Annotated in this window: 208 protein-coding genes and 10 pseudogenes (2 of these 218 running past the window's edge); 92 read left to right on the top strand and 126 right to left on the bottom strand. The window is 73.0% G+C overall.

Annotation, left to right across the window (positions count from 1 at the left end; genetic code table 11):
* A protein-coding gene (locus OG335_RS38975) for a cytochrome ubiquinol oxidase subunit I (RefSeq protein WP_405015279.1) crosses the window boundary here: on the top strand, nt 1–1,287 show its 3' portion. Its footprint begins 129 nt before the window's first position; the window shows 1,287 of its 1,416 coding nt (coding positions 130–1,416); its start codon lies off the left edge, out of view; its stop codon occupies nt 1,285–1,287.
* Nucleotides 1,284–2,303 carry a cytochrome d ubiquinol oxidase subunit II gene (locus OG335_RS38970; RefSeq protein WP_405009129.1) on the top strand — a complete coding sequence of 340 codons (1,020 nt, stop codon included), beginning with the start codon at nt 1,284–1,286 and terminating at the stop codon, nt 2,301–2,303. The genes OG335_RS38975 and OG335_RS38970 overlap by 4 nt, the downstream gene beginning before the upstream one ends.
* 70 nt (nt 2,304–2,373) lie before the next feature.
* Here the strand turns inward: OG335_RS38970 and OG335_RS38965 are convergent, their stop codons facing one another.
* The 9 genes and pseudogenes from OG335_RS38965 to OG335_RS38925 form a co-directional block, all read right to left on the bottom strand.
* Entirely contained in the window at nt 2,374–3,954 is a 1,581-nt protein-coding gene (locus OG335_RS38965; RefSeq protein ID WP_405009130.1) for a GMC oxidoreductase, read from the bottom strand.
* A 45-nt stretch (nt 3,955–3,999) separates the two neighbouring features.
* Nucleotides 4,000–4,890, bottom strand: coding sequence for a cyclase family protein (locus OG335_RS38960; protein WP_405015280.1), 891 nt, complete (start codon nt 4,888–4,890; stop codon nt 4,000–4,002).
* Between the two features lie 61 nt (nt 4,891–4,951).
* Nucleotides 4,952–6,775 (bottom strand): glycoside hydrolase family 15 protein, encoded by a 1,824-nt coding sequence (locus OG335_RS38955; protein WP_405009131.1) that lies wholly within the window; start codon nt 6,773–6,775, stop codon nt 4,952–4,954.
* Nucleotides 6,776–6,878: 103 nt separating this feature from the next.
* Nucleotides 6,879–7,229, bottom strand: a pseudogene (locus OG335_RS38950) (AMP-binding enzyme); the annotation flags it as partial.
* A gap of 155 nt (nt 7,230–7,384) precedes the next feature.
* The gene (locus tag OG335_RS38945; protein WP_405009132.1) at nt 7,385–9,094 is read right to left on the bottom strand and encodes an aldehyde dehydrogenase family protein; all 1,710 of its coding nucleotides are present in this window, start codon (nt 9,092–9,094) and stop codon (nt 7,385–7,387) included.
* Nucleotides 9,095–9,147: 53 nt separating this feature from the next.
* Entirely contained in the window at nt 9,148–10,470 is a 1,323-nt protein-coding gene (locus OG335_RS38940; protein ID WP_405009133.1) for an MFS transporter, read from the bottom strand.
* Nucleotides 10,471–10,632: 162 nt separating this feature from the next.
* Entirely contained in the window at nt 10,633–11,556 is a 924-nt protein-coding gene (locus OG335_RS38935; protein WP_405009134.1) for a TauD/TfdA dioxygenase family protein, read from the bottom strand.
* Between the two features lie 121 nt (nt 11,557–11,677).
* Nucleotides 11,678–12,274 (bottom strand): TetR/AcrR family transcriptional regulator, encoded by a 597-nt coding sequence (locus OG335_RS38930; protein WP_405009135.1) that lies wholly within the window; start codon nt 12,272–12,274, stop codon nt 11,678–11,680.
* A gap of 147 nt (nt 12,275–12,421) precedes the next feature.
* Complete coding sequence (locus tag OG335_RS38925; protein WP_405009136.1) at nt 12,422–13,012, bottom strand: peroxiredoxin-like family protein; 591 nt, start codon at nt 13,010–13,012, stop codon at nt 12,422–12,424.
* 63 nt (nt 13,013–13,075) lie between these two features.
* Between OG335_RS38925 and OG335_RS38920 the strand changes: the two genes are divergently transcribed.
* Nucleotides 13,076–13,705: a TetR/AcrR family transcriptional regulator gene (locus OG335_RS38920; protein WP_405009137.1), complete on the top strand. Its 630-nt coding sequence runs from the start codon at nt 13,076–13,078 to the stop codon at nt 13,703–13,705.
* 176 nt (nt 13,706–13,881) lie between these two features.
* Here OG335_RS38920 and OG335_RS38915 read toward each other — a convergent pair whose 3' ends face one another.
* Nucleotides 13,882–15,459: a carbohydrate-binding protein gene (locus OG335_RS38915; protein ID WP_405009138.1), complete on the bottom strand. Its 1,578-nt coding sequence runs from the start codon at nt 15,457–15,459 to the stop codon at nt 13,882–13,884.
* Nucleotides 15,460–16,083: 624 nt separating this feature from the next.
* Between OG335_RS38915 and OG335_RS38910 the strand changes: the two genes are divergently transcribed.
* Entirely contained in the window at nt 16,084–16,458 is a 375-nt protein-coding gene (locus OG335_RS38910) for a VOC family protein (RefSeq protein ID WP_405009139.1), read from the top strand.
* Nucleotides 16,459–16,547: 89 nt separating this feature from the next.
* Here the strand turns inward: OG335_RS38910 and OG335_RS38905 are convergent, their stop codons facing one another.
* On the bottom strand, nt 16,548–18,095 hold the full coding sequence (locus OG335_RS38905) for a DUF1214 domain-containing protein (RefSeq protein WP_405009140.1): 1,548 nt from the start codon (nt 18,093–18,095) through the stop codon (nt 16,548–16,550).
* A gap of 442 nt (nt 18,096–18,537) precedes the next feature.
* Between OG335_RS38905 and OG335_RS38900 the strand changes: the two genes are divergently transcribed.
* The 3 genes from OG335_RS38900 (at nt 18,538) to OG335_RS38890 (ending at nt 20,532) form a co-directional block, all read left to right on the top strand.
* The gene (locus tag OG335_RS38900) at nt 18,538–19,335 is read left to right on the top strand and encodes a hypothetical protein (RefSeq protein WP_405009141.1); all 798 of its coding nucleotides are present in this window, start codon (nt 18,538–18,540) and stop codon (nt 19,333–19,335) included.
* A gap of 135 nt (nt 19,336–19,470) precedes the next feature.
* Nucleotides 19,471–20,139 carry a sigma-70 family RNA polymerase sigma factor gene (locus OG335_RS38895; RefSeq protein WP_405015281.1) on the top strand — a complete coding sequence of 223 codons (669 nt, stop codon included), beginning with the start codon at nt 19,471–19,473 and terminating at the stop codon, nt 20,137–20,139.
* Between the two features lie 177 nt (nt 20,140–20,316).
* On the top strand, nt 20,317–20,532 hold the full coding sequence (locus tag OG335_RS38890; RefSeq protein WP_405009142.1) for a heavy-metal-associated domain-containing protein: 216 nt from the start codon (nt 20,317–20,319) through the stop codon (nt 20,530–20,532).
* 65 nt (nt 20,533–20,597) lie between these two features.
* Here the strand turns inward: OG335_RS38890 and OG335_RS38885 are convergent, their stop codons facing one another.
* Entirely contained in the window at nt 20,598–22,229 is a 1,632-nt protein-coding gene (locus OG335_RS38885; RefSeq protein WP_405009143.1) for an AMP-binding protein, read from the bottom strand.
* Nucleotides 22,226–23,992, bottom strand: coding sequence for a CoA transferase (locus tag OG335_RS38880; RefSeq protein ID WP_405009144.1), 1,767 nt, complete (start codon nt 23,990–23,992; stop codon nt 22,226–22,228). Before OG335_RS38880 ends, OG335_RS38885 begins: the two co-directional genes overlap by 4 nt.
* Nucleotides 23,993–24,174: 182 nt before the next feature.
* Here OG335_RS38880 and OG335_RS38875 point away from each other — a divergent pair, with 182 nt between their 5' ends.
* Nucleotides 24,175–25,359 carry an acyl-CoA dehydrogenase family protein gene (locus OG335_RS38875; RefSeq protein WP_405009145.1) on the top strand — a complete coding sequence of 395 codons (1,185 nt, stop codon included), beginning with the start codon at nt 24,175–24,177 and terminating at the stop codon, nt 25,357–25,359.
* Nucleotides 25,360–25,409: 50 nt separating this feature from the next.
* On the opposite strand, the gene OG335_RS38870 is transcribed toward OG335_RS38875, so the two are convergent.
* The 3 genes from OG335_RS38870 to OG335_RS38860 form a co-directional block, all read right to left on the bottom strand.
* Nucleotides 25,410–26,471: a sugar ABC transporter permease gene (locus OG335_RS38870; protein ID WP_405009146.1), complete on the bottom strand. Its 1,062-nt coding sequence runs from the start codon at nt 26,469–26,471 to the stop codon at nt 25,410–25,412.
* Nucleotides 26,468–27,610, bottom strand: coding sequence for an MFS transporter (locus OG335_RS38865; RefSeq protein WP_405009147.1), 1,143 nt, complete (start codon nt 27,608–27,610; stop codon nt 26,468–26,470). The genes OG335_RS38870 and OG335_RS38865 overlap by 4 nt, the downstream gene beginning before the upstream one ends.
* Nucleotides 27,611–27,806: 196 nt before the next feature.
* Entirely contained in the window at nt 27,807–28,691 is an 885-nt protein-coding gene (locus tag OG335_RS38860; RefSeq protein ID WP_405009148.1) for a LysR family transcriptional regulator, read from the bottom strand.
* Between the two features lie 115 nt (nt 28,692–28,806).
* Here OG335_RS38860 and OG335_RS38855 point away from each other — a divergent pair, with 115 nt between their 5' ends.
* Nucleotides 28,807–29,172: a YybH family protein gene (locus OG335_RS38855; protein ID WP_405009149.1), complete on the top strand. Its 366-nt coding sequence runs from the start codon at nt 28,807–28,809 to the stop codon at nt 29,170–29,172.
* Between the two features lie 23 nt (nt 29,173–29,195).
* On the opposite strand, the pseudogene OG335_RS38850 reads toward OG335_RS38855, so the two are convergent.
* The 3 genes and pseudogenes from OG335_RS38850 to OG335_RS38840 all read right to left on the bottom strand — a co-directional run.
* Nucleotides 29,196–29,336, bottom strand: a pseudogene (locus tag OG335_RS38850) (IS5/IS1182 family transposase); the annotation flags it as partial.
* Between the two features lie 205 nt (nt 29,337–29,541).
* Nucleotides 29,542–29,934 (bottom strand): DNA glycosylase AlkZ-like family protein, encoded by a 393-nt coding sequence (locus OG335_RS38845; protein WP_405009150.1) that lies wholly within the window; start codon nt 29,932–29,934, stop codon nt 29,542–29,544.
* 22 nt (nt 29,935–29,956) lie between these two features.
* On the bottom strand, nt 29,957–30,691 hold the full coding sequence (locus OG335_RS38840) for an alpha/beta fold hydrolase (RefSeq protein ID WP_405009151.1): 735 nt from the start codon (nt 30,689–30,691) through the stop codon (nt 29,957–29,959).
* An 80-nt stretch (nt 30,692–30,771) separates the two neighbouring features.
* Between OG335_RS38840 and OG335_RS38835 the strand changes: the two genes are divergently transcribed.
* From OG335_RS38835 to OG335_RS38825, 3 genes are all read left to right on the top strand, one after another.
* The gene (locus tag OG335_RS38835; protein ID WP_405009152.1) at nt 30,772–31,746 is read left to right on the top strand and encodes a helix-turn-helix transcriptional regulator; all 975 of its coding nucleotides are present in this window, start codon (nt 30,772–30,774) and stop codon (nt 31,744–31,746) included.
* 106 nt (nt 31,747–31,852) lie between these two features.
* Nucleotides 31,853–32,032: a hypothetical protein gene (locus tag OG335_RS38830; RefSeq protein WP_405009153.1), complete on the top strand. Its 180-nt coding sequence runs from the start codon at nt 31,853–31,855 to the stop codon at nt 32,030–32,032.
* A gap of 98 nt (nt 32,033–32,130) precedes the next feature.
* On the top strand, nt 32,131–32,967 hold the full coding sequence (locus OG335_RS38825) for a hypothetical protein (protein ID WP_405009154.1): 837 nt from the start codon (nt 32,131–32,133) through the stop codon (nt 32,965–32,967).
* A 43-nt stretch (nt 32,968–33,010) separates the two neighbouring features.
* On the opposite strand, the gene OG335_RS38820 is transcribed toward OG335_RS38825, so the two are convergent.
* The 3 genes from OG335_RS38820 to OG335_RS38810 form a co-directional block, all read right to left on the bottom strand.
* Complete coding sequence (locus OG335_RS38820; protein WP_405009155.1) at nt 33,011–33,331, bottom strand: hypothetical protein; 321 nt, start codon at nt 33,329–33,331, stop codon at nt 33,011–33,013.
* A gap of 6 nt (nt 33,332–33,337) precedes the next feature.
* Complete coding sequence (locus tag OG335_RS38815; RefSeq protein WP_405009156.1) at nt 33,338–35,902, bottom strand: SpoIIE family protein phosphatase; 2,565 nt, start codon at nt 35,900–35,902, stop codon at nt 33,338–33,340.
* Between the two features lie 82 nt (nt 35,903–35,984).
* Nucleotides 35,985–40,562 (bottom strand): HAMP domain-containing protein, encoded by a 4,578-nt coding sequence (locus OG335_RS38810; RefSeq protein ID WP_405015268.1) that lies wholly within the window; start codon nt 40,560–40,562, stop codon nt 35,985–35,987.
* 313 nt (nt 40,563–40,875) lie between these two features.
* On the opposite strand from OG335_RS38810, the gene OG335_RS38805 reads away from it, so the two are divergent.
* Nucleotides 40,876–41,235, top strand: a complete 360-nt coding sequence (locus tag OG335_RS38805; RefSeq protein ID WP_405009158.1) for a PadR family transcriptional regulator — start codon at nt 40,876–40,878, stop codon at nt 41,233–41,235.
* The gene (locus tag OG335_RS38800; protein WP_405009159.1) at nt 41,232–42,269 is read left to right on the top strand and encodes a hypothetical protein; all 1,038 of its coding nucleotides are present in this window, start codon (nt 41,232–41,234) and stop codon (nt 42,267–42,269) included. The genes OG335_RS38805 and OG335_RS38800 overlap by 4 nt, the downstream gene beginning before the upstream one ends.
* Here the strand turns inward: OG335_RS38800 and OG335_RS38795 are convergent.
* Nucleotides 42,229–42,651: an ATP-binding protein gene (locus OG335_RS38795; protein WP_405009160.1), complete on the bottom strand. Its 423-nt coding sequence runs from the start codon at nt 42,649–42,651 to the stop codon at nt 42,229–42,231. The two genes, OG335_RS38800 and OG335_RS38795, sit on opposite strands and share 41 nt — an antisense overlap.
* Before the next feature lie 206 nt (nt 42,652–42,857).
* On the bottom strand, nt 42,858–43,229 hold the full coding sequence (locus OG335_RS38790) for an STAS domain-containing protein (RefSeq protein ID WP_405009161.1): 372 nt from the start codon (nt 43,227–43,229) through the stop codon (nt 42,858–42,860).
* A 536-nt stretch (nt 43,230–43,765) separates the two neighbouring features.
* On the opposite strand from OG335_RS38790, the gene OG335_RS38785 reads away from it, so the two are divergent.
* Nucleotides 43,766–43,957, top strand: a complete 192-nt coding sequence (locus OG335_RS38785) for a hypothetical protein (RefSeq protein ID WP_405009162.1) — start codon at nt 43,766–43,768, stop codon at nt 43,955–43,957.
* A 171-nt stretch (nt 43,958–44,128) separates the two neighbouring features.
* Here OG335_RS38785 and OG335_RS38780 read toward each other — a convergent pair whose 3' ends face one another.
* The 4 genes from OG335_RS38780 to OG335_RS38765 all read right to left on the bottom strand — a co-directional run bounded on the left by OG335_RS38780 (nt 44,129) and on the right by OG335_RS38765 (nt 49,528).
* Nucleotides 44,129–44,830, bottom strand: a complete 702-nt coding sequence (locus OG335_RS38780) for a metal-dependent hydrolase (RefSeq protein ID WP_405009163.1) — start codon at nt 44,828–44,830, stop codon at nt 44,129–44,131.
* A gap of 129 nt (nt 44,831–44,959) precedes the next feature.
* Nucleotides 44,960–45,130 (bottom strand): hydrophobic protein, encoded by a 171-nt coding sequence (locus OG335_RS38775; protein ID WP_405009164.1) that lies wholly within the window; start codon nt 45,128–45,130, stop codon nt 44,960–44,962.
* Nucleotides 45,131–45,408: 278 nt separating this feature from the next.
* A complete protein-coding gene (locus OG335_RS38770; protein ID WP_405009165.1) occupies nt 45,409–46,023 on the bottom strand; it encodes a hypothetical protein in 615 nt (204 codons plus the stop codon).
* A 379-nt stretch (nt 46,024–46,402) separates the two neighbouring features.
* Nucleotides 46,403–49,528: a discoidin domain-containing protein gene (locus OG335_RS38765; RefSeq protein WP_405009166.1), complete on the bottom strand. Its 3,126-nt coding sequence runs from the start codon at nt 49,526–49,528 to the stop codon at nt 46,403–46,405.
* Nucleotides 49,529–50,031: 503 nt separating this feature from the next.
* Here OG335_RS38765 and OG335_RS38760 point away from each other — a divergent pair.
* Nucleotides 50,032–50,958 carry an alpha/beta hydrolase gene (locus OG335_RS38760; RefSeq protein ID WP_405009167.1) on the top strand — a complete coding sequence of 309 codons (927 nt, stop codon included), beginning with the start codon at nt 50,032–50,034 and terminating at the stop codon, nt 50,956–50,958.
* Between the two features lie 146 nt (nt 50,959–51,104).
* Here OG335_RS38760 and OG335_RS38755 read toward each other — a convergent pair whose 3' ends face one another.
* The gene (locus tag OG335_RS38755; RefSeq protein WP_405009168.1) at nt 51,105–52,106 is read right to left on the bottom strand and encodes a magnesium and cobalt transport protein CorA; all 1,002 of its coding nucleotides are present in this window, start codon (nt 52,104–52,106) and stop codon (nt 51,105–51,107) included.
* A gap of 132 nt (nt 52,107–52,238) precedes the next feature.
* Nucleotides 52,239–52,769 (bottom strand): DUF5994 family protein, encoded by a 531-nt coding sequence (locus OG335_RS38750; RefSeq protein WP_405009169.1) that lies wholly within the window; start codon nt 52,767–52,769, stop codon nt 52,239–52,241.
* A 249-nt stretch (nt 52,770–53,018) separates the two neighbouring features.
* Between OG335_RS38750 and OG335_RS38745 the strand changes: the two genes are divergently transcribed.
* The 4 genes from OG335_RS38745 to OG335_RS38730 all read left to right on the top strand — a co-directional run bounded on the left by OG335_RS38745 (nt 53,019) and on the right by OG335_RS38730 (nt 55,936).
* On the top strand, nt 53,019–53,453 hold the full coding sequence (locus tag OG335_RS38745; RefSeq protein WP_405009170.1) for a CBS domain-containing protein: 435 nt from the start codon (nt 53,019–53,021) through the stop codon (nt 53,451–53,453).
* A 139-nt stretch (nt 53,454–53,592) separates the two neighbouring features.
* Entirely contained in the window at nt 53,593–54,369 is a 777-nt protein-coding gene (locus tag OG335_RS38740; protein ID WP_405009171.1) for a class I SAM-dependent methyltransferase, read from the top strand.
* A 171-nt stretch (nt 54,370–54,540) separates the two neighbouring features.
* The gene (locus OG335_RS38735) at nt 54,541–55,686 is read left to right on the top strand and encodes an anion permease (protein ID WP_405009172.1); all 1,146 of its coding nucleotides are present in this window, start codon (nt 54,541–54,543) and stop codon (nt 55,684–55,686) included.
* Between the two features lie 16 nt (nt 55,687–55,702).
* Nucleotides 55,703–55,936 carry a hypothetical protein gene (locus tag OG335_RS38730; RefSeq protein ID WP_405009173.1) on the top strand — a complete coding sequence of 78 codons (234 nt, stop codon included), beginning with the start codon at nt 55,703–55,705 and terminating at the stop codon, nt 55,934–55,936.
* A 97-nt stretch (nt 55,937–56,033) separates the two neighbouring features.
* Here the strand turns inward: OG335_RS38730 and efeO are convergent, their stop codons facing one another.
* From efeO to soxR, 3 genes are all read right to left on the bottom strand, one after another.
* Complete coding sequence (gene efeO, locus OG335_RS38725) at nt 56,034–57,176, bottom strand: iron uptake system protein EfeO (protein ID WP_405009174.1); 1,143 nt, start codon at nt 57,174–57,176, stop codon at nt 56,034–56,036.
* Nucleotides 57,177–57,480: 304 nt separating this feature from the next.
* Nucleotides 57,481–57,789: a MerR family transcriptional regulator gene (locus OG335_RS38720; protein ID WP_405015282.1), complete on the bottom strand. Its 309-nt coding sequence runs from the start codon at nt 57,787–57,789 to the stop codon at nt 57,481–57,483.
* Between the two features lie 978 nt (nt 57,790–58,767).
* Nucleotides 58,768–59,232 (bottom strand): redox-sensitive transcriptional activator SoxR, encoded by a 465-nt coding sequence (gene soxR / locus OG335_RS38715; protein WP_405009175.1) that lies wholly within the window; start codon nt 59,230–59,232, stop codon nt 58,768–58,770.
* A 97-nt stretch (nt 59,233–59,329) separates the two neighbouring features.
* Here soxR and fdxA point away from each other — a divergent pair, with 97 nt between their 5' ends.
* Nucleotides 59,330–59,653 (top strand): ferredoxin, encoded by a 324-nt coding sequence (fdxA, locus tag OG335_RS38710; RefSeq protein ID WP_405009176.1) that lies wholly within the window; start codon nt 59,330–59,332, stop codon nt 59,651–59,653.
* On the opposite strand, the gene OG335_RS38705 is transcribed toward fdxA, so the two are convergent.
* Nucleotides 59,638–60,555 (bottom strand): aminoglycoside phosphotransferase family protein, encoded by a 918-nt coding sequence (locus tag OG335_RS38705; protein WP_405015283.1) that lies wholly within the window; start codon nt 60,553–60,555, stop codon nt 59,638–59,640. The two genes, fdxA and OG335_RS38705, sit on opposite strands and share 16 nt — an antisense overlap.
* 273 nt (nt 60,556–60,828) lie before the next feature.
* On the bottom strand, nt 60,829–63,396 hold the full coding sequence (locus OG335_RS38700) for a lectin (RefSeq protein WP_405015634.1): 2,568 nt from the start codon (nt 63,394–63,396) through the stop codon (nt 60,829–60,831).
* A gap of 473 nt (nt 63,397–63,869) precedes the next feature.
* Here OG335_RS38700 and OG335_RS38695 point away from each other — a divergent pair, with 473 nt between their 5' ends.
* From OG335_RS38695 to OG335_RS38685, 3 genes are all read left to right on the top strand, one after another.
* The gene (locus OG335_RS38695; RefSeq protein ID WP_405009177.1) at nt 63,870–65,264 is read left to right on the top strand and encodes a glycoside hydrolase family 76 protein; all 1,395 of its coding nucleotides are present in this window, start codon (nt 63,870–63,872) and stop codon (nt 65,262–65,264) included.
* Nucleotides 65,265–65,506: 242 nt separating this feature from the next.
* Nucleotides 65,507–67,891 (top strand): ricin-type beta-trefoil lectin domain protein, encoded by a 2,385-nt coding sequence (locus OG335_RS38690; RefSeq protein WP_405009178.1) that lies wholly within the window; start codon nt 65,507–65,509, stop codon nt 67,889–67,891.
* 235 nt (nt 67,892–68,126) lie between these two features.
* Nucleotides 68,127–69,257: a ricin-type beta-trefoil lectin domain protein gene (locus OG335_RS38685; RefSeq protein ID WP_405009179.1), complete on the top strand. Its 1,131-nt coding sequence runs from the start codon at nt 68,127–68,129 to the stop codon at nt 69,255–69,257.
* A gap of 168 nt (nt 69,258–69,425) precedes the next feature.
* On the opposite strand, the gene OG335_RS38680 is transcribed toward OG335_RS38685, so the two are convergent.
* The 7 genes from OG335_RS38680 to OG335_RS38650 form a co-directional block, all read right to left on the bottom strand.
* Nucleotides 69,426–70,469 carry a LacI family DNA-binding transcriptional regulator gene (locus OG335_RS38680; protein WP_405009180.1) on the bottom strand — a complete coding sequence of 348 codons (1,044 nt, stop codon included), beginning with the start codon at nt 70,467–70,469 and terminating at the stop codon, nt 69,426–69,428.
* A gap of 252 nt (nt 70,470–70,721) precedes the next feature.
* Nucleotides 70,722–71,639, bottom strand: coding sequence for a carbohydrate ABC transporter permease (locus tag OG335_RS38675; RefSeq protein ID WP_405009181.1), 918 nt, complete (start codon nt 71,637–71,639; stop codon nt 70,722–70,724).
* Nucleotides 71,636–72,643, bottom strand: a complete 1,008-nt coding sequence (locus tag OG335_RS38670; RefSeq protein ID WP_405009182.1) for a carbohydrate ABC transporter permease — start codon at nt 72,641–72,643, stop codon at nt 71,636–71,638. Before OG335_RS38670 ends, OG335_RS38675 begins: the two co-directional genes overlap by 4 nt.
* Nucleotides 72,643–74,004 (bottom strand): ABC transporter substrate-binding protein, encoded by a 1,362-nt coding sequence (locus tag OG335_RS38665; protein WP_405009183.1) that lies wholly within the window; start codon nt 74,002–74,004, stop codon nt 72,643–72,645. Before OG335_RS38665 ends, OG335_RS38670 begins: the two co-directional genes overlap by 1 nt.
* Before the next feature lie 292 nt (nt 74,005–74,296).
* Nucleotides 74,297–75,292, bottom strand: coding sequence for an ABC transporter substrate-binding protein (locus OG335_RS38660; protein ID WP_405009184.1), 996 nt, complete (start codon nt 75,290–75,292; stop codon nt 74,297–74,299).
* 115 nt (nt 75,293–75,407) lie between these two features.
* A complete protein-coding gene (locus OG335_RS38655) occupies nt 75,408–76,466 on the bottom strand; it encodes an ABC transporter permease (RefSeq protein WP_405009185.1) in 1,059 nt (352 codons plus the stop codon).
* Entirely contained in the window at nt 76,463–77,302 is an 840-nt protein-coding gene (locus OG335_RS38650) for an ATP-binding cassette domain-containing protein (protein WP_405009186.1), read from the bottom strand. Before OG335_RS38650 ends, OG335_RS38655 begins: the two co-directional genes overlap by 4 nt.
* A 292-nt stretch (nt 77,303–77,594) precedes the next feature.
* Here OG335_RS38650 and OG335_RS38645 point away from each other — a divergent pair, with 292 nt between their 5' ends.
* A complete protein-coding gene (locus OG335_RS38645; RefSeq protein ID WP_405009187.1) occupies nt 77,595–80,717 on the top strand; it encodes a GH92 family glycosyl hydrolase in 3,123 nt (1,040 codons plus the stop codon).
* Between the two features lie 137 nt (nt 80,718–80,854).
* Here the strand turns inward: OG335_RS38645 and OG335_RS38640 are convergent, their stop codons facing one another.
* Together OG335_RS38640 and OG335_RS38635 are read right to left on the bottom strand one after the other, a co-directional pair.
* Complete coding sequence (locus OG335_RS38640) at nt 80,855–81,475, bottom strand: hypothetical protein (RefSeq protein ID WP_405009188.1); 621 nt, start codon at nt 81,473–81,475, stop codon at nt 80,855–80,857.
* 307 nt (nt 81,476–81,782) lie between these two features.
* Nucleotides 81,783–81,953, bottom strand: coding sequence for a hydrophobic protein (locus OG335_RS38635; RefSeq protein WP_405009189.1), 171 nt, complete (start codon nt 81,951–81,953; stop codon nt 81,783–81,785).
* A gap of 344 nt (nt 81,954–82,297) precedes the next feature.
* Here OG335_RS38635 and OG335_RS38630 point away from each other — a divergent pair, with 344 nt between their 5' ends.
* Nucleotides 82,298–83,584, top strand: a complete 1,287-nt coding sequence (locus OG335_RS38630) for an MFS transporter (RefSeq protein WP_405009190.1) — start codon at nt 82,298–82,300, stop codon at nt 83,582–83,584.
* A 74-nt stretch (nt 83,585–83,658) separates the two neighbouring features.
* The gene (locus OG335_RS38625) at nt 83,659–84,042 is read left to right on the top strand and encodes a VOC family protein (protein ID WP_405009191.1); all 384 of its coding nucleotides are present in this window, start codon (nt 83,659–83,661) and stop codon (nt 84,040–84,042) included.
* Between the two features lie 143 nt (nt 84,043–84,185).
* Here the strand turns inward: OG335_RS38625 and OG335_RS38620 are convergent, their stop codons facing one another.
* From OG335_RS38620 to OG335_RS38570, 11 genes and pseudogenes are all read right to left on the bottom strand, one after another.
* The gene (locus tag OG335_RS38620) at nt 84,186–84,629 is read right to left on the bottom strand and encodes an RICIN domain-containing protein (RefSeq protein WP_405015285.1); all 444 of its coding nucleotides are present in this window, start codon (nt 84,627–84,629) and stop codon (nt 84,186–84,188) included.
* 27 nt (nt 84,630–84,656) lie between these two features.
* Nucleotides 84,657–85,835 (bottom strand): annotated as a pseudogene (locus tag OG335_RS38615) (glycoside hydrolase family 64 protein); the annotation flags it as partial.
* A 759-nt stretch (nt 85,836–86,594) separates the two neighbouring features.
* Nucleotides 86,595–87,572 carry an aldo/keto reductase gene (locus OG335_RS38610; protein WP_405009192.1) on the bottom strand — a complete coding sequence of 326 codons (978 nt, stop codon included), beginning with the start codon at nt 87,570–87,572 and terminating at the stop codon, nt 86,595–86,597.
* On the bottom strand, nt 87,569–88,651 hold the full coding sequence (locus OG335_RS38605; RefSeq protein WP_405009193.1) for an endonuclease/exonuclease/phosphatase family protein: 1,083 nt from the start codon (nt 88,649–88,651) through the stop codon (nt 87,569–87,571). Before OG335_RS38605 ends, OG335_RS38610 begins: the two co-directional genes overlap by 4 nt.
* Entirely contained in the window at nt 88,648–89,688 is a 1,041-nt protein-coding gene (locus OG335_RS38600; protein ID WP_405009194.1) for a glycosyltransferase family 2 protein, read from the bottom strand. The genes OG335_RS38605 and OG335_RS38600 overlap by 4 nt, the downstream gene beginning before the upstream one ends.
* On the bottom strand, nt 89,688–90,731 hold the full coding sequence (locus tag OG335_RS38595; protein WP_405009195.1) for a glycosyltransferase family 2 protein: 1,044 nt from the start codon (nt 90,729–90,731) through the stop codon (nt 89,688–89,690). The genes OG335_RS38600 and OG335_RS38595 overlap by 1 nt, the downstream gene beginning before the upstream one ends.
* The gene (locus OG335_RS38590; RefSeq protein WP_405009196.1) at nt 90,728–91,759 is read right to left on the bottom strand and encodes a UbiA prenyltransferase family protein; all 1,032 of its coding nucleotides are present in this window, start codon (nt 91,757–91,759) and stop codon (nt 90,728–90,730) included. The genes OG335_RS38595 and OG335_RS38590 overlap by 4 nt, the downstream gene beginning before the upstream one ends.
* 32 nt (nt 91,760–91,791) lie before the next feature.
* Nucleotides 91,792–92,847, bottom strand: a complete 1,056-nt coding sequence (locus OG335_RS38585) for an NAD-dependent epimerase/dehydratase family protein (protein WP_405009197.1) — start codon at nt 92,845–92,847, stop codon at nt 91,792–91,794.
* Entirely contained in the window at nt 92,844–94,247 is a 1,404-nt protein-coding gene (locus OG335_RS38580; protein WP_405009198.1) for an aspartate aminotransferase family protein, read from the bottom strand. The genes OG335_RS38585 and OG335_RS38580 overlap by 4 nt, the downstream gene beginning before the upstream one ends.
* Nucleotides 94,237–95,172 (bottom strand): lysylphosphatidylglycerol synthase domain-containing protein, encoded by a 936-nt coding sequence (locus OG335_RS38575; RefSeq protein WP_405009199.1) that lies wholly within the window; start codon nt 95,170–95,172, stop codon nt 94,237–94,239. The genes OG335_RS38580 and OG335_RS38575 overlap by 11 nt, the downstream gene beginning before the upstream one ends.
* Nucleotides 95,169–96,221: a glycosyltransferase family 2 protein gene (locus OG335_RS38570; protein WP_405009200.1), complete on the bottom strand. Its 1,053-nt coding sequence runs from the start codon at nt 96,219–96,221 to the stop codon at nt 95,169–95,171. Before OG335_RS38570 ends, OG335_RS38575 begins: the two co-directional genes overlap by 4 nt.
* A 57-nt stretch (nt 96,222–96,278) precedes the next feature.
* Between OG335_RS38570 and OG335_RS38565 the strand changes: the two genes are divergently transcribed.
* Together OG335_RS38565 and OG335_RS38560 are read left to right on the top strand one after the other, a co-directional pair.
* Nucleotides 96,279–97,817: a PLP-dependent aminotransferase family protein gene (locus tag OG335_RS38565; protein WP_405009201.1), complete on the top strand. Its 1,539-nt coding sequence runs from the start codon at nt 96,279–96,281 to the stop codon at nt 97,815–97,817.
* 11 nt (nt 97,818–97,828) lie between these two features.
* Nucleotides 97,829–98,920 carry an endonuclease/exonuclease/phosphatase family protein gene (locus tag OG335_RS38560; protein ID WP_405009202.1) on the top strand — a complete coding sequence of 364 codons (1,092 nt, stop codon included), beginning with the start codon at nt 97,829–97,831 and terminating at the stop codon, nt 98,918–98,920.
* A 432-nt stretch (nt 98,921–99,352) separates the two neighbouring features.
* On the opposite strand, the gene OG335_RS38555 is transcribed toward OG335_RS38560, so the two are convergent.
* Nucleotides 99,353–100,471 (bottom strand): LUD domain-containing protein, encoded by a 1,119-nt coding sequence (locus OG335_RS38555; protein WP_405009203.1) that lies wholly within the window; start codon nt 100,469–100,471, stop codon nt 99,353–99,355.
* A 173-nt stretch (nt 100,472–100,644) separates the two neighbouring features.
* Here OG335_RS38555 and sigJ point away from each other — a divergent pair, with 173 nt between their 5' ends.
* From sigJ to OG335_RS38540, 3 genes are all read left to right on the top strand, one after another.
* The gene (sigJ, locus tag OG335_RS38550) at nt 100,645–101,619 is read left to right on the top strand and encodes an RNA polymerase sigma factor SigJ (protein ID WP_405009204.1); all 975 of its coding nucleotides are present in this window, start codon (nt 100,645–100,647) and stop codon (nt 101,617–101,619) included.
* 221 nt (nt 101,620–101,840) lie between these two features.
* Nucleotides 101,841–102,260, top strand: a complete 420-nt coding sequence (locus tag OG335_RS38545; protein ID WP_405009205.1) for a nitroreductase family deazaflavin-dependent oxidoreductase — start codon at nt 101,841–101,843, stop codon at nt 102,258–102,260.
* A gap of 206 nt (nt 102,261–102,466) precedes the next feature.
* The gene (locus OG335_RS38540) at nt 102,467–102,955 is read left to right on the top strand and encodes an RICIN domain-containing protein (RefSeq protein WP_405009206.1); all 489 of its coding nucleotides are present in this window, start codon (nt 102,467–102,469) and stop codon (nt 102,953–102,955) included.
* Nucleotides 102,956–103,241: 286 nt separating this feature from the next.
* On the opposite strand, the gene OG335_RS38535 is transcribed toward OG335_RS38540, so the two are convergent.
* Nucleotides 103,242–104,078 (bottom strand): hypothetical protein, encoded by an 837-nt coding sequence (locus OG335_RS38535; RefSeq protein ID WP_405009207.1) that lies wholly within the window; start codon nt 104,076–104,078, stop codon nt 103,242–103,244.
* Between the two features lie 74 nt (nt 104,079–104,152).
* Nucleotides 104,153–104,815 carry a hypothetical protein gene (locus OG335_RS38530; protein WP_405009208.1) on the bottom strand — a complete coding sequence of 221 codons (663 nt, stop codon included), beginning with the start codon at nt 104,813–104,815 and terminating at the stop codon, nt 104,153–104,155.
* A 971-nt stretch (nt 104,816–105,786) separates the two neighbouring features.
* Between OG335_RS38530 and OG335_RS38525 the strand changes: the two genes are divergently transcribed.
* Both OG335_RS38525 and OG335_RS38520 read left to right on the top strand, forming a co-directional pair.
* Complete coding sequence (locus tag OG335_RS38525; RefSeq protein ID WP_405009209.1) at nt 105,787–107,739, top strand: M20/M25/M40 family metallo-hydrolase; 1,953 nt, start codon at nt 105,787–105,789, stop codon at nt 107,737–107,739.
* Between the two features lie 24 nt (nt 107,740–107,763).
* Nucleotides 107,764–109,794 carry a M36 family metallopeptidase gene (locus tag OG335_RS38520; RefSeq protein ID WP_405009210.1) on the top strand — a complete coding sequence of 677 codons (2,031 nt, stop codon included), beginning with the start codon at nt 107,764–107,766 and terminating at the stop codon, nt 109,792–109,794.
* Nucleotides 109,795–110,019: 225 nt separating this feature from the next.
* Here the strand turns inward: OG335_RS38520 and rph are convergent, their stop codons facing one another.
* Nucleotides 110,020–112,632 (bottom strand): rifamycin-inactivating phosphotransferase, encoded by a 2,613-nt coding sequence (gene rph, locus OG335_RS38515; protein ID WP_405009211.1) that lies wholly within the window; start codon nt 112,630–112,632, stop codon nt 110,020–110,022.
* Between the two features lie 1,260 nt (nt 112,633–113,892).
* On the opposite strand from rph, the gene OG335_RS38510 reads away from it, so the two are divergent.
* The 20 genes from OG335_RS38510 (at nt 113,893) to OG335_RS38415 (ending at nt 135,837) form a co-directional block, all read left to right on the top strand.
* Nucleotides 113,893–115,131 carry an acetyl-CoA carboxylase biotin carboxylase subunit family protein gene (locus OG335_RS38510; protein WP_405009212.1) on the top strand — a complete coding sequence of 413 codons (1,239 nt, stop codon included), beginning with the start codon at nt 113,893–113,895 and terminating at the stop codon, nt 115,129–115,131.
* On the top strand, nt 115,128–116,384 hold the full coding sequence (locus OG335_RS38505; RefSeq protein ID WP_405009213.1) for a biotin carboxylase: 1,257 nt from the start codon (nt 115,128–115,130) through the stop codon (nt 116,382–116,384). Before OG335_RS38510 ends, OG335_RS38505 begins: the two co-directional genes overlap by 4 nt.
* A gap of 3 nt (nt 116,385–116,387) precedes the next feature.
* A complete protein-coding gene (locus tag OG335_RS38500) occupies nt 116,388–117,080 on the top strand; it encodes a cyclase family protein (RefSeq protein WP_405009214.1) in 693 nt (230 codons plus the stop codon).
* 1 nt (nt 117,081) lies between these two features.
* The gene (locus OG335_RS38495) at nt 117,082–118,476 is read left to right on the top strand and encodes an anthranilate synthase component I family protein (RefSeq protein WP_405009215.1); all 1,395 of its coding nucleotides are present in this window, start codon (nt 117,082–117,084) and stop codon (nt 118,474–118,476) included.
* Nucleotides 118,473–119,054 carry an anthranilate synthase component II gene (locus OG335_RS38490; RefSeq protein ID WP_405009216.1) on the top strand — a complete coding sequence of 194 codons (582 nt, stop codon included), beginning with the start codon at nt 118,473–118,475 and terminating at the stop codon, nt 119,052–119,054. The genes OG335_RS38495 and OG335_RS38490 overlap by 4 nt, the downstream gene beginning before the upstream one ends.
* Nucleotides 119,051–120,106: a phenazine biosynthesis protein gene (locus OG335_RS38485; RefSeq protein WP_405009217.1), complete on the top strand. Its 1,056-nt coding sequence runs from the start codon at nt 119,051–119,053 to the stop codon at nt 120,104–120,106. Before OG335_RS38490 ends, OG335_RS38485 begins: the two co-directional genes overlap by 4 nt.
* Complete coding sequence (locus OG335_RS38480; RefSeq protein WP_405009218.1) at nt 120,106–121,440, top strand: aldehyde dehydrogenase family protein; 1,335 nt, start codon at nt 120,106–120,108, stop codon at nt 121,438–121,440. The genes OG335_RS38485 and OG335_RS38480 overlap by 1 nt, the downstream gene beginning before the upstream one ends.
* Entirely contained in the window at nt 121,437–122,129 is a 693-nt protein-coding gene (locus OG335_RS38475) for an SDR family NAD(P)-dependent oxidoreductase (RefSeq protein ID WP_405009219.1), read from the top strand. Before OG335_RS38480 ends, OG335_RS38475 begins: the two co-directional genes overlap by 4 nt.
* Nucleotides 122,130–122,237: 108 nt before the next feature.
* A complete protein-coding gene (gene aroF / locus OG335_RS38470; protein ID WP_405009220.1) occupies nt 122,238–123,224 on the top strand; it encodes a 3-deoxy-7-phosphoheptulonate synthase in 987 nt (328 codons plus the stop codon).
* Nucleotides 123,221–124,312, top strand: a complete 1,092-nt coding sequence (gene thiO, locus OG335_RS38465; protein ID WP_405009221.1) for a glycine oxidase ThiO — start codon at nt 123,221–123,223, stop codon at nt 124,310–124,312. Before aroF ends, thiO begins: the two co-directional genes overlap by 4 nt.
* On the top strand, nt 124,309–125,703 hold the full coding sequence (locus tag OG335_RS38460) for an MATE family efflux transporter (RefSeq protein WP_405009222.1): 1,395 nt from the start codon (nt 124,309–124,311) through the stop codon (nt 125,701–125,703). The genes thiO and OG335_RS38460 overlap by 4 nt, the downstream gene beginning before the upstream one ends.
* Entirely contained in the window at nt 125,700–126,713 is a 1,014-nt protein-coding gene (locus tag OG335_RS38455) for a 3-oxoacyl-ACP synthase III family protein (RefSeq protein ID WP_405009223.1), read from the top strand. The genes OG335_RS38460 and OG335_RS38455 overlap by 4 nt, the downstream gene beginning before the upstream one ends.
* A gap of 13 nt (nt 126,714–126,726) precedes the next feature.
* Nucleotides 126,727–127,782 (top strand): hypothetical protein, encoded by a 1,056-nt coding sequence (locus OG335_RS38450; protein WP_405009224.1) that lies wholly within the window; start codon nt 126,727–126,729, stop codon nt 127,780–127,782.
* Between the two features lie 28 nt (nt 127,783–127,810).
* Nucleotides 127,811–128,059, top strand: a complete 249-nt coding sequence (locus OG335_RS38445; protein ID WP_405009225.1) for an acyl carrier protein — start codon at nt 127,811–127,813, stop codon at nt 128,057–128,059.
* A 29-nt stretch (nt 128,060–128,088) separates the two neighbouring features.
* On the top strand, nt 128,089–129,942 hold the full coding sequence (asnB, locus tag OG335_RS38440) for an asparagine synthase (glutamine-hydrolyzing) (RefSeq protein WP_405009226.1): 1,854 nt from the start codon (nt 128,089–128,091) through the stop codon (nt 129,940–129,942).
* Between the two features lie 17 nt (nt 129,943–129,959).
* Entirely contained in the window at nt 129,960–131,021 is a 1,062-nt protein-coding gene (locus tag OG335_RS38435; RefSeq protein ID WP_405009227.1) for a MupA/Atu3671 family FMN-dependent luciferase-like monooxygenase, read from the top strand.
* Nucleotides 131,018–131,557 carry a flavin reductase family protein gene (locus OG335_RS38430; RefSeq protein WP_405009228.1) on the top strand — a complete coding sequence of 180 codons (540 nt, stop codon included), beginning with the start codon at nt 131,018–131,020 and terminating at the stop codon, nt 131,555–131,557. Before OG335_RS38435 ends, OG335_RS38430 begins: the two co-directional genes overlap by 4 nt.
* A 16-nt stretch (nt 131,558–131,573) precedes the next feature.
* The gene (locus tag OG335_RS38425; RefSeq protein WP_405009229.1) at nt 131,574–132,323 is read left to right on the top strand and encodes a sulfite exporter TauE/SafE family protein; all 750 of its coding nucleotides are present in this window, start codon (nt 131,574–131,576) and stop codon (nt 132,321–132,323) included.
* Nucleotides 132,324–132,451: 128 nt separating this feature from the next.
* On the top strand, nt 132,452–134,203 hold the full coding sequence (locus OG335_RS38420) for an alpha-glucosidase (RefSeq protein ID WP_405009230.1): 1,752 nt from the start codon (nt 132,452–132,454) through the stop codon (nt 134,201–134,203).
* On the top strand, nt 134,194–135,837 hold the full coding sequence (locus OG335_RS38415; RefSeq protein WP_405009231.1) for an alpha-amylase family protein: 1,644 nt from the start codon (nt 134,194–134,196) through the stop codon (nt 135,835–135,837). The genes OG335_RS38420 and OG335_RS38415 overlap by 10 nt, the downstream gene beginning before the upstream one ends.
* 258 nt (nt 135,838–136,095) lie before the next feature.
* Here the strand turns inward: OG335_RS38415 and OG335_RS38410 are convergent, their stop codons facing one another.
* The 3 genes from OG335_RS38410 to OG335_RS38400 form a co-directional block, all read right to left on the bottom strand.
* Nucleotides 136,096–136,407 carry a DUF6087 family protein gene (locus OG335_RS38410; protein WP_405009232.1) on the bottom strand — a complete coding sequence of 104 codons (312 nt, stop codon included), beginning with the start codon at nt 136,405–136,407 and terminating at the stop codon, nt 136,096–136,098.
* A 46-nt stretch (nt 136,408–136,453) separates the two neighbouring features.
* On the bottom strand, nt 136,454–137,299 hold the full coding sequence (locus tag OG335_RS38405) for a JmjC domain-containing protein (protein ID WP_405009233.1): 846 nt from the start codon (nt 137,297–137,299) through the stop codon (nt 136,454–136,456).
* 95 nt (nt 137,300–137,394) lie between these two features.
* Nucleotides 137,395–137,646 (bottom strand): DUF397 domain-containing protein, encoded by a 252-nt coding sequence (locus OG335_RS38400; RefSeq protein ID WP_405009234.1) that lies wholly within the window; start codon nt 137,644–137,646, stop codon nt 137,395–137,397.
* A gap of 193 nt (nt 137,647–137,839) precedes the next feature.
* On the opposite strand from OG335_RS38400, the pseudogene OG335_RS38395 reads away from it, so the two are divergent.
* Together OG335_RS38395 and OG335_RS38390 are read left to right on the top strand one after the other, a co-directional pair.
* A pseudogene (locus OG335_RS38395) lies at nt 137,840–138,031 on the top strand (helix-turn-helix domain-containing protein); the annotation flags it as partial.
* 126 nt (nt 138,032–138,157) lie between these two features.
* Nucleotides 138,158–139,192 carry a transcriptional regulator gene (locus OG335_RS38390; protein ID WP_405015286.1) on the top strand — a complete coding sequence of 345 codons (1,035 nt, stop codon included), beginning with the start codon at nt 138,158–138,160 and terminating at the stop codon, nt 139,190–139,192.
* Nucleotides 139,193–139,319: 127 nt separating this feature from the next.
* Here the strand turns inward: OG335_RS38390 and OG335_RS38385 are convergent, their stop codons facing one another.
* Nucleotides 139,320–139,751 carry a response regulator gene (locus OG335_RS38385; RefSeq protein ID WP_405009235.1) on the bottom strand — a complete coding sequence of 144 codons (432 nt, stop codon included), beginning with the start codon at nt 139,749–139,751 and terminating at the stop codon, nt 139,320–139,322.
* A gap of 227 nt (nt 139,752–139,978) precedes the next feature.
* Between OG335_RS38385 and OG335_RS38380 the strand changes: the two genes are divergently transcribed.
* A complete protein-coding gene (locus tag OG335_RS38380; protein ID WP_405009236.1) occupies nt 139,979–141,556 on the top strand; it encodes an ATP-binding protein in 1,578 nt (525 codons plus the stop codon).
* 96 nt (nt 141,557–141,652) lie between these two features.
* Here OG335_RS38380 and OG335_RS38375 read toward each other — a convergent pair whose 3' ends face one another.
* From OG335_RS38375 to OG335_RS38330, 10 genes are all read right to left on the bottom strand, one after another.
* A complete protein-coding gene (locus tag OG335_RS38375) occupies nt 141,653–142,774 on the bottom strand; it encodes a hypothetical protein (protein WP_405009237.1) in 1,122 nt (373 codons plus the stop codon).
* A gap of 380 nt (nt 142,775–143,154) precedes the next feature.
* The gene (locus OG335_RS38370) at nt 143,155–143,691 is read right to left on the bottom strand and encodes a GNAT family N-acetyltransferase (RefSeq protein ID WP_405009238.1); all 537 of its coding nucleotides are present in this window, start codon (nt 143,689–143,691) and stop codon (nt 143,155–143,157) included.
* 255 nt (nt 143,692–143,946) lie between these two features.
* Complete coding sequence (locus OG335_RS38365) at nt 143,947–144,354, bottom strand: gas vesicle protein K (protein ID WP_405009239.1); 408 nt, start codon at nt 144,352–144,354, stop codon at nt 143,947–143,949.
* Nucleotides 144,351–144,593: a gas vesicle protein gene (locus tag OG335_RS38360; RefSeq protein ID WP_405009240.1), complete on the bottom strand. Its 243-nt coding sequence runs from the start codon at nt 144,591–144,593 to the stop codon at nt 144,351–144,353. Before OG335_RS38360 ends, OG335_RS38365 begins: the two co-directional genes overlap by 4 nt.
* The gene (locus tag OG335_RS38355) at nt 144,590–145,423 is read right to left on the bottom strand and encodes a GvpL/GvpF family gas vesicle protein (RefSeq protein WP_405009241.1); all 834 of its coding nucleotides are present in this window, start codon (nt 145,421–145,423) and stop codon (nt 144,590–144,592) included. Before OG335_RS38355 ends, OG335_RS38360 begins: the two co-directional genes overlap by 4 nt.
* Entirely contained in the window at nt 145,420–145,893 is a 474-nt protein-coding gene (gene gvpJ / locus OG335_RS38350; protein ID WP_405009242.1) for a gas vesicle protein GvpJ, read from the bottom strand. The genes OG335_RS38355 and gvpJ overlap by 4 nt, the downstream gene beginning before the upstream one ends.
* A gap of 44 nt (nt 145,894–145,937) precedes the next feature.
* Nucleotides 145,938–146,192, bottom strand: a complete 255-nt coding sequence (locus OG335_RS38345) for a gas vesicle protein GvpG (RefSeq protein ID WP_405009243.1) — start codon at nt 146,190–146,192, stop codon at nt 145,938–145,940.
* Between the two features lie 30 nt (nt 146,193–146,222).
* The gene (locus tag OG335_RS38340; protein ID WP_405009244.1) at nt 146,223–146,936 is read right to left on the bottom strand and encodes a GvpL/GvpF family gas vesicle protein; all 714 of its coding nucleotides are present in this window, start codon (nt 146,934–146,936) and stop codon (nt 146,223–146,225) included.
* 1 nt (nt 146,937) lies between these two features.
* Nucleotides 146,938–147,384, bottom strand: coding sequence for a gas vesicle structural protein GvpA (locus OG335_RS38335; protein ID WP_405009245.1), 447 nt, complete (start codon nt 147,382–147,384; stop codon nt 146,938–146,940).
* A gap of 69 nt (nt 147,385–147,453) precedes the next feature.
* Complete coding sequence (locus OG335_RS38330) at nt 147,454–147,819, bottom strand: gas vesicle protein (RefSeq protein WP_405009246.1); 366 nt, start codon at nt 147,817–147,819, stop codon at nt 147,454–147,456.
* A gap of 516 nt (nt 147,820–148,335) precedes the next feature.
* Here OG335_RS38330 and OG335_RS38325 point away from each other — a divergent pair.
* Complete coding sequence (locus OG335_RS38325) at nt 148,336–149,217, top strand: histone protein (protein WP_405009247.1); 882 nt, start codon at nt 148,336–148,338, stop codon at nt 149,215–149,217.
* Nucleotides 149,218–149,220: 3 nt separating this feature from the next.
* A complete protein-coding gene (locus OG335_RS38320) occupies nt 149,221–150,345 on the top strand; it encodes an SRPBCC family protein (protein WP_405009248.1) in 1,125 nt (374 codons plus the stop codon).
* A 17-nt stretch (nt 150,346–150,362) separates the two neighbouring features.
* On the opposite strand, the gene OG335_RS38315 is transcribed toward OG335_RS38320, so the two are convergent.
* Complete coding sequence (locus OG335_RS38315; RefSeq protein ID WP_405009249.1) at nt 150,363–150,794, bottom strand: hypothetical protein; 432 nt, start codon at nt 150,792–150,794, stop codon at nt 150,363–150,365.
* Nucleotides 150,795–151,061: 267 nt separating this feature from the next.
* Here OG335_RS38315 and OG335_RS38310 point away from each other — a divergent pair, with 267 nt between their 5' ends.
* On the top strand, nt 151,062–151,550 hold the full coding sequence (locus tag OG335_RS38310) for a DUF5709 domain-containing protein (protein ID WP_405009250.1): 489 nt from the start codon (nt 151,062–151,064) through the stop codon (nt 151,548–151,550).
* A 141-nt stretch (nt 151,551–151,691) separates the two neighbouring features.
* Here the strand turns inward: OG335_RS38310 and OG335_RS38305 are convergent, their stop codons facing one another.
* Both OG335_RS38305 and OG335_RS38300 read right to left on the bottom strand, forming a co-directional pair.
* Nucleotides 151,692–152,099, bottom strand: a complete 408-nt coding sequence (locus OG335_RS38305) for a hypothetical protein (protein WP_405009251.1) — start codon at nt 152,097–152,099, stop codon at nt 151,692–151,694.
* Nucleotides 152,100–152,396: 297 nt separating this feature from the next.
* Nucleotides 152,397–152,954 (bottom strand): hypothetical protein, encoded by a 558-nt coding sequence (locus OG335_RS38300; RefSeq protein WP_405009252.1) that lies wholly within the window; start codon nt 152,952–152,954, stop codon nt 152,397–152,399.
* 455 nt (nt 152,955–153,409) lie between these two features.
* On the opposite strand from OG335_RS38300, the gene OG335_RS38295 reads away from it, so the two are divergent.
* Complete coding sequence (locus tag OG335_RS38295; RefSeq protein ID WP_405009253.1) at nt 153,410–154,579, top strand: glutamate--cysteine ligase; 1,170 nt, start codon at nt 153,410–153,412, stop codon at nt 154,577–154,579.
* 134 nt (nt 154,580–154,713) lie between these two features.
* Nucleotides 154,714–154,869, top strand: a complete 156-nt coding sequence (locus OG335_RS38290) for a DUF6131 family protein (protein ID WP_405009254.1) — start codon at nt 154,714–154,716, stop codon at nt 154,867–154,869.
* Nucleotides 154,870–155,198: 329 nt separating this feature from the next.
* Here the strand turns inward: OG335_RS38290 and OG335_RS38285 are convergent, their stop codons facing one another.
* Together OG335_RS38285 and OG335_RS38280 are read right to left on the bottom strand one after the other, a co-directional pair.
* Entirely contained in the window at nt 155,199–155,624 is a 426-nt protein-coding gene (locus OG335_RS38285) for an ATP-binding protein (protein ID WP_405009255.1), read from the bottom strand.
* 246 nt (nt 155,625–155,870) lie between these two features.
* On the bottom strand, nt 155,871–156,224 hold the full coding sequence (locus OG335_RS38280) for a helix-turn-helix transcriptional regulator (protein WP_405009256.1): 354 nt from the start codon (nt 156,222–156,224) through the stop codon (nt 155,871–155,873).
* A gap of 129 nt (nt 156,225–156,353) precedes the next feature.
* Here OG335_RS38280 and OG335_RS38275 point away from each other — a divergent pair, with 129 nt between their 5' ends.
* Nucleotides 156,354–156,794, top strand: a complete 441-nt coding sequence (locus OG335_RS38275) for an STAS domain-containing protein (protein ID WP_405009257.1) — start codon at nt 156,354–156,356, stop codon at nt 156,792–156,794.
* Nucleotides 156,795–156,953: 159 nt separating this feature from the next.
* Here the strand turns inward: OG335_RS38275 and OG335_RS38270 are convergent, their stop codons facing one another.
* The gene (locus OG335_RS38270; protein ID WP_405009258.1) at nt 156,954–157,229 is read right to left on the bottom strand and encodes a DUF4235 domain-containing protein; all 276 of its coding nucleotides are present in this window, start codon (nt 157,227–157,229) and stop codon (nt 156,954–156,956) included.
* Nucleotides 157,230–157,608: 379 nt separating this feature from the next.
* Between OG335_RS38270 and OG335_RS38265 the strand changes: the two genes are divergently transcribed.
* Nucleotides 157,609–158,604 (top strand): iron-containing redox enzyme family protein, encoded by a 996-nt coding sequence (locus OG335_RS38265; protein ID WP_405015287.1) that lies wholly within the window; start codon nt 157,609–157,611, stop codon nt 158,602–158,604.
* Here OG335_RS38265 and OG335_RS38260 read toward each other — a convergent pair.
* The 3 genes from OG335_RS38260 to OG335_RS38250 all read right to left on the bottom strand — a co-directional run bounded on the left by OG335_RS38260 (nt 158,569) and on the right by OG335_RS38250 (nt 159,965).
* Nucleotides 158,569–158,844, bottom strand: a complete 276-nt coding sequence (locus tag OG335_RS38260; protein ID WP_405015633.1) for a CDGSH iron-sulfur domain-containing protein — start codon at nt 158,842–158,844, stop codon at nt 158,569–158,571. The genes OG335_RS38265 and OG335_RS38260 overlap by 36 nt on opposite strands.
* A 40-nt stretch (nt 158,845–158,884) precedes the next feature.
* A complete protein-coding gene (locus OG335_RS38255) occupies nt 158,885–159,538 on the bottom strand; it encodes a HemK2/MTQ2 family protein methyltransferase (RefSeq protein WP_405009260.1) in 654 nt (217 codons plus the stop codon).
* 250 nt (nt 159,539–159,788) lie between these two features.
* Complete coding sequence (locus OG335_RS38250) at nt 159,789–159,965, bottom strand: hypothetical protein (RefSeq protein ID WP_405009261.1); 177 nt, start codon at nt 159,963–159,965, stop codon at nt 159,789–159,791.
* 256 nt (nt 159,966–160,221) lie between these two features.
* Here OG335_RS38250 and OG335_RS38245 point away from each other — a divergent pair, with 256 nt between their 5' ends.
* The 3 genes from OG335_RS38245 to OG335_RS38235 all read left to right on the top strand — a co-directional run bounded on the left by OG335_RS38245 (nt 160,222) and on the right by OG335_RS38235 (nt 162,104).
* Nucleotides 160,222–160,764: an EF-hand domain-containing protein gene (locus OG335_RS38245; protein ID WP_405009262.1), complete on the top strand. Its 543-nt coding sequence runs from the start codon at nt 160,222–160,224 to the stop codon at nt 160,762–160,764.
* Between the two features lie 292 nt (nt 160,765–161,056).
* A complete protein-coding gene (locus OG335_RS38240) occupies nt 161,057–161,407 on the top strand; it encodes a PRC-barrel domain containing protein (protein WP_405009263.1) in 351 nt (116 codons plus the stop codon).
* A gap of 361 nt (nt 161,408–161,768) precedes the next feature.
* Nucleotides 161,769–162,104: an ATP-binding protein gene (locus OG335_RS38235; protein WP_405009264.1), complete on the top strand. Its 336-nt coding sequence runs from the start codon at nt 161,769–161,771 to the stop codon at nt 162,102–162,104.
* Nucleotides 162,105–162,262: 158 nt separating this feature from the next.
* Here the strand turns inward: OG335_RS38235 and OG335_RS38230 are convergent, their stop codons facing one another.
* Entirely contained in the window at nt 162,263–162,622 is a 360-nt protein-coding gene (locus tag OG335_RS38230) for an STAS domain-containing protein (protein ID WP_405009265.1), read from the bottom strand.
* Nucleotides 162,623–162,993: 371 nt separating this feature from the next.
* Between OG335_RS38230 and OG335_RS38225 the strand changes: the two genes are divergently transcribed.
* On the top strand, nt 162,994–163,143 hold the full coding sequence (locus OG335_RS38225; protein WP_405009266.1) for a hypothetical protein: 150 nt from the start codon (nt 162,994–162,996) through the stop codon (nt 163,141–163,143).
* Between the two features lie 280 nt (nt 163,144–163,423).
* Here the strand turns inward: OG335_RS38225 and OG335_RS38220 are convergent, their stop codons facing one another.
* Both OG335_RS38220 and OG335_RS38215 read right to left on the bottom strand, forming a co-directional pair.
* The gene (locus OG335_RS38220; RefSeq protein WP_405009267.1) at nt 163,424–164,278 is read right to left on the bottom strand and encodes a SigB/SigF/SigG family RNA polymerase sigma factor; all 855 of its coding nucleotides are present in this window, start codon (nt 164,276–164,278) and stop codon (nt 163,424–163,426) included.
* A gap of 190 nt (nt 164,279–164,468) precedes the next feature.
* A complete protein-coding gene (locus OG335_RS38215) occupies nt 164,469–164,594 on the bottom strand; it encodes a hypothetical protein (protein ID WP_405009268.1) in 126 nt (41 codons plus the stop codon).
* A 204-nt stretch (nt 164,595–164,798) separates the two neighbouring features.
* Here OG335_RS38215 and OG335_RS38210 point away from each other — a divergent pair, with 204 nt between their 5' ends.
* The 3 genes from OG335_RS38210 (at nt 164,799) to OG335_RS38200 (ending at nt 167,737) form a co-directional block, all read left to right on the top strand.
* Nucleotides 164,799–164,969, top strand: a complete 171-nt coding sequence (locus OG335_RS38210) for a hydrophobic protein (protein ID WP_405009269.1) — start codon at nt 164,799–164,801, stop codon at nt 164,967–164,969.
* 478 nt (nt 164,970–165,447) lie between these two features.
* Complete coding sequence (locus OG335_RS38205) at nt 165,448–166,458, top strand: AI-2E family transporter (protein WP_405009270.1); 1,011 nt, start codon at nt 165,448–165,450, stop codon at nt 166,456–166,458.
* Nucleotides 166,459–166,621: 163 nt separating this feature from the next.
* Complete coding sequence (locus OG335_RS38200; RefSeq protein ID WP_405009271.1) at nt 166,622–167,737, top strand: YihY/virulence factor BrkB family protein; 1,116 nt, start codon at nt 166,622–166,624, stop codon at nt 167,735–167,737.
* 157 nt (nt 167,738–167,894) lie between these two features.
* Here the strand turns inward: OG335_RS38200 and OG335_RS38195 are convergent, their stop codons facing one another.
* The 4 genes from OG335_RS38195 to OG335_RS38180 form a co-directional block, all read right to left on the bottom strand.
* Nucleotides 167,895–168,623 carry an alpha/beta fold hydrolase gene (locus OG335_RS38195; protein WP_405009272.1) on the bottom strand — a complete coding sequence of 243 codons (729 nt, stop codon included), beginning with the start codon at nt 168,621–168,623 and terminating at the stop codon, nt 167,895–167,897.
* Nucleotides 168,624–168,909: 286 nt separating this feature from the next.
* A complete protein-coding gene (locus OG335_RS38190; RefSeq protein ID WP_405009273.1) occupies nt 168,910–169,104 on the bottom strand; it encodes a hypothetical protein in 195 nt (64 codons plus the stop codon).
* A gap of 89 nt (nt 169,105–169,193) precedes the next feature.
* Entirely contained in the window at nt 169,194–169,670 is a 477-nt protein-coding gene (locus OG335_RS38185) for a ferritin-like domain-containing protein (protein ID WP_405015288.1), read from the bottom strand.
* Between the two features lie 266 nt (nt 169,671–169,936).
* Nucleotides 169,937–170,305, bottom strand: coding sequence for a low affinity iron permease family protein (locus tag OG335_RS38180; protein ID WP_405009274.1), 369 nt, complete (start codon nt 170,303–170,305; stop codon nt 169,937–169,939).
* Between the two features lie 364 nt (nt 170,306–170,669).
* Here OG335_RS38180 and OG335_RS38175 point away from each other — a divergent pair, with 364 nt between their 5' ends.
* Complete coding sequence (locus tag OG335_RS38175; RefSeq protein WP_405009275.1) at nt 170,670–171,350, top strand: HAD family hydrolase; 681 nt, start codon at nt 170,670–170,672, stop codon at nt 171,348–171,350.
* A 71-nt stretch (nt 171,351–171,421) separates the two neighbouring features.
* On the opposite strand, the gene OG335_RS38170 is transcribed toward OG335_RS38175, so the two are convergent.
* From OG335_RS38170 to OG335_RS38160, 3 genes and pseudogenes are all read right to left on the bottom strand, one after another.
* The gene (locus OG335_RS38170; RefSeq protein ID WP_405009276.1) at nt 171,422–172,378 is read right to left on the bottom strand and encodes a TIGR03557 family F420-dependent LLM class oxidoreductase; all 957 of its coding nucleotides are present in this window, start codon (nt 172,376–172,378) and stop codon (nt 171,422–171,424) included.
* A 212-nt stretch (nt 172,379–172,590) separates the two neighbouring features.
* Nucleotides 172,591–173,046, bottom strand: a pseudogene (locus OG335_RS38165) (SRPBCC family protein); the annotation flags it as partial.
* 272 nt (nt 173,047–173,318) lie between these two features.
* A complete protein-coding gene (locus tag OG335_RS38160; protein WP_405009277.1) occupies nt 173,319–175,112 on the bottom strand; it encodes a thiamine pyrophosphate-requiring protein in 1,794 nt (597 codons plus the stop codon).
* A 407-nt stretch (nt 175,113–175,519) separates the two neighbouring features.
* On the opposite strand from OG335_RS38160, the gene OG335_RS38155 reads away from it, so the two are divergent.
* Nucleotides 175,520–176,353: a PIG-L family deacetylase gene (locus tag OG335_RS38155; protein WP_405009278.1), complete on the top strand. Its 834-nt coding sequence runs from the start codon at nt 175,520–175,522 to the stop codon at nt 176,351–176,353.
* 177 nt (nt 176,354–176,530) lie between these two features.
* Here OG335_RS38155 and OG335_RS38150 read toward each other — a convergent pair whose 3' ends face one another.
* Nucleotides 176,531–177,205 carry a FadR/GntR family transcriptional regulator gene (locus OG335_RS38150; protein ID WP_405009279.1) on the bottom strand — a complete coding sequence of 225 codons (675 nt, stop codon included), beginning with the start codon at nt 177,203–177,205 and terminating at the stop codon, nt 176,531–176,533.
* A gap of 225 nt (nt 177,206–177,430) precedes the next feature.
* Nucleotides 177,431–179,005 (bottom strand): carbohydrate binding domain-containing protein, encoded by a 1,575-nt coding sequence (locus tag OG335_RS38145; protein WP_405015289.1) that lies wholly within the window; start codon nt 179,003–179,005, stop codon nt 177,431–177,433.
* Between the two features lie 438 nt (nt 179,006–179,443).
* Here OG335_RS38145 and OG335_RS38140 point away from each other — a divergent pair, with 438 nt between their 5' ends.
* From OG335_RS38140 to OG335_RS38120, 5 genes are all read left to right on the top strand, one after another.
* Nucleotides 179,444–179,902, top strand: a complete 459-nt coding sequence (locus OG335_RS38140; protein WP_405009280.1) for a MarR family winged helix-turn-helix transcriptional regulator — start codon at nt 179,444–179,446, stop codon at nt 179,900–179,902.
* Complete coding sequence (locus OG335_RS38135; protein WP_405009281.1) at nt 179,899–181,383, top strand: MFS transporter; 1,485 nt, start codon at nt 179,899–179,901, stop codon at nt 181,381–181,383. The genes OG335_RS38140 and OG335_RS38135 overlap by 4 nt, the downstream gene beginning before the upstream one ends.
* A 260-nt stretch (nt 181,384–181,643) precedes the next feature.
* Nucleotides 181,644–182,129, top strand: a complete 486-nt coding sequence (locus OG335_RS38130) for a DUF2975 domain-containing protein (RefSeq protein WP_405009282.1) — start codon at nt 181,644–181,646, stop codon at nt 182,127–182,129.
* The gene (locus OG335_RS38125) at nt 182,129–182,380 is read left to right on the top strand and encodes a helix-turn-helix domain-containing protein (RefSeq protein WP_405009283.1); all 252 of its coding nucleotides are present in this window, start codon (nt 182,129–182,131) and stop codon (nt 182,378–182,380) included. The genes OG335_RS38130 and OG335_RS38125 overlap by 1 nt, the downstream gene beginning before the upstream one ends.
* Nucleotides 182,381–182,835: 455 nt before the next feature.
* Nucleotides 182,836–184,944: a cellulose binding domain-containing protein gene (locus tag OG335_RS38120; protein ID WP_405009284.1), complete on the top strand. Its 2,109-nt coding sequence runs from the start codon at nt 182,836–182,838 to the stop codon at nt 184,942–184,944.
* A gap of 205 nt (nt 184,945–185,149) precedes the next feature.
* Here OG335_RS38120 and OG335_RS38115 read toward each other — a convergent pair whose 3' ends face one another.
* From OG335_RS38115 to OG335_RS38100, 4 genes are all read right to left on the bottom strand, one after another.
* Complete coding sequence (locus OG335_RS38115) at nt 185,150–185,614, bottom strand: phage tail protein (RefSeq protein ID WP_405009285.1); 465 nt, start codon at nt 185,612–185,614, stop codon at nt 185,150–185,152.
* A 220-nt stretch (nt 185,615–185,834) separates the two neighbouring features.
* Entirely contained in the window at nt 185,835–187,760 is a 1,926-nt protein-coding gene (locus tag OG335_RS38110) for a sigma-70 family RNA polymerase sigma factor (protein ID WP_405009286.1), read from the bottom strand.
* Nucleotides 187,761–188,087: 327 nt separating this feature from the next.
* Nucleotides 188,088–189,284, bottom strand: coding sequence for an NAD(P)/FAD-dependent oxidoreductase (locus tag OG335_RS38105; RefSeq protein WP_405009287.1), 1,197 nt, complete (start codon nt 189,282–189,284; stop codon nt 188,088–188,090).
* Between the two features lie 111 nt (nt 189,285–189,395).
* On the bottom strand, nt 189,396–190,340 hold the full coding sequence (locus OG335_RS38100; protein ID WP_405009288.1) for an RNA polymerase sigma-70 factor: 945 nt from the start codon (nt 190,338–190,340) through the stop codon (nt 189,396–189,398).
* Nucleotides 190,341–190,875: 535 nt separating this feature from the next.
* Here OG335_RS38100 and lanKC point away from each other — a divergent pair.
* Nucleotides 190,876–193,473, top strand: a complete 2,598-nt coding sequence (gene lanKC, locus OG335_RS38095) for a class III lanthionine synthetase LanKC (RefSeq protein WP_405009289.1) — start codon at nt 190,876–190,878, stop codon at nt 193,471–193,473.
* Between the two features lie 517 nt (nt 193,474–193,990).
* On the opposite strand, the gene OG335_RS38090 is transcribed toward lanKC, so the two are convergent.
* The 4 genes and pseudogenes from OG335_RS38090 to OG335_RS38075 form a co-directional block, all read right to left on the bottom strand.
* Entirely contained in the window at nt 193,991–194,683 is a 693-nt protein-coding gene (locus OG335_RS38090; protein WP_405009290.1) for a response regulator, read from the bottom strand.
* 5 nt (nt 194,684–194,688) lie between these two features.
* Nucleotides 194,689–195,906: a histidine kinase gene (locus OG335_RS38085; RefSeq protein WP_405009291.1), complete on the bottom strand. Its 1,218-nt coding sequence runs from the start codon at nt 195,904–195,906 to the stop codon at nt 194,689–194,691.
* Nucleotides 195,907–195,934: 28 nt separating this feature from the next.
* A complete protein-coding gene (locus OG335_RS38080; RefSeq protein ID WP_405009292.1) occupies nt 195,935–196,813 on the bottom strand; it encodes a CPBP family intramembrane glutamic endopeptidase in 879 nt (292 codons plus the stop codon).
* Nucleotides 196,814–197,068: 255 nt separating this feature from the next.
* A pseudogene (locus OG335_RS38075) lies at nt 197,069–197,281 on the bottom strand (flavodoxin family protein); the annotation flags it as partial.
* Between the two features lie 438 nt (nt 197,282–197,719).
* Here OG335_RS38075 and OG335_RS38070 point away from each other — a divergent pair.
* The 8 genes and pseudogenes from OG335_RS38070 to OG335_RS38035 form a co-directional block, all read left to right on the top strand.
* Nucleotides 197,720–198,026: pseudogene (locus tag OG335_RS38070) on the top strand (transposase); the annotation flags it as partial.
* A 184-nt stretch (nt 198,027–198,210) separates the two neighbouring features.
* Complete coding sequence (locus tag OG335_RS38065) at nt 198,211–198,432, top strand: hypothetical protein (protein ID WP_405015636.1); 222 nt, start codon at nt 198,211–198,213, stop codon at nt 198,430–198,432.
* A gap of 141 nt (nt 198,433–198,573) precedes the next feature.
* Nucleotides 198,574–198,762: a hypothetical protein gene (locus tag OG335_RS38060; RefSeq protein ID WP_405009293.1), complete on the top strand. Its 189-nt coding sequence runs from the start codon at nt 198,574–198,576 to the stop codon at nt 198,760–198,762.
* A gap of 46 nt (nt 198,763–198,808) precedes the next feature.
* Nucleotides 198,809–198,997, top strand: coding sequence for a hypothetical protein (locus OG335_RS38055; protein ID WP_405009294.1), 189 nt, complete (start codon nt 198,809–198,811; stop codon nt 198,995–198,997).
* 353 nt (nt 198,998–199,350) lie between these two features.
* The gene (locus OG335_RS38050) at nt 199,351–200,238 is read left to right on the top strand and encodes a peptidoglycan-binding protein (protein ID WP_405009295.1); all 888 of its coding nucleotides are present in this window, start codon (nt 199,351–199,353) and stop codon (nt 200,236–200,238) included.
* Nucleotides 200,239–200,302: 64 nt separating this feature from the next.
* Nucleotides 200,303–201,124, top strand: a complete 822-nt coding sequence (locus tag OG335_RS38045; protein WP_405009296.1) for a CHAP domain-containing protein — start codon at nt 200,303–200,305, stop codon at nt 201,122–201,124.
* Between the two features lie 322 nt (nt 201,125–201,446).
* A pseudogene (locus tag OG335_RS38040) lies at nt 201,447–201,719 on the top strand (transposase family protein); the annotation flags it as partial.
* Between the two features lie 154 nt (nt 201,720–201,873).
* A complete protein-coding gene (locus tag OG335_RS38035) occupies nt 201,874–202,590 on the top strand; it encodes an ISAs1 family transposase (protein ID WP_405009297.1) in 717 nt (238 codons plus the stop codon).
* Nucleotides 202,591–202,841: 251 nt separating this feature from the next.
* Here OG335_RS38035 and OG335_RS38030 read toward each other — a convergent pair.
* Nucleotides 202,842–203,018, bottom strand: a pseudogene (locus OG335_RS38030) (pirin family protein); the annotation flags it as partial.
* Between the two features lie 45 nt (nt 203,019–203,063).
* Entirely contained in the window at nt 203,064–203,786 is a 723-nt protein-coding gene (locus OG335_RS38025) for a flavodoxin family protein (protein WP_405009298.1), read from the bottom strand.
* Nucleotides 203,787–203,997: 211 nt separating this feature from the next.
* Between OG335_RS38025 and OG335_RS38020 the strand changes: the two genes are divergently transcribed.
* The gene (locus OG335_RS38020) at nt 203,998–204,486 is read left to right on the top strand and encodes a glutathione peroxidase (RefSeq protein WP_405009299.1); all 489 of its coding nucleotides are present in this window, start codon (nt 203,998–204,000) and stop codon (nt 204,484–204,486) included.
* Between the two features lie 109 nt (nt 204,487–204,595).
* On the opposite strand, the gene OG335_RS38015 is transcribed toward OG335_RS38020, so the two are convergent.
* From OG335_RS38015 to OG335_RS37945, 15 genes and pseudogenes are all read right to left on the bottom strand, one after another.
* Entirely contained in the window at nt 204,596–205,333 is a 738-nt protein-coding gene (locus tag OG335_RS38015; protein WP_405009300.1) for a hypothetical protein, read from the bottom strand.
* Nucleotides 205,334–205,358: 25 nt separating this feature from the next.
* On the bottom strand, nt 205,359–205,970 hold the full coding sequence (locus OG335_RS38010; RefSeq protein WP_405009301.1) for a hypothetical protein: 612 nt from the start codon (nt 205,968–205,970) through the stop codon (nt 205,359–205,361).
* A 21-nt stretch (nt 205,971–205,991) separates the two neighbouring features.
* The gene (locus OG335_RS38005) at nt 205,992–206,495 is read right to left on the bottom strand and encodes a hypothetical protein (protein ID WP_405009302.1); all 504 of its coding nucleotides are present in this window, start codon (nt 206,493–206,495) and stop codon (nt 205,992–205,994) included.
* Complete coding sequence (locus tag OG335_RS38000) at nt 206,492–206,989, bottom strand: hypothetical protein (protein ID WP_405009303.1); 498 nt, start codon at nt 206,987–206,989, stop codon at nt 206,492–206,494. The genes OG335_RS38005 and OG335_RS38000 overlap by 4 nt, the downstream gene beginning before the upstream one ends.
* Nucleotides 206,986–208,146 (bottom strand): MlaD family protein, encoded by a 1,161-nt coding sequence (locus tag OG335_RS37995; RefSeq protein ID WP_405009304.1) that lies wholly within the window; start codon nt 208,144–208,146, stop codon nt 206,986–206,988. The genes OG335_RS38000 and OG335_RS37995 overlap by 4 nt, the downstream gene beginning before the upstream one ends.
* Nucleotides 208,146–209,381 carry an MCE family protein gene (locus OG335_RS37990; protein ID WP_405009305.1) on the bottom strand — a complete coding sequence of 412 codons (1,236 nt, stop codon included), beginning with the start codon at nt 209,379–209,381 and terminating at the stop codon, nt 208,146–208,148. The genes OG335_RS37995 and OG335_RS37990 overlap by 1 nt, the downstream gene beginning before the upstream one ends.
* Nucleotides 209,378–210,445: an MCE family protein gene (locus OG335_RS37985; RefSeq protein WP_405009306.1), complete on the bottom strand. Its 1,068-nt coding sequence runs from the start codon at nt 210,443–210,445 to the stop codon at nt 209,378–209,380. Before OG335_RS37985 ends, OG335_RS37990 begins: the two co-directional genes overlap by 4 nt.
* Entirely contained in the window at nt 210,445–211,530 is a 1,086-nt protein-coding gene (locus tag OG335_RS37980; protein WP_405009307.1) for an MCE family protein, read from the bottom strand. The genes OG335_RS37985 and OG335_RS37980 overlap by 1 nt, the downstream gene beginning before the upstream one ends.
* Nucleotides 211,527–212,558, bottom strand: a complete 1,032-nt coding sequence (locus tag OG335_RS37975; protein WP_405009308.1) for an MCE family protein — start codon at nt 212,556–212,558, stop codon at nt 211,527–211,529. The genes OG335_RS37980 and OG335_RS37975 overlap by 4 nt, the downstream gene beginning before the upstream one ends.
* A complete protein-coding gene (locus OG335_RS37970) occupies nt 212,555–213,820 on the bottom strand; it encodes an MCE family protein (protein WP_405009309.1) in 1,266 nt (421 codons plus the stop codon). The genes OG335_RS37975 and OG335_RS37970 overlap by 4 nt, the downstream gene beginning before the upstream one ends.
* The gene (locus OG335_RS37965; protein WP_405015290.1) at nt 213,817–214,581 is read right to left on the bottom strand and encodes an ABC transporter permease; all 765 of its coding nucleotides are present in this window, start codon (nt 214,579–214,581) and stop codon (nt 213,817–213,819) included. The genes OG335_RS37970 and OG335_RS37965 overlap by 4 nt, the downstream gene beginning before the upstream one ends.
* Before the next feature lie 126 nt (nt 214,582–214,707).
* A pseudogene (locus tag OG335_RS37960) lies at nt 214,708–215,544 on the bottom strand (MlaE family ABC transporter permease); the annotation flags it as partial.
* Entirely contained in the window at nt 215,478–216,398 is a 921-nt protein-coding gene (locus OG335_RS37955; protein ID WP_405009310.1) for an ABC transporter ATP-binding protein, read from the bottom strand. The pseudogene OG335_RS37960 and the gene OG335_RS37955, both read right to left, overlap by 67 nt.
* Before the next feature lie 32 nt (nt 216,399–216,430).
* Nucleotides 216,431–218,230 (bottom strand): hypothetical protein, encoded by a 1,800-nt coding sequence (locus tag OG335_RS37950; RefSeq protein WP_405009311.1) that lies wholly within the window; start codon nt 218,228–218,230, stop codon nt 216,431–216,433.
* A 454-nt stretch (nt 218,231–218,684) separates the two neighbouring features.
* Nucleotides 218,685–219,314, bottom strand: a complete 630-nt coding sequence (locus OG335_RS37945) for a hypothetical protein (protein ID WP_405009312.1) — start codon at nt 219,312–219,314, stop codon at nt 218,685–218,687.
* 500 nt (nt 219,315–219,814) lie between these two features.
* Here OG335_RS37945 and OG335_RS37940 point away from each other — a divergent pair, with 500 nt between their 5' ends.
* Nucleotides 219,815–221,134, top strand: coding sequence for a helix-turn-helix domain-containing protein (locus OG335_RS37940; protein ID WP_405009313.1), 1,320 nt, complete (start codon nt 219,815–219,817; stop codon nt 221,132–221,134).
* A gap of 92 nt (nt 221,135–221,226) precedes the next feature.
* On the opposite strand, the gene OG335_RS37935 is transcribed toward OG335_RS37940, so the two are convergent.
* Nucleotides 221,227–221,814 carry a TetR family transcriptional regulator gene (locus tag OG335_RS37935; RefSeq protein WP_405009314.1) on the bottom strand — a complete coding sequence of 196 codons (588 nt, stop codon included), beginning with the start codon at nt 221,812–221,814 and terminating at the stop codon, nt 221,227–221,229.
* A 119-nt stretch (nt 221,815–221,933) separates the two neighbouring features.
* On the opposite strand from OG335_RS37935, the gene OG335_RS37930 reads away from it, so the two are divergent.
* Nucleotides 221,934–223,007 carry an NAD(P)H-dependent flavin oxidoreductase gene (locus tag OG335_RS37930; protein WP_405009315.1) on the top strand — a complete coding sequence of 358 codons (1,074 nt, stop codon included), beginning with the start codon at nt 221,934–221,936 and terminating at the stop codon, nt 223,005–223,007.
* Between the two features lie 103 nt (nt 223,008–223,110).
* Here the strand turns inward: OG335_RS37930 and OG335_RS37925 are convergent, their stop codons facing one another.
* Nucleotides 223,111–223,341 carry a hypothetical protein gene (locus OG335_RS37925; RefSeq protein WP_405009316.1) on the bottom strand — a complete coding sequence of 77 codons (231 nt, stop codon included), beginning with the start codon at nt 223,339–223,341 and terminating at the stop codon, nt 223,111–223,113.
* 153 nt (nt 223,342–223,494) lie between these two features.
* On the opposite strand from OG335_RS37925, the gene OG335_RS37920 reads away from it, so the two are divergent.
* Together OG335_RS37920 and OG335_RS37915 are read left to right on the top strand one after the other, a co-directional pair.
* Nucleotides 223,495–224,079, top strand: a complete 585-nt coding sequence (locus OG335_RS37920; RefSeq protein WP_405009317.1) for a hypothetical protein — start codon at nt 223,495–223,497, stop codon at nt 224,077–224,079.
* A gap of 66 nt (nt 224,080–224,145) precedes the next feature.
* Nucleotides 224,146–224,514, top strand: coding sequence for a YkvA family protein (locus OG335_RS37915; RefSeq protein ID WP_405009318.1), 369 nt, complete (start codon nt 224,146–224,148; stop codon nt 224,512–224,514).
* 36 nt (nt 224,515–224,550) lie between these two features.
* Here OG335_RS37915 and OG335_RS37910 read toward each other — a convergent pair whose 3' ends face one another.
* The 5 genes from OG335_RS37910 to OG335_RS37890 all read right to left on the bottom strand — a co-directional run.
* Nucleotides 224,551–225,078 carry a GNAT family N-acetyltransferase gene (locus OG335_RS37910; protein ID WP_405009319.1) on the bottom strand — a complete coding sequence of 176 codons (528 nt, stop codon included), beginning with the start codon at nt 225,076–225,078 and terminating at the stop codon, nt 224,551–224,553.
* 194 nt (nt 225,079–225,272) lie between these two features.
* Complete coding sequence (locus OG335_RS37905; protein WP_405009320.1) at nt 225,273–226,166, bottom strand: Gfo/Idh/MocA family protein; 894 nt, start codon at nt 226,164–226,166, stop codon at nt 225,273–225,275.
* Nucleotides 226,167–226,233: 67 nt separating this feature from the next.
* Nucleotides 226,234–226,902, bottom strand: coding sequence for an O-methyltransferase (locus OG335_RS37900; protein ID WP_405009321.1), 669 nt, complete (start codon nt 226,900–226,902; stop codon nt 226,234–226,236).
* Between the two features lie 76 nt (nt 226,903–226,978).
* Nucleotides 226,979–227,716, bottom strand: coding sequence for a DedA family protein (locus tag OG335_RS37895; protein WP_405009322.1), 738 nt, complete (start codon nt 227,714–227,716; stop codon nt 226,979–226,981).
* Nucleotides 227,717–227,931: 215 nt separating this feature from the next.
* Nucleotides 227,932–228,032, bottom strand: partial view of a class I SAM-dependent methyltransferase gene (locus OG335_RS37890; protein ID WP_405009323.1) — the 3' end only. The gene runs 790 nt beyond the window's last position; the window shows 101 of its 891 coding nt (coding positions 791–891); the start codon falls outside the window, past its right edge; the stop codon is at nt 227,932–227,934.

Raw genomic sequence — 228,032 nt, 5'->3', positions numbered from 1 at the left:
CGGTGGTCCGCCGTGATGGCCGTGCAGTTCGCCGTCGGCATCGTCACCGGCACCGTGCTGTCCTTCGAGTTCGGCCTGCTGTGGCCCGGCATGATGGGCCGCTGGGGCGACGTCTTCGGACTCGGATTCGGCGTCGAGGCCTGGGCGTTCTTCCTGGAGGCCATCCTCATCGCGATCTACCTCTACGGCTGGCGCCGGCTGAGGCCGTGGACGCACTTCCGGCTCGCGGTGCCGCTGCCCCTCGCCGCCCTCATGGGCGCGTTCGGCATCATCGCCGCGAACTCGTGGATGAACACCCCGCAGGGCTTCGCCCTCGACGCCGGCGGCAACCCGGTCGACGTCGACGTCCGCCAGGCGATCTTCACCCCGATGTTCGGGCCGGAGTACTGGCACTTCGTCGTCGCGATGTTCCTCACCGCCGGGTACGTCGTCGCCGGGGTCTACGCGGTCGGCTGGCTGCGCGGCCGCCGCGACCGCTACCACCGCCTCGGCTTCACCGTGCCGTTCACCGTCGCCGCGATCCTCACCCCGATCCAGTTCTTCCTCGGTGACAACATCGCGCGGCAGATCTTCCACAAGCAGCCGATCAAGTTCGCCACCGCCGAACTCGTCTGGGACACCGACACCCACGTCCCCGAGTACCTCTTCGGCCGCCTGCAGGAGGACGGCACCGTCAAGGGCGGCCTCAAGATCCCCCAACTCGACTCCATCCTCGCCGGGTTCACACCGGACACCCAGGTCACCGGCCTCGCCTCGGTGCCCGCCTCCGACCGGCCGACCGCGCTCCAGGCGACCATCGTGCACTGGGCCTTCGACATCATGGCGACCATCGGCAGCGTGCTCATCCTGCTCGCCCTCTGGTACGCCTGGTGCTGGTGGCGCCACCGCGACCTGCCCCGGTCGAAGTGGTTCTTCCGCTGCGCCGCGATCGCCGGGGCGGCCAGCGTGTTCTGCGTCGAGTGCGGCTGGATCACCACCGAGGTCGGCCGCCAGCCCTGGATCGTCTACCAGAACATGCGCGTCTCGGAAGCGGTCACGCCCACCCGCGCCGCCTCCCTGTGGACGATGTTCGCCGTCGTGGCGGTGGTGTACGTCCTCATCTTCGGGGCGTTCCTCACCGTGCTGCTGAAGATGCGCACCCGCTGGCGCCTGGCCGGGGGCGGCACGGCCGCCGCGGAGGGCCCGGAGACCGACACCCCGTACGGCCCGCGCCCCGAACTCGCCGCAACCGCAGCGCATCCGCCCCCCTCCGACGGCCCGGACCGGGCGCCGGGAGAGCACGAGTGACCGCCGACGTCCTCTCCTGGGTCCTGCTGCTCGCGATCGCCGCGTACGCCTGCGGCGGCGGCGTCGACTACGGCGCCGGCTTCTGGGACCTCCTGGCCGGCGGCACCGAGCGCGGCAGGCGCCCCCGATGGCTGATCGACCACGCCATGGCCCCCGTCTGGGAGGTGAACAACGTCTGGCTGATCTTCGTCCTGGTGCTCATGTGGACGGGCTTCCCCGAGTTCTTCCAGACCGTCTTCACCGCCCTGTGGCTGCCCCTCGCGCTCGCCGCCGTCGGCATGGTCCTGCGCGGCGCCGGCTTCGCCCTGCGCAAGCCCACCCGCAAGGTCGCCGCGCGCCGGGTCTTCGGCGCCGCCTTCGCGGTCGCCTCGCTGCTCACCCCGTTCTTCCTCGGCACCGTCATCGGCAGCGTCGCCTCCGGCCGGGTCGCCCCGGGCACCACGGCCTCCGCCGACGCCTGGGCCAACACCACCTCGGTGATCGCCGGGCTGCTCGCCGTCTGCGCGACCGCCGTGCTGGGCGCGGTCTTCCTCACCGCGGACGCCCGCCGGTTCGGCGAGGCCGGGCTCGTCCGCTACTTCCGGCTGCGCGCCCGGATCGCCGTCGCGGCACTGGTGACCGTCGGCGCGGTCGGCCTCGCCGTGACCGCCGACGACGCCTCGTACGTCCACCACGGGCTCACCCACGGCTGGGGGCTGCTGCTCGTCCTGCTGTCGGTGGCGGCCGGGGCGGTCACCGTCCTCCTGGTCGGCGGCCCGGCCCTCGGATGGGCCCGGTACAGCGCGGTCGCCGCCGTCGCCCTGGCCGTCGCCGCCTGGGGCGTCGCCCAACGGCCGTACCTCGTGCCGACCTCGCTGACCGTCCGGGAAGCCGCGGGGGCGAGCGCCACCCTGCAGTGGATGCTCATCGTCTCCGTGGTCGCGCTCGTCCTGATCGGCCCGGCCGTGACCGTGCTCTACCGGCTCGACACCCGCGGCGCCCTGGAACCGCTGACCGACGAGGACGTCGCGCGGTGACACCACCGCCGTGCCACCGCCGGGTCGTTGTCGGCGGCGGCACGGCGGACGGAGCAGCGGGCGGACGGGCTCAGGCGAGGCGCTCCGCGATGCGGTCGCCGACCCGCAGGGCGTTGGCGATGGCCGTCAGCGAGGGGTTCACCGCGCCGATGCTCGGGAAGAAGCTCGTGTCGACGACGTAGAGGTTGTCCAGGTCGTGGGCCCTGCAGTCGGGGTCGAGGGCCGACGTCCGCGGGTCGGTGCCGAAGCGCACGGTGCCGGCCTGGTGGGCGGTGGCGCCGATCGGCATCCCCTTGTGCAGGTAGAGGCTGTGCGGCAGCAGGTGGTGCGGGTGCATGCCCAGGTGGCCCAGCATCTTCTGGAGCTTGTGCTGCAGGCGCTTCAGCCCCTCGGTGTTGTTCTTCTCGTCGAGGGCGAGGTGGATGGCGCCGTCGGCGTCGAGGGTGACGCGGTTGTCGGGGTGCGGGAGGTCCTCGCCGCACAGCCAGAAGTCCACCGCGTGGTGGGCCAGCACCTCGAACGGCATGTCCGGTGAGGCGAGTCCGGCCCACCGGGGCGCCTCGCCGCGGATCTGGTCGGAGTCGGACTTGCCGAGCATCTGGATGCCGCCCAGCGGGAACTCCCAGTCATCGGCGCCGAGATACCAGTCGTTGAGCGCGAGGGTCTTCTGGAACTGCGTGTCGTTGGGCTCCTTCGACACCGCCATCAGCGCGAGGTTGTTGTGCCGCATGTAGTGGCGTCCCACCACGCCGGAACTGTTGGCCAGCCCGTCCGGGTGCCGGTCGTTCGCCGAACGCAGGAGCAGCGCGGCGGAGTTGACGGCGCCGCAGGCCACCACCACGATGTCGCCGCGGAAGCGGGCCGTGGAGCCGTCCTCCAGTTCCGCGACCACCTCGGTCACCGTGCGGCCGCCGGCGTCCGTCTCCAGCTTCCGGACGTTCGCGCCGGTGACCATCGTGACGTTGTCGTGCTCCAGCGCCGGGTCGACGCAGACGACCTGGGCGTCGGCCTTGCCCTGCACCAGGCACGGGAATCCGTCGACGCGGTTGCAGCGGATGCACACGCTTCCGTGGGCCGCGCCGCCCGTCGCGTCCTGGGTGAGGTTCACGCCGATCGGCAGGTGGAAGGGGTGCAGGCCCTGCTTCTCCAGGTCGTCGCTGAGCTGCTGGATGCGCGGCTCGTGCCGCACCGGCGGGTACGCGTACTGGGCGCTGACCGGGCCCTCCCCCGGGTCCTCGCCGTGGTGGCCGTGCACCAGGTACAGGTGCTCGGCCTGGGTGTAGTAGGGCTCCAGGTCCTCGTAACGGATCGGCCAGGCCGGGGAGATGCCGCCGTGGTGCCGCAACTCGCCGAAGTCCTCCGGGCGCAGCCGGAACAGTGCGGCGCCGTAGAACTTCGTGTTCCCGCCCACGTAGTAGTTGACCTCGGGCGGGAAGCGGTCGCCGTGCTTGTCGTACCAGAACTCGGGGGCGCGGTACTTGCCCTTGACGAAGACCGCGGTGGACTCCCAGTTGTCCCGTTCGCGCGGCAGGTAGCCGCCACGCTCCAGGATGAGGACGCGCTTGCCGGTGGGGGCGAGGCGGTGGGCGAGGGTGCCGCCGCCCGCTCCGGTGCCGATGACGATGACGTCGTAGTGCTCGGTGCCTGCCATGGGTCGCCTCGGATCGTGGGTCGGTGCCGTGCGGAGCGGCGGGGGTCAGAGGATGGCGATGGGGTTGACGGGGGAACCGGTGGCCTCGGGGAGCCGCAGGGGCGCGACCACGCAGAGGAACGACCAGCGGCCCTCCTCCTCGCAGAGCGGCACCAGGTCCTCGAACTGCAGGTAGTCCATGAAGTGGAGCCCGAGGGCGTGGATGCCCAGGACGTGCACGGGGAAGTCCACGCCCTCGGTGAGGCTGGGGGCCGTGTCGTTGTTGCCGTCGCTGCCCAGTGCGGAGACCCGGCGTTCGGCCAGGAACTCCACCGCAGCGGGGTGCAGTCCGGCCCTGCTGTGTGCGGCGTCCCAGGGCCCCGACTCCTCGCGCCTGCGGCGGTGGCCGACGCGGACGAGGAGGATGTCCCCCGCCCCGACCCGTACGCGCTGCGCGGCCTCGGCGGCCCTGAGGTCGTCGGCGGTCACGTGGTCGCCCGGCTCCAGCCACGGCACGCCCCGCAGCCGCGGGATGTCGAGCAGGACGCCCCGGCCGACGATGCCGTTCCGCACGAGCTCGACGGACAGGGCGGTGGCGCCCTCCGCGGTCACGGTGTCCGCCGGGACGCCGCCGTGCAGGGTGCCGTCGTAGACCACGTGGCACAGGGCGTCGAGGTGGCTGTCCGCGTCGCCGTGGACGTGCATGGAGAAGTGGTCGGTGGCGAAGTGGAGTCCGGTGTCCGGGGCCTCGGCCTCCGGGGGGCTGGTGAGCCGGTGGCCGGCCGGGTGCGGGTTGTCGGGGGCGGCGCGGGTCTCGACCGGTGCGGCGAGGGTGACGGTCCGGCCGGAGCGGACCTCCGCCGCCGCGGCGCGGACCCTCGCGGGTGTGACGGCGGCCAGTGCTCCGCGTCCGCCGGGCCGTGCACCGGCCGCCGACTCCCTGAGGCGCGCGTACAGTTCGTCGAACGCGGCCCGGCTCTGGGGGCGGCCGCCGGGGCCCGGCGCGAGCGGGCCCGGCTCAGTCCCGTTGCCGCTGCCGGTCAAGGGCCTCGTCCAGGGTGGATGCCGCCATGATGAGCGACATGTGGGTGAACGCCTGCGGGAAGTTGCCGAGTTGCTCGCCGCTCGGGCCGATCTCCTCGGCGAAGAGACCGACGTGGTTGGCGTAGGTGTGCATCTTCTCGAAGGTGTAGCGCGCCGGACGGACCCGCCCGGCCCGGGCCAGCGCGTCGACGTAGAGGTACGTGCAGAGGCTGAACGTCCCCTCGGAGCCGCGCAGGCCGTCCGGCGACGCGGCCGGGTCGTAACGGTAGACGAGGCTGTCCGAGACGAGCTTGCGCTCCATCGCGTCCAGCGTGGAGAGCCAGCCCGGGCTCTTCGCCGCGAGGAAGCCGACCCGCGGGATCAGCAGCAGGGAGGCGTCCAGGACGTCGCCGCCGTAGTGCTGCACCAGGGCCTGCTCGGACTTGCTCCAGCCCTTGTCCATCACCTGTTCGAGGATGGCGTCCCGGGCGTTGCGCCAGCGCGGGATGTCGGCGGGCCGGCTGAGCTCGGTCGCCAGGCGCATCCCCCGGTCGAACGCCACCCAGCACATCACCCGGCTGTAGGTGAAGTCGTTGCGCCCGCCGCGGGTCTCCCAGATGCCCTCGTCCGGGCGGTCCCAGTTGTCGGAGAGCCAGTCCAGGGTCCGTGCGAGGCCCTTCCATCCGTGGTAGCCCAGCTCCGTACCGACGTCCAGTCCCTCGGCCATCGCGTAGAGGGCCTCGCCGTAGATGTCGAGCTGCAGCTGGTCGGCGGCGGCGTTGCCCGCCCGTACCGGACGCGATCCCCGGTAGCCCTCCCAGTGCTCCAGGATCTCCTCGGTCAGGTGCGGGTCGCCGTCGACCCGGTACATGATCTGCAGCCGCTCGCCGGGCAGGTCGGCCCGGTCGTGCATCCGGTCGCCCAGCCACTTCGTGAACGCGGTCGCCTCCTCAACGAACCCCAGGTCGAGCAGGGCTCGCACCGAGAGCGAGCCGTCCCGGACCCACGAGTAGCGGTAGTCCCAGTTGCGCTCGCCCCCGACCTGCTCGGGCAGGCCCATGGTGGCGGCGGCGACGGGGGCACCGGAGGGGTGGTAGGTGAGCAGCTTGAGCGTGATGGCCGAGCGGTTCACCATCTCGCCCCAGCGGCCCCGGTAGCGGGACGTGTGCAGCCACTTCTGCCAGAAGTCGACCTCCGCCCACAGCCCGTCGGTGATGCCCTCGACGGTGAACGGAGGCGGTGCCTCTCCGTCGGCGGCGCACGTGGTGAACACGGCGGCGGCGGACTCCCCGATGCCGAGGGTGACCGCGCCGCGGACGTCGTCCCCGTCGCGCTCCAGCGGGAAGCTGGCCTGCAGGTGCCCGGTGATGCCGGGAGCGCGGAAGACGGCGTCCTGGGGGTGCAGCTCCAGCTCGTGGCCGGCCCGCCCGTAGTCGAAGCGGGGCCTGCACTCCAGCACGAAGCGCACGGTGCCGCGCACCGCCCGGATCACCCGCATCAGGCTGTGGCGGTCGGTCGGGGTCCGGCTGGTGTTCGCCGGCATCCAGTCGACGACCTCGCCGACGCCGTCCGGCGACATGAACCGGGTCACCAGCACGCCGGTGTCCGGATAGTAGAGCTGCTTGCACGACACGTCCGAGTGTTCGGGCGCCAGCCTGAAGTACCCGCCCCGGTCGTGGTCGAGCAGCGAGGCGAACACGCTCGGCGAGTCGAACCTCGGCGAACAGAACCAGTTCACCACGCCCTGGGAGGACACCAGGGCGGCGGTCTGGAGGTCGCCCACCAGGCCGTGGTCGGCGATGGGGGGATAGCGGTCCATGTGCGTCCAATCCCACGAGGGTTCCGACGCCGTCCACTATCCGACAGGCCACGGGAGGGCGCCTGTCGGGGCCGGGCGCCCCGGCGGCGGCCCCCGGCAGCCGTCAGCTGCCATCGCCCCCGGAGGCCCGGAGGACGATCGCCCGCTTGAGGATCTTGCCCGTGGCGCCCTTGGGCAGCGCGTCGACGATCCGGACGTCGCGCGGGTACTTGTAGGGGGCGACACGGGCCCGGACGAACTCCCGCAGGTCGTCCGCCGTGGCGTCGGCGCCGGGGCGGAGGGCGACCGCCGCGGCGACCTCCTCGCCGAGGGCCGGATGGGGGACGCCGACGACCGCGGCCCCGGCGACGGCCGGGTGCTCGTGCAGGACCTCCTCGATCTCGCGCGGGTAGACGTTGAAGCCGCCGCGGATGATCAGGTCCTTCTTGCGGCCGACGATGCAGTAGCCGTCCTCGAACTCGGCGCAGGTCAGGGAGCGGTCGGCGAGGTCGAGGGCGGTGCGGTGGCCGTGGGTGTCGGCGGCACGGCGGAGGAGGTCGGCGAGGTTCACCGCGGGTCTCGTTTCGGGTGGCGGGCCGCGGGTGGGCGGTTCGGGACGGGACGGCGGGGTCAGCCGCGCAGCGCGGAGACGAGGACGGCGGGCAGTTTCGACAGGCCCGGCGCGGCGGTGAAGCGGGTGACGCGTTCGACGGTGGTCCGCGCGGTGCGGTTGGTGACGAAGAACGGCGGGCGGGGGGAGAGCGACGGGGAACCGGTGAACAGGCCGCGCGGGGCGGGGGCGAAGGGCGCGCGCAGGACGGTCTTCTCGACGTCCTCCAGCATGAACGCGTTGTGCACGAAGCCGATGCCGCTGCCGATGTCCTGCCGGGTGTGGCCCGGGTGGGCCCCCCAGGGGGTGTAGCCGAGGAGGAAGCCCACGCCGGACCAGCAGTTGACGCCGAGGGTGCCGTAGCGCAGGTCGGCGACGGCGGCCTCCACCGCGGCGCGGTGCTCCTTCTCCGTCCGGGGGTGGACGAGGAGGGTCGCGCCGAGGGTGCCCGGCAGCCGGTCGTTGGCGAAGTCGACGGCTTGGCGCAGGAATTCGACCGGGGTGTCGCCGGGCAGCCGCACCACGCCGAGGGCGCTGGCGAAGACCTCGCCGGTGATCAGCATGTCGTCGTGGCCGGTGATGTCGGGCACCAGGAGGCGGCAGCCGCCGTCGGCGTGGGACTCGGCCTGCGGGTGGGCCCTGCGGACGGCGGCGAGTCGCTGTGCGGCGCCCGCGTAGTAGTCGGAGCGGGGCGGCAGTGCGCGCAGCACCGTCCGGATCTCCGCCAGCAGCCGCTCGGTGCCGTTCCAGGCCCGGGGCACCAGCAGGATCTGGCTCGCGATGCAGTTGTGGCCGGAGTTGTTCATCTTGCTGGTCACGATGTGCTCGGCCTGGAAGCGGAAGTCCGCGTCGGACCACGGCCCGGGCGTCACGATGTACGGGCTGACGCCGCCGAGTTCGCTGCTGAACGGTTTGTCGGTCAGTGGGGTGTCGTCGCGGCGACGCCGCTCGGCCTGCTCGTCGGTGCCCCAGACGATGGCGTCGTGGGTGCGCTCGCTGCCGGTGACGTGGATGGCGTCCACGCCGGGGTGGGCGGCGAGGTGGGCGCCCTCGGCGGCGCCGCCGTCGACGAACCGCACCCAGCCGCGCTCGGTGAACTCGGCGAAGACCCGTTCGAAGTGCGGGCGCAGGTAGGCGTTGAGCGGGTTCATCTTGGCGACGACGACCTGGCCCTCGGCGTAGAGCTTGTGGAGGACGTCGAGGGCGGTGATGGCCGCGACGTTGCCGGCGCCGAGCACGAGGGCGACGGCCGGGCCCGTCGGCCGCCCGCGGTACGGGCCGGCGGCGCGGTCCCGTACCTGCCGGGCGGTGGTGCCGACGCGCATCCGCACCTCGGCGGTGAACCCGTTGAGCAGCAGGGCGTCCCAGCCGGTGGCGGGGAAGACGTCGACCACGGTGCGACCGTCGCGCACGTGGACGGCGCGGGGGTCGAGCGGTTCGCGCCCGGCGGCGAGGCGACGCAGGACGTGCAGGTGGGCGCCGACGTTCTGGGCGAGTGCCCAGGGTGCGCCGATCCAGTCTTCCGCCGCCCACGGGGAGCGGGGGCCGTAGCCCTTGGCGTGCGCACCGGCCGCGGCCATCTCCGCCGCACCGTCGGCGATGCGCGGCATCATGCGCTCCAGCAGCGCGATGCGTTCGGCGAGCGGGGTGGCGGACCACGATGGGGCGCCTGCGCGGAGCTCGGCGACGGCTCGGTCCAGCAGGGCGGTGTCGACGACCGGGGTGGTCACGGAGTGCTCCTCGGGGCGGCGGGGGTGCGGGAGGGCGGGGCGGCGGGCACCGGTCAGGCGCGCAGGCGCGGGATGTCGCGGGCCGGGTCGATCAGGGTGAAGGCGGACAGCGCTCCCACCGTCAGCAGCACGCCCGAGAGCAGCGCGGCGCTCTGGTAGCCCGCCGTGCCCTGGCCGTCGACGAGGCGTCCGACGACGGCCGGGGCGATCAGGCCGGCGGTGGTGACGGCGGCGTTCATCCAGCCCAGGGCACCGCCGCGCCGTGCGGCCGGGGCCAGTTCCGCGACGGTGGTGACCGCGACGGTCGCGAAGGATCCGCCCAGGCCGAAGCCGACGGCCACCAGGACGGTCTTCGCCGCGGTGCCGTCCACCAGCGGCAGGGCGAGGCAGGCGGCCGCGGCAACGAGCAGCAGGCTGCCGCCGACCCAGCCGCGGGCCTTGCGGCTGGGGACCCCGCGGCGCATCAGCCGGCCGGTGAGCCACGCCTGGCCCAGCAGCGCGACCGCGCCCAGCAGCCAGGGCAGGACGATCAGCCGGCCCGCGGTCCCGGAGGAGTGGCCGAGGCCGTTGCGCAGGTAGGAGGGCAGCCACACGAGCGACAGCGCCACGCACCAGTAGGTGGTGAAGTAGGCGACGGTGGCGCCGATCCAGGTGCGGGTGCCGAGGATCCTCCGGTACGTGGCGCGGTCCGCAGTGGCGGGCACCGCCCAGGCGGGGGCTCTCCCGGCGGGCCCGTCCTCCTCGTCGTCGGTGCGGTGCCCGCCGTCGGCGCCCCACACGGCCCACACCGCGGCCCACACCGCGCCGATCGCCGCGACCACCCAGAGCGCCGCCCGCCAGCCGTGCTCGTGGATGACCCAGGTCAGCCCGGGGGCCGCGGTGATCACTCCCAGGGTCACACCGAGGGTGATCAGCGCACCGGGCAGGTTGCGCCTGTGGTCGGGGAACCACGCCAGCGTGGCCTTCTGGGCGACGGGGAAGGCGGGCCCCTCCGCCGCGCCCAGCAGGACGCGCGAGCCGATCAGGACGGCCAGGCCGCCGCCGATGGCGGCCGGCACCTGCGCGACCGACCAGAGCACGGCCATGCCCAGCAGCAGCCACTTCGGCCGCACACGGTCGGCGAGCAGCCCCACCACGACGGCGGCGACGGAGAACAGCAGGAAGAAGGCGCTGTTGGCGAGTCCGAAGTCGGTCGCGGACAGGCCCATGTCGGCGCGGATCTCGTCGGCCGCGAGGCCGAGGACGGACTTGTCGGCGAAGTTGACCATCATGAAGACCACGAGCAGGGCGGTGACCGTCCAGGCGCGGGCGCCGGAGGGGCGCTCTGCCGGCGGGGCTTCGGCGCCCGGTCTCGCCGGGGTGTGGGCGGCGGTCATGGGGGTTCCTCCGGGAGAGGTGCTGGCAGGGGGGAACGCGGGAGGGCGCGGGCACCGCAGCCCGGGCGGGTCCGTCGGACAGGTACGGCGGACCGGTCGGCACGGCGAGCCGGGCGGCTGCGAGCGCTCCGGGCGGATCGGCGGGGCTGCGGCGCGCGGGGCTCAGGAGAGCGGGACGCCGGCGATCGCGATGCGCTCCATGACGCGGCGCGCGGGGTAGTAGTCGTTGATCGCGTAGTGCTGGACGGCGATGTTGTCCCAGATCGCGACGGAGTCCGGCTGCCAGTGGAAGCGCACCTGGAACTCGGGGATGCGGGCCTGGAGGACGAGCTCGTTGAGGAGTTCCTGGCTCTCGGCGTCGGACAGGCCGGTGATCCGGGTGGTGAAGGGCTCGTTGACGTACAGCAGCTTCCGCCCGGTGCGCGGGTGGCGGACGACGACCGGGTGTTCCACGGCGGGGAGCCGCTCGCGCAGCCGGGCGATCTGCTCCTCCGTCATCAGCGAACCCCAGCTGGGCACCCAGTCGTGCACTGCGGTGAGGTTCTCGATCCGGGCCTTCAGGGCCTCGGAGAGGTTGTCGTACGCGGCGCCCATGTCCGCCCACATGGTGTCGCCGCCCGCCTCAGGCACCTCGACGGCGCGCAGCACGGAGCCGAGGGCGGGATCGGCCATGAAGGAGTGGTCGCTGTGCCAGATGTTCTCGTTGCCGACGGCCATGGCGTCCTTGGCCAGGCGGGAGACGCCGACGGTGTCGCCCGTGGGGAAGAACGGGTTGGCCTCCGGCTCCCCCCAGACCGCGGCGAGGGCGAGGTGGTGCTCCGGGCCGAAGGCGTGCTGGTCGCGGAAGAAGACCACCTTCCACTCCAGCAGGGCCTGGCGCAGTTCCTCGGCGAGGTCGCCGCCGATCGGGTCGGCGAGGTCGACGCCGGAGATCTCCGCACCGATGTGGGGGGTGAGCGGCGTGACGTTCAGGAGCCGGTACGTGGCTTCCGGGGTTCCGGGAGCGGTGCGGTCCAGAACGCGGCGCCCGAAGTGGATCAGGGGCTTGGCCAGGATGGACGCGGATGCGGCGGCAGATGTTGCCATGGGGAACCTCCGGGACGACCAGCAATTCGTTACCGGAAGTATCGTTATCGGGGCATGCCTCGGCAAGGGTCTGCGGGACACCGGTTCCAGGAGCCCGGACGGCCCCGGCCGCGCACCGGCGCTACGCCGCCACGGCGCGGGCGATCAGCTCGACCACCGCGTCTACCAGGTGCCGGTCCGGCCGCTCCAGCTCGACCAGCAGGCGGAACAGCATCGGTGCGGCCACCAGGGTGACCACCGCCCGGACATCGGTGTCCGCCCGCACGTCGCCGCGCTCGATCCCGCGCTCCAGGATGCGCCGGGTCTCCCCCATGACCCGTGCCGGGTAAGCGCCGTACGCGCCGCGGTCGGCGCCCGCCTCGGCCGACGCACCGATGACACCGGCCAGCAGCCGGTCGACACCGGGCTGCCGGTAGGACTCCATGCGCGCGGTGAGCAGCTCGTGCAGCTCCGCACGGAAGTCCCCCCGGTCGGGGACGGACAGCTCGCCGATCCGCGCCTCGGCGGCGGCGATGACCAGCTCCTGCTTGGCGGCCCAGCGCCGGTAGATGGCCGGCTTGCTCACCCCCGCCCGCTCGGCGACGGCGTCCATCGTGACCGCGCCCATCCCCTGCTCCGCGACCAGCGCGACGACCGCGTCCAGCGCCGCGCGGGTGACCCGCTCCTCACGGGGACGCCCCGGACCCCGCACCGCTCCCCGACCCTGCTTGTCGACCATGCCCAGACCCTACGAGCTGCACCGCCGCCCGGACGACGCAGGGGGCGGCCGGCCGCAGGCCGGGGCGTACGGGGCGCAGCGGATCCGGGCCCCGGCACGGGGCCGCGCTCGGCGCCGTGCGGCGGAAGAGCGACGGGAGCGGCGTGCTCAGGCGCCGGCCGGGCGGGCGACGGGCGCGGTGCGGTGCTCCGCGGCCAGTGCGAGGACCTGGTCGACGGTCCAGTGGTCGGAGGCGTGCGCGCCGTAGTGGGCGGCCAGGATCCGGCCGTCGGATCCGACGAGGAAGTCGGCGGGGAGACCGAACCGGCCGCCGAGGGGGCGGGCCGCGGGGGGCCGCTCGCGTCCGCGGAGGACGAGGCCTGAGCTCCTGACCAGGCTCCGGACGACCGTGGGCCAGACCCGCGGGTCGAGGAGGGCGCGGACGCCGCGTTCGACGCCGTAGGCGCGGTAGAGGTCCTTGCCGGGGTCGGCGACCAGCGGGAAGGGCAGGCCGTCCGCGTACGGGCTCAGCTCGGCGGCGGGCGAGTGGAAGACGGCCGCCTCCAGCACCCCGGCCGCGCGCAGCTCGTCGTGGCGCAGCGCGAAGCTGCGGAGGTGGAGGTTGCAGACGGGGCAGCCGGCGAACCTGCGGAACTGCAGGTGGACGAGCCCGGCGGCGGATCGAACCGGTACGGGCACGCCGGTCACGTCGGTCGGCGTGAGGTTCGGGGCGGTGGTGCCGATCTGAAGGCGGGGCACGGGACTCCTTAGGTGTAGACCGTACGCTTAAAACTGTAGGCGTATCCCGTACGCTGTCAAGTCGTGCCACGACCCCGCTCCCTGACCACCCGGCAGATCGCCACCGCCGCCATCACGGTGATCGACCGTGACGGCCTGGCGGCCCTCTCCATGCGCACCGTCGCCGCCGAACTCGACCGCCGCACCATGGCGCTCTACCGCTACGTGGAGGACCGCGAGGAACTCGAGTGCCTCGTGGTGGAACTCGCGCTCGGCACCGTCCTCGACCGCCCCCGCACGGCGCCCGCCCCCGACCCGGCCCCGCCGCGCGAGCGGCTGATCGCGCTCATGGAACTGATGCGCGAGGCCGTGGGCGCCCATCCCGGGGTCCTCCCGCTGGCCGTCCGCCACCACACGGGCTGCCTGCCCGCCCTGCGCTGGGCGGAACACGTGCTGGAGGCCCTCGGCCGGGCGGGCCTCGACGGCCCCGGCCGCCGACGCGCGCTCCAGGCGCTGACCTCCTACCTGATCGGCGCACTGGAACTCGAACACCAGGGCCTCGCGCCCGGCGGGGCCGCCGGCCACGCCGCCCTGGCCGCGCCCGACGCCTTCCCGCTGCTGACGTCCTCGCTCGCCGAGCAGCAACAGGCCGACCCCGGCGCCGAGTTCCTCGCCGGTGCGGAGGCCGTGCTGCGCGGCCTCGGCATCACCTGAGACCCGCGGGGCCCGCCGGAACGTCCTCGGCGGCGGCCGGACAGCACTCCGGGCCCGGCGCCGCCGACCTCGCCGTCCGATCCCGTCGGATCGGCGAGGGCAGCGGTCGCGCCGGGCCCGGAGGCCTGGCGCCCCGTGATGGGCACCGGGGCGACCTGCGGGGGGGACGGAGCGCGTTACGGCGTGACCGGGCTGCCGCCGAAGGTCACGACGAGGCGGCCGTCCGAGGCGAACGACCACGCCATGGCGCCGGTGTAGGCGGAGCAGCGCGAACCGTTGGTGCCGGTCCAGAACTGGTTGGAGCCGTCGGCGTCGCCGACGGTCTTGTCGTTCGACCCGCTGCCGCTGCGGCACGAGGTGTTGCTGCGGTACACCGAGGTGCCCTTGTCGAACGAGAAGTTGCGCTCGGCGTTGTCGATGCCGACGTTGTTCGACATCGCGATCGTGCCCGGGTTGCTGTTGTAGGTGAACCCGTGGTGGCCGTTGCGGTAGGCGATGCTGCGCCGGACGACGTGGTCGACCGCGATGTCGTCGCCGCCGAGCTTGAAGCCGTTGCGGTCGCCGTTGGAGTTCACGGTGCCGTTCGAGAGCGTGCCGTTGCCGTACGACAGGGAGTCCTCGATGGTCACCGGGCCGATGGGTCCGGTGTCGGTCTTGGTGTAGAGGTCCCAGCCGTCGTCGATGTTGTTGTGGGAGACGGTGTAGCGGAAGACGTTGCCGGTGCCCGCGGTGAGCTTCGCCGCGAAGCCGTCGGCGTCCTCCCCGTCGGAGTCGGCGTTGTCGTGCGACTCCGAGCTCAGGACGAGGTTGTTGGACGGCCACTGACTGGTGGGCGTGGTGGAGGCGATCCGCGAGATCTGCAGCCCCGAGTCGCGGTTGAAGCGGGTCACGGTGCGTTCGATGACGTTGTTGCTGCCACCGACGAAGATCCCGTTGTCACCGGCGCGTTCGACGACGATGCCCTTGATGTGCCAGTACGAGCCGTTCAGGGCGAGCCCGCGGTTGGCCGGATCCTCCGCCATGGCGGAGAAGTTGAGCACCGGGGTCTCCCCCGGGTACGCGGAGAGGTTCGTGCGGGCACTCGCCGTGCCGTTGCTGCCGACCGGGATGGTGACCGTCTGGGCGTAGCTGTAGGTGCCGCCGCGCAGGTAGATCGTGCCGCCGGACGCGACGCGGCCGATCGCCGAGGTGAGCGTCGTCGGGGCGGCCTGCGTGCCGGCCGCGCCGTCGGTGCCGTTGGGCGCCACGTACAGCGCGGTGCCGGACGGCGGGGTGGTGGTGGCGTCCGGCACCGCGGCGTCGAGGTAGTCGATGTTGGGCAGGCCGGCGGAGGTGGTCGGGGTGAAGCGGATGGTGTTGCTGCCCGGGATCACCGGCACGGTAAGGGTCTTGGTGACCCAGGTGCCCCATGCGGCGGTGCTCTCGAACGACACCGTCGAGGCTGCCGCGCCGTTCACCGCGAGGCTTGCGGGCCGGGCGGTGGTGGTGCCGTTGGCGAAGCGGACCGTCAGCGTCGCGGTGCCCGCGGCGGGGGCGCTGACGGTGAACTGCAGGACGCCGCCGGTCGCGTTGGTGCCGTTGCAGAAGCCGCTTCCGGAGTAGCCGGCCCAGTCGGAGTCGACGGTGCCGGTGCAGGAGGCCGGGGAACTCTCGGCCTCGTAGCGGGTGGTGGTCGCGGCCTGCGCCGTGCCGGACACCGCGACCAGGGCGCCGGCGAGGAGGCCGGCGGATGCGATGGCTGCTCTCAGGTGCACGTTCGTCTCCAGGTGGGGTTGGTTCGCCTGACCAGGGGTGGGGTGGAACGAGCGGTGGAGAACCGCGCGGTGGGTGTCCGGTCCGCCTCCGCCGCCTGCGGGAGGGTTCGCGCGGGCGGCGGGGAGCGGGCGCAGCGGGGAGCGGGCGTGGCAGGGCCGACGCCGGGCTCGCGCTCCGGGGTGGGGGAACGGGCGCGTTCGAGTACATGAACAGGCCGTGCAGCCGGACACCGCATCCGGGCGGAAAAGCGCTTTCGTCGGACCCTAGAGGCGTACCGTGGACGCGTCAATAGACGTGTACTTGATTGATGTTCATACACATGAACAGCGACCTGCCGTGAACCGTCCGCGGCCTCGCACCGGACTCGCCCGCCGCGTCGGCCTGTTCGGGCAGGCCGGACCGCGGCCGGACCGGACCGCGGCATTGTCGCCACCGGCACGAGGGGGTAGCGTCACCCGACGTGAATACCGGACCGGCGACACGCCACACACGGATCGGCGATCCGGTAGACGGCTGACCGCGCCACGGGCGCGCGAACGGCGCCCCCGCGCTTCGGCACGCGGACCTCCTGGTGCACCTGCACCGCGCGTCCACGTCCCCTGCCGAACACCGAGGTCACCCGTATGACAGCCACGTTCAACCACACCATCGTCGCCTCCACGGACCGCCACGCGTCGGCGCGGTTCTTCCGGGAGCTGCTGGAGATCCCGGACGCACCGTCCTGGGGCCCGTTCACCAACATCCGGCTCGCCGACGGCGTCCTGCTCCAGTTCGCCGAGCCGCCGGTCGACATCCAGATGCAGCACTACGCGTTCCTCGTCGACGACGAGCTCTTCGACCGGGCGTACGGCCGCCTGTGCGAGCGCGGGATCGAGCACTGGGCGGACCCGCAGATGCGCCGGGCGGGCGAGACCAACACCGAGCACGGCGGCCGGGGGGTGTACTTCAAGGACCCCTCGGGTCACGCGATCGAGCTCATCACCCGCCCCTACCTGTAGCCGGGGCGGCACCCGGCCGGGCGGCCCGCACGGCGCCCGGCCGGGCGTACCGGCCCCGGGGCGCCGGGGAGGTCAAGGGGCGGGGGAGGTCAAGGGGCGGGCCGGACCTCCCCGGGGCGCCAGGTCCGGTCGAAGAACGGCTGCAGAGGGCCGTACAGGCGCAGGACCGCGAACCAGCCCCTGCCCGGCACGGTCCGGATCCAGGTGCCCTCGGCGGCGGCCCCGGGGCGTTCGGGCGCGAGGTGGAGCGTGGTGGCGCCGTCGGGGTCCGGCGCGGCGGCCGGGCCGGGACAGGACTGGCTGCCCGCCCGGGGGTAGCGCTGCGGCGTCCGGAGCATGGAGCGGGTCTGGCTGTCGTACACGGTGACGGACCAGAGGCGGGCCGCCGGGATGCCCGCGGGCAGGGTCAGCGTGTAGGGGCGGGCACCGTCGAACGGACGGCCGTACGCATCGGCGGCGACCATGAGGGACCGGGAGCCGACACCGGTCTCGCGCGTGCACATCGACGGCGAACAGCCGGTGGCCACGTAGTGGAAGGCCGTCCGGGAGTTCAGCGCACGACCGGAGGCCGGCGGGTGCGGTCCGGGGCCGCCCTCGACGACCGGTCCGGGCGGGGGCAGCGTCCAGTCGTGGCCACCGACGCACAGCGGGTCGGACCAGGCCGAGCCGCTGCCGTAGTAGGCGAAGCCGTCCCGGTCGCGGGCGCGCAGACCCAGCGTGCGGGCGGTCGCGTCGCCCAGCGCGACGGCCTCGTCCAGGACCGCCCGCAGCCGTGAACCGGGCCTGAACACCTGCCCCTTGGCGATGCCGATGGCTCGGAGGGCCCCGCAGGCCTCCGGATCGCCGGACCCGGCCGGCTGCTCCTGGACCAGGGTGTCGAGCAGCTCGTAGAACGAGCGGTCGTTCGGGGGCAGGGTGTTCACCGCCAGCCCGGTGCCCTCGGTGAACACCGGCGGGTCCGACCGGTCGGGCGGCTCCCGGCCGGGCCGGAAGGCGCCGGTGCCGCTGCCGCGACCGCCCGGCGTCCACGGGTGGATGCGCAGCGACTGCTCGATCCGGGCGGCCGCCGGAGCGGGGTCGCCGTCCTCCAGGAACGCCCGGCCCAGCACGACGGCCTGCCAGGTGCGGCAGCGGTGCACGAACAGGCCGCCGCCCTCCGGCTCCGGCCCGTCGTGGCCGGGCGGCAGGAACACGTACGTGCCGCCGAGGCCGCGGTCGGGGCCGGGCACGCCGATGTCGGTGATCCACCGGAACCACATGTCCTCGACCGCGCCCAGGCACCCCGGCGGGACCTGCAGCGCGACGGGCCCCCCGGTCAGGTCGAGGACGCTCAGGAAGTCCACGGTGTCGGCACTGCCGGTGAGGCACAGCGAGGCACTGTCCATCAGCCCCGAGAACAGCAGCACCTGGCTGTCCGCGACCCCGGCCTGCTGGAGGCCCCGGCGGACCGCCCGGGCCGACACGCCCGGCAGCCCGGCCAGGTAGGCGTTGACCCCGTGCACCAGATCCAGGTGGTCGTACACCTTCTCGGCGGTGTCCGCGTCCGGGACGCCGTCGGCGAACCTCAGCACGCCGATGCGGGTGGCCACCACGTCGGCCGTCGTCACCGACGGCGGCACGGGTGCGAAGTCGCTCATCCCCCCATGCTGCGCGCGGCCCCCGGCTCACGCATCCGGCCGCAGGCGGCACGGGCTTCGGAGGCCGGCAGATGCTCCTCGCCACCGGCGTCGACGGCACCCCGCTCGACGGCACCGGCCCCCGGCTCGTGGTTCCCGCGGACCGCTGCGGGCGCCCGCCGCATCAGCGGCGTCACCGCCGTGCGGGTCGGCCCGACCGGGCACCGACCGGGCACCGACCGGAGCCGCGGCGACGCCCGGCACCGGACCGTCGTGGCGGTGCCGTCGTGGCGGTGGGGCTGCGCCGGGCGGCGGTGGGGCTGTGCCCGGCGGCGGTCCGCCCGCGGTGGCGTGCGCGACCTGATGATCGGACCTGTCGATGCCCGTGATCGGCGCGAGCGGCGGTATGTGGCGGACCGTCGGCAGGTGCGACGATGGGGCCGCCATGCGACTGGGACGGGGAGTGCGTACAGGACGGGCCGCGGTGTTCGCGGCCGTCTGCGTGCTGCTCGCATCCCTCGGGCACGTCCTGATGTCCGGTACGCACGTGCCGTGGTGGGCCCTGGCGGCCGCCTTCGCCGCCGCCTGGGGCATCGGCTGGGTACCCGCGGACCGCGAGCGCGGCCCCGTGCTGGTGACCGGCCTCACCGTGGGCGTCCAGGCCGCACTGCACCTCGTCTTCACCCTGGGCCAGGCCGCCGCGCGGCGGCCCGCGGACGGCGGCACCGCGACACGGTGGGCGGCACTGCTCTGCGGTCCCGACGAGGTGACCCCGGCGGAAGCGGCCCGGCTCGCCGAGGCGGCCGGGCTCGGGGCCGGGACCTCCGGCGACGGCCTGTCCGTCGTCGCGGTCGACCTGGCCGACGTGACGGGCACGGCGGGCATGGGGCACATGGCGGGCATGGCCGCCGACATGCCGGGGATGGACATGGGCGCCCACGCCGCGCACCAGGCCGCCGCCGCAACCGCCATGCCCGCGCACCTCCCCGGCGGGACCGCCGGCATGCTCGCCGCGCACCTGCTGGCCGCGCTGCTGGTCGGCCTGTGGCTGGCGGCCGGCGAGCGGGCGGTGTTCCGGCTCGGCCGCACCGCGGCCGCCCTGCTGTTCGCCCCGCTGCTCCTCCTCGTGGGGCTCGTCCGCCCGCCGCACCGGCCGCCGCCGCGGCCCGCCCGTGCCGTCCCCGCCCGGTCGCTGCGGCAGCTGCTGCTCGTTCATGCCCTCACCTCCCGGGGTCCACCGGCCGGGGCCGCCGCCGTCTGAGGACGGCGTGCCGCTCCCAGGTCCGCGCCGCGTCGACGCCGTGCCCCCGCCGGGTACGGCGGCACCCGCGCGTGCCCTGGCCCCGTCCTGCGGCCCGTAGGCCGCCTCCCCGCTCTCCGAGAAGGACCCATGGCGATGACTCCTGCCCTGCCGCACCCGCGCGCCCCGCGATGTCGTTCCCCGCACGAGGACGCGGCCGTCACCGAGTGGGCGCTGGCCGCCCGCACCGGCGACCAGGCCGCGGTCGAGCGGTTCGTCCGCGCCACCCGCCCCGACGTGTGGCGTTACGTGGCCTACCTGAGCGGCGACCCGCAGGCCGCCGACGACCTCACCCAGGACACCTACCTGCGCGCCCTGCGCGGCCTGCCGCGCTTCGAGGGCCGTTCCTCCGCCCGGACCTGGCTGCTGTCGATCGCGCGCCGCACGGTCGCCGACCGCTTCCGGTTCGCGGCGGCCCGGCCGCGGCTGCTGGACACCGACGACTGGCAGGCGGCCGCGGAGCGGGCGCAGTACTGCGGGGCGCCCGGCTTCGAGGAGGGCGTGGCACTGGCCGAACTGCTGGCGTCACTGCCCGCCGAACGGCGTGACGCCTTCGTGCTGACGGCCGTCCTCGGCCTGCCGTACGAGCAGGCCGCGGAGGCGGCCGGGTGCCCGATCGGCACGGTGCGCTCGCGGGTGTCGCGGGCCCGCACCACGCTGGTCCGGCTGCTCGCCGACGCCGAACGGCACCCGGCGGCGGCAGCAGCAGCGGCTCAGCCCGTCGCGGTACCGGTGGTGGTTCCGCTGGTCGGCTGCGCGGCCTGATCGGTTCCCCGGTCCACCCGATGGGGGCACAGGACGGCGTGTCCGCGTGGCCGCCTCGGGGCGGTGCGCTGTCGTTGTCCTTGTCGTCGTCGGCAGCGGTCCCGTGCCGTCGCGTCCCGACCCGGCCCGATCCCGGCCCGATCCCGTCCCGTCCCGTCCCGTCCCCGGAGGTATCCCATGTCCGTCACCGCCGTCTTCACCGTCGAAGGCATGAGCTGCGGCCACTGCGAGAGGACCGTCAGCACGGAGCTGGCGGCCATCGACGGCGTGACCGAGGTGGCGGCCAGGGCGAAGGCCGGCCGGGTCACCGTCGTCTCCGAGCGGGCGCTCGACGACACGGTCGTCCGCAGTGCCGTGGACGGGGCCGGCTTCACGCTGGTCGGCCGGGTCTGACCCGTCCGGGGGCGCGTGGGGGTGGGCTGCCCGGTGTGCCGGGCAGCCCACCCCGTACGCCGGCCTCACCGGGCCTCGGTGGCCGCCCTGCGCAGGGCCGTCCGGTCCGGTTTGCCGGCCGGGGTCAGCGGCAGGGCGTCCATCAGCAGCAGCCGTTCCGGGTGCTTGCACCGGTCGAGGCCGCACGCCCCCAGGTGGGCGCGCAGATCGTCCAGGGTGACCGTACGGCCGGCCCTCGGCACGACGCAGGCCGCCAGCCGCTCGCCCATGAGCGGGCACGGGACGCCGGTGCACACGACGTCCCGCACGTCCGGGTGGGCCGCGAGCGCGCGCTCGACCTCGGCCGGGCTGATGTTCACCCCGCCGCGGATCACGATGTCCTTGAGCCGGCCGACGACCCGCAGCACACCGTCGGCGTCGAACACGCCCAGGTCGCCGGTGCGCACCCAGCCGTCGGCGGTGCGGTAGCGGTCGTTGAGCTCGGGTGCGGCGACGTAGCACAGCGGGGTCATCGGGCCCCGCGCCTCGATCTCGCCGATCTCCCCCGGGGTGCCGCACGAGGCACCGCCGGAGGCGGCGATGCGGATGTCGGTCACCGCGGGGTCGGGGCGGCCGACCGCGACGCCCGGGCCGTCCTCCTGGATGGGCCTGCCGCCGAGCCCGCTGTGGCAGTTGACCCCGTCGGCCGAGCCGTAGAGGTTCACCACCGGGCAGCCGAAGGCGAGTTCGGCCTCCGCGCGGGTGGCCTCGTCGAGCGGTGACCCGCCCAGGATCAGGGCGGCGGGTGGCGGCAGCGCCCGGTCGGACGGCCGGTCGAGCATCATCCGCACCATGGTCGGCACGCCCAGCACGTGGGTGGGCCGGTGGCGGCGGATCGTCTCCAGGGCGTCGGCCGGGGTGAAGCGGTCCATCAGCACCAGGGTGCCGCCGTGCCGGGCGAGCGTGACGGCCGTGCCGCTGCTGCCGAACGCCGACGCCAGCGGCACCAGGAAGAGGCAGCGCAGTTCGCTGCCCGAAGGGCGCAGCGCCGCCAGGAAGTTGCCGCGCCCTCCGGCGAGCGCGTTGTGCGAGTACGCGACCATCTTCGGCTCCGCCTCGGTGCCCGAGGAGACGAGGATCCGGGCGGCGGCGTCCGGGTCGGGACGGGCGGGGGTGAAGGCGGTGGCGTCGGTGCGCAGCAGTGCGGCGAACGACAGGCAGCCGTCCGGCAGCCGTCCCTGTCCCGCGGCCACCACCGCTCCGAGGGCGGGCAGTTCGCCGCGCAGGCCGGCGATGTCGCGGGCGGGCCGGGTGTCGCGGTGGGCGGTGGGGGCGATCACCGCGCGGGCGCCGGAGCGGCGGAGGAGCGACACCGCCTCGCGGGCGCTGCGCCCGGACGGGAAGGGCAGGGCGATCGCGCCGAGGGCGGCGAGGGCGAGATCGGCGGTCACCGCGTCGCGGCCGTTGGGGAGTTGGACGCCCACCACGTCGCCTGCGGAGATCCCGGCGGCCCGGAGGCCTGCCCCCAGCGAGCGGGCCCGGCGGTCGAGTGCGGTGTAGCTGAGCGGTCCGCGGGGGTCGACGACGGCGGTGCGGTGCGGGTCGGCGATGCGGCGGGCGCGGAAGAGCGCGTACAGGTCGAGGTCGGGGTAGTGGCCGTCGGCGGCCCAGGTGCGGCGGAGGGCGGCGGGGACGAGGTCGGGTATCGCGGGTGTCACGAGAACCTCCAGGGCGTGGGGACGGCGAGGGCGCCGTGGCCGTCGCGGGTGAGGGCGGCGGGCAGGCGCGGGTCGGCGGGCAGGGTGCGCAGGTCGGTGGTGACGGCGGTCGCGGTGAGGCCGCGGGCGCGCAGGGCGGCCAGGGCGTCGGTGGTGGGGAGGGTCCTCAGTGCGGCGGCGTGGCGGAGGGCCGGTGCGGCGGACCGGTCGGCCGGGGCGATCCAGCCGTCGGCGGTGGCCAGTGGTCGGCGGAAGCCGGCCGGTGCGGGCCCGGCCGCGGGGGCGGTGAGTGTCTCGGCCGCGCCGAGCAGGGAGGACTCGGCGCGTACGCCGCGGCCGGTGCGTTCGCGCAGCAGCAGGGCGGCGAGCACGGCCTCGGCGCCGTGCAGGCCGCCGAGGACGTCGATGAGCGTCATGAGGGACGGCCCGGGCGGCTCGTCCGCCGTGCGGACGGCCTCGGCGACGCCGGTGCGGGCCTGCACCATGAAGTCCGTGCCGGTGGGGGCTCCGGGCAGCCGCTCGGCCCAGTCGCCGGTGTAGGCGTACACGAGGCCGGGGTTGGCGAGGGAGAGGGCGTCGGCGTCGAGACCGAGCCGCTCGGCCCTGCCCGGCGCCCAGTTGTGCAGGAACACGTCGGCGGTCGCGGCGAGTTCGCGCAGTTCGGCCTGCCCGGCCGGGGCCTTGATGTCGATCTCCGTGACCTGCTTGCCCCGGTTGAGGGCGAGCCAGCGCGCCGACACGCCGTCGCAGCAGGGCGGCATGCCGCGCAACGGGTCGCCGCCCGGCGGTTCGATGCGCACCACGTCGGCGCCGAGCAGGCCCAGCAGGTGGGCGGCGAGCGGCGCCTGGACGCGCCGTCCGGCCTCCAGCACCGTCAGTCCGGCGAGTGGCAGAGCCGGATCGGTCGCGGCGGGGCGGGCCGGGGCCCGGGGCGGGGTGCCGGTGGCGCGGCCGGGACGGAACGACCACGGCGGGCCGGGAGCCGGGTCGGCGGCCCGGTCGGCGAGGGAGTGCAGGCGGCACACGTCGGCGCGGGAGCCGGCCGCGGCCTGCCGGACCTGTGCCCAGGAGGCGGCCCGGGCCGTGCGGTGCAGGGCGTCGGGGAGGGCGGCGCAGGCGGTGGCGTAGCGGAACTGGAAGGGGCGCCAGCCGGCCCGGATCGCGTCCGCGGGTGCGCCGAGGCGGCGCCAGAACGCCGCCCAGACGTCCGGTTCCAGCGCCTCCAGTTCGAAGCGGGTGCCGTCGGCGGCGGTGAACGGCGGCCCGCCGGGGCCGGTCGGCACCGCCTCGTCCTCGTCGGCGCCTGCGGCGGCGAGGTACTGGGAGACCGTCAGCAGCGCGGCGCGGTCGGCACCGGTGGCGACGTGTGCGGCGGCCGCGCCGGAGCGGGCCCGGCCGAGGAGGGCGGCGAGCAGGCCCTGCACGGTGAGGACGGAGGCGCAGGTCGCGGCGTAATCCCGGGCGAGGCCCCGCGGTGCGCCGTCGCGTCTGCCGTGGACGTGCATGATGCCGGTGACGGCCTGGACGGTCGCCTCGTCCGCGGCGTCCTCGGGCCGCCACAGGTCGGCCCAGGCGAGTTCGGCGCTCGGGCCGCCCGGTGCCTCGAACCTGGCCGGGCCGTCGGCACGGGGTTCCCCGGCGACCGTCGCCCCGAGGGCCCGCAGGTGGGCCACGGCCGGGGCCGTCAGCGCGGGCGGCCCGGAGACGCGCAGGTCCAGTGCGTCGAGCGGTCGGGCCGGCGGGGCGGGTGCGAGGTGGACCATGGCTCTCCTTGTCCGGGCGGCCGGGGTACGGCTGTCCGGGTCTCGGGTGCGGGCTCCCGGTGCCCGTCGGCAGGTGTGCGGGGAGGGGCGGGAACTCGGCGGCGTCCGGGGCCGACCAGTTCCACGACCAGAACGTCGGACGGTCACGTCGTCGGGTTCCCGACGGGTCCGGAGGAATCACCATGAAAGATCACGAAACCGCCGAATCCGGGTACGGCCTTCCCGCCTGTCCGGAGGCGGCGGTCGAACTGCGCGACAGGGTGGCGGAGTTCGTCCGGGCGCGGGTGATGCCGTGCGAGGCCGTCCTCGACGCCGGGGGCACCGCCGCCCGTACGGCACTGGCGCGGCTCCAGGACGAGGCCCGTGCGGCAGGGCTCTGGGCACTGCCGCTGCCCCGCGAACTCGGCGGCCAGGGCGTGCCGTTGTCCGTCCACGCGCACCTCGCCGAGGCGGAGGGCGCCAGCGACCACGGCCCGGCCGCCCTCGGATCGGCCCCGCTGCTCGACGTGCTGATGCTGCAGCGCCACGCCTCACCGGCCGTGCGCGAGCGCCACCTCCGACGCATCACCGCAGGCGGGCTGCGTACGTGCTACGCGATGACCGACCCCGACTCCCCCGGCACCGACCCGGCGACGACCACGACCCGTGCCGTCCGGGGCGAGGACGGCCGGTGGACCCTGCACGGCCGCAAGTGGTTCACGACCGGGGCCGGCGACGCCGACCTGGTCACCGTCATGGCCCGCACGAGCGGCCGCGCACCGGACACCGACGGCCTGTCGCTGCTGCTCGTACCCACGTCGGCGCCCGGCTTCCGGGTGGTCCGCGAGCTGCCGGTCCTCGGCGCGGGCGGGCAGTGGGAGATCGAGCTCGACGGGGTCACGGTGCCCGCCGACCACGTGGTCGGCGCACCCGGCCAGGCGTTGCGGATCGCCGGCGAGCGGCTGCGCCTGGGCCGCCTCCTGCGCTGCCTGCGCTGGCTCGGCCAGGCGGCGCGGGCCTACGAGCTGATGTGCGCGCGGGCCCGCTCCCGTACGCAGGCGGCGGGCCCGCTCGCCGACCGCCAGCTCGTCCAGCAGCTGGTCTTCGACTCGTTGCTCGCCATCCGCACCACCCGTCCGCTCGTCCACGAGGCGGTGGCCCGCCTGGACGCCGGGCAGGACGCGCGGATCGAGACCGGGCTCGCCAAGGTCGCCGCGGCCCGGATGCTCCAGCAGGTCACCGACGCCGCCGTCCAGGTCCACGGCGCGGCCGGCCTCGGCCCGGACACCCCGCTGCCGGCACTCTTCCGGGCCGGCCGCACGGCCAGGCTGCTGGACGGCCCCGACGAACTGCACATCGCGGCCGTCGCCCGCCGGGTGCTGCGCTGACCCCGGGCCCGGCCCCGCCCCGCGGGACCAGCCGGTGCACGGGGCCGGGGTCAGAACGCGAAGGGCCCGACCAGTCCGGTGAGCACGGCCAGTCCCAGGGCCAGGAAGAAGTCGCCCCAGACGAGTTCATGACGGACGGCCAGGCCGCGCTCGGCGTCGTAGCACCCGTCGAGCAGCGCCCCGGCGGGCGACAGGTGGCGGGTGCAGAGGCGGTGCAGGACCAGCTCGGCGCGGGCCGCCAGCCGGTCCGCGGTGCGCCCGTCCGCCGACGCCCGGGCCAGCGCGGCCAGTTTCAGGGCGGCGACCGCCTCGACGGCCGCCGCCGACGTGTCGGGCGGTCCGCCGCCCGCGCCCGCCCGGGGCACCGGCGGCACCCCGGCCGCGAGCCGCAGCGCGACCAGGCGGTCCACGGCCTCCCGCAGCGCTCCACCGGCGCCGAAGCCGGGCACGGCCGTCCCGTCGGCCGCACCGAGCAGCAGCCACGCCGCCGTCCGGCTCCAGCCCGGCGCCGGCTCCGCGCAACCCCGCCAGCCGCCGCCGGGCAGCGCCGCCCAGGCCGGGCGCGGCGGGTCCTCGCCGAGGCACAGCTCCAGGTGCCGCACCAGGTGCGAGCGGGCGGCCTCCACTCCGGCGGCCCCGGCCCGGGCCAGCAGCGGCACGGTGCCCGGTACGCCGTCGGCGCGGGCCAGCAGCCGGGGCCCGCCGAAGGCGCTCCCCCACGGCACGACGCCCAGCTCGCGGTCGAACGCGGCCAGGCAGGCGTGCGCGGCCCGCTCGCGCAGCCCGTCCGCCGTGCCGCCGGCCGCCGCGGTGCCGTACCAGAGGATCATGCCCCGCGTCGCCGTGTCCTCCCCGGCCCAGCCCGCCAGGCGCCCGGTGCAGGCGCGGGCGGCCTCCGCGTCGGCACGGTCGCCGGAGGCCAGGGCGCGCAGCCGGAGCAGCCCCGCCCAGAACCCGCCGGTCCACGACCCGCGGCCGGTCGTCGTCCACCGGCCGGTGTCCGGGTCGGCGTACAGCGGGAAGCGCGGCCCGACCTCGGCGGCGGTCGCCGCGGCCCGGCCGAGCACGGCGGCCAGCGCCGGCCCCGCCCAGTGCGGCCCGACGCGGTTCACGCCGTCACCGGGCGGGCCCCGCGCACGGCGAGCGGGGCGGTGACGGCCGCGGCGGCCGCGAACTCGGCGGCGACCAGCAGCCAGCCCGGCCCGTACCCGGCCGCCGAGACGGCCCGGGCGAACACCGGCGGGCCGACCGCGAACCCGGCGAAGAAGCCCGCCGACACGATCGCCGAGTCCTGCCCGGCGCGCCCCGGCGCCGAACTCCGCATCACCAGCACCATCGACACGGCGTTCGCCGACACCGCGAACACCCCCACCGCCACCGCGCCCGGCCACACCAGCGCCGGCAGCGGCACCGCGGCGGCCAGCAGCAGGGCCGCACCGACCGCGCCCAGCGAGAGCACCGACGGCAGCGCCGCCGCCCGGCCCTCCCGGTCCGCCACCCGCGACCAGCCGACCCGTCCGGCCATCCCGGCCAGGCCCAGCACCGCCACCGGCAGGGCCGCCACCGTCGCCGGGAGGCCGAGCCGCTGGGTGCCGAACAGCGCCAGGTACGTGTTGACCGACGCCACGCCGCCGCCGAGCAGCAGCGAGAACACCGCCAGCCGGGCCGCCACGGCACCCGCCGCACCGGAGGGCACGCGGCCCCGGGCCGGTGCGGGGTCCGCGGGCAGGGCGCGCGCCGCCCACCGGGCGGCGAGGGCCGCCGCGCCGGCCGCCGTCCACACGGCGCCGCGCCACCCGACACCGGCGGCCAGCAGCGACAGCGGAAGGCCCGCCGCGAACGCACCCGCCTGCACCCCCGACTGCTTCCACCCGGTCACCGCCCCGCGCCGCCGCGGTGCGAAGGCGCCGAGGATCACCTTGTTCGTCGCCGGGTTGGCCAGCGCCTGCGGGAGCCCGCCGAGCGCCACCGCGCCCAGCAGCAGGCCGGCCCCCGGTGCCGCGGCGATCATCCCGAGCGAGACGGCCGCCAGCAGCAGCAGCGCCACCACGCACCGGCGCGGCCCGGCCCGGTCGACCAGCCGCCCCGCGACCGGCGAGAGGAGCGCGGCCGTGCCGAACCCGACGGTGGTGGTGAGGCCGAGCTCCGTCCGGGAGAGGACCGACCCGCCCACCAGGCGCGGTCCGAGTGCTCCCAACAGGAACAGCTGCATCATCGAGAAGGCCATGGCGCACGTCAGCAGCGCCGTCACCCCCGGTCCCGACCGGGGCTCCCCGCCACCACGCACCGTCATCCCCACGACCGCCTTCCCGCGCCGGCGCCCGCCCTGGCCGCTCGTCAGACAGTCGTGTCCGTGCTGCGCCGGGTTCCCGCCGCCCCGCTCGGCCGCCCGGCGCACCACCGCACGGACGGACGGCGGGTGCGGCGGCGCCGACCGGGCGCGGCCGTCACCCCGGGTCGGGTGCGGCGAACGCCCTCCCGGCGTGCACGAGCAGCTCGCGCACGGCGGGGTTGTGCGTGCTCCTCCAGACCAGGGCGAGCACCGCCGGTGTGTCGACGTCGTCGATGGTGCGGGCGGTCAGCCGGGGGTCCGCGGCCATCGAGGCGCTGAGGACGGCGACGCCGAGCCCGCGGGCGGCGAGGTCGACGACGGCGTCCGCGGCACCGGCCTGCAGTGCGATCACGGGCCGCAGGCCCTGCGCGGCGCAGGCCCGGTCGAACACCGTGCGCAGGCCGGTGCCGGGCGGCATGCAGACGATCGGGTGGGCGGCCAGGTCGCCCAGCGTGACCCGCCGCCGGTCCGCCAGCGGATGCCCGGCCGGTACCGCGGCGACGAGCCGCTCGCTGACGAGGGTCAGCGCCTCCAGCCCGTCCGGGGTGGCGGCCGCGGTGCCGACGAGAGCGAGGTCGAGAGCACCGGCGCGGACCCCCTCGACGAGCCGGTCCGAGGTGTCCTCCAGCAGCGCGATCTCGACCCCGGGGTGCGCCCGGTGGAACGCCGCGAGGGCGTCGAACAGCGGGGTGACGGTGCAGCCCGTGACCATCCCGACCGTGAGCCGGCCCCGGATCAGGTCGGTCACCTCCCCCACGGCCTGGCCGACGGCCCGGGCTGCGGCGAGCGCGGCGCGGGCGGGTTCGAGCGCGGCCTTCCCGGCGACGGTCAGCGTGGCGGTGCGGGCCGACCGGTCGAACAGCTCGGCGCCGAGCTCGCGTTCCAGCCGGCGGATCTGGGCGCTGACCCCGGACTGGCTGATGTGCACCCGCTCGGCCGCGCGGGTGAAGTTCCGCTCCTCGGCGACGGCGACGAAGTACTCCAGCTGCCGCAGTTCCATGACTGCGGATTCTAGCTTCCAGCAGATCCAGCTGTTGGACTTCCGGTCGGCGGCCGACCAGGCTGGGAACCGACGGAACCGCGCATCGGACGGAACCGCACACCAGGAGGAAGCCGTGCCGGAGTACGAGAAGGCCCTGCGGCCCGAGGACATCACCCGCCTGTTCGTCGAGCGGTCCAACGCCGGTGACGCGGCCGGGGTCGCCGCCCTCTACGAGGAGGACGCGGTGATGGCCTACCCGCCCGGCCGGCTGACCGTGGGCCGGGAGGCGATCCGCGCGCTGTGGGAGAAGGTGCTCGCCGGCCGTCCCCACTTCACCCCCGAGGAGCCGCTGCCGACGCTGGTCAGCGGCGACATCGCCCTCACCTCGACCCCGCCGAAGGACGGGAGCGGCGCCCGGGCCCAGGTCGTCCGGCGCCAGCCCGACGGAAGCTGGCTGCGCCTGCTCGACCAGCCCGAGTTCGCCCCGCCCACCGCCTGAAAAAGTGTCGGGTCGTTGGGTGGCTACTGGCTGTTGATGTCGTCGGCGAGGCGACGGGCTGCCTCGGTCTTGATGGGGCCGCGTGGCTCGATCTCCTCGCCGGCGAGGAGGGCGGCCATGAGTCGGATCATGGCGACCTTGATCATCGCTTCCGCGTGCACGGTCTTGGGGTCCCGCGATCCGGCTGCGGCTGGTCGTTCAGCTGCGGCAGGCGCTGGACGAGGTGACGGACACGGCCTTGGACAGCGGGATGGCGGCGGCGAAGGCGGAGGGTTGGGGGTTGCGGCAGATCGGCGGCGGGGTTGGCCTGTCGCACGAGAAGGTCCGCTACCGGCTCGCCCGGGCGTCGGGCGAGCCTGCCGGGTCCTCCTAGAGCGAGGCGGTGGCGTCGGCGGGCTTGCGGGTGGAGCGGAGCCGGCCGCCCTCGACCTCGGCGGGCAGTGCGAAGCCGTAGCGGCCGTGGAAGTTGACGTGGGCGAGCAGCCGCAGCACCCAGCGGGCATCCGAGCTGGGGATGGCGTGCAGGGTGCCCCGCATGAACCAGCCGCGCACGATGCTCCGGTCGTCCTCGTACGCCGCGCGGATGCCGGCGGCCGTGATGTTCCGCCCGCGCACCCGGATGCCCAGGTCGGCGGCCATGGCGTCCTGGGCCTGGATGGCGAAGACCCGGCGGACGACCGCCTCGGCGGAGGCTTCCCGCACTCCGTCGGCCAGGGCCGGCGCGCGGGCCCGCAGCCCGCGGACGCTCTCGTGGTCAAGCATGGGCTGTGTGTGGCCGTCTCGGTCAGGAGACGGCCGCGTGGAGGATGTCGGCGAGCTCGGCGGGCGTCGACAGCATGGGCCAGTGTCCGGTGGACAGGTCGAAGCGCCGCCACGGCGCGTGGTCGAGGAAGGCCAGCATCGGCACCCCGGCATCCAGCAGGCCCTGGAAGTCGCGGCAGGCGACCAGGACACGGTCCACGCCGGGGCCGGGTTCGACCGGACCGGCGAGGCGCTGGGTGTAGGTGCCGAACGGCTGAGGGGTGGCACGTGCGCTCAGCACGTCCCGCCGGCCCTCATCCAGTCCGTCGAGGCTGCTGGACAGACCCAGGACCTCGAACGGCGGCATCGGGAGCCGGCAACCGTCGCCGCGGGCCGCGACCTGCCGGCTCAACTGGTCCGCTACCTCCGGTGGCATGAGGTCGAGCATGCGCATGCCCTCGGCGAACGGGGCGCTGTCCACGTAGACCACACGCTCCAGCCGGTCACCGAGTCGCCCGGCCGCCCCGGTGACGGGGGCGGCCGCGTAGCTGTGCGCCACCAGGGTGACCTCGCGCAGGTCGTTCTTCTCGACGAAGTCGGTGATGTCCGCGATGTGCACGTCCAGATCCGTCCGGGGCCCGCCCTCCCCGGCGCGCTCGGCCAGTCCGGTCAGTGTCAGCGGCAGCGCCGTGTGGCCGTGCTCCCGCAGCGCGTCGGCGGTGTCTTGCCAGGCCCACGCGCCGAGCCAGGCGCCGGGAACGAGTACGAAGGTGGTCATGTGATCTCCCTGAAGTGAGGTGCTGCGGGGAGCGTAGAGTCGATACAGGACAGAATCAGCCCTGAAATGTCGAGTGATCCGTGTCGCATCCCCTGACCCGCGTGCTGACCCTGCTGGAAGTGCTCCAGTCGAACGCCGGGCTCACCGGGAGTGAGCTGGCCGACCGGCTGGACACCGATGTCCGTACGGTCCGCCGGTACGTCGCCCACCTGCGCGACCTGGGCATCCCCGTGGAGGCCGAGCGCGGCCGCCATGGCGGCTACCGGCTGGCCCGCGGCTACCGGATGCCGCCCCTGGTGCTCACCAATGACGAGGCCCTCGCGGTCGTCCTCGGACTCCTCGCGGCCGAACGGCTCGGGATGGGTACGACGGTGCTGGCCGGCGCGGGCGCCCGGGCCAAGATCGAGAGGGTGCTCCCGCAGGCCCTGCGGGAGCCGCTCGCCGCCATGCGGGAGACGCTGTCCTTCACCGCCAACGCCGTGAGCGCGCAGGCACCCGGGAGCGGTGTCCTGCTGGCTCTGGCACAGGCCTCGCGTGCCAGGACGACCGTCGGCATCGCCTACCTGTCCTGGCGGCAGGACCAGACCGAGCGCGACATCGACCCCTATGGCGTGGTCTTCCACACCGGCCGCTGGTATCTCGTCGGCCACGACCACCTCCGCGACGACCTGCGAACCTTCCGCATCGACCGCATCGCCTCCGTCACCCCCCGCCCGCAGACCTTCACCACCCCTGACGGCTTCGACCCGGTCGCCCACCTCACTGCGGCCCTCGCCCAGGGGCCCTACCGCTGGCAGGTCGAGGTGACGATCCACGGCCCTCTCGACGAGATCGCCAGAAGGCTGCCGGGGACGGCTGTCACGCTCACCGCCCAACCCGTCGGCGTGCTGATGCGGGCACAGGCGGAACGCCTCGACGGCATGGCACACCTGCTCGCCTCGCTGGAGTGGCCCTTCACCATCCACAGCCCCGACGAACTCCGCCAAGCCCTCAAGGACCTGGCGGGTCAACTCGCTGCCGCCGCCGAACGACAGCCGGGAGCCCTGCCGCGGTAAATCACGGATTTACCGCGACAACGACGGAGGGGCGGGCAACGGTGGCGATCGAACAGGCCGCCGTGCCAGAAGCCCGGGGGCGTTCCGACTTCCGCGCGCTCGTGTCGTGCCTCTGGCCACCGGTCCGGCGACGTATGCGGCGGCGGTGGACCGCTACCCGACAGCGGCGGGCATCTCGAAGGGCTCGGCGCGGATCTACCGGATCTCGCTGACGAACTGGGGCTGGATGCTCGCGGGCGAGCCGACCCCGACGGGTCCGGTGCGGCCCGGCTGCTGCCCCGCCTGATCGCCGGCCGCACCGAAGGGCCGCTGTTCCTCACCGAACGCCGCGCGCCCGCAGGCACCCCGACGATGGACGTCTGCACAACCACCGGACGGGCTCGGTTGTCCTACCGCCGAGCCGAGGAGATCTTCGAAGAGAGCACCCGGCTACCGGCCAACCCCCTCGCCCGCCCCGAGCAATGGAACGAGCTCCAGGGCTTCACGCTGCACCGCTGGCGGCACACCGCGCTCACCCACGACGCCGAGTCCGGCACCAGCACACCCATGCTCCCGGCCCGCTCCCGCCACGCCTCCGTCCGCTCCCTGGAGCGGTACGCACGGCCCGGCGTCGACGCCGTCGCCCGGCACGTCGCCAGCCAGGACCCCACTGCACGGCGCCGTCACAAAACGCACCCGGGTCGCCGGATCTGTGGCAGGGTGAGCCCATCCACCCGGGGGGGTACTTCCATGCGCGTCCGCGCTTCCGCACCGACGGTCCTTGCCGTCGCGGCGCTGCTCACCGCTTGCGGCAGCAGCTCGCCGGGCACGACCGACGCCGCCCAGGACTCCGCGAAGTGGTACTCCTCGGGTGCGAACAGCAGGATCACCCAGCTGGTGTCCCGGACGACGTCGGTGCTGGACGACATCGAGGCGATGAACGCCGGGAGTTCCAGCCAGGCCGGCCTCCTCCACCTGAGCAGTTCCTGCGCTCGGCTGGCTCACGACGTCGAGGACGCCGAGGCGTACGCTCCCGTGCCCGACTCCCGGACACAGGGCTACTGGAAGGCGGCTCTCGGGCAACTGGGCCAGGGCGCGTCCGACTGCCGCGACGCGATGACCGAGCAGGAGGACGTCAAGTCCAAGGTGAACTCCGGCGCGTCCATTCTCAGGCTGGGACTGGAGAACCTCACGGCCGTCCTTCGGTCCGTGGGCGCGGCCACCGCGAGCCCCTCGCGCTGATCGTCCACGCCGCGCTGCCCTGGACGGCGCCGGCTCGCTCCGCCTACCAGGGCAGCACGGCGTGGATGTCCTTGCCGCCGCGGGTGCCCGTGAGGTCGGGCGTGCGCGGGGCGGGCAGCACCGCACTGCCGTCGCCGACGGTGACCCGGACGCCGCTGACGGCGGCCTCAACGGTGAGCACAGGCGGCCCGGGGGCGTGCCGTACGGCGTTGCCGACCAGCTCCGGGACGACGAGCAGGACGTCGCTCCCCGCGTGCTCCCCGCCTCCGTCGACCGCCGCCCCGTCCGCCCCGTCCCGTTCCCGCTCCGGGCGCGGCGGCGAGCACCGCCCGCGCCGCGTCCGTCCCACCGTACGGGAGCCCACGGGAGCTCACCCGACCTCGATCCCGATGATGCAGGTGTCGTCGTCGGTGTCCGCACTGCTGTAGGTGAGCAGGTGGTCGAGCCTGCTCTCCAGCAGCGACCGGTCCTCCGTCTGCCGGGGGCGGAGGGCGGTCTCCAGGAGCTGGCCGAGCGACTCCTCCAGCGAACGGTCCTTGCGTTCGACCAGACCGTCCGTGTACATCAGCAGGGTGTCGCCGGGCTCCAGTTGGACGCGCCCCTCCTCGTACTCCGCGTCGCCGATCGCCCCCAGCAGGATGCCGCCGAGCCTCGGCAGCGTGTCGGCGCCGTCGCGCCGCAACAGCACCGGGGGCAGGTGGCCGGCACGGGCCCACCGCATCGACCTGGTCTGCGGGTCGAACAGCGCGCACACCGCCGTCGCGGTGGCGCTCTCGGTGAGGTGGAACGCCACCACGTTGAGCCAGGACAGCAGTTGGGCCGGGCCGGCGCCGGTGGCGGCGAGCCCCCGGAGCGCGTTACGCAGCGCGACCATGCCGGTGGCGGCGTCGATGCCGTGTCCGGCGACGTCACCGACGCAGAGCATCACCTGCCCGGTGGGCAGGGTGACGGTGTCGTACCAGTCGCCGCCCACCGCGTGCTCCTCCTCCGCGGGGCGGTAGCGCACGGCCACGTTGAGGCCGCCCAGTCGGAGCGGTCCCCGGTTGGGCGGCATGATGGCGTGCTGCAGCTGCAGCGCGAGCCGGTCGCGCTCCGCGGACCGCGCCTCGGTGTCCGCCAGCCGGTCACGGGTCGCGGCGAGGGCGACCTCCGTCCAGTGCTGGGCGGACACGTCCTGGTAGGCGCCGCGCACGGCCACGAGCCGGCCCACGGCGTCCAGGACGGGCTCGGCCACCACCCGGATGTGGCGGTCGACCCCGTCGGCGCGCTGCAGGCGGAAGGCCGTGGACGCGGGCTGCCGGTGGTGGAGCACCGCCCGCAGGAACCTGCCGATGGCGTGCGCGTCGTCGGTGTGGGCACTCGCCGCGAGCTGTTCGAGCGCGACGGGGGCCGCGGTGGCGGGCAGCCCGTACAGGTCGAAGAGGGTGTCGTTCCAGGTGATCTCCCCGGTCCGCAGGTCCTCCTCGAACCCGCCGATCCGGCCCAGGCGTTGCGCGTGCTGGAGGAGGCTGGCGACGCGTCGGGCGTCGTCCTCCAGGCGCCACACCACGACGACGCGGTCGGCGTGCCGGCTGATGGCCACGGCAGCGGTCGACCGCAGCGGCACGTCGTCCACCAGGGCGACGAGTTGCATCCTCGCCTCCCGGAACGGCTCGCCGGTGGCGTGGACGCTCTCGACCTTCTCGAAGAGGCCGCCGGGCTCGGCGGCCATCGGGTACGCCTCCAGCAGGGTGGCACCGGCCACGGCGCTGCGGGGGCGGCCCGCGAAGTCGAGGAAGTTCGGGTTGACGTGCTCGACCGTGAAGTCGGACGGCCGGCCGTCGCCGCCGAGGACGGGCCGCAGGATCAGGGCCGCGTCCTGGAGGCCGTCGGTGAGTTCGCGGAGCTCCCAGAGCTGGGCGTCGGCCCCCGGGCCGTAGCGGCGGTCGGCGGCGGCGGGCCGGTCCTCCATGGCGTGCGCGCAGAGCTCGGCGAGCGCCTCGATCTGGCGCAGGATGCGGGGTGCGGGCGGCTCGATCGCCTCGGGCCAGCAGAGCTCCAGGACGCCGGAGATGCGCCCGTTGACGCCCGCGGGGACGGCGACACGCCCGCCGGGGAACCGGTACTGCCCGATGGACGGCAGCGCGAGGGTCCCGTGCACGGCCGGGCCCCGGTCGGCGAGGGCCCGGGTGGCGGGGGTGTGGACGCCGGGCGGCACGTGGTGCCAGCGGCGGGCCTCCTCCGGAGAGAACCCCGCGCTCCCGGCCAGGGCGAGCGAGCCGTCGGCCTGCGCCGCCCAGACGGCCACCCCGGTGGCGCCGAGCGGTGCCAGCGCGTGGGCCATGAGGGAGTCCGCCACGGCCTGGACGTCACCGGTCCGCAGGCTCGTCCCGGCGGTGCGGAGCCGTACCGAGAGGCTCCCCGGCGGCGCAGCGGTCGGGGCGGCGGCGGCGGCTGCGGTGGATGCGGCGGTGGCGGACGTGGCGGCGGTGGCGCTGTCCGTGGCGGTGGCCGTGGCGACGAATTCGCGGGCCACCTCGGTGAAGCGGTCACGGGAGGCCTGGTCGATGAGGTCCGCCGCGAGTTCGAGGGGCGGCACCCCGGCCTTCCGGGCGAGGTCCGCGAGCTGACGCCCGGCGAGGGCGGGCCCGCAGCCGAGCCGTTCGACGAGGATCCCGGTGGCGAGCTCGACGAGGGCGCGCCCGTCGGCGGCCGCGTGCGCGTCGGCGACCTCCGCGCGCAGCCGTTCGACGGTGGACGCGAGCCTGCCCACGACCCCGCCGCCCGCGGGGGGCCTCGCGGCGCCGTCGGCTCCGGAGGCGTCGGCCCCCGAAGCGTCGACCGTGGTGCCGGCGGCGGCAGCGGTGTCGTCGGCGGGGCGGGTGTGCTGCTGCGGGACGGCCGCGACCGGTGGCCGGCCGACGGCTCGTCCGTGCGGTGCGGGGGGTGTGGTCACCGACTGCTCCTCGATGGGCGGGTGCGGGCAGGTGAGGGGCCCGGGCGGGCCGCCGTCGGCACTACGTCGGTCTGCGTCGGTCCTAGGGATGCAGCCACCGCTGGATGCAGGCGATCAGGTCACGGGCGTCCACCGGCTTGGTGACGTAGTCGCTGGCCCCCGAACCGAGGCTCTTCTCCCGGTCACCGGGCATCGCCTTCGCGGTGACCGCGATGATCGGCAGGTCGGCGTGGCCGGGCATCGCCCGGATCGCGGCGGTGGCGGTGTAGCCGTCCATCTCCGGCATCATCACGTCCATCAGGATGAGGTCGATCCCCGGGTGCGAGGTGAGGACGTCGATCCCGGCCCGCCCGTGCTCGGCCTGCAACACGCGGACGCCGTGGAGTTCGAGGATCCCGGTGATGGCGTACAGGTTGCGGTCGTCGTCGTCCACGACCAGCACGGTGCGGCCCGCGAGGGAGCCGTCCACGTCGTGGGCGACATGGCGGGCGGGCTCGTCGGCGCGGACCAGCGGGAGTACGTCGCCGGGCTGCTCCGCACTCAGGTGCAGGGCGATGCGCTCGCGCAACTCGTCCAGGCTGGAGAGGAGTTCGAGCGGCGGCACGGCGGCACGCTCCTGGAGGGCGCGCTCCTGGGTGCTGCCGAGCCGGCGGTTGTTGTGCGCGAGCACGGGCACGCCGTGCAGTGCCGGGTCGCGTTCCATCTGGTCGAGGAAGCGCAGCGCGGCGCCGTCCGCGAGGTCGAGCTCCAGGACGACGCAGTGGAAGGCCCGGCCCGCGAGGGCGGCGGCGGCCTCCTGCGCGCCCACGGCGGTGACGAGTTCCACCGGGCGGGAGTCCGCGTGGCCGGCGAGGTCGGCGACGGCGCTCTCGGCGACGAGCGACAGCAGGCCCCGGGGGCGTTCCTCGACGACGAGGAGGTGCTTGCGGCGGGGCACGGGGGCCGGGGCGGCCGGGGCGGGGATGCGCGCCGTCTCCTGCGGTCCGGCGGCGGCGGTCGGGCCGAGCTCCCGGACGGGCCGGTCGGCCGCGAGGGCCGCGGACTCCACGTCGGGGTGGGTGGCGGGCAGGTAGAGGGTGAAGGTGCTGCCCCGGCCGGGCTCGCTCTCGGCGGTGATGGCGCCGCCGAGCAGGTAGGCGATCTCGCGGCTGATGGAGAGGCCGAGGCCGGTGCCGCCGTACTTGCGGCTGGTGGTGCCGTCGGCCTGCTGGAAGGCGCCGAAGACGCTCTCCAGGTGCTGCGGGGCGATGCCGATGCCGGTGTCGACGACGTGGAAGGCCACGACCGGGCCGCCGCGGCGCGCGACCTCGGGGATCCGCGACTCGTCGGCGGGCTCGATCCGCAGCGCGACCCGTCCGCGTTCGGTGAACTTGACCGCGTTGGAGAGCAGGTTGCGCAGCACCTGCCGCAGCCGGTAGTCGTCGGTCAGCACGTCGACCGGTACGCCCGCGGCGGTGGTGACGTCGAAGTCGAGGCTCTTCTGCCCGGTCAGCGGCCGGAAGGTGGCCTCGACGTAGTCCAGCAGCTGGCGCAGCGGGATCCGTTCCGGCGTCACGTCCATCTTGCCGGCCTCGACCTTGGAGAGGTCGAGGATGTCGTTGATCAGCTGGAGCAGGTCGGAGCCGGCGGAGTGGATGATCCCGGCGTACTCGACCTGCTTGGCGGTGAGGTTGCGGGTGGGGTTCTGCGCGAGCAACTGGGCGAGGATCAGCAGGCTGTTGAGGGGCGTGCGCAGCTCGTGGCTCATGTTCGCGAGGAACTCCGACTTGTACTTCGAGGCCAGCGCGAGCTGGTGGGCGCGGTCCTCCAGCTCCTGGCGGGCCTGCTCGATCTCCAGGTTCTTGGTCTCGATGTCGCGGTTCTGTGCGGCCAGCAGGGCGGCCTTCTCCTCCAGTTCGGCGTTGGAGGACTGAAGTTCCTCCTGCCGCGCCTGCAACTCCTCCGACCTGACGCGGAGTTCGGCGGTGAGTCGCTGCGACTCCCCGAGGAGCTCGTCGGTGCGGGCGTTGGCGACGATGGAGTTGACGTTGACGCCGATGGTCTCCATCAGCTGTTGCAGGAAGGCCCGGTGGACGTCGGTGAACCGGTGCACGGTGGCCAGCTCGATGACGCCGAGCACCTGCTCCTCGACCACGATCGGCAGGACGACGAGGTGGACGGGGGCGGTGGAGCCGAGCCCGGACGAGACGGCGACGTAGCCCGCGGGCAGGTCCTCGACGAGGATCATGCGCTTGGAGCGTGCGGCCTGGCCGACGATGGAGCTGCCGAGTGCGAAGCGGGTGGGCAGCCCGGCGCCTGCGGGGTACGCGTAGGAGCCGATGAGCTGGAGTTCGGTGCCGCCGGAGGTGTCCTCGGCGAGGTAGAAGGCGCCGTACTGGGCCGACACCAGCGGGGTCAGCTCGTCCATGACGAGTTCGGCGACGACGCCCAGGTCGCGGCGGCCCTGCATGAGGCTGGAGATCCGCGCGAGGTTGGACTTCAGCCAGTCCTGGTCCTCGTTGGCCCGGGTGGTCTCGCGGAGCGACTCCACCATGAAGTTGATGTTGTCCTTGAGGTCGGCGACCTCGCCCGAGGCGTCCACGGTGATCGAGCGGGTCAGGTCGCCCTCCGCGACGGCGCCGGTGACCTCGGCGATCGCCCGGACCTGCCGGGTGAGGTTCCCCGCAAGCTCGTTGACGTTCTCGGTCAGGCGCTTCCACGTGCCGGAGACGCCCTCGACCTCGGCCTGCCCGCCGAGCCGGCCCTCGCTGCCGACCTCCCGGGCCACGCGGGTGACCTCGGCGGCGAAGGAGGAGAGCTGGTCGACCATCGTGTTGATGGTGGTCTTCAGCTCCAGGATCTCGCCGCGCGCGTCGACGTCGATCTTGCGGGTCAGGTCGCCCTGCGCGACGGCGGTCGTGACCTGCGCGATGTTGCGGACCTGGCTCGTCAGGTTGTGCGCCATGAAGTTGACGTTGTCGGTGAGGTCCTTCCACGTGCCCGCGACGTTCGGCACCCGGGCCTGGCCGCCGAGGGTGCCCTCGGTGCCGACCTCGCGGGCCACCCGCGTGACCTCGTCGGCGAACGCCGAGAGGGTGTCGACCATCGTGTTGATCACCCCGGCGAGCGCCGCGACCTCGCCCTTCGCCTCCACGATGATCTTCTGTGACAGGTCGCCGCGCGCCACGGCCGTCGCCACCTGCGCGATCGAACGGACCTGCCCGGTGAGGTTGGACGCCATCACGTTGACGTTGTCCGTCAGGTCCTTCCACGTCCCCGACACCCCGCGCACCGTGGCCTGGCCGCCGAGGTTGCCCTCGGTGCCGACCTCGCGGGCCACGCGCGTCACCTCGTCGGCGAACGCCGACAGCTGGTCGACCATCGTGTTGATGGTCTCCTTCAGCTCCAGGATCTCGCCGCGCGCGTCCACCCGGATCTTCTGCGACAGGTCGCCCTTCGCGACGGCCGTGGTGACCTGCGCGATCGACCGCACCTGGGCCGTCAGGTTGTCCGCCATGACGTTCACCGACTCCGTGAGGTCGCGCCAGGTGCCCGACACGTCGCGGACGTCGGCCTGGCCGCCGAGGCGCCCCTCCGTACCGACCTCGCGGGCCACGCGGGTGACCTCGCCCGCGAAGGAGGAGAGCTGGTCGACCATCGTGTTGATGGTCTCCTTCAGCTCCAGGATCTCGCCGCGCGCCGTGACCGTGATCTTCTGCGACAGGTCGCCCTCGGCGACGGCGGTGGCGACCTGCGCGATCGACCGCACCTGGTCGGTCAGGTTGCCGGCCATGAAGTTGACCGAGTCGGTCAGGTCGCGCCAGGTGCCGGAGACGCCCTTGACGTCGGCCTGGCCGCCGAGGCGCCCCTCGGTACCGACCTCGCGCGCCACCCGGGTGACCTCGCCCGCGAACGCGGACAGCTGGTCGACCATCGTGTTGACGGTGTTCTTCAGCTCCAGGATCTCCCCGCGCGCGTCCACGGTGATCTTCTGCGACAGGTCGCCCTTCGCGACGGCCGTGGTGACCTGCGCGATGTTGCGCACCTGGTCGGTCAGGTTGCCGGCCATGAAGTTGACCGAGTCGGTCAGGTCTCGCCAGGTGCCGGCGACTCCGGGCACCTGTGCCTGGCCGCCCAGGCGGCCCTCGCTGCCGACCTCGCGCGCCACCCGGGTCACCTCCGCGGCGAACGACGAGAGCTGGTCGACCATCGTGTTGACGGTGTTCTTCAGCTCCAGGATCTCGCCGCGGGCCGCCACGTCGATCTTCTGCGACAGGTCGCCCTTCGCGACGGCCGTCGCCACCTGCGCGATGTCGCGCACCTGGCTGGTGAGGTTGCCCGCCATCGCGTTGACGGAGTCGGTGAGGTCCTTCCACGTGCCCGACACCCCGGGCACCTCGGCCTGACCGCCCAGCCGCCCGTCCGTGCCCACCTCGCGCGCCACCCGGGTGACCTCGGAGGTGAACAGCGACAGCTGGTCGACCATGCCGTTGAAGACGGTGGCGATCTCGCCCAGCAGGCCGTCGGCGTCGTCCGGGAGCCGGGTGCCGAAGTCGCCGTCCCGCACCGATGTCAGACCTGCGAGCAACTGCCGGAGCTCCGGTTCCCCGACCGCCCCGCCGGCCGCCGATCGACCGCGACGCGCGTTCGGCAGCGATCCGCTCACCGAGGTGTCCGCCATAACCGACCCACATCCACTTCGTCGACGCCGTCGCCGACCCCGTCCGGGTACCGCCGTCGGCACGCTGCCTGTCCGGACCCAGCTCCGCACCAGTACCCGGAGTGAGCCGTTGGCGAGGCTACCCCACCCCGGACGGCTCCCGAAGACGGAGTTGACGATCCCGTGACAGGAACGCTCACCCGCTGCCGCCTGCGCGGAAGCCGTCCGTCACCGGCGCCCCGCCCACGGCACCATCACCGCCCGCGGCCGCCGGGCCCGCACCCTCCATGGCTAAGTCATCGACATATCTCATTCGATGATCTATGGTCGCGTCATGTCACACCGTCAGCTGCAGGAACCGACACGGCTGGTGCTCACGGCGCTGGCCGACGCACCCCGGCACGGCTACGCGATCCTCCAGGAAGTCCTGGAGATCACCGGAGGCCGGACCAGGATGCTCACCGGCACCCTCTACACGGCGCTGGACCGCCTGCTCCAGCAGGAGCTCATCCGCATCGACCACGAGGAGGTCGTGGCCGGACGGCTGCGCCGCAGCTTCGCGCTGACCGAGGAGGGCCGGCGGACACTGACCGAGGAGACGGAACGGCTGCGCGCCGGCGTGACCGAGGCCGAGCGTCGGCTCGCCCTCGGCGGCCTCCGGCCGAAGCTCCGGACGAACAGGGGGACGGCGTGACCGACTCGCGCATCTCCGCTCCCGCACTGCTGCGGCGCCTTCCCCTGAACCGTCTCTACCCGGCCGGGTACCGCGCCGCGCACGGCGAGGAGATCACCGCCGTCTTCGCCGAGGCCGTCCGGCACGCCGACCTGCGCACCGCCCTGTGCGAGTGGGCCGCCCTCGCCGCCCACGCCCTGCGGCTGCGCACCCGGCTCAGTTCGCGCGACCCCGCAGGCAGGATGCTCGCCGGTGCCGCGCCGTTCCTGCTGGCCGGCGGAGCCGCCCTGAGCATGGTCCACCTGCTGACCGGGCTCCTCCTCCCGGACTCCTCCACGGGCTTCGCCCGGGCCGCGGTGGGCGTCGCGCAGACCGCCCCCTGGGGCCTCGCCCTGCTGAGTGTCGCCTTCCGCCGCTGGGCTCCGGCCCGGGCCCTCGTCCTGGTGGCCGTCGCGACCCGGATCGGCACCGCCCTTGCTGCGCAGGTCCGCCCGGGCACGGCGTTCGCCCAGGACACGGACCTGCTCGGGCTCTGGGTCGTCGTGGGTGTGCTGGCGCTGATCGCACCGCCCGACGCCGTCGACGTCTCCCGGCGAAGCCGTTCCCGGACGGTGGCCTCCACCCTCGCGATCGCCCTGCCGATGAGCGGCATCGCCGTCCTCTGGATCGGCACCTGGCCCGACGACCACGCCGACGTCGTCTTCCCGCCCGCCACCCGGATCCCGCTCGACGTCTCCAGCGCCTGGCCCGCGGTGGTGATGACCCTCGTCTACCTCCTGCATCTCGCGAGCCCGCGCACCGACCGCCTGCGGGCCGCCGGCGTCGCGCTGGCCGTCCTGCCCTGGACGGTCATGGCCGCCCCGCCCCTCTACCGGAACGCCCCGCTCGACGCCCACCACCTGCTCCGCAACACCGGCGTGGTCCTTGCCCTCCTGGCCGTGGCCACCATCGCCGGCATCCTGCGCCGCACCGGTCGGCGCCCTCGCCCCGCCGGACCCGCTCGGCGCCCGGTGCTCAGTGGACGGCGTCGCCCGGCGGGTGGAAGCAGGCGGTGACGGTCTTGCCGCAGCGGTCGGTGCGGGCCTGCCAGTGGTCGGCGAGGGCGTCGACGAGGGCCATGCCGCGGCCGGAGGTGGCGTCCGGGCCGGCCTCGCGCGGTCGCGGGGCCCGCGGGGAGTCGTCGTGCACGCTGACGTAGAGGCACGTCCCGTCCCAGGTCAGGACGAGATCGGCGTCGCTGCGGGCGTGGATGTGGGCGTTGGTGATGAGTTCGGAGATGGTGAGGACGACCGCGTCGGCGGTCTCGGGTGCGTGTGCGGTCCAGCCGAGTTCGTCGAGATGTCGGCGGGCCCACGCGCGGCCGGCCCGCACCCCGCTGGAGACCGGGAGTGTCCGGGCCCAGCCGAGCGCCTTCATCGCGGGCTCCTGTCCGTCCATGCTCCGGTCCCCTCTCCGTCGGGTGTTCTCGGTTCACGGCTGCTCCCGTTCGGCCGGGGCACGCACGGTGCGGTGCGGGTGCCGGACCGACGGAGGCTTCCGGGGACGTTCGGAACGGGTGTGCGGCGGGGACGTCCGGAGGGGTGTGCGGCGGGGCCGGTCCGTCGCGGTCGGGGCCGCGCGGAGGAGGCCGGCGTCCGGTTCGGTCAGGACGCCCGGGCGCGCGGCACCTCGGCGGGTGCACCCCCGTCGGCGGGCAGCAGCCGGTCGGCGCCCACGGTCGCGAGCAGCCGTGCGACCTGGCGCGAGGGTCTGGCCAGGTGCAGCGAGATCCCGCGGCCCTCCGCCTCGACCCGCGCGGCGAGCAGCGCGTCGAGCCCCGACGTGTCGCAGAAGGTCACCTGCGCGAGGTCGACCACCAGCATCGGCGGCACGGGCCGACGGGACATCGCCTGGTGCAGCGCACTGCGCAGCGTCGGGACCGCGTCCAGGTCGAGGTCACCGCTCGGCTCGACGACCGGGCCCGCCAGGCTGTCCCGCACAGGCGCGGTGAACACCTTGTCGATGCCCTCGCTCATTCTCGGCGCCTTCCTTCACTCACCCAGGCCTACGCGGACATGCCAACCCTAGGGCCTGACAGGCACCGGCACTACTGGTCGCCGGTGGTGTTCACCGGCCGGACACACGGGGCGGGCGGCCGAACGGCCCCTGCCGACGGTGCCGTTCGCTCATGAACCGTCATCGGGCGGCCGCAGGGCGGGACATGACCACCGCACGCCGCAGCCGCCGGAGCCGGCCCGCCGCCCGGACCGGCGGCTCTCACCCGGGCTCTCACCCGCGGCTCTCACCGGCGGCGCGATCACGGTCCTCACCAGGCACACCGCCGGCCGCCCCGTCCGGAGACGCGCCGACCTGCGTTCCGCTGCCGCCGGACCACCGGGCCGTGTCCGGCCAGTGCTCACTCCGCCGCTTGCGCCGGCTTCAACTCCCCTTGCTCCGCCGCCTCCGACCGAGGATTCTGAACCGGTGCCAGAACAGGGGAAGAGCAGGCCGCAGGAGGCCGAACGGGCAGCGGGTTGCCGCGCCCGCGGCGCCAGGCCCGGGACGCTGGGAAGTGGTCTTCGAGACCGAGGACCGTGCGGAACTGCGCGTCCACCTGCACCGCCTGCGGGAGGCGGGGATCGACGCGTCGATGATCCGGATCGACACGCTGTGCGGCCGGGTGACGTACCCGCCGGGGTATCGCCTGAGCCGATTCGTGACGGACCCCGCCTGCGGATCCGGGGGCGAGCCTGCGGGTGGGTGATCGCGTGACGGGTCGAGGCGGGGCGACGGAGACGGCGTAGGAGCGGACGGCGCCCCCGCTGCCGCCGGTGGACGGACCCGGCGTCCACGGTGTGGCCGTCCGAGGCGTGCCCGCCCGCGGCGCGGCACATCCGTGCCGGACGCCGGGCCGTACGGCGGCTCGCCCCCGCGGTCAGAACGTGGGCAGGGACGCCGAGAAGGCGCCGAACCAGAGCAGGACGAACGTGGCCACGGTCATCAGCGGGACGAGCAGCCGCGTCTCGACGCCGTTGCCGGACCGCCTGATCAGCACGACCTCGTACCGGCGCCGGAGGGGCCAGAACAGCGGCACGCCCTGTCGGGTCAGGAAGTCGCCGAGCAGGTGGGCCAGCACGCCCAGACCCACCGCGTACGGCAGCCATCCGCCCGTGCCGGGGAGCCAGCGGTCGGTGGCGGCCGCACCGAGCGCGGCGAGCCCGGCCGCGGTCGTCCAGGCCGCCGGACCCGGGCCCGGCGCGGGAAGGTGCAGGGCGCGCAGCGCCAGGAACAGCAGCAGGAGGACCAGCCCGAGGACGAAGGGCCGGCCCAGCCGGGCGACGCCGAGAGCGGCGCCGGCCGTGGCGGCAGCGGCGAACAGCAGGGAGTGCGTCGCGTGCCGGTGCCCTCCGCTGATCTTCCCGACGGCCCGGCACAGGAGCCGCGTCACCGGGCCCAGGAGGTGCGCAACCGTACCGTCCGGATGGTCCGCGTCCGGCAGCAGCGCAGCACCGGCGGAGAGCAGCGTGCCCAGCAGCACCTCGCCCGGCGACAGCGGGCGGCCGATCAGCGACGGCAGCAGGAACGGCCCTGCCCCCGCGAACACCAGCGCGCCGCCGAGCGCGTGCGAGTGCCCCATCACCGGGCACCACTCCCCTCCGTCCGGACCTGCAGCGACGCCGTTCGGCTACCCTGCCGCCGCCCGCCGATGCACCCGGCCGCGAGACGGTCCGTGCGCGGCCGGACCGTCTCGGCGGGCCGCCACGGGCTACCAGCGGTACCAGCGGCAGCGGGAGCCGTCCGCACGGGTGCCGCGGAGGGCGAACCCGATCAGCCACACCACCAGGACGGCGAGCGCGGCCCACCAGAGGGCCTTGAGGGCGAAGCCCACGGCGAACAACAGGAAGGCCAGCAGCAGGACGGCGGCGAGTACAGGCACGGGCGGTCTCCCGGTGGGCGGTGGTCCAGGCCCGGCGGTCGGGCACCGGGCGACTGCCCGGCCTGCGGCACCGTCATGCCCCCACCCCGGCACCGACTGTCGGCGGCAGCGGCAGCGGCAGCGGCAGCGGCCGGCATGCTCCCGGCACCACGACCGGCACAACCCATGAACCGTCCCTCGATCGAGCAGGACGTCCTCCCGCACGCCCCCGGATCCAGCCGATCTCAGCAGGCCGAGTGACCTACGGGACGAACGCCGGGCCGAGGCGCGCCTTCCGATCAGGACGGGGAGGGCTTTGACGGTTGAGCAGTGGCGTCGAGGTTGTGGACTGCCTGCCCCTCGGCAACGGTGACCGGCATGCTGCCTGCGATGCCTTCGAGGGCCTTCTTCATCTCCGGGGAGGCCGCTCCGCCCTTGTCGGTGGCAACCTGAACGCCTGACGCTCCGGGCGCCGCTGATGCCTGGTGGACCACGTAGGGCAGCGTGTGCGCGTCGGATGCTCTCATGATCGCGTCAAGGACGGAATCGATGTCCGCTCGTGCGTAACGGCACTTGGCGATGCGGACCCGACCGGTGTCGATGCCGGGGTGTGCGGCTTTCCCGGCGTCGACCATGTCGCGCGCCTTGCCGTCATCCGTGGCGTAAAGAGTGACGGTGCCGGTGCGGTCGTCCAGTTCGAGCGACCCGAAGAACTCCCTGTACGGTCCTTCCCTGCCCTGCTCGCTGAGAGCGAACCCAAGGTTCTGCAGCTCCGTGGAAGTGATCGCACCAGCGGTGCCGCTGGACGCGGCGATGGGCCCTCCCTCCGTGGCCCCGGTCGACGCGCAGCCGGTGAGGACGGTCGCAGTGAGGATGATCGCGGCGATCGGGCGTACGACCTGGCTTCGGTTCACCCTGGTCTCCTTCGGTTGGGTCCGGCTGCCGTTGGACGGGTTCCACGCTGACCGGTTCCTCCGTGGACAGCGTGTCATCTCCCGGTTGGTGACGGACCTACCTGAGGAACCCGTACGGCTAACCACGGTGACTGCAAAGCAGCCTGTCGGTCCGTCAGGTCGACCCGCATGGTGAACCGCAGCCCGGAGTCGCCGGCGGGCACGAACCGCCGCAGAAAGCGGCCGACCCGACTGAACGTCTCCTGCCTCTCCCGGTCCGGACCGGACTCCTTCCCGGCGAAACTCCCGGACGGCGCCGGGCACCCGTGACGGCGTCCGAGGTGCCCCCGCTCCCGGAGTTCGCGCCGGGAGCGGGGGCACCTGATCGGCCGACCGGGCGTCAGTTCCAGCCGGTCAGGCCGGCTCCGTACGGGTAGAGCGGGTTGCCGTAGGTCGTCGGCACCGGCTGCCCGGCGTCGATCCTGGCCCGGATGTCCGCCCGTTCCGCGGCGGTGGCGCCCAGGTCGTACGGCAGGTCCCAGTTCTCGTTCGCGTCGGCAAGCGTGTCGGTGCCGCCCGGCTTGAGCACCTGGTCCAGGCTCCGCGGCAGTTGCCACGGCAGCTTGCCCGACGGCGTGTGGTCGCCGAACAGCAGCCCGGCGGTGGCCGGGCCGACCTCCTCGCCGCCGCGGTAGGTCACCACGATGGCATCGGCCAGGTCGTTCCACTCGCTGATCACGATCGGCCTCGGCAGCGTCAGCACCACGACCACCGGGATGCCCTGCTGCTTGAACCGCTGGATGACGGCCAGTTGGTCGGCCGGCAGGTGGGGCTGTTCCTTCACCCACGCGGTGGCGTGGGTGTACGTGGGCTCACCGACCGCCACCACGGCCAGTTTCGGTGCGGGCGCGGTGTCCTGGTACACGGTGACCCCGGCCTTGGCCGCCCGCGCCCTCACCGCGTCGAGCAGCGTCCGGGAGCCGTAGTTGTCGTGGAAGTAGCTGGTCCAGATGCAGCACGCCGAGCCGTCGGTGGCCCGCGGACCGGCGACCACGATGCTGTCCCCGGCGTTCAGCCGGACCGGCAGCACGCCGGTGTTCTTGAGCAGCGTGTCGGACTCCCTGGCGGCCTTCTCGGCGAGTTCCACGTAGGCGGGCTGGTGGAACCGGTAGGGCCCGTTCACCGGGTCGCCGTACGGGTGCTCGAAGACGCCCAGCTGGAACTTGAGCCGCAGGATGCGGGTCACCGCGTCGTCGATCCTGGCCAGGGGCACCTGCGACTCGAAGGTCGCCATGGTGTAGCCGGGCGCGCCCGGGTCGGCACCACCCATCACGTCGGAACCGGCGTTCGCCGCGTCGACCCACGCCGAGGAGGGCAGCCAGTCGGTGGTGATCAGGCCGGTGTAGCCGAGGTTCTGCCGCAGGTACGCGAGGATCTTCGCGCTGTCACCCGCTCCCGGGCCGCCCGGGTCCAGGTACGAACTGCCCGCGTAGCCCGGCATGATGTTCACCGCGCCGGCCTGCATCGCCGCCCGGAACGGGATCATGTGGTACTTGATGGTGACGCCGTCGTAGGTGATCCCGGCCTCGCCCCCGGCGCCCTCGCCGGGCCAGTGCTTGACCGTCGCCAGCACCGAGCCGGGGTTGAGCTCCGGGCCGCCCTGGAGACCGGCCACCAGCGCCCGCAGTTGGGCGGCCGCGACCTCGGCGTTCTCCCCGCCGCCCTCCTGGATGCGGGGGTACAGCACCTTGGTGCCGACCTCCGCCAGCGGCGACAGGGTGCCGCGCGCCCCGACCTCCAGTTCCTCCAGCCGCTGCATGTTGCCCAGTTGGTAGTCCAGCGCGTAGTCCTTGCCGGCCGCCAGGGTACTCTGCAGCGGATAGGTCGTCTGGTAGCCGGCCGTGGTGTCGCCCGCCGAGACCGGCGGGATGCCCAGCCGGGTGGCCGCCGTGGAGAGCAGCACCTGGTGCAGGTCACCCGGCTGCGCCGGGCCGAAGTGCCAGCCGGACATGGGGTACGACTGGACGTTGTAGAACATCTGGTAGGCCTTCTCCTCCAGGGTCATCCTGCCCAGGAGGTCGCCGACCCTGGTCTCGACGGGCTGCCGCCAGTCCTCGTACGGCTCGATCGTGCCGCTCTTGTCGAGGTCGCGTGCGCCGTTGACGATGCCGACGCCGTCGTCGGTGGTCTCGATGTCGGGCAGGTAGAGGCTGAAGGTCCGGATGCCGGAGGTGGTGCGGACCCCGGAGGCGCTCACCGCGGTCACGTACCACCGGTAGGTCCAGCGGTCGGAGATGTCCCAACTCGGCGTGTAGGTGGTGCCGGTGGGCTCGGCGACCTTGGTGTAGAGGTCGATCAGGTCGACGTTCTGGGTGAAGTCGTAGTCGGTGCGGCTGAGGTTCAGCCACACCTCGTAGTGCGCGGCGCCCGGCACCGCGGCCCAGGAGAACGCAGGCCGACGGGTGCTGGTGACCATGGCCCTGTCCGCCGGGGCGGACAGCGCGAACTGGCCGAGCGCGGCCGGCGCCCTGGTGGGCCCGGAGAGCAGCGGCGGCGTGGCGGCCGAGGAGTCGACCGTGCCATAGACCTGGAACTCCCAGAGCGAGTAGCCGTAGGCGGTGGCGCGCGCCGTGCCGTAGAACCGCACGTAGCGGCCCTTGCCGGTGATCGCCAGGCGCTCGGTGCCACCGGTGCCCGTGGTGGTGGTGTGGATCGGCGTCCACGTGGTGCCGTTGTCCGACACCTCGATGCGGTAGCCGGTGCCGTACGCGGTCTCCCAGGTGAGCACGGCGCCGGTGATGGTGGCGGCGCCGCCCAGGTCGACCCGCAGCCACTGGGCGTCGCCGGGCTGGCTGGACCAGCGGGTGGTGGTGCGTCCGTCCAGCGCCGCCGCCGGGGCGTTGCCGCCCTCGTACGACGAGGCGGTGACCTGCTTGTAGGCGGAGATCACCGTGCCGGAGAAGTCACCACCGCCGCCTCCGCCGCCGCCGCGGCCGGATCCCGGGCCGGCGAAGACCTGGAACTCCCACAGCGAGTAACCCCAGGCGGTGGCGCGGGCGGTGCCGTAGAGGCGGATGTAGCGGCCGCTGCCGGACACGGTGAGGTCCTGGACGCCGCCGGCACCGGTGGCGTTGGTGTGGATCGGCGTCCAGGCGGAGGCGTTGTCGGACACCTCGATCCGGAAGCCGCTGGCGAAGGCGCCTTCCCAGTTCAGCACCACCCGGCAGACGGAGGTCGTGGCACCGAGGTCGACCTGGAGCCACTGCGGGTCGGAGGCAGAACTCGACCAGCGGGTACCGGCGTTGCCGTCGACCGCCGCCGACGCGGGGGTACCGGCGTTCTCCACGGACGAGGCCGTGACCGGCCTGCCCTGGGACAGCAGGGTGGAGACGGCGCTCGCGGGGCCGGCCGAGACGCCGACCGCGCCGCCGGCCGCCAGGGCCAGCGCGACCAGGACGGCCACCAGGGGGCGTCGTCGTCGCAGGGCCCGGGCCAGGGGTCGTAAGAGCAGGGGCAGGTGTCGCATGTGCATCTCCCTGGGGGTGGGATGCCGGAACCGACCCGGAGCCGTCGCGGGGTACGGCGGCTGCGGGCGGGTGCGGTACGCGCGGGACAGGTCGCACATCGAGCGTCAGAGAGCGCTCTCTCGGGAGTCTCGGGGTACGACTGACCACTGTCAACCTCCGTGCGGCGACGAGTGGATGCCGTGCGCACACATGCGGTGGGGCGACGCGGCCGTCCCCGCCCCTGCCCCTGCCCCTGCCCCTGCCCCGCGACCGTCCAGGTCCGGCCCCGCCGGTTCGTGGCACCCGCGATGTGCCCGCACCCTCGGAAGGGTCGCCGCCTGCGGCTGCCCGTCGGGAACGCCGGGGACCGTCGCGGCGAGCACCGCCGGGCGCACCTGCACCCCGCGGCCCGGCTCGAACACGACGCCACGCCCGACGACGGCAGGGGACAATCGGGTCGACCGGTTGCCGTCGAGAAGCCGCGGCGAAGCAGCGCCGCGGCACAGTGGACCGAAGGACGCGCATGCAGTTGGGGTTGAAGAGTCTCGTCGACACGGAGCTCGCAGTGCACGTCGAGGAGTGCAGGGCGGCCAGGGCCGCGTCGGGGGGCGCGAAGGGCCCGAGCAACCTGGACGAGCTGCGGGCGGCGCGAGCCCGGCGGGACGCGGCCTCATCACCCTCCGGCTCGTCGGCCGTCGAAGAGGTGGTCGAAGCCGCCGGTCGGCGAGTGCCCGTGCGGATCCTCGCTCCCGGGAGCGGCGTGCCGCGCGCCGTCCATCTGGACATCCACGGTGGCGGCTTCTACCTGGGGCCGGCGGCACGGCGGGACGCGCGCAACCAGCAGCTCGCGGATGCGCTCGGCATCCTCGTCGTGAGCGTGGACTACCGGCTCGCTCCCGAACACCCCTGGCCGGCCGCGCCCGACAACTGCGAGACGGCGGCACTCTGGCTCGTCGAGCAGGCCGAGGCCCGCTTCGGCACGAACCGGCTGACGACGGGCGGCTTCTCGGCGGGAGCCACGCTTGCCGTGACGACCCTCCTGCGCCTGCGCGACCGCGGTCTCACCGCCGCGATCGCCGGTGCCGCACTGCAGTTCGGCGTCTACGACCTGAGCGGTCTGACCCCCGCAGGCCGGCTGATCGTCGACGAGTACTTCATCCGGGCGTATGCCGGCCATGTGACCGACCGCACCGTTCCGGACGTCTCCCCGGTCTACGGTGATCTCCGCGGGCTGCCGCCGATGCTGATGGTCGTCGGCGGCTCGGACATCCTGCTGGAGGACAACATGGCCATGGCCGCCCGGGTTTCGGCAGCCGGCGGCGAGGTCGACCTCCGGATCTACCCGGAAGCGCCGCACGGTTTCACGTCCCGTCCGACAGGCATGGCCCGGGCGGCGCTGCGCGACATCGAGCGCTGGCTCGCGGACCGCCTCTCCACCGCCTCCGACTGACGCCACGTCCTCAACGGCTCACGGCGCCGCACAGGTTCAGAGCAGCAGGTGGCCGCCCTCGCGCCGGGCGGCCACCGCGCCGCCCCGCCCCCACTCCCCCGGCCCGGCCCGGCGCCGTGCGCCCGTCGGGAATGGTCGGACACACCCTAGAGCCAGCCGCGCCGTCTGAAGAGGCGGAACAGCAGCACCTCGAAGACGGCCATGACCCCGATCACGGCCGGGTACGCCCACACCCAGTGGAGTTCCGGCATGTGCTCGAAGTTCATCCCGTAGACGCCCGCGATCAGCGTCGGAAGGGCGATCAGCGCCGCCCACGCGGAGATCTTCCGCATGTCGTCGTTCTGCCGCACCCCCACCTGTGCCAGGTAGGCGGACAGGGCGTCGGAGACCAGCCGGTCCAGGCTGTCCATGGACTCGTTCACGCGGGTCACGTGGTCGGCGACGTCCCGGAAGAACGGCTCGACCCTCCCGTCCACGAACGGCACGGCGGCCGCGAGCGGGCCCACGCCCGCCAGCCGGGCGAGCGGCGCGGTCAGCGGACCGGTGGCCCTGCGGAACTCCTGGATCTGCCGCTTGAAGGTGTAGATCCGCGCGGCCGCGGCCTGCGAGCCGCCGCCGTCGGGCGAGAAGACCTCCGCCTCCAGCTCCTGCAGGTCCGTCTGCAGCTCGGCCGCGACCTCCAGGTAGTGGTCCACGACGGCGTCGACGACCGCGTACAGGACCGCGGTCGGGCCGTACGCGCGCGGCAGCTCCCGCTCGGCGTCCAGCCGCCGCACCACGGCCTTCAACGGCGCGCCCTCGCCGTGCCGGACCGTCACGACGAACGCGTCTCCGAGGAACACCATGAGCTCACCGGTCGAGACGGTGTCGCTCTCCGCCTCGTACACCACCGGCTTGAGCGCCACGAACAGCGACCCGTCGTAGACCTCCAGCTTCGGCCGCTGATGCGCCTCCAGCGCGTCCTCCACCGCCAGCGGATGCAGCCCGAACACGTCGCCGAGCAGATCGAACTCGTCCTTCGTCGGCTGGTGGAGGCCGACCCAGACGAAGCCGCCGGTCGAGGCCCGTGCCTGCTCCAGGGCGCCGGAGAAGTCCGCGTACCCCTCGGTGCGCATCCCGTCCCGGTAGACGGCACAGTCGACGATCATGAAAGGAATCCTCCCCCGCGGGCACCGGGCGCGCACGTCGAACCGGTACGCCCGCCCGTCGCCCACCCCGACCGCCACCGCGCCCAGGCTCCTCGTGTCGGAGGCCGGCGGTCGGCGGTCAGCGGTCAGCGGTCAGCGGTCAGAGGCGGGTTCCACCGGTTCGGCCCGGTCCTCGGGTCCGAGGCGGACCGTACCGGTCACGGCTCCGGGCAGCCCCGGGGTGAGCAGTTCCACCGCCGGCGTGCGGTTGCCCGTCTCGGCGGCGCCCGCCATGGCGGCGGCGGCGGTCCGCGGGTCCGTGCCGGGCGGTACCACCAGCAGGAGGAAGTGGTCCTGGAAGCCGCGGGTGAGGCTGATCGTCCCGCCGTCGGCGGTGAACAGGCCGATCTTGACCGCCAGGCCGTTCACGGCCACCGAGCGGGGCACGTGGCGCCAGGCCACGGTGTCGAGGCCGACCCTGAGGATCGGGCCGAGGTGGGCGCCGAGCGCGGTGATCAGGTCCGGCAGCTCGGCCCGCACGTCGGCCGTCCGCGGCCACCACGCCCCGTCGAACATGCCGGTGCGCGCCATCGTCGGTTCCAGCGCCAGGCGTGGCAGGAGGAGCGTGCCGGGGACAGGCCTGGACCGTCGCGAGGAAGGGGTCGGCAGGGGAATCGGCGTCATGAGGAGCCGCCCGTCCGGTCCGGGTGAGGACCGATCATGACCCAGGGCGACACCGGCGCGGGTACGGGTGTGCGACATGTCCTCGGTTGTCTCCGACGGTACTCCGCGCCGGTCCTCCCCGGGCGGAGGCCGGGAGTAGGGTGATGGTGTCCAGGGCATTCCGTATCCGGTCCCCGTTCCGGCTTCGTCCTGGGCGAGGCACACGTCCGGGCAGTCGCTGACCGGCCCGGAGGCAGGCCCGGTGACACCGTGACCACGACCCGCCCCACCAGCCGAACGGCAACCGTGAACTCCCTGACCGTCGCCGACGCGATGGAGCCGTGCGAGTACCAGATCGCCGACGACAGCAGCGTCGACCGCGTCGACGACATCTTCCACAACGCCCACGTCGGCTACCTGGTCGTGCGCGGCCACGACGGCCGCTGTGCGGGCCTGGTGACCCCGCACAGCCTGCGCCCCTTCCTCGACCGCCCCCACCCCCGCTCCGGCGAGCAGGTCACGATCCACGGTGCCGTGCACCAGCGCGGCCCGTTCGCCTGGCCGTCGATGGCCCTGGCGCTGGCGGCGCTCGCCATGCGGATCAAACGCCTGGTGATCTGGCCGGTCATCGACGACGACGGCTACGTCCTCGGCATCATCACCGCACAGAACGTCGACGGCATGATGGCGCACGCCCCGGCCTGACAGGCTGTGCGAGGTCGAGGCGGGAGCGGTGCCGGGCTCGCCGCGGCCGTGCCCGGCCGGGGTGCCCGGTCGAGCACGTCCGCACATCACCCGGGCACGAACCGGCGTCGCCCGCCTCCCCCGTGGGCACGGTCATCGCATGGACCACGACGAACGGCTTCTCCACAGTTCGGCGTTCGGCGCGGCCGCGGCCGCGTACGCCGAGCACCGCCCGGACTACGCGCAGGCCGCGGTGCGCTGGGTGCTGGAGGCCGCGCCCGGACCGCGGGTGCTCGACCTCGGTGCCGGAACCGGCAAGCTCACCGCCGCACTGGTCGCGTCGGGCGCGGAGGTCGTCGCGGTCGAGCCCGACCCGGCGATGCTGTCCGAGCTGCGCCGTGCGCTGCCCGCGGTCCGCGCCCTGCCGGGAAGCGCCGAGGCGATCCCGCTGCCGGACGCGTCCATCGACGCCGTGCTGGCCGGCAACGCCATGCACTGGTTCGACATGGCCGTCGCGGGACCCGAGATCGCCAGGGTCCTGACGCCCGGCGGTGTCCTGGGCGGCCTGTGGAACGTCATCGACGACCGGGTCGCCTGGGCGGCCGGACTGGCGCGGGTCGGCGGGAGCGCGGCCGTCGGCCCGCGTGACACGCTCGGCAGCTGGCGCACCGCGACGTCGGACCTGCACCTCCCGGACACCGGCGCCGCCCGGTTCGGCGCACCGGAGCAGGCCGAGTTCCCGCACGGGCAGCGCCGTACCGCCGACTCCCTCGTCGCCACGCTCGCCACCCGCGCGGGAATGCTGGTCATGCCGGCGCAGGAGCGGGCGGCGGCGCTCGGCCGGATCCGCGCCTTCCTCGCGAGCAGGCCGGAGACCGCCCACGGCGGGTTCACGCTGCCGATGCTGACCGGCGTGCTGCGCCTCCGGCGGTTGTGAGACGGCGGCCGGGGCGGGACGGAAGCGGGGCCGGGTGGGAGGGCGGGCCTGCCCGGAGCAGGACGGCCCTGCCGGAAAAGGTCGTGTGTATGCCACCTGCCGACGGACAAGTCGGCCGCAACGGCGAGTGTCCTGCCGCCCGTCGGCGCCGAACACTGTTCTACTGGCCGCATGTCCCACATCACGTTCCTCCTCGTGATGGTGATCGTCACGGCTCTGGCGTTCGACTTCACCAACGGCTTCCACGACACCGCGAACGCGATGGCGACCTCGATCGCCACCGGCGCGCTCCCCCCGCGGGTGGCCGTACTGGTGAGCGCCGTGCTCAACGTGGTCGGCGCGTTCCTCTCCACGGCGGTGGCCAGGACGATCTCCGGCGGCATCGTGAACGACGGACTGATCACCCTGGGCATGATCTTCGCGGGGCTGGTCGGCGCGATCCTCTGGAACCTGCTGACCTGGCTGGTCGGACTCCCGTCGAGCTCGTCGCACGCGCTGATCGGCGGGCTGGTCGGTGCGGTGTGGGTCGGTGCGGGGCTGAAGGCCGTGAACTTCGCCGAGGTGTTCGAGAAGATCATCATTCCGGCGTTCGCCGCGCCGGTGGTCGCCGGGATCGCCGCGTTGCTGGCCACCCACCTGGTCCACCGACTCAGCGGGCGGGCCCACGAGAAGTCCCTGGATCAGGGCTTCCGGTTCGGGCAGATCGGGTCGGCCTCGATGGTCTCGCTCGCGCACGGCACCAACGACGCGCAGAAGACGATGGGCGTGATCACCCTCAGCCTGATCTCCACGGGTGCGCTGCCGACCGGCGCCGGGCCGCCGATCTGGGTGGTCCTCACCGCGGGCCTGGCCATCGGCCTGGGGACCTACCTCGGCGGCTGGCGCATCATCAGGACGCTCGGCCGGGGACTGACCGACATCCGCTCCCCGCAGGGCTTCACCGCCGAGACGGCCTCCGCCACCGTCATCCTGACCTCCGCGCACCTCGGGTTCGCGCTCTCCACCACCCAGGTCTGCAGCGGCAGCATCATCGGCGCCGGGCTCGGCCGCCGCCGGGCGGAGGTCCGCTGGAGCACGGCCCGGCGGATGGCCGTCGCCTGGCTGATCACCCTGCCGGCGGCCGGCCTGATCGGCGGCGGCGCCTCCGCCCTCGTGGTGAACGGCGGAACGGCCGGGACGGTCGCGGTGGCCGTGGCCGCCGTGGCCGCGGCAGCGGTGATCTACCTGCTGTCCCGGCGCAGCCCGGTCACCGCCGACAACGTCAACGACGCCTCCACCGTGACCGTCAACCCGCAGCCCGCCCCGGCGGGCAGCTGAGAGCGAGGACGCTGCCGTGGCACTGGACTTCAGCGCCCTGGGCGAGGTGGCCGCCGTCAGCATCGGCACGACGGTCGCCGTCGCCGTGGTGTTCACCCTGGGGGTGCGGTCGATGCTGAGCCACCAGGACGCCAGGGACGAGGGCCGGAGTTCGGTCGCCGCCCTGGCGGGGGCCGCCCTGTGCTTCCTGGTGTGCGCCGGCGCCGTGCTCTACGGGCTGTACCTGATCATCCCGGAGTTCCACGGCTGAGCGGACCCCGGACCGGCCACGGTTCCGGTCCCCTGCCCGCGGGTGCCGTGGCGGCCGGGTGGGCCGCCACGGCGGGGCGCGGGTGCGGGGTGCCGGGTTACTTGGCGACGACCGCGGCGGCCAGCTTCGACAGCGGCTCGCCCAGGGCGTTGACCGCGGTCGCGAAGACCTTGCGCTCCGGCTCGCCGACCTTGTCGTACGAGGTGTAGACGTCGCCCTGCTTGTACTTCGCGAGCAGGGTCCTGATCGCGGCGAACTCGGTGTCCAGGGTGGCGGCCAGCGCGGCGTCCTTCTCGGCGACGACGGGCTTCAGCAGCTCGTAGGCCTTCTCGGCGCCCTCGACGTTGCCCGCGAAGTCCGACAGGTCGGTGTGCGAGTAGCGGTCCTCCTCGCCGGTGACCTTGCCGGTGGCGACCTCGTCGAGGAGTTCCTTGGCGCCGTTGGCCATGGAGGTCGGGGTGATCTCCGCGGTCGGGACGCGCTTCTGCCAGTCCTTCAGGTCGGTGACCAGCTGGTCGGCGAGGGTCTTCTCCTCGTCGCCGATCCGGTTGTCGGCGAAGAGGGACTTCTCCAGGCGGTGCCAGCCCGTCCAGGTCTGGCCGGGCTCCAGGCCGTCCTCGCGGACGTCGGTCTTCGGGTCGATGTCGCCGAAGCTCTCGGCGATCGGCTCGGTGCGCTCCCAGCCCACGCGGGACGGTGCGAACAGCGACCTGGCCTTCTCCGTGTCGCCGGCCCTGATCGCGGCGGCGAACTGTTCGACGACCGGGATCGTGGCGTCGGCCTGCTCCTGCGCGTAGGTGCGGTAGGCGGTGACCGCGGCCTCCAGGCGGGCGTCGGCCTTGGGGGCGGCGGCGTCGCCGGCGCCGGTGACGGTGATCTTCTGGCGGATGCCGTCGCCGGTCATGCCGGGCTTGCAGGCGACCTCGTACGCGCCGGCCTTGATTTCGGCGTGGATGGTGACCCTGGTGCCGGGGCCGATGTTCTCGCGCTCGGTGACGATCTTGTCGCCGGCGGCGTAGACGTAGACCTCGGTGCTCTTGGAGCCCTTGTTGTGCACGGCGAACTCGACGGCGCCGGCCGGGAAGGTCGTCTTCGAGAGCGCGCAGGCGTCGTCCGAGGCGTCGACCTGGACCGCGTCGGCCGAGGCGGCCTCGTCCTTCGTGGAGCAACCGGCCAGCGCGGCCCCGGCGACGGCGAGGATCAGGAGGGTCGCGGCGGTCGAACGGCGGCGGGCAGACATGGCGCACTCCGGGAAGTCATCGAGGACGGTCGGCAGGCCGGGCACGGGACGGAGCCCCGACCAGCAAGGCAAGGCACACCTTACTGAGGGTCGCCTAATCCGTCTACTTTCGTGTAGTCATCTGCGCGGGCTCGACCCCGTTCCGAAACGGACGCCGCCCGGACCGCGCGCCCAGGGCCGCGAACGGCAGCCCCTTCGACGGGCGACGGCGACGGCGACGGCAGCAGCCCTGCACGGCGGCCGGTCGGGTACCGACGGGCCGCCCGCACGTGCGGCTTCACCACCGAGGCGGCAGGGGCCCCTTCTAGCCGGGGTGGTCGCCGCGGAGTTCGGCGTTGATGCGCAGCGCTTCTTCGAGTTGGTCCTCGAGGATGATGATGCGACAGGCGGCGTCGAGGGGGGTGCCCTGGTCGACGATCTCGCGGGCGCGGGCGGCGATGCGCAGTTGGTAGCGGGAGTAGCGGCGGTGGCCGCCGGCGGATCGTTGAGGGGTGATGAGTTTCGCCTCGTCGAGGGTCCGGAGGAAGCCCGGCGTGGTGCCCAGGATCTCCGCGGCCCGGCCCATGGTGTAGGCGGGGTAGTCGTCGTCGTCGAACTTGGTCTCTGCGCTCATGTGGTCCGCCGTGATCGGGTCTGTGGCGAGGGTGGCCTGTTCCACCAACACCTTCTTTCTCGGGAAACGGGTCGAGGGCCCCGGCGCTTTTGCGCGCCGGGGCCCAGGGATATGAGGATTCACTGCACCATCTACTGCACTACTGCTGCCGGCTGGTGTGCCGGCCTGCGGTGTCCGCGCTGCCCCGGAGTGGGGCAGGGCGCGGGGATCGCGTATGCGTGACCGAGGACCACCTCTTCCATGACGTTCCATGACGATGGCTACTGCGGTGACCGCCCGGCGGGGGAATGCATGCCGTGGCGGGCGATCCGACGGGGTGAACCCTTCCCTTCTCCTCTGGTGTGCACTGTCCGTACTGCCGGTACTGCCGGTACTGCGAGCTGCCGACACCACCCGTCCTGCCGGTGATGCGTCGTGCGAGTTCCACTCCTGCGGGTCCCCGTACGGCCGAGTGCTGCCGGTACTGCGTCGTACGTGCGCAACCGCCACCGTCTCGGACCCCACGCACAACCGGGCCCGCGACGCCTGGCAGGTCACCCGCCTTCCGCCGGAACCCCGACTGCAACCGGGTCCCGCGTACTGACGACCTGCACGCCTCCTGCATCACTACTGGTACCGCCGACTGCATGACCGCCCGGGCAGTTCGTGTCTGCCCGTTCAGCTGTCCTGCTCTTCCAACACCAGGAACGTTACACACGCCACCAGGCGATGTCTACTCTCGCCAGCACAGATTTCCGCGCCCGGGTGCGGGACCTTATTGCGGGTGACACGTCCGGGCCCGACGCCCGCCCGCCGGGCCCGGACGCGAGGCGCCGCCCCCGGCGCCGAACGGCCGGAACCTCCCGGCCATGGCAGGCGCTCCTGCTACGCCACCACAGTCGGGCACGCAGGGCGGTGCGGCTGCGGTGGCCGGAGTCGGCGACGGTGAACTGCCGAAGTGACCCGACACAGGTGGCACGGGACGAACGAGGCCGCCCCTCACAACCGCCGGGCCCCGACACCGTCCCCGGCGAGCGCGTCACCGGGGTTCAGCAGGGCGCAGGCCTTCATCGAGAGACATCCGCAGCCGATGCACCCGGTGAGCTCGGTCTCCAGGCGCTCGATGGTCTGCCGGCGCTCCTCCAGTCGGCGCTTCCAGCCGCGCGAGGCACGCTGCCACTCCTGGTGACTCGGCGGACGGTCGAGCGGCACGTCGGCGAACGCCTCCTGGAGATCCTGCAACGAGATGCCGATCCGTTTCGCCACCGAGATCAACGCGACACGGCGCAGCATGTGCCGCGGGTAGCGGCGCTGGTTGCGATGGTCGCGTTCGGAGGCGATCAGGCCGAGTTCTTCGTAGAACCGCAGTGCGGAGACGGCCGCCCCGGTCCGCACGCTCACCTCGCCGATGCTCAGCCAGTCGTCCGGGGTCGCCCGGACGTTGTCGGAACGGTCGCTCGCCATACGGGTCTCCTCCACTTGACCTCAAGCTTACTTGAGGCCCTACGGTCGGCCGTGTCGGAACGGCACTCAGCACCCATCCGGAGAGGACGGCAGTTCGATGACGTTTGTGATCGCCATGCCCTGTGTGGACGTCAAGGACAAGGCATGCATCGACGAGTGCCCTGTCGACTGCATCTACGAGGGAGAGCGCATGCTCTACGTCCACCCGGACGAGTGCACCGACTGCGGCGCCTGCGAGCCCGTGTGCCCGGTCGAAGCGATCTTCTTCGAGGACGACACACCGCAGGACTGGCAGCACTTCACCACCGTGAACGCCGAGTTCTTCGCCGACCTGGGCTCCCCCGGCAGCAGCGCGAAGCTCGGCCCGATCGGACGGGACCATCCGGTCGTGGCGGCGCTGCCGTCTCAGTGCGCCTTGTGATCCGGCCGGGCCGATGCCAGAACGCGGTCGAGGGCTGCCCGGCCCGCGGGTCCCCAGGTCGGCTTGCCGCCTGGAAGGCCCCGTTCTCCGGCCTGGCCCATGAGGATGAGGAAGAGGCTCTTCAGGGCGGCCAGCCCTCGGGCGCGGCGGATCATCGCCTCGTCCGCCCGTGCGTACGCGTCGAAGAACCGCGGTGCCGCGCCTGCGGGAAGCAGGACCCACGCCGCCGCGAGATCGACTGCCGGATCGCCCGCGCACATGTCGCCGAAGTCGATCACGCCCGAGAGCGTGCCGTCCGAGACGACGACGTTCGCCGGGTGGAGATCGGCGTGCAGCCATACCGGCGGGCCCTCCCAGGCGGGGGCCGCGAGGGCCTCGTCCCAGATGTCCCGGACGTGCCGGAGGTCGTCGGCAGCCCCGCCGGAAGCCACTTCCCCGACCAGCTTCCCGAAGCCGTCCGTGAGCGTCCGGAGGGGAACTCCGCGGTCGGGACTGATCGGCGCGTCGGCGGGCGCCTCCGTATGGAGCGCCCCGAGGAAGGCCGCCATGGTGTCAGCCGCACGATCGTGGCTGATCGGGGCGTGGTCGGCCGGTTCGCCGGGCACCCAGGTGGCGATGGTCCACGGCCGCGGGAAGAGCGCGGACGGTTCACCGATCCGCAGCGGGATCGGGACCGGGAGTGGAAGGCGCGGCGCCAGAGCGGGCAGCCACCGGAACTCCTTGCGCAGGAGGGCGGGCGCTCGCTCCGTACGCGGCATGCGTACGGCCAACTCTGATCCAAGACGCCACAGTTGGTTGTCCCAGCCGCCGGCCACCCTACGGATGTCCAGCCCCGCCAGGTCCGGGTGCCGTTCCCTCACCAGGGAGCGCACCAGGTTCTCGTCGATCTCGATGCCGTCCATGGTCCCACTCAACCATCAACGGCTCCTCGGCCACCGGCGGTCGAGCACACGCGGTCGGTGCACTGCACGGGTGAGCATCCGGATGGCCGCCACCCCGGGGCCCGTGGACCGGGCAGCGGTGGCCGGTCCGCTCACGGCGTCTCCGACGGACGGAGAGGGTAGGAATCGCTCCTTCCTCTTCCGGTCGCGAGGGTGACGGCGGTTCGGGGTCGTGGCGCGTGCCGTGACCCCGAACCGCCCGTCGGCCGGGCCCGGGGGACCCGCCGGCCGGCCTCAGCCCGGCAGGTTCCACTTCTGGTTGGCGCCGTTGTCGCAGTCCCAGATGTCGAGCCGGGTGCCGTTGGTGGTGTTGAAGCCGGGGATGTCGAGGCAGCGTCCGCTCACGGGGTTGACGAGTGCGCCGTTGCGGGCCTGCCACTGCTGGTTGGTGCCACCGGTGCAGTCCCAGATCTCGACCAGGCTGCCGTTGGTGGTGCCACCGCCGGTGATGTCCAGGCACTTGCCGTTGACCTGCAGCGTTCCGCCGCTGAACGTCCACTGCTGGGCGGGGGTGCCGTTGCAGTCCCAGATGTCCACGACGGTGCCGGCGGTGGACGACCCACCGAAGTCGTCGAGGCATTTGGCGGTGTTGAGGCCCGAGGTGACCGCTCCGGTGGGGGCGGGCTGCGGGCCGGGCGGCTTCGCGCCGCCGTTGCCGTTGTAGGAGGGGGGTGCGGAACTCGCGCCGGTGGCCCAGTTGGTGTTGGCGGTGGTGCCCAGGGTGAGGTCCAGGGTGGCGCCGTTGATCACGGCGTTGGCCGGGAGGTAGGCGTTGTTCCAGTTGGCGCCGTTGAGGGTGGCGCTCTGGACGTAGGGGGCGTTGGTGGCAGCCTGCGGTGCGTTGACGGTGAGCTTGCTGCCGTTGGCGAGGGAGACGGTGACGTTGGTGAACAGGGGTGAGCCGAGAGCCAGGTCGCCGGTGCCGGGGGTCTCGGGGTAGAAGCCCATGGCGGAGAAGACGTACCAGGCGCTCATGGTGCCGAGATCGTCGTTGCCCACGCTCCAGTTGGCCGGGTTGTTGGGCCAGAGCTGGTTCTGGACGTCACGGACGATCTTCTGGGTCTTCCAGGGCTGGCCGATGTAGTCGTACTCCCAGGGGAGTTCGATGGAGGGCTCGTTGCCGAGATCGGCGTGGGAGCCGCCGGAGCCGTGGAAGTCGGAGAGGACGCTGTCGAGGTAGGCGGCGAGCTTGGCGTTGCCGCCCATCGCGTCGGCGAGACCGCGGATGTTGTGGGGGACGGCGCCGGTGTACTGCCAGGAGGTGCCCTCGACGAACTGGTCGCTGCTGGTGGCGTTGAAGCCACTGCGCCAGGAACCGTCCTTCAGCTTCGGCTGCATGAAGCCGGAGGCGGGGTTGAACACGTTGCGCCAGTCCTGTGCCCGATTGGCGAACTGGTCCCGCGTGGTGGTGTCGCCGAGTGCGCCCGCGAACGCGGAGGTCGCGAAGTCCTGCGCCGAGTACTCGAGGAGCGTGGCCACCGAGCCGTAGAAGTCGCGCGGGTAGGCGCCGTCCGCGGGCAGGTACCCGTACTTGGTCTGCAGGTCCAGGCCCATCCGGATGGGGTTGCTGGTGGTGCCCTGCCTGACCATCGCGTTCTTGGCCGCGGCGGTGTCGAAGTCCCGTGCGCCGAAGGCGTAGTAGTCGGCGATGATGGCCGGCCCCGGGTCGCCGTTCATCACCTGCGTCTCCGCCGAGTTCAGCGACCACTTCGGCAGGAAGCCGCCCTGGGCGAAGTCGTTGACCAGCGACTGTGCGCTGTCACTGGCCTGCTGCGGGGCGACCAGGGCCTCCAGCTGGGCCTGCGTGCGGTAGATGTCCCAGCCGGAGTAGGTGCCGTACTGCGCCTTCTGCCGACCGCTGACGGTGTGCACCTGGCGGTCGAAGCCCCAGTACCTCCCGTCGCTGTCGCTGATCAGGTTCGGATGCAGCAGCGCGTGGTACAGCGCGGTGTAGAACACCTTCTGCTGGTCCGAGGTGCCGCCGGTGACCGAGACCCGGCCCAGAACGCTGTTCCAGGCGTTGTGCGTTGCGGTGCGGACGGCGTTGAAGTCCCAGTTCGGGTTCTCCGCCACCCGGTTGGCGGTGGCGCCGGCGATCGAGACGTAGGAGAGGCCGACCTTCGCCTGCACCGTGCGGGTGCCCGTGGTGTCGAAGGTGATCGAGTTGCCGCCGTTGAACGTGCCGGTGGAGGTGATCGGCCGGTCGAAGACCATGTCGAAGTACGCGGTGTACGACGGGCTGGACGCGCAGAAGAGGCCGGCGTCCACCGAGCCGCTGACCTCGGTGCTGCTCACCTTGTTGAAGTGGAGGTTCGTGGCCTTGTCCGCGTTCAGCTTGAACAGCAGGTTGGCCTGGGTGGTCGAGGGGAACGTGAAGCGCGCCATCCCGGACCGGGCGGTCGTGGTGAGCTCGGTGTTCACGCCGTTGTTGAGGTTGACCGAGTAGGCGCCCGCGCTCGCCGACTCGTTGGCGTGCGAGAAGCCGACCGTCGCACCGCCGTCGACGCCTCCGACGGTCGGCAGGACCGGGATGTCGCCCATCGCACCGCAGCCGGGCCCGGAGAGGTGGTTCAGGCTGAACCCTGTGACAACGTTGTCAGAATAGGCATAGTCACCCCCCGGCGGCCGTGACGGAGTGTCGGGACTCCACTGGACCATGCCGAACGGCGCGTCGGCGCCGGGAAAGGTGTTGCCCTCGTGCGACGTTCCGAGCAGCGGGTTGACCAGGGACGCCGGGTCCGACACTGCGGCCACGGCCGCCTCCGCTGTCGCTGTCGGGGGCGCGGCAAGCCCGAGGATCATCAGACCGGCCGCGACGGGAATACGCCATCGCTTCATCATGCGGCTCCAGAGTTGGGCAGTTGCGGCTTTCGCCGGACCGTCGGACTCGAACGTCGGCCAGCAAAGGGGAAGTTGTGGACACTTGTCAACGAGGTCGACCGAACCCGTCGAAGATTCACGGCCACCCCGCAGGTCGTCGCGCTCCGACGAAACCCGATCGGAGCGCGACCGGCCGCAGCCGAACTGCCGGGCCACCAGCAGGTTCTGCCCCGTTTCGGGCGGCCGCGCCGACACCGGCCGGAGACTCCTGCCGGCACTCGTCGCGGATTGTCGACATGTTCAGACCATTGACGGAGCATCGACGGCTGGCTAGCTTCCTGGAGAGCGCTCCCCCGGCCGGCCCCCCACGCCGGGCCGTCGCACCCCCCACGCGTACCTAGGAGTTCCTCATGCGTATGCCCAGATCACTCTGTGCCGCCCTCCTCTGCACGACCATGGCGACAACGTTGTCAGGCCTGACCGGGACTGCCACGGCGGCTTCGACCGCGGCAGCGGTGTGCAACAAGTACTGCGACACCAGGGACCCCTCGCTCAGCCCCCAGGACCGCCAGCCGGTGTCCGCCACCCTGTCCGGCCGCTCCGTCGTACTGCACTTCGACGACACGGACGCGATGGGCTGGGCTTCGATCGCCAACGGCGCGGCGGGCGACGAGGTGTGGCTCGACCGCTCGATGGACGGCGGCCGGACCTGGACGAACGGCAGCAAGCTCGGCGACACCAGCGTGCCGTCCGGGGGCAACAGCTGGCGCACGCTGATGTACAACGTGGACGACTGGAACGTCCAGGGCGTCGGCGCGCTCCGGGCGTGCGGCCGGGTGGGCACCGGCATCACGTGCACAGCATGGGCCCGGACCACCTGGAACGCCGGCGATCGGCGCACCGCGGCGGCGACCGCACTCATGATGTCGTTCGACCGCACCACCAAGCTCTTCGGCGGCAACGGCTGGTGGACCAGCGCCAACGCGCTGACGGCGATCATCGACAACGCCCGGGTCAGCGGCATGGGCAGCTACATGTACGCGATCGCCGACACGTACAACAAGAACATCGGCGCCCAGGGCGGCAACTTCACCAACGAGTACCTCGACGACACCGGCTGGTGGGGGCTCGCCTGGGTGGCCGCCTACGACCGGACCGGCGACAGCCGGTACCTCAACACGGCACGCGCCGACGCCGACCACATGTTCGCGAACTGGAACAGCACCTGCGGCGGCGGGGTGCGCTGGAGCACGAACGGCAACTACAAGAACGCGATCACCAACGAGCTGTTCCTCCAGCTCACCGCCGCCCTGCACAACCGCATCCCCGGGGACACCACCTACCTGAACCGGGCCAGGAACGAGTGGACCTGGTTCCAGAACAGCAAGATGATCAACTCCGACCACATGATCAACGACGGGCTGAACGACGCCTGCGCCAACAACGGGCAGCCCACCTGGACGTACAACCAGGGCGTGGTACTCGGCGGCCTGACCGAGCTCTACCGGGCGACCGGTGACGCGAGCCTGCTGACCACCGCACGCACCCTCGCGAACGCCTCCACCACCCGGCTCCAGAGCGGCGGGGTGCTGCGCGAGCCCGGCGAGGGCGACGGCTGCACCGGTGACGGCCCGTCCTTCAAGGGCGCCTACGTCCGCGGGCTCGGCCGGCTCAACACCCAGCTCGCCGACCACCCGTACGCCTCGACCCTCAGTTCCTGGGCCAACTCCGCCTACACCAAGGACCGCAACCCGCTCGACCAGTACGGGCCGCACTGGGCCGGTGGGGCCGGCAGCACCGACTACGGCTGCCAGCAGAGCGTGCTGGACCTACTCAACGCCGCGGGCTGACCGCCTGCGGGCCGCGCCACCGACCCGTCGGCCGCCCGACCGGATCCCGACCGGCACCCGACCGGCCCACCCACGGCCGGTCGGGTGCCGGTCGGCCGACGGGGAGGCAGTCGCACCCGCACGAAGCCCGGCTCCGCGCACCGCACGCCGACCCGGTGCCGTGGAGCCACGGATCCGTACGTCAACCGAGTCGCGCACGCCACCGCACGCCGTGCGCGGCTCCCGAGCCGAAAGGCCTTCAGATGAAGTACACCCGAAAACTCCTCCCGCTGTGGTTGTTGGGGCTGATCGCCGCGATGCTCGCGGTCGGCGCCACTCCGTCCCAGGCGGCCACGACGACGATCACCGTGGACGGCGGCCAGGGCGGCCGCACGTTCGACGGCATCGGCGCGATCAGCGGCGGAGGCGGCAACTCCCGTCTGCTGAAGGACTATCCGGCCGCGCAGCAGGCGCAGATCCTGGACTACCTGTTCAAGCCCGGGTACGGCGCGAACCTGCAGCTGCTGAAGCTGGAGATCGGCGGTGACGCCAACTCCACCGACGGTTCGGAGCCGTCGATCGAGCACAGCCGTGGCGTGATCAACTGCAACGCCGGCTACGAGTTCTGGCTGGCCGAGCAGGCGAAGGCCCGCAACCCCGCCATCGGCCTGTACGGGCTGGCGTGGACCGCGCCCGGCTGGATCAACGGCGGCTTCTGGTCCACCGACACCATCAACTACCTGATCTCTTGGCTCGGTTGTGCCAAGCAGCACGGCCTGACCATCAGCTACCTCGGCGGCTGGAACGAGCGCGGCCACGACGCGAACTGGTTCGTCCAGCTGCGTTCGGCGCTGAACAACGCCGGGTACTCCGGCGTGAAGCTCGTCGCCGACGACAGCGGCTGGGGCGTCGCCGACGACATGGCCAAGAACAAGGCGTTCAACGACGCCGTCGCGATCATCGGCGCGCACTACTCCTGCGAGGGCGGCGACGGTGGAAACGCCAACTCCTGCTCCAGCAGCACTGCGGCGAAGAACAACGGCAAGCCGCTGTGGGACAGCGAGAACGGCTCGCAGGACATGAACACCGGCGCTCCGGCGCTGATCCGTGCCATCACCCGGGGCTACATCGACGCGAAGATGGTCAGCTACTTCAACTGGCCGCTGATCGCCGCGATCTACCCCAACCTGCCGTACAACACCGTCGGCCTGGCCACCGCCAACTCCCCCTGGTCGGGCAACTACACCATCGGCGCCAGCACCTGGGCCACCGCCCAGGTCACCCAGTTCACCCAGCCGGGCTGGAAGTTCATCGACTCCGCCTCCGGCTACCTCGGCGGCACGGAGTCCAACGGCACCTACGTGACGATCAGGTCGAACACCAACTCCGACTACTCCACCATCCTGGAGACCACCACCTCCACCGGCACGCAGACCGCCAACTTCCACGTGCAGGGCGGTCTGTCGACCGGCACCGTGCACGTGTGGGCCACCAGGGTGAACTCGCCGAGCCCGGCGACCTCCTTCGTCCACACCCAGGACATCACCCCGAGCAACGGCTCCTACTCGCTGACCATGCAGCCCGGATACGTCTACACCGTCAGCACGACGACCGGCCAGGGCAAGGGCACGGCGACCGCACCGGCCGCGCACCCGCTCGCGCTGCCCTACGCCGACAACTTTGACAACGTTGCCATCAACGACGAGGCCACCTACCTGTCCGACATGCAGGGCTCCTACGAGGTCCAGACGTGCGCGGGCGGCCGTTCGGGCCGGTGCCTGCAGCAGATGGCACCGGTCAAGCCGATCGAGTGGCAGGACGACTCGGACTCCTACTCGCTGATCGGCGACACGACCTGGTCCAACTACACCGTCAGCGCCGACGTCTTCCTGCGCGGTGCGGGCACCACCGAACTGATCGGCCGCGCCAACACCCAGCAGCGCCCGCAGTCGCACATGAACGCGTACTACCTGCGCATCCGCGACACCGGGCAGTGGTGGATCGAGAAGATGTACACCGACGGCTCCAACCACACGCTGGCCACCGGCACCACCACCGCACTGGGCACCGGCACCTGGCACAACCTGTCGTTCGTCTTCCAGGGCACCCGGCTCACCGCCAAGGTCGACGGCAACCAGATCGGCACGGTCACCGACTCGTCGTTCCTGTCCGGCCAGGCGGGCCTCGGCATCCAGGGCTACCGCACCGACCAGTTCGACAACCTGTCGATCGTCGCCGGCAGCGGGATCGCGCAGCCCCCGGTCGGCCCGATCACCTCGGGCCTGAACTCCGCGAAGTGCCTGGACGACTACACCGCCTCGAACGCCAACGGCACCAAGGTCGACGTGTGGGACTGCAACGGCTCCAGCGCCCAGCAGTGGACGCAGAACAGCGGCACCCTCCAGGTCAACGGCAAGTGCCTGGACATCACCGGGGCCGCCACCGCGAACGGCAGCCCGGTCGAGCTGTGGGACTGCAACGGCGGTGCCAACCAGCGCTGGGAGCCGACCAATGGCACCCTGGTGAACCCGGTCTCCGGCCGCTGCCTCGACGTCCCCGGGTTCGACACCACCAACGGCGTCCAGATCGACATCTGGGACTGCAACGGCGGCGCGAACCAGAAGTGGAACGTGCCCGTGGCCTCCTGACCGACCCACGGCGCCCGGGCGGACACCACCACCCCTCACACCGTCCGCCCGGACGCCCGTGAGCCCGGGCCCCATTGCCGGTCGGTCTTCATCGGCGGGGCACGGCCGTCGCGCGTCCGGACGGCCGTGCCCCCCTCGTCCGTGCCCCCCTCGTCCGTACCCGGTGCGCCTCCCCTGGCCGCACCGGGCACGGACCTCACCGCACCTACCGATCCGCCGACCTCGAAGAGGAACCATGACCAAACGATCCACAGCGGGCCTGCTCGCCGCGCTGGCCGTCGCCTCCGGCCTCGCCGCCCTGCTGCCGGCGACGACCGCCACGGCCGCGGACGCCCGGGCCGCTGCCGCCGCACCCGCAGCATTACGGGTACTGCCCCTCGGCAATTCGATCACCTGGGGCATCGGCAGCCCCAGCGGCAACAGCTACCGGGGCTTCCTCGCCAACCAGCTGACCGCGGAGGGCCACGCGCTGGACTTCGTGGGCTCCGTCCGCAACGGACCGATGGCCGATCCCGACAACGAGGGCCACTCGGGCTGGCGGATCGACCAGATCGCCGGCATCACGGACGCGACCGTGGCCCGTTACCGGCCCAACGTGGTGCTGCTGGAGATCGGCACCAACGACCTGAACCAGAACTACGAGGTGCCCACGGCCGCCGACCGCCTCAGCGCCGTGATCGACCAGATCACCCGGGGCGCCCCGGACGCCACCGTCCTGGTCGGCTCCCTGATCATCTCCACCAGCGCGACCGAGGAGGCGAACCGGCCCGCCTTCAACCAGAAGCTGCCCGGCATCGTCCAGGCGAAGCAGTCCGCCGGCAAGCACGTCCGCCTCGTCGACATGGGCGCCCTGACCGCCGCCGACCTGTCCGACTCGCTGCACCCGAACGACAACGGCTTCGAGAAGATGGCCACCGCCTTCAACTCCGGCATCCAGGCCGCCGACGCCGCAGGCTGGATCAAGGCGCCCGTCGCCCTCGGGGGCCAGGTGCAGTCCGGCATCGCCGGCAAGTGCCTGGACGTCAACGCCGGCAGCACCGCCAACGGCACCGCCGTGCAGATCTGGTCCTGCAACGGCACCCAGGCGCAGTGGTGGAACGCGTACGCCGACGGCACCCTGCGGTCGATGGGCAAGTGCCTGGACGCGGAGGCCCGCGGCACCGCCAACAACACCAGGATGCAGATCTGGGACTGCAACGGCGGCGCCAACCAGGTCTGGCAGGCCTACAACGGGGGGTACCGCAACCCGGTGTCCGGACGCTGCCTCGACGATCCGGCCTCCTCCACGACGGACGGCACGCGACTGGTGCTGTGGGACTGCAACGGCAACGTCAACCAGCGCTGGACAACGCTGCAGCCCGCCTAGGGCCACCCGCCCACCGTGGCTCCCGGCCCCGCCCCGGCTCGCACCCCGGGCACCGTCCCGGGCCCGGCCCTCCGGATCTCCTCTCCGGGGCCGGGTCCCGGGACATCCGGACGTTCCGGGGCGTGCGGCCGCGGGCCGGTCGGATACCCGCAGGCGTGCGGCCGCGGGTCAGTCGGCTGCCCGCAGCGGGACCGGTGCCCCCGCGGCCGTTCGCCGGACGGGGTGCTCCCCCGAGCTGCGCACGACGAGGCGGGTCAGCAGGACGACCTTCCGCGGGGCGGAGCGATCGCCGGCTATCCGGGAGAACAGCAGGTTGGCCGCGGTGCTGCCGACCGTGGCCGGGTCCTGGCTGACGACGGTCAGCGGCGGTTCCAGCTGCTTGGCGAGCGGCAGGTCGTCGAATCCGACGACCGCCATCGGGGCGGGGTGGTCCAGGCCGTCGAGCACGCCGAGGGTGATGAGGTCGTTGCTGCTGAACAGGGCGGTCGGCGGATCGGCCAGGGCCTGGAGGCCGGCCAGGGCGGCCCGCGCCTCCCGGTGGGAGCGCAGCCCGTGCCGTACGAGGTCGGGGTCTGCGTGCAGTCCGTGGGCGGCGAGGGCGTCCAGGTAGCCGGCGTAGCGCTCCCGCTGGGTCCAGATCTCGTAGCGGTCGCCGAGGTAGGCGATCCGGGTGTGACCGTGGCCCAGCAGGTGGGCGACGGCGCCCTTCGCACCGTCCCGGTTGTCGACGGTGACGGTGTCCACGTCGAGGCCCTTGGCGGGGCGGTCGGCGCAGACGACCTGGGTGCCCGCCTCCATGGGCGGTTTGAGGAAGCCGTGGCTGCCGATGGTGGGCACGATGATCAGGCCGTCGACCTGGCGGGCGGTGAACGCGGCGATGACCTCGCGTTCCCGGCGCGGCTCGTCGTTCGTGCTGCCGACCAGGACGACGTAGCCGCGGCGGTGCGCCTCGTCCTCGACCGAGCGGGCCATCAGGGCGTAGAAGGGGTTGGCGAGGTCGTCGACGACCAGGCCGATCGTGGAGGTCCCGAGGTTCTTCTGCCGCAGGTTGCGCGCGTTGTCGTTGCGCTGGTAGCCGAGTCTGCGCACCGCCTGCTCGACCCGGGCGGCGGTGTCGGGCGACACTCCCGGTTCGCTGGAGATCACCCGGGAGACCGTCATGAGGCTGACCCCCGCCGCCTGGGCCACGTCCTTCATCGTCGGGCGCTTCACAAGCCTCCTCCTCGGCACGCTTCCCGGATCGCCTGCCGGTCTGCCCAAGCGCCGGAGTGCATCCTACGGTGCCCGGCGTCCCGGGCACGGCGGGGCACCGGTTACGGCGGAGTGCCACCCGGCCCTCGGGGGGCGCCGGCCGGGTGATGCGGACCCCCGTCGGCCGATCGGCCGTCACCAACCTTTTCCTGAAAGGTGCACGGCGGCAAGCGTCCGCGGTGGCCCATAAGGGCGCAGCGGACCGCCGCGGACTCAGCCCTTGCTCGATCCGAGCGCGAGCCCGGCGATGAACTGCCGCTGGAGCAGCAGGTAGACGACCAGCGTCGGGATCGCGGCGATCACGGCGCCCGCAGCGATCAGGTTCTGGTTGCTGACGAACTGTCCCTGCAGGTTGGCGAGGGCGGAGGTGACCGGGCGTTTGTCGCCGGAGGACATCAGGGTGACGGCCCAGAAGAAGTCGTTGTAGATCCAGGTGGTCAGCAGGGTGGCGAGGGCGGCCAGGGCGGGCCGGCAGAGCGGCACGGTGAGCCGCCAGAAGCGGGTCCACAGGCCGGCCCCGTCGACGAGCGCGGCCTCGTACATCTCCCCGGGGATCGACTTCATGTAGTTGCTCAGCACGAACACGCAGAAGCCCAGCTGGAACGCCACGTTGATGGCGATCAGGCCGAGGGCCGAGTTGTACATGAGCCCGCTGTCGGCCAGGGCCGTCGGCACGTGGATCTTCAGGTACATCCGGTACAGCGGGGTGATGACGACCTGTTGCGGCAGCAGGTTGCCGGCCGTGAAGAGGATGAGCAGGGCCACGTTGACCCTGAGCCTCAGCCGGGTGAGGACGAAGGCCGCCCCCGACGCGAGGACCAGCACGACGATCACCGCGGGCACGGTGATCAGCGCGGAGTTCCGGAAGAAGTGCGGCATGTCCGACTGCGACCAGGCGTCGGTGAAGTTGCGGAGCGTCAGGTGCCGCGGCAGCGAGACGTATCCGTACCTGCGGGTGTCGGAGTAGGGGCGGACGGCCACGTAGAGGGTGAAGGCGATCGGCAGCAGCCACAGCAGCGAGGCGGTGACCAGGAACAGCTGCGCGGCGACCCGGGCGGGCGGGCGTTTCGGCGGGCGGCCCCCCGCGGCCGTGGAGGTGGCGGGGGTCCGGGCGAGGGTGTCGGTGCTCACGGCGTGTCCTCCCGGCGGAAGGTCTGGTGGAGGAAGACGGTGATGGGTACCAGCGAGATCGCCAGCAGCACCACTCCGAGTGCGGAGCCGAAGCCGACGCGCTGGGTCTCCCCGACGATGTTCGAGGTGACCAGCACCGAGAGCAGTTCGAGGCCGTTGATGCCCTTGTTGGTGATGTACACCAGGTCGAAGGCGCGCAGCGACTCGATGACGGTGACCACCATGATGACGATGTTGACCGGCCGCATCACCGGGAAGACCACCCGCCGGAAGGTCTGCCAGGCGTTGGCGCCGTCGATCACGGCGGCCTCGCGCAGCGTCGGGTCGACCGCCTTGAGGCCGGCCAGGTAGAGCACCATCACGTACCCGGACTGCCGCCAGGTGGCCTCGGTCAGCACCGCCCACAGGTTGAGGTGCGGATCGCCGAGCCAGTCGATGGCGTCGCCGTCGCCGGTGCGCCCGAGGACCACGTTGATCAGCCCGTAGTTCTGGGAGTACATGAACTCCCAGATGATGCCGACCAGGGCGAGCGACAGCATGACCGGCAGGAACAGGATGCTCTGGTACATGCGGCTGCCGCGGAGGCCGCGGTCGAGGAGCACGGCGAAGAGCATGCCGAGCGGGGTGGCGATCACCACGAAGACGGCCAGCCAGATCAGGTTGTGCCGGACGGCCGGCCAGAACTCCGGACTGACGGTGGCGGCCTGGTGGTAGTTCTGGATGCCGTACAGGCAGCCGTTGTTGAGCACCGACGGCAGCTTCGGATCGCACGGGTCGGCGTGCAGGGATCCGACGCCGTTCCACCGGGTGAAGGAGAGCAGGGTGGTGCCGGCCGCCGGGAACCACACGAGGGCGAGGTCGAGCAGGAGCGGGATGCCCAGCAGGACGGCGGCGACGATGCGGTCGCGGGGCGTCAGTGTCCGGACGCCCCGCCGGCGGCGGGCCGGGGCCGGCGCCCCGGTCGCCGCCGGCACCCGGCCGGGTGCCTGGGAAGGGGAGTTCATCAGGTGTAGATCGCCTTCGCCTGGGTCTCCGCGCTCTTCTGCAGCGCGGCGATGTTCCCGGTGCTCGGGTCGTCGATGAACTTCTGGATGACCGAGATCATCGCGGTGGCCATCGCCGGGTCGGCGTCGCGGTCCATGAACTGGGCCACGGCCTTGCAACCGGATATCGCGGCGACCGACTTCTGCTGGATGGCGTTGTACGTCGGCACCTGCAGGCCCTTGGCGAGGCCGACGTCCCACTGGTCGGTCCTCAGGTACTCGGCCTCGGCCCGGCCGCTGCCGATGTACTCCAGGACGGCCTTGGCGGCGGCCGGGTTCCTGGCCTTGCGGCTGAGCATGAACCCGTCGGTGGGGGCGTCCATGTAGTCCTGTCCCCACCGCGGGTCGACCGCGGGGAAGGGGAAGAAGTCGAGGTCGGCCAGGTCGGCCTTGTCCGTGACGTACTGCGCGGCGACCTGGTTGCTGCCCTGGAACATCATGCCGGCCGCGCCGCTCTCCAGGCTCTTCACCGCGTCCTGCCAGATCCGCCCGTTCGCGCCGCTCTGTACGTACGGCATGAGTTCGGCCCAGTGCTGGAAGACGGTGTACACCCCCTGGTCGGTCCACGGGATCTCGTGCTTCAGCAGCTTGATGTGGTAGTCGTAGCCGTTGATCCGCATGTTGAGGATGTCGAAGGTGCCGAGCGCCGGCCAGCCGTCCTTGTCGCCGAAGGCGATCGGTACCAGGCCGTCGGACTTCATCCTCTTCGCCAGCGCCACGTACGCGTCCCAGGTGGTGGGCACGGTGTATCCGTGCTTGGCGAAGAGGCTCTTGCTGTAGAAGACGACCCACGGGTAGTTGTACATCGGCACCAGGTACTGGTGGCCGTCGAGTCCGGTGGAGAGCTTCTTCGCGGCTTCGCCGAAGTTGCCGCCGATCTTCTCCCACACGTCGTCCAGCGGCTGGGCGAGGTCCTGCGCGGCGAAGTACTGCATGCGGTATCCGGCGAACCAGGTGAACAGGTCGTCGGGGGTGCCCTGGAGGTAGCTGGTGATGTTCTGCTGGAAGGTGTTGTGGTCGACCGTGTTGATCTTGATGTCCACCCCGCCGACGGCGGCGGACGCCGCGGTGGTGAGTGCCGCGAAGGCCGACTTCGCGGACGGGTCCGAGTAGTTGGACCCGAAGGTGACCGTGCCGCCGACCGTGGTGGAGCCGGGCGCCCCGCCGCCTGACGGAGCGGGCTTCGGGTCGCTGCCGCAGGCCGTCAGCAGGCCCCCGGACACCGCCGCGAGCCCGGCGGCGCCGACCGCGCTCCTGAGCAGCGCCCGGCGTGACGGCGTCGTTCTCACATCGTCTCCGCGGGTCGGGTCGACATCGGACATGGTGCCTCCGTGGTGTGTGGGGTGCCCGGGAGCCGGTGGGCGGGAGCCGGTGGGCGGGAGCCGGTGGGCGGGGGGCCGGTGGGCAGGCCGGTGAGCGGGAGCTGGTGGGCAGGGGCCGGTGGGCGGGGGGCCGGTGGGCAGGCCGGTGAGCGGGAGCTGGTGGGCAGGGGCCGGTGGGCGGGGGTCGGTGGGCGGGGGCCGGTGGGCGGGGGCCGGCCCGAGGGCTGCGGCCCCCTGCCTCCGCTTCAGCGGTACGCGCGGGCGGGCGCCGGACGGATCCGGTCCGCCGGGTTCAGCAGGCGGCCTTGTAGATGTACTTGCTGACCGCGGGGTCGTCCATGTTCGCCTTGGTGATGGCCACCATCGTGGTGCCGATCTGCGCGGTCACCTCCTTCTTCTCGATGGCGGCGAGCGCCTGGTCGACCCCTTGGACGCCGATGCCGGCCGGGTCCTGGGCGACCAGGATGTCCAGGGTGCCGTTCTTCAGGGCGGTGATCTCGTCGGGCTCCGCGTCGAACGCGGCGACCTTGACCTTGCCCTGCCTGCCCGCGGCCTGCAGGCCGGTGGAGACGCCCTGCGCGGTGTTGGTGTTGCCCGCGAAGACCCCGCCGAGGTCGGGGTGCGCGGCCAGGGTGGCCTGGATCTGGGAGGCGGCCGTCGCGGGCAGGTCGTTGTCGTAGAGGACCGGGAGCAGCGTGATGGCGGGGTGGTTGGCCTTCATCTCCTCGGAGAAGCCCTTGATCCGGGCGTCCGTGGTGGACACGCCGGGCTTGACGCTGATCACGATGGCCGAGCCCTTGTCGCCCATCAGCTCGGCCAGGGCCTTGGCGGCGGTGCGGCCACCGGCCTCGTTGTCGGAGGAGATCCGGGAGACGCCGATGGACGTGTCGCTGACCGTGGTGTCGACCAGGACGACCTTGGTGCCGGAGTTCTGCAACTGCGACAGCGCCGGCGTGAGGGCCGCGGTGTCCACCGGGGAGATCAGCAGGCCGTCGGGGCGGGAGGCGGCGACCGAGTCGACGATCGGCCGCTGCACGGCGACGTCCCACTGCGCCGAACCGTCCACGGTGAGCTTGACCCCCCGCTTCTCGGCCTCCGCCTGGGCGGCGCACGCCATGGTGATGTAGAACGGGTCGCTCTTGACGCCGGTGATGAGCTTCAGCGTGGTGCCCTTGGAGCCGGCCGGGCCGCTGCCGCCGTCACTGCCACAGGCGGCGGTGCCGGCGACGACCAGGGCGAGGACGGCGCACGAGCGGGCGATCGTTCCGGGTCTGCTGGATCCGAGCATGGTGAACTTCCTTCTGAGGGAGGGAATCTGACGGAGAGGAGGAGAGGGAGGGAGGGAGGCCCCGGCGGGGACGCCGGCAGGGACGTCGGCGGGGGCGGAACGGGGCGCGGCGGCTTCAGCCCCGTTCGCGGCCGCGTCTGCGGAACTGGTCCAGGTAGACCGCCGCGACCAGGACGATGCCGATCGCGACGTCCTGCCAGTACTGCTGGACGTCCATGATGATCAGCCCGGTGGTGAGCACGGCGGGGATGAAGACGCCGATGACCGCGCCGAGCACGCTGCCGCGCCCGCCGAACAGGCTCGCCCCGCCGAGCACGACGGCGGTGATGACCTTCAGGTTGTCGGTGGAGTGCCCGGCGATCGAGGTGGTGCCGAAGTACGCCAGCCACATCACACTGCCGAGCCCGGAGAGCAGGCCGGTCAGTGCGTAGATCTTGACGAGGTGCCGGTCCACGTCGATGCCGACCCGGCGGGCGGCCTCCGGGTTGGAGCCGATGGCGTACGTGTACCGGCCGAACCGGGTGAAGGCGAGGATCAGGCCGAAAACGACGGTGGTGGCGAACGCGATGACGACAAGCCAGGGGACCTGGCCGAAGAGCTTGCCGAAGCCGACGCTGTGCTGGAGTTCGCTGGAGACGGCGCCGGTCGGGTCCTGGCCGCCGGTGATGATCTGGGCGATGCCGAGGGCGGCTCCGAAGCCTCCGAGGGTGACGATCAGCGGCGGGACCTTGGCCTTCGCCACCAGCCAGCCCTGCAGGGCGCCCCAGACCACGCCGGTGACCAGCGCGATCACGGTGGCCACTCCGATGGTGCCCCAGCCGGACTCCGCACCGCCGTGGTGGATGGTGTACTCCGCGGACAGCACGGCGGACAGCACCAGGACCGAACCCACGGAGAGGTCGATGCCGGCGACGACGATCACGTAGGTCATGCCGACGCCGAGCACCAGGTAGATGGCCGCGTTGGTGGCGATCTGGGTGATGTCGTAGCGGGTCAGGAAGGTGTCGGGCCGGGCGGCGGTGAAGAACGCGACGAGCAGGGCCAGGACGCCGAAGGTCCAGGCCTCGTTCACGGCGGCCAGGCGGCGCGCCCAGCCGGGTACGGCGGGTGCCGTCCGGGGCTTCGGCGGTGCGGTGGTCGTGTCCGCCGCCTCGTCTGGTACCTGGGTGCTCACGCGGCACCGTCCTTTCCGGTGGAGTGCTCTGCCGACGTGGTGCGGCCGGGCGAGCCGGTCCCTGCGGCTCCGTCGGGGCCGGGCAGCGGGTCCAGGGCGCCGGTCATCGCGCCGACGAGCTCCTCCACCGAGGCGTTCGCGGCGTTGAAGGACGCCACCCGCCGTCCCAGTCGCAGGACTTCGACCCGGTCGGCCACCGACAGGACCTCGGGCATGTTGTGGCTGATCAGCACCACGGATATGCCCCGGTCGCGGACCCGTCTGATGGTCTCCAGCACACGGCCGCGCTGGACCACGCCGAGTGCGGCGGTCGGTTCGTCCATGAAGATGATGCGGTTGGCGAAGGCGACCGCGCGGGCCACCGCGACGGACTGCCGCTGGCCGCCGGACAGGGACGCCACGGGCACGCCCACATCCCGCAGGTCGACGCCGAGTTCGGCGAACGCGGTGACGGCCGAGCGGCGCATGGCGGCATGGTCGAGGACCCCGAGCCGGCCGAGCAGCCCGGGGCGGTGGATCTCGCGGCCCAGGTGCAGGTTGGCCGCCGCGTCGAGGTCCTGGGCGAGCGCCAGGTCCTGGTAGACGGTCTCGACCCCGTAACGCCTGGCATCGAGCGGGCTGGTGAGCTCGACCGGTGCGCCGTCCACCAGGATCTGCCCGCCGTCGGGCCGGATGGTGCCGGACAGCGTCTTGACCAGGGTGCTCTTGCCTGCGCCGTTGTCTCCGATCAGCGCGACGACCTCGCCGGGGTAGGCGGTGAAGTCGGCGCCCTGGAGGGCATGGACCTGGCCGTAACGCTTGCTCACCTTCCGGGCTTCCAAAAGGGGTTCTGTCATCAGGGTGTCCTCCGGACGCGCCTTGGTAACGTTCACGCAAGTGACCGGAGTCTGCGGGCGCGGCCGACTGCCTGTCAATAGCCGTGCGGACAACCGATGCATCTCATAAGTCCTGCGCCACAAGCCGTATTTGATGTTGAATCAGAGGCTTGACGCACAATCGGCGGCGCGGAAACAATGCGTTCTGCTTGGTAACGTTCACATGGCTCGGAGCCATGACCGCACCCCTCCCCCGAGACCGCTCGCCGCCGCTCTCCCGCCGCGACCCGTCTCCAGCCGAAGGTGGTCCCCCGTGCTCTCACCCCTCCTCAGGTTCCGCGTCGCCGCGGTGGCCGGCAGCGTCCTGCTGGCCACCCTCGGCGTCGGCGGATTCGCCTCGACTCCGGCCCGCGCCGCAGCGGCCGACCTCACGCAGTACGTCGACCCGTTCATCGGCACCGACGACAGCAACGCGCCGAACCCCGTCGGCGGCGGTGCGGGCGGATCGACGTACCCGGGCGCCGTGGTGCCCTTCGGCGGCGTGCAGTTCAGCCCCGACACACCGACGGCCTCGCCGTCCGGCTACCGCAACTCCGACACCACGATCGAGGACTTCAGCCTCACCCACTTCGACGGGGCCGGCTGCCAGAACAACGAGGACCTGCCGCTGTTACCCGTGACCGGCGCCCTCGGCTCCTCCCCCGGCACCAACTGGACCGGCTACGCCTCGGGTTACACCAAGGCCAACGAGTCCGCGTCGCCCGGCTTCTACAAGAACCGGCTCGACAGGTACGCCACCTCGGTGGAGCTGACCGCGACCACCCGCACCGGCATGGGCAGGCTGACCTACCCGTCGTCGACCACCTCGCAGCTGCTGATCAACACCAGCCGCAGCGCCACCGGCAACCGCAACGGCTCGGTGAAGGTGAACGGTTCGGAGGTGACCGGAAGCGTCACCGCCGGTGGCTTCTGCGGCTCCTCGAAGACCTACCAGATCTACTTCGACATCCGCTTCGACCGCGCCCCGAGCGGCTTCGGCACCTGGTCGGGCGGCACGGTGAGCGCCGGCTCGACGAACACCTCGGGCACGAACACCGGCGCCTACGTCACCTTCGACACCACCGGCTCCCAGGCCGTGCAGTTCAAGGTGGCCCTGAGCTATGTGAGCATCGCCAACGCCCAGGCCGACCTGGTCGCCGAGAACAACGGCTGGGACTTCGGCGCCGTCCGTTCCGCCGCCGGCACCGCCTGGAACCAGATCCTCGACCGGGCCCGCGTCACCGGCGGCTCCACCACCGACCTGAAGAAGTTCTACACCTCGCTCTACCACGTCTTCCAGAGTCCCAACATCGCCAGCGACGTCAACGGCGACTACCGGGGCTTCGACGGAGCGGTCCACAACTCGTCACGACCGGTCTACCAGAACTACTCCGGCTGGGACATCTACCGCTCCTGGGCCGCGCTGATCGCCCTGATCGCGCCGACCGAGGCGTCCGACATCGCCAAGTCCATGGTGCTGGACGGCCAGCAGGGCGGCCTGCTGCCCAAGTGGTCGCAGCAGACCAACGAGGACTTCGTGATGACCGGCGACCCCGGGCCCATCATCGTCGGCAGCATGTACGCCTTCGGGACACGCGGCTTCGACACCGCGGCCGCACTGTCCCTGATGAAGAAGTCCTCCGAGGGCGGCACCACCCAGGGCTCGCCGATCCGCGGCCGCCAGTCGACGTACACCAGCCTGCACTACCTGCCCGGCTCCCCCTCGGACTCGATGGAGTACTCGGCCTCCGACTTCGCCGTCGCGCAGTTCGCCAAGGCCCTCGGCAACACCGCGGACTACTCCACCTACATGACCCGGGCGCAGTGGTGGCGCAACACCTACAGCGCCGAGTCGGGCTACACCCAGCCGCGCAACTCGGACGGCACCTGGACCTGGCCGCTGAACCCCGCCGCCCAGTCCAACTTCACCGAGGGCAACGCCGCCCAGTACACCTGGATGGTGCCCTACGACTTCGCCGACCTGATCAACGAGATGGGCGGCCGGCAGACCGCCGTGCAGCGACTCGACCACCACTTCACCCAGGTCAACGCCGGCCAGAGCCTGCCGTACTACTACATCGGCAACGAGCCCGAGCACGGCGTGCCGTGGGCGTACAACTACGCGCGCAACCCCGCCGGCGCGTCCGCTGCGGTCCGCAAGGTGATGACCGAGTCCTTCACCACCGGCGCCGGCGGGCTGCCGGGCAACGACGACCTGGGCGCGACCTCGGCCTGGTACGTCTGGGCGGCCCTCGGCCTCTACCCCTCGACGCCCGGTGCGGACACCCTGGCCGTGCACGGTCCGTCCTTCCCGTCCGTCCTGATCCAGCGCCCGGGCGGCAACATCACCATCAACTCAACGGGCAGCGGCTCCTACGTCCAGGGGCTGCAGGTCAACGGGACCGCCACCGGCCACAACTACCTGCGCTACCCCGACGTCGCGGCCGGCGCCACCCTGAACTTCACCATGGGCACTGCGCCCAGCGCGAGTTGGGGCACCGGCGCCTCGGACGTGCCGCCCTCCTTCCAGGACGGCGCAACGGCCGTACCCACCGCGCCGGAGCTCGGCGCCAACCTCGCCCAGGGCCGGCCCACCAGCTCGTCGGCCGCGTGCGCCACGGCGGAAGCGGGCGACAAGGCGGTCGACGCCACCCTGAAGAACAACAGCAAGTGGTGCTCGCAAGCCGCCGGTGCGACGCTCCAGGTCGACCTGGGATCGGCACAGACGGTCGCGTCCGTGGTCCTCAAGCACGCCGGACTCGGCGGCGAGAGCACCGGCTGGAACACCGGCGGGTTCCAGGTGCAGACCAGCACGGACGGCACGAACTGGTCCACCGCGGCCACCGTCACCGGTTCACGCTCCAGCCGCACCTACACCCCGTTCGCGGCGCGCAGCGCCCGCTACGTCCGGGTGGTCGTCACGACCGCCACCAACACCGCGGGCAACACCGTCGCCCGGATCTACGAACTGGAGGCGTACGCCTCCGGACCCGCCGCACCGGGCACCCAGGCCGCGCCGATCACCTCGGGGCTCAACACGGCCAAGTGCATGGACGACTACACCGCCTCGAACGCCAACGGCACCAAGATCGTCGTGTGGGACTGCAACGGATCGAGCGCCCAGCAGTGGACGCAGACCGGCAGCACCCTCCGGATCAACGGCAAGTGCCTCGACGTCACCGCGAGCGGCACCGCCAACGGCACCCTGGTCCAGCTGTGGGACTGCAACGGCACCACGGCCCAGCAGTGGAACCGGACCGGCGACACCCTGGTCAACCCCGCCTCCGGCCGCTGCCTCGACGTCCCCGGGTCCGACACCACCAACGGCGTCCAGCTCGACATCTGGGACTGCGACGGCGGCGCCAACCAGAAGTGGAACCTGACCGCCTCCGTGTAGGAGCGGTTGTCCCGGTGCCACCCGTCCCTTCCCGGGCGGGTGGCACCCGCCGTCCCGGCACCCACCAATCGACGGTGCCGGGCAGCGGTGGGCGGTGGTGGGCAACGGTGCACGGCGGTGGGCGGTGGCGGCGGGCTTCAGTGCAGGATGCTGACGGCGCGGGCGATGACCAGCAGCGAGGTGATCAGCGCGGCGACGCTCTCGATGCTCATCAGCACCTTGGCCCGGGTGGACAGCGGCATGGTGTCGGTCGGGCTGAACGCGGTGGAGTTGGTCACCGAGATGTAGAGGTAGTCCATCAGCGCGGGCACCCAGTCGGAGGAGATGCTGGCCCCGTCGGAGACCTCCTGCACCGCGTCGTCGTTCTCGTCCTGGGAGAAGCGGAAGTCCGCGAGCGGAAGTTCGCCTCGCGGGGCCTGGGTGCGCACGACGGGACCGCCGCGGTCCAGCTCCCAGTAGGCCAGGCCGAAGACGATGATGTCGGTGGCCCACACCTGCAGGGCGGCGATCAGCAGGGACCGGCCGTCCTTGACGTCGGTGGAGACCAGGGCGTGGACGAGCAGGCCGAGCGCGGTGAGGTTGCTGGCGCCGATGACGGCGACGAGCGCCAGCGACAGCACGCGCGAGACGCGGGTCTGGCGGGTGAGCCGGCGGGGGTTGACCGCGATCAGGGGGACGAGCAGGAGCAGTTCCAGCGCGGGCAGGACGAAGCGCGGGGCGACGAGGAGCTGCTCGGGCAGGGCCAGGTAGAGCAGCACGGCGACGAGCGTGGCCAGGACGGCAGGGAGCCTGGCTTCCCCGCGTCGCCCGTGCCGTGGGTGCCGCTGTCGGGTCTCGGTACGGGAGCGACCGGTGGGCATGGTCCGTGGTCCCCTTGTCCGGTATGTGTCGCGGCGCCGCGTGCCCGTTCCGGGCCGGTGCGTCCGGCGGATGCGGATGCGGATGCGGATGCGGCCGGGCCGGACGTCGCCGCGCCCGCCCTCCGGGAGGGCGGGCGCGGCGACGTCCGGGGAACTGCCCGGGCCCGCACGGGTCGTGGGGCGGACCGCGGGGAGCGCGGCCGGTCTACCAGCGGTACCAGCTGTGGCGGCGGCCGGAGGAGTGGGTGCCGCGGGCCACGAAGCCGACCAGCCAGACGACGAGCACGATCACGGCCACCCACCACAGGGCCTTGAGGGCGAATCCCGCACCGAAGAGGACGAGCGCCAGGAGGAGTACCAGTATCAGGGGAAGCATCGTGGGGCCTTTCGCTCGGTGACGCTGACGTGCGGGCGTCTGCCCTTCCGTCACCCGCTCATGCGCCGACGTACGGGAATCACCGGTCTGCCGACCGGCCCGGACCGGCCCGGAAGCGGCTGCCGACCGTCGGACGGTGTCCGTCTCCGTCGAGAAGCGCTGTCGCTCGACGTCGGCCCCGGCGGCCCCGGCGGACGGCCGAGCCACCACCGGGTCGGGCGCTCGTGTGTGGCAGGCGGTCGGGGAGGCCGGTGAGCCGTTCGACGCGGGGCACCGCCGGGGACGGGCGAGCTCCTGCCGACCGCACGGAACTCCCGGCAGGAGGCGCTGTTAGCCTGATCGACATGATCACGAGAGGGTCCGGGCCACAGGTGCCCGCCGGGCCGGATTCCGGTGCGCAGCGGGCCCTGATCTTCGCCAGTTTCGTCAGCAGGGTGGGCAACGGCCTCTTCAACACCGCTGCCGTCCTCTACTTCACGCTGGTGGTGCACCTGCCCGCCGCACAGGTGGGAGCGGGCCTGACGATCGCCGGCCTCTGCGGCCTGGCGGCCGGCATACCGGCGGGGAATCTGGCCGACCGGTACGGGCCACGCACGATCTGGCTGACGACCCTCGCCCTGCAGGCCGTCACGATGGCGGCGTTCGTCTTCATCGACAGCTGGCTCGCGTTCACGCTCGTTGCCACCCTGGACCGGCTGGCGGGCACGGCGAGCGGTGCCGCGGGCGGTGCGCTCGTCGCCAGGGCCGGCGGTGAACGCCCTGCCGCGTTCCGGGCCGGACTCCGCACGTTCGTCAATCTCGGCGTCGTCGTGGGCACCGTCGGCGCAGCCTTCGCCATCCAGATCGACACCCGTCCCGCCTACACCGTGCTGATCCTCGCCAACGCCGCCAGCTTCGCCTGCGCCGGACTGATCGTGTTCACCGGTGTCCCGAACTACCGGCCGCTGCCCCGGCCCGAGGGGCACCGTCAGTGGTCCGTCCTGGCGGACCGGCCGTACGTGTCCTTCGTCGCGCTCTACAGCGCCATGGGCCTGCAGTACCAGACCGTCTCCCTCCTGGTTCCGATCTGGCTCAGTGCCCACACCGACGCACCGCGCTGGACCGTGGCAGCGGTCTACGCGATCAACAGCGGCGTCTGCGTGGTGCTGCAGCGCCGGCTCGGCGCCACGGTGGAAACCCCCCGGCAGGGTGGCCGTGCCTTCCGCCGCGCCGGGCTCCTGTTCCTCGTCAGCTGCCCGTTGATGGCCCTGACGGCCGACGTGCCCGCGTGGGTCGCGCCGGCACTCGCCGTCCTGGCCGTGTGCGTCCACAGCGTCGGGGAGGTGTGGGAGTCCTCGGCGAGCTTCGCGCTCGGCTTCGGCCTCGCACCCGACCATGCCCAGGGGCAGTACCAGGGCCTCTTCGGCATCGGCTTCGACGCGGGCCAGGCCCTCGCCCCCGTGGTCCTGACCGGAGCGGTCCTCGCGCTCGGACGGACGGGATGGCTCCTCCTCGGCGTGTTCTTCGCATGCCTGGGCGCCGCGGGACCTCCGGTGGCCGCCTGGGCCGAGCGCACCCGCTCCGGGCAGCCGGGCGCGGAAGCCCCCGCGGAACGCCGGCACGCCGGATCCCCGCTGCTGGAGGCCGACTAGGGTCTGCGGCGGAAGCACTGGTGCGGTCCGGCGGCGGGTTGCCGGAGAGCGGGGCTCCGGGCAGGATCCCGTACATGGTCTCGGTGGTGCAGAACGTGGCGGTCGACTGTGCGGATGCCCATGAGCTGGCTCGGTTCTGGAGCGGGGCGCTCGGATGTCCGCTGCATCCGGAGAGCAGGCCGGGCGACCCGGAGACCGCCGTGATCCTGCCGGAGGGCCCGATGCTGTACTTCAACCAGGTGCCGGAGCCGAAGACGGTCAAGAACCGGATTCACCTGTGCCTGCGCCCCGAGACCTCGCGCGAGGAGGAGGTCGGGCGACTGCTGGGCCTCGGCGCCACCTTCGTCGCCGATCACCGGGAACCCGATGGTGCCGGCTGGGCCGTCCTCGCCGACCCTGAAGGCAATGAGTTCTGCGTTCTGCGCAGCGCGGCCGAGAGGGCGGCGATGTCCGCCTGAGGCTCACCCGCTCACCGACCGGGTGAGCCTCAGGCGAGCTCGGTGGCGGACTCGGTGGCGGGGGCGGCCGCCGCGCGGTCTCCGGGTTCGCACGACCCGGTGATCACGCGGTGGCCGCCTCCGTCACGGCTCCCGTCCCCGTGTCAGCCGGTGGCGAGCTGGAAGGACTGGGCGCCGGTGCCGTTGCAGGTCCACTGCTGGACGAGGGCTCCGTCCGCGGTGGAGGCGCCGGGGATGTCCAGGCACTTGCCGCTGCTGCGGGAGACGAAGTGGTAGGCGCCGTCGGACTGGCGCACCGGCTGCCACTGCTGGTTGGCGCCGGAGTTGCGGGCCCAGGTGGTGAGCTTGGTCCCGTCGGCCGTCGAGGAGTTCGGGAGGTCGACGACCTGCTGGTTGCCGGCCGCGTTGCGGTTGGTGATCACGTAGTAGCCGCTGTCGGTGGCGCTGAACTGCCACTGCTGGTTGGCCTGGCCGTTCCCGCAGGACCACTGCAGGATCGGGGTGCCGTTGGCCGTCCCGGCACCCGACGCGTCCACGCACTTGCCCGAGTTCGCGTTGACCAGCCGGTACCAGGCCGAGGTGTCCACCTGGCCGGAGGGGGCCGAGCCCCCGAGCGGGTCGAGGGTGATGGAGGCCTGCTGCGGGTTGCCGTCGTGCACCAGCGACTCGTGGTTGCCGACGTCGTCGAAGGCGAAGGCGTAGGCGTTGCCGTCGGCCATCTGCGCGTGCAGGGCACGGGCGTAGTGGTTGGTGACGGCGTCCTGGTAGAAGCCCGCGGCGCTGCTGTCGGGCTGGTTGGGGTTGGTGAGCAGGGTGGAGCGGTTGTACCCGGCGCACAGCGTGCGGGAGATCGGGCCGCGCACGAGGTCGTTGGGTGCGTCGAGGAGCTTGTAGCAGCCGAAGATGCTGTCCGAGTCGGGCTTCTGGAAGGAGGTGACGACCGCCCCGGAGCTGTTGGTGAAGTTCATGGTGTTGCCGGAGACCCGTCCGAAGTACTTCGTGTTCGGCTGGTCGGTGAAGGGCGTGACCGTCAGCGTCGAGCTGCTGTACTTCGACCACACGCGGTTGACGTAGTCGTCCATCACGGTGCTCGGCAGGGCGCCGGACTCGATGCCGTGGCCGGGGTTGACGGCGCGCAGCACCGTGCCGTCCGAGCGCGTCTGGATGAGGCCGGCCCAGCCGCCGGGCTGGTTCCGCAGGGAGTTGAAGAAGGCGTTGTAACCGCCCTGCTTCAGCTGGCCGGTGGACTTGGTGCTGCCGTCGCCCGCCTTGACGCCCACGGTGTACGGGAGCGAGAACATGTCGACCTGGGTGCTGTTGATCCACAGCCCGGAGTCGTTGAGGGTGTACTCGGTCCAGTCGAAGAGGATGTTGTGGTTCGGATCGCTCGGGTTCTGCACGGCGGGCTGCACGAGTCCCCCCGTGGTCAGGCTGAAGACGAGCTTCTGACCGAAGGAGAAGTAGATCCGGCCGGAGAACTTCGGGATCCGGATCGTGGCGGTCTGGCCGTTCGCCGGCCCGGCGATCGACGCGTCCGGTGCCGGGGTCGGGGGGTTGCCGCCGGCCGGCCAGGCGTGGAAGGTGCCGCTGCCGTCGGCCCAGCCCTGCCGGCCCGTGGACAGCTGGGTGCCCAGGTCGTAGATGTAGAGCGGCTCGCTGCGCCCGGAGTTGTTGGTGAAGGTCAGCGGGATGGTGTCAGGTACCGCCGCGTCGGCGGGGGTGGCGATGAGCGCGGTCATTCCTGCGGCGGTGGTTGCTGCGGCGAGGAACAACGCCAGTGACTTCCGTGCCATGAGCACGTGTCTCCTCGTGGTGGGGGATTTTTTGGACCCAGGGCGTGCGGGCGCGTGACGACACCGAGGGGGATGTCGACGGCGCCCGGCCGGCCTGCGTGCCCGTCCGGCGCTGAGGGGGAGTCGGAAAGGCCTGAACCGCTCTGAGAGCGCTCTCAGCATCACGCTCCGACCGTGCTCTGTCAACGTCTGGGCCAAAGCAGCGGCCGCCACCGACCGTACGGAGGCGGCCCGTTGCCCACCTCCGCACTCCATCGACCTGTGCTGCCAGCAGCATTGACATACGCACAGGCCGGCGTTCCGATGTCGACGAGCGCCCCGGCGCGGGCCGCGGTGCCGCGTGTGACGGGCACGACCGCGTCACGGGGCCGGGAGGCGGGAAGGGCCGGACGGAGCGGGGCTCGGGGGCCGCAACCGTCGGAGTGGGGGTCCCGCGGGGCTCGGCGCGGTGCACGAGGGGCCGGGAAGGGCGTCAGGACGCCCGGACGTGCAGGCCTGCGGACGTGCAGGCGCGCAGACGTGCAGGCGCGCGCGAACGTGCAGGCGCGCGAACGCGGCCGAGGACGGACGCAACAGGGCCGGCGCCCCTGCGGGTGATCCGCAGGGGCGCCGGCCTGCGCGGCACCGGGCCCCGATCGGCCGTCCCCGACGCCCTGCGGCCGCCGGCCGTCTCGCACGGGAGCGGTGCGGTGTCGGGTCGTTGCCGGGAAACAGCCGGAAGCAGCCGGGAAGCAGCCGGGCCGGGTGCGGCGCGGGAGGTCAGCCGCGCAGGATCGCCTCCACCTGCTGGAACTCCTGCTCGCTCAGCGGCCCGAACGCGAGGGTGCCGAGGTTCTCCTCCACCTGGGCGACCGTGCGGCAGCCCGGGATCGGGATCGTGGCAGGGCTGCGCGCCAGCAGCCAGGAGAGCGCTCCCTGGGCCAGGGTGCGGCCGCCGGAGGTGAGGACGTCGCGCACCGTGTCGATCCGGGCCAGCTGTTCCTTGCTGCCGGCACCGCCGCTGAAGTAGGTCAGCCACTCGTAGCCCTGGCCGCGCACGTCCTGCGCGCCGACGGACCGTCCGTCGTGGTACTTGCCGGAGAGCAGTCCCATGGCGAGCGGACCGCGGGCGATGCTCGCCTGGTCGAGGGCCTCGCACACCGCGACGACCTCGGCGGCGTCGTGGAGCGCGGAGTGGTCGTGCTGGATCGCGGTGCAGCCCACCCCGGCCTTGGCGAACGCCTCGGCGCTCGCGGCGTCGTCGGTGCTCCAGCCGTACGCCCGGATCTTGCCCGCCGTGACGAGTTCGTCGAGCACGGGGACGAGGTCGAGCGCGACCGGTACGGGCGCGCCGCCCAGGTGGAACTGGTAGAGGTCGACGTAGTCGGTGCCCAGCCGGCGCAGGCTGCCGTCGAGGCAGGACCGCAGGTACTCGGGGCTGGCGTCCTCGGCTCCGGCCTCACGGGTGGCCTCGTCGAACGTGTAACCCCACTTCGTGGCGATCACGACATCGTCGCGGTGGCCTGCGAGTGCCCGGCCGAGGACGACCTCGCTGTGGCCCGCACCGTAGTTGCTCGCGGTGTCGAAGAACGTGGCGCCGAGTTCGTGGGCCCGGCGGAGCGCGGCGACGGACTCGTCGTCGTCGGTCGGCCCCCAGCCGAACTGCTCGGTGCCGGCGTGCAACGGCCCGCCCACCGCCCAGCAGCCCACCCCCACCGCGCTGACCTCGATGCCGCTGCGGCCGAGTGTGCGTGTCATGCCGTACTTCCCTTCGTGGTGCTGATCCAGAGCTCCTGGGCGTCGTGGTCGGAGAGACCCCGACTGTCCCGGAAGCGGTATCGGGCGAGGTGTACCGCCGGGTCGTGGTACGTGTAGTCGAGCCGCCACAGCCCCAGACCGCGGGCGTCCCAGGAGGTCGGGTACAGCCCGCCGCCGGTGGGCTGGCCGCGCAGCAGGATCCCGTCGAGACGGGACAGTTCACCCATCGCGGGGGTGGTGTTGAAGTCCCCGGCGACCAGCCGCGGCGCCGGGTTGCCGGCCAGGTCGTCCGTGAGTGCGGCCCAGGCGGCGGAGCGCCGTTCGGCCTGGGTCCGTACCTTCCCGAGGAACGCCGGGGTGAACACGCCGGACGAGGTGTCCAGTTGCACGGGGATGTGCGCGTTGTACAGGGAGACGACCTGGTCACCGGCCCGGATGTCCGTCCGGAGCGTCTTGGCGCGCCAGAACTCGGGGAAGTCCGAACCGGCCGGTGTCGACGCGTACCAGCGGGTGTTGTCCAGGGCCCTGCTGGCCGTGATCGGCAGCCGGGAGAGCGTCAGCAGTTCCCCGTCCGTCGCGATCGAGTAGCCGGGGAACTCGGCGTGCAGCCGGGCGGTGTCGTCGAGGCGTACCGGTGTGTCGTCGTTCCAGTTCAGGTATTCCTGGAGCAGGTAGACGTCGGCGTCGAACGCGTGCAGGTAGGCGTAGAACGCGCCGGGGTCCTCGTCCTGGTCCCAGTACTGGGTGTTCCAGGCGACGACGTGCAGCGCCCCGGCCGGCACGGGTGCCGACCCCCGGCCGAAGGCGTCGACGTTCAGTCCGGACTGTCCTGCGCCCAGGGCGAGGGACGCCACGCCCGCGGCGACGGGAGCCCACCGCCGCGGATCGCGGCGCGCCCCCACCACGCCGAGGACCGCCGGGACGCCGAGCAGCACCGGTACCGCCACCAGCAGCAGCGGCGGGGCCAGGTCGGGCAGCAGCATCGGCCACCAGCGACCGGACAGGACGGTGTGCAGGACGACGCAGGCGAGCCAGACGAAGGAGAGGACCGCGCCGACCCGCACCGCACGCCTTCTCATCCGACGGCCTCCGGCACGGGCGCGTCGTAGAGGCGGCGGAACCGCGGGGAGCCCAGCCAGTGTGCGGCGCCGGCGAGCGCTCCCGCCGCAATGGTCACGTTGACCACCCAGTGCACGGCCGTGAAGTAGGCCGCGAAGATCCATCCGCGTCGCTGTGCCACGAAGCGGTACATCCCCGCATCGGTGCCCAGCGACACACCCAGCGCCAGCACGACGGCGATCAGCGCGTATCCGCTGAGGAGGGCCACGGGCAGGAGTGCCAGCGAGGCCAGCGCGGCCAGGCTGCCGCCCGCCCGCGACGAGGTTTCGAAGCCCCGCGCGAACTTCCGGCGGCCGACGTACAGCGGCACGCGGGCGTGCGCGCGCCGGAAGAGCTTGCGCAGCAGCGGCACGAGTACGGCGTCGTGGTCGTGCCGCGAGCGGATCAGCGGTGTGAGCAGCAGCCGGTGACGCTGGGTCAGCCGGTTGCCGTAGTCGACCTCCTCGGTGTGGCGCAACTGCTCGTTGAACGGTCCGATCTCGTCGAGGACGGTGCGGCGGATCGCGCAGGAGGCCGGGAAGAGGAAGGAGATGAACCCGGCCGAGCTGGCCGACCAGTAGTGGTACTGGAGGCCGCGGTACTCCTTGACGAGGCCGTCGCGGATCAGCGGTTCGGGGTCGTGGATGCCGCACACGCCGCCGAGTTCGGGGTCGTCCTGGAGGAGGCGCACGGCGTGCGCGACCGCGTCGGGGGCGAGGGCGACGTCGGAGTCGACGAAGAAGCAGACCTCGCCGTTGGACCGGGCGATGCCGAGGTTGCGGGCACCCGCGACCCCGAGGTTGCGGGGGGTGTGGAGCACGGTGACGCCGAGCGAGCGGGCGATCTCCACGGAGTTGTCGGTGCTGCCGTCGTCGACCATGATCAGCTCGATCCGGTCGTACGTCTGGTCGAGGATCGCGCGCAGGCACAGCCCGAGCGAGGTCGCGTAGTTGTAGTTCGGCACGATGACCGAGACGAGCGGCCCGTCCGCGGCGGCCGGGTTCAGCGGGTCGCTCATCACGCGCTCCTCGGGGTTGCGGCGAGCGGGGCGTCGTACGTCTGCCGGAAGTGCGCCGACAGTGCCCACTGCCCCAGGCCGGCGAAGACGGCGAGGGCGACCGTGACGTTCACCAGGAACCACACGGCGGTGAAGTACAGGGCGAACCAGAAGCCCTTGTGCTGCACCACCAGCCTGTACATCCCGGCGTCGAAGACGATCGAGACGACGAGGAGGACCACCGGGAGGGCGAGGGCCCAGGGGCCGGCCAGGGCCGCGGCCGGTGCGGTGAGCACGGCGGCGAGGGCGGCCAGGGTGGCCCAGCCGCGCAGGCCGTTGGTCGGGCCACCGGAGAAGTCGGGCCGCCGCAGGTAGAGCGGGATGTGCATGCGGGCCCGGTGGAACATCTTGGTGAGCAGCACGCGCAGCGTGTCGTCGTGGTCGTGGCGGCCGTGCACCGTCTCGCTGAGCACGATCCGGTAGCGGCTGGACAGCCGGTGCCCGTAGTCGGCGTTCTCGCTGTGGCGCAGGGCGGGGTCGAACGGCCCGACCTCGGCCCAGACGTCGTTGCGCACCGCGAAGAGGGCGGTGTACACGGTCGAGATGTCGCCCTGTCCGCCGTGGATCCAGGCGTAGAGCTGGAGGCTGCGCACCTCCTCGACGAGGCTGTCGCGGATGAGGGGTTCGGCGTCGTAGGTGCCGCAGACCCCGCCGACGGCCGGGTCGCCGGAGAGCAGTTCGACCGCGTTGGCCACCGCGTCCGGTGCGAGCGCGACGTCCGAGTCGAGGAAGAACAGCACCTCCCCGCGGGCCCCCTGGGCGCCGAGGTTGCGGGCCGCGGGCGCGCCGATGTTGGTCGGGGTGACGGTGACGTCGGCCCCGTACTCGTGGGCGATCCGCACCGAGTCGTCGGTGCTGCGGTCGTCGACCACGATCAGCTCGATGTTCGGGTAGCTCTGCGCGCGTACCGACTCGAGGCACAGGCGCAGCGTCCGGGCGTAGTTGTAGTTGGGGATGATCACTGACACGAGGGGTGGCGTGATCGGGTCAATTTTCGTCGTCATGTCAGACTCGTGGCGGTCGAGGCGGGCAGGGAGTGGTGCGCGGCGTAGAGCGCCGTCAGGAAGGCGAGGGCGAAGGCGGCCATGCAGATCAGCAGCGTCCGGTCGCGCAGCAGGATCCGTACCGGGTCGGCCCCGCCGCGCTCGACGACGAGGACCTGCAGGTAGCGGAAGAGGCCGAACAGGGTGAAGGGCGCGGAGATGAGGACCGCGTGGGTGGAGAACTGGCCCAGCGGGGCGTCGCGCCAGAGGTACAGCAGTGTGGAGAGGATCGTGACGACCATGCAGATGACGAGCATCTGGTCGATGAGTTGTGCGGTGTAGCCGCGCAGGGCGGGCCGGCTCTCCCGGCCGTCGGTGATCAGTTCGTGGCGGCGCTTGCCGAGGACCAGGACGAGGCAGACGGCGAGGACGGCGGTCAGCAGCCACTGCGAGGGGTCCTCGCCGACGGCGAGGTAGCCGGCGACCAGGCGTAACTGGAAGCCGATGGCGACGATGAACGCGTCGACGAGCGGTACGTGCTTGAGGCCGGCGCTGTACCCGATGTTGAGCCCGAGGTAGGCCACGACCGGCCACCAGCGGGTGGGCGGGCTTGTCGCGAGGAGGGCCGTGAGGACGCCGAGGCAGACGGCGAGCAGGGCGATCGCGGTGGGCATGCCGACCCGCCCGGAGGCGAGCGGACGGTTGCGCTTGACCGGGTGCCTGCGGTCGTTGTCGCGGTCCGCGACGTCGTTGCCGATGTACACCGCCCCCGACGCGATCACGAACACGACGGTGATCCAGAGCAGTTGCCAGGCCGCGTGCACCGTCCACACGCTCGCCGTGGCGCCGACCAGCGCCATGCTGTAGACGTTCTTGGCCCACTGGCCGGGGCGCAGCAGCGCGATGACGTCGCGGGGGTGGGGGCGGCGGGACGAGGTGTCGGGTCCGGACGGGGGCGGGGGCAGTTCGGACCGGGCTGGTGGCGGCACGGGCAGGGGTGACGGTGCGGGGGGGCTGGTGGATTCGCTGACCAGTGGGTTGGGTATCACGACGAACCTCCTCGGGGAAAGGTCGAACGCGCTCAGAAGAAGACCTTCGCGGCGGCGAGCACGCCCTGCCGCCACGGTTGCTGGCTGGTGTTGCCGCTGGTGGCCGACTTCGTGTCCGTGCCGCGCCACCACTCGTAGGACCGCAGCAGCGCATCCCGGGTGGAGTAGCGGGGGCTGAAGCCGAGCCCGGTGGCGGCGCGTTCGACGCTGACGTAGGAGTCGCCGCGCAGTTTGTGGAGAAGGCGTCCGTAGACGGGGGAGAGTCCGGCGCGCTGGAGTGCGCCCAGCAGGGCGACGGCCGGTGCGGCGGGGACGGAGACGACACGGCGGCCGTGTCCGGCGGCGTCCAGGATCGCCTGGAACTGCTCGCGGACGGTGCCGAACCGGGTGGCGGCGAGGTTGTAGGTGTCGTTGGCGGCTTCGGGTTCGGCGTGGACGGCCGCGAGGACGCCGTCCACGAGGTCCTCGACGGCGAGCATCTGCGTGAGGACGTTGCCGCTGCCCAGCACGGGGAAGTTGCGGCCCTCCTCGGCCCATTCGAAGAGCATGGCGAACAGGCCCATGCGGCCCGGCCCGAGGAAGGTCTTGGGCCTCAGGATGCTGACGCAGTGCCCCTTGGCCCGGAACTCCTCGGCGACGACCTCGGCGTCCGCCTTGGCGCGGCTGTAGTCGTCGGTGGGCTCGCGCGGGTACTCCTCCGTGGTCGGCACGACCGACGGCAGTCCGTAGACGGCGGTCGAGCTCACGTGCACGATCCGCTCGGTGCCGAGGGCGGCCGCCGCCCCGAACACCCCCCGGGCGCCGTCCACGATGATCGAGCGGATCTGCTCCCGCGGGTAGCTGGGCAGCGCCGCCGCGGTGTGGATCACGACGTCGGGCTTGGTCCTGGCCAGCGCGGCGCCGATGGCGGCGTCGTCCCTGACGTCGGCGACGCTCCACTCCAGGCGCTCGTGCGGGTCGGAGCCGTACTCCCGGATGTCGAGGCCGTGCACGTGGTGGCCGTCGGCCAGCAGCCGGGCCGTGAGGTGGCTGCCCAGCATGCCGGCGGCGCCGGTGACGGCGATGGTGCGGGGGGACGCGCCGTTCACCACAGCGTGCTCACCTTCTCCGCCAGCAGGCGGGTGACCAGCTTGGTCAGGCCCTGGGCGAGGACGGCGTCGAGCGCGGCCAGCGCGTGATCCACGTCGTCGGAGGAGGCCACCAGCGGCGGTCCGAAGACCAGCGGGTTGAGGCCGTTGAGGGTGTAGTACGCGTAGACGTCGTGGTCCCGGTAGAGGGCGTTGACCACGGCGGAGGTGACCAGCTTCGCCCGGAAGCGGGGGTCCTTGGCGAGGCCGCCCGGGGCCATCCGGGCGATCAGGTCGAGCACCTTGGGGCCGCCGTCGATGAAGATGCCCCACAGCGCGCCGGCGCCGGCGACCTCGCTGATCGCGTGCGGGTACTGGGCGGCGATGCGGCGCAGCCCTGGTTCAAGCTGTGCCTCGATCGCCCGGGCCCGGGCCGGGAAGTCGTCCTCGACGGCGACGTTGATGGCCTCGATGGCGGTGGCGCACTCCTCGCCGAAGCCGTAGTACGTCGTGGACGTGGACTGCAGCAGCGCGTCGTGCATGTTGTCGTACGCCTTGCGGAAGATCGGGTCCCTGGCCACGTACGCGGACACCGAACTCTTGCCGCCGCCGAACGACTTGGAGGTCGTCAGCACGTCGGGGACGAGTCCGTCGTAGCGCATGAAGTAGAACAGGGATCCGGTCTTGCCCCAGCCCGTGTAGATCTCGTCGAAGATCAGCACGATGTCGTGGCGGGTGCACAACTCGCGCACCCCGCGCAGGAATTCCTCCGAGCACCAGCGCAGGGTCGAGGCGCTGAACGGCTCGATGAGCAGGGCGTACACGTCGCCCTTGTGCCGCTCGATGAGTGCGGCGACGCTGTCGAGGTCGTCGTAGACGAAGGTGTCGATGCCGGGGATGGTCGGGAACTCGAAGTGGTTCTGCGAGCCCGCGGTGAGCCCGCCGGAGCCGAGGAGCTTGCCGTGGAAGCTGATGTCGGCCCGCAGCACCGTCTTCCGCGTGCCGCCGTGGTACTTGAAGGCCAGCTTGACCGCGCCCTCGACGGCCTCGGCGCCGGAGTTCGGCAGGAACGACATGTTGAGGTCGCCGGGCAGGACCGTCGCCAGGTTGTGGCTGAGCGCCGCCAGGTAGGGCGAGAAGTACGTCTTGTGCACCTCCATGCGCTGCTGCTCGGCGAAGCGCTGCCGTGCGGCGAGGATGCGCGGGTGGTTGTGCCCGTGGCTGAGTACCCCGACGCCTCCGGTGAAGTCCAGGATGCGGCGGCCGTCGCGCTGGTAGATGTGGGCGCCCTCGGCCCGTTCGACGAGCTCCCGGCCGAAGCCGAAGGAGGTCATCAGGCCGACCTGGCTCTTGTTGACGTAGCGCCGGTACAGGCGGTGGACCTCGCCGACGTCCAGTGCCTCCGCATCCTCAATGGACATCAATGTCGACATGCGATACCTCGATTCTGGTGCGGACGATGTCGCCGAAGCAGACGACCAGGGCGGTCGCGACCTCGGTGACCAGACAGATCAGGCGACTGGCGAGCACGGCGACGCCGATGGCGGTGGCGGGCAGCACGGGTGCGAGGACCAGGGCGAGCAGCACCTCGCGCACCCCGGCGCCGTCGGGGACGAACACCGCGTAGGAGCCGACCACCATCGCGAGGGCGAAACCGCCGACCGCGGCCGGCAGGGCGCGCAGCGGGTCGGCGCCCAGCACCACCGCCAGCAGCCACAGGTGGAGCCCCGACACCGCCCAGCAGACGAGTTGCACGGTCACCGCCGTACGCAGCCGCCGGTCGACGTCCGTGGGGATGGTCAGCGGCCGCCGGACCAGCCGGGACGCCCAGACCATCGGCGCGGCGATCCAGCGCGGCCAGGCCAGCCCCGCCACGAGCACGCAGGCCGGCAGGGCCAGCCAGCCGGCGCCCACGCCCAGACTCGGCGCGATCAGCGTGGCGACGACGAGACCGGTCACGGTCACCACGGCGAGGCTCAGGCCGAAGGTGGCGGTCATCGCGGCCGGTCGCACGCCCACGCTGTCGGCCAGGCGCATCTGGGCGAGCAGGGTCCACACCCGGCCGGGGATGTACTTGCCGAGGAAGCTGACGAAGTACAGCCGGCTCGCCGGCCGGGCGGGCACCGGCCCGGCCAGCCCGGTGAGCAGCTCGCGCCAGGCCACCATGCCCAGGCCGATGCCGGCCACGTTGACCAGCAGGGCGGCGATCAGCCAGGGCATCGCGTGCGGGGTCAGCAGCTCGCGGGCCCCGCTCCACTGCGCCCCGTGCAACGCGAAGGCGATGCCGGCCGCAGCACAGACCCCGTAGCCGACGGCGAGGCAGCGTCGCAGTGCGCGCTTGCTCATCGCGGCACCGCGGCGTTCGGCCGCGGGGGCGTGCCCGGGCGGCGCCCCCGCCCGACCGGCAGCGCACCCGTCACCGCGCCGACGACCAGGACGACCAGCACGGCCGTCTGGGCGAGGAGGAAGAACCCCAGGTACGGCCAGCCGCGCTCACGGCGGACGAAGGCCAGCAGCCCGGGATCGGCCAGCAGGGCGCAGACGAGCGCGGCCGCGGCCACCGCACCGAACACCGGCCACCCGCCGGTGACCAGCGCCGCGAGGGGCATGAGGGCCAGCGCGCCCAGGGCCGCGGCGGTCGCCGCCACCGCGACCGGCCGCTGGCCGGTCAGCGTCGGCGCCTCGGCCTCGGGCGGCTCCGCCCGGCCCGGGCGGCGCTCGGCCCGCGCCATCGGCACCAGCAGCCGGCTGCGCCGGAACTGCTCCCCCAGCACCGCGCGCCACCGGTCCGCGTCGTCGTGGCGGCCGGCGACCGCGTCGGTCAGCCGGATCGCGCACAGCGGCCGCAGCCGGATGCTCAACTCGATGTCCTCACCGTCACGCAGGGCCTCGTCGAAGCCACCCGCGCGCTCCAGGACCTCGCGGCGGATCGCCCCCAGGGCGAACAGGGCCGTGCCGACCCGCCCCACGCTGCGCCGGCGCCAGTAGTGGTTGCTGAGGATCTTGTAGTGCTCCAGCGGCCCGTCGTCGATCAGCGGCGTGGTCTCGTAGATGCCGTGGACGCAGCCGACCTCCGGCTCGGCGTCGAGGACCGCGAGGGCCTCCGCGAGCGCGTCCGGCGCCAGCGCCACGTCGGCGTCCACGTAGAACAGCACCGCTCCCGTGGTCTCCGCCGCCCCGCGGTTGCGGGCCGCCGAGACACCCCGGTTGCGGGGCTGACCGACCACCCGAACCCCGGCTGCCGCGGCAACGGCCGTACTGGTGTCCGTACTTGCGTCGTCGACGACGACGACCTCGCCGGGGGCGACCGTCTGTGCGGCAATGGCCGCAAGGCAGGCGGGCAGCGTGCGAGCGGCGTTGAAGCACGGTACGACCACCGAGACCGTCGGCGGCATGGTTCCTCCCCTCCATGGCGGGGGTGAGGCTTGTCCGGGTCGCTATCCTCACTCCCCATGGGAGCGCTTCCACAGCAGACTCGTACGTTCACGGTGACCCCCGTGGCACCGGATCTTTTATATCCACCGCGTTCGCAGGCCCCCCGGTCCAATCCCCGGCCAAACGAACGATCCAATCTGGCGTGGGACGTCTTTCTCGACCTCGACGCCCAGCCGCACGGCAGCCTCCGGGAACGGCTCACGGCAGCACTGCGCGCCGCGATCCGCGCCGGACGGCTCGCCCCCGGAGCCGTCCTGCCTCCCAGCCGCAACCTCGCCGTCGAGTTGCGCTGCTCGCGCTGGGCGGTCACCGAGGCCTACAACCAACTGGCCGTCGAGGGACACCTGGAGGCGCGGCAGGGGTCCGCGACCCGGGTCTGCGCCCCCACTCCGCAGGCCACCGAATCCAGCACCCCGGCGCCCGCCCCGGTCCGCTACGACCTGGCCCCGGGCCGGCCCGACCTGCGCGCCTTCCCGAACCGGCGCTGGCTCGAAGCCCTTCGCAGCACCATGGTGACCGGTGCGCTCACCGACCTCGCGTACCCCCAGGTCGGGGGCAACCCCACCCTGCGCGAACTGATCGCCGACTACCTGCGCCGGAGCCGCGGCGCCCACGCCGGGGCGGCCGACGTGGTGATCACCAACGGCGTGACCGGCGGTGTGGCCCGCGCCTGCTGGGCCCTGCGCAACGCCGGCATCACCGCCCTGGCGGTCGAGGACCCCGGCCGGCCGCAACTGCGGAAGGTCGCGGCCACGCAGGGGCTGGAGGTGGTCGGCATCCCCGTCGACGACGAGGGACTCCGGGTGGACCACCTCGCCCGGCATCCGGGGCTGCGCGCCGTCCTCGTCACCCCGGCCCACCAACTCCCCTCCGGGGCCGCCATGTCGTCCGCCCGCCGGGCCGCGCTGCTGTCCTGGGCGCACGCGGCGGACGCCCTCGTGCTGGAGGACGACTCCTACGCGCCCTTCCGCTACGGCGGACGCCCCGCCCGTACGCTGCAGAGCCTCGATCCCGACCGGGTCCTGCTGCTCGGCTCGACCAGCACCACCCTCGCCCCCGCCATCGGGATCGGCTGGCTCCTCTGCCCGCGCGCGTGGGCCCCGCAGCTCACCGCCGCCTGCTTCCCCCCGCCGTCCGGGCTGATCCAGGCGACGCTGGCCCGCTTCCTGGAGACGGGCGCGTACGACCGGCACCTGCTCACCAGCCGCAACCGCTACCGGGCCCGCCGCACCGAACTCGTCGAACACCTCGCCGCAGCCCTGCCCGAAGCCCGGATCGGCGGGGCCGACGCCGGCCTGCACCTGGTCGCCCACCTGCCGGCGCGCATCAAGTCGGCGGCGGTCGTGCGCAGCCTCAACCGCGACGGGGTCCGGATCTCCGACCTGGACACCTACCGCATCCGGCCCGACCCGCAAGCACCCGGCCTGGTCATCGGCTACGGCAACCTGCCCGACGCGGCCGTGGAGGGTGCGGTCGAGCGGATCGCCGCGGTGGTGCGAATTGGTCTGCCGATCCGGCACCGAATTGGTCTGCCGACCGAGCGGCCCCGCACATAGGTTCGTTCGCTATGACAGGAGACGCACCCGCCGGAGGGCGCCGGCAGCGCGCAGCGCCGGTCGTCTGGGCGGCCTGCGCCGCCGGCTGGCTGGCCTTCACCCTCGCGCACCTGCTGCTCAGCGGCCGGGCCTGGTGGTGGGTGCTGCCCGACCTGCTGCCACCGCCGGTGTACGTCCTGGCGCCCCTCCTGATCCTGGTGGCCTGGTGCGCCGTGTACGCGGCGCGCCGGCCGCCCGTCGGCTGGGGCGCCCGCACCGCGCTGGCCTGCGCGGTCGCCGCGCTCGCCCTGGGTGCGCAGGGCTCGGGACTCAACCTCGCCGCGCTGACGAACGACCCGTCGACACCGCCGACCGGATCCGTGCGCATCGCCTCCTGGGACACGCTGTTCTGGCACCAGGACGAGGACCCCGACCGCTTCTTCGCCTACCTGAAATCGCTGGACGCGGACGTCTACCTGCTCCAGGAATACATGGTCCAGGGCGACGACGGGCCGGACCCGGTCGACGACACCGCACGGCTGCGCACCGAGTTCCCCGGGTACACCCTGGCGAGCCGCGGTGAACTGCTCACCCTGAGCCGCCTGCCGATCGTCGGTGAAGAGGTCCTGACGGCGAGCCCGATGACGCCGCTGTCACCGTGGGCCGACTACTGGGACGCGCGCGTGCTGCGTACCGACCTGCTCGTCGCAGGACAGAAGGTCAGCGTCTACAACGTGCACATCGCGGACCCCTTCGACCTCGGGCAGTCGCCGCTGACCCGCCACTTCTACACCTCGATCCACCAACTGGCCGCCTACCGCTCGGCCCAGTGGCGGGTGCTCGGCGCCGACATCCGGGACAACCCCGACCCCGTGGTCGTCTCCGGCACCCTCAACACCCTGCCCAACATGGGCGAACTGCGCCACCTCGCACCGCTGCGCGACGCCGTGGCGGCCGGCACCTCGGTGTACCCGGTGTCGTTCGCCCTGCGGGGGGCCTGGCTGTGGCGGCTGGATGCGACCTACACCTCGGCGGACGTCCACGTCAGCGGATACGAGCTGCACGACCCGTCCGGACTCTCCACCCACAAGGCCCAGGTGACGACCATCGACCTCGGGACCTGAAAGCCGCGGGCCGTCAGGCCGGCGGCCGGAGGGTCCGCCCGCCGACCGGACGGCCCCGGCCTTTTGGGAGCGCTCCCAGCGCTGCCCGGAAACACCCATCTCCGGTGCACCGCGGGGGAGATGGGGAGTTACGACGTCAGCGGGCGGCCCGAACCGCCGAGCACCCGGAAGAGGCTGAACTTCACGTCCCTCTCCCCCGCTATCGCGCTGCTCCAGCTGTGAGTTCACTCCCCGCATGAACAACTCCCCTCCCATCGAAGGGTGTTGCAGAGCCGCGCCGTGACGCGCCGGGTAGCGTGATGGGAGCGCTCCCCCATTGCGTTGAACGCACCCTGCGGCGTCGGACCGCCCCGCGAAACCCGGGACCCGGACCTGGGCCTGGACCCGGACCTGGGCCTGGACCCGGACCTGGGCCTGGGCCTGGACACCTGTTCAGTATCCGATGGCCTCGCGGAGGAGCAGCACGGTGCCGCGTCCCGGGTAGGGCTCCGCGTTGAGGACGAGCAGGCGGTTGACGGCGCTGGGCATCCCGTAGACGGCCCGGGCGCGGGCGTTCTCCAGCGGGAGGGCGTGTTCCTCGACGCGGCGCAGTGCCGTGGCCAGGTCGGGCACCACCTTCTGGGCGCCCACGATCCAGACCGCGTGGGCGGCGCCGCCGGCGTTGGCGGGGAGCTGGCTGCCGCTGCCCGAGGCGAGGACGAGCGAGCCGGTCTCGGTGACCGCGGCGACGCTGTTGACGACGTAGTCGGGGCCGGCGAGCAGCCGTCGGATCTCGTCGGCGCCGGTGGCACGGTCGAGGGCCAGGACGCGCGGCCGGACGGCGTCGTACCGGCCGCCGGTGTTGACGTCCTCGTCGATGCCGGACAGGCGGAGGGTCTCGCTGGCTCCGGTGAGCACGCCGGCGCCCTCGGGGATCAGGTCCCTGATGCGGGCGCGCGCGGCTGCGGCGTCGTCGAGGATCTCGGCGGCGAAGCCGTTGGCCCGCAGCGCGGCGGCCACCCGCTCCAGTCGATCGGCCGGTGCGGGGTCGGCGAAGGACGCGGCGGGAGCCGGGGCGGCGGCGGGAGCCTGGGCGGCCAGGGCGGCCGACACGTCGGTCCCGGAGCCCCGCGCGGAGTGGGGCGCCGCGCCTGCCAGCGGGGAGGTGTCGAGGTACCTGATCTCGTACACCCGCTCGGCGAACCTCCAGCCCTCCGCGGTGCGCCGGTAGCGGTCGTGGTAGACGGCGTGGTTCAGGCCCTGGCGGCCGTCGAGGGTGCGCGCGAGTTCGTGCATGTAGGCGCGGCCGGTCGCGGTGTCGCCGTCGAGCAGGATCGTGCCCGGGTGTGTGGTCTGCACGAAGAAGTCCCACCGGCTCTGCAGCCGCTCGCCCCCGGCACGGATCTCCTCGCGGCCGACGAACTCGGCGGGGACGTCGGGCATCCGCAGGACGCCGTCCGGGGTGAACAGCGACGCCAGCCGGAGCCGGTCGCGCATCATCGCCGCGTCGGTGAACTCGCCCCGCAGTGCCTCGATCTCCACGCGGTCCGCGACGGCCCTGAAGTCGTTCATCGGAGTTCCCTCTCCTCGTGTCGTCGTCCTCACCGGTACGACAGCGCAGCCCCGCGGAATGTGAGGCGGCGCGTCGGCCTCACATTCCGGTGCACCGTTCTGTCGTACCGGGTAGAGGCTGTCCCGTCGTACCGGGTAGAGGTACGGGAGCGAGCGAGGGAGACGGGTAGACCATGACCACCAGAGCCGAGCCCGGTGACGACCCGGGCGTTCCGGGTGTTCCGGGCGACCCGGTTGATCCGGGCGATCCGGGCCTCAGCGCGATCATGAGCGAGCGGCGCCTGCTGATCAACCTTGCCTACCGGCTCCTGGGGTCCCTCGCCGACGCCGAGGACGTCGTGCAGGAGACCTACGCCCGCTGGTGCGCCCTGTCCGCACGGGAGCGGCTGGCCGTCGCGTCGCCCGGCGCCTGGTCGGTGACGGTCGCCGGCCGCATCTGCCTGAACCTGCTCGGCTCGGCGCGGGCCAGGCGGGAGACGTACGTGGGCGACTGGATCCCGGAACCGCTGCCCGAGCCCACGGAGTGGATCACCGGGAGCTCCGGGGGCGACGGGATCGACCCCGTCGACCGGGTCACCCTCGACGAGTCGGTGACGATGGCCTTCCTGGTCGTCCTCGATTCGATGACCCCGGCCGAGCGCGTCGTGTTCGTCCTGCACGACGTCTTCCGCTACCCCTTCGGCGAGGTCGCCGGGATCGTCGGCCGCACTCCGGCGGCGTGCCGCCAGCTGGCCTCGTCCGCCCGCCGCCGCCTCCGCACCGCGCAGGTACCGGACGGCCCGGACGCCGGGCAGGCCGACATCGTCAGGCGGTTCAGAACGGCGTGGGAGGCGAAGGACGTCGGTGCCCTGATCGGCCTGCTCGACCCCGGCGCCACCGCGACCGCCGACGGCGGCGGGCTGGCCGTCACCCACCTGCACCCGATCGTGGGCGGTGAGCGGATCGCACGTGCCTACGCCGAGATCGCGCGTGTGGCAGGTGACCGCACGACCTTCCTGGAGTGCACGGTCAACGGCCTGCCCGGCCTGGCGGCGCGGCAGGACGGCAGCATCGTCACCGTGTTCGCGTTCGAGATCGCGGGCGACCGGATCAGGCGCATCTGGGCGGTGCGGAACCCCGAGAAGCTACGGCCCTGGCGGACCGGTTGAGGAGCGGTCCGCACCGCCGGAGCGAGCGGATCCCGGCCGGCACCACCCCGTACCCTGCTCACAGCTCCGACCCGCCCGGACCTGCCCCGCCTCGACGGGCACCGACGGGCCCCGGCGGGTCGCGACGGATCGTGACGACCGACGGTTCGTCACGCCGGACTTCGACCACACCCCGCCGTGCGGGCGACGAGAACCTCGTTGCCCGGAAGGGACTGCCATCCATGTCCGAACGCATGCAGCGCAATCAGCTGGTGATCGACGAGTTCCGGTCCACCGGCGGAGTGGTCGGCGGTGACTTCGAGGGCGTGCCCCTCCTGCTGCTGACCACCGTCGGTGCCCGCAGCGGGCAACCACGGACGATGCCCGTGACCTACCTGCGGGACGGAGACCGACTTGTGGTCTTCGCCGCCAACGGCGGGAGGGAGAGCCGACCCGGCTGGTACCACAACCTGCTGGCCGACCCGGCCGCCGGTGTCGAGGTGGGCACCGAGACGTACGAGGTGACGGCGACCGAGATCGAGGGCGTGGAACGGGAACGGCTCTGGGACCGGCAGCTGGAGCACACGCCGTACTTCGCCGGATTCCAGGAACGGGCCGGGCGTCGGATCCCCGTTGTCGCACTGACACGTACCGTCGGCTGATGTGAGCGGGGTCGACGGGGCGTCCCGGCCGGGCGGGCTCGGTCCGATCCCCTCGGCATCGCCGTCCGGCCGACCGGCGGTGGGCTTGGTGGACGGCGGTGGGCAGTGTACGAAATCCCCCGCCCCGGTGATCGTTCAGGCGGTAGGGTCTGAACCCGCCGGCCGGGCTCAGGGCCGACGTCGTCGTGTCACCAAGGGGGATCATCATGTCTCGGAACACGGTTCGGATGCGCGCGGCCGCAGTGGTGGCGGGGACGTTCGCACTCCTCGCGGGGGGTGTCGCTCCGGCGTCCGCGGAGGGCTCGATACTGACCATCCGCACCACCATCGACAGCCACGTCTGCCTGGAGGTCGGGGGCTGGGCCACCAACAACGGCGCCCCGGTGAACCTCTGGGAGTGCACCGGCGGGGAGAACCAGCAGTGGGACTTCGTCACCCACGACGGCTACTACCAGATCAAGAACGTCAACAGCGGCAAGTGCCTTGAGGTCAGGGACTGGAGCACGGTCTGGGGGGCCCAGATCGACCAGTGGGACTGCACCGGCGGCGCCAACCAGGACTGGCAGGTCGGCGCAGGCCGCTACGTCAACCGGTACAGCCGGCTCCTGCTGGAGATCCACGGCTGGAGCACGGCGAACGGGACCTCCGTCGACCAGTGGGGCAGCAACGACGGCGCCAACCAGATCTGGCGCTGACCGCAGGCCGCAGGTCGGTCGCAGCAGCCCCGCCCAGTGGCGGCGGCGGCCGACCTGCGGCGCACCCGCAACCGTGCGACCCGCCGTGCAGGCAGCTGCCCGACGGCTGCGCTCGACATCGGCCTGCGGCCGGGATCGTCTCCGACCGGCGGGGAGCCGGGACGCCGGTGGTCCTCGCTCTCGCCGGCCGGAGACGTCTCCGCGACCGCCCGCCGGACGACCGGCTCACGGGGGCCGGAGGCCGTGAAGGCTCCTCGGTCGCCGCGCCGAGTCCGGTCGACGGCTGTCACGGGTAGCCGAAGGGCTGCAGTATCGGCCCGCACACGTGCCACTCGCTGCCGCCTTCGCTGGCGTGGTGCCCGAGGTGAGCGCACCACCAGAGCACGAGGTCCTGACCGTTGATGCTCTCACCGGTGGCCTGGGTCAGAATCTGGTCGTCCTGCGCCGTCCCCAGACGGCCTCGCAGGTCTTCGGCCGCGCGATAGGTGAGCGCCGCCGTGTCGAGTCGTCCGAACCCGTCGGCGACACCGTCGAACGGGCCCGGCGCGATGAGATACCCCGTCGTCCTTCCCAGCGGGTTCGCCTTGTTCAGCACCGCGTAGGTGCTCCGGGGTGTGCGGGCGACGACCGACTCCGTGGTGTACGGCAGCCAGCCGGGGCCGTAGCCCCAGTCGGTACCGACCGGGAGGTGCTCCAGCACGAGGTTGTCGGCGGCGCCGACGATGTCGAAGTCGAACCGCCAGTAGGCGTGGTGCCGGTGGTTGTACGGCGCCTGCAGTCCTGCGCTGTAGAGCTGCGGCAGGATGATGCCGTCACTCCGGAAGATCCATCGGTTGGTCAGCCGGTAGGCCCCGATGGTGTGGTAGCTCTCCACCACGAGAAATCGGTAGGCCGGATTGGTTCCTTCGTAGACCTTGACCGGCCCCTGCATGTTTCCGCTGCTCAGGGCATCCTTGTACGGGCCCGCGGGGCCGTCGTACTGGACCCGGATCATGGGCAGGCTCGCCTTGTACAGGACCTTCTGCCCCTTGTAGTGCACGCCAGTGAAGGAGATCGCCTCACTGTCCCCGTCCACCATCTGCCACTGGAAGCTCCACACCGGAGCCTCCGGGGGCCACTGCACCAGCCCACCGGACGACATGAGCCCGGACGACGTGAGGGACGTTCCGGACAACGGTTGCACCGTCCCGCTGGACGTCATGACGACACCTCCTGAGGTACCCGACCGGCCGCGACGACGTCCTGATCGGTGAGATCGACGATGGCGAAGGCGATCGGCAGGCGCCTGTCCCGAGGGCCGAAGCGCAGGTCGACGAGGCGGTGCCCGTACCGCGGGTCACGGAAGTCGACCTCCTCGACGATCAGCCCCATCCCGGTTTCGAAGTCGACGCCGTAGTCGGCCAGGGCGCCCTCCCCGCGCAGCAGTTCCAAGGCCTGGCTGCGCTCCGAGTCCGCCAGCGGAGGCTGACGGTCCACCGTTCCCGACTCCAGGACCCTCCCGGAGTCGAGGTCGACCAGCGCCTCGACGACGGTGCCGTCGGTGTAGTTGAAGATGGTCACCAGCGGGTGCTCGTCGTCCCGCCCGGTCGCCGCCGATCCGACGCTCAGCACATCGCAACGCTTGCCGGTCAGCGCCGGCCCGACCTCGCCGGACGCGAGCGCCACCTCGATCGCGCGGTGGATTCCGTCGTCGGTGAGGGTGGGCTCGATCCGCTCGAAGTCGACCGGCGCAGTGCGCACCTTCGGCAGGTATTCGCGCCAGCTCCTGGCGTCGGTGAACGGGGGGTCGATGACGGGGCCGAGATCGACCGTTTCGACGCGCATGAGTTCTGGCGGGGGGAGGCTGAATTCCTCGGACATGGTTATCCCTCTTCACGGGTGCACGGCCCGACCGACGACAGGGATCTCGATGACACGTCTCGGTCGGATCTGCCCGGATCCACGATTTTCCGGAGTGCGGCCACTGCCGGTACGGCAGCGCCGCTGCGATCGGCTGTACGGCCCGGTCCCATTCGGGGTGGCGAGGCTTTCGACACCGGGGATCGGCCTGCACTTCCAGGGCGACTCGGCACGGTACGGATCGGCTCCGAGCCGCCGACGGCAACGGATCCGGGACTCTGCGGCCCCCGCCGTGGACGCGCAGACCGATGCGCTTCATCGCCGTGGAATGCCTTCGGGGCGGGCGCTGGGACATCCATCCGCGTCCTGCGAATTCCCGGCTCTCGTCGAGCTCCCGGCTCCGGCTCTTCCCCGTGCTTCTGAGCGTGGGGGCCCCTCGCACTCCTCAGGATCCCCGGATCCTGTCTCCTGCGCCTCCCACTCTCCTCCTCCGGTGACTGACAATCAAGCGCGCTCCCGACGGATGCGGGGAACAGGTGCGGGCCGTTTCGACGCCTGTGACGGACTGTCACAGGCTGACGGCCGACCGACGGGTTCTCCGGCCACCTCGGGCTCGGAGAATACCCGGCGTTACCGGACGACATTCACGGAAAGGAACGGCGACCGGTGGCCGGGTCGGGCCGGCGCCGTTCGCCCGCCGCGGCGGGTCGGGCCGGCGCCGAGCACCGAGCACCGAGCACCGAGCACCGAGCACCGAGCACCGAACGGCACGTAGCGGGTCCGGGTGCGGGGGCATCGTGCGCGGGGGCATCGGTGGAACTACCCACACCGTCCCCAACCGGCCTTCTCCGCGGCCTGGTTGGCGACACCGGCGACCCCCGGAAGGACTGGGTGGTTCCACCGTTCCGGGACGCGGCGGGCGTCTCTAGCATGGGCCGTGTTGGAGCCGTCGCACGGTGCCCGACGGCTCCGTGCCAGCCGTGGAGGCCGCGATGACCGTGTACTTCTTCGACATCGGCGCGACGCTGGCCGACGCCACGGTCGGCGCCGACGGCGTGCTGGTGCTCAGCCCGCGGCGGCGGGTCCAGGAGGTGCTCGACGGCCTCGCGGACAGCCGCCGCGGGGTCGTCTCCGATCCCGGCCCGGGCGAGGCGGCCCGGAAGCGCGCGGCGGCGGCTCTGGAGACGGCGTTCCCCGGCCGGTTCCCCGACCGGACCCTGCTGCTCTGGGGCAGCAAGGACTCCCCCGAGATCTTCGAGCGGGCCGTGGCCGCGTCCGGGGTGCCCTCCGCGGACTGCGTGTTCGTCGGGGAGGACCCCGGCGAGCGCGCCCAGGCCCGGGAGGCCGGCATGGCGACGGCCGCCCACCCGGTCTTCACCCGGGCCGCGGCCCAGGGCAGGCCGGTGCTGTTCGTCCGGATCGGGCTGCCGGAGGACCTCGACCTGGCGGCACTGGAGGCGGTGGCGAACACGGCCGAGGTGGTGCCCCTCCATGTCGCCTCCGCCCGGTTGGTGCTGGCGATGGCCACCGCGGAGGGTGCGGCCGTGCTGGAGCAGGCCGGCTTCACCGCGGACCTGCGGGAGGCGGTGGAGGAGACCGCGGCCTTCCTGGTCCGCGGCGACCACCCGCCGTTCCTGCCCGGGGCGGCCGGGGCCGAGGCCGAGGCGCTCCTGCCCGGCGTGCCCCTGCCCGGCGTGCCCTCGGCCGGGACGGCCGAGGCGGCCGGGACGGCGGCGTGGGCGGGCTCGTCCACCGGTGCCCCGGTGGACCTCGGACCGGCCCCGGGCGGCACCTACCTGGCGGCGACCGCCGCGCTCCGGGTGGAGGAGCTGCACCTGCCGGCCGGGCGGCCCGGGCACACCGAGCGGCTGCTGGCCGACCCCGCGCTGCTGAGCCGTCCCGGGGAGGCCGAGGCCTCCGGGCTGGTCTCCGCCGGTGCGGTCCGCAGCGCCCTCGCCGCCGTGCCCTCCGAGCGGACCGTGGCGGCGGTCCGGTCGGCCGTCACGGCCGCGGTGGTCCGCGAGCACGTGGCCAGGGTTTCCGGCGCGGCACCGCTGGTGGACGGCGACCTGCGGCCGCCCGTCCGCAGCCGGAACGCGGAGAACGCGGACAACCCCCGGGTGGTGCAGGCCCTGCTGGACAGGCTGGCCGGCCTCGGCCTGGAGACCCGCCGTCAGGAGTTCGTCTGGCGGGGTCACCGGCTGGCGAACGTGGAGGCCGAGCACCGGGTCGCCGGCGCGGACGGGGCCGTCCTGGTCACCGCGCACCTGGACTCCACCGCGCTGGAGGGCACGTTCTTCGACCGGGCCGGCCTGCCCCGCCGGTACGATCCGGCGGTGGATCCCGCGCCCGGCGCGGACGACGACGGCAGCGGGGTCGCGGCGGTGCTGGCCACCGCGGAGTGCCTGACCGGGATGCTCGCCGCCGGCCTGGCGCCCGCCCGCTCGGTGCGGTTCGTGCTGTTCAACGCCGAGGAGCAGGGCCTGGTCGGCAGCAAGTCGTACGCGCGGGCGGCGGCCGCGACGGGCGACCGGATCTCCGCCGTGCTGCAGATGGACATGATCGCGGGCCGCCGCGAGGGGCCGCGCACGTTCGAGATCCACGCCGGGTCCGCCGTGGCCGGCCCGGTCGAACAGGCCTCGGACGCGCTCGGCGCCGCGGTCGAGCAGGCGGCCGCGAGCGTCGCCCCGGACCTGGTCTGCCAGCGGCTGTCCGGCCCTGCCGACCCGGCGGCCGGCCGCAGCGACCACGCCAGCTTCCACGAACGCGGCTGGCCGGCGGTCGCGGTCTGCGAGAACTTCTTCCCGGACACCGCCCCCGAGACCGGCACCCGCCAGTACCACCGACCGGGCGACACCCTGGCCGACCCCGACCACGACACCGCCTACTCGGCGGCCGTCGCCCGGACGGTCGCGACCGCCGCCCTCACCCTCGCGGGCCTGTGACCCGCCGACACCTAGGACCGCACCATGACCGACATCATCGACCAACGGGACATGAGCTACGACCACCTGGACACCGTGGACGGGGCCGACGCCTTCCTCGCCGACATCACCGAGACACTCTCCGGCTCGCCCGAGAAGGTCAACCGCTTCACCGGACACCTGACCGAGCTGCGGGTGGACCTCGCGCCGGCCCTGGAGAGCGGCAGCGCCGGGAACGGTGCGGCCGGATCGGCACCCGCCTCCGACGCGGCCCTCATCGCCCGGGCCAAGGAGTACGTCGCCTCGGCCGCCCCGGCGATCGGCTTCGCCGCGGGCGAACCGGTGGAGTTCGTGGCGGACCCCGCGGTGGCCGCCACCAGCGAGGGCCTGCGGGTGGTGAGCCTCCAGCAGACCAGCAACGGCATCGACGTGTGGGGGATGGCGCCCAAGGTGTGGCTGCGCGGCGACAGAACGGTGGAACGGCTGGTCGGCGACACCGTGAGCCTGCCGCCCGACCTGCCGGTGCGCCCGACCGTGCCGGCCGAGACCGCGCTGCGCGTCGCTGCCGCGAAGGCGGCCGAACCCCGCACGCTGAGCGGTCCGTTCGGCACCAGCGAGCTGCCCCGGCTGGACGTCTCCGGCGGTTTCCGGCGGCTGGCGGCGCAGGACGGCAACGACCAGCCGATGACCTTCTCGCAGGGCCCGTTCGACGAGGCCGTGTCCACCCGGCTGATGTACCTGTACATGGGCGGTGACGTCCGGCTCTGCTGGCGGTTCGTCCTCTCCCGGGACAACTGGACGACGCAGTACCAGGCGCTGGTGGAGGCCGACGACCGCACCGGGGACCCGGAGGACCCGGAGATCCTCTACTTCCAGGACCGGGCGCACCGGGTGCTCGCCGGGCGGGTCTTCCGCCGCAACCCGGCCGAGAGCACCTTCGACCTGGCGCCGTTCCCGCTGCCCGCGGCCGACTACCCGGACGTGGAGACCGGCGGCAGTACGGCCGGTTTCCCGAGCACCTGGGTGGAGGTCACCAACGGCACCGCCGCCACCGTCGGGAACAACGTGCGGGCCCTGGACGGAGTGAGCCGGCAACCGGTGACGATTCCGCTGGACGCCGCCGGCAACGGCGTGTTCGACGACCCGGCCGACAGCCCGAAGCAGCTCGTCACCAACATCTTCTTCTTCTGCAACTACGCCCGCGACTTCTTCCAGGTCCTCGGTTTCGACGAGGCGCACGGGAATTTCCAGACCGTCAACCCGAGCGGTCAGGGGCTCGGCGGCGACCCGGTCATCGCCGTCGCCGACCCGCGGCAGGTGCCCGGGACGGCCACCATGGCCACCCGGGCGGACGGACTGGCGGGCATGATGGTGATGGGCCTCGTCACGAGTACGCACCGGCACACCGCCCGCGACTGGGACGTCGTCGGCCACGAGTTCACCCACGGCGTGAGCAACCGGCTGGTCGGGGGGCTGTTCGACGCGGAGGGCCTGGAGGAGGACCAGTCCGTCTCGATGGGCGAGGGCTGGAGCGACTACTTCGCCCTGAGCATCCGCAACTCCCTGAACACCCTGGACCGCGAGGTCGTCGGGAACTGGGTCGTCGACAACCCGGCCGGCATCCGCCAGCGGCCGTACGGCTCCGGCTACCCGGGCAGGTTCGGCGACATCGGCAAGGGTCCCGGACAGGTCGCCGGCCAGCCCGACCTGAGCTACCGCGAGGTGCACGACGTCGGCGAGATCTGGTGCGCGGCGCTGATGGAGGTCACCCGCAAGGTCGGCGACGCGCTCGGCGACCGCAGCCGCGGGTACCGGGTGACCTGGCAGGCCGTCGTCGACGGGCTGAAACTCACGCCGAAGAACCCCTCCTTCCTCACCGCGCGCGACGCGATCATGCGGGCCTTCAAGGACCTCCGCGGTTCCAGGATCACCGCGGAGGAATACCCCGCCGTCCGCGAGGCCGCCTGGACGGCGTTCGCCGCGTACGGCATGGGCTTCGACGCCACCTGTCCCAACGCGTCCTTCGTCGGCTGCCGGAGCGGCAGCGCACTGCCCCCGTCCGGCTCGGAGGACTGACCTCGGAGGACTGACACCCGGGGACCGTCCCTCGGCCGGAGAGCCGCGGGAGAACCCGGGACGGTACGGCGCCGGACCGGCGTCGTCCACGGTCCGCGGACCTGACGGCCGGCACCCACCGGCACCCACCGGCACCCACCGGCGGCCCCGCGCGCCCGAAGCGCGCGGGGCCGCCGCCCGCGCCGCCGCCGTCACGCCGCGGGCGGGGCCGCCCGGTGCGGTCGGTCACGACAGGACCTCGACGTAGCCGTCGGTCCCGTGCACGCGGATCCGCTGCCCGTCCCGGATCAGCCGGGTGGCCTGCCCGACGCCCACGACGGCCGGCAGGCCGTACTCCCGGGCGATCACCGCGCCATGGGTCATCAGGCCGCCCACCTCCGTCACCAGGCCCGCGATTCCGACGAACAGCGGCGACCAGCTGGGGTCGGTGAAGGTCGTGACCAGGATGTCGCCCGCTTCGAGGTCGGCCTCCGCCATGTCGAGGATGACGCGGGCCCGTCCCTCGACGGTCCCGGCGGACACCGGGAGGCCGGTCAGGGCGCCGGCCGGCACGTCGTCGCGCCGGTACGCCCCGGTGACGGCCTCACCGTCCGAGGTGAGCACCCGGGGCGGTGTGAGCGCGTGGTACGAACGGAACGCGTCCTTGCGCTGCCGGACGAGCCGGTGGTCCGCCTGCTGCGAGCGCACGGTGTCGTGGAGTTCCTGGAACGTGAGGAAGAAGGCGTCCTCCCGCTCGGGCAGCACGCCGGCCTCCACGAGGCGTCCGGCCTCCGCCATCAGGGCCCGCTTGTAGACGGCGTAGCGGCTGACGATGCCGTACTTCGGGTACTCCCGGTACCCGATGAACGTCCTGACCCGGTCGATCATCCGCTTGGCCTCGTCGGCCTTCCGGTCGCCGTCCGGCAGGGCCCGGAGGCGTGACAGCACCTCCTGTTCCTTCGCCTCCGCCTTCTGCCGGCCCTGCTCGAAGCGCCGCTCGGCGGCGCCCGGTTCGAAGAGCCTGACGTTGTCGAGGATCACCGGCACGAGGGTGGTGGGGCGCTCGCGCCACCGCGGCCTGGTGATGTCGATCTCGCCGACGCAGCGCATGCCGTACAGGTCGAGGTAGGCCTCGACGGCGTCGCGCGCCCCGGTCCCGCCCGCGGGCTTCGCGAGCTCGTCCAGGAAGTCCTCGTCCCGGACGCCCCCGTCGCGGACGCCCTGCAGGAACGCCACGACCTCCGGCCACGGGCGGACGGCGTCGGCGACGTCGAGCAGCGCCAGTCCCATCTCCGACGTGATGTTGCCGGGGGCGGACAGCGTCAGCGTGTCGGCCGCGTTCTTCTCGCCGAGCCACTCCTGCAGCGTGTCGTTGAGCCACCAGGTGGCCTCCATCCCCGCCATGATCACCTGCATGCTCAGCGGATCGCCGAGCACTCGCCTGTGCTCCTCGAAGGCCTCCAGCAGGAAGTCGAACAGCGCCGGTCCGGTCTTCGTGCGGATGTCGCGCTCCAGTGCGGCGACGGACCGCCGGCTGCGCTCGACCAGTCCGGCGACGACGGCCGGATCGGTCTCGACCGGGGCAGGCGCACCGCCGGCCGGCGGCCCGCCGGGAGCCGCGTCCGGGAGCAGGGGCACGAAGTCGTCGCGGTCGAGCACGGTCTCCAGGGCGTTCCTGACCAGCGGGTCGCCTCGCCCCATGAGGTCGAGCAGGGCGGCGCGGCTCGCGGGCGAGGCCAGGCGCCGGGTGGCGTCGACGAACAGCCACCCGCCGGCCGCCTGCATCGGCGCCATCGCCGTCAGCTGCCACATCGAGAGCCCGAGGGGCTTCATGGGGTCGGTCATCATCTGCTGGTGGCCGACGGAGACGTAGACGCGGTTCTCCTGGTCGCCGGCCTCGGGGACGGGGAACAGCGTCGTGATCGGGCGGCTCTGGACGATCCGGAAGCCGTCGTCGACCAGGCACCATTCGATGTCCTGCGGGCGGCCGAAAGCCGCCTCGATCCGCCGCCCGAGCTGTACGAGCCGCACGACCTGCGCATCCGTCAGCGCCGGTTCCTCCTGCCGCCGCGCGTCGACCGCCACCACCTGCGTGCCGCCGGCCGGCAGGGCGTGGACGGCACGCTGCTTGGCGGCGATCGCCCTGGCGGTCACCTCGCCGTCCCGCACCGTGAAGACGTCCGGGTTCACCAGGCCGGAGACCAGGGCCTCGCCGAGGCCGAAGCCGGCGTCCACGGTGGCGACCTTCCGGTTGCCCGTGACGGGGTCGGCCGTGAACAGGATGCCGGACGCCTGCGGGAGGACCATCCGCTGCACGACCACGGCCATCCGGACCGTACGGTGGTCGATGCCGTTCCGCCGGCGGTAGATCACGGCCCGCTCGGTGAACAGCGAGGCCCAGCACCGGCTGACGTGCCGGAGGACCGCCGCCGGCCCGACGACGTTCAGGTAGGTGTCCTGCTGGCCGGCGAAGGAGGCCGTCGGCAGGTCCTCCGCCGTCGCGCTGGACCGGACGGCGTAGGCCGCTTCCGCGCCGAACCCGGCGAGCGCGCGGGTGATCGCCGCCGCGAGGTCGTCCGGTACGGCGATCCCTTCGACGGTCCGGCGGATCCGCGCGCTGAGCGTGCGGATCGCCTCCCGGTCGTGCGGGTCCGCGCGCGACAACCGATCGAGCTGATCGTCGATCGCCGGCGCTTCCGCCATGATCCGGCGGAAGGCGTCCGTCGTCACGCAGAAGCCGCCCGGCACGCTGACGCCCTCGATCCGCGCCAGCCGGCCCAGGGACGCGGCCTTGCCGCCGACGACCGCGACCTGCGTCCCGTCGACCTCGCGAAGGTCCCGCACGTACGGCTCGCTCACCGCGGCACCTCCGAGGCCGTCGTGCTCCGCTGCCCTGCCATGGCCGTTCGCCGCACCGGCGCCTCCACCTCTGCCGAACCTCTTGTCGAACCTCTTGCCGAGCACGTCGTCATTCCTCGTCGTCATTCCTCGTCGTCATTCCTCGTCGTCTTCCTCTGCGGGCCGGGCCGACCGGGCCGACCGGACGGCAGACGCGCGGAGCATCCGCACCGCCGGTCCCCCACTGATTCGACGTCACCGCATCCCCCGTACGTCGACAACGACACACGCACACCGCGCTCCCGTTGCCACAGGTAGTGGCATCGGCCGACGATTCTGCGCCGTCACCCGGGCCTTGCGGCAAGCCCCCCGGCGCGCTATAAGTTGAGAGTGGCAAGGAGCGGGCTCTCCTTGCCTTTGCCGTGTGCGGTCCGACGAACCGGCCGGCGTGCCGCGCAGCGGTGGCGCACCGCGCACGGGTACGCGGCCCCGGTCCGATCGTGAGGGGCCTGCCCCGGTTCCGCCGGCCTGCCGCGTCCGGCGCTCTCCGCTGGACGGCACTCGACGGTGCCGGGCCGCCGGGTGCCCCGCAGCGCCGTCCGGCGGACGCGCCGATCCCACAAGCGACCGGCCGAACCCGCCCCGAGCCGGGCGGCAGGCATCGCTGACAGCTGGTCAGATGAGCCGGATATGCTCGAACTCCACTGCCGGAGAGACTTGTTGATTCACGGAAACACGCGCTCAAGTCGACGAACTGACGAACTGAAAGCAACAAGTCGATCCTCTGGAGCCCCAGGGGTTGCGTGACGGATCAACCCCGCCGTAGGCTCCTGACGCTGACATGATCAAACGGGGGTTTCATTCATGGGCAGAAGGTCTGACGGTGTGAGTTGCCCGGACGGTTCCGGCAAGTTGCTCGCGTGTTGTAGGTGTAGCCGGCGGCGCTAGCCGCACAGCCCGGCTGCCGGTGCGCCACAGGTGTCGGGAACGACTCGATACGCCGTGACCTGGGCAGACGGCCGGGCCTACGTTCAAGAGGACGCGCGCGACATCAGCGCTGCGGCAGAGATCCTCACCATGCCTTTCGAGATCGTGCGAGTGGTCCGTCCACCGCACCGCCCGCCATGGCCTTCGCCTGTGGCAGGCGCGATGCAGCGTGCCCGTCTGCGTGCCCGCGTGCCCGTCTGCGTGCATGCCTGGGTGCCCACCTGCATGCCCGCCTGCGTGCCCACCTGCCGGTGGGCGGCCGGTCAATCCCCCAACGACGATGAAGGATTCGTGATGAGTGCGTCGGTCCAGAACCACGTGGTGGTCATCCACCGGTGGCGGGCGGAGTACGTCGACTACGCGGCCGTGCTCGATCACACCGTCCACCGCGTCAGCTACGTCACGACCGAGGTCGGTCGGGCCCGGGTCCCCGACCAGGCCGCCGGCGTCGAGATCGTCGCGAACACCGACGACCTCGCGGCAGCGCGCCGGGCGGTCGCGGCGCTCGCGGAGCGGCACGGACCACCGCACCGGATCGTCGCGCTGAAGGAGGACGACCTGCTCACCGCGGCGGTGCTCCGGGCGGAGTGGGGTTGCGAGGGCACCCGGCCCGAGGAGGCGTTGCGGTTCCTCGACAAGCTCGTGATGGCCGACGTCGTCGCCGACCGCGGTCTCGCGGTGCCTCCGCTCACGGCGGTCGACAGTGCCGACGAGGTCCGCGTCTTCGCCGAGAAGTACGGCTGGCCCGTCATCGTGAAGCCACGGATCGGCAGCTCCAGCGACGGAGTCGCGCGGTTGCAGGAGCCCACCGACGCGGACGGGATCGACTTCGCCGGGCGGCCGATGCTCGCCCAGGTCTACAACCCGCACCCGATCTACCACGTGGACGGCGTGTACCTGGACGGACGCCTCGCCGCCTTCCGCGCCTCCCGGTACGTCAACGACTGCCTCGCCTTCCGGAGCGGCGACTACCTGGGATCGGTCGAGGAGGACCACCCGGCGATCGTGTCCGCCGTCGGTGCCGCCGCGGAGCGCTTCGTCGCCGCCTTCGACACCGATCCGCTGGTGTTCCACCTGGAGCTGTTCGTCGCACCGGCGGACGGCACGGGTGAGCCCGAGTGCACGTTCCTGGAGGTCGGAGCCCGGGTGGGCGGCAGCGAGATCCCGTTCCTGTGGCGGGAGGTCCACGGGTACGACCTCATGGCGGCAGCACTCAGGCTGCAGCTGGGCGAACCGCTGGATCCGCCGGTGCTGACGAACGACGAGGTCGCCGGCTGGCTGCTGGTGCCGTCGCCCGCGCGGCGGCCCTGCCGCATCACCGAGGTCACCCCGCTGAGCGGGCGGGTCCCCGGCCTGTACGCCGAGGCGCTGCTGCGCCGCGGCGAGGTGCTGCCACCGGCCGACGCCTACTACGAGCACGTGGGCGGCCGGTTCCGGTTCCGGGGCACCACGAGCCGGACGGTGGAGGAAGCCATCCAGGCCGCCGCAGCCGACTTCCGCATCAGCGCCGAGCCGATGGGAGACGTCGCGTGAAGCACGTCGTGCTGGTCGATCCGTACGCACCGGCCCGGGGACTGCCGCCTGCGTTCACGGCGGCGGGGTATCCCTGTGTCCGCCTGCAGAGCACGGCGGAGGTCCCGGCGGTGTACCGCGGCCCGTTGGATCTCGACGGCTACGTCGCGAACGTGGTGCACCGGGGCGACATCGCGGACACCGTCCGGCAGCTGTCCGCGTACCAGCCGGTGGCCGTCCTCACCGGCAGCGAGCTGGGCGTCGAACTGGCCGACGAACTCAGCGAGTTGCTGGGTCTGGACACCAACGGCACCAAGCTGAGCGAGACCAGGCGTGACAAGTTCCGGATGATCGAGCAGGTGGCGGCCGCCGGGCTGCGCACGCCGCGCCAGGTGCACGTGACCGACGAGGCGGAGCTGCGCGCGTGGCACCGGGAGATCGGCGGCCGGATCGTGGTCAAGCCGCTGCGCAGTGCCGCCGGCGACGGTGTCACGTTCTGCGACAGCCCCGACCGGTCCGCGGCGGCACTCGCGGAGATCATGGGGCGGGAGAACATCTTCTCGCTGCCGAACCTCGGCGTGGTGGCCCAGGAGTACCTCCTGGGCGCGGAGTACATCGTCAACACGGTGAGCCGTGCCGGGCGGCACCACGTCACCGACAGCTGGGGATCCGGCCGGCTGTCCGTCAACGGGATCACCGACCTGCTGGTGGAGAGCGTCCTGCTGGAGCCGGACGCACCCGGCCTCGCCGAACTGACCGCGTACGCGTTCGCCGTGCTGGACGCCCTCGGAATCCGGTTCGGTCCGGCCCATCTGGAGATCAAGATGACTCCGGACGGTCCCTGCCTGGTCGAGGTGGGCGCGCGCATCTCGGGCGGCGAACTGCCCTACTTCGCGGCCGAGGCGATCGGCGAATCACAGCTCGACTGGACCGTCGACTGCTACGTCCGGCCGGAACGCTTCGACGCGCGCTGCGGTGCGCCGTACCGGCTCAAGCGGTACTTCGCCTGGTCGGCGCTGGCGTCGCCGTACCGCGGGACGCTCGTCTCCTACCGGGGGATCGAGCAGATCGAGGCCCTGCAGAGCCTCCGCGGGCTGCGGACCCTCGTCGCGCCGGGAAGTGCCATCCAGCCCACCGTGAACGACCTGACCTATCCGCTCACCGTCACGCTTCACCACGAGTCCGACGGAGTCCTGCAACGGGATCTGAACACCATCAGATATCTCGACGGGACCGGCTTCTACGACGTAGATCACCACCAGCAGAACGGCTGACCAATGCGCATTGTCGACCTTACCCACGGATTCTACGAGGGCATGCCGTCCTATCCGGCCGACTGGTTCCCGCGCTTCACCTTCGACCGGGCGATGACGCCGGAGACGGATCCGTACGGCACGAACCGCACGTTCTCCACGCTGCACATCTTCCCGCACAACGGCACGCACGTGGAGTACAAGCAGCACTTCTTCCCGGGGGCCGAGGGCATCGAGGACGTCCCGCTCGAAACCCTGATCGGCCGGGCCTGCGTGGCGGACCTGTCGCACAAGGGAGACCTGGAGCCGGTGACGGCCGAGGACCTGGACAAGGCGGTGGGCGACCGCTGGTCGCCCGGGGACCGCCTCCTCGTCCGCACCGACTACCTCCGCCGCAACTGGGGTGCCGAGGACTACTGGGACCGCCCGCCGTACATGACGCCGTCGGCCGCGCAGTGGGCCATCGACAACGGCGCGGTCCTCGTCGGGTTCGACTGCCTGACCGAACGTCCCGGCGACGCGGAGTCGCCGGTGCACCACGCCCTCCTGGCGGCGGGCATCCCGATCCTGGAGTACGTGACCAACCTGCACGAGCTGGAGCAGTCCGTGGTGCAGCTGTTCGCCCTGCCGATCAAGGTGTCCGGCGTGGAGGCCGCGCCGGCCCGCGTGGTGGCGGTGGAGTACGGCGACGCGGCCGTTCCCACCGCCGGTGGCTGACGTGGCCACCACCGTGGATTCGCCCGCCTTCCTGCGCAGCGGGCTGCGCGCCGGTGACGTGGTGCACCGGTACGAGCTGCGCGGGCCCGACGTCGACGCGGTCGCCGCGGCGGCGGCGCTGCGCGGCTCCGGCCGGATCATGCTGAGCCGTCGGGCCTCGGAGCCCGAGCCGGTCGTGCTGCTCGCGGTCGGCGAGCTCGCCACCGCCCGCCGGACCGGCCCGCGGCAGCACGGCACGTCGGCTCCCCGCCCGGTCACGGCGGCGGTCGACTTCCTGGCCGGCCTGGAGTTCGCGTCCGGCGCGGCGCTCGACGAACGCAGCTGGTACGGATGCGTGGGGTTCGACGCGGTCACCGACTTCGAGCGGCTGTCGCTGCAGTCGACGGGCCTGCCGAGCTACGACATGTTCCTGCCGGAGGTGCTGGTCCGCTTCGACCGGACCGGGACCACGGTGGTCGGACGGGGCGCCACGGCGCCGGAGGCCCGGCACGCCGCCGAGCGCGTCGAGCGGGTGCTCCGGCGGGCCGAGGAGGTCCCGGAGGTGTCGGCACGGGTCGGCGCCGGCACGTTCGGGCACGGCGTGGACGAGTACCTGGAGGCCGTGCGGAGGGCGAAGGACTACATCCTGGCCGGCGACATCTTCCAGGTCGTGCTGTCGATCAGGTACTCGGCGCCCGGTGAGGCGGACGGCCTGACGGTGTACCGGCGGCTGGCGGAGTTCAACCGCTCGCCGTACCACTTCTGGTACCGCGGCAGCGAGTTCGAGGTGGTCGGTGCGTCGCCGGAGCCGTGCGTCACCCTCGCCGACCGCGACGTCCTCATCCGGCCGCTGGCCGGGACCCGTCCGCGGGGCGCCGATCCCGCCGCGGACCGCGCGGCCGAGCAGGACCTCGTCTCGTCGGAGAAGGAGCTGGCCGAGCACCGGATGCTCGTCGACCTGGCCCGCAACGACCTCGGGCGGGTCTGCGTCCCCGGGACGGTGCGCGTGCCGCGGCTGATGGAGGTCGAGCGGTATTCGCATGTCATGCATCTGACATCGGACGTGCACGGACTGCTCCGCCCCGACTGCCGCACCGACGACCTCCTCCGCGCGAGCTTCCCCGCCGGCACCATGACCGGCGCTCCGAAGGTGCGGGCGATCGAGATCATCGACGAACTCGAACCGGTCGGCCGCGGCCTCTACTCGGGCGCCGTCGGATCGTTCGGCGTGAGCCACGCCGACCTCTACCTGACCATTCGCGCGCTCGTCCTCCACGACGGCGAGCTGCACCTGCAGGCCGGCAGCGGGATCGTCTACGACTCCGATCCCCTCGCCGAACGGGAGGAGTGCGTGGCGAAGCTCCGGGCCGCCGCCCGCGCCGCCGCCGTCAGCCTCGGACCGGGGGTCCACGCGTGATCGTCATCATCGACAACTACGACTCGTTCGTCTACAACCTCGCCCAGTACGCCGGCCGGCTCGGCCACGAGTGCCGGGTCGTGCGGAACAACGCGCTGACCGTCGACGAGGTCACCGCGCTGAACCCGAGCCTGATCCTCATCTCGCCCGGCCCGGGCGGCCCGCAGGACGCGGGCATCTCGCTGGACCTCGTCCGCGACCGCGGCCACCGCGTGCCGATCCTCGGCGTGTGCCTCGGACACCAGTGCATCGCGGAGGCGTTCGGCGCGCGCGTGGTCCGGGCCGCCGTACCGATGCACGGCAAGCTCAGCCCCGTGTACCACCGGGACACCGGCGCCTTCACCGGGCTGCCGAGCCCGCTGCAGGTGACGCGCTACCACTCGCTGACCGTCGACCCGGCGTCCCTGCCGGACGAGCTCACCGTCACGGCCTGGACCGACACCGGCGAGGTCATGGGGCTGCGCCACCGGGACCTGCCGATCGAGGGCGTGCAGTTCCATCCGGAATCCCTGTTCACCGAGAAGGGCCTCGACATGGTGGCGAACGCGCTGAAGGCAGCCGAGCGGGTGACGGCATGAGCGGCAACGGAGACGACGACATGACGCGGCACCTCCAGGACACCCTCCGGTGGCACTTCAGCCCCGAGACCGGGTCGCCGTTCTGGCTGAAGCGCAAGGAGAGCCTCGGCTTCGACCCCCTCCGCGACGTCGCCGACCTCGCCGACCTGCGGAAGTTCCCCGACGTCAGCGACGAGCTGCGGACCGTCCCGGTCGACCTCCTGCGGCCGGCGGGCTCGGCCGACAGCCCGTTCGAGGTGTACGAGTCCGGCGGCACGCTCGGCGCGCCGAAGCGCATCGTCGAGCACCGGTCCCGGATGGAGGGCGTCGACTGGGTCGAGACCGTGCTGCCCTCGTTCGGCGGTGGCGGCCACTGGCTGCACGTCGGACCGACCGGGCCGCACATCGTCGGCCGCTCCGTACGCCGGCTGGCGGAACTGCGCCGAGCCGTGTTCTTCACGGTGGACTTCGACCCGCGGTGGGTGAAGCTGCTGATCCGGACCGACCGCCGACCCCTGGCCGACGAGTACGTCCAGCACGTCCTCGACCAGGTCGAGACCATCGCCGAGTCGCAGGACGTACGGGTCCTGTTCATCACGCCGCCCGTGCTGGAGGCGCTGTGCGGACGCGAGAAGCTCTACCGCATGCTGGCCGACCGCGTCACCGGCATCATCTGGAGCGGAACCAGCATCAGCAGCACGTCGCTGCGGCTGCTCCGGACCGAGTTCTTCCCGCGCGCCGAGGTGCGCGGGATCTACGGCAACAGCCTCATGGGCATCGCGCCGCAGCGGACGCCCGAGCCCGGCGACACGCACCCGTGCGTGTTCCGGACCTTCCGGCCCCGGTCGGTCGTCGAGGTCGTGGACCCGGACACGGCGGAACCGGTGGCGCCCGGCGAGCGCGGCCGCGTCCTCGTGCACCTGCTGACGAAGGACCTGTTCCTGCCCAACGTGCTGGAACGCGACACCGCTGTCCGGATCACCCCGGGTCGGCCCGGCCTCGGCGACGACCTCGCCGACGTCCAGCCCTTCCGCCCGGCATCCGGCGCGCGCGTCATCGAGGGCGTGTACTGATGAGCCTTCCGATCCTGCAGCCGCTGGTCGGCGGCGAGACCTTCACCTGCGACGAGACCACCGACGTGCCCGGCGTCGACGGTGCACCGGTGGCCCGCGTCGGAGCGTCCCCCACGCTCCTGCTCCAGCTGGCGCTGCGGCGCCTGCGCGGCGCGGCCGTGCCGCCGGAGGTGTTCAGCCGGGCCGGCACGCTCTTCGCCGGGGCCGACCTCGCCGGCGAGTCGGCCGACGAGTACCGCCGCCGCGTGGTGGCCGCGACGGGCCTGCCGTACCGGTTCGTGACGGACGGTCTGCACAGCGTCCGGGACGGGCTGGCCCGACTGGAGGAGAGCACCGCACGCCAGCTGCCGGCGCCGACGGCCGGTGTCCGGTGGGTGCCCCGCGGACGGACCCTCGGGATCGTGACCCCGTCGAACCACGTCGACCCGCATCTGACGTGGGCCCGGGCGCTGTCGCTCGGATACGGCGTGATCGTCCGGCCCGGCACGCGCGACCCGTTCACGCCGTTCCGCCTCGCGGCCGCCCTGCTCGCGGCCGGGCTGCCGCCGCACTGCCTGACCGTCCTCCCCGGTGATCACCACCTGGGTGAGCGGCTCCTCGCCGAGTCCGACCTGGGCATCGTGTACGGCGGTCCGGCCGCCGTGAGCCGCTGGGCGGACCACCCCCGGGTGCTGACACGAGGCCCCGGCCGGAGCGCCGCGCTGCTCGACCGGCCGCTGTCGCCGGACGTCGTCGAGGCGCTGGTCCGTTCCGTCGCCGCGGACGCGGGCGTCCGGTGCACCAACACGTCGGTGATCCGTACCAGTGGGGATCCGGCGGAGGTGGCCGACGTCCTGGCGACCCGCCTGGACGGCCTGCCGACCCTCCCGGCGGCGCACCACGACGCGATGCTGCCGACGGTCTCCGCGGAACAGGCCGCGCAGCTGCGCCGTACGGTCGCCGGGCTGGAGGAGGCCGGCTTCCGGCGCCACTCGGCCGACGACGGTCCGGTGCCGCTGCCCGACGGCTCGTACGCCGCGCGCCCGGTCGTGCTCAGCACGGACGACCCGCGGCACCCGTCCATCGGTACCGAACTGCCGTTCCCCTTCGTCGTCGTCACGCCGTGGTCGGCCGCCGACGACCTGGAGTCGTTCGGCCGGACCCTCGCACTGTCGGTCTTCAGCGACGACCCCGCCCTCCCCCTGGCCGCCCTGGCGGAGCCGCAGATCCGACGCGTCGTCGTCGGCGGGACGACGCCCTGGACGAGCGGGCCGGAGCTGCCGCACGACGGCAGCCTCACCGGATTCCTGCTGGAGCCCAAGGCCCTGCTCTCGGACAAGGAGCCCACCCGATGAAGCACGTCGTCGTCACCGGAGCGTCCGGGGACATCGGCACCGCCGTCGTGGCCCGCGCGGTGGCCTCGGGCGCGGAGGTCCTCGCCCAGTTCCACACGCGGCCACCGGCCGTTCCGCATCCGTCGGTCACCCCGGTCCGGGTGGACCTGACCCGCGACGACGGCCCCGCCGAACTCCTCGCGGCGCTGCCGTGGGACGGCGTGGACCTGCTGGTCAACTGCATCGGCGGGGCGAGGCCCACACGGTACGCGGACCTGAGCACCGCGGCGTGGCGCGAGAGCATGCAACTGAACGTCGAGGTGCCGTTCGCCGTGACGCGGGAGCTCGTCGGCCCGCTGGCCGCGGCGGCCGGTGCCGTCGTGAACCTGTCGAGCGTCGCGGCCTTCACCGGCGGCGCGTTCGGCCCGCACTACGCCGCCGGCAAGGCCGCCGTGGTCGGCCTGACCAGGTCGGCCGCCCGCGAGCTCGGCGAGCAGGGGATCCGGGTCAACTGCGTCGCCCCCGGGCCGGTCGCATCGGCGATGACCGACGCGCTCCCCGACGGCGTCGTCGCCGGCCTGCTGGCCGCCACCGCGTTGCGACGGGTCGTGACCCCGGAGGAGGTCGCCGACGCGGTGTTCGGGATCGCCGCGGCCACCGGCGTCACCGGACAGACCCTGGTCGTCGACGGCGGCCGGTTCCTGCACTGATTTTCCCCGTCCACCTGTCAGGTTTTCCCACGTCCAGAAGGAGCTCCGGTGCTGCTTGTCTGCAGGGCTGTCGACGAGGATGCGGTGCGCGAGCGGATACACGCCCGCGTGCCCACCCCGCACGGCACCACCATGTGCCGAATCGGTGACCAGCTGCTGGTGCACGTGCCGGGCGATCAGCCCGCACCGGCCGAAGCGCTCCACGAGGCCGGGCTGGTGCGGCGGACGGTGGCCGACCACTCGGACGCGCCGCTGACCGACCGGGAGGCCGCTCCGCTCGGATCCGTCGTCGGCCTCGGCGGGTCGGCGACGGTCGGCGGTGTCGACTTCGCCCTGATCGCGGGCCCCTGCGCGGTCGAGAGCCACGAGCAGATGTCCGCCTCGGTGGCGATGGCCAGGGCCGGCGGCGCCGTCGCGCTGCGCGGCGGCGCCTACAAGCCGCGGAGCTCTCCCTACAGCTTCCAGGGCCTGGGGGACGAGGGCCTGCGGATCATGGCCAAGATCAGGGCCGAGTCCGGCCTGCCCGTCGTGACCGAGGTCGTCGACGCGGAGACGGTCGACCTGGTCGCCGAGCACGCCGACGTGCTCCAGATCGGCACCCGCAACGCACAGAACTTCACCCTGCTCAGAGCCGTCGGCCGGGCCGGGCGGCCGGTCCTGCTCAAGCGCGGGTTCGGGTGCACCGTCGGCGAGTGGCTGCAGGCGGCCGAGTACGTGCTCGCCGCCGGCAACCCCGACGTCGTGCTGTGCGAGCGCGGGATCCGGAGCTTCGAGCCGGCGACCCGGTTCACGCTGGACCTCAGCGCGGTCGCCGTGGTCAAGCACAGAAGCCACCTGCCCGTCATCGTCGACCCCAGCCACGGCACCGGCCACCGCCACCTGGTCAAGCCGCTCGCGCTGGCCGCCGCGGCGGTCGGCGCCGACGGACTGCTCGTCGACATCCACCCCGACCCGCCGTCCGCACTGTGCGACGGCGATCAGGCCCTCGACCGGGACCGCTGGTTCGACCTCGCCGACACGCTGCGCGACGTCCTCACGAGCCTGGGCCGAAGGCTGGCGCCCGGTGAGCCCGAACCGGCCGGGCGGGCCCGATGACGCGGCGTCCGGACGTCGCCGTGATCGGCGGCGGGGTCATCGGCCTGGCGGTGGCGTGGCGCTGCGCCCGGCTCGGGCTCGACGTGCACGTCTACCACGAGGAGATCCCGGGGACGGCCTCCGCGGTCGCACCCGGCATGCTCGCGCCGGTGAGCGAGGCCGACTTCCCCGATCCGGCCCTGCTGGAGTTCGCCCACGAGGCCCGCCGCGGCTGGCCCGCGTTCGCCGCGGAGCTCACCGCCGCGAGCGGGATCGACCTCGGGTACGCGACCGACGGCCTGCTCCTGGTCGCCCACGGCGTCGAGGACCGCGCGCGGCTGGCCGCGATGTACGGCTTCCGCGACGGCTTCGACGTCCCGTGCACACCGCTGGACGCCGACGGACTACGGGCCCGGGAGCCGCTGCTCTCGGCCGGGAGCAGCGGCGGCGGTTTCGCCACCGAGGACCACCACGTCGACGCGCAGCGGGTCCGGCTGGCGTTGCGCGCCGCCGGGCAGGCGCTCGGGGTCCGCTACGTCGACCGACGGGTCCGGTCGCTCGACGAGGTCTCGGCCGGCTCGGTGCTCGTCACCGCCGGGGCGTGGTCGCCCTCGCTGTGCGACTTCCCGGTCACGCCGGTGCGGGGCCAGGTGGTGCTGCTGCGGGATCCGTCCGGCGGCCCCGGACTCCGGCACGGCATCCGGGGCGTGGTGCGGGGCGAGCCCGTCTACCTGGCGGGCCGGGACGGCCACGAGACGATCGTCGCCGCCACCCTGGACCACACGGGTTTCGACGTGCGGCCCTCGGCGCAGGCCACCGATGCTCTGCTGCGCAAGGCGGTCGCGCTGGTGCCGGCGCTGGCCGGCCACGAGGTGGCGGCGACCAGGGTGGGCCTGCGGCCCGACACCCCCGACCACCTGCCCGTCATGGGGCGCGTCCCGGGCCGCCCCGGTGCCTACGTCTGCACCGGGCACTACCGGCACGGCGTCCTGCTCGCGCCGGTCGCGGCGGATCTGATGACCGGGTTGCTGGTCACCGGTGACGACGGGATTCCGGCGGCATTCACCCCTCGACGATTCCGACCAGCGAAGGAAACCGCGTCGCGATGACAGCTCCACCCGTGCTCACCGCACCGCCGACGGGACGTCGGCCGGTGATGGGATGGCTGGACCCGGCGCGCCTGCTGCCCGTCGCCTGGCCGGTGTACATCGAGCTCATGTCGGGCGTCATCGCCGGCATCATCTCGGTCGTCTGGATCGCGCGGCTCGGGGGTCCCGCCCTGGCCACCGTGACCATGGCGAGCACCCTCGAGAACGTGCTCATGAGCGTCATCCTGGCGGTCAGCGGCGGCACGACGATCCTGCTGTCGCGCGCCGTCGGCGCGAGCGAACACGCGCGGCTGCGGCCGGTGTTGCGTGCCGCGTTCCGTCTCACCGCCGCCGTCACCGCGGTGATCTGTGTGGTACTTTTCGCGCTGCGGGAGCCGCTGGCGAGACTGGTGCTCGGCTCGGACGAGGCGGCGGCGGTCCGGCTGTCGGTCGACTACCTGACCGTCGCGGTACCGGGCATAGCGGTGTTCTACGGCCAGTACCTCCTGGACAGCACGTTCAAGGCCAACGGGGACACCCGCACGCCGATGCGCATGGCCGTCCTGTCGAACGTGATCCTCGTCGTCGCCGACCCGGTGCTCATCTACGGCTGGCTGGGCGCCCCGCGGCTCGGCGTCACCGGCTCGGCGCTGGCCCTGGTCGCGTCGCGGGCGGTCACGCTGGCGGTGACCTGGAGGCTCTACCGGCGGTCCCCGCTGCTGCGCGAGATGAGCGCCGCTCCGGAGGCGCCGGCCGCTCCCGGGCCGGGCCCGGTCCGGGAGATCCTGCGGGCCGGCCTGCCGCTGGGCGTGGACTTCCTGGTCCGGATGACCGCCGGCATGCTGATCGTCGGCGTGGTGGCCCGCTTCGGGACGGACGAGGTCGCCGCGTACGGCACCGTGACACGGACGCTCCTCTTCCTCACCATGGCGGCGTACGCGATGCGGCAGGCCGCGACCATCGTCGCGGCCCGGGCCAAGGGCGCCACGGACGACGTGCTGCTCGCGGCGAGCCGCTCGTCGTCGGTGCGGCTCGGCGTCGCCTGGTCCCTCCTCGGCGGCCTGGCGGTGCTGGCCTTCGGCGGCCTCGCGGTGGACGCGGTCACGAACGAGGCGGCGATCCGCACCGCGGCCCACGGCCAGATCCCCTGGCTCGCGGTCTACATCACCCTGTTGCTCTGCAACGTCACCCTGAGCGGCATCTTCCTGGGCGGCGGCCACGGCCGTGCGCTGGCCACCTCCACCACGGCCGGCGCAGCCCTGCAGCTCTGCCTGGCACCACTGCTCGCACTCACGCCGCTGGGGCTGACGGGGGCATGGATCGCCATGATCGTCAACGCCGGGACGCAGACGACGGTCCTCCTCGTGCTGTCGGCCCGTCAGATTCTCAAAGCCAAGGAGGTTACGGCATGAACCCGCCCGTGACGCTCGGAATCGCCTCCCTCGCCCACGTGCTGGGCGAGCCCTGCGACGTCGCCGAGACGGCCGGCTCCTACGTCGACGACCCCGACCGGGTGATCCGCTGGGGGTACCGCACCTACCACCGGGCCGCCCCGGGCGTCGGCCAGACCCGCATGGCCGCGGACGCCGCCCGCCGGGCGCTCGACTCCGCCGGTCTCACGGCGTCCGACGTCGACTACCTGGTGGTGGCCGACAGCGGAGTGCCGGAGTACCTCAACTGGGACGCCTCCGCCGCCGTCGCCCGCGAGCTCGGCCTGGGGACGACGCCGACCCTGCTCGCCACCCAGGGCTGCGCGTCCGCGGTGACCGCGCTCCAGCAGATCGCCGGGCTGATGGCCGTCCGGGACGACATCCGGCGTGTCCTGCTGGTCGCGGTGCACCGGGTCAGCGAGGCGCACATCAACCGGATGCGCAACAACACGTGCCTCGGCAGCGACGGCGCCGCCGCCGCGGTGGTCGAGCGAGGGCACGGCCGGCTGCAGTGGCTGGCGACCGATCAGATCGTCGACCCGCGCTACGTGGACTTCTTCCGCGTCGAGTACGGCGGCAGCGCGGCGCCCACCGGCGGGAACCTCGACGTGGACCAACTGGCCCTCGTCCACCAGCACTTCCGCCGCGAACCCGAGCAGCTCGCCCAGTTCGTCAAGGACGTCGACCACCAGGTGACCGCCGTCGTGGAGCGCGCCTGCAAGCGGGCCGGCGTGTCGATGTCGGAGATCCGGCGCCTGATCTACCTGAACGACAACCAGCACTCGCTGGCCGGCGTCGCCAGGGCGACCGGCATCCCGCTGGAGCGGACGAACGCGGCGCTCGCCGCCGAGCTGAGCCACGTCGGCTGCGCCGACCAGCTGCTCTGCCTGAGCGTCTACGACGAGCGGGACGAACTCGCCCCCGGTGACCTCGTGGCGCTCGCCGGCCTGTCCGGGGGCATGCAGTGGTTCTGCAGCCTCGTACGGGTCTGAGACGGTGACGGACATGACCGACGACACTGTCTTCGACCGCACCGACGACCTGCCGTTCGACGGCGACCGCAGCGCGGCGCTGCGGTTGCCGAACGGGATCCCGCCCGGCCGGACCGTCCCGGCCGTCGTGATGCTGCACCCGTTCGGCGCCTGGGACCGCGACGCCTTCCTGCCCGCCGAGGCCTCCGGGACCGGCCCGGTCCGGCTGTTCGACGACCTGGGTGGCGCCCTGGTCCGGGCCGGACTCGCCGCGGCCGCGTTCGACACCCGCTTCCTGACCGAGGACCGCCGCGACGGCGCCGGCTCACCCCGCTTCACCTTCACCGGCCTCGTCGACGACGCCGTCCGGGTGGTCGAACGGGTACGGGCCCACCCCGACGTGGACGACGGCCGCGTGCTGCTGCTGGGCGTCTCGATGGGCGCCGAGGTGGCGGTGGCCGCGGCCGAGCGCCTCGGCGGCGAGAGCCACCTGGCGGTCGTCGCCCCGAGCGCCGAGGCCCGCCCGGTGTTCCAGCGGTGGATGGGCCTGGACCGGCGCCTGGAATGGCTGGTCGCCGCCGGATTCGCCGGCGCGGACGGCACCGTCGACCTCGCCGCGGCGCAGGCCGACGCCACCGGGCGCAGCGGGTGGTGGGAGGACTTCGACCTGGTCGACCGCTTCGGGTCGAAAGCCGATCTCGAACTGCTCCGCGCCGAGCTCGCGTTCGCGTACGACACCTGGGAGGAGCGGGCGCTGGGGCACGGCGAGGAGTCCGCTCCGGCCTCGTTCTGGCGTGACTGGTTCGCGCAGCCCGCTCCGTACCGCCGGCTGGCCGGGATCTCCGGCCGGATGACGATCCACGTGGGTGCCGAGGACTGGACGACGCCGCCCCGGCACGCCCACCTCCTGCACCACGCGGCGCTCGCGCACGGCGTCCGTTCGCAGCTGACGGTCCATCCGCGGCTCGGGCACCTGATGTCGCCCCGCGCGGCCGACGGCCGGCGCACCTACGGGCCGTTCGACCCGGACTTCCTGCAAGCCCTCGTCGCATCGGTCGACGCGGTGCTCCGCCCCGGCCCCTCCCTCTGAAGCAGCCATCCCGACGAAAGGCCTCCCGATGGAGAAGCTCACGCTCGACGCACTGATCGAGCTGCTCAACGAGTGCAACGACTTCGAGGACCCGGTCGAGCCGACGCCGGACGTGCTCGACGTCGCGTTCGACGCGCTCGGGTACGACTCGCTGACGCTGCTCAACGCGGTCTCCCAGCTGGAGCGCCGGTACGGCATCGAGCTCCCCGCGTCGGTCACCTCCGACGCGAAGACGCCGCGCGAGCTCCTCGCGCTCGTCGACGCCCTCCTCGCCTAGCGACGACTCAAGAACGGAGAACACACGACGTGTGCGGAATTACCGGTTGGTTCGACCGTGACCGCGGGCTCGAACGCGATCACGAGCTCGTGCGGCTGATGACCCGGACCATGGACTGCCGCGGACCGGACGAGGAGGGCATGTGGATCTCCGGTCCGATCGCGCTGGGGCACCGGCGGCTGTCGATCATCGACCTCGAAGGCGGCAAGCAGCCGATGGTCGCCGACCACGACGGCGATCGCACGCTCGCGGCCCTCACCTTCTGCGGCGAGGTCTACAACTACCGTGAGCTCCGCACGGAGCTGATCGGGCACGGCCACGCGTTCCGGACGAACAGCGACACCGAGGTCGTCCTGCGGGCCTACCTGCAGTGGGGCACGGACTTCGCCCGCCGCCTCAACGGCATGTTCGCGATCGGCATCTGGGACGCGGTGCGCCAGGAGCTCGTTCTCGTCCGCGACCGGATGGGCGTGAAGCCGCTCTTCTACTACCCGACGCCGGGCGGGGTCCTGTTCGGTTCGGAGCCGAAGGCGATCCTGGCGAACCCGCAGGCCCGCCGGACCGTCGACCGGGCGGGCCTGTGCGAGGCGCTGGACATGGTGAAGACGCCCGGGGCCGCGGTGTTCGGCGGCATGCACGAGGTCGTTCCGGGCGAGATCGTCCGGGTCGACGCGACGGGCATCACGAAGTCCCGGTACTGGACGCTGGAGGCGGCCCCGCACACCGACACCCGCGAGCAGACCGTCGGACACGTCCGGGACCTGCTGGAGGACATCGTCGCCCGGCAGCTGATCTCGGACGTGCCGGTGTGCACGCTGCTCTCCGGCGGCCTGGACTCCTCGACGATCACGGCGATCGCCGCGGGGGTGCTGGAGCGCGAGGGCCGCGGCCGCGTGAACTCGTTCTCGGTGGACTTCAAGGGCGCGCCCGACAGCTTCCAGCCCGACGCGGTGCGGGGCGCCCCCGACGCGCCGTTCGTCCGGGACCTGGCCGCGCACGTCGGCACCGTCCACCAGGAGATCCTGCTGGACAGCAGCGAGCTGTCGGAGCCGGCGGTCCGGGCGGCGGTGCTCCGGGCGACCGACGTGCCGCCGGCGTTCTGGGGCGACATGTGGCCCTCGCTCTACCTCCTGTTCCAGGCGGTCCGGCGGCACTCGACGGTGGCGCTCTCGGGCGAGTCCGCCGACGAGCTGTTCGGCGGCTACCTCTGGTTCCACCGGCCGGAGGCGATCGACGCGACCACGTTCCCGTGGCTCACCTCCGGGTCGGCCCGGTACTTCGGCGGTACGTCGCTGCTCGACGGCGGCCTGCGGGAGAAGCTCGACATAGCCGGCTACCGGGCCGACCGGTACGCCGACGCCGTGGCCGAGGTGCCCGTGCTGGCCGGGGAGAGCGATGTCGACCGGCGGATGCGCAAGGTGTCGTACCTCAACCTGACGCGGTTCGTGCAGACCCTCCTCGACCGCAAGGACCGCATGAGCATGGCGGTCGGCCTGGAGGTCCGTGTGCCGTTCTGCGACCACCGGCTGGTCGAGTACGTGTTCAACACGCCGTGGGAGATGAAGACGTTCGACGGCCAGGAGAAGAGCCTGCTGCGCGCGGCGGCCCGTGACCTGCTGCCGGCGTCGATCCTGGAGCGGAAGAAGACCCCGTACCCGGCGACCCAGGACCCGGGCTACGAGGCCGCGCTGCGGGCCGAGATGGCCGGGGTGCTCGCCGACCCGAACGCGCCGGTGCACCCGCTCCTGGACCGGGCCAGGGTGGACAAGGTCCTGGACCGGTCGCTGAGCGCGACGAGCCTCCCGTACAGCCGCGGCGGCCTGGAGATGGCGCTCTGGCTCAACCGCTGGCTGTCGGCGTACGACGTGACCCTCGACATCTGACGGAGGACGGCAAGACGATGGACTTCAGTCTGTTCTACTTCGCCAACGAGCAGGAGGCGGAGGCCGGTTCGACGGACCGGTACGGCCTGCTGCTCGAAGGGGCGAAGTTCGCCGACACCCACGGCTTCACTGCGGTGTGGACACCGGAACGGCACTTCCACGAGTTCGGCGGCATCTACCCGAACCCGTCCGTGCTGGGGGCGGCCGTCGCGGCCGTCACCGAGCGGGTCGGCATCCGCGCGGGGAGCGTGGTGGCACCGCTGCACCACCCGGTGCGCATCGCCGAGGAGTGGGCGGTGGTCGACAACCTCTCCCGCGGACGGGTCGGCGTGTCGTTCGCCTCCGGATGGCATCCGCAGGACTTCGCGCTGCGTCCGGAGAACTTCGCGGACCGCAAGGCGAAGCTGGAAACCACCGTCGAGGAGGTGCGCGAACTGTGGCGCGGCGGCTCGCTGTCCGTCCTCGACGGCGAGGGCGAGCCGCAGCTCGTGCGGTCCTACCCGCGTCCCGTGCAGGCCGAACTCCCGGTCTGGATCACGAGTTCGGGCGGCCCCGAGACGTTCCGGGCGGCGGGCCGCGCGCGGGCCGGACTGCTGACCCACCTCGTCGGGCAGGACCTGGAGGAGCTGTCCCGCAAGGTCGCGCTCTACCGTGAGGAGTACGCGGCCCGGTCCGGTTCGGACGAGGACCGCGGGCACGTCGTCCTCATGCTCCACGCGTACCTGCACGAGGACGAGGACGTCGCCAGGGAGACCGTCCGGGCACCGTTGTGCGCCTACCTCCGCAGCTTCGCCGGCCTCACCATGAGCTCCAGCCCGAAGGGCCGGCGGGTGGACCCCGCGGCGCTCAGCCCCCGGCATCTCGATGCCATGGTCGAGCGCTCCTTCGAGCGGTACTTCGACGAGGGCGGTCTGCTCGGCACCGTCGACAAGGCCGTCGACGTCGTCGAGCGGGTCCGGAAGGCCGACGTCGACGAGATCGCCTGCCTCATCGACTTCGGGGTCGACCGGGACAGGGTCGTGGCGGGTTTCGACCTCCTCGGCTCGCTGCGGGCGGCCACCTCGGAAGAGGGCCGATGACCCGCACCGACAGCGCGGACCGCGTGCGGCTGCCGGAGAACCCGCCCGGTGAGTTCCGGCACGCGGCCGGCCGGTTTCCCACCGGGGTGACCGTGCTGACCTGCACGCGGGACGAGGAGCCGCACGGCATGACGGTGAACGCGTTCACCACCGTGTCGCTCGACCCGCTGCTGGTCCTGGCGGTACTCCGGACCGGTTCCCCGACGACCGGCCGGGTGCTGTCCGGCGACGGGTTCGCGGTGACCGTGCTGAGCTCCCTCCAGGAGCGGACGGCACGGTCGTTCGCGGACCCGTCCCGGGCCCGGGGCCGCGCCGCGTTCTCCGGCGTCGCCCACGCGCCCGCCCGGCGTACCGGCTCGCCGGTGCTGCTCGGCGGGATCGCCTACTTCGACTGTGTCGTCGAATCCACCCACCCGGCCGGCGACCACACCATCCTCGTCGGTGCCGTACAGGCGTTCGGCCTGCTGTCGGAGGAGCCTGCCCTGCTGTTCAGCCGCAGCCGCCTCGGCGCGGAACCGGACCACCGGCGGCCATGAGGAGTTCGGAGCAGCCGTGCACGGATGGGACCTCGGATGGCTGACGCTCGCCGCCACGGGAGCGGGTGCCGTCAACGCGGTGGTCGGCTCGGGTTCGCTGATCACGTTCCCCGCGCTGATCGCGATGGGCTACCCGCCCATCCTGGCGACCGTGTCCAACAACGTCGGGCTCGTACCGGGAATGGGCGGTGCGGTCTACGGCTACCGCCGGGAGCTCACCGGACAGGGCCCGCTCCTCCGGCGGCTCGCAGCGGCCGCCGGCACCGGCGCGCTGATCGGCAGCCTCCTGCTGCTCCGCCTGCCGTCCGCCTGGTTCCGGGCGGTCGTGCCCGTGCTGATCGGCACGGCCTGCGTGCTGGTGCTCGTCCAGCCGCTCCTGGCCCGCCGGCCCTCCGCCGGCCACCGGCGCGGCGGTGCGTGGCTGCGGTCCGGCGTGTTCGCCACCGGCATCTACGGCGGCTACTTCGGCGCCGCGCAGGGCGTCGTCCTCATCGGGCTGCTCGGCGCACTGACGACCGAGCACCTGCAGCGCCTGAACGCCGTGAAGAACGCCCTGGCGCTGACGGTGAACCTGGTGGCCGCGATCGTCTTCGCCGTCTTCACCACCGTCGACTGGCGCGTCGCCGCGCTCATAGCGGCCGGGTCGACGGTCGGGGGCCTGCTCGGCTCCCGGTACGGCCGGCTGCTGCCGCCGACGGCCCTGCGGTGCGCGATCGCCGCGATCGGACTGCTCGCCGTGGCCGACCTGATCCTCGGGTCCCGGTGAACGACAGGGGCCGGCCGGCAGCCCGGGCGGGCCGGCGGCGGACGGCGGGCCGCCCGGGCGGGTGGTTCCGGCGCCCCGGGGCAGGAGAGAGGTGAGGCCGGTCCGACGAGAGCAGGAGAGGCGGTCCCATGACCCCGACGACCGGGAGCGCGCCGTCCGAGGACGGTGCGTGGTGGAGGTCCGCCGTCGTGTACCAGGTCTATCCCCGCAGCTTCGCCGACTCCGACGGCGACGGGATCGGCGACCTGGACGGCATCACGGGCCGGCTCGACCACCTGGCGGAGCTGGGTGTCGACGTGCTGTGGCTCTCGCCGGTCTACCCGTCTCCGCAGGCCGACAACGGGTACGACATCAGCGACTACCAGGACATCGACCCGCTCTTCGGCGACCTGGCGGCCTTCGACCGGCTGCTGGCCGCCGTGCACGGGCGCGGCATGCGGCTGGTGATGGACCTCGTGGTGAACCACACCTCGGACCGGCACCCGTGGTTCCAGGAGTCCCGCGACCCGGCGAGCCCCAAGCGCTCGTGGTACCTGTGGCGGCCGCCGCGCGGGGAGGCCGGGGCGGCCGGCGCCGAGCCGAACAACTGGGGCTCGTTCTTCTCCGGCCCGGCCTGGACGTACGACGAGCCCGGCGGCGAGTACTACCTCCACCTGTTCTCCTCCCGGCAGCCGGACCTCAACTGGGAGGAGCCGGCCGTGCGGCACGCCGTGTACGCGATGATGCGCTGGTGGCTTGAGCGCGGGGTGGACGGCTTCCGGATGGACGTCGTCAACCTGATCTCCAAGGACCCGGCCCTGCCGGACGGCCCGCTGCGCGGCGACGGACTGCAGGGCGACGGCTCGCCGTCCTACGTCTGCGGGCCGCGCGTGCACGACCACCTGCAGGAGATGCACCGCGAGGTGTTCGCGCAGCGTCCGGACCGGCTGCTGACCGTGGGCGAGATGCCGGGGGTGACGGTCGAGCAGGCGCGGCTGTTCACCGATCCGGCGCGGGCCGAGGTCGACATGGTCTTCCAGTTCGAGCACGTGAGCCTGGACCACGGCCCCGGCGGCAAGTTCGACCCGCGCCCGCTGCGCCTGACGGACCTGAAGGCGTCCCTGGCCCGCTGGCAGGAGGGTCTCGCCGCCACCGGCTGGAACAGCCTCTACTGGAACAACCACGACCAGCCCCGGATCGTCTCCCGGTTCGGCGACGACGGCCCCCTCCACCGGGTCCGGTCGGCCACCATGCTCGCCACCGTCCTGCACCTGCACCGCGGCACGCCCTTCGTCTACCAGGGCGAGGAACTGGGGATGGCCAACGCCCCGTTCGCCTCGATCGGGGACTTCCGGGACATCGAGTCGCTCAACCACCACGCGCAGGCGCTGGCGGCGGGCGAGGACCCGGAGCAGGTGCTGCGCGGCCTGCGGGCGATGGGCCGGGACAACGCCCGGACCCCGATGCAGTGGGACGCCTCGCCGGGCGCCGGGTTCAGCACCGGGACCCCGTGGATCGCGGTCAACCCCGACCACACCACCGTCAACGCCGCCGCCGCCCGGCGCGACCCGGCGTCGGTCTACCACCACTACCGGCGGCTGATCGCCCTGCGCCACAGCGAACCGGCGGTCGTGCACGGGGACTTCACGATGCTGCTGCCGGAGGACGAGCGGGTCTACGCGTTCACCCGCAGCCACCGGGACACGACGCTGCTGGTCATCGGGAACTTCACCGGCGCGAGCGTCCGGCTCGACCTGCCGCCGCAGTGGCGGGAGGCCGAACGGATCCTGGGGAACGTACCCGGCACCGGCCCGGCGGAACCGGGGACCGCGACCGTCCTCGCGCCCTGGGAGGCGCGCGTGCACCGCCGCACCGAAGGGAGCGCCGCCCGATGCGACTGACCGCCACCGCCGACCTGTGGTGGAAGAACGCGGTGGTGTACTGCGTGGACGTCGAGACCTACCAGGACGGCGACGGGGACGGGGTCGGCGACTTCACCGGTCTCACCGGGCGGCTCGACCACCTGGTGCGGCTCGGTGTGACCTGTCTGTGGCTGATGCCGTTCCAGCCGACCCGCGGACGCGACGACGGCTACGACATCACCGACTACTACGCCGTCGACCCCCGGCTCGGCACCTTCGGGGAGTTCACCGAGTTCGTCCGCGCGGCCCGCGACCGCGGGCTCCGGGTCATCGCCGACCTGGTGGTCAACCACACCTCCGACCACCACCCGTGGTTCCTGGACGCCTGCTCCGGCCGGGACGCCGCCCGCCGCGACTGGTACGTGTGGAGCGACAGCCCGCCGGCGGACGGCCCGCAGGGCCTCACCTTCCCCGACGCGGAGAAGAGCCTGTGGCACTACCACGGGGCCACCGGCCAGTACTACTTCCACCGCTTCTACCGGGAGCAGCCCGACCTCAACATCACCAACCCCGAGGTGCGCGACGAGATAGCGCGGATCATGGGCTTCTGGATGCAGCTGGGCCTGTCCGGATTCAGGGTCGACGCGGTGCCGTTCCTCCTGGAGACCACCGGACAGGTCGACGCCGTGAACCTCCCGGACCCGCACGGCTTCCTGGCCGGTCTGCGGGCCTTCGCCGGCCGCCGCAACGGCGAGGCGATGCTGCTGGGCGAGGTCAACCTGCCGTACGAGGAGACGCGCGCGTTCTTCGGCGACCCCGTCTCCGGCGGCGAGCTGACGATGTGCTTCGACTTCATCGGCATGCAGCAGATGTACCTGTCGATGGCGAGGCGGGAGGCCGCCCCACTGGCCCGGTCACTGCGGGAGCGGCCGCCGCCGCCCCGGGACGGGCAGTGGGCGACGTTCGTCCGCAACCACGACGAACTCACCCTCGACAAGCTCTCGGAGCCGGAACGCGCCGAGGTCTTCGCGGCGTTCGGCCCGGAGCCGGACCTGCAGCTGTACGGACGGGGCCTGCGCCGCCGGCTCCCTGCCATGGTCGACGGCGACCGGCGCCGGATCGAACTCGCCTACAGCCTGCTGTTCACCCTGCCGGGCACGCCCGTGCTCTTCTACGGGGAGGAGATCGGCATGGCCGAGAACCCCGACGCCGAGGGCCGGCTCGCCGTGCGCACACCCATGCAGTGGACCCCGGAACCGACGGCCGGCTTCTCCGTGGCCGACCCGGCCCGCTACCCCCGGCCGCTGACCCGGGGCAGGTTCGGTCCCGAGCACGTCAACGTGCGCGACCAGGCACACGACCCCGGCTCGCTGCTGGCCCGGATGCGCTCCTTCGTCCAGGGGTACCGCGAGGCCCCGGAACTGGCGTGGGGCCGCTGCGAGGTGCTCGACTCGGGCGACCCCGCCGTCCTCGCCCACCTCAGCTCCACCCCGGACGGCGCGGTCCTGGCGCTGCACAACTTCGCCGACCGGCAGGTCACGGCCACACCGAAGGGCCTCCCGGCGGGCCTCCTGACCGACGTGCTGACGGGAGCCGCGGCCGGGTCCACCGACGGACCGGGCACCGCGCTCGCGCCGTACGGCTACCGCTGGCTGCGGATCGAACGGGCCTGACCGGGTCCCGTTCCCCGCCACGCCCGCCGCCGGCGCTCCCGTGGCCCGCCGCCCCTCGCAGGAGTCCGGCCGCGCGGGCCGGCGGCAGGGGTTGCCCGCGCGCACGATCGGTGCGGCCACCGCCGCCCGGGACGAAACGCGCTCGGCGCTCGGACATGCCGTTGTCGTCGAGCACCGCACCCACGGCGGCGCCACCGGCTGCCACCCGCGCTCCGAGGACCGGGCGGCCTTCACACCCCCGCGGGCCCGGGCGGCGAGTCAGCGCCGCCGGTGGCGACCGGTGCCTCGCCGTAGCAGCGGCACCGGCGTGTCGGCTTGTGGGAAGAGCGGCGGCCCGCCGCCGGCAGTGATCATCTGGTAGGCCACGGCGTAGGTGTCCGCGACCGCGACCGGCTGCCACTCCTGGCCGTCCCACTCGACGACAAGACGTGGCACGTCCTTGAACAGCGGGTGTCCGCCGGGCCGGGGCTCGCCGTCGAGGACGAACGCGTCCCGGGTGCCGACCGGAGGCTTCAGGCCGACGCGGTCGGCGTACCAGTCGGGCAGCGGTTCATCGCCGGGGACGGGCACGTCGCGGATCCTCTCGCCGACGGAGCAGTGGCGGCCTGAGCCGAGGTTAGCCGCCCACGGCCACGACGGCCCGCTGTTGTGCGAGATACACGGGTCGGCCGGCTGCGGGGATGTCCGGCCGGCCGAGGTGGGCGAGCAGGACCGACCGGGCCCGGGTGACGAGATCCTCGACCGCGTACGAGCTGAGGTCGGGCGGCAGCGCAGCGCGCACCGCCGGGTCCTCGACGGCCTGGTCGAGGAGCTGCTGGAGAAGCCAGTGCCGGGTGAGGAGCTGCACGCCGAAGGTGACGTGCAGGGAGTGCTCCGCGGTGGTGTGCCCGAAGTGGACCCAGCCGCGGGGGATGAAGAGCACCTGGCCGGCCCGCAGCACGACCGACTCGGCCCGGTCATGGACCCGGTCGAGCTGCTCCGTGGTGAAGCCGACCGCGGTCCAGCGGTGCCGGCTGAGCGGATCGGTGACGATCGGCGGGTGCAGGCGCCACGTCTTGGCGCCCTCGGCCTGGGCGAGGAAGACGTGATGGGTGTCCCAGTGCGGCCCGTACCCGGTGGATTGCGGCGGGGTGAGGTAGACGTTCGCCGTGACGGGGTGGCCGAGCTCTGCGGCGAGGCGCCGCACGGCGTCGCGCAGCGGCGGCCACGACAGGTGCAGGCCGTTGAGGACCAGGGTGTGTGTCGGATGATCGGCGTCCGGTGGCAGCGGCGAAGGAGCGCCGCGGTGGACCATGCCGAGCTCGATGGGACACAGCGCCGGGTCGGCGACGACCTGCCGCGCGGCGTCGCGGTCGAAGAGGACAGCGAGCCGGTCGCGGTCGACGTCGTGGACGGTCGGCCGCTCGGGCCATGAGGCGAGGAACGACTTCGGGTCGTCGACCAGCGTGGCGAGGACGGACATGCGGGCTCCAGCGGGGTGAGACAGGAAAGCGACGGGGCGGGGGCCGGGACGCCCGCGAATGCGCGCCACAGCGGACGGCCCGGCCGAACCAGGGGTCAGGCGATCAGGTGGTCGAACTCGCCGGCCTTCGCGCCGGCCACGAACGCGGCGAGCTTCGTGCGGGTCGCGGTGAGCGGTACCTGCGCCGGGTCGGTGGTGATGCCGATCCGGACCTGCCCGGCGTCGTCGACGGCGACGCCGATCGAGTCGTCGAGGTTGTTGACGTTCGACTTGCTGGACTTCTCCCAGCGCAGGCCGTTCGGGGCGCCGAGCGGGTCGTAGCCGTCGACGGTGATGGCGTGGCTCATCGTGGTGTCCCTTCCACCGGGTCCGGCAACCGGGTCCGGCTGCCGTGCAACCAGGTAACCGTCGACGGGCGGTCCCGGTCGTCAGCCCGGCACGGACGTGCAACCGACGTGCGGAACGCGCACAGAATGTGCACGGACCGTCGCCCTGGGTGTACCGTCAGGGCGGTTGCCACTCCGCCGGGTTGGAGGACTGATGGCGGTGCAGACGGTCGGCGGCCGGGATATCGGAGCAGTCGTCCGAGGCGCCCGAGCTGCGGCACGAATGACCCAAGGAGAGCTCGGCCGGCGCTGCGGCTACTCCGCATCCACCGTGAGCCGCGTGGAGGCCGGTTCACTGCGCCCGACGCCCGAGACACTGCTGCGCATCGCCGAGGCCCTGCAACTGCCCCCGCAGCGCCTCGGCGTCGTACCGGTACCGGCATCACGGCACGCTGGCGCGATCTCTGCCACCGCCACAGGGGCGACGGTTAGGGTGGCAGTGGATGTGATGCCCGCTCAGCAGGAGGATCCCGTGCGACGTCGAGAACTGCTGGCCGGGATCGTCGGCACCACCGCCGCCCTGATTCCCTCCCCCGCCACCGCGGCGCCGCGCACCGGCCCGGTCGGCGACGACCCGACCGCCGCCCTGGAACGCGCCCTCTACGCCCCGGAGCCCAGCGGGCCCGTACCGGCGGCCGTCCTGGATCGTGCGCTCACCTCCGCCCGCAACGAGTTCACCGCGGCACGCTACGGCCGCCTCGGCCAGGCCCTGCCTGCACTCCTGGGCGCCGCCGAGGCCGGCCGCGCAGCGGCCGGCGCCGCCCGCGAGCGGGCCCACGCCGCCATCGCCCGGGCCTACATCCTGGCGACCGAACTCGCGGTGAAGCAGCACTCCGACATGGCCTGGGCCGCCGCGGACCGCGCGCTCGCCGCCGCCCGCGCCGGAGGCAGCCCCGTCGTCATCGGCGAAGCAGCCCGGGTCCTTGCCATCACCATGCGCCGCTCCGGCCGGCCCGCCGCCGCCGTCGACCTGCTGCGCCGCACCGCCGCAGACCTCACCGGGCAGAGCGGCGCCGCGCCCCGCGCCGTCGGCGCCACCCTGCTCCTCACCGCGGCGTACACCGCGGCCTGCGATCGGCACCGGACCGACGCCCTCGACCTCATGTCCGGCGCCGAGGACGCCATCCGCCGCATCCCGGGCGGCGCCCCGGCATCGCCGCTGTTCACCGTCGACGCCACCGCGACGCAGCGCGACCTGTACTGGATCGGCGTGCACAACGCTCTCGGCACGCCCGACGAGGCGGTACCGTACGCCGCACGCCTCACCCCCGCATCGATGCCGACCGCGGAACGCCGCGCACGTCTCGGCACCGACGCCGCCCGCATGTGGCACCAGCTCGGAGACCACCGCCGCACCTTCGCCGCGCTGCGCCTCGTCGAGCAGGCCGCCCCGGAAGAGGTGCGCCGACCGGCGCTCCGCGCGCTGACCGCCGACCTGCTGTACTCGCCCTCACCGGTGCCCGGGCTGCGGGAGTTCGCCCGCCGGACCGGTGCCGCCACCGTCTGACGCCCTACCCGGTGCGAGCGCTCGACCGTCCGACCACGTCTGCGGGAGGCTGCGCCACGAAGCCGGCTCGCCGCGAGCTCTCCTCCGCGGGCGGATCCGGCCGACCGGCGGAAAATCCGACGGGACGTCAGTCGCTCGGCGTCACGGCCGTGTCCAGGTAGAAGGAGTCGATGCTCTGCACGGCCCGGGTGAAGTCGTCGAGCTGGACGGGCTTGGTCACGTAGGCGTTGGCGTGCCGACGGTACGCACCGGTCACGTCGTCGGGTGCGGCCGAGGTGGTGAGCACGACCACGGGGATCGACTTGAGGCTCTCGTCGATCTTGATGATGTCCAGCAGCTCACGGCCGTTCATGCGCGGCATGTTGAGGTCCAGCACGATCAGGTCCGGCAGCAGGGCCCCCTCCGCGCGCAGGTGCTCCAGGGCGTCCTCGCCGTTGCCGACCCGCACGATGTCGCGCTGCGCCTTCTCCTCCAGCGCCTCCTCGATGAGCATCGCGTCGGCGGCGTCGTCCTCGACGAGCAGCACGCGGTAGGGGCGTCCGGGGGCGAGCGTGATCATGGTGATCTCCTGGGTGTCTGTCGCGTGCGGTCGCAGATGGGAGGTACGTACGTCCCGTGCCCGCTGTCCGCCGGGTGACGACGGCGACGGTACCCGGCATGCGCGCATCATAGGCGACCGGCACGACCGTCCGGCGCGGCGTCGCCAAGTACAGTGCGGTACGCCGGGTGCACCGCACGGCGCAGGGGCGGACCGGTCGAAGGCCGGCCGAGGGGGAGGATGTCGTCATGGCCCAGGAGCAGCAGGCCGCCGCACCGGCGCTCCCGACGGCCGCGGCCGACCGCAGGGGCGTGGCGCGGTGGACGACCCGGCGGTGGCTCAGGGCCGGCGTGGGCACCGCGCTGGTGGTGCTGTGCGCGCTCGGTACGGTCGGGGCCTGGGCCCTCGACCACGCGGCGGCCGTCTCCGACCACCTCGTGGACCGCTCCTCGCCCGCGCTCATCGCCTCCGTCCGGCTGGAGAGCGCCCTGATCAACCAGGAGACCGGCATACGCGGCTACGGCGCCACCGGCCGGAGCGAGTTCCTCCAGCCCTACACGCTGGGGCTGCGCCAGCAGGCCTCCGCCGTCGCCGTGCTGCGCTCCCTCGCCGGGACCGATCGGACCGATCGCGACAACGCCGACCTCGACGCCGTACTGGCGTGCGCCCGGGTGTGGCAGGAGAGCGTCGCCCGGCCGGTCGCCGCCCTGCCTCCCGGCGCGCCGGCCCCCGACGACGTGCCGAGCGCCGACCGCGGGAGGCAGACGTTCGACGACGTGCGCACGGCACTGACCGCGCAGCAGCAGCACCTGCAGGACGAACGCGCCGCAGGCCGGGCCGACCTGGCCGCGGCACGCCGCCTGCGCGACACCGTCTTCATCGCCATCGGCGCCGTCGTCCTGCTCATGACCGCGCTCGTCTTCGAGGGCCTGCGGCGCGGCGTGACCGGGCCCCTCACCCGTCTCGGCGCGGACGCCCGCCGGGTCAGCGCCGGCGATTTCGCCCACCGCATCACCCCCACCGGCCCGGCGGACCTGCAGGCCCTCGCCGCCGACGTGGACGCGATGCGCCGCCGCCTGACCGAGGAGGTCGCCCTCAAGGAGCGGGCCCGCCTCGACCTCGACCGGCAGGCGGCGGACCTGCGCCGCTCCAACGCGGAACTCGAGCAGTTCGCCTACGTGGCCTCGCACGACCTCCAGGAGCCCCTGCGCAAGGTCGCCAGCTTCTGCCAGCTCCTGCAGCGCCGTTACGCGGATGCGCTGGACGCCAGGGCCAACCAGTACATCGACTTCGCCGTCGACGGCGCCGGGCGCATGCAGACCCTCATCAACGACCTCCTCACCTTCTCCCGCGTCGGGCGGACCATGGACGCCCGGCTGCCGGTCGACCTCGACGCCCTGGCCGACCGGACCCTCGACACGCTCAGCATCGCCATCGAGGAGAGCGGCGCCCGGATCACCCGTGACCCGCTCCCCACCCTCGACGGCGACCCCACCCAGCTCGGCATGCTCCTGCAGAACCTGATCGGCAACGCCGTCAAGTTCCGCTCCCCCGAACGCCCCCCGCGCATCCACCTCGGCGCGGCCCGGGACGCCGACGGCACCTGGACGTTCGCGGTCGAGGACAACGGCATCGGCATCGAACCCGAGTTCGCCGAGCGGGTCTTCGTCATCTTCCAGCGCCTGCACACCCGCGAGGCCTACGAGGGGAACGGCATCGGCCTGGCCATGTGCAAGAAGATCGTCGAGTACCACGGCGGCACCATCGCCCTCGACCCCCGCCACGCACCCGGCACCCGCCTCACCTTCACCCTCCCCGGCTCCTGACCCGCCAGCCGCGCCCGGGCAACCGGACTCCGAAGACCGCGCCCGACGACGACCACGCCCGACGACCACAGCCCTGCACCGGCCGGGCCGCCCCCGTCAGCCGCCCGAGGCCCACTGGTGGGCGCTGCCCCGGTGGACGGCGGCGTAGATGCGGTCGCGCAGCAGGTTGGCGTCGTGGTCGGTGAGGGTGCGGTCCAGGTGCCGCAGGACCACCGTGAGGAGGACGTTCTTCTGGTCCGAACGGGCTCCGAGGCGTTCCAGGGCCTGCGGCGGGAGTTCGCTGCACGGCGTCTCGGCGCGGATCTCGACGGTCTCCACGCAGTCGGCGTCCGGCCCGAGGGCGTCGCGCACCCGATCGCCGAGGTCCTCTGCCAGGTCGTCCCGGTCGACGGCGACGGAGAGGTCCCGCCGGACGGGGGGCATGGCGGACACGGGCCGGTAGGGAGCCAGGTCCGCCATCTGTGCGGCGACGGAGGGCTCGGCCGAGCGCAGGAGGCGGATGTCCGGGATGCCCTTGAGCAGCATCAGCATCCGGTCGAGCCCCATGCCGAGCGCGAGACCGCTCCACGAGGCGCCGAGGCCGGCCCGCCCGAGCACCTGCGGGTGCGCCAGCCCGCACTCCGCGATCTCGATCCATTCACCGTCCCGGTCGACGTCCACCTGGCGGCCGGCGAGCGTGTACGGGTGGACACGGTCCTCGTGGCGGTGAATCGCGCCGGGGAGGAGACCGTCGACGAGTGTCGTGACCATCTCGTCCAGATCCGCGGTCGTCGTCGGGGCCGGGCGGCGGGTCACGCGCCACAGGTCGAGCTGATGGGGAGTGCCGGTGTGCAGGCGGTCGATGCTGTCGCGGCGGTAGACCAGGCCGGGGCAGACGAGGAGCACGTCGTCGGCCGGGTCCGCGGCCAGCGCACGCAGCGCGGCCGGGACCAGCGCGCTGGAGTGGCTGCGCAGCATGGTCCGGTCGTCGACGTACCGGGTGTAGCGGGCCTCGCGCGTGACGTCGCCCGGGTCGTAGCCGAGATTGTCGTAGTTGTCCTCGACGGTGACGGTGCGCTCGCCGCGGTACCGGCGGACTTCGCAGCCCCAGCGCTCCGCCAGCGCATCGACGGCGCGGTCGAGGACGAGCTGCAGGGCGTGCGGCCCGGCGGCGGGATCGGTGAGGTCCCGGACGGACAGGTCACGGGCGAGCTGTTCGGTGGAGAGGTGGGCGGGCATGTCGGCCTCCTGGCCAGGAGCGGTGACGGGGGTCGAGAACCCCCCGGCCCCTGGGCCTGGCCGCACGGTGGGATCGGCCGACTCAGCTCCGGAGACGTGGCGAGGTCCGACCCCTGCGGCGCCCTTCGGGGGCCGGGGGGCCGGTAAATCGGCGAGAGATCGCTACGACGGCCACATCGGTACTGTAGCGGGCCCGCCGGGGCCGGTCCCGTCGTTTTCCCGCGCAGGCGCCCGGTCGTCGGCGGACGTCAGCCGGCGCGGACACGCCGCTGCTCGGCGCGGGTGGTGCCCGGCTCCGGCGGCGGCCGGTGACGGAGTGTCGGGTGAGGGCGTGTCAGATACCGGGCGGGGGTCCCTGGTCCGGGGCTCCGCCGCGTCGTTCAGACCTCCGGACGCTCCGGGGTCGGCCCGGCGAGCCGCAGCAGCATCGTGTCCGACTCCCCTTCGCGTCCGACGACGGTGAAGCCACGGGCGGCGTAGAGGCGGACGGCCGGGTTGCCGTCCTCCACGCTGAGGCTCAGGAGGTCGACGGAGGACCGGGCCGCCGTCTCCACCAGCGCGTCCAGGAGGGCGCTCCCGACGCCGCGGCCGCGGTGCCCCGGGAGCACGCCGAGAGTCAACTCCGGTACGTCGGGGGCGACGTGACCGTAGCCCGGATCGTCGGCCGGAAAGGTCCGCGCCCACACGGCGCCGATCGGCCGGCCGGTGTCGTCCTCGGCCACCACCCCGAAGTCTCCCGCCCGGGGCCAGCCGGTGACGTAGTGCGCGATGTGCGGCATCCGCAGCATCTCCGCCGAGGTGTGCCGGGCCCCGTCCCAGTTGAAGGCCTCCAGCAGGACGTCCGCCAGGAAGTCGGCGTCCTGCCCGGTCGCGGGCCGGAGCCGCACGGGGGCGCCGGGCAGGTGTGACCCGGACATGGGATCGGTGTGCACGGGATGCCTCACTTCATGCTGTCGCCGGGGAGGCGGCCATGCTACTTCGCCCGAACGGCTGGCCTGGATCCGGCAGGCCGGGCCCGTCGTCCCTGCACGTCACCGCCGCACGCCGCAGGCGCCTGCGGTCGACCGCCCGGTGTCCCGGTACCGCGGCCAGGCCCCACGCACCGCTCCGACGCCGCGGTCGGCGTCCGACAGGACGGCGCCGGTCCCGGGGTACGGCCGAGCGGCAAGCGATCAGTCGGGCGGTGGGGGCAGCAGTGGTCCGAGCGGTCCGAGGTCGAGGTTGAGGTCCTGGAGGGTCAGGTCGTAGCGGGTGCAGAGTTCGGTCATGCGGTCGTGGAGTGTCATGAGGGTGACCCCCAGGGTCTCCTCCTGCTCCTCCGTGAGGCCGCCGGCCTCGACCCGGCGAACCGCCTGCCGTTCGATGAGCTGCCGCAGGAGCTCCACGACGGTGAGGACCAGTTTCATGAGGTCGCGTTCGACGGTGTCCGGGGCGGTGGTGATCCTGCGTGGCAGGTGCCCGGATGCGGGGAGTGCGGAGGGGCGGGTGTCACCGGAGGTGGCCGGCAGCAGGTGGAAGGCGCGGCCGGCCGCCTCGGCGATCTCACCGAAGCGGTCCGGGTGGCGGGCTTCGCCGGTCATGGCGGTTCGCGCCCGGGTCCGACGGCCGTCGCCCAGGGAACGGGAGTCCGCTCGGTGACGGAGACGACGAGCGCTCGCAGGGAGATCCGGACGAGGTCGATGTCGGCGATGGACAGGACGACGTCCCCGGTGAGGACGACGCCGCTGCCGAGCAGGCGGTCCAGCAGGTCGATGAGGGCGACCTGCCGCTGCGGCAGGGGCCCGTCGGAGCCGGCCGGAGGGCCGTCGACCGTCGTCATGAGGCGGGCCCCCGGTCCGGGCGGACGGCATCCTGTTCGTTCGGCCGTGCCGCGTTCTGCTCAAGCCCGGCGAAGGAGTAGGGAGCCCAGGGCCCGGTGATGACGACCCGCACACCGGGCAGGCCGTCGGCCGACCGCAGGACGTCCGCTCGGAAGGCCGCGGCGTGGTCCTCGGGGACCAGGTAGGCATCGTTGGCGACGTTGGTGCCGGGCCCCGCAGCGAGTTCCCCCTGCTGTACGCGGTGGCGCACACGGTCGACGGCGTGCGGTCCGGCGGCGGCGTCGACCCGCTCGACGGCCGTCCGGGCCACCTCGTAGGCGTCCTGCCGGTGGTGCTGCTCGGCACGACGATGGAGGAGGTAGGCGCGGCCCGGACTGATGTCGTCCGGGGTGGACGCCGGCTGAAGGGCCGCGTCGTCGAGGTAGAGCTTCACACCCCACTCCACCCGGCCGGCCAGCTCGGCGAGGCGGGCGAGGAACATGTCCTGGCGCTCGTCGAGCATGGAACGCACCCGCTCGTCGTCGAGGTAGACCGTGGCCAGGCGCAGCGGCAGGACGGTGGTGTGCCGTGCGACCGCTTCGACCACCGTGTGGTGGACGCGGGCGAGCGTCTCCAGCCACGGCAGCTCTTCGAGGTGGGTACGGAGGGCGTCCTCGCCGAAGTCACCGGCGGGCACCGGGCCCGTGATCGCCACCGGGTCGTGGCCGCGGGTGGGCGGTACGAGCTCCACCGGTGAGGAGGCCACCCCGACGATCGCGGCGACGGCCTGCTGCAGCCCCTCGGTGCGCCGTGCCACGGCGTAGGCGTAGACGAGGTGCCGGGCCGTCACGGCCGGTCCCGATCGGTGGTGGGGCGGGCGCGAGGCGGCGGGCGCTTCGAGCGGGCGCGTCGTTCGGTCGTCTCCTCGGCAGACGTGTCGGTGTCGGTGTCCGTGTCCGTGTCCGTGTCCTCGGCGGGCGGCAGGGCGGCTCCGGCGCGCAGTTCTTCGATCTGTTCGCGGAGGCGCCGGTTCTCCTCCTCCAGCGACGGGCTGCTCCCCGCCCGGGAGGAGAGGGACGGGTCGTGTTCCCACCAGTCGATGCCCATTTCCTTGGCCTTGTCGACGGACGCGATCAGCAGGCGCAGCTTGATGGTGAGCAGTTCGATGTCGAGGAGGTTGATCTGGATGTCCCCGGCGATGACGATGCCCTTGTCGAGCACGCGTTCGAGGATGTCGGCGAGGCTTGCCGACGACTGGCCCGTCGGCGGTGCGGAGCGGGAGGGGAACGAGCCGAGCCTGCCGGCGACGGGTTCGGTCACGGCGTCGTCGCCTCCTTCCGGGCCGGGTGCTGCGGTGCGTGCGGTCAGGTGCCGGACTGCTGCTGCCGGTACGCCCTGATCTCGTCGAGCCGGTCGAGGAGTTCGTCCTCCCGCCGGTCGAACGTCTCGTCGTCGATCTCGCCGGCGAGCAGCGCCTTCTCCAGCGCGGCGAGTTCCCGTTCGACGGGTCCGGGGTCGTAGTACTCGTTCTCCGCGGTCTCCACGACGCGTTCCAGTACCCAGACGGTGCCGCGTACCGGTGCCAGCGGGAGGGTGAGGATCTGGGTGAGCAGGCCCACGGCCTTCTCCTTTCTCGCACGAAGCTGTTCTCACACGAAGCTGTAGGCGGGCAGGGGGCCGTGCAGCCGGAGGTCGAAGTCGCCGCCGAGCTCGGCGGCGAGGCCCTTCTCCGCGGTGAGGAAGAGCTCCCGGTGCTCGTGGTCGACGAGGAAGGAGACGTTCAGGAAGTCCTGGCCGGTCGGCTCGGAGACCACGTCCTGGCGGGCGTGGGGCCGAAGGGCCTCGGTGATGCCGGTGGCGAGCGCGAGGTGACGGGCCCGGACCTCCTGGGCGACGATCTCGCCGAGGGCCAGCGGCAGGTCGGGGCTGCGGCTGCCACCGGTGATGTCGTCGTTGAGCTGCCGGGCCTCGGCGGACTCCAGGAGGATCTCCCGCAGCAGGGAGTCCTCCTCGACGGCGGCCTTCAGGTGGTACTCCGCGCAGCCCTCCAGGGCGGTGAGCCGTTCCAGGTACTCCTCGCGGCGTTGGTGGAGGGCCTCCCGCACCGCGTCGTCGTCGGGGGCGGTGAGGCCGAATCGCAGCGGCAGCACGGTGCCGTCGGCCATGAGCCGTTCCTGGACGGCCTGGTGTGCGGCGAGGTCGCGGCGTTTGGGCCGCAGGTCGGGCGGGGCGTCGCTGACCGTCGCACACAGGGGCCCCGAGCGGACGGTGCGCAGGTGCGAGGGGGGCGCGCCCACGCCGTCGAGGCCGTCCAGGTGCAGGGGGTGGTCGGCAGCGGTGACGGAGTACACGTAGACGGGCACGTCATTCCTCCCGGCGCCGGGTGGGCCTGCGGGCCGGCCGTTCGCGCTTGGGTGCGGGTTCCTTCTGCTCCTCCTCGTCGTCTTGGTCGCGTCCCAGGTGGAGGGTGTCGGTCACCGCCTCCACGGCGCCCGAGAGCGCGCCCTTGCTCTTGCCGTGCGCCCCGCCCTCGGTGACCTGCCCGACGATGTCGGTGAGCTGCGCGGGGGCCTTGCGACCGGCTTCCAGGTCGAGACGGTTGCATGCCTCGGCGAACCGCAGGTAGGTGTCGACGCTGGCGACGACGATGCGGATGTCGATCTTGAGGATCTCGATGCCGACCAGGGAGACCCGCACGAAGACGTCGATCACCAGGCCGCGGTCCAGGATCAGTTCGAGAATGTCGTAGAGACTTCCGGTGCTCCCGCCTCGGGCGGGGACACCGGCTTGGCTTTGCGGCACCACGGTCATGGCGCCTCCTTTCGCCTCGCCGGCCCACTGGACGCCCGGACGGCACGTGCCCCACGGGACCCGGACGAGTCAGGTCGGACGGTCGATCTGCCCCCGGCTGTAGCGGCGGACCCGCTCGTAGGCGAGGAGTTCGCCCTCCTCGTCGAGCGTGACGCGATAGCTGGCGAGCACGCTGGTCGTGTCCGGTATCCGTTCCAGTTCCATCACCTCGACGTCGGCCTGCCAGCCCTCCTCCGTCGGCTTCAGCGCCGACACGGACTCCGGTTGCCGGCCGAGGAGTTGGGCGAGCTGCTCGGCGGCGTTGCGCATCGCGTCCGGTGCCGAGACGCGTCGCCTGCGCGATGCCGGACGGCGGCGGGGGGCCTCGTCCGCATCGGGTGCACGCTTCGGGGCAGGTCTGCGCGGTCTGGCGCCGTCCTCCCTGCCTGCGACCATCTGCCTGCTCCGGGCTCGGAGAAATTGCGGGTTGCCCCCACGGGCACTGTGCTTCATGCTGCCCACCCATCCTCCCTCCGGGGGATCGGCCGCGCACGGCGGGCCTTCGGGCCGTTCACGGCCCGAAGGCCCGCGTGGGCACAGGGCGAGGACATCCCTGCTTGCGCGAGCCGCAGCGCCGTGCATGATCCGGCGCCCCACGTGCGCTCGCCGGGTTGACTGCCCAGACTGGTGGTACGGGCGCGCAGTACGGTGCCCCGCTGCTCGTGCTCGTCCGTCGTGGCCCCTGCCCGCCGTGAGCACCGGTCCGGGGCGTGCGTGACGAGGCGTCACGGCGTGAGCGTCGTGCACCGCACCGGGCTGCCCCTCCGCGCAGGTGACGCTGCGCGCCTCAGCCCGGCAGGGACTCTCCGACACGGAGTGCTCCGGTGCTCCGGGCCGACCACGGCACCGTACGTGCCCCTTTGCGCGGCGCCCGTCCATCGAGAAGGGGCACATGCCGAAGGGACCTGTCTCATGAAGGACACCGCCAAAGTCGCCCTGGCCGCCGCGGTCGCCGGCGGATACGTACTCGGCCGCGCGAAGAAGGGGCGGCTCGCCTTCGCCGCCGCGACCTACCTGGCCGGACGGCGGTTCGGGCTGGATCCGCGTCAACTCGCCACCGAGGGGCTCCGGAAACTCGGTGAGGTGCCCCAGGTCGCGGAGCTCAACGAGCAGGTCAAGGGGGAACTGCTGGAAGCGGGCAAACGTGCGGTGGTCGCCGCGGCCAACCGGCGCGTCGGGGAGCTCGCCGATTCCCTGCGTGAGCGCACCCTCAACGTCGGCAAGCCGAAGCCCGAGGCGGTGGACGAGGAGGAGTGGGAGGACGAGGAACCGTACGACGAGGAGGCCGAGGACGAGGAGGCCGAGGAGGAACCGTACGACGAGGAGGAGCCGGAGGAGGACGAGGGACCGGGCGACGTGGAGCCGGATGAGGAGGAGGGAACGGCCGAGGAGGAACCGGAGGAGGAACCCGCCGAGGAGGAGCCTGAGGAGGAGCCGGAGGAGAAACCGCGACGGCGGCGTACGGCGAGCGGTGACCGACCGGGCAGGCGTGCCTCACGGGCGGCGTCCCGGGACGACGAGCCCGCACCCGAACGCAAGCCGGCGAAGAAGGCGGCCCCGGCCAAGAAGTCGTCCGCAGCCGCCAAGAAGGCCCCGGCGAAGTCCGCTCCCCCCGCCAAACGCTCGACGACCCGCGCTGCACCGGAGAAGAGCGCGGCCAAGAAGGCCTCGGGCCCGAAGGCCGCCGCGCCGGCGAAGAAGACCGCAGCGAAGAAGACTGCGGCCAAGAAGAGCGCGGCCACGAAGACCACCACCGCGGGCAAGCCGTCCACGCGCTCCACCCGCGGGAGGTAGGCCATGGCCACGACGGACCGCAAGTCCCCCGACACCTCGGGTTTCGACAAGCTGCGTGAGGAGGCAGTCCACTACCTGGGTGCCCAGATGGAGCACCTGGTCGAGAAGGCCGGCGACAAGGTCTCCGACCTGACGGGCCGGCTCGGCGACGTCGCGGAGAACGGGGGCGTGCTGCCCAAGGTCGGGGCTCGCGTCCTGCAGGGCGACTCGCCTGCCAAAGCGTTCCTCGGCGAGAAGGCCAAGAGCATCAAGGACAACGTCGTCGACAAGGTCAAGGGGGCGTTCGGCGGCGGCGGCAAGCCGGGACGGAAGTCCGGCAAGAAGCCGATGAACATGATCGAGACCCTCGACGTCGGCGTGCCCCTGCGCACCGCCTACGACCACTGGACCAAGTACGAGGACTTCAGCGGGTTCGCCAAGGGCGTGCAGAGCGTCTCCCAGGGCGACGAGGTCACCACCGACTGGAAGGTCAAGGTCGGACCGTCCAAGCGCAGCTTCAAGGCGACCGTCCAGGAGCAGGTGCCGGACGAGCGCATCGTGTGGACCTCCGAAGGCGCCAAGGGCAGCACGCGCGGTGCGGTGAGCTTCCACGAACTCACCCCGACCCTCACCCGCATCGTCCTCGTCGTCGAGTACTACCCGGCAGGATTCTTCGAGAAGACCGGCAACATCTGGCGCGCACAGGGCCGGCGCCTGCGCCTGGACTTCAAGAACTTCCAGCGCTACGTCTCGCTCACCAACGACGAGGCCGACGGCTGGCGCGGCGAGATCCGCGACGGCGAGGTCGTCAAGACCCATGACGAAGCCATGGAGGAGGAGGAAGCCGCCCGGGAGCAGGAGAACCAGGACGAGGAAGAGGACGGCTACGAGGACGCCGAGAGCGACGACGAGTACGCCGACGAGGAACCCGGGGACGACGAGGAGCAGGAGTACGACGAGGACGCCGACCGGCAGGAGGAGCCCGGGGACGACGGGGAGATCGAGGAGGACGCCCTCGACGACTCGGACGAGGAGGACTTCGAACCGGAGGACGAGGGCGAGGACGACGAAGCCGAGGATGAGGACGAGGACGACGAGGAGGACTTCGAACCGGAGGACGAGGGCGAGGACGACAGGACCCGGCGCTGAGAACGCGGGCGGGCCCGTCACGCCAGAACGACCCCGACGACGCCCTGCAGCACCGTCCCGTTCTCCTGTGCGGCCTCCAGACGCTCCTCGAAGGCTTCAGCGCGCCGGTCGGCCGGGAGTTCCGCGAGGTCTCCCGGCCAGGTGCCGGGCAGCACCACGGTCACCAGCACCACCCCGGCTCCGGCGGCCGACAGCCAGCGCGGCGACACCGCGAGCGCGGGCTGCGGTTCCCACACCTGTCTGCCGCCGACCAGTACCAGCCGCTCGAACCTTCCCCGGCGTACCTGGACGGCCCCGGTCGTCACCGGTGCCTCCCCCGCCGCCAGGACGAATCCGCTCTCCCACGCGTCCACCGCCAGCGCCCCGTAGTCGCCCGCACCGACCTCGACGATCACCTCCGCGACGACGCCCCCGCCCTCCGTCTCCCGCACCGCCAACGCCCACAGCATCGGCCCCTCGTCCGCAGCACCAGTCACACCCCGTTAACGACCGGCCCTCTCCGATCGCACGCCGGGATCCGCAGGACCGGACGGCCGGCGGACGGCCGGTGCCCCGCGGGCGACGAACAGCGGACGCCGAACCGCGGGCGAGAGCGGGCACGAGAACGGGCACGAGAGCGGGGACGGTTCGACGGGGACGGTTCGACGGCCGATACCGGGTAGGCGCGTACCGTCCGGAGATTCCGGGCCGTGTGAACCTGCGCGAAAGGACGGACCATGAGCAGTGGCGACATGGGGGACGACGTCTACCAGCCGGACGGCGGGGCACCCGAGGACGCGACACCACCCGACCTGGAGAACGCGCTGGACGAGCGCGACTACGACGACGTCCTGGACGAGGGCTACTCGCCACCCGAGCGGCCGCTCGCGGTCGACCGGCCGGGGACGACCACGGCGGAGCAGCACGACGGCGAGACGCTCGACCAGCGGCTCGCCCAGGAGGTGCCGGACGTCGGGGAGGCCGCCGGGGACGGCATCGGCGATCTGCCCGGCGCTGCCGGCGAGCCCCGTGACCGCGAGGTCGGGGACGTGCGGGCGGGCCGTCTGGTGGCTCCCGACGAGGGGGCCCACGCTGACACGGAGAAGGAGCTGTGGGGCACCGACGTGGGGGTCGATGCCGGGGCGGCCGGCGCGGAGGAGGCCGCCGTCCACGTCGTCCCCGCCGAGGACACCGAGGCGGACCCCGGCGTCCCGCCACCCGCGTAGTCGGCCGGTCCGCGGCGGTTCGTCCGGCCCCTCGCGCCGCCCGGTGTCCGCGCCGTGCAGGAGACGGCCGTGCAGGGATGCCGGACGGCCCGCGCCGGACGGCACCCCACCTGCCGCAGCCCTCGCACCGGTCGGCGCCGATCAGTGGGTCTCGCGGCGCTCCTTCATCTCGGCCTCCGCGATGTGGTCCCGGCCGCCGACCAGGGCTTCGCGCACCTGCCGCTCGACCTCGGTGAAGCGCCGGTGGTATCCGTCGTCGTAGGCCTCGACGATCTGGAACGTCCACATGCCCGGCAGGACGTCCGCGCCCCGCACCTCGCGCTCCACCAGGTCGGCGAGGTCACCGTGTCCGGCCCGGCGCAGCGCTTCGACAGCCTCGCCGACCGCCTTGTCGGCGCCGCCGGTCATCTGGTGGAAGTCGTACAACCGCCCCCGGGCCCGCACGGTCGTCTCCAGCGCTTCCGAGAGCAGCCCCAGCGCCTCGACCGTGGCGTCGCCCACGCCCTCCGGGCGGGCGTGCCGCCGCAGGGACTCGTCACCGCTCGTCATGCGCCCCTACCTCCGTCGCCACCTTGTCGGTCATGTCGGTCATGGTCCGCCGTCCCGGTCGTCTGCGTGCGTGTTCCCGGCCGGAGCGCCTTCCACGCGTGGCGGCCGGGACGGCGGCTCGTCACAGCTCGTGGACCGGACGAAACAACCCGGACCCGCCGTACCGCCTCTGCGGCGGGGCAGGGCACGGCGTCACGGTGCTCCCCGTGCCGTGCGGTGCGGTGACGGACGGTCGTACGCCGCCCGGGGACGAGCGGCCGGGGACGGCGGCCGGGCCGGGTGGCCCGGCCGCCACGGTCAGCCCTTGGCGGCGGCAGTCGACCAGCGCAGCGCACGGCCGAGGAAGGGCTTCGCCTCGGCCTCGGCGGAGAGGGCCGCGCCGACCGGTGCCGCTTCCGGCCGGGGCCCGGTGGAGGGTAGGGCGCGGGCCATCTCCGCGACCTCCGCCACCGGACGCAGCAGCGCCGCCCGGGCGAGCGCGCGGCCCAGCGGATCCGGGGCGCTCCGGGCCAGTAGACCGGCGAGTTGCACCACCTCTTCGACCGGGCGTCGCAGCACGGCCTCGGTGGTCACCAGGTCGACGGCAGGACCCTCCCCGTCCAGTGCCGCGACGAGTTCCGCCACCTCGGCGACCGGTCGCAGGACCGCCGCGGCCCGCACGGCGGCGTCCGCGCCGGGGAAGGTGTGTCCGGCCAGCAGGCGCAGCAGTTCCGCGACCTCGTGGGCGGGGCGGCTGGCCGCCGCGGCGTCGAGGACCACCACCGCCAGCCCGCCGGGTCGCTCGTCCGAGCCGGCCGGGGGTGGTGGGCAGTCGTCCGGCAGCGGGGACGTGTCCGTGGACATGGGACGGGCCACAGTCAGAACTCCTTCGAACAGCAGGTACCGGTTCGTGGCCGATCGACCACACGCTGCAAGCATCCGCACCGCACCCGGTATCGGCCACTTGGACGCATGCCTCCGCCACCGGTCGGGACAGGTCGCGGTCCCGCCCGCCCGCGAGGGTGCGGGTTCGGGTGCCGGGGCCGCCCCGGGCCCTGCCCATGGCGGGGCCTGTGGCTGCGCCGTTCGGGGGCCGGCCGTTCCGGCGCGGCGGCAGGGCGGGCGCCGTGTCGAGAAGGTGGACCGGCGTTCGTCCGAACGGGGAGGACGGCCCCGGGCCGAACCGACAGTCACCCCACCCCGATCACCCCCCACCCTGGTCACCCCCACCGCCGTCGCCCCACCGCCGTCGGCACCCGGCCGCCTCGGCAGGCCCGCGGAAACGGCCGCGGTCCTCGATTCGGGAGCACCGGGAGGGGTAACCGTGCGGCATGAGCCGAGACGAACCTTCGGGCGCCGGAGCGCCGGTCCCCGCCCAGGACCGCTGGCCGTCGGGTGGACCCGTACTCAGCGTCGGCGTCGAGGAGGAGTACCTGCTCGTCGACCCGCTGACCGGACTGCCCGCGGCCCGCGCCGAGCAGGTGCTCGGGGCGGCACGGCTCCAGTCCGCGCTGGACCCCGGCGAGGTCCAGCACGAACTCCTCCAGGCACAGGTCGAGATCGCGACACCGGTGTGCGGCACGCTGGAGGAGATCGGGGGGCACCTCCTGCGCATGCGGCACGCCCTCGGGGAGGCCGCGGAGGCGTCCGGCTGCCGACTGGCGGCCGGAGGCGCCGCCCCGATGACAGGCCGCACCCCGGTACCGGTGACCCCCTCCGCGCGCTACCGCGCGATGCACGCCGACGCTCCCCGGCTCACCGACGAACAGCTGGTCAACGGCATGCACGTCCACGTGGGCGTGCCCGACCGGCGGCTGCGGGTGGCCGCCCTGAACCGGCTGCGCCCCTGGCTGCCCGTCCTGGTGGCACTCGCCGCGAACTCACCGGTGTGGGAGGGGGACGAGACCGGTTTCGCCAGCTGGCGCACGGTGGTGTTCAACCGCTGGCCGGTCACCGGCATCCCGCCGCAGTTCGCCGACCCGGACGACTACGACCGGCGCACCCTCGCCCTCCGGGAGAGCCGGATGATCCGCGACGAGGGTCAGATCTACTGGCAGGCCCGGCTGTCCGCCCGCTACCCGACGGTCGAGGTCCGGGCCATGGACGTGCAGATGCGCGCCGACGACGCCGTCATGCTGGCCGGCCTGGTCCGCGCACTGGTCGCCACCGCCGTCCGGGAGGAGCTGGAGGGCCACCCGATGCCCGACCGGCAGCCCGAGAGCCTCTCCGGGGCCGGCTGGCATGCCGCCCGGTACGGCCTCACCGACGAACTCCACGACCCCCTCACCGGCCGGCTCCGCCGGGTCGGCGACATCGTCAGCCTGCTGGTGGACCACACGGCCCGGGCGCTGGAGGATGCAGGGGACACCCGGCAGACGACCGCAGCGCTCCACCGACTGCTCCGCGAGGGCAACGGCGCCGAGATCCAGCACCGGGCGTTCGCCGACACGGGCCTCACCGGCCTCCTGCGGCTGATCACCGACCTGACCGTCTCCCGCTGACCGGCCCGCCGGGCGCCTCGGACTCTCCGCCCCTCGGCCCCTCCGCCCCTGCGCCCGGAGCCGGCAGCGCTGCCGGATTGAGTTGCGGATCGCCGGGCAGAAGCAGGCCAGGGGGCATTCGAAGGAGAGTCCGCATGATCATCCTCGGAGTGATCCTCCTCGTCATCGGCCTCATTGCGGGGCTGGGCTTCCTCTGGACCATCGGTGTGGTCCTGCTCGTGGTCGGACTGATCCTGTGGGTCCTCGGACTCGTCGGCCACGAAGTCGGCGGACGGCGCCACTACTGGTGACCCCGACCGCTGTGCCCCTCCGACGCCGTCGGCGTCCGGACCGGCCGGGCCGTGACGGGTGTCCGGACCGGCCGGGCCGTGACGGGTGTCCGGACCGGCCGGGCCGTGACGGGTGCCGTGACGGCTCGCACGATCCGGAATGCCGCTCGGACACGGCGTCGCCGCACCGCCCTCGCGTAGGACGCCGATCGGCATCCCGGTAGCTCGGTGACAGATCCGATCGGCATCCCGGTAGCTCGGTGACCGAACTGTCCCCGCCGGATCGGCGACATCGCCCGAGCTGCGCTCGTTCTCGACGGAGCCCGGAAGCGATCGCCGTCGAGACGACCTCAGCGGCCGGACTGCAGCAGCATCTCCGCCCACACCGTCTTCCCCTGCTCCTGCGGGTCGTGCCCCCAGCGGACGGCGAGCCGGTCGACGACGAACAGCCCGTGTCCCCCGACCCCGTCCGCCTGGTGCGGACGTGGCCGCGGCCGCGCCCGGCTCGAATCCGTCACCGCGATCGTCAGGCGGTTCCCCCGGTGCTCCAGGTCGAGCTGCCGGGGGCCGCCCGCATGGCGGACGGCATTCCCCACGAGTTCCGCGGCCACGAGCGCGGCATCGTCGACCGCCTCCCCGGAAACGTCGAGGTGCCAGTCGGCGAGAGCCCGTCGCACGGCGGCCACGCCGTCGCCGACGGGGGTCGCCCCGCCGGTGGGCTCGAAGTGGAGTCGATGGTGGTGGCCGGGGTCGGCGCACGGGGTGACAGGGCACATGGACAGCTCCTGGAGCAGTCACGTAGGGATTTCCTTCGTCACACCGGCGCCTGCCCGCCGCCCCCGCCGTCACACCTGCTCCGGCGCGCATTGCCCCAGGCCGTCGGAGGTCCGCCGCGGCCTGTGACGGCCCTGCGCGAGCGGTCCGCCTCCGCGCCGGAGGTGAGCCCCTGGGGTGATCTGCCGCGGTGGACCGCCCCAGCCGCTCCCGCGCTCGCCGCACCACTGTGCCGCTGCGCCAGGCGCCTACCCCGCACCACCGGTCCGCGGCGGCAGCGCGGTGGGCCCGGCCGGCGCGACGTCGGGCGGGCCTTCCAGGAGTGCGAGGAGGGCGGCGACGGTGTGCCCGGCCTCCGCGGGGTGACGCAGCTCGGTGTCGGGGTTGACGTGGTACCGGTTGCGGCGGCCCTCGCGGCTGCGGGTGATGTACCCGCCGGCCTCCAGATCGGTGACGATGCTCTGCACGGCGCGCTCGGTGACCTGGCACGCGGTGGCGACGTCACGCATGCGGATGTCGGGGTCACGGGAGATCAGGGACAGCACCCGGGCGTGGTTGGTGAGGAAGGTCCAACCGGTGCGGGGATCGGCACGCGTCTCCATGCGCCCATCGTATGACCGCCCATTCCTGCACCGCAATACACGCACTGCCATTCGTGTATCCCTTGACATGGGTTCCCTCGGCGCGCAGCATCGAATCAACAGCCCTGCCCGACCGGGAAGGAGCCCGCCATGTTCGACAACGCGTTCCTGCCGCCCCAGGCCACCGCCTGTCCCTCCTCCGTGGCGGTGGTCGCGCCGACACCGTCGCCGCCCCGTGCCGACCGGCAGGGACCGCTGACGGTGCACACGGTGCGGGCCCTCGGCGGGCTCAGCCGCGTGCGGGTGGCCGGCGAGATCGACCAGGACAACGCGGCCGTCCTCCGGGACGCGCTGCTGGCACTCCCGGCCGGGACACCGCGAGCGATCGACCTCGACCTGCGCGACGTGACCTTCATCGACTGCGCAGGCCTGAACATCCTGCTCGAACTGCGACAGCACGGGCTCACCGCCGGCTTCCCCGTACGGCTGCGCGCGGCGAGCCCGCCCGTCGTACGGCTGCTGGACGTCTGCGACGCCCTGCCGCTCTTCACCCACCGCACCCCTCCGACGCCCACCCGGCAGGAGAGCTGAACCGGAATCCGCCGCAGTCCGCCGCACGGGCCGACGGCCGGCGCCCGGCCACAGCCGACTGGAGCAGGCGGCGCGAGCCGCCCGCCGGAGCGCTGCGACGTACGGGAGCAGGGCCCAGGGCCGTGGTGAACCGCCGTGGTGAACCCCGGCCCGGTCCGGTCAGTCCTCGCCGGGCCAGGTCCCGGTGGCCCTGCGCCAGGCCACCGCGCCGCCGCGCTGCACGGCGGCGCGTACGACCGAGAGGATCAGTCCCTGGATCGCGGCCGCGAACAGGACCTCAGGCCAGGTGTGGTCGCGTTCCAGGGGCTGCGGGGCGTCGCCTTCCGGGCCGAGGCGGTCCCAGAGCTTCCGGAAGGCGAAACTCGCCAGGGCGCCACCGATGAGGCCGGCGGCGAGCCCGACCGGCTTGTAGACGATTTTCGCGGTGTTCGGCATCGGTACCCCCAGGGTGCTCGGCGGCCGGTCCGCGGGCCGCACTTACCCGGATGGGGATCACCGAACCACACCGGCGACGGCCTTCCGGTTCGGGTCCGGGTCCGGGTCCGGGTCCGGGTCCGGGTCCGGTGCCGGTGCCGGTGCCGGGGGGAGCGTCCCGGTCGGTCGGCTGCCCGGGCCGTGGTGTGGGCCCGCGGCGAACCGGGCAGACGCCGCACGAAGGATCCCCTCCGGCGGGTGACGCGCCTCGCCTCGCCGATCGGGCCGACCGAACCCGCGGCCGACCGAACCCGCGGCCGGCCAAACCCGCGGCCGGCCGAACCCGCGGTCCCGTGCCGGGCCCGCGGTCCCGTGCCGGGCCCTGGAGAATCCCGTGACCATGCCCGTCCTGCCATCACCCCGAGGCGACCTCTCCTCGGGCCTCCTCGCCGCGCTGACCGCAGGACCGCCCGGTCCGGCATCACCACCGCTGCCCGTGCCGGATCCCGGCACGGACCCCTGGGACGAGGACCTGCACCTGGCCCTGTACGTCTGCTACGAGCTGCACTACCGCGGATTCGCCGGCGTCGACCCCGGCTGGGAGTGGGCGCCCTCGCTGCTGTCCCTGCGCGGCGCACTGGAGCGCCGTTTCCTGGACGGGCTGCACGCCGAGACCCCGGTGCGGCCGCTCGGCGCCCTGCTGGAGGACCTGCTCACCGAGCCCCGGACCGGCAGCGGCCCTTCGCACCGCCTGCTCGCCGCCGGGAGCCGCCAGCAGGCCCGCGAGTACCTGGTGCACCGATCGCTCTACCACCTGAAGGAGGCGGACCCGCAGCTGTGGGTCGTCCCCCGCCTGACCGGCGCACCCCGTGCCGCGGTGATGACCGTCCAGTTCGACGAGTACGGCGCAGGGCACCCGGAGCGGGCGCACGCCCGGCTCTTCGGCGAGATGATGGCGGACTTCGGCCTCGACCCGGCGTACGGGCACTACGTGGACGCGGCGGCCGGCCCGGCCTTCGCCGTGGTCAACCTGATGTCGATGTTCGGCCTGCACCGCGCGCTGCGCGGCGCCCTGGTCGGGCAGTTCGCCGCCGTCGAGATCGGCTCCCCGCCGGGGGCCGCCCGGCTGGCGGCGGCGTTCGAGCGGCTGGGTGCGGGCCCGGCAGGCACCCTGTTCTACCGCGAGCACGTGGAGGCCGACGCCGTCCACGAGCAGGTCGTACGCCACCAGGTCATCGCCCCGATGGTGGAGGCGGAGCCGGAGCTGGAGGCCGACATCGCCTTCGGCATCGCCGCGAGCACCCTCACCGAGACCAGGTTCGCGCGCCTTCTCACCGAGGCGTGGGACGCCGGTGCGAGCTCACTGCGCGGCGGGGCCCTCGCCGCCGGACGGTGATCCGCCGGAGCCACCCGAGCCGCCGGAGCCGTCCGGCTCGCCCGGTCCACCCAGCCCACCCGACCCGCCCGCTAGGGCCGCCCGGGCCGCGGGCGGCGGCGGCCGGTGCCGCCGGTGGCTCGTGTCGCAGAACGGGTACCGCCGACTGCGACGGCACACGCACAGCGCCACCACCGGCCGGTCGGACCGCACGGTCGTACCGTCCGGGAGAACGATCTCGACCGGCCCTTCCACCAGCACCGGGCCGTTCGTCACCGGTTGCACCCTGCGCGGGGTGCGGTCAGCACCCGCGAACACCGCGCACCACCACCAGCTCCTCCTCGCGCACGCCCGGCCGGATCAGCCCGCGGCGCTCGAACCAGTCGGCGCGGGCCGTCATCACCGGACCGAAGACCTGCCGCCGCCGGGCCACGACCTCTGCCCGCAGTCCGGCGTCCTCCATCGCGCCGACCGTGGCGCGGACACCGGCCAGCGAGGACTGCACGACCAGCAGCACACCTCCGGGGCTCAGCAGCCCCGGCGCCTCCCGGCAGATCCGGTCGAGCAGCAGCCGACCGTCCCGACCGGCGTCCCACGCACGCGCCGGACCGTGTCGCGGCGCACCGGTGCGTTCGGCGGGGACGTACGGGGGGTTGCTCACCACCAGGTCGAACACCTGCAGCCGGACGGGCCGGGTGAGGTCGCCGTGCCGCAGGTGGAGACGCTGCCGACGCAGCAGCCCGTTGGACCACGCCGTCGCGAGGGCGAGCCAGGACACGTCCACCGCGGTGACCTCGGCCCCCAGCCGGGCCGCGGCCAGCGCGACCGCTCCACTACCCGTGCCGAGATCCAGGCAGCGCACACCGGCGTGGATCTGCTCGGCGGTCAGACTCTCCACCAGAAGTGCCGTGTCGCCCTGCACCGGGTACACCCCGGGCGGTCTCATCAGCCACATGATCCGCGCGTGCCCACGACCATGCGAACCCAAACATGCAGGTCAGAGCCGATTCACAGCCGGAAGGCGAAGAACGGCGACGGTGCGGCCGGCCTCCACGGGGTGGCGCCGCGGCCCGGTGCCGGGGTCGACGTGGTGACGGTCGCGGCGGCCGTCGCAGCCATGGGCACGGCCCGAGCACGTCGGCGCCCGATCAGTACACCGATACCCGATCAGTACACCGGTACCGGATCAGTACAGCGGTGCCCGATCAGTGCGTCGGTTCGCGGAGTCCGAGCATGTCGAGGAGCAGTCGGCAGTCGTCGCCCTGGTGCGCGTGGGCGGCGACCACCGCTCGGGCCCGCTCGGCCGTCGAACCCTCGAGAGCCCGGTCGGTCGGTTCGATGGTGTCGGCACGTGTGGACAGGTCGTGGTTCTTTCCCGGCATGTCGGTCGCCTTCCTCTCCTCGACTCCTCGACGGATACGGTTCCGCACCTGCCCCGGGTCCGCGACACCACACCTGCGCGCAGCGGTCGGTCCGCCGTGGACGCCGGAGGTCGGGGCGCGGCACGGTACCCCACCCGCCGGGGCGCGGAAGGAATTCCCGGGAATCCGACACCGGACACCCGTCCACCACCTAGCGTGACCACTCGATGGCCACGCGTAACGGCGTGCCCGGTTCGGCGTTGGGAGAAGCTCCTCCATGGCTAGCGTGTTTCAGCAGCTCAAGATCCAGAACATGTTCGCCGCGTTCGACGCGGACGGCGACGGCTACCTGCGGAGGGACGACTTCGAGGCCCTCGTGGACCGCTGGAGCCGCCTGCCGGGGGTCGAGCAGGGCACGGAGTTGCGCGCCCGCGTCGAGACGGTCCTCATGGGCTGGTGGAGCGGCCTGCTGGAGGTGGCCGACGCGAACAACGACGGCAGGGTCAGCAGGAGCGAACTCCTCACCCTCGTCGACCGGCTCCCCGGCATGCGCGAGGCCGTCGCGGCGACCGCCGACACCATCTTCGACGCGGTGGACGGCAACGGGGACGGCCGCATCTCCCGCACCGAGCACCGCCGCCTCGTCGAGACGTGGCACGGGCAGGACGTCGAGGTCGAGGAGGTCTTCGACCTCCTCGACCTCGACGGGGACGGCCACCTCAGCCGACCCGAATTCGCCGCCCTGTGGTGCCAGTTCTGGATCAGCGACGACCCGTCGGAGCCCGGAAACCTGATGTGCGGAAAGATCCCGCACCAGTGACCGGGCACCGGGCTGCACCGTCGGCAACGCGGCGAGCGCCGCCGGTACCGCTGCCACCGGACACGTCCTCCCACGCACCCCACACACCACGGCCCGGTTCACGGCCGCCCGGGGCGGCACCTGCACGCCCGCCAGGGCGCGACGGAACCGGCATCGGCCGGACCACCCCGCATCCCGTGCACCCCTCCGACCCGCCTCAGCACCGCAGTCGACGATCCAGCGCCCGCCGGGCGCATGGGGGCCGGGATGCCGGGGAGGCGCTGCCTCACACCCCGACAACGAGGAGGAAGTTGTGAGCAGCGGCATGTGGGACTACCAGAACGCCTCCGGCTACACCCCCGGCAGCAACCTCGCCGGGTACCGGGTCGAGGCCACGGACGGCCACATCGGCAAGATCGACAAGCACTCGGAGGACGTCAGCTCCTCCTACGTCGTCGTCGACACCGGCCCCTGGATCTTCGGCAAGCACGTGCTGCTCCCGGCGGGCACCATCACCCGGGTCGACACCGCGGAGGAGACGGTGTGGGTCGACCGTTCCAAGGAGGAGATCAAGAACTCGCCGGAGTTCGACCCCGACAAGCACGCCGGCGACGCCGGCTACCACGACGAGCTCGGCAGCTACTACGGCGACCCCCGGCTGTGAACCCGGACCACTGCAGTCCCTGACCTTCGGAGAACCGGCCCCGCACCCCTGAACACCGGGTGCGGGGCCGACACGCCGAGACGCCGGACCGTACGGTCGGCGGGCCGCCACCGTGCCGGTGGCGGCCCGCTCGCGTTCGGCGTCCGGTGCTGCGAGCCGGTGACCTCCGGCAGCCGGACCCCGGCCGGGATCTGGGATGCTTCCCGGGGCTGGGCGTAGGCTGCGGGGCGGCAGGGTGATGCGGGCGGGGAGCGATCGGAAAGGCCATCGAATGACGGCAGCAGGCCCGGAGAGCGGGCCGTGGTCCACCGCTTTCGACGGCGGTCCCGGAACCCCCACACGGGCGCGGGAGGGAGCCGCCGTGTTCCTGGCCGCCCTCGCCGCACAGAACCCGCCCACGCACGCCGGTGGGTTCGACCGGGCCCTGCTCGTCGTCTCGGAACTCGTCACCAACGCCGTTCGCCACGCCCCCGGCCCCCTCGGGCTCACCCTCGCACTGGATCCCGGCGCTCGGCAGGACGGAATCCGGATCACCGTGCGCGACACCAGTCCGGTGCTGCCCCAGCCCCGTGTCCCCGACCTCCTCGGAGGAACCGGCGGCTTCGGCTGGTCGACGATCATCCAACCCCTGGCCACCAGCCTGCACATCCGCCCGTACCAGGACGGCAAGGAGATCGAAGCCCTCATCCCCTGGTAGCGCGCCCTGCCCACCGGCCGGGCCCGTGCCCGCCTGGCGCTGCGTCCACAGGCGGCAGTCGGCAGGTGCGACCCCGAACGGGGGCAGCGGGCACCCGGGTTCGTACGGGCGAACGCACACGGGATCCTCCGCGTACCCACTCGAAGGGTCGACCGACGTCAGCCCGCCGGATCCTGCGGCTCGGTGGCGGCCACGTCACGGTCCACGGGAAAGATCCCCCCGACACCGGTGATCCTCAGGAGCTCCTCGACCTGCGGGCAGGGGCGGGCCAGGTGCAGGGCGGTGCCCTGCCGTCCGGCTTCCGTACGGCTCTTCAGCAGGACGTTGAGCCCGGAGGAGTCGCAGAAGGTCACGGCGGCGAGGTCGACCACGATCACGGCCGGGGCGGGCCGTACCGCCAGAGCCGTCGTCAATGCGGCACGCAGTCGAGGAGCGCCGTCCAGATCGATTTCGCCGGCACACCCGACGACCGGCCCCGTGGCGGACTGCCGGACAGTGGCGGTGAAAACGGGATCCACGCTGATCGTCCACTCCCTCGGGCCGGCCCGGTGGCGGGCACGCCCACACTCTGGTGTTCCAGCGGCAGGCCGCTGTCGAAGCCGGTCGGAAGCCGCGGTCCGAGTCTAGTCGGCCGCCAAGGCGCCAAGGACGTGTTCGGCCCCGAACACCGCGCGCGACGCCGGCCCGCCCGTACGCCCGTACGCCCGTACGCCTGTACGCCTGTACGCCTGTACGCCCCGGCAGGCAGGCAGGCAGGCAGGCGATCGATGTCCTGGCCCGGGTGGCCCGTACCTGCGACCCGGCACGGTCCCGGCGCGAGTCGGAGGGTGTGACCGGAGCGACCGCGGGCAGGCGGACGGTACGCATCCGGTTGAGATGGAGGTATCCGATGAACCTCGCCATGCTCCTGCTCGTCGGGTCGCTGGTGCTGGCAGCCGTCATCGCCGCCACCGGCCCCGGCCACGCCAGGCACCGCACCCGGGCCACGCCCACGCACGCACGCTCTGCCGGCCGCCGCGCGCGCCACCGGCTGAACTGACGTCACGACCACCGGCGGAATCGCGGCCCCCGGCGCCATCACCCTGCCGGGTGCCGTGATTCGCCTTTGGATGCGCCCAGGTGACAGGGCATCGGGCCGCCTGCTCCCCGACGCCTCGTCGGCTGCGGCTTCCGGCCGACGGGGTCGCAGGTGAGGAGCACGGGTGTCGGCAGTGTCGGGAGCGTTCCGTGTCCGGCCGGGTTCCTCACGGTGCCGGAGCGTCCTGCTCGCCGTCCCGACGATCCGTCGGCGCCCGCACGAGCCCGCACGGGGGCGCCGGTCAGTCGGCCAGCAGGCCGGTGCGCAGGTGCTTGAGGATGCGGGTGAGGATGCGGGAGACCTGCATCTGGGAGACGCCGAGCTGCTCGCCGATCTGGCTCTGGGTCATCTCGGCGCCGAAGCGCATCGAGAGCACGGCACGGTCGCGCTCCGGCAGGGCGGCGACGAGGGGCTTGAGGGTCTCCAGGTGGAGCACCGCCTCGAAGCCCTTCTCCTCGACCGCGTGGCGGGCGCCGAGGACGGCGGCGGGCTCCTCCCCGTCGGTGGGGATGTCGAGGGACTGCGCCGCGTAGGCGTTGGAGGCCTTCATGCCCTCGATCACCTCGCGCTCCTCCAGGTCGAGGTGCGCGGCGAGTTCGGCGGGGGTGGGCCGGCGGTCGAGCAGCTGCTCCAGCTCGTCGGAGGCCCTGGCCAGGGCCAGGCGGAGTTCCTGCATGCCGCGGGGCACGTGCACCATCCAGGAGGTGTCGCGGAAGAACCGCTTCATCTCGCCGATGATCGTGGGCAGGGCGAAGGTGGTGAACTCGACCTCACGGGCGGGGTCGAACCGGTCGATCGCCTTGATCAGACCGATCGTGCCGACCTGGAGGATGTCCTCCATCGGCTCGCTGCGACTCGCGAAGCGCCGCGCGGCGAACCGCACCAGCGTCGCGTTGAGCTCGACCAGCGTGCCCCGCACGTACGAGTACTCACTGCTCCCCTCCTCCAGCGAACCCAGCCGCACCAGCAGGTCCCGCGACAACTCCTTCGCATCCGCCGGCGCCACCGCACCCGGGGCCTCGATCCGCGCCGCCGGGGAGCACTCGTCGAGGTCTGCGAGCTGAAGATCCGGTGCCGTGCCCTGCAGGACTGCCATGCTCATCGTCTCCTCAGCTCGTGGACGCGGCGGGTGCCGTGCCCGACCGCCCGCTGCCCCTGATCCCTCCCGCCATGCGCCCGTCCCGAAAAGTCGTCCGGTATCAGACGATATGTCGCCTCGAAAGGCCGGCGGCCCGGACCCCGAGGTACGGGGTCCGGGCCGAGCGCCGTGCCGACGGAACCTGACGTCAGAGGCGGGGGTCCATCGTCGGGTCGCCGTGGTGGCCGCCGACCTGCGCGTGGTGGCCGCTGTCGCCGGTGTGCCTGTCGGGGTCGAACTCCGGGGCGTTCTCGTAGTCCCCCGCGCCACTCATGACTTCTTCTCGCTGCCGGTGTCCGGTGCATCGGCTCTCCCCGTCCTCCACTTCCATGCGCCCTCGTCCACGATCGGCCCGACTGACGGAACGTCGCTCCGACGACGGCCGTCGGACCCGCGGCCCGACGTACGGCATGCGCATGGGTGTCCGGGAGCGGGGCACACGGCTGCTCGTCACCATCGCCGAACGAAGGGATCCACCGTGCTTCCCCTGGTACTCGTCCTCCTGCTGGCTCTGATCCTCTTCGGCGCGGGCTTCGCCCTCAAGGCCCTGTGGTGGGTGGCGGTCATCGTCCTGGTCGTCTGGCTGCTCGGCTTCGTCGCCCGCGGCACCCACTCCTCCGGCAGCCGCCACCGCTGGTACCGCTGGTGACCTGACCCCGCACCGCCCGGCGGCCGGCACCACGCTGCGCCCCGGCACACCGCCCCGCACCCCCGGTCGCCGAAGAGCGCCGGGCACCGTGCGGGGCGTTCTGCGTGCGGGACCGGCCGCCCGGAGGCCGGGCGGTACGTGCCGACGCCCGCTCGGCGCCGGCCGGTTCCACGGCGCCGTCGTCGCGTCCCGCGGCCGAAGCGGGGCAGATGCACCAGCGGCTCGTAGCGGGCCCGGAGGAGGAAGGGCGGTACACGGCATGAAGCCGTCGAGGTTGCGGGTACTGAGCACACTGGCATCCGACGGAGCCAGGCGCTATTTCCTGGTCCCGGACGACGTGGCCCCGAACCGCTCGGTCCCGGACGACCTGGCCCCGAACGATCCGGCCCCCGCTGCCGCGCCTGCGGCGCCCGCGGCCGGGACCCTCCCCGCGCAGAGTCGGAGCGCCCGCCCCGGCGAGGGATCCTGGCAGGGGGCGGTGCCGTGGTTCTCGGCCGGACTGCGGCTGTCCCTGGGTGCGCTGCTGGGCTGGTTCCTGTTCCGGCAACTGGTGAGGCTGGAGCAGGTGCTGACACTGACGGTGCTGGCGGCCTTCATCGCGGTCAGCCTGGAACCCGTGGTGGGGATCCTGATACGCCGCCGGTTGCGCCGGGGCTGGGCGGTGGCCGTGGTGCTCGGCGTTTTCTGCATGCTGGTCGGGGGCTTTCTCGCCCTGTTCATCCCGCCGTTGAGCCGGGAGGTCACCGTACTGGCGGATGCGGTGCCGGTCTGGCTCCAGCAGGTGCACGACCACCAGTCCACCCTCGGACGGATCGAGGACCACTACCACGTGGTCGACCGGGCGAAGCAGGCACTCGGCTCGGGCGGGGGCGTCGTCGGCGGCATGCTGGGCGCGGGCCGGCTCGTGCTCGACACGGTCACCTCGCTGGTCGTCGTGGTCACCCTGACGCTGTACTTCATGGCCGGTCTGCCGGCGACCAAGGAGTTCTGCTACCGGTTCGTCGTCGGCACCCGGCGCGACCGTGCCCGGGAGCTCACCGAGGAGATCCTCTCCCGGACCGGCCGCTACATGCTGGGAAACCTCTTCACGTCGGCCGTCGCCGGCCTGGCCACCTTCGTGTGGTGCGCAGTGGTCGGAGTGCCGTACGCCGCCGCGCTGGGGGCGTTCGTCGCTCTCATGGACCTGGTGCCCGTCGTCGGCTCCACCGTCGCCGGGATCGTCGTCAGCCTGGTGGCGCTGGCCGTCTCGTGGCCGGTCGCCGTCGCCACCGCCACGTTCTACATCGGGTTCCGCGTGCTGGAGGACTACCTGATCATGCCGCGCACCATGCAGTACGCAGTCGACGTGCACCCTTTCGTCACGGTCCTCGCCGTCCTGGCCGGCGGAGTGCTCCTGGGCATCATCGGCGCCCTCGTCGCGGTGCCGGTCGCAGTCGCCGTGGGCCTGGCACTGGACGAGTTCGTCTTCCCCCGCCTGGACACCCGCTGAGGCCGTCGGCAGCCGGTCCCGGCCCGCACCGCGCGGAAGCCCCCGTTCCTTCCGCACGCCGGCGGCGTACTGCGGAACACGCACCGCACACCGCGGAACGCCGGCACCGGCACCGGCACCGGCACCGGGTGATTCATCCGGCCCTCGCGGGCAGACGCCCGTCATGAACCCCCCGTCACCCCGCAAGCGACACCGCCTGACCGGCCGCGGGACCGGCCGCGACACGGTCCGGCCCGGGCCGGACGCGCAGATGGAGGAGGACGCGCCGGACGCACCGGGCGACCTGCCCCGCCGATCCTGGTCGACGGTGCTGCGCCGCACCGGCACCGAGTTCCTCGACGACGAGCTGACCGACCGGGCCGCCGCCCTGACGTACTACGGCGTGCTGGCGATCTTCCCCGCACTGCTCGTCCTGGTCTCCGCGCTCGGTGTGGTCGGCCGCTCGGCGACCGACGCCGCCCTGGACAACCTGCAGAAGCTCACTCCGGGCCCGGCCCGCGACATCCTGAGCGACGCCGTCGACCAACTGCAGGACAACGGCGGCACGAGCACCGTCCTGCTGGTCATCGGCCTGGCGGGCGCCCTGTGGTCCGCTTCCGGCTACGTGGCGGCGTTCATCCGCTCCGCGAACGCCGTGTACGACATCCGCGAGGGCCGACCGGCATGGAAGGTCACACCGCTGCGCCTGGGGCTGACGCTGCTGCTCCTGCTTCTCCTGGCAGCGAGCGCGCTGATCGTCGTCTTCACCGGCCCCCTCGCCGACCGCGCGGGCAGGACCCTGGGTGTCGGGGACACCGGCCTCACCGTGTGGGCGGTCGTCAAGTGGCCCGTCCTGGTCGTCCTCGTCACCCTGATGGTCTCCCTGCTCTACTGGGCGGCCCCCAACGTCCGTGGCCGCGGCTTCCGGTGGATCTCCCCCGGCGGCCTGCTCGCCGTCCTGCTCTGGACGGCCGCGTCCGCGGGCTTCGCCCTGTACGTCGCCAGCTTCGCTTCCTACAACAAGACCTACGGCACCCTGGCCGGCGTCATCGTCTTCCTCGTCTGGCTGTGGATCTCCAACCTGGCGATCCTCCTCGGCCTGGAGTTCGACGCCGAACTCGCCCGCGAGCGCGCCACCCGCGGCGGCCTGCCCGAGGGCGAGGAACCCTATGTCCAGCCCCGGGACACCCGTACCTGGCCCGACACCTGGCCCGACGACGAACCGGACGGCACGGGCGAGCCGGGGAACACGACACCGCCGGAGGAGTCCCGCCGGCCGAACCGCACGGAAGCGCCCTGAACGAGACCTACGCGTCGGGGGGAAAGCCGGCGCCGGGCTCGGCGGCAGCCACCGGGCGGACGGCCGGGAGTCCTCGGCCGGTACACCGACCGGTACACAGCACCGGTAGACCGCACCGGGTGCATCGCAGCGGCGTCCGCCCCTGTCGGCCCGGCCGTCAGTCGAACAGGCCCGCGCCCTCGCCGCGTGAGGCACGGATCAGGACGTCGGCCAGCTCGACCGGGGCGGAGAGGTTCGGGAGGTGGCCGGTCGCCATCTCGAAGAAGGTGACACCGGGTTCCGCCAGCTTGGCGAACCTGGGGTCACCGGTGGCGTGCAGGGCCCTGGCAACCTCCAGGCTGAGGCCGTTCTCCAGGCAGAACACGCCGGTGGTGGGCAGCGTGCGCCACGCGCCGGTCAGTTCGATCCGATCGCTGAGGGTCCTGGCCGGCTGGGGCCTGGCCAGGCGGCGATACCGCTGCGACTCCGCCGCCGGCAGGCCGGCGACCTCGGCGGGCACCGGCACCAGACCGGCCTCGTCGGCGGCCCCGAGGCCGGCGCCCACGAGAGCGGTCCGCACCGACTCCCCGTCCTCCGGGGTACCGGTGTCGACCAGCACCACCCGGTCGACCAGGCCGGCCCGCCGGTCGGCGGCGGCCAGCCCGGGGAAAATCCCGTAACTGTGCGCCACCAGCACCACCCCCGGCCCCTCCGCGTCCAACCGGGCCACCACCTCCGCGGTGTGGTCCGCCAGCCCGATGCCGCCGGCCTCCCCGCCGACACCCTCGCCCAACCCCGGCAGCGTCACCGGCACCGCCCGGTGCCCGCGCGCGGTCAGCTCGGCGGCCACCGCCTCCCAGGCCCAACCGCCCATGAACAGACCGGGGACCAGCAGAAACGTCGTCATCGTCGACCTCTCCCGTCGTATCGCCGCGCTCGCGACTGCGGCGCCTGCGGTCGAACCGTAGGACCTCCCCCGAGGGGAGATTCCAGCCCGGCGGGTCCGTCCGGACGAGGCCGCCCGTGGCGGGTCGGCACCGGCCCCGGCACCGGTCCGGCTCTGGGCGCAACGACACCGGCGACCACTCCGCACCGCGGTCTCGGTCCGCGGTGCGGCGCGTCGGTCGCTGCGCACACGTCGCCCCACGCCCCACCTGCAGCGTCCGGGCCGGTCGGCGGTCCGCTCCGGCGGGTCAGCCGGCCTTCGGCTCCCGCGGCTCTCCGCCGCCCTGCTGCCCGGCGCCGGGACCACCGGTCTCGTCCTGGTCCCTCCGCGCCTGCTCGATGTGTTCGTCGTTCTTCTCGTCGGGCTCGTCCTTGAGGTCGGACAGGTCGCGGGACTTCCTGTGGGCGCGCTCGCGGTCGAACTCCCGGTCGACGTCGTTCACCGTGCTGCCTCCCTGCCGTGTCGCCGGCCCTGCCGCTTCTGTCCGCGACGGCCGGACATACCCTCTCCCCGTCCGATTCCCCCGACGGGTCACACCGCGAGGAGGTCGGTGAGGTCGTCGGCGTGTTCCTCCTCCTCCTCGAGGATGGACTCGATCAGGCGCCGCGTCGTGGGGTCGTGGTCGCCCAGCCAGCGGGCGATCTCCTGGTAGGTGGAGATGACGATGCGCTCGGCCAGCAGGTTGTGCTCCAGCATGGCCTTGAGGTCCTTCTCGTCCGGCGCGGTGTAGTCGGTGTGGGCGCGCCCGGCAAGGGTGGCGGGGTCGAAGTCCGGTTCCCCGCCGAGCTGGGCGATCCGCTCGGCCGCGCGCAGGGCGTGCTGCATCTCCTCGGCGGCGTGCTCGGTGAACTCCGCCGCCACCTGGGCACGGTCGATGCCCGTAGCTGAGATGGCGTGCCGCGTGTAGCCCAGCCAACACACCACCTCGGTGGCGACCACGTCGTTCAGGACGGCCGCCACCTTGTGCGCGTCGAGGCCGTAGGTGTTCGTCACGGCCCCTTCGGCCATCTTCTGCCGAGCCTCGTCCCGGACCCGGCTCACGTCGATGACGAAGTCGTCGCCTGCCACGGTGCGCTCCCAACGCTGGAGAAGGAGGACGGTCCGGGCACGTCTCCCCCGCCACCCCGCACTCGACACGGGCCGGTGCCCGATGCCACCGGTTCGCAGTAGCGCGGCGAAGCCCGTTCGGTCCGCTCCGGAGAGGCGCGCCCCGAGGCTGCCGTCGGCGTCCGTACGGGTGGCGGCGGAGCGGACGCGTGCGGGCCGCTCGGAGCTCAGAGCCGCTCCTCCATGCGGATCGCCTCCCGGAGCGCCCGGTGCGCCTCCCCCTCGGGGCCTTCGTTCTGTTCGAGGAGGGCTGCGGCGATCGCGTCGAGCTTGCGCTGGACGGCATGCTCGGCACGGCGCTCGGCGTTCTTGAGCAGGGCCAGCAGGAGCAGGGTGACGGCCGTCATCGTGTCGCCCGCGAGGATCTGCCACTCCGCCGACAGCCCGGCCGCGTGGGCCGTGACGAAGGCGGCCACCAGTACGACGCAGAATCCGGAGAACACCGGGGAGCTGGTGAGGTTGGAAGCGACTTCGGCAAGCCGCTCGAACCGGCCGCGCGAGCCGTCACTCCGGTCGGCGGGGTGTGAGAGGGTCATGCTCATCTCCCTACCACCTGCCGCCTGCGGGAGCGGCCGACTCGACGCGGCCGGCGCCCCCGGTCCCCGTCTGTCACCGGGTCCGCCCGGCATGTGTCGAGGCCGGTGCGGCACCTGGCCACCAGGGCCGACCGGTCACCGCGACGGGCGAACACCCCGACGTGTCCCCGCCCGATCCCGGCGCCGGCCCCGGTGCTCACGACGGGGCACTCCGTGCGGCTGAATGCGTTCACGGGCCTCGTATGTCCGGCCCGTGACGGGGCAAACGGGCCTGGCGCGCCGCGCCGCGTTCCGACCGGGGCCACCGTAGCGTCGTCGACCGGACCCGTCGACCAGACCCGTCACCCCGGAAAGGGGGAATCCGATGGCACCGGCAGCACTGTTCGACGTCGACGGCACACTCCTCGACACGAACTACCTGCACACCCTGGCCTGGGCGGAGGCCCTCTCCCAGTACGGTCACGCACCTGCGATGGCCCTGATCCACGCCTCGATCGGCATGGGCGGGGACCAGCTCCTCGACCACGTCCTGGGCCCGGACCGCGACCACGCGTCCGACGCCGACATCAGCTCCGCGCACCAGGCCCTGTACGCCCGTTTCTGGCCACGCCTGAGGCCTTTCGACGGCGCGGCGGACCTGCTGCGCGCCGTCGCCGCCCGGGGCTGGACGGTGGTGCTGGCGAGTTCCGCGTCCGCGCGGGACCTCTCGGTCATGCGGCGGGTCCTCGACGCGGACGACGCCGTCTCCGCCGCGACCAGTTCGGACGACGTCGATGCGAGCAAGCCGGCCCCCGATCTCGTGCGTGCCGCACTCGACAGGGCCGACGCAGGTCCCGACGAGGCCGTCTTCGTCGGGGACACCCTGTGGGACGTACAGGCGGCCGCAGCGGCGGGAGTCCCGTGCATCGCCCTCCTGTCCGGTGGTACCGGGGAGCGGGACCTGCGGGCCGCCGGAGCCCTTGAGGTACATGCCGACCCCGCCGCCCTGCTGGCCCACCTGGCGGACAGCGCTCTCGGGCGGCCGTCCGCGACCCCGCGCCGCTGACGGCACCGGGCGGCCGGCACCCGGCTCGTACGGGTGCCGGCCGCCCGGCCGTGCAGTTCGCGCCGGACCGATCAGCCGGTCAGCGCGGGGAGGACGGTGCTGCGGTAGGCGTCGAAGAACGCCTCGTTGTCGGGGCCGATCTGGCCGACGTACACCTCGTCGAACCCGGCCTCCACGTAGGCGCGCAGCGTCGCGATGTGCTGGTCCGCGTCGTTCCCGCAGGTCACGGCCTCGCCGATCATCTCGGGTGTGACGAGTTCGCTCGCCTGTTCGAAGTGCGCCGGGGTGGGGAGGATCTGGGCGAGTTCGCCCGGCAGCAGTTCCGTGGGCCAGAGCCGGTGGACCAGCTCCACGGCCTTGTCCCGGTCGTCGCCCCAGCAGACCTTCACCCCGCCGATGACGGGCCGGGCGGCGCCGCCCGCGGCACGGAACGCGTCGACGAGCCGCCGGTCGGGCGTCATGGTGACGAAACCGTCGCCGATCCGGCCCGCCAGCGCGGCCGCGTTCGGGCCGAACCCGGAGACGTGGATCGGCGGCGGGTCCGCCGGCGTCGTGTAGAGGCGGGCGTTGTCCACGGTGTAGTGGCGGCCGCGGTGGGAGACCTCCTCGCCGGTGAAGAGGGCCCGCATCACCTCCACGGCCTCCTCCAGCATGTCGGCCCGCTCGGCGAAGGAGGGCCAGCGGTCGCCGTGAACGTGCTCGTTGAGAGCCTCGCCGGTTCCGACGCCCAGCGTGAAGCGGCCGTTCAGCAGCACGCCGGAGGTCGCGGCGGCCTGCGCGGTGACGGCCGGGTGCAGTCGCACGGTCGGGCACGTCACGAGGGTGGTCACGGGCAGGTCGACGCTCCGGGAGAGCGCGCCGATCATCGACCAGACGAAGGGGCTGCTGCCCTGCGCGTCGTTCCACGGGTGGTAGTGGTCGGAGATCGCCAGGCGGGTGAATCCGGCGTCCGCGGCTCGCCGGGCCTGGTCGAGCAGTTGGGCGGGAGTGAACTCCTCGCAGGAGAGGAAGTAGCCGAACGCGGCCATGGTCTGGTGTCCTTCCCGGGCCGGTGAGGGGACGGGGTGCAGATCGGCGGGGTCCTGCCGGCTCGCGGGCGGGATCAGCCGTGCCGCATGTCGTCGGGGTCCGCGGGCAGGGGCGGCGCCCCCTCCCCGGTCATCCGGGCCTGCGGCTGCTCGCGTACCGGCGCGTCCGCGGCGCCCGCCGGGCTGTCGCCGGCACCGTCGGCGGGGCCGCCGCCCGGTGCGAGCCGGCCGCGCCACGCGCCGGTCGAACGGCCGCGCTCCTCGATGAAGCCCTTGAACCGTTTGAGGTCTCCCTTGACCTGCCGGTCCGGGACGCCGAGCATGCTGCCGGCCTTCTCGGCCAGGCCGTGCGGCTCGAATTCCATGGCCAGGCTCACCCGCGTGTGGCTGTCGTCCAGGCGTTGGAACGTCACGACGCCCATCTGCCGGACATCACCTCCCACCGTGCGCCAGGCGATCCGCTCGTCGGGGAGCTGGTCGACGATCTCGGTGTCGAACTCGCGGCGGGCACCGGCGACCTTCGTCGTCCAGTGGCAGTGCCGGTCGTCCGTCTGGCGGACCTCCTCCACGCCGTCCATGAAGCTCGGGAAGTCCTCGAACTGCGTCCACTGGTCGTAGACGTTGTGCAGCGGGACATCCACGTCGATGGACTCCTTCACCTTGCTCACCACGGTCTCCTTCCGCTTCGACGGGTCGGGCATTCGTTGCCCACCGCGCGTCTGCCCCTCGGGCGGGACATCCAACCAGGGCATTCCGGCAGGTTCCCGACACCGCGGCATCGTGTCGTCGGCCCGCGGAGCGATCCGGCCCGGGAGCGGCGGCGGTCGGCCGGGGTCTCCTGCCGTCCCGTGCGAGCGTCCGTCCCCCGCGAGCGTCGTCCCCCGCGAGCCCCCTGCCCCCTGCCCCGGGCCCCGGGCCCCGGGCCCCGGGCCGCAGCGGCTCACTCCCTGCCGCTGCCGCTGCCGGGCAGGAACTCCTGGATCTTCGCCTTGAAGCCCTGCTTCAGCATCGAGCCGCGGTCGCTGTCGCCGTGCACGACGGCGGAGGCGGCCGCGGCGATCTGGTCGAGCGAGGCGTGCGGCGGGATCGGCGGCACGGCCGGGTCGGTGCGGAAGTCGATGACGTACGGGCGGTCCGAGGCCAGCGCCTGCCGCCAGACCGTCTCCACGTCGTCCGGATCCTCGACGCGGCGCCCGTGCAGGCCGAGCTGGACGGCGAAGTCCGCGTAGCGGACGTCCGGGAGGTGCTGGGAGGGCTCGAACTGCGGCGCGCCCTGCATGGCGCGCATCTCCCAGGTGACCTGGTTGAGGTCCTGGTTGTTGAGGACGGCGACGATCAGCCGCGGGTCGGACCACTGTTCGTAGTACTTGGCGACGGTGATCAGTTCCGCCAGTCCGTTCATCTGCATCGCGCCGTCGCCGACGATCGCGACGGCCGGACGGTCGGGGTGGGCGAACTTCGCCCCGATCAGGTACGGGACGCCGGGCCCCATGGTGGCCAGCGTGCCCGACAGCGAGCCCCGCATCGACCCGCGCATCCGCAGGTGCCGGGCGTACCAGTTCGCCGCGGAACCGGAGTCGGCCGCGATCATGGCGTTGTCGGGCAGCAGCGCGTCGAGGGCGTGCACGACGTGCTCCGGGTTCAGCGGGTCGGCCGGGACGGCCGCCCGGCGCTCCATCACCTCCCACCAGCGGGCGGTGTTCTCCTCCACCGTGCCCCGCCAGGTGCGGTCGTCCTTGCGGTGCAGCAGCGGCAACAGCCGCTTCAGCGTCTCCCCGGCGTCGCCGACGACGTTGACCTCGAACGGGTACCGGAGGCCCACCATCGACGGGTCGGCGTCGATCTGCACGGCGCGCGCCCGGCCGAACTCCGGCAGGAACTGCGTGTACGGGAAGCTGGATCCGATCACCAGCAGGGTGTCGCAGTCACGCATCAGCTCGTACGACGGGCGGGTACCGAGCAGCCCGATGGACCCGGTGACGTACGCCAGGGTGTCGGGCAGCACGTCCTTGCCGAGCAGGGCCTTCGCCACGCCCGCGCCCAGCACCTCCGCGAGCCGCTCCACCTCCGGCCGCGCGTGCCGGGCACCCTGGCCGACCAGGACGGCCACCTTCTCCCCCGAGTTGAGGATCTCCGCGCAGCGGGCCAGCTCCTCGTCCGCCGGAACCGGCGCGTAGCGGCCCACGCCCAGGCTGGAGGGGACCATCTTGAAGGCGTGCGCCGGCGGCTCGTACTCCAGCTCCTGCACGTCGGCGGGGACGATCACCGCGGTGACGGTGCGGCTCGTCGCGGCGATCCGCATCGCGCGGTCCAGCACGTTCGGCAGCTGCTCGGGAACGGTCACCATCGCGCAGTACGCGGAGGCGACGTCCTTGAACAGCGACAGCAGGTCGACCTCCTGCTGGTAGGAGCCGCCCATGGCGCTGCGGTCCGTCTGGCCCACGATCGCCACCACCGGAACATGGTCCAGCTTCGCGTCGTACAGGCCGTTGAGCAGGTGGATCGCGCCCGGGCCGGACGTCGCGGCGCACACGCCGGTGCGGCCCGAGAACTTCGCGTACCCGACGGCCGCGAACGCGGCCATCTCCTCGTGCCGGGCCTGCACGAACTGCGGCCTGTCGTCGGCCCTGCCCCAGGCGGCGAGCAGGCCGTTGATGCCGTCGCCCGGATACGCGAAGACCTGCTCCACCTCCCACTGCCGCAGGCGTTCCAGGATGTGGTCCGAGACCTTCATCTGCACGGGCTCCGTTCGTAGCGCGACCACCCGGCGGGCGGAGGGGGCTGCACACCTCCCGGCAGCTCGTCTGACCGGCCGGGAATGTCCGAAACCCGGGGCCGGGACAGGCCGGTGCACCGCCCGGTCCGGCACACCGTTCGGGCCGGTTCGCCGTCCGGGCCGGTTCGCGTCCGCGCGGGGACGACGGGGCCGGCTTCCGCCCGGGCCGATCGGCTCCGGCGCCCCTCGCCCCTCGCCCCTCGCCCCTCGCCCCTCGCCCCTCGCCCCTCGCAGCGGGATCCGTCGGATCCGCCGTGTATTCCCCCGGTCACCGTGTGCCCGATCACCCCGGTATTGCGCGCGATCGCCCCGCCGCCTACCGCAGACTGAGGCCGGAGCACATTTCGCACCGGAGGATGGATTTCATGGTTGAACGGCCTTTGACGCTGATGGCAGTGCACGCCCACCCCGACGACGAGGCCACCGGGACCGGGGGTGTCCTGGCGCGGTACGCGGCCGAGGGCATTCGCACGGTCCTCGTCACGTGTACCGACGGCGGGTGCGGTGACGGACCGGGAGGTGTCAAGCCGGGCGAGCCCGGGCACGATCCGGCAGCCGTCGTCGCGATGCGCCGCCGGGAACTCGAAGCCAGCTGCGAGGTGCTGAACATCCGTCACCTGGAGCTGCTGGAGTACGCCGACTCCGGGATGATGGGCTGGGCGGCCAACGACGCGCCCGGATCGTTCTGGCGGACGCCCGTCGAGGAGGGCGCCGCCCGCCTCGCCGACCTGATGCGGCACTACCGGCCGGACGTGGTCGTGACCTACGACGAGAACGGGTTCTACGGCCACCCCGACCACATCCAGGCGAACCGCGTCACGACGGCGGCGCTGGCGATGACCGGGCTGACCCCGAAGGTGTACTGGACCACCGCGCCGCGCTCGATGATGCAGCGGTTCGGCGAGGTCATGCGGGAGTTCGGCGCGGACTGGGAGGAGCCGGATCCGGCGGAGACCGCCGCCATGCCCGAGATCGGACTCCCCGACGAGGAGATCAGCACCTGGGTGGACACCACCGAGTTCGGCGCCCAGAAGTTCGACGCGCTCGCCGCGCACGCCAGCCAGGGCGAGAACATCTTCTTCCTGAAGATGGGCAAGGAGAGGTTCACCGAGCTGATGGGCGTGGAGACCTTCGTACGGGTCCAGGACACCACCGGCGCGGCCGTGCCCGAGAACGACCTCTTCGCCGGGCTGCGCTGATCCGCTGGGCGACAGAGGTGGCAGGGCGGCCGACCCCGGCCGTCGACCGTGAGCGGATCCGGCCGGCCGGGTCCGCTCACGGCGACCGCCGGGCTCGGCGAACGGCCGGGCCCACTGCGGCCACGAGGGCGGCGCCGTTGAAAACGGTCCGGGATCCGGACCGGCAGTCCGGCGGGCTCAGCCCGAGTGGCGGTGCGCCTCCGCGGCGTGCCGGGCGGCGGTGACGTCGCCGGCGGTGATGGCGGCGACCAGGTCGCCGTGGACCTGCAGGCGCTGCGCGAGGTAGTCGCCGTCGCGGGGCTGGGGGTTCACCAGCGACACGTGGTTGACGAACTCGTAGAGACCGACGTAGGTGCCCCGCAGGACGGCGTTCGGCGAGATGGCCGCGATCCGCAGGTGCAGGTCCCAGTTGAGCGAGACGAACGTCGGCATGTCGTCGAGGTTCTTCCTCATCGCGGTGATCAGCGACCTGAGCTCGCGCGCGTCCTTCGCCGACCGGTGCTGCGCCGCGTGCACGGCGACGAGCGGCTCCAGCTGCTCGCGGACCTCGATGGCCTCGGCGACCGCCAACGGCTCGCCGTGCACGGTGAGGAGCGTGCGCCCGAGCCGGACCACCGGATCGGCGGCCGCGACGAACATCCCCCCGCCCGGGCCGGGCCGGACCGCGATCCGCCGCCGCTCCTGCAGCAGCCGGATCGCCTCGTTGACGGTGGCCTTCGCGACACCGGTCTGCTCACGCAGATCGGCCCGGGTGCCGATGCGGTCACCGGGACGCAGTCCACGCTTCTCGATCGCGTCCTCGACGTAGACCACGACGTCCTCGGCGCGGGTTCGGTGGGCAGGTAGGGCCATGGATGGAGCCTAACGGATATCTCCGATGCCCCGACCGGAGGTCCGGTCGCGTGCGCGGGCCCGGTCGCCGGCCGCCGACGGCGGTCCGGGTGGTCCGCGCGGTGGGGCCGCGCTCGACGTCCCGCGCCCCGGGCTCGGCGCCGGCTGTGGTGCCGGTCGGGTGACCGGCACCGGCCGGCCCCGGTGCACCGGGGCGCGGGACGTCGGCGCGGTGTCAGCGGGACATCAACGGCCCTGGAGGGACTTGACGTTGTCGCCGAAGGTCCAGCCCTTCGAGCCGTCCCAGTTGATCGACCACGTCATGAGCCCCTTCAGCGAACCTCCGAAGGCGTTCCACGACTGGCTGACCAGGCTCGGCGCCATGTAGCCGCCGCCCGCGCCGGACTGGGCCGGCAGGCCGGGGACCTGCTTGTCGTACGGCACCTTGATGGTGGTGCCCTGGATGACCAGGCCGTTGTTCAGGCAGGTGGTCTGCGCGGTGAAGCCCTGGACGGTGCCGGCGGAGTAGGAGTCGCCGGAGCAGCCGTACATGCTGCCGTTGTAGTACTGCATGTTCAGCCACCACAGACGGCCGTTGTCGACGTACTTCTTGATGATCGGCAGGTAGGCGCCCCAGATCGACCCGTAGGTGACGCTTCCGCCGGTGACGTAGGCGGTTTCGGGGGCCATCGTGAGGCCGAAGCCGGCCGGCATCTGTGCGAGCACGCCGTCGATGATGCGGATCAGGTTGGACTGTGAGGCCGACAGCGTGGCGATGCTGCCGCTCCCGGACAGGCCGGTCTCGATGTCGATGTCGATGCCGTCGAAGTTGTACCGCTTGAGGATCGGGACGACGGTCGCCACGAACTTGTCGGCAACGGTGCTGGAGCTCAGGTCGATGCCCGCGGCGGCGCCGCCGATCGACATCAGGAGCGTCGCCCCGGCCGCCTTGGCCTGGCACATCTCGGCCGGGGTCGAGACCTTGACCCCGGCATCCATGCCGTCCTGCCACAGGACGGTGCCGTCCGAGAGGATCACCGGGAACGCGGCGTTGATGACGTTGTAGCCGTGCGCGGCGATCCGGCTGTCCGTGATGGGCACCCAGCCCATGCCGGGATGAACGCCGTTCGAGGCGCCGTCCCAGTTCTCCCAGTATCCCTGCAGCACCTTGCCCGACGGCTTGGGCTTCAGGGCGCAGGTGCCGCCCGTCGGGCTGGTGCTCGGCGAAGCGCTGGTCGACGGGCTACTGCTCGGTGACGTGCTGGTCGACGGGCTGCTGCTCGGCGAAGCACTGGTCGACGGGCTGCTGCTCGGCGACGGGCTGGCGGTCGGCGAGGGGCTGCTGCCGCCGGGGCCTGCGAGCGACACGTCGTCCGCGTAGTACGTGGGCTGCCCGTACCAGCCGTGCACGTAGACGGTCACCGAGGTGGTGCCGGCTCCGGTGGTGAAACTTACGCCGAGCTGGCCGTACGACGGGCTGCTCGGCGTCCAGGTGGACAGGGTGCCGGTGAGTCCGGTGCCGGTGGCGCCCAGGTAGACGTAGCTGCCCTGGACGTACGCGCTCAGCGTGTACTGGGAGTTGGGCTGCACGCTGATGGTCTGGCTGCACTGGGCGTTGTCCTGGCCGGACGGCGTGGCCCTGAGCGCGGAGGCACCGGAGTGGACCGGACTGCTGACGGCCGCGCCGGAGCCTGCGGAGCAGGTCCAGCCCGAAAGTCCGCTCTCGAAACCGGAGTTGGCCACCAGGTTGGTGGTGGCGGCCCCGGCCGTGACGGTGCCGGCCACGGCGATGCCGGCACCGATGAGGGCGGCGGCGCTCACCCCGGCGAGCGAGCGCCTGAGGACGGTCGGTCCGTGCTCGACGCGGCCGGTCCGGTTCACCCGCGCCGCACGTTCGACGGTCACCCTCTGCGGGCGAGGTGCTCGGAGCGGCTCGCTCCCGGCCCGGTCGCCGTCGAGGCGGCCGGGATCCGGACAGGGGCGGGCATCGCCCGACGGACGTGAAGTGCGCGACCTACGACGGAACATGCTGTGCTCCTCCCGCCGAGCGCCATGGACAGACCGACGCGTGGGGGCGTGACGCCCGGCTGTGGGTGAGGTGGGGACATGTGAGGCAGTGCCGGACCGGATCGTAGGAGGAGCGATGGGGCTCGTCAATAGGTCTGGACCAATCTCAGGGGAGCGGGCCCGTTCGAGCCACCGGTGGACGGGCCCGCGGGAATACATAAAGGATTCATATAAATCCGCTATGCTTCAGGCATGAGCCGCCGAGACGCCGCGCACGACACTTCCGATGCCATCGGGTCAGCCCTCTACGGTCTGGCCACCAGGGCCGTGAGACGCCTTCCCCGCGACATGAGCCTGACGTCCGCCGCCACCCTGGCCACCCTGGACAAGACCGGCCCGCGACGGATCACCGATCTGGCGGTGGCCGAGGGCGTCACCCAGCCCGCGATGACCGTCCTGGTCCGGGTGATGGAGGAATCCGGGCTGGTCGAGCGGAGGGGCGATCCGTCCGACAAGCGGGTCACGCTGGTGTGCCTGACCGAGGCCGGCGCGTCGTACGTCCGGACGCGACGCCGGGCGGGCGTCGACGCGTACGCGCGGTTGATCGACGAACTCACCGGTGACGAGGTCGAGGCCCTGGCAGCAGCCCTTCCGGCGCTGCTGCATCTGGCGGAGCTCGAAAGCCACGCCCGAGAGGAGTCGGACCGGTGACCGCGGCCCAGGCCCATGACCAGCCCGCGAGCACCGCCCCGACACGTTCCGAAGCACGTCTGCTGGTCCCCGCCCTGGTGTTCATCGCCCTGGTCGTGGCGGCGGTCGCCAGCCTCGGGACGCCACTCATCACCAGCGTGGCGACCACGTTCCACGTCTCCCTCGACAGCGCGCAGTGGACGCTGACCATCGCCCTGCTCGGCGGCGCCGTCGCCACACCCGTCCTCGGCCGGCTCGGAGCCGGTCCGCACCGGCGGGCCACGATTCTCGCCACGCTGGCGATCGTCGTCGTCGGCAGCGCGCTCACCGTGCTGCCACTGCCGTTCGCCTGGCTGCTCGCGGGCAGAGCGGCCCAAGGCGTCGGACTCGGTCTCACGGCGCTGATGATGGGCGTGGCCCGCGACCATCTTCCCGAGGAGCGCAGCGCGGCCACGATCGCCCTGATCTCGGTGGTCTCCATCATCGGAGCCGGCGTCGGCTACCCGCTGGCCGCGCTGCTCGCCGAGTTCGGCGGACTGCGGGCCGCCTACGGCCTCGGCCTGCTCGTCACCGCCGTCGCCTTCGTGACCGCGTGGCGCTCCATGCCCGCAGCCCCCGAAGGCCGCTCCGCTCACGTGAACGCGGCCGGTGCGCTCGTCCTGGCGGGTGGGCTGTTCCTCGTCCTGTTCCTGGCCGGCGACAGGGGCCTGTGGATCCGACACCTCGCCGTGGCGGTGACCCTTGCCGTCGCCGCCGCACTCCTGCTCTGCGCCTGGACCGTTTCCGAACTGCGCACCAGAACGCCCCTGGTCGACGTCCGGGCGGTACGGCACCCGGCGGTCGCCGGGGCGAACATCGCCATGTTCGTCGGCGGGAGCGGCATGTACCTCCTGCTCACGCTCATCACCCGCTACGCGCAGACGCCGCGCAGCGCCGGCTACGGCTTCGGACTGACCACCTTCGTGGCGGGGCTGGTCCTCGTCCCGTTCTCCGTGCTGGGGTTCGTCGCCGGCAGGCTCACGCCGCGGGTCCGGACGCGGATCGACGGCCCCCTGCTCCTGGCCGGCAGCGCCGCCATCGTCGGCGGCGGGTTCGTCCTGTTCGCCACCGCCCGGTCCAACCTGGCCGAACTGCTCGCGGCCATGGGCGTGCTGGGCTTCGGCGTCGGCAGCTTCTCGGCCGCCGTGCCCGGCGTCATCCTGGCCGTCACCCCCAGGAGCGAGACGTCGAGCGCCATGAGCTTCAACTACGTCGTCCGCAGCGTCGGGTACTCCCTGGGCAGCGCCATCGGCGGTCTGGTCCTGGCCGCCGGCACCGCCACGGGCCGCCTCTTCCCGAACGACGACGCCTACACGACCGCGGCGCTGGTCGGCGTCGCCGCGATGGCGATCACGACGACGGCCGGCCTCGCCCTCGCCCGCCGACGCTCACCCGAGACCAGTCCGACCACAGCCCCGGTCGGTGCGCCGGGCCCGGGCCGGTCGAGTCGAACCGGAAGCTGAGGATCGAAGCCGTCCGACCTCGACGCCGCCTCCGCCGGCTCGCCGACCCACAGCGCGCCGACCGTGGATCCGAGCACGCTTCCGAGCATCGATGGTCGTCATCGCGGATCCCCTCGCTGCCCAGCTCCCCCGGTACGGGGATCAGCGGCGGGTGCGGTCCCGACCGCGGCGCGGCGCCGCTGTCCGTCGCCCGTTCCACCCCTTGCCCCATCTATCGAACTTCGATAGATTTCCATCGTAACTCGATTGAAGGATGGGTCATGGGAAAGCTGACAGTGCGGGCGCTGCGCGCCGTGCTCGCGGTGGTGCTCGCCGGCACCGTGTTCGTACAGGCGTCGATGGTGTGGGCACTGGCCACCGACCCGGAGGACGGGACGCTCCCGCTGACCCCGCTGCGCCTGGTCACGATCCTGGGCATGGTGTCGGTCCAGGTCGCCCTGGTCTGCGTGTGGCGGCTGCTGGCGATGGTGCGACGCGGAACCGTGTTCTCCCACGCCGCCTTCCGGTACGTGGATGTCGTGATCGGCGCGATCGTGGCGGCCGCCCTCGTGTGGTTCGCGGTCACGGCCATCAACGCGCCGGGCCAGCGGGAGGATCCGGGCGTCACCCTCATCATGGGCGGGGTCGGCATGGCCATCCTGGGGGTCGCGCTCATGGTGCTCGTGCTGCGGATGCTGCTCGCCCAGGCCGTCGCGCGCGACGTCGAAGCGACCAAGATGCAGGCCGAGTTGGACGAGGTGATCTGATGCCGATCGCCGTCGACATCGACGTGATGCTGGCCCGGCGGAAGATGTCCGTGGGCGAGCTCGCGGACCGGGTGGGGATCACGCCCGCCAACCTGGCGGTGCTCAAGAACGGCCGCGCCAAGGCGGTGCGCTTCGCGACGCTCGCCGCGCTCTGCGAGGTGCTCGACTGCCAGCCCGGCGACCTGCTGCGCTGGGAGGCCGAGGACGCCGCGGCAGCGGACGCACCCCAGGGCGAGCACGAAATCGCCTGACACCACGCGCCCTTGACACAGCTCGCGCACCGCACGCACCGGTCGAGAATCCCGATCTGCGAACGCGACCTCCCCCCCGGCGAACCCCCGTCCTTCCAGCGCGGAAGGGCGGGGGTTCGCCGTCGCGTGGGCGGCCAGGGCCTCACCGCCCCCGCCCGACGGACGGCTGCCGGTCCGGACGGCTACCGGTCCGGACGGCTACCGGCGGACAGTCGCCGGTTCGGGCGGGGACCTTCGGCCCGAACCGGCGCACGTCGTGACGATCCTGCGTCCCGGCCTGTCAGGAAGATTGACATGCTCGGCGCACCCTCCCATCATGGGAGCGCTCCCAAGCCTCACCCGTCTCACGCATCGTCGACGGTTGAAGCGGCGCCCCACGCCGCACAGTTACCCGTCCATCGTCCGGCTCCGCGGCGTGGCCCCGGGCCGGCGTCCCACCCGGGAGGAACACCCCCATGCTGTTCCGCAAGAGGCCAGACGGGCTCCGCCGCCCCCTCGCCGTGACGGCCTCGGCCGCCCTGGCCGTGGTTGCCGCGACTCTGCCGCTGTCCACCCCCGCCGTTGCGGCCGACCCGGCCGCCACCGGCGACACCACGGTCACGGTCAACGCGAACGCGGGCCTGGGCACCGTCAGTTCCACCGCGCTCGGCGCCAACACCGCCATCTGGGACTCGTACATGAACGACCCCCAGGTCGCCTCCCTGTACAAGGCCGCCGGGATCGGCGCGCTGCGCTACCCGGGCGGCTCCTACTCCGACATCTACCACTGGGTCGACAACACCGCACCCGGCGGTTACGTCGCCCCCGGCACCGACTTCGACGCCTTCATGGGAACCGTGAAGGCGTCCGGCGCCCAACCGATCCTGATCGCCAACTACGGCTCCGGCACGGCCCAGGAGGCCGCGGACTGGGTTCGGTACGCCAACGTCACCAAGGCGTACGGGGCGAAGTACTGGGAGATCGGCAACGAGATCTACGGCAACGGCGTCTACGGCAGCGGCTGGGAGAACGACGTCCACGCCGACAAGACGCCGGACCAGTACGCCAGGGAGGTCAAGGCGTACGCCGCGGCCATGAAGGCCGTCGACCCCACCGTCAAGATCGGTGCGGTGCTCACCATGCCCGGCAACTGGCCGGACGGACTGGTGGCCGCCGGCGACACCGGCGACTGGAACCACACCGTGCTCGCCGCCGTCGCCCACGACATCGACTTCGTCAGCGTCCACTGGTATCCCAACACCAACAACGGCGACCAGTCGCTGGCAGCCGTGCAGCAGTTGCCCGGTGAGCTCCGCGAGGTGCGCAACCTGGTGAACCAGTACGCGGGGGCCGACTCCGCGAACATCGGCATCGCGATGACCGAGGTGAACTCCAACTCCGGCGGCGGTGCCTTCACCAGCCACCCCAACGGCCTGTTCGCCGCGGAGGCCGTGATCACGGCGCTGGAGAACGGCGTCTTCACCGTGGACTGGTGGGACACCCACAACGGCGCGGGCGCCATCACCACCGTGGGCGGTGAGACCGACTACGGCGACATGGGCATGCTGTCGAACGGCAGTTGCTCCGGCAGCGTCTGCGAGCCGGCGGTGAACACCCCGTTCGCGCCGTACTACGGCATCAAGGCGCTGGGCGCTCTCAGCGACCCGGGCGACAGCATGGTGGCCTCCGGCACCTCCGGCTCCGAGGTGTCGTCGCACGCGGTGCTCCGGGCCAACGGTGACCTCAGCGTCCTGCTGCTGAACAAGAGTTCCTCCGCCGAGCACACCGTGGACCTGCGGTACCAGGGCTTCACCGCCGGCTCGTCGGCTCCCTCGGTCCAGCGGTGGGCGCCCGGTGGCAACGGCCTGGTGGACGCGACCGGCACCGCCACCTCCTCCTCGGCGACCCTGGCCCCGTACTCCATCACCGTGCTGACCATGCACCCGAAGAGCGGCACCGGCTCGTCCGCCGCCACCGTGGGCACCCCCGGTGCGCCGCGGACCACCTCGGTGGGCGCCGGCACCGTCACCCTCGGCTGGCCGGCCACCACCGGCGCGGTGGACCGCTACGAGGTCTACGAGCAGCTCGGCACCACCATCCAGCTGCTCGGCTCCTCCACCGGCACCTCCGCCACGCTCTACAACCTCCCGCCGGGCTCCCGGCACACGGTCAACGTGCTGGCCCGGGACCAGGCGGGGCGCCTCTCCCGGCCCTCCGTCCCGCTGACCTTCACCACCGGCACACCGGGCGACAGCACCTGCACCGTCTCGTACCAGGTGACCACCGGCTGGGGCAACGGCTTCGTCTCCAACGTCGTGGTGAGCAACCTCGGCCCGGCGGACATCAACGGCTGGACGCTGGACTTCGACTGGCCGTCGACCGGGCAGTCCGTCGCCTCCTGGTGGAATGCCGACATCACCGGCACGGGGCAGCACGTCCGCGTGACCAACGGCCAGTACAACGCGCGGCTGGCGCCGAACGGCGGCAACTCCGTCGACTTCGGCTTCGTCGGCGGCAACAACGGCGCCAACCCGTCCCCGACGGTCTTCAGGCTGAACGGAACGGTCTGCCGGACCGTCATCTGATCCGCACCCCCACCCCGGCCGGGGGCGGCCACCGCCGCCCCCGGCCGGGGCGTCTCCCCGGGCCCGACGAGAGGGTGCCGCTCCCGCGTCGGGGAGCCCAACTGCACCACGGCGTCGGGGAGTCCGCTGCACCACGACTGCCGCTGCGGCAGCCACGAGCGGACGAGGAGCACGGCCCGCGACGCCGGAGTCGAGGGTGTCGCGGTCAGTACTCGTTCTTGATGACGAAGAACGAACCGCGGATGGTGCCGGCGAGCTTCGATTTCTGGCGTGCGAACTTGAACCGGGAGGCGAGCTCCTCCGGGACCTCCATCCCGTCGGAGAGCTTGAATCCGACAGCCCGCTTCTTCGGGTCGTCGACGGTGTACATCACGTTGATCGACAGGCCGCTCTCGTAGAAGACGTACGCCATGCGGATGTTCTCGACCTGGAAGGCCGTGGCCTCCAGCGGCCGGGAGGAGATGACGATGTCGCGTTCCTCCTGGAGGATCCGGTGCACCCAGTCGACGGCCGCCGTGGCGTCGCTCGCCGGCTCCACCGTGAAGACGTGGTCGTACTTGTTCTTGAAGTAGCGGGCCTCGTTCGCCCGCAGACCGGCGAGCGCATCCGCGACGGGCGACGACTCCAGACCGACGGTCGAGACGGTGACGAAATCCACGGTGTACGTCATGGCAGGTACCTTCTCACGGGCGTCCGTGGACGACCGCCCTTCGACACGTACGCTCCCCCGAAGTCGTGACCGCTCTCGGGCCCGGCGCCCGGCGCCCGGCCGGAGGGGACCTCCGCCGAACGGGCGCGCCCGCCCTCGTGCTGCGCTCAGCGGTGCCCGGGGATTCCGCTGCAGCAGCCGTCCGACGGCCTCCGCCTTCGGACGGCGGACGGCGGACGCGTCAGCGTGCGGCCTGGTAGGCACGGCCGGCGGCGGTCGGTGTCGTGCCGTCGGTGAAGAGGCCGCTGCTCGGCTTCGACGGGTCGGCACCGAGGCCGAACCAGGCGTAGCGCTGGAGGTAGGGAAGGGCGTCGAGGGCCTTGGCGGAGGCGGTGACGAAGGCGGCCTGCTGCTCGGGGGACGGGAAGCGGGTTCCCCGGGAGAAGTCGATCAGGGCGTACTCGGTGAGCCAGATCGGCTTGTGGTAGCGCTGGTGGACGGCTTCCAGGTAGGACGTCAGCTGGCTGACCGCCTGGGGGGTGCGGAAGTCCCCGCCGTACCAGTGGAGCGTGATGAAGTCGACCCGGTACCCCTTGGCCGCGGCGCCGGACATGAAGCGGTCCAGCCAGCCGCCGGGGGTGTCGGCGCCGTACGCCACCGCGGGGCTGCCGAGGACCTTGCCGGCCTGCATGAGCTGCGGCCACAGCGCCAGGGCCTGGTCGGCCGACATGTTCGACTGCTCGGCCATGTCGGGTTCGTTGAATCCGAGCAGGTAGGGGCCGTTGGCGCGGGCCTGGGCGAGGGAGGCGTCGGTGACGGACGCCGCTCCCCAGATCATCGGGACGAAGGACGCCGACGCGGGTGTCGTCACGCCGGGGTGCCGGGTGGCCCAGGTGTAGTACCAGCCCGCCCCGGAGGCGGCGAGTGCCTGGCTCACGCCGTCGAAGGACCAGACCCCGACGCCCTTCCGGGCGGACGTGGCGATCCCCGTCGGGGCCGCGGCCCCGGCGGTGGGCGTCGGCGCTCCCGACGGCGCCGGGGACGGCCGGGTCGGGGACGGCTGGGCCGGGGACGGGGTGGGCGAGGCGGACGGGGCCTGTGACGGGCCGGGGCTCGGCGGGGCCGCCTCGACGGGTGCGGGCAGGGCGGACGGCGCGGAGAGCGCGGCCGTCTCGGCCGGGGCGTCGAGGAACCCCGGTGTCAGCCGGGCCCCGACCAGGACGGCGACCGCCGCCAGGGCCGCCACCGCGCTGCCGAGGACCGGCTTGGAGACGGCACGCGGTCGCCTGCGGGTGGAGCGGCGCGCCCGCCGCCCTCTGCCGCCGGGGTCCGGGGAGGGGGAGCGCGTACCGCTCGCGGTGAGGGCGTCGAGGATCCGGGCCGGGTCGAGGCTCGGCGGGACGGCCAGCAGGGGCAGGCCGTACAGCAGCCGCTCCACGGGGAGCAGCCCCTGCTCGGTGCCGGTGCAGCGCGCGCAGCCGCGGATGTGCCGTGCGAACCGCTTGCGCCACAGCGGGCTCGGGGCGTCGTCCCAGGTGGCGGCGGTCTCGCTCAGTGCGGCGCAGCGCGGGTCGGCGGCCAGGCCGCGTACCACGAGCCGGGAGACCTCCAGCCGGCCCTTCATCCGTCCGATCCGGACAGCGGTGTGACCGGTCGACAGGCCGAGGGCGGCGACGAGGTCGGCCTGTTCCAGTTCGCCGGTCTCCTTCAGCCACCACAGGGAGAGCAGTTCGCGGTCGTCGGGGTCGAGCCAGCGGGTGGCCTCGGCGATCTCGCGGCGCTGTTCGGTGAGTCCGAGGCGCACGATGGTCAGGCCCACGAAGTCCAGGGCGGGGTCGGGTATCGCCTCGGCCTCTTCCAGGCGGGCGACGCGGTCGGAGGCCACGGCGCGGTCGTGTTGGCGGTTGCGCACCTGCCGGATGGCGATGGCGACCAGCCAGGACCGGAAGGCGGCGGGATCCCGCAGGTCCGGCAGTCCTCGTACCATGCGCAACAGCGTCTCCTGCACGACGTCGTCGGCGTCGGCGTGGCCGTTCAGCGCCCTGCCGACGATGTTGTAGACCAGCGGCAGGCAGTGGGCCACCAGATGTTCCAGTGCCTGCCGGTCACCGGCGCGCGCCGCCGTCACCGTCCCGGTGTCGGGTCCGCTGCGTGGGGTGTTCGGCATGGGTCCGTTCCTCTACGTGGGGTGGGCGGCCGTGACAGGGGCCCCGGCGCCCGTGCTCCGGACGGCGGGACGCCTCTGTCTACGGAGACCGTCCGAGCGGCCGCTCGACAACGGAAATCCGGTCGCGGGCCGGATTTCCGTCGTCGAGCGGCCGCGGACCCGGTCACCGACACGTGTGCACGCACCCCGAGGAGCATGAGGGCGGCACCGGAATGACACGAGGAGGCCGAGGATCAGGGTGCCGGCCGCCCGCCGCGGCGACCGGGCGGCCTGTCCTGGTGGTGCACGCCACCGTCGGTCTCCTGGGCGTGCGGCGGGCCGGGCCGATCAGGCCGCCACCGACCGTGCGCCGCTGCGGGGCTCCGCCCGTACGACACGGCGGCGCCGGGACGGCATGCCGACGGTCGGGTTGGCGACGCCCCAGGCCGCGCCCTTGCAGATCAGTTCCTTGTAGAGGGCGGCCGGACGGCCCGTCAGGGTGCGCTCGACCGCGCGGTCGTCGGCGGTGACGAACTGGATCAGGCCCTCCTTGCGGCCGAGGGAGACGCACTGCTGGAAGTAGCGGACGGGCACGCGGGGGACCTTGGTGCCGGCGAGCCGGGCCGCGACGGCGTCGGCGGCCTGCCAGGCCATCGGCACGCCCGAGGCGCAGGACATGCGGAGGGGCTTGCCGCCCGGGCCGATCGCCGTGGCGGCGTCGCCCACGGCGTACACGTCCGGGTGGGAGGCCGAGCGCATCGTGCCGTCGACCACGATCCGGCCGTCGTCGGCGAGCTCCAGGGTGGTGGCCCGGGCGATCGGGTGGACGGCGAATCCGGTGGTCCAGACGGTGACCTCGGCGGGGATGTCCCGGCCGTCGGCCGTCGCCACGCGGTCCGCCGCCACGGTGGTGACCGCGGTGTGCTCGTGGACGGTGATGCCGAGCCCGTCCACCACCTTCCGCAGGTGGGCGCGGCCCTTCTCCGAGAGCCATGCGCCGAGGGCGCCGCGGGTGGCCAGGGCGACGTCGAGGTCCGGGCGGGTCTCGGCGATCTCGGTCGCGGCCTCCAGGCCGGTCAGGCCCCCGCCGATGACGACCACGGGCCGGCCGGGCTGCAGGGCGGCCAGGCGGTCGCGGAGACGGAGGGCGCCGGGACGGCCGGAGATGTCGTGGGCGTGTTCGGCCGTGCCGGGCACTCCCCCGTCGTTCCAGCCGCTGCCGAGGGCGTAGACCAGGGTGTCGTACGCCAGCTCCTGCTCGTGGCCGTCCGCGGCGGTGACCGTCACGCTCTTGCGGTCGACGTCCACGGAGGTGACCTTCGCGAGCTTCAGTGCCACGCCCGTGCCGGCGAACATCTCGTCGAACGGCCGGGGCCGGAGGTCCTGGCCGGCCGCGAGCTGGTGCATCCGGACGCGCTCGACGAAGTCGGGCTCGGGATTGACGAGGGTGATGGCGACGTCCTCCCGGTGCAGCCGCTTGGCGAGGCGGCCGGCGGCGACGGCTCCGGTGTAGCCGGCCCCGAGGACGACGATGCGGTGCTGCATGTGCCTGCTCCTGTCTGGAGGTTCTGCCGCTGTCTCTGCGCGGTTTCGTCTCCTGAACCGGGCAGCCCGGCGTTTCCTGACAGGACCGGGGTGTGAAGCACGTCACATCGGTCAGAGGGTGTGAAGCGGGGCGCTCCCGTGGCCGGCGGCGGCCCACTGCCCGGTCGCGCGGACGAGCTTGTCGGGGTTGACCTGGCTGCGGACGGCGGCGATGCCGTCCGCGGTGACCTCCAGGCAGGTGATGCCGATGACCCGGCCGTCCACGACCGCCACGGCGGCGGGCCCGCCGTTGGCGACCGCGCAGTAGAACTCGACCGCGCCGCCGACCTGGGCCCGCTTGGCCGCGCTGGGCTTGAACAGGCCGCGCAGGAACTTCGCGACCGCGAGCGCGCCCTCGAACGCCTTCGCGCGGGCCGGGACCTTGCCGCCGCCGTCGCCGACCGATACGGCGTCCTGGGTCAGCAGGCGCACGAGCGGTTCGGTACGGCCGCTGGTCGCCGCGGCCAGGAACTCCTCGACGATCCGCCGGGCGGCGGCCCCGTCGATCTCGGTGCGCGCCCTGCCGTCCGCGACGTGCTTCTTCGCCCGGTGGTGGATCTGCTGGCTGGCGGCCTCGGTGACGTTCAGGATCTCGGCGATCTCCCGGTGCGGGTAGCCGAAGGCCTCGCGCAGCACGTACACCGCCCGCTCGTTGGGCGACAGGCGCTCCAGCAGGACGAGGACGGCGTACGACACCGACTCGCGCTGCTCGGCGGTTTCGGCCGGGCCGAGCATCGGATCCCCGGCGAGCAGCGGCTCGGGGAGCCACGCGCCGACGTACGTCTCACGCCGGGCGCGGGCCGAAGTGAGCACGTTGAGACAGAGGTTGGTGAGGACCTTCGTCAGCCAGGCCTCCAGCACCTCGATCCGCTCGACGTCGGCCGCCTGCCAGCGCAGGAACGTCTCCTGCACGGCGTCCTCCGCTTCGTTCGCCGAGCCGAGCAACCGGTAGGCGATGGCCTCCAGTCGGGGCCTCGCGGCCTCGAACCGGTCCACGTCGCTCATGATCAGGGCCATGCCGCGATCCTAGTCGCTCCCGGGCACCGCCATCGGACGGCGGGGAGGTCGGATCTCCCGCGAAGGGGCACCGGGGGCGCCGCCCGGCCGGAGGCGTCCGAGGACGGCCGGGCTCCGGGTGGCGGCGGGGGTGACGGCCGTGTCCCCGTTGCCCGTGATCGGGCAGCCGCCGATCCGGCCGCAGGAGGCGTACCGGCCCTTCCCGTCGAGGACCGACGAGCGGGCGACGGTCGCCCCGGCCCGAAGTGAGGAGCCGTTCCTCTACCGCGGCTCGACCGTTGGGGAACCCGCGGTGCCTAGCGTCCTGTCCGCCGGAGCGATGGCCGCTCCGGGGACTGCGGACGGACCCGGGGGCATCCCTGAACGTCGCGGCGCGCAACGGCGGCACGCCCGGCGGGAACCGGGACGTCCGGCCGCTGCAGGGCGGCGGGCGTCCCTGCCGGGCTGCACACGGCGATGGGGGGGGAGAGCGGTCCACCGCCCCTGCCCGCCACCGGCTTCCCGGCCGGACGCACAACCCCTGGAGGAGGACACCTTGTTCGACGCACTGTCCGACGCCCTCGCCGACGAGCAGTTCTACGCGCCCCTCGGCACGATGGCCGACCCCGGCCGGCGCTTCGCCCCCGCCCGGGTGCCGGCCGGCTGGCACGGAACCGACCGGGACATCTGGACGGCGTGGGACGGCCCCGGGGTCCGCCGGGCCGAACAGGGCTGGAAGATCCACGTGTCGGCCCGGCTGGAGCGGGTCCAGGAGGTCCTCGACACGGTGGCGGACACGTGCTTCGCCGAGGGGGTGCCGTTCAAGCACGTGTCGGCGCGCTTCTTCTTCCTCGCCCTCCACCACAAGCACGCGGCCCGCTCCCAGTCGGGCAAGTCCTGCACCGTGTACCCGGCGGACACCGGGACCGCCGGACGGGTGCTCGCCCTCCTCGCCGACGCCCTGCACGGCGAGGAGGGCGCCTACGTCCTCACCGACCGCCGCTACCGTGACTCCCGGACCGTCCACTACCGCTACGGCGCGTTCGCCCGCCGGAGCCGGCTGCGGCCCGACGGCACCGCGGAACCGCTACTGACGGACGGGTACGGACACCAAGTGCCGGACGTACGGCAGCCGTTCTTCGTCCTGCCCGACGGCGTCGCCGACCCGTTCGTGGCCGAGGAGCCGGCACCGCACCGGGGCGCGATCCGGATCCGCGACTACGAGGTCGTCCGGGTGCTGCAGCCGAGCAACGCCGGCGGCGCGTACCAGGCCCGCGACACCCGCACCGGACGCCTCGTCCTCGTCAAGGAGGCACGCGCGCACACCGGCTACACCTGGGACGGCGCCAGCGCACGGGAGCGGCTGCGCCAGGAGTACGACATCCTCACCGCCGTGCACGCGGGCGCCCCGGGCGTCTGCCCCGAGCCGCTGGAGCTGTTCACCGCATGGGAGCACGACTTCCTCGTCATGGAACACGTCGAGGGCCTCCCGCTGGTGAAGTGGATCAACCACAGCTCCCCCGGCCTCCGGGCCGACCGGCCCGTCCAGGAGTTCGACCGGTACCACGCCGACTGCCGCCGCGTCCTCGCCGCGCTGGACACGGCCCTCGACCGGCTCCACGCGCTGGGGCTCCGGTTCGGCGACGTCAGCCCCGGAAACGTCATCGTCACCCCCGCCGGCGACGCCCGGCTCGTCGACTTCGAGTCCGTGACCCCGCAGGTCGACCGCCCCGCCCGCATGGGCACCCCGGGCTTCGCGCCACCCCCCGGCCTCGCCGCCGAGCACCCCGCCGACCCGGTCCTCACCGACCGCTACGGCCTGGCGGCCGTCGCCCTCACCCTGCTGGCGCCGTTCCACAACGCACCCCAGCTGACCCCGGCCAACCTCGCCCTGCTGCGGCGCGACCTGGCGGCGACCGCCCCGGTGCCCCGGGACCTGTGGCAGCGGGCCACCGCCTTCCACCGGCCCGACGGGAACGCACCCCCGGCGCTGCCCGCCCCCGAGGAGGTCGACGCCGACCCGCTGGGCTGCCTCGCCCGGCTCGCCGACCGGACCGCGCGGGGGCTGCTCGACCTGGCGGACCCCGACCGGCCCGACTGGGTCTTCCCGCCCTCGCCCCTGGCGTTCCACACCAACACGCTGTGCGTGGCGTACGGAACGGCCGGCGTGGTGCACGCCCTGCACCGGGCCGGCCTGCCCGTCCCGGACCACGTCGACAAGCGGCTGCGCCGGGACGCCCTGACCGCGGCCGACACGCTGCCCCCCGGGCTCGCCGTCGGCTCGGCCGGGGTCGGACGGGTGCTGGCCCGGGCCGGGCACCTCGACGAGGCGGTCGACCTGCTGCGCACCGCCGACCGCCATCCGCTGACGGCCGCCACGACCACACTGGCCGGAGGCCGGGCCGGGGTCGGCCTGGCCTGGCTCGCCCTGCACCGGCACACCGGCGACCCACACCACCTGGAGCGGGCCGCCGCCGCCGGCGACGCGGTCCTGCGCACCCCCGACCTGACGCGGACCCTCGGCGCCCACGACGCCCGCGGCCTGTTCCACGGCCGCTCCGGACTGGCGCTGTTCCTCCACCACCTCGCCCGCGCCACCGGCGAACAGCACTACCTGGCGGCCGGACTCGGGCTCCTCCACGAGGAGTTGGACCGCGCGGTGGAACTGCCCGACGGCTCCCTCTCGTTCGCCGACAACAGCGTGAACAGGCGGGTCATGCCCTACCTGGCCACGGGATCCGCCGGCATCGGAACGGTCCTGCTGCGCTACGCGGCCGCCACGGCGGACGAACGCTGCACCGCGGCGCTGCCCCGCGTCGTCGCGGACGCCCGCAAGGCCTGCGCGGCGCAGGCCGGCCTGCACGACGGCTTCGCCGGACTCGCCTACCTGCTCGCGGAACACGCCGACTTCACCCGGGACGCCGCCGACCGCCGGAACGCGGTGCGGATCGCGACCGGACTCCTCAAGTACGCCGTCCCCCACGGTGACGGCGTCCGCTGGCTCGGAACGGGCTCGCTCCGGTTCAGCGCCGATGTGGCCAGCGGCAGCGCCGGGATCCTGCTGGCGCTGCACCGAGCCCTCCACGGCCCGGGTGACGACTGGTTCACCCTGGATCCCGCCCACCCACAGGAAAACGAAAGGAACCGTCCATGACCGAGATCCTCGCCCTCCAGCAGCTCGAACTCGAATTCGACCAGGCGGAGGAGGCGTACCCCTACCCCTGCTTCAGCATCTACGCCAGTTCGTGGGTCGACGCCGACCTGTCCTGACCGGCACCGTCCGACGGCCCCGTCCCGACCAGGAAGGAACCGTGCCATGACCGAGATCCTCGCCCTCCAGCAGCTCGCGACCGACCCCGAGCCGGAGGCCGACGCGGCCTACCCGTGCCTCAGCATCTTCGCCAGCTACTACTACGAGACGCTGTAGCACCGGCGGGAACCGCCGCGCCGCCGGCATCCGACACCGGATGCCGGCGGCGCGGCCGTGCGTGACGCACCGCCAGGCCCGCACGCCGATCCGACGGCTACGGCCGGAGGACGCGTCGCGCGGACGGCCACAGCTACGGCTACGGCTACGGCTACGGCTACGGCTACGGCTACGGCTACGGCTACGGCTACGGCTACGGGAAGGCAACGCCTCGGCCGGGGAGAGGGCACCCGGCCGTGCCGGTTCACGACACGCCGGGCACCAGCCCGACCCGGTGGGCGAGGACGACCGCCTGGACGCGGTCACGCAGGCCGAGTTTCGCCAGGATCCGCGACACGTAGGTCTTGACGGTCTCGGACGTGATGAACATCGCCGCAGCGATCTCCGCGTTCGACAGCCCCTCGGCGATCAGCCGGAGCACTTCCAGCTCGCGGGGGCTCAGCACGCGCACGATGTCCTGACCGGCCGTCCGGGAGGTGCCGGCCGGTCGCAGGTGCTGGGCGAAGTGGCCGATGAGGTGGCGGGTGACGGCGGGTGCCAGCAGGGCCTCGCCCCGGGCGACGGTCCGGATGCCGTTGACCAGCTCCGCCGCGGGCGCGTCCTTGAGGAGGAAGCCGCTCGCTCCGGCTCGCAACGCGTCGTAGACGTAGGCGTCGACGTTGAACGTGGTGACGACCAGGACCTTCGACGTGCCTTCGGCATCCGGACCCGCCAGTTGCCGCGTCGCCTGGACACCGTCGAGCAGAGGCATCCGGATGTCCATCACCACCACGTCGGGGCGCAGCAGCCGCGCGGCCTGAACGGCCTCGTGGCCGTTCTCGGCCTCCCCGACGACCTCCATGTCCGGTTGCGCGGAGAAGATGGTGACGTAGCCGGTTCGCACCAGCGCCTGGTCGTCGCAGACGAGCACGCGGATCGGTGGTGGTGCATCACTCACGGGGGTCACTCCTGAAGGGACTTGGACGAAATCGTGGCGCGGACCCGGAACCCGCCCTCGGGCAGGGGACCGGACTCCAGTTCACCATCGAGCATCCGCACCCGTGCATGCAGCCCGGCCAGCCCGCGTCCGCCCGCTGGGCCCGGTTTCCGGGCGACCGGTGCGGCGGCCGGTCCGTCGGTGGTCACCTCGATCTCGATGTGCTCGTCGCCGTGCCGGAGCAGGACCCGTGTCGGCTCCCCGGCCGCGTGTTTCATGGCGTTGGTGAGCGTCTCCTGCACCACCCGGTACGCGGCCAGCTCCACGTCCACGCTCTGCGGCCGCCGTTCGCCCTGCTCGCTGAACACGACCGGCTGGCCCGACCTGCGGGCCTGCTCGACCAGATCCCCGACCCGCCCCAGGGCGGGTGCCCGGTCCGCACGCGCCGGGTCCGCGGCCCCCGACTCGCCGGTCGCCTCCAGGACGCCGAGCAGGTACCGCAGTTCCGTCAGCGCCCGGCGGCCGGTGTCGCTGACGGCCGCCAGTCCCTCGCCGACGCGTTCCGGCGCGGACGTGATCAGGAACTGCGCCGCGTCGGCTTGGACCACCATGGCCGTCACGTGGTGGGTGACCACGTCGTGCAGCTCGCGGGCGATCCGCGCCCGTTCGGTGACCGTGGCCGCCTCGGCGGCCAGCCGGCGCCGCTTCGCCTCTTCCGTCCGCCGCGTGCGCACCGTGCTCCCCGCCAGCCGGACCGCGGCCAGAATCAGATAGAACGCGAGGTAGTCCGGTATCTCCTGCGGTGAGCCGAGGCGGTGCAGGACGACGGCCAGCAGGGCATAGCCCGCACTCGCCACGGCGGCCAGCCCGTGGCGGAAGCGGACCTGATGGGCTCCGGCGGAGTACAGGGCCAGATACAGCCCCACACTCGCGAACGTCGTCGCGAAGCCCAGCGCCTGGTGCACGGCGAACGCGCCCGCGACAACGGCCAGGCAGGCCGCGGGCCACCTGCGGCGAACCGCCAGCGGCAGGGTCTGGGCCAGGACCAGCCCGACGCCCAGCACGCTCGCCGGCCGCTCGGGCAGATCGCCGATCTGTGCGCCGACGCCGGAGAGGGTCGGCACGAAGGACAGCAGGGTGAGCGTCAGAGCGAGGATGCCGTCCTTGAGGAGGGCATCCCGCTCCTGCCACCTGCCGAGCGGCGTCCTGAACAGCGCGAGGCTGCGGGGCGTCTGACGGTTCATCACTTCTGTTTCCTCCGGTGAGTCTGCCTCAGTGGCCCGCACGTCGGCGGGTCTTGATCCCACCGTTCCGGTGGGCGAGGACGAGCATCGGGACGGCGAGAGCCACGGCCATGAGGATGGGCGCGATCGACGCCTCCAGTCCGAAGTTGCCCCCGGTCAGGATGGCGGGGCCGTGGATGCCGACGGTGAACAGGCCCTCGGGGGCGTGTCCGGAGACCGGGATGCCGAGCAGTTGCTCCGTGGTGTTCCAGACGAAGTGCAGACCCACGACGAACCAGATGCTACGCCGCCACAGGAACGCGGCTCCGAGCAGGAGGCCCGCCTCCAGAGCGATAGCCACTGCGCTCCACCCGTTCGCTCCCGGGGCGCCCAGGTGGGCGACACCGAAGAACAGCGAGGTGATCACGATGGCGGCCCGGCTGCCCCACAACTGTTCCAGGGCCTGCAGTGCGAGAGCACGGAACAGCAACTCCTCGGTGACCGAGGCGCCGATCTGCACCACGACCGCGGCCAGGACGACCGACAGGAAGCCGTGGCCCGCCCAGGAGAACGAGTAGCCTCCGCACACCGTGATCAGGATGGTGGAGACGAGGACGAAGGCCAGGCCGATCCCGCCGCCGAGCAGCGCCGCCCGGCCGGCCCCGCGCCAGGCGATCTCCGGCGTGGAGCGGTGTGCCGCACGGTGCATGACCAACCGGTACACGGCCACTGCGGCGGCCGCGCCCAGCACCGGCACCGGACCCGGTCCGGTCGCCGTCAGGCCCGAAAGCAGGCCGACACCGACCGTCCCCGTCAGCATCCAGCCGAGCGGAGAGCGCACGATCCGGCCGAGCCGGCTGCCCCGTCCCTCGCGGTCCTCGTCCAGGCCGGAGCCTGTGTCGTGCGGTGTGACGGACGTCGTGTCCATGGTGGCCTCCCCTGTCGTGGTCGCACCTGCGGCGACCTGACGACCACACTAGGAATCCACCGACGTCCGCGAATCACCCTCTCAGGGACAGCTCCTGTAGCTCGCACGGGGGATGCGCCACCCGCGGCGGCGAGATCGGGGCGGGAGCCGGTGTCCTGAGGCGGGCCGCCGTCCGGTGGTCCGCAACGGCCACCACCGGCCCCGGATCCGGTTCAGGCCGCCGTCGACGCACAGGCTCGAACCGGTGATGAAGCTGCTCTGCTCGGAGGCGACGTACCCGAGGTGCTGGAGGCTGTAGAGCACGTTCATCGCGCAGTGCTTCGCACCGTCCTCGTTGCCCGTGATCAGACAGCCGCCGACCTGGCCGTAGTAGGCTTACTGGCCCTCGGAGTTGAGGATCGAGGAGCAGGCGTACAGCCGCTCGATCGCCGTCTTCATGACCGAGGAGTTGTCCCCCGGCCAGACCGGCGGAACACTCTGGCACCGTGGCTGACTTGCGGTGAAGACCGCCATGCCTTCGTGATCCTTCCAGGAGTACGCGAAATCCCAAATCTCGCGCGCACCGGCGCCGCCTGGGCAGTATCGCCGTCAGGACCAGCAACCGCACCGAGCCGCTGGAGGTCGCTCGCATCCGAGCCACCACCGCCCGCTCCGCACCCGCTCGGAGGGCGAGCGCCTCGGCGCTCGGCTACACCACCTCGACCCGGCCCACGGCATTCCCGATGCCCGCGCCCGCCGGCTGTGCTTGCCGACCCGGCGCGAGGACCTGAGCCCCAACGACTACGAAGCCCTTCAAGCAGCCTGAGAGGACGTCAAGTCCGTCTCTGGATGATCTGGTGTCGCCCGTTCGTGGGTGCGGAGGCATTCGACCTGACTCGCATGTCGCGTGCATGATGGGGTCGGAGCATGGAACGGGGTCCGTACTCAACGGACTTGCCCGACGGGCAGTGGGCCTTGATCGAGCCGCTGGTCACCGCCTGGAAGCGGGAGCGGCTGTCGCGGTCGGCGACCGGGGACCCGGGCTCCTGTGACCTGCGTGAGGTCGTGAACGCGTTGCTGTACCAGAACCGGACGGGCTGCCAGTGGCGGCTCCTGCCGCACGACCTACCGGCCTGGTCGGCAGTGTTCCACTACTTCACCCTGTGGCGGCAGGACGGTCTTGAACAGCGGATCCAGGAGATCCTGCGCTGCCAGGTGCGGGAGCGGGCCAGGGACTCCTCGACCAACCCGTGCGCGGCCGCTACCAGAGACGGACTCAACGTCCTCCGAGAACTCCCCCCTCCGCACCCCGGCGCGCCACCTCACCGGCCGCCGCCTGATCCGAGGCCGCCCGCACCCCACCCGACACCTCCACGATCGACGTGTTGCGACGACCGGGCCGGTCGGACGGGAGCGGGGTGGCCACGCACGCCGATCGCGGGATCGAGGTCGGGCCCGATGCGGGCGGCGCCGGCAGCCGGGTGGTCTTCAAGGGCATCCTGGACACGCCGGCGGAGGCACGCGACTCGCCGACGGCACAGGCCCTTGCGGCGGCGTTGAAGGGCGGCACGCCCGGTGCCGGCGAAAGCGGTCGTCCGACCGTCACGGTGGCGAATCCCGTTGCTGCGCAATCCTCTTGATGTGTCCTTGACCGGCGCACGGTCGAGTCGACTAGGCTAACTTTGGCATGTCCACTTGAAGGGTGGGGCTCGTCGTGGCGGTAGAACTGCCGGATCCAGTGGTCAAGCTAATCTCCTTACGCCGACACGACCCGGTCGGAGGTGGGCGAGGACAGCATCCTCGAACTCGCCACCTGTGTCGAAGACTTCGCCGAAAAGCCGGAGGTCTCGCACCAAGACGCCACCGCCGACCCGAAGAACCTCGCCGAGGGCTGTCGGGGCGCCTCCCGCGAGACGGTGGCCGCCATCCCGGCGGAAGGCATCGGACAACTCACATGTCCGAGCTCCTGACCGGCCGTCAGGCCGTGGCCATCTTTCCTCCCACAGCAGTTGGGACGTGTGCGCAACCATCGTCACCAACGGCGGACACGACGTCCAGGACTCCCGGTGCGGCCACACCTCCGTGGAGGTGTGGACCCTCGGCGCAGGCAGCCTCTCGCAGTACACCCAGGCCCTGGGCTGGAACGGGACCGGCCCCTTCCCCTACGCCGGCGATGTCGCCGTCAAGACCGACGTCCGCTGCTGACCCTTCGGCCCACGGCGACCGCCGTGGCGCCGGATCCCGGAACCGCTGTCGCCGACCGTCCGGCGGATTCTCCGAGGCCGGTCATGTCCATCGAGCAGTGCGGTACCGACCCCCGAGCCGTCACCGGAACCTGTACCGGCCACCCGGCTTCGCCGGCCGGTAGTGAGTACGCCCGCTGCGGCGCCGCCCCTCTCCGCGGTAACCAGGTCTGCGACGGCCGCACCCACCAGCCGCGCTGCCGACCGCTGTCCTCGTCACGAGCCCTCCGTCGAACTTCTCACCCGCCCGGTGCCCACACCGGGACGAGGCCGGGTCCGGGGCCGTTCCTCCATCGAGCCCGAAGGAACCATCGCATGGCATCCGTCATCAAGACCCGGAACACCGCGACCCGACTGCTCACGGCCGTCGCCGTCCTGAGCGGCCTGGTGCTGAGCGCCGCACAGGCCCACGCGGCAGCCCCACCGTCCCCTGACGAGGCGTCGGCCGCCGCTGCCGCGCTGCCCGTGGTGAACATGGAAGCCACCGTCCTGGCCGCCCAGATCGATCCCCGACGCGCCGACAGCACCCAGACCCCGGGCGCCCACGACTCGGTCCTGGCCGTCGAGCGGGCCCTGCAGGCCCGCGGCCTCCTGGACACCCGCTGGGTGGACGGGTACTTCGGCACCACCACCATCAGCGCCTACGCCGCCTTTCAGCGCTCCCTCGGCTACAGCGGCCTGGACGCCAACGGACTGCCCGGCACCTCCTCCCTCACCGCGCTCGGGCAGGGCCGGTTCACCCTCACCCGCCAGATCGGGCCGGGCGCGAAGCTGCGGCGCGACGGATACACCGTCGACACCCGCACCCAGAACATGCTCACCGAAGCCGAACGCATCCTGGGCTTCGCCCTGACCCTGGACCAGGGCTCCTACAACCCCGGCGGCGATCCCACCTCCGCGGGCACCCACGACGGCGGCGGCGTCGTGGACATCAACGTCGACGGGATGACCAGCACCACCCGCACCGCCGTCGCCAAGGCCCTGCGCCAGGTCGGATTCGCCGCCTGGGTCCGCAACCCCACCCAGGGCGACTGGCCGTGGCACATCCACGCCGCGGCGATCAGCGACACCGACCTGGCCACCCAGGCCCAGAACCAGACCGGTGACTACTACCTCGGCCTCAACGGCCTGGCCAACCACGCCCCCGACGACGGCCCCCGCATCCCCATCCAGACCTGGGAGGAGTACCGGCGCACCCACTGACCGCGCCCGCCCCCCACGCACGACCGAAGCACCCCGTCGATGACACTCCGCGAAAGGGAGAACCGTGAAGAACATACGCACCACGCTCGCCGTCGCCGGCACCGCCCTGGTCATGGCCATTCCGCTCGTCGCCGCCACCTCCGCCCCTGCCTTCGCCGCGTCCCGCGACGGGGACTGCGACTCCGGCGAGTTCTGCTACTACTACAACAGCAACGAGGCCGGCTCGATCTCCGACTTCACCGGCTCCATCAGCGACTACGGGACCACCCAGCCGACCTGCTACGAGTTCAAGGGCTCCGGCAACGGCCAGGGCGTCTGCATCAAGAACAACGCCGCATCCGTGTGGAACCGCACCGGCAAGACCGTCCGCGTCTACTACAACAGCGGCTACGCCGGCGCCAGCCAGGACTTCGCCCCCGGCGCCAAGGGCAACCTCAACGCCACCCTGAAGAACAACAACGCCTCCCACCAGTTCCTCGGCAGCAGCGGCGGCGGCAACCAGAGCCCCACCAACGACTTCGACCACCGCACCCGAGGCTTCGCCGCCGACAACTGCACCGCCTTCGCGGCGTACCGCATCGCCAGCCGTCTCGGCGTCCCGAGCTTCAGCAACTCCTGGGGCGGCACCACCTGGGGCAACGCCGGCACCTGGGACAACGCCGCCCGCCGCGTCGGCGTCACCGTCAACACCACCCCCACCGTCGGGGCCATCGCCGTCAACGACGTCCACAAGGTCGGCCACGTCGCGTACGTCAACGCCGTCCACTCCGACGGTTCCTTCGACGTCGAGGAGTACAACTGGAACAACCCCCTCGCCTACGGCACCCGCACCCACCTCCACGTCAGCAGCGCACAGGCCGACTTCCAGTGGATGCTCCACTTCTGAGCAACCACCGGCAGGACACCGGCGCCCCCGGGGTGATCCTGTGAGTGTGCAGGTCGCGGCGGTGTGACGACATCCGCGGCAGCGGTACACGTCGAAGCCCCGTCGGGCGAGGTCGATCAGGAAGGGTCACCCGCCCGACGGGGCTTCGACGTACCGCCGATCAGCGGGCAACAGCCCGGTCAAGCTGCAGGGCTGATGCAAAGTTAGTTGATTTTGCATATTGCCTGGTCGGTGTGGGTGTCCGAAGCAGGTGAAGCTCCGTTGTGGTTGATGACCTCGCGAGTCGTCCACCAGCAACGGAGCTTCGGTGCGTCAGTCTGCCATGTCCTGTCCCTGCTTGGAGTGCGGTGCCGGTGTGTCGGGTGCGCACGGCTTTACGGAGCTGGTGGGCGGGCTGCGGGATCCGGGGAAGGCGCGGGGGCGTCGGCATCCGCTGCACGCGGTGCTGCTGGTTGCGTTGTGTGCCATGGCCTGCGGGTTCGACTCGTTCCGGGCGATGGGGCAGTGGGCGGCCGCGGCTCCGCAGGAGACGCTGGTGCGGCTGGGACTGCAGACACGCGGGGCGTTCGCGCTCGCGGTGCCGCCGAGCGCGTCCACCATCGGGCGGGTGGTCTCGGCGGTGCTGCCCGGCGGGCTGGAGGTGCTGCTGCGGGCCTTCCGGGAGAAGGCGGTGACGGTGGCCGTGGACGGAAAGCGCCTGCGCGGCTCCCGCCGCGGGGCAGGCGCGGTGGTGACCGTGCCGGGGGGCGATGCTGCAGGACGGGACGCTGGTCGCGCAGCAGCGGGTGCCGGACGGGACGAACGAGATCACCGGGTTCGCCGCCCTGCTCGCGGCCCTCGACCTGGCCGGGGCGGTGGTCACCGCGGACGCGCTGCACACACAGCGCGAGCACGCGAAGGTGCTGGTCAAGGAGTTCGGCGCCCACTACGTCTTCGTGGTCAAGCGTAACCAGCCCGACCTGTGGGAAGCGTGCCGGGCGGTGCCCTGGGACCGCGTGCGTGCCTCACGCTCCACCGTCCGCGCCCACGGTCGCGTGGAGACCCGGATCATCAAGGCCGTGACCTGGGAAGGTCTCGACTTTCCGCACCTTCGGCAGGTCGCGCGTGTCACCCGCCACCGAGCCCTGCGCGCGAGCGGGAAGCGGTCCCGGGAGCGCGTGTACGTGATCACCGACCTGTCCTCGCGGCAGGCCGGCCCGCAGCGGACCGGCGAGATCACACGAGGGCACTGGGGCATCGAGAACAAGGTCAACCACGTGCGGGACGTGACACTGGGTGAGGACGCTTCCCGCATCCGCACCGGCCACGGAGCCCAGAACATGGCCACGTTGCGATCAGTCGCGATGAACTTTGTACGCAGGGCCGGAAGTTCCATCGCCGACACACGCCGCCGACTGGCCCTCGCACCGCACACAGCCCCGCTCGACCTCTTCGGCATCCCCCGTGACCTGCGCATTCACAGCTGAAATCCGACTTTGCATCAGCCCTGCTGTACAGATACCTGATTGACCATCAGAACAGTCAGCAAAAGGTCAGCATTGATCCTGCCAAACCCTGTCGTACATGCCTACACACGAGAAGGTCGGCAGTGCAGCGCAATGTGCCGACCCACATGATTGGCAGGTCAGCGAGGCTCCTCACGCGCTCCTCGGAGCGGAGGTTTCAGCGGTAGTTTCGTGCAGGCGGAACAGCCCCGTGTGAAGGGAAAACCAGCAGGTCAGCGCGCCCGACCCCGTGGCTTCAGCGGCACGGCGGGCAGCGTGGGAGCAGCCAGCCGGGCGCCGTCGTAGCCGTGCACCTCGCCGAACCGACGCCCCTTCTCCCAGTCCTCCCGTGCCTGTACGGTCTCCTCACCGGATCGGCCGATGAAGTTCCACCACATAACAACCGGTTCAGCATGGCAGGAGAGGTTCGAACCTCCGCTCAGGCTGCCCGGGATTCAACGGTGCTCGGGGTTCTCGAAGTCGAAGCGGCAGCCGGCGTCCCACTCCGAGCGCTGGTTGCCGTGCGCGGGAATGCCGCCGGCGTCCTTCAGCATGCGGGCCAAGTGCAGGAGGTTCCAGGTCATGAAGGTGGTGTTGCGGTTGGTGAAGTCGTTCTCCGGCCCGCCCGACCCCTCGTCGAGGTACGACGGCCCCGGGCCCGCGGCGCCCACCCAGCCCGCGTCCGCCTGCGGCGGGATCACGTACCCGAGGTGCTGAAGGCTGTAGAGCACGTTCATCGCGCAGTGCTTCGCACCGTCCTCGTTGCCCGTGATCAGACAGCCGCCGACCCGGCCGTAGTAGGCGTACTGGCCCTCGGAGTTGAGGATCGAGGAGCAGGCGTACAGCCGCTCGATCGCCGTCTTCATCACCGAGGAGTTGTCGCCGAGCCAGACCGGGCCGGCGAGGACGAGGATGTCGGCGGCCATCACCTGCGAGTAGAGGACCGGCCACTCGTCGGTCTCCCAGCCGTGCTCCGTCATGTCGGGCCAGACGCCGGTGGCGATGTCGTGGTCGACCGTGCGGACGACGTCGACGGCGACACCCTGCCGCTCCAGGATGCCCCGGCTGATGTCGATCAGGCCCTGGGTGTGGCTGCGCTCGGGCGAACGCTTGAGGGTGCAGTTGAGGAAGAGGGCGCGCAGATCGCCGTAGGAGGCGGCGGCGTCGGGGGTGGTCATGGCGGTCAGCAGAGCACACGGGTGCGGCCAGGGCGAGCATCGTGGGCCGTCCGGGTGGCGGCGGCGGGTCGACGGCCTGCCGGGTCAGCCCGGGTCCTGCCGGGTCCGGCGGGGTCCGACAGGACCGGCGGGAACAGACCGGGGGCGTTTTCCGTTGTCCGGTGCGGCGCTCCGGCGCCGTGACCCGACGTCCCCCGAAGGGAACCCTCCGTTGAGCCTGTACGACATCCCGCTGCGCACCCTCGCGGGCGAGCCCTCCTCGCTCGCCGACCACAAGGGCAAGGCCGTGCTGGTGGTGAACGTGGCCTCGAAGTGCGGCCTGACCCCGCAGTACGCCGGCCTGGAGCGCCTGCAGCAGCGGTACGCGGACCGCGGCTTCACCGTGGTCGGCTTCCCCTGCAACCAGTTCATGGGCCAGGAGCCCGGCAGCGCCGAGGAGATCCAGACCTTCTGTTCGACGACGTACGGCGTGTCCTTCCCGCTGTTCGAGAAGGTCGACGTGAACGGCGACGACCGTCACGCCGTGTACGCGCAGCTGACCGAGGCGGCGGACGCCGAGGGTGCGGCCGGCGACGTCCAGTGGAACTTCGAGAAGTTCCTGCTGTCGCCCGACGGCACGGTCGTGGGCCGCTTCCGCCCGCGGACGGAGCCGGAGGCCGACGAGGTGATCGCCGCGATCGAGGCCCAGCTGCCGGCCTGAACCCGGCCTGAAGCACCGAACCGGATCCCGGTCCGGCCACCGGCCCGCACGCCGGTCACCGCCCCGGCCGTCCTCCCCCGCGCGGGGAGGACGGCCGGGGCGGTGTGCGTCAGCGGCCGAAGGTGTCGATGCCCTCGATCAGCCAGCGGCCGTCGCGGCGCACGGCGTCGACCGCGAACATCGCCGCCGCGTACGTGGCCCCGGTCTCGGCGCCCTGGGCGGTGCTGGTGTTGCGCTGGTCGGCGAAGACGACGACGCGGGCCCGGCCACCGGTGAGCAGCTCCACGCCACTGTCGGTGACGGTGGTGGTGAGGACCAGTCTGCGGGCCGCGGCCTGCGCCCTGACCTCGGCGAGCATCGCGGTGTGCTGTTCGACGGCCTTGCCGGTGAGCAGTTCCTCGGCGGCACGGTCGGTGCGGGCGGGGTCGGCGAAGCTGTACGAGAAGAGCGATCCGACCGCCTCGGAGACGGCGGCCCGCACCTCCCCGGTGCGGGCGGGGTCGGTGAGGGCGTGGTTGCGCCCGGCCGATCCGGCGTCGAGGTCGGCGGTGCGGACGGCGGCCAGCGCGGCGAACGCCCCCAGCAGCAGGGCGGGCAGCAGGAGCGCGGCCCGCAGGCGCGGCCGGGGGCGGGAGCGCCTCCGGGCCGCGGTGGCGGGGCCGTCCTCGTCGTGGACGGTCGCGGGCTCCGTGCGGGAGCCGCGGGCGGGTGTCCGGGGCGTGGTCGGCGGAGCGGGCGCCGTGGTGGCGGTCGCGGTCGCGGTGCCGGCGACCGTGGCGGGGCCGGTGGCGGCGCCGACCGCGGCGAGGCGGCGGTGGCGGTTGATCAGGTGCCGGGTGGTGGACACGTCGGCCGTCCTCTCGCTGGTCGGTTCAGTGGCCGGGGGTGGCGGAGGCCGAGGGGCCGGTGGGGGCGGCACTGGCCGTCGGCGCCGGTGTGTCGGCGGTGGTGCCCATCGGGGCCTGTCCGAGGGCGCTGAGCTTCCAGGTGTCGCCGGTGCGGGTGAGCTCGCCCAGCAGGCGGCTGTCCTTGGTGGAGGTCGCGGGGGTGGCGGCCTTCGGCGTGCGGACGGTGATCCGCACGGCGACCATGACGGTGGCGCGGCCGGCCCGGTCGTCGAGCTCGGTGACGGCGCCGGAGAGGATCTGGGCGCTGGTGACCGTCTTCGCCTGCTGCACCTGGGCGGCGAACGCGGCGCGGCCCTGGACGAGTTGGTCGTGCAGGGCGCCGGTGGTGGAGGACTCCCAGAGGGCGAGGCCGCGGTCGAGGTCGGCGGCGTCGAGGGTGTTCATGTTCTGCACGGCCTGTTCTCCGGCGGCGAGCACCCGGTCGCGGGTGCGGGCGAACGCGGCGGAGTCGTCGTGCGCGGCGGCGTACCAGCCGTAGCCGAACCAGACCGCGAGGACGGCGGCGGTCAGGGCGAGGCAGGCGGCGGCCCGGGTGCGGTGCGCGGCGGTGACGGCGGTCGGGCGTCGTCGCGTCATCTGGTCTCTCCCGTGGTGCGGTTACAGGGCGGTGAGGTCGGTGATCCGCCAGCGGCCGTCGCGCAGACGGGCGGTGACGGTGAGCTGGGCGGCGGTGGTGACGGCTCCGGTGCCCGGGCGGGCGGTCCGCTGGTCGAGCAGGACGAGCAGCTCGGCTCGGTCGGCGGTGAGGCGGTCGACGCCGATGCGGGTGACCGTGGCGGTGACGGTGAGGTGCTGGTCGGCGGCCAGGTCGCGGAGCCGGGCGGCGAGGGCCGTGTACTGCTGCGCGGCGCCGTCGTCGAGGTCGGCGGCCGGGGTGCTGCCGAGCGTGTCGGTGGAGTACGAGAACGCCCGGGTGAGTGCCTGGCCGACCTCGGCGGTGACCTGCGCGGTGGCGGCCCGGTCGGTGAGCGGGCGGGCCGCCGCGGTGCGGCCGTCGACGTGGCGGGCGGCGGCGAGCAGTCCGGCGCCGGTGAGCAGCAGGGCCGCGACCAGGACGGCGGTGGCGGCCGTGGCGCGGCGGCCCGCCGGTGCTGCGGTCACCGGCCGCCCTCCCCGACGGGGACGGCCGTCAGGCCGGTGACCTTCCAGCCCGCGCCGGTGCGCAGCAGGGTGGCTTCGACCCGGCGCCGTTCGGTGCCGCCGGGGTTCTGCTCGGGCCTGGTGGGGTCGACGTTGAGCACGGCGATGAGGCGGGCGGTGCCGGCGTGCGCGTCGAGGTCGGTGACGGCGGCGGCGGTGACGGCGGCGGCCGCCGCGGGCTGGCCCTGGAGCGGGGGCAGGTGGGTGAGGCGGGTGTGGAGTTCGCCGGCGGTGGCGTCGAGCCAGGCCGCCGGGACGGCGGCCGCGCCGGTGCCCGGGTCGAGGGAGCCCAGGCGGGCGACGGCACGGCTGCCGTCGGCGAGGGCGCGGGCCCGGGCGGCGGCCTCCTGGCGGACGGGGTCGGAGAGCGCCCGGGCGTACTGCTGCGCTCCGAGGGCGCAGCAGAGTGCCGCGGTGGTCACGGCGGCGGCCCGGGCGCGGCGGGCGCGGGTCATCGTCCGCCGTCCGGGCGGGGGGTGGCGGGGGTGACGGGGGTGGGCACGCCGCCGGTGGGGGCGTTGGCGGAGCCGCGGACGCCGGTGCCGGAGCCGGCGGGGGCCGTGCAGCGGGCGCCGGTGTTGAAGGCGGGTGCTGGGCCGGTGTCGAGGCCGTTGCGGCGCTGGGTGTCCTGGTAGCCGCTGGTGCAGGGCAGGGGCGAGAAGAAAGTGACGGCCATGCCGAGGTGGGCGCCGCGGTCGTCGACGGCGGTGGAGCCTGCGGCGGCCACCGCCGGGAGCCGGACGAGGAGTTCCTCGATGCCGTGCTGCCGGGTGACGCCGAGTTCGGAGGTGGTGAGGAGGTTGGCGAGGACGACGCTGAGGCCGGGGTCGATGTCGTGGACGAGCGCGGTGACCTGGAGGGCGGTCTGCGGGGCGGCGGCGATGACCTGGCGCAGGTCGGAGTCGGACTCGGCGAGCTTGCGGGCGAGTTGGGAGGCCCCGGTGGCGAACGTGCGGATGGCGTCGGCTTCCTGGGCCTGGGTGGTGAGGACGGTGCGGCCGTCCACGACGAGGCGGGTGGTGGCGGGCAGGTCGGCGTCGGCGGCCTCGACGAACCGGCCGCTGCTGTCGAGCAGTACCTGGAGGTTGTCGCCCTGTCCGCCGAAGGCGGCGCCGAGTTCGTCGACGACGGTGCGCAGTGACTGCAGGGGCACGGAGGAGACGAGGCCGTCGACCTTGCCGAGCATGTCGGTGACGGGGGCGGGGGTGGTGGTGTCGGCGAGGGCGATCTGTGAGCCGTCGGTGAGGTAGGGCCCGGTGTCGGCGGTCGGGCGGAGGTCGATGTACTGCTCGCCGACGGCGGACAGGTTGGCGACGACGGCCTGCAGCCGGTCGGGGATGCGGGGGGCGGAGTCGCGGATGCTGAGTTCGGCGTCGACGCCGTCGGCGGTGAGGCGCAGGGCGCCGACGCGGCCGACGGAGACGCCGCGGTAGGTGACGTCGGCGTGCTCGAACAGTCCGCCGGTGCGGTCGAGCCGGACGTGGACGGTGTAGTGGTCGCGGAGTCCGATGTGGCGGCCGAGGTCGGCCTGGTGGACGGCGATCCAGCCGAGGACGAGGACGGAGAGCAGGAGGAAGGCGATGTTCTTGAGCCGGACGGCGGGGGTGAGCATCACCGGCTCCTCGTGGTCGTGGTGGTCGTCGTGGTCGTGGTGGTGGGCAGGGGCAGGGGCAGGGGCAGGGGCAGGGGCAGGGGGGCGGGGCTCCGGTCGGCGGTTTCGGTGCCGGGGTCTGTGCCCGGGTCGGTACCGGGGTCGGTGCTCGGGTCGGGTTCGGGTTCGGGTTCCGGTGCCGGCTCGTCCGGGGGCGGGTCGGGCGGGAAGGAGCTGTCGGCGGAGGTGAGTTCGGGGATGATCCGGGTGCCGGGGGTGGCGGTGAGGCTGAGGTAGACGTTGAGGTAGTCGCCCTTGACGCCGTTGAGCACCTCGTCGGTGAACGGGTAGGTGAGGAGCACCTGCAGGGAGTCGGGCAGGGCTTGGCCGGCGTCGGCGAGCCGTTGCAGGGTGGGGGCGATGGCGCGGAGGTCGGCGACCATGTCGTCCTTGCTGCGGTGCACGGTGTCGGTGGCGACGGTCGACAGTGCGTCGAGGGAGCGCAGCATGGTGACGAGCGAGTCCCGCTGGTCGGAGAGGACGCGCAGGCCCGGTGCGAGGTCGGTGAGCACGGTGCCGATCTGCCGGTCGCGGGTGGCGAGGGTGGCGGAGAGCCGGTCGACGGCGTCGAGGGCGGCGGTGATGTCCTGCCGGTGGGCGTCGAGTTCGCCGACGAGGGTGTCGAGCCGGGTGAGGACGGAGCGCACCTCGGTCTCGTTGCCGGTGAGCGCGCGGTCGAGTTCGGTGGTGATGGTGCGGAGCTGGTCGATGCCGCCGCCGTTGAGCAGCATCGAGAGGGCTCCGAACACCTCCTCGACCTCGACGTTGCGGTCGGTGTGCTCGACGGGGATGACCGCTCCCCCGGCGAGGGTGCCGGTGGCGGCCCGTCCGGCGGGCGGGGGTGAGAGTTGCACGTACTTCTCGCCGAGCAGGCCGGCCTGTTCGAGGTGGGCGTAGCTGTTACCGGGCAGCCGGACGTCGCCGTTGACCTGCATGGTGACGACGGCCGTCCAGTCGTCCTCGGCGAGGGTGATGCGGGTGACGCGTCCGACGGCGACGTCGTTGACCTTGACGGAGGCCTGCGGGACGAGGCTGAGGACGTCCTGGAACCGTGCGGTGATCTCGTACGGGTGGCTGCCGAGGTCGGCGCCGCCGGGCAGGGGGACGTCCTGGAGGCTGTGGACGCCGGCCGTGCAGCCGGAGGCGAGGAGGACGCCGAGGAGGGTGGCGGCGGCGGTGGCGGTGCGGCGGTTCATCGGCCGGTCCCCTTCCCGGTGCCGCTGCCGGTGGCGCGACCGTTGGCGCTGCCGTTGGCACTGCCGGTGGCGGGCAGGGGCAGCGGGAGTGCCTGCGCCGCGGCGGCGTCGGTGAGTTCGGTGAGGTTGGCGCGGCCGTCGAGGGTGCCGTGGGCGGGGTCGTAGGCGCTCAGGATGTTGCCGGCGGCCAGCGGTGCGGTGTCGAGGAGTTCGGCGAGGGAGGCGCGCTGGTCCACCAGGGTCCGGGTGAGCGGGGCGAGTTGGTCGACGGCGTTCTTGAGGCGGCCCCGGTTGTCCTCGACGAAGGTCTTCACCTGTTGGAGGGCGGTGGCGAGTTGGGCGAGGGCCTCGCCGAGGGCGTCCTTGTCCTGGGCGAGGAAGTCGGTGACGGTGGCGAGTTTGCCGGTGGCGTCGCGCACCTTCGTGTCGTTGTCCTTGAGCATGGTGGTGAAGCTCTGCAGCTGGTCGAGGGTGGCGAAGAGGTCGCCGCTGTGGCTGTCGAGGGTGCCGGCGGCCTCGCCGAGACGGCGGATGCTGTCGCCGATGGCGCGGCCGTTGCCGTCGAGGTTGCGGGCGCCGGTGTCGAGGAGGGCGGACAGTGCGCCGTCGGCGTTGGCGCCGTCGGGGCCGAGGGCCGCCCCGAGGTCGCCGAGCGACTGGTAGAGCTGGTCGATCTCGACGGGCACGGCGGTGCGGTCGGCCGGGATGACGGCCCGGTCGGCGAGGCGTTCGCCGCCGCTGTAGGCGGGGGTGAGCTGCACGTAGCGGTCGGCGACGACGCTGGGGGCGACGACCACGGCGGACGCCCCGGCGGGCACGGCGATGCCGGGGTCGAGCCGGAGGGTGACCCGCACCTGTCGGCCCTCGGGGTGCACGTCGCCGACCCGGCCGACCCGCACGCCGAGGATGCGCAGGTCGGAGCCGGGGTGCACGCCGACGGCGCGGTCGAACCAGGCGGTGATCCGCAGGCCGTCGTCGTCGAGGGCGGGGACGGCGACGAGGCCTGCGGCCAGGGCGGCGAGCGCCGCGGATCCGGCGATCACGGCGCGGGTGGTCCTCTTCATCACTGACCGCCTCGGGCTCCGGACGGCATGCAGCCGTCGGTGGGTGTGGTGCCCTCGGGCAGGTACTCCTTCGGCACGACGCCGCACAGGTAGCTGTCGAACCAGCGGCCGTTGCCGAGGGTGTTGCCCATCAGCCGGTAGTAGGGGCCGAGCAGGGCGAGGGTGCGGTCGAGGCCGTCCTGGTTGGCGCGCAGCACGGTGGTGACGCGGTCGAGGGCGTCGAGGGTGGGGGCGAGCTGCCGCTGGTTGTCGGCGACGAGGCCGCTGAGCTGGGTGGAGAGGTCGCGGGTGCCGGTGAGGAGGCGGTGGACGGCGTCGCGGCGGCGTTCGACCTCGCCGAGCAGCAGGTCGCCGTCGTCGACGAGGGACTGGATGCGGCCGTTCTGGTCGCTGAGGGTGCGGGTCAGCTTGCGGCTGCCCTCCAGGAGGCGGGCGAGTTCGGCGTCGCGGCTCGCGATGGTGCGGGAGAGGGCGGAGAGGCCCTCGGCGGCGCCGCGGACGGATCCGGGGGTGTCGGCGAAGGTCTCGGAGACGGTGCGGAAGCTCTCCGCCAGTTTCTCCGTGTCGATGGCGCCGACGGTCTTCCCGAGCCCTTCGAGGGCCTGCGTGACGTCGTACGGGGAGGTGGTGCGGGCGGTCGGGATGGTGCGGGAGGGGTCCTGGCGGGCGGCGCCGAGCGGGACGAGCGCGAGGTACTTCTCGCCGAGGAAGGTGCGGATGCCGATGGAGACGGTGCTGGCGTCGCCCACCCACGTGTCATGGACGCGGAAGCCGACCCGGACGCGGTCGCCGTCGAGGGCGACGGCGGTGACCTTGCCGACCTTGGCCCCGGCGACCCGCACCTCGTCGCCGGTCCGCAGTCCGGCGGCCTCGGTGAAGTGCGCGCTGTAGCCGGTGGATCCGCCGGTGAAGGGCAGGTCGTCGGACCGGTACGCGACGACGACCAGGAGGAGGAGCAGCACGAGGCCGACGGCGCCGACGACGACGGGGTTGCGGTCGCGCACGGGCCGCAGCAGCGGGCCGCGGTCGGCGCCGGGGGCGGCCGGGCGGCGGGGGCGCCGGAGCGGGATGCGGGGGCGGCTCATGCGCGGCACCTCGCTTCGGTGACGGGGATGCCGGTGGGTGCGGGGCTGCCGTCGGTGGTGGTGACGCCGGTGACGGTGGCCTGGCAGAGGTAGAGGTTGAACCAGGAGCCGTAGGAGGCGAGCCGGCCGAGGGTGGCGAGCTTCTCCGGGCTGCGCTGCAGGAACTCCTCCAGCGGGCCGCTGTTGTCGGCGAGGCCGGCGGAGAGGCGGCCGAGCTGGCCGATGGAGTCCTTGAGGGGTGCGCGGCCGTCCTCCAGGAGTCCGGCGGTGCTGGTGGTGAGGTCGGCGAGGGAGTCGACGGCCTGGCCGATCGGGCGGCGGTCCTGCGCGAAGCCGGAGACGAGCTGCTGGAGGGTGGCGACGAGCTCGGTGAAGCCCTCCTCGTGGGTGTTGACGGTGGCGGTGACGGTGGTGAGGTTGGTGACGATCCGTCCGATCACCTCGTCCTTGCCGGCCACGGTGGTGGTGAGGGAGGCGATGCTGCGCATGAGGCTGTCGACGGTGCCGCCCTCGCCCTGGAGCACGTGGACGATCTCCTCGGCGAGCCGGTTGACCTCCTCCGGTGCGAGGCCCTGGAAGAGCGGCTGGAAGCCGTTGAAGAGCCGGGTGAGGTCGAGGGCGGGGGTGGTGCGCTCCAGCGGGATCGTGCCGCCGGGCGGGAGCTGTTCGCCGACCGTGCCCGGGCCCTGCCGCAGGTCGAGGTAGCGGCGGCCGACCAGGTCGACGTACTTGACGGTGGCGGTCACCGAGCCGGGCAGCTGCCGGTCGCGGCGGACGGAGAACCGCACCCGGGCGACCCGCCGGTCGACGACCTCGACCGCGTCGACCCGGCCGACGCGGACTCCGGCGATGCGGACGCTGTCGCCCGGGGCGAGGCCGGTGACGTCCGTGAAGCGGGCCTGGTAGCCGGTGGTGTCGCCGACGCCGGTGTCGGCGATGCCCAGGGCGAGGGCCCCGGTGGCGAGGGTGGTGGCGAGCACGAACACCAGGGACTTGGTGAGCGGTGCGGCGAGCGATCGGCGCCTCATTTCAGGGTCACCTCCGCCCCGCGGAGGACGGGTCCGGCGAGCAGGGAGCTCCAGTCCGGCAGGGTGGTCGCGGTGCCCCGGCCGGCGGCCAGGAGTTCGTTGACAAGCGCGTTCTCCTGGGGGGAGTTGGGCAGGCCGAGTCCGGGGTCGGCGGGCATCGGGAAGCCGTCGCCGGGACGGGAGGCGGCGGGCAGGGCGCCCTGGCCGGTGTAGGGCACGGTGTAGCAGCGGGGACCGCCGCCCGCCCGGTAGACGGGGGTGTCGCGGCCGGGCAGGTAACGGCCCTTGGACGGCACGGTGGTGACGTCGACGCGCAGGCCGGGCCGGCCGGTGCCCTTGCCGAGGGCCTTGTCCATCACGGGCACGAAGTCGGCGAGGGTGCGCAGCGTGCACGGGAAGGACGGCGCGTACTCGGCGAGGAGTCCGAGGGTGCCGCGGCTGTCGGCGGAGAGCCGGATGAGGGTCGACTCGTTGCGGCGCAGGAAGTCGGTGAGCCGGTCGGCGGCGGTGGTGGAGGTGGCGTACAGGGTGCTGAGGCTCTGTCGCCGGTCGGCGAGGGTGGTGCTGGTGGTGGCGAGGTCCGTGAGGGCCTGCAGGATTTCGGGGGCGGCGTCGCGGTAGGTGTCGCCGACGACGGCGAGTTTGCGGATGTCGTCGGTGAGCGCCGGGAGTTGCGGGTTGAACTCGCCGAGGTACGCGTCGAGGCGGGTGAGGGTGGACCCGAGCTGGTCGCCGCGGCCGCGCAGGGCGGTGGCGACGGCGTCGAGGGTGGTGGCGAGCTTCTCCGGCTGGACGGCGGTGAGCAGCGGCAGCAGGTGGTCGAGGACCTGCTGCAGCTCGATGGCGTCGGCGGAGCGGTCCTGCGGGATGACGGTGCCGGCGCGGAGCGTGGCACCGCCCGGCCGGTCGGCGGCGGGCACGAGGGCGACGAAGCGTTCGCCGAAGAGCGTGGTGGGCAGCAGCTGGGCGGAGACGCCGGCCGGGATGCGGGGCAGCTGCGCGGGGTCGAGGGCGAGGGTGAGGCGGGCGCCCTCGCCGTCCGCGGCGATCGACCGGACCCGGCCGACGACGACGCCCCGCAGTTTGACGTCCGCGTTGACGTGCATCTCGTGGCCGGCGCTGCCGGTCTCCACGACGACGTCCGCGGAGTCGGTGAAGGCCTTGTCGTAGACGGCGACCGACACGCCGGCGAGCAGCGCGGGCACCAGGAGGAAGACCACACCCGCGGTGCGGCGCCGGGCGGTGCGGGGGACGGCGTTCATCCTGCCACCCGCACCGTCGTGGTGGTGCCCCAGATGGCGAGGGAGAGGAAGAAGTCGGTGACGCTGATGATGACGATGGCGTTGCGGACGGACCGGCCGACCGCGATCCCGACCCCCGCGGGGCCGCCCTTGGCGTGGTAGCCGTAGTAGCAGTGCGCGAGGATCACGATGACGCTGAAGACGAGCACCTTGAACCCGGAGAGCAGCACGTCCGCGGGCGAGAGGAAGAGGTTGAAGTAGTGGTCGTACGTGCCCGGTGCCTGCCCGTTGGCGAAGACGGTGACGGCCCGTGAGGCGGCGTACGAGCTGAGCAGCCCGACCCCGTAGAGCGGCACGATGGCGGCCACGCCGGCGATGATGCGGGTCGTGACGAGGTAGGGAAGGCTGCGGATGCCCATGCCTTCGAGGGCGTCGATCTCCTCGTTGATGCGCATCGCGCCGAGTTGCGCGGTGAAGCCCGCCCCGACGGTGGCGGAGAGGGCGAGACCGGCGACGAGGGGCGCGATCTCACGGGTGTTGAAGTACGCGGAGACGAAGCCGGTGAACGCGGCGGCGCCGAGCTGGTTCATCGCGGCGTAGCCCTGCAGGCCGACCACGGTGCCGGTGGCGACCGTCATGCCGACCATCACGCCGACGGTGCCGCCGATGATGCCGAGGCCGCCGCTGCCGAAGACCACCTCGGCGAGCAGGCGTTGCACCTCGCGGAGGTAGCGGCGCAGGGCGCGGGGCACCCAGAGCACGGCGGCGACGTGGAAGAGCAGGTGGTCGCCGGCCCCGTCGAGCCAGGCGAAGGCACGGCTCGGCCGGGCGGCCCGCCGGCCCGCGGACGGGTCGGGCGGCGGTACGGGCTGCTGCGGGGCGGACGGTTCGTCGAGCAGGGACACGGCTCAGGCTCCCTTCTGCGGGACGATCCGCAGGTACACCGCGGTGAGGACGACGTTGACGGCGAAGAGCAGCAGGAACGTGACGACGACGGACTGGTTGACCGCGTCGCCCACGCCCTTGGGGCCGCCGCGCGGGTTCAGGCCGCGGTGGGCGGCGACCACGCCGGCGATGAATCCGAAGATCAGTGCCTTCAACTCGCTGATGTAGAGGTCGGGGAGCTGCGCCAGCGCCGAGAAGCTCGACAGGTAGGCGCCCGGGGTGCCGTGCTGCAGGATGACGTTGAAGAAGTAGCCGCCGAGCGTGCCGACCACCGAGACGAGGCCGTTGAGCAGGACGGCGACCAGCATGGTGGCGAGCACCCGCGGCACGACGAGCCGCTGGACCGGCGAGACGCCCATGACCTCCAGCGCGTCGAGCTCCTCGCGGATCTTGCGCGAGCCGAGGTCGGCGCAGATCGCCGAGCCGGCGGCGCCGGCGATGAGCAGCGCCACGATCAGCGGGCTGGCCTGCTGGATGACGGCCAGCACGCTGGCCCCGCCGGTGAACGACTGGGCGCCCAACTGCTGGGCGAGCGAGCCGACCTGGAGCGCGATGACGGCACCGAACGGGATCGACACGAGCGCGGCGGGCAGGATCGTGACACTGGCGATGAACCAGAACTGCTCGATCAGCTCGCGCATCTGGAACGGGCGGCGGAACGTGTCGCGGACGGTGGTCGCGGCGAGCGCGAAGAGGTCACCGGTGGCGGCCAGTGCGGCAACGGCGGGGTTCCTCATACCGGTTCTCCCTGGACGCGTCCCAGCAGGCGGGCCCGGCGGCGCTCGGCCGCGCGGCGGGCGGGCAGCCCCGGCGAGGGCTGGAGCTGCGCGGGCAGCGGACCGGAGGGCCGGGCCGGGATCAGCCCGGCCTCCAGGGCGAGCGTGGCCTCGTCCTTCTCCTCCGCCATGCCGATCGGCCCGGCGCGGTCGCCGCTGAGGAACTGCCGCACCACCGGCTCGTCGCTGCTCAGCAGCGCCTCCCGCGGCCCGAACGCGACGAGCCTGCGGCGGAACAGCATGCCGATGTTGTCGGGCACGGTCGCGGCGATGTCGAGGTTGTGGGTGACGATGAGCATGGTGGCGTCGATCTGCGCGTTGAGGTCGATGAGCAGCTGCGAGAGGTAGGAGGTGCGCACCGGGTCGAGGCCGGAGTCCGGTTCGTCGCACAGCACGATCTGCGGGTCGAGCACCAACGCCCTGGCGAGGCCGGCGCGTTTGCGCATGCCGCCGGAGATCTCGCCGGGCAGTTTGGCCTCGGAGCCGACGAGCCCGACCATGTCCATCCGCTCCATGACGATGCGGCGGATCTCGGACTCCTTCTTCCGGGTGTGCTCGCGCAGCGGGAAGGCGATGTTGTCGTAGAGGTTGAGGGAGCCGAAGAGGGCGCCGTCCTGGAACATCAGGCCGAACAGCCTGCGGGCCCGGTAGACGTCCCGCTCACGGCCGTTGACCATGTCGACGCCGTCCACCATCACCCGGCCCTGCTCGGGCTTCAGCAGGCCGATGACCGACTTCAGGAAGACCGTCTTGCCGGTGCCCGACGGGCCGAGCATCACGGTCACCTCGCCGGGCGGCAGGGTGAGGGTGACGTCCTGCCAGACGTTCTGGCCGTCGAAGGATTTGGTCAGTCCTTCGACGGTGACTTCGATTCCCATGACACCTCCCTGGGTGGTGTGGTGGACGGAGCTCAGCGGTGGGGAAGTTCGGGCAGGGCGATCTCCGGCTCGCAGCCGTTCGGCTGCTCGCTGGTGGGCGTGCAGATCGGACCCTGCACGAGGTTGAGCGAGTTGCCGGTGCCGGAGACGGCGGCCGTGAACAGCGGGCTGAGGTCCTCGCCGCCGGTGCCGCAGCCGGTGAACGGCGGTACGGTCAGGCCGTCCTGGGAGAGCGGGCCGCCGGCCTGCAGGCTGTAGTCGGGGCGGCCGTCGCCGCGGTCGCCGAGGTGGCTGTCCTGGGTGCCGCGGAGCTTCAGGTCGACCGGGCGCACCGTGCGGCAGTTCGGGCCGACGTCCAGCGGGGTGCCGTTGACCCTGACGTCGTAGAGCCGCAGCGACTGGTAGCCGCCGATGGTGAACTCGATGGGCTGGTCCCAGTCGGAGTTGCCCGTGGCCACGATGGTGAGCGGCCCCTGCGGGACGAGCTGCATCCTCGCCGTGGTCGGGATGAAGCCGTACGTGAGGAACGTCGTGTCGGAGGGCGGGAGTCGGAGGTATCCGAGCGAGTCGGCCTCCAGGTACGGCTGCTGGCCGGGCTCCGGGTCCCACAGGGTGACGAACCGGCGGGTCATGTTGATGGCCGCGAGCGCGGGCGTGCCGTGCGGGTCGTTGACGGCGGCGGCCTGGCCGAGCTTGTGCACGTTGGCGAGACCGACGGCGAACGCGCAGGCGGGCACGTCCGGGAAGGGATCCATGTCGGGGAACGGGATCACCATCGCCCCGGCGGGCACGGCCGGCAGCCTGGCCGGGTCGAGGTCACCGGTGGGCGCCGGCGGGCAGGAGTTCACCCCGGACGGGACGGTGGCCAGCGTGCGGATCGTCCCGGCCGGTCCCTGACCGGCCGTCAGCTTCCGCAGGACGGCCGGGGGTACGGCGGCGAGCGCACTCACCGCCGGCCCGCCGCCGACGGGCGGCGCCTGCGGGGCGGCCGGCGCCGGGGAGGCGGGACCGGCCGGTGCGGGCACGTCGACGCTGCCGAGCCGGGTGGGCGCACCGGCGTCGGGGGTGCACCGCACGGTGGCACGCTTCGCGGCGGTCCCTCCGGAGGCGGGCACGGCGCCGGAGGCGGGCACGGCGCCGGAGGCGGGGCCAGGGGTTCCGGAGGCGGGGCCAGGGGTGCCGGGGTCCGCCGCGCCGGCGGCCGGGATGTCGGCGGCCGGGATGTCAGCCGTCGTCCCACCAGCCGTCGTCCCCCCAGGGGTCGTCGCGGCGGCGGTGGGTGCCGCGGGGGGCTGCGCCGGTGAGGGGTCGGCCGCTCCGGCGGGGGCGGGGTGGAGGCCCAGCTCCAGGACACCCGCGTCGAACCGCACCGCGCCGGGCGCCGTCACCGTCACCGCGGTGGCGGGGCCGCGCGCGGTGAGCTCGGCGCCGCCGTCCGCCGCCAGGGGCACCGACCCGACCGTCACGGGCCAGATCACGTCGTCGGCCGAACTCCCCTGCGAGATCCGGACACCGAGCCCGACCGTCCCGGTGACGGCGGTCGACCCGGCGGGCAGCAGGGCAACGGTCGCGGCCGGGGGGAGCGTGAGGGTGACGGCGATCTCGCCGGGCCGGATCGGCGCTCCCACCGCGGCGGTCCGCGGGTACCGCTGCCGGAGGACCGCCTGCACGGCGAAACTCCCGGCGCCGGCGCCGCAGGTGTAAGGGATCGGCGCCGGCGCCGTGGGCTCCTCGGCGCGGGAGTCACCGCCCGGCACCAGCCCGGCCAGCAGGACGGCCGACCCGGCGGCGGCGATCCGGGCCGAGCGGCGGCGGCGCGCGGCAGCGCTCATGGCGGAACTCCTCGGGTGGCTGAAAGGGAACGGATCAGGGGTGTCCGGGGCGATGGAATGCGCTCGAACCGCTCGGGACGCAGGACACTACGGGCGGGTAACAAGGCCGACAAGTGATCGCACGGCGGAATTCACCACGCCGCCACCCGGGCGCCTTTTCTTGTCATCGGACGACAAGAAACGCCCGGCGCCTTGTCACCGGCCGAGTCTCCCGGCGGTCGGCGCACCTCGGGCGTTGTCATCCGGCGAGGATTCTCCGAGCCTTGCGCGCCATCACGGCGGGAGTGCCATCACGGCGAGAGTGCCGCGGCGGCCGGTACGCCACTGCGGCGCGAGCGGTGCGACGGCCGGTACGCCACGGCAGCCGGACGGCAGCCGAGCCCGCAGGTGCTGCCGGCCGCGGACGGGGGTCGGCCCGGCCCGGGGGTTCGCCCCGGGCCGGGCCGACGGTGGGTCACGGCGAGGTGATCGCCTGCGGCGAGGCGAGCAGGTACGCCGCGTTGTAGGTGGCGGCGTCGCCGTTGTTGAGCAGGCCGAGGCAGCTGCCCGACACGTTGTAGGCGTGCAGGTCGCCACCGCTGAGGGTGAGGGTGTTGGTGGCGTTGGAGTAGGTGCCGGTGAGGGTGGCGGCAGTGGTGCTGGTGGGGCCGGCGAAGTCGGCGGTGCAGCCGGCTCCGCTGATGTGCGCCTTGACGCCGGTGACGGTGCCGGTGGTGACGCCGGCCGCGTAGGTGGAGCCGTTGATCGACCAGGGCAGGTTCTGCGCGGTCACGGAGAAGGTGATGCCGAGCGGGCCGGAGCAGCTCGTCCAGCCGACGGACGTGATGGTGGAGAGCGGGTTGCTGAGGCCGGAGCCGCTCTTCAGCACGCCTGCGGCGGTGGAGGAGGAGCAGGTGAGCTTCGTCCCGGTCTTCGTGTCGGTCAGCTTGGGCGAGGTGGCCTTGGCCGTCCACGCGCCGCCGGGGCTGACGGTCCAGGTGGCGAGCGTGGAGCTGGTGCCTGCGGTGGCGGGGGCGGCGATCGCGCCGGTGGCCGCGGTGAGCACGGCGGCGGCGAAGAGAGCGCCCTTGGCGAGGGTACGCATGGCTGGTCCTTCCGTGGGGGTGGGTGGCGCCCCGGGCGTGCTGAAGTACCCTGCGGGGAGGGGTTTTCGACAGGTCCGGGGCTGTGGTGCGGCTACCGTCCGGAGCGGGCCGCCCTCACTGCGGTGGGACGTTACGCACCGGTAATCAGGCGGCGCAACAGCATGGCGGCACGGAGCCGGTAATTCCCTACTCGCGAGTAGATTCTTGTTCCCCAGGCACGAGAATGCGCCGCCGCGTTGTCGCCGGATGAGTACGGGCCCGAAAAGGCGGAGAGCGGTTGCCGTAAACCCCGCCCCGGTTACCCGCGGTACTGCGCAACACACCGCGCGTGGTCTATCTTTCAACCCACCACCAGAGATGTCCGCACGCGTCCGGCCCCCGCCCACCGACCGGGCCCGGACGATCAAGCAGCGAGCCGCCGTCCCCGCCCCCGCCGACCGCCCCGAGCCGCACCGGGCGCGGCCGACGCGCGGCCGGCCGACCGTCAGGGGGAACCCGCATGACCTCACCCAGGCGGGCACCATCCGCCTTCGCCGCACGGTCGGGCGAATTACCCCGCGAGCTCGCGACCGTCATGCGACCGGAACTCCCCAGCCTGCTCAAGGAGATGGCCGGCGAGATCGTGGCCGCCATCCCCGAGTACCGCGAGCTGCTGGAAGGCCCGATGGCCCGGGTCATCCGGGTCGGGATCGAGCAGAACATCGCCACCTTCGTCGACCACGTCGCCGCCCCGACCGCCACGACCGCCCTGCGCGACGAGATGTGCCGCCGCTTCGGCCGCTTCGAGGCCTACGAGGGCCGCAGCCTGGACATGCTCCAGGACGCGTACCGGATCGGCTGTCAGGTCGCGCTGCGCAGGGCCCGCGCCGTCGGGCGCCGCTACAACCTGTCGGCGACCGTGCTGATGGCCTTCGCCGATGCGCTCTTCGCCTACATGGGCGAGCTCGCCGAACTCTCCCGCGAGGGTTACCTCCAGGCGATGGCCGAGCTCGGCGAGGAGCCCGACAACCGGCGCCGGCGGCTGCTCCGCCGCATCCTCACCGGCACCTCGGCCGCCAACGGCACCCTCACCGAGCTGGCCGAGCACGCCTCCTGGCCGCTGCCGCGCGAGGTCACCCTCGTCGCGCTGCGTCCCGGCGACCGGCCGCGGCGCACCGCGCTGGAACGGGACGTCCTGGTCGACCTCGCGGCGCCGGAGCCCCATCTCCTGGTGCCCGGGCGCCTCGACGACGACCGCCGCGCCGCGCTGCACGACGCCCTGGAGGGCTGCCGGGCCGCGATCGGGCTGACCACCCCGCTCGCCGAGGCCGCCCACTCCCTGCGGTGGGCGCGCCACCTGCTCACCCTCGCCGAGTCCGGCGTGGTGCCCGACCGCCCGGTGGCGTCCTGCGACGAACACCTCGTGCAGCTCTGGCTGCTGGGCGACCCCACGCTCGTCCGGCAGATGGCGGGACGGTACCTGGGCCCACTCGCCGGTATGACGCCCGCGCAGCAGCACCGGCTGATCGACACCCTGCGGATCTGGCTGACCACCCGCGGCACGGCCGCCGAGGTGGCGGCCAGACTCGGCGTGCACCCGCAGACCGTGCGCTACCGCATGCGGCTGCTCGACCGGGCGTTCGGCGACCAACTGGCCGACCCCGAGCAGCGGTTCGCCACCGAGGTCGCGCTGCGCGCACTGCACCTGACCACGGGAGGCACCGGCATCCCCGCGGACGGCACGGAGCACCGCGCCTCCCCCACACGGGGTTCCGCGGCCGCGCGCACCGGACGGCGGGCCGCACGGCCGGCCGCCCCGAAGGACACTCCGGGGCTCTGACGGGGGACGGCACCCGCCCGGCGGCATCCGCCCAACGGCACCTGTCCGGCCGGGCGGACCACCGGCCGAACACGCCGATCCGGGCAGCCTGTTCAGTCGGTGCGGATCAACCGCCGTACGGCGGGCCAGAGCCCGTCGAAAGCGGCGAGGTCGTCGGCCAGTTTCGCGAGCAGCACCGTGCCCTCCAACTGGGCGACGACCGCCCGGGCCGTCGCCTCGTCGTCGGCGACGGCCTCCGTCCGGGCCGCCTCGGTGAGGAGGGTGCGGACCATGGCCGCCTGCTCGGCGAAGATCGCGGCGATCCGCGCCTGGATGCCGGGCTCGTGGCCGCTGAGTTCGAGCCCGAGGTTGCCGAGCAGGCAGCCGCGGACACTGCCGTGCTCGGCGCGGTCGGCGCGCTGGGCGTCGGCGTGTGCGCGCAGCAGGCCGTGCAGCCGGTCGAGCGGGGGTCCGTCGGCGCCGGCGAACGCGTCCCAGACCGTGCGCCGTGCGGCCCAGTGGGCGTCGACCGCCTCCAGGGTGAGCGTCTGCTTGGAGGCGAAGAAGTGGTAGAAGCTGCCCTTCCGCACGCCGGCGTGGGCGCAGATCTCGGCCACCCCGGCTGCGGTGTAGCCGCGCGAGTGCAGCAGCTCGCCGGCGGCGTCCAGCAGCCGCTCGCGTGCCGTGCTGGTGCGTCCCATGGGGTGAGTATACGGGCGGTCAACTATCAGGCCCGGGGGCGGGCGCCCTGAATAGTTGACCGGTCGTCTAGAGTGGCCGCACAGCTGACGGACAGTCGACGGACAGAGGGAGCACTGCCATGGGCATGGACACCGCAGGACGGCTCGGCGGACTGCTGGGCCTGGAACATCCGGTGGTCCAGGGACCGTTCGGCGGCGGCATGTCGTCGGTCGCCCTGGCCGCGGCGGTCTCCGAGGCGGGCGGGCTGGGGTCGTTCGGTGCGCACCACCTGCGGCCCGACGCGATCACGTCCCTGGTGAAGGAGCTCCGCGCGGCCACCGGGCGGCCCTTCGCCGTCAACCTCTGGGTGCCGCAGCCCGGCGAGCAGGAGGCCGCCGCCACGGCCGCGGACGTCGCCCGGGTGCACCCGTACTACGCCGAACTCGGCCTGCCCGACCCCGCCACCGAGCACCGCACACCGGACTTCGCCGAGCAGCTCGACGCCCTGATCGCCGCCGCACCGCCCGTGATCAGCCTGGTCATGGGCGTGCCGCCGCGCCACGCGGTCGACGAGGCCCGGCGGCGCGGCATCGTGCTGATCGGCACCGCCACGACCGTCGCCGAGGCCGTGGCACTGGAGGCGGCGGGCGTGGACGCCGTGGTCGCCTCCGGCAGCGACGCCGGCGGCCACCGGGGCGCGTTCCTCGCGCCCGTCCGGGAGTCGCTGGTCGGCACCTTCGCGCTGGTGCCACAGGTCGCGGACGCCGTGGCGGTGCCCGTGATCGCCGCGGGCGGCATCACCGACGGCCGGGGCCTGGCCGCGGCGCTCGTCCTCGGCGCCGACGCCGTGCAGATCGGCACCGGTTTCCTGGCCTGCACGGAGTCCGCCGCGAGCGAGGTGCACCGCCGGGCCCTGCTCTCCCCCGGGGCCGCGACGACGGTGCTGACCAGGCTGTTCTCGGGGCGTACGGCGCGCGGCATCGCCAACCGCTTCGTCCGGGAGCTCGCGGCGCACGAGGACGCCGTGCCGCCGTACCCGGCGCAGAACGCGCTGATGCTGCCGCTGCGCGCCGAGGCGGCCGCCCGCGGCCGGTCGGATCTGGTGAACCTCTGGGCGGGCCAGGCGGCCGCGCTCTCGGTCGGCGGGCCCGCAGCCGACTACCTGGCGGCGGTGCTCGCCGACGCGGAGCGGCTGCTGGGGCGCCCGCTCTGACACCGCCCGCCCGGGTGGATCGCCAGGACGGACGGCCCGGCCCGGCCCCGGACGGTGCGTCAGGCCGGTCGGGCCGGGACCGCGCGTCAGGCCGGTCGGTGCGTCAGGCTTCGCCGGGGTGCCAGGAGGGCCACTCCCAGGGCCGGTCGGCCCAGTGCACCACGGCGGGGTCGTGCGGGTCGGCGCCGGGGAACGCGTGCGCGACCTCCGGCTCGAACTCCTCGGGGGCGAGCGGCTTCCATCCGGCCCCCTTGAAGTGCACCAGGCGGTAGCGGCTGTCGGTGCGGAACTCCGCCACCTCGATCATGGGTTCGGCTGTGCTGTTGCTGTTCATGCCCACAGCATCGTCCGAGCCACGGGGGCGCGCACCCGGGCCGCACCACGGTGTCCGCCGACCGGTGCCGTTCCGCCCGGGCCGCCCTGATCGTTGTGCACGGCGGCCGCCGCGAGGCGCGTGCGGCCCTCGTGACGGACCGGGAGGCCGGGCATGGACGGGCAGTGGAAGCCGCCGTGGACGTACGGATGGGAGAGCGCCGAACCGGCGCCGCCGCCCACACCTCCGCCGACCACACCTCCGCCGGCGCAAGCCCGGCGCCTCCCGGCGGCGGCGGTCACCGCGGCGGTCGTCGGCGGCGTGGTGCTGCTCGGCGGGCTGCTCGCCACCTGCGGCGGTCCCGGCACCGGCGAGGTCACCGGCGTCCTGGCGACCGTGGCGGCCTCCTCCCCCGCGGCCCCGCCGCCGACCGCCTCACGCCGGCCCCCGGAGCCGGCGGCCGCGGTCCCCTTCCCGAACGCCACGACGGACACGAACGCCTCGCCGGAGCCGGGCACCTCACCGGATCCGGCCGGCACGGCGGACCCCGACGGACGGGCCGGTGCCGGGCCGGCGCGCACCCCGCGGCCGGCCCCCGCACGCACCACCCGCCGACCGGGACACGGCACCCGGCCGGCCGCCCCGGCCGGGGCGGCGAAGGTCCCGACGATCAAAGTGTGCGCGGAGGCCGAGAAGCAGGGCCAGTGGCCGCCCGGGTCCGAACAGGCACGGATCTGCCGCAGCCTCTACGGCGGGTGACCGCGGTCGCGTACCGTAGCGGCAGGCCGGTGCCGCAGGTGCCCGGCCGGGCGCGAGGAGGATGCCGTGGCGAAGCCCGTCCCGAAGCGGTTGCGGGGAATCGACCAGGCGGCGGTGACACGGTCGGCATGGAGTCTGTACCGGGAGGCCACCCGGCCCGGCGCACCCGGGATCGGCGCGCGGCTCGTCGCGATGCCGCGGCTCGCGGTGGACGTGCTGCGCGGCCGCTACCCGGGCGTCGGGCCCGCCAAGCTGGCCGCGCTCGCCGCCCTGACCGCCCTGTACCTGCTGAGCCCGGTGGACCTCCTGCCGGACTTCATCCCGATCCTCGGCTGGACGGACGACACCGCCGTGCTGGTCTGGTTCCTCACCGGGCTGACCCGCGAGTCGGGCCGCTACCTGGAGTGGTCGCAGCAGCGGACGGAGACCGGCTGACCGCCGCCGCCCCTGGTCCCGCCCGCCCGCCCCGGCCTACAGCGCCTTGACCAGCCGCTCGAAGCGCAGGTCGGGGCGGAGCGGCACGCCGAACCGCTCGTCGCCGTACGGGAACGGCTCGAACTCCCCGCTGCGCCGGTAGCCGCGGCGCTCGTACCAGGCGATCAGGTCGGCGCGCTGTTCGATGACGGTCATCTCCATGGCCGTGAGGCCCCACTGCTCGCGGGCGTGGGTCTCGGCCCGGGTGAGCAGGGTGCGGCCGAGGCCGGCGCCCTGCAGGCCGGGCCGCACCGAGAACATGCCGAAGTACCCGGCCTCGGGGCGGCGCTCCACGTGGCAGCAGCCGAGCAGCACGCCGTCGGCCTCGGCCAGCAGCACCACCGAGTCGGGGCGGGCGACGACCGCCGCGACGGCGGCCTCGTCGGTGCGCCGCCCGGCGAGCAGGTCGGCCTCGGTGGTCCAGCCGGCCCGGCTGGCGTCCCCGCGGTAGGCCGACTCGACCAGGGCGACGACGGCGGGCACGTCGGCCGGTCCGGCGGTGCGGAAGACGGGTTCGGTCTGCACGGGCGACCCTCCGGGATCACGAGCGGGCTCGGGCTGCCATGGTGCCACGCGCCGGATCGGGCGCGGCGTGCCCGGGTGGCTCCCGGAGCCGCCTCGACGCCGCCGGCGGCATGTCCGGCGGCGTGCCCCGGGACAAAGGATCCCGGGGCAAGGATCCCGGGACCGACGCGCGGTCGGCGGCAGCCCGGGCCGGCTCAGAGCCGGACGGTCCGGCCGTCCGTGAGGGCCTGCTCCGCGGCGGCGAGGATCTCCACCACGCGCAGGCCGAAGGCGGTGTCGCACGGGTGGGGGGCGTCGCCGCCCGCACCCGCGAGCAGGGCGTCCACCGCGCGGGCGAAGGTCTCGGTCTCGGGCTCACCGCGCTCCGGCAGCCGCCGGACACCGGACTCGCCGCGCAGCTCCAGCTCGACGCCGCCCGCGGCGGGCGGCGCCGTCAGGCTCAGCGTGAGGGTGCTGGACGCCCCGTCCGCGTGGCCGACGACCAGGTGCACGGTGTCGGCGGGCCCCGCGGCTGCGGTCACCGCGACGGCGTCGCCGAGCACGGGGAGGAGCAGCGACAGGGCGTGCGGGCCGACGTCCCACAGGGCGCCCTTCTCGCGCCGCCAGGGTGAGGCCGCGTACGGGCTGTCGGTGGTGAAGACCGAGCCCAGCCACGTGCAGCGGGCGGTGAACCAGCCGGCGCGGGCGGCCTGCTCGGCCACCCAGGCCGCGGGTTCGCGGCTGAAGCGGGTGGTGAAGAAGACCACCGAGGCGACCTCGTGCGCCGCCACCGCGTCGGCCACCCGGCGGGCGTCGGCCACGGTCAGGGCGACCGGCTTGTCGAGGAGCAGGTGGCGGCCGGCCTCGGCGGCGCGGACCGCCACCTCGGCCTGGGCCTGCGGGGCGAGCGCCACGGAGACGGCGTCCACGTCGGCCAGCAGGGCGTCGAGGTCGGCGTACGCGCGCACGTCGTGGTCGGCGGCGACCTCGGCGGCGGCCTCGGGGCGGCGGCCCCAGACGCCGGCGAACTCGACGCCGGGGTGTCCGGCCAGGGCGGGTGCGTGCACCGTGCGGGCCCAGGGGCCGGTGCCGAGCAGACCGATTCTCATGACGGGTGGTACCTCGTGCTCAGGACGGGGACGCGGATCGGGAGGTCCGCTCGGGGCGGGCGTCCGCTCAGGAACGGACGCGGATCAGGGTGAAGCCGTCGTAGCCCTTCGCGCCGACGGTCTGCACGGTGGTGGCCGACACCCGCGGCTCGGCCGCGACGGCCTCGTGCAGGCGGCGGACGCCGACGACGGAGGGGTCGGCGGAGGCGGCGTCCGCGACGGCGCCGTCGCGGACGGTGTTGTCGACGACGATCAGCGAGCCCGGGCGGGTCAGGCGGAGCGCCCACGCGAAGTAGAGCGGGTTGCTCGCCTTGTCCGCGTCGACGAAGACGAGGTCGAAAGGCTCCGCGCCGTCGTCGGCGAGCTGCCGGAGGGAGTCGGCGGCCGGGCCGAGGCGCACCTCGGCGATCGCCGCGAACCCGGCGTGGTGCAGGTTGCGGCGGGCGACCTCGGCGTGCCTAGGGTCGATCTCCAGGGTGATGAGGCGGCCGTCCGCGGGCAGCGCGCGGGCCATCCAGATCGCGCTGTAGCCGCCGAGGGTGCCGACCTCCAGGATGCGGCGGGCGCCGAGCGTCTCGGCGAGGATCTGGAGCTGCCGGCCCTGCGGCGCCGACACCGCGATCTGCGGCAGTCCGGCGGCGTCGGCCGCGGCCTGGGCGGCGTCGAGCACCGGGTCGGCACCGATGAGGATGCCGGTGATGTAGTCGTCGACCGCCGTCCACTGCTGCTGGCTCACGCCGCCTCCGAGTCGCTTGGGGTCGCTGGAAAACCGCCGGGGTACGCCGCCCGAGCCTATACCGCGCGTCTGACGCTCAGTCGGCGACCGGGGCGGCGAGCGGCTCCGCGACGGGGACGGCGGGCGGCTCCGCCGCAAGGGCGGCGGCGGGCTCGGGGGCCACCGGCGCCACGGCGTCCGCGGACCGGCCGCCGGACTGCTCGGGGTGCGCCGCGCGGGACTTCGCGGCACGCCGCTTCATGATCCACGCGGAGCCGGCGCCGACCAGCGCGGCGAGCACCAGGCCCACCCACGAGAAGCTCTTCAGCCACTGCTCGGCGACCTTGCCCACCTGGTAGACCAGCAGGGTGGTGCCGCCGGCCCAGACGATGCCGCCGAACACGTTGGCGAGCAGGAACTTCCAGTACGGCATGCGCAGCGCGCCGGCCAGCGGGCCCGCGAAGATGCGCAGCAGGGCGATGAAGCGGCCGAAGAAGACCGCCCACATGCCCCACTTCTGGAAGGACCGCTCCGCCGTCGCGAGGTGGTCCGGTCCGAAGTGCTTGGGGAAGCGCCGGCCGAGCCGTTCGAAGAGCGGTTTGCCGCCGCGGCGGCCGATGGAGTACCCGATCGAGTCGCCGATGACCGCGCCCGCGATGGCGCAGCCCGCGACCCACCAGGGGCTGACCACGCCGCGGGCCGACAGCAGCGACGCCGTGACGAGGGCGATCTCACCGGGCAGCGGGATGCCCAGACTCTCCAGGCCGATGATCAGCCCGACGAGGGCGTACACGGAGGTCGGCGGGACGCTCTCGATCCACTGGTCGATGTGCAAGGCCGGGGTACCTCCGTGGGCAGGCCGGGACGGCGTCCCGGTTGGCGGGCTGGGGCGTGTCTGACAGTTCGCGGCGGATCGGCGCGCGGCGTCGGGAATGGTCGGACCCGCCCTGGGCCGGGGCGCGCTGGCAGGCCCCGGCTGGGCAGCCTAACCGGTTGACCCGCTCTTTACCTCATACGAAGGACGGCGGGCAGGTGTTCCCGGGGCGGCCGTCAGGCGGACACCGGGCCCGCGGGCCGCCCGGCCCGGGCGGAGAACCGCAGCGCCACGACCGACGGCCGGGCCGCCGAGATCAGCGGGATCCGGGCCGCGT

It is taken from the genome of Kitasatospora sp. NBC_01539, assembly GCF_045040525.1.
Lineage (GTDB): Bacteria > Actinomycetota > Actinomycetes > Streptomycetales > Streptomycetaceae > Kitasatospora.
This window is presented reverse-complemented; position numbering and strand designations above follow the sequence as displayed.

Bases quoted from the DNA above. Each gene is read 5' to 3' on its own strand.
- OG335_RS38155 (WP_405009278.1), top strand. From the start codon at position 175,520: ATGGTTGAACGGCCTTTGACGCTGATGGCAGTGCACGCCCACCCCGAC.
- OG335_RS37935 (WP_405009314.1), bottom strand. From the start codon at position 221,814: ATGGGACGCACCAGCACGGCACGCGAGCGGCTGCTGGACGCCGCCGGC.
- soxR (WP_405009175.1), bottom strand. From the start codon at position 59,232: ATGGCGAGCGACCGTTCCGACAACGTCCGGGCGACCCCGGACGACTGG.
- OG335_RS38360 (WP_405009240.1), bottom strand. From the start codon at position 144,593: ATGACGACGGTCGACGGCCCTCCGGCCGGCTCCGACGGGCCCCTGCCG.
- OG335_RS38010 (WP_405009301.1), bottom strand. From the start codon at position 205,970: ATGACGCGACGACGCCCGACCGCCGTCACCGCCGCGCACCGCACCCGG.
- OG335_RS38930 (WP_405009135.1), bottom strand. From the start codon at position 12,274: ATGGTCGACAAGCAGGGTCGGGGAGCGGTGCGGGGTCCGGGGCGTCCC.
- OG335_RS37980 (WP_405009307.1), bottom strand. From the start codon at position 211,530: ATGAGCCGCCCCCGCATCCCGCTCCGGCGCCCCCGCCGCCCGGCCGCC.
- OG335_RS38630 (WP_405009190.1), top strand. From the start codon at position 82,298: ATGATCACGAGAGGGTCCGGGCCACAGGTGCCCGCCGGGCCGGATTCC.
- OG335_RS38860 (WP_405009148.1), bottom strand. From the start codon at position 28,691: ATGGAACTGCGGCAGCTGGAGTACTTCGTCGCCGTCGCCGAGGAGCGG.
- OG335_RS38385 (WP_405009235.1), bottom strand. From the start codon at position 139,751: ATGATCACGCTCGCCCCCGGACGCCCCTACCGCGTGCTGCTCGTCGAG.
- OG335_RS38700 (WP_405015634.1), bottom strand. From the start codon at position 63,396: ATGATCCTCGGGCTTGCCGCGCCCCCGACAGCGACAGCGGAGGCGGCC.
- OG335_RS38670 (WP_405009182.1), bottom strand. From the start codon at position 72,643: ATGAACTCCCCTTCCCAGGCACCCGGCCGGGTGCCGGCGGCGACCGGG.
- OG335_RS38780 (WP_405009163.1), bottom strand. From the start codon at position 44,830: ATGGGGCACTCGCACGCGCTCGGCGGCGCGCTGGTGTTCGCGGGGGCA.
- OG335_RS38965 (WP_405009130.1), bottom strand. From the start codon at position 3,954: ATGGCAGGCACCGAGCACTACGACGTCATCGTCATCGGCACCGGAGCG.
- OG335_RS38245 (WP_405009262.1), top strand. From the start codon at position 160,222: ATGGCTAGCGTGTTTCAGCAGCTCAAGATCCAGAACATGTTCGCCGCG.
- OG335_RS37975 (WP_405009308.1), bottom strand. From the start codon at position 212,558: ATGAGGCGCCGATCGCTCGCCGCACCGCTCACCAAGTCCCTGGTGTTC.
- OG335_RS38935 (WP_405009134.1), bottom strand. From the start codon at position 11,556: ATGGCAACATCTGCCGCCGCATCCGCGTCCATCCTGGCCAAGCCCCTG.
- OG335_RS37990 (WP_405009305.1), bottom strand. From the start codon at position 209,381: ATGAACCGCCGCACCGCCACCGCCGCCGCCACCCTCCTCGGCGTCCTC.
- OG335_RS38025 (WP_405009298.1), bottom strand. From the start codon at position 203,786: ATGACCACCCCCGACGCCGCCGCCTCCTACGGCGATCTGCGCGCCCTC.
- OG335_RS38540 (WP_405009206.1), top strand. From the start codon at position 102,467: ATGTCTCGGAACACGGTTCGGATGCGCGCGGCCGCAGTGGTGGCGGGG.
- OG335_RS38405 (WP_405009233.1), bottom strand. From the start codon at position 137,299: ATGTCCGTCCTCGCCACGCTGGTCGACGACCCGAAGTCGTTCCTCGCC.
- OG335_RS38125 (WP_405009283.1), top strand. From the start codon at position 182,129: ATGCCGATCGCCGTCGACATCGACGTGATGCTGGCCCGGCGGAAGATG.
- OG335_RS38595 (WP_405009195.1), bottom strand. From the start codon at position 90,731: ATGACGACGAAAATTGACCCGATCACGCCACCCCTCGTGTCAGTGATC.
- OG335_RS38130 (WP_405009282.1), top strand. From the start codon at position 181,644: ATGGGAAAGCTGACAGTGCGGGCGCTGCGCGCCGTGCTCGCGGTGGTG.
- OG335_RS38325 (WP_405009247.1), top strand. From the start codon at position 148,336: ATGAAGGACACCGCCAAAGTCGCCCTGGCCGCCGCGGTCGCCGGCGGA.
- OG335_RS38280 (WP_405009256.1), bottom strand. From the start codon at position 156,224: ATGGAGACGCGTGCCGATCCCCGCACCGGTTGGACCTTCCTCACCAAC.
- OG335_RS37930 (WP_405009315.1), top strand. From the start codon at position 221,934: ATGGGCATGGACACCGCAGGACGGCTCGGCGGACTGCTGGGCCTGGAA.
- OG335_RS38765 (WP_405009166.1), bottom strand. From the start codon at position 49,528: ATGCGACACCTGCCCCTGCTCTTACGACCCCTGGCCCGGGCCCTGCGA.
- OG335_RS38445 (WP_405009225.1), top strand. From the start codon at position 127,811: ATGGAGAAGCTCACGCTCGACGCACTGATCGAGCTGCTCAACGAGTGC.
- OG335_RS38910 (WP_405009139.1), top strand. From the start codon at position 16,084: ATGACAGCCACGTTCAACCACACCATCGTCGCCTCCACGGACCGCCAC.
- fdxA (WP_405009176.1), top strand. From the start codon at position 59,330: ATGACGTTTGTGATCGCCATGCCCTGTGTGGACGTCAAGGACAAGGCA.
- OG335_RS38265 (WP_405015287.1), top strand. From the start codon at position 157,609: ATGCCCGTCCTGCCATCACCCCGAGGCGACCTCTCCTCGGGCCTCCTC.
- OG335_RS38840 (WP_405009151.1), bottom strand. From the start codon at position 30,691: ATGACCACCTTCGTACTCGTTCCCGGCGCCTGGCTCGGCGCGTGGGCC.
- OG335_RS38195 (WP_405009272.1), bottom strand. From the start codon at position 168,623: ATGACGACGTTTCTGCTGGTCCCCGGTCTGTTCATGGGCGGTTGGGCC.
- OG335_RS38480 (WP_405009218.1), top strand. From the start codon at position 120,106: ATGAGCCTTCCGATCCTGCAGCCGCTGGTCGGCGGCGAGACCTTCACC.
- OG335_RS38955 (WP_405009131.1), bottom strand. From the start codon at position 6,775: ATGGACCGCTATCCCCCCATCGCCGACCACGGCCTGGTGGGCGACCTC.
- OG335_RS37945 (WP_405009312.1), bottom strand. From the start codon at position 219,314: ATGCGTACCCTCGCCAAGGGCGCTCTCTTCGCCGCCGCCGTGCTCACC.
- OG335_RS38580 (WP_405009198.1), bottom strand. From the start codon at position 94,247: ATGTCCATTGAGGATGCGGAGGCACTGGACGTCGGCGAGGTCCACCGC.
- OG335_RS38380 (WP_405009236.1), top strand. From the start codon at position 139,979: ATGGCCCAGGAGCAGCAGGCCGCCGCACCGGCGCTCCCGACGGCCGCG.
- OG335_RS38270 (WP_405009258.1), bottom strand. From the start codon at position 157,229: ATGCCGAACACCGCGAAAATCGTCTACAAGCCGGTCGGGCTCGCCGCC.
- OG335_RS38320 (WP_405009248.1), top strand. From the start codon at position 149,221: ATGGCCACGACGGACCGCAAGTCCCCCGACACCTCGGGTTTCGACAAG.
- OG335_RS38875 (WP_405009145.1), top strand. From the start codon at position 24,175: ATGAAAGATCACGAAACCGCCGAATCCGGGTACGGCCTTCCCGCCTGT.
- OG335_RS38310 (WP_405009250.1), top strand. From the start codon at position 151,062: ATGAGCAGTGGCGACATGGGGGACGACGTCTACCAGCCGGACGGCGGG.
- OG335_RS38225 (WP_405009266.1), top strand. From the start codon at position 162,994: ATGAACCTCGCCATGCTCCTGCTCGTCGGGTCGCTGGTGCTGGCAGCC.
- OG335_RS38735 (WP_405009172.1), top strand. From the start codon at position 54,541: ATGTCCCACATCACGTTCCTCCTCGTGATGGTGATCGTCACGGCTCTG.
- OG335_RS38370 (WP_405009238.1), bottom strand. From the start codon at position 143,691: ATGTCCGGGTCACACCTGCCCGGCGCCCCCGTGCGGCTCCGGCCCGCG.
- OG335_RS38285 (WP_405009255.1), bottom strand. From the start codon at position 155,624: ATGTGCCCTGTCACCCCGTGCGCCGACCCCGGCCACCACCATCGACTC.
- OG335_RS37985 (WP_405009306.1), bottom strand. From the start codon at position 210,445: ATGAAGAGGACCACCCGCGCCGTGATCGCCGGATCCGCGGCGCTCGCC.
- OG335_RS38180 (WP_405009274.1), bottom strand. From the start codon at position 170,305: ATGACCCTCTCACACCCCGCCGACCGGAGTGACGGCTCGCGCGGCCGG.
- OG335_RS38080 (WP_405009292.1), bottom strand. From the start codon at position 196,813: ATGGACACGACGTCCGTCACACCGCACGACACAGGCTCCGGCCTGGAC.
- OG335_RS38400 (WP_405009234.1), bottom strand. From the start codon at position 137,646: ATGAGCCACGCCATCACCGTCGACGGCTACGACCCGCTCGGCGCCCCG.
- OG335_RS38610 (WP_405009192.1), bottom strand. From the start codon at position 87,572: ATGACACGCACACTCGGCCGCAGCGGCATCGAGGTCAGCGCGGTGGGG.
- OG335_RS38140 (WP_405009280.1), top strand. From the start codon at position 179,444: ATGAGCCGCCGAGACGCCGCGCACGACACTTCCGATGCCATCGGGTCA.
- OG335_RS38305 (WP_405009251.1), bottom strand. From the start codon at position 152,099: ATGACGAGCGGTGACGAGTCCCTGCGGCGGCACGCCCGCCCGGAGGGC.
- OG335_RS38365 (WP_405009239.1), bottom strand. From the start codon at position 144,354: ATGACCGGCGAAGCCCGCCACCCGGACCGCTTCGGTGAGATCGCCGAG.
- OG335_RS37970 (WP_405009309.1), bottom strand. From the start codon at position 213,820: ATGAACGCCGTCCCCCGCACCGCCCGGCGCCGCACCGCGGGTGTGGTC.
- OG335_RS38160 (WP_405009277.1), bottom strand. From the start codon at position 175,112: ATGAAGGTCTCGGACCACATCCTGGAACGCCTGCGGCAGTGGGAGGTG.
- OG335_RS37950 (WP_405009311.1), bottom strand. From the start codon at position 218,230: ATGAGCGCTGCCGCGCGCCGCCGCCGCTCGGCCCGGATCGCCGCCGCC.
- OG335_RS38435 (WP_405009227.1), top strand. From the start codon at position 129,960: ATGGACTTCAGTCTGTTCTACTTCGCCAACGAGCAGGAGGCGGAGGCC.
- efeO (WP_405009174.1), bottom strand. From the start codon at position 57,176: ATGTCTGCCCGCCGCCGTTCGACCGCCGCGACCCTCCTGATCCTCGCC.
- OG335_RS38750 (WP_405009169.1), bottom strand. From the start codon at position 52,769: ATGACGCCGATTCCCCTGCCGACCCCTTCCTCGCGACGGTCCAGGCCT.
- OG335_RS38200 (WP_405009271.1), top strand. From the start codon at position 166,622: ATGAACCCCCCGTCACCCCGCAAGCGACACCGCCTGACCGGCCGCGGG.
- OG335_RS38530 (WP_405009208.1), bottom strand. From the start codon at position 104,815: ATGTCCGAGGAATTCAGCCTCCCCCCGCCAGAACTCATGCGCGTCGAA.
- OG335_RS38760 (WP_405009167.1), top strand. From the start codon at position 50,032: ATGCAGTTGGGGTTGAAGAGTCTCGTCGACACGGAGCTCGCAGTGCAC.
- OG335_RS38705 (WP_405015283.1), bottom strand. From the start codon at position 60,555: ATGGACGGCATCGAGATCGACGAGAACCTGGTGCGCTCCCTGGTGAGG.
- OG335_RS38150 (WP_405009279.1), bottom strand. From the start codon at position 177,205: ATGGCCCTACCTGCCCACCGAACCCGCGCCGAGGACGTCGTGGTCTAC.
- OG335_RS38695 (WP_405009177.1), top strand. From the start codon at position 63,870: ATGGCGACAACGTTGTCAGGCCTGACCGGGACTGCCACGGCGGCTTCG.
- OG335_RS38255 (WP_405009260.1), bottom strand. From the start codon at position 159,538: ATGTGGCTGATGAGACCGCCCGGGGTGTACCCGGTGCAGGGCGACACG.
- OG335_RS38500 (WP_405009214.1), top strand. From the start codon at position 116,388: ATGCGCATTGTCGACCTTACCCACGGATTCTACGAGGGCATGCCGTCC.
- OG335_RS38330 (WP_405009246.1), bottom strand. From the start codon at position 147,819: ATGGTCGCAGGCAGGGAGGACGGCGCCAGACCGCGCAGACCTGCCCCG.
- OG335_RS38475 (WP_405009219.1), top strand. From the start codon at position 121,437: ATGAAGCACGTCGTCGTCACCGGAGCGTCCGGGGACATCGGCACCGCC.
- OG335_RS38660 (WP_405009184.1), bottom strand. From the start codon at position 75,292: ATGCTCGGATCCAGCAGACCCGGAACGATCGCCCGCTCGTGCGCCGTC.
- OG335_RS38215 (WP_405009268.1), bottom strand. From the start codon at position 164,594: ATGAGTGGCGCGGGGGACTACGAGAACGCCCCGGAGTTCGACCCCGAC.
- OG335_RS38335 (WP_405009245.1), bottom strand. From the start codon at position 147,384: ATGACCGTGGTGCCGCAAAGCCAAGCCGGTGTCCCCGCCCGAGGCGGG.
- OG335_RS38315 (WP_405009249.1), bottom strand. From the start codon at position 150,794: ATGCTGTGGGCGTTGGCGGTGCGGGAGACGGAGGGCGGGGGCGTCGTC.
- OG335_RS38455 (WP_405009223.1), top strand. From the start codon at position 125,700: ATGAACCCGCCCGTGACGCTCGGAATCGCCTCCCTCGCCCACGTGCTG.
- OG335_RS38510 (WP_405009212.1), top strand. From the start codon at position 113,893: ATGAGTGCGTCGGTCCAGAACCACGTGGTGGTCATCCACCGGTGGCGG.
- OG335_RS38625 (WP_405009191.1), top strand. From the start codon at position 83,659: ATGGTCTCGGTGGTGCAGAACGTGGCGGTCGACTGTGCGGATGCCCAT.
- OG335_RS38895 (WP_405015281.1), top strand. From the start codon at position 19,471: ATGACTCCTGCCCTGCCGCACCCGCGCGCCCCGCGATGTCGTTCCCCG.
- OG335_RS37940 (WP_405009313.1), top strand. From the start codon at position 219,815: ATGACCTCACCCAGGCGGGCACCATCCGCCTTCGCCGCACGGTCGGGC.
- OG335_RS38220 (WP_405009267.1), bottom strand. From the start codon at position 164,278: ATGGCAGTCCTGCAGGGCACGGCACCGGATCTTCAGCTCGCAGACCTC.
- OG335_RS38420 (WP_405009230.1), top strand. From the start codon at position 132,452: ATGACCCCGACGACCGGGAGCGCGCCGTCCGAGGACGGTGCGTGGTGG.
- OG335_RS37920 (WP_405009317.1), top strand. From the start codon at position 223,495: ATGGACGGGCAGTGGAAGCCGCCGTGGACGTACGGATGGGAGAGCGCC.
- OG335_RS38000 (WP_405009303.1), bottom strand. From the start codon at position 206,989: ATGACCCGCGCCCGCCGCGCCCGGGCCGCCGCCGTGACCACCGCGGCA.
- OG335_RS37995 (WP_405009304.1), bottom strand. From the start codon at position 208,146: ATGCTCACCCCCGCCGTCCGGCTCAAGAACATCGCCTTCCTCCTGCTC.
- OG335_RS38755 (WP_405009168.1), bottom strand. From the start codon at position 52,106: ATGATCGTCGACTGTGCCGTCTACCGGGACGGGATGCGCACCGAGGGG.
- OG335_RS38520 (WP_405009210.1), top strand. From the start codon at position 107,764: ATGACCGACATCATCGACCAACGGGACATGAGCTACGACCACCTGGAC.
- OG335_RS38415 (WP_405009231.1), top strand. From the start codon at position 134,194: ATGCGACTGACCGCCACCGCCGACCTGTGGTGGAAGAACGCGGTGGTG.
- OG335_RS38565 (WP_405009201.1), top strand. From the start codon at position 96,279: ATGGGAGCGCTTCCACAGCAGACTCGTACGTTCACGGTGACCCCCGTG.
- OG335_RS38460 (WP_405009222.1), top strand. From the start codon at position 124,309: ATGACAGCTCCACCCGTGCTCACCGCACCGCCGACGGGACGTCGGCCG.
- OG335_RS38525 (WP_405009209.1), top strand. From the start codon at position 105,787: ATGACCGTGTACTTCTTCGACATCGGCGCGACGCTGGCCGACGCCACG.
- OG335_RS38250 (WP_405009261.1), bottom strand. From the start codon at position 159,965: ATGCCGGGAAAGAACCACGACCTGTCCACACGTGCCGACACCATCGAA.
- OG335_RS38605 (WP_405009193.1), bottom strand. From the start codon at position 88,651: ATGAGAAGGCGTGCGGTGCGGGTCGGCGCGGTCCTCTCCTTCGTCTGG.
- OG335_RS38115 (WP_405009285.1), bottom strand. From the start codon at position 185,614: ATGACGTACACCGTGGATTTCGTCACCGTCTCGACCGTCGGTCTGGAG.
- OG335_RS38905 (WP_405009140.1), bottom strand. From the start codon at position 18,095: ATGAGCGACTTCGCACCCGTGCCGCCGTCGGTGACGACGGCCGACGTG.
- OG335_RS38450 (WP_405009224.1), top strand. From the start codon at position 126,727: ATGACCGACGACACTGTCTTCGACCGCACCGACGACCTGCCGTTCGAC.
- OG335_RS38940 (WP_405009133.1), bottom strand. From the start codon at position 10,470: ATGACCGCCGCCCACACCCCGGCGAGACCGGGCGCCGAAGCCCCGCCG.
- OG335_RS38100 (WP_405009288.1), bottom strand. From the start codon at position 190,340: ATGGCCCTGATCATGAGCGACGTGGACCGGTTCGAGGCCGCGAGGCCC.
- OG335_RS38880 (WP_405009144.1), bottom strand. From the start codon at position 23,992: ATGGTCCACCTCGCACCCGCCCCGCCGGCCCGACCGCTCGACGCACTG.
- OG335_RS38085 (WP_405009291.1), bottom strand. From the start codon at position 195,906: ATGAACCGTCAGACGCCCCGCAGCCTCGCGCTGTTCAGGACGCCGCTC.
- OG335_RS38790 (WP_405009161.1), bottom strand. From the start codon at position 43,229: ATGAGCGAGGGCATCGACAAGGTGTTCACCGCGCCTGTGCGGGACAGC.
- OG335_RS38185 (WP_405015288.1), bottom strand. From the start codon at position 169,670: ATGGCCGAAGGGGCCGTGACGAACACCTACGGCCTCGACGCGCACAAG.
- OG335_RS38810 (WP_405015268.1), bottom strand. From the start codon at position 40,562: ATGGCGGACACCTCGGTGAGCGGATCGCTGCCGAACGCGCGTCGCGGT.
- OG335_RS38890 (WP_405009142.1), top strand. From the start codon at position 20,317: ATGTCCGTCACCGCCGTCTTCACCGTCGAAGGCATGAGCTGCGGCCAC.
- OG335_RS38560 (WP_405009202.1), top strand. From the start codon at position 97,829: ATGACAGGAGACGCACCCGCCGGAGGGCGCCGGCAGCGCGCAGCGCCG.
- OG335_RS38175 (WP_405009275.1), top strand. From the start codon at position 170,670: ATGGCACCGGCAGCACTGTTCGACGTCGACGGCACACTCCTCGACACG.
- OG335_RS38845 (WP_405009150.1), bottom strand. From the start codon at position 29,934: ATGCTTGACCACGAGAGCGTCCGCGGGCTGCGGGCCCGCGCGCCGGCC.
- OG335_RS38430 (WP_405009228.1), top strand. From the start codon at position 131,018: ATGACCCGCACCGACAGCGCGGACCGCGTGCGGCTGCCGGAGAACCCG.
- OG335_RS38690 (WP_405009178.1), top strand. From the start codon at position 65,507: ATGAAGTACACCCGAAAACTCCTCCCGCTGTGGTTGTTGGGGCTGATC.
- OG335_RS38120 (WP_405009284.1), top strand. From the start codon at position 182,836: ATGCTGTTCCGCAAGAGGCCAGACGGGCTCCGCCGCCCCCTCGCCGTG.
- OG335_RS38290 (WP_405009254.1), top strand. From the start codon at position 154,714: ATGATCATCCTCGGAGTGATCCTCCTCGTCATCGGCCTCATTGCGGGG.
- OG335_RS38170 (WP_405009276.1), bottom strand. From the start codon at position 172,378: ATGGCCGCGTTCGGCTACTTCCTCTCCTGCGAGGAGTTCACTCCCGCC.
- OG335_RS38545 (WP_405009205.1), top strand. From the start codon at position 101,841: ATGTCCGAACGCATGCAGCGCAATCAGCTGGTGATCGACGAGTTCCGG.
- OG335_RS38570 (WP_405009200.1), bottom strand. From the start codon at position 96,221: ATGCCGCCGACGGTCTCGGTGGTCGTACCGTGCTTCAACGCCGCTCGC.
- OG335_RS38740 (WP_405009171.1), top strand. From the start codon at position 53,593: ATGGACCACGACGAACGGCTTCTCCACAGTTCGGCGTTCGGCGCGGCC.
- OG335_RS37955 (WP_405009310.1), bottom strand. From the start codon at position 216,398: ATGGGAATCGAAGTCACCGTCGAAGGACTGACCAAATCCTTCGACGGC.
- OG335_RS38650 (WP_405009186.1), bottom strand. From the start codon at position 77,302: ATGACAGAACCCCTTTTGGAAGCCCGGAAGGTGAGCAAGCGTTACGGC.
- OG335_RS38555 (WP_405009203.1), bottom strand. From the start codon at position 100,471: ATGAACGACTTCAGGGCCGTCGCGGACCGCGTGGAGATCGAGGCACTG.
- OG335_RS38720 (WP_405015282.1), bottom strand. From the start codon at position 57,789: ATGAGCGCAGAGACCAAGTTCGACGACGACGACTACCCCGCCTACACC.
- OG335_RS38110 (WP_405009286.1), bottom strand. From the start codon at position 187,760: ATGCCGAACACCCCACGCAGCGGACCCGACACCGGGACGGTGACGGCG.
- OG335_RS38485 (WP_405009217.1), top strand. From the start codon at position 119,051: ATGAGCGGCAACGGAGACGACGACATGACGCGGCACCTCCAGGACACC.
- OG335_RS38275 (WP_405009257.1), top strand. From the start codon at position 156,354: ATGTTCGACAACGCGTTCCTGCCGCCCCAGGCCACCGCCTGTCCCTCC.
- OG335_RS38795 (WP_405009160.1), bottom strand. From the start codon at position 42,651: ATGGACGGACAGGAGCCCGCGATGAAGGCGCTCGGCTGGGCCCGGACA.
- OG335_RS38035 (WP_405009297.1), top strand. From the start codon at position 201,874: ATGCTGCAGGACGGGACGCTGGTCGCGCAGCAGCGGGTGCCGGACGGG.
- OG335_RS38375 (WP_405009237.1), bottom strand. From the start codon at position 142,774: ATGCCCGCCCACCTCTCCACCGAACAGCTCGCCCGTGACCTGTCCGTC.
- OG335_RS38665 (WP_405009183.1), bottom strand. From the start codon at position 74,004: ATGTCCGATGTCGACCCGACCCGCGGAGACGATGTGAGAACGACGCCG.
- OG335_RS38050 (WP_405009295.1), top strand. From the start codon at position 199,351: ATGGCATCCGTCATCAAGACCCGGAACACCGCGACCCGACTGCTCACG.
- OG335_RS38805 (WP_405009158.1), top strand. From the start codon at position 40,876: ATGTCACACCGTCAGCTGCAGGAACCGACACGGCTGGTGCTCACGGCG.
- OG335_RS38295 (WP_405009253.1), top strand. From the start codon at position 153,410: ATGAGCCGAGACGAACCTTCGGGCGCCGGAGCGCCGGTCCCCGCCCAG.
- OG335_RS38575 (WP_405009199.1), bottom strand. From the start codon at position 95,172: ATGAGCAAGCGCGCACTGCGACGCTGCCTCGCCGTCGGCTACGGGGTC.
- OG335_RS37925 (WP_405009316.1), bottom strand. From the start codon at position 223,341: ATGAACAGCAACAGCACAGCCGAACCCATGATCGAGGTGGCGGAGTTC.
- OG335_RS38105 (WP_405009287.1), bottom strand. From the start codon at position 189,284: ATGCAGCACCGCATCGTCGTCCTCGGGGCCGGCTACACCGGAGCCGTC.
- thiO (WP_405009221.1), top strand. From the start codon at position 123,221: ATGACGCGGCGTCCGGACGTCGCCGTGATCGGCGGCGGGGTCATCGGC.
- sigJ (WP_405009204.1), top strand. From the start codon at position 100,645: ATGACCACCAGAGCCGAGCCCGGTGACGACCCGGGCGTTCCGGGTGTT.
- OG335_RS38600 (WP_405009194.1), bottom strand. From the start codon at position 89,688: ATGAGCGACCCGCTGAACCCGGCCGCCGCGGACGGGCCGCTCGTCTCG.
- OG335_RS37905 (WP_405009320.1), bottom strand. From the start codon at position 226,166: ATGAGAATCGGTCTGCTCGGCACCGGCCCCTGGGCCCGCACGGTGCAC.
- OG335_RS38635 (WP_405009189.1), bottom strand. From the start codon at position 81,953: ATGCTTCCCCTGATACTGGTACTCCTCCTGGCGCTCGTCCTCTTCGGT.
- OG335_RS38685 (WP_405009179.1), top strand. From the start codon at position 68,127: ATGACCAAACGATCCACAGCGGGCCTGCTCGCCGCGCTGGCCGTCGCC.